We start from the raw sequence: 230,686 nt of genomic DNA on the forward strand, positions 1-230,686 counted from the left end.
GCGCCCGGGCCACCCGCCCCCCCGAGGAGAAGGGGGAGGGGAACAGGCGTATCCAATCGGCTCATAACGAGAGGCCGCGTGGCGGAAGCAGCAACCATTGGTTGCTGCTACCGCTACGCGGCTTCTCACTGTTTGGGTACCGGTTACTACTAGTGGCTTGTCGCCTTGCGGCGGCTATTCTGCCACCACTTTCACGCCTTTCCAAAAGGCCACGCGGCCTTTGATTTGCTGGGCGGCGTCCTTCGGCTCGGGGTAGTACCAGGCAGCGTCCTTGTTCTTCTCGCCGTTCACGCTCAGGGAATAGTAGCTGGCGCGGCCTTTCCAGGGGCAGGTAGTTTGGGCAATGCTGTCCTCGAAAAACTCCTTTTTGATGGAGTCGGCAGGGAAATAGTGGTTGTTCTCAACCACTACGGTGTCGTCGCTCTCGGCCACGACGGTGTTGTTCCAGATGGCTTTCATGGATGGGGTTTGGGCTGGTAATCCTGATAAATCCGGGTCTTGGATAGGAACCGCAAAGGCGCGAAGACGAATCAAGTCCCCAAGTTCGTGAGTCCCCAAGACCCTAATTGAACATTGCCAGCAAGGAGGTTGTTTTAAAACCCAACAACCGGCCGAAAGGTAGAAGCATCTGCCGCCCGGGAATTGTTAATTGCTAACCGATAACTGTTCACTGACTATATGGCCGTTGGCTTCCGCTTCCGCGATTTTGTGCCCGAAGACCAGCCCGAGAAGGGCTTTGAGTCGCTGTTTAAACTATTTATGCAACTCGTTACCATTACCTCTGGTGATGTGGGCGAGGCCCTGCAATGGCTCAATGAGCTGGACAAGCAGTATGGCCTCACCGACGACAACTACGGCATGGGCAACTTCATCGATGACCTGAAAAAGAAAGGCTACATCGATGAAAACGAGCAGGAAAAGGGCGAATTCAAGATTACGCCCAAAACCGAGCAGGGCATTCGCAAATCAGCTCTGGAGGAGATTTTTGGCAAGCTGAAAAAAAGCAGCACCGGCAACCACCGCACGCCCCACACCGGCCAGGGCGACGAGCAAAGCACCGACCTGCGCGAATTCCGCTTCGGCGACTCGTTGGAGTCCATCCAGATGACCGAGTCCATCCGCAACGCCCAGCTGAACCACGGCATGGAAAGCGGCGAGTTCATGCTGACGGAGGGCGACCTCGAAGTGCGCGAAAACGAGCACAAGTCGCAGACCAGCACCGTGCTGATGATTGACATCTCGCACTCCATGATTCTCTACGGCGAGGACCGCATCACGCCCGCCAAGAAGGTGGCCATGGCCCTGGCCGAGCTGGTGAAGCAGAAATACCCCAAGGATTTCCTCGACGTCATCGTGTTCGGCAACGACGCCTGGCAGATTGAAATCAAGGACTTGCCCTACCTGCAAGTAGGCCCGTACCACACCAATACCGTGGCCGGCCTGGAGCTGGCCATGGACCTGCTGCGCAAGCGCAAAACGCCTAATAAGCAGATTTTCATGATTACCGACGGCAAGCCCACCTGCCTGAAAGAGCCCGGCGGCTACTACAAAAACAGCTTCGGCCTCGACCGTAAAGTGGTGAATAAGACCCTGAACCTGGCCGCCGCCGCCCGCCGCGTTAAGATTCCCATCACCACGTTCATGATTACCTCTGACCCCTACTTGCAGAAGTTCGTGGAGGAATTTACCGAAGTGAACCAAGGCAAGGCCTACTATTCGGGCCTCAAGGGCCTGGGCCACTTGGTGTTCGAGGACTACAAGAAGAACCGCCGCAAGACGCTGTAATCCAGGTTTCATGCCAACGCATAAGTGCCGCTGTAGCGACTGAGCTACAGCGGCACTTATGCATTCGGGATATTGGCTCAGTCGGTTATTTGCTGCAGTGGGCAGTTGCCGCCGGAACCGGTACGGCGCTGGCCAGCCGCACCGCTTCATACATATTGACGATGCCGCCTGTGCGCGAGAGGGTGGCGAAATCGACCAGCGTTTTGGTGCCGGGCCTGCGTACCTGCGTGTGAACGGGCGTGGCCGACGCCAGAATGATGCGCTTGAGGTCGGCGGGGGTGAGGTGCGGGAAATTAACTTTGAGCACAGCCGCGATGCCCGCCACCACGGGGCAAGCCATGCTGGTGCCGCTGCCGGGGTGGTACTGGTTGTTGGGGTAGGTCGATACAATGTCTACGCCGGGCGCGAATACGTCCACCAGCTGCTGGCCGTAGTTGGAGAAAGTAGCCACAAGGTGCTCGTCGTTGGTACGGGCGCTGGCCCCCACCGTAATCAGGTTGGGAATGGTTTGGCCGTTGAGGAAGCGGCCCGTGGGGTATTGGGTGGTGGTATCGGTGTTGAGGTGGTCGTTGCCAGCGGCGTGCACCAGGAGCACCCCTTTGGCATTGGCGTAGCGCATGGCCTCGTCCACCACAGTTTTTTCGGGCGAGAAGTATTTGCCGAAGCTCATGCTGACGATGCTCGCGCCGTTGTCGACGGCGTAGCGAATGGCGTTGGCCACGTCCTTGTCGCGCTCGTCGCCGTTGGGGATGGCCCGTACGCTTAGGATGCGCACCTGCTCAGCGATGCCGCGCACGCCGAGGTTGTTGGCCCGGTCGGCCGCGATGATGCCCGCGCAATGCGTGCCGTGTTCGACGCCGTGGTCGCGCGGGTCGGCTTCCACGTTGGGGTTGCCGTAGTGGCGTTCGGCGAGGTCGGTGGGGTGCTCGCCCACCAGCGGCTGCGGGTCGTAGGCCAGGTTGTAGTCGTAGTCGAGCACCCGTTTCAGCTTGGCGTGGTAGCGGCCGTACTGGTTGGTGAGCGAGTCGAGGTTGGCGAATTTGCCGCGCACGGCTTGGTAGTACCGGGCGGCCAGCCGCGGCAGCGCCGTGTCGGGTGCAGTAGGCGGCTGGCGCAGCCGGCCCGAATCGACCACGGCCACGCCGTACACCTGGCGCAGGGTGGCCACGTTGGCTAGGTCTTTGGCCAGCTCCTGCGCGTCATCCTGATAATTGGCCTCGGCGGCTGCCCGCTTGGTGGTGTAGGCCCGCTTCGCCTGCTCGTAGAGGCGGAACTCAGCTTTTTTGCCGGGCGGCACCGTGGCCAGAGTCTGGTGCTCGTACAGCGGCTTGAGGCGGGCGTAGAGGCGGGTTTCCTCTTTCTGGTTGAAGAAGATGTTGCGGCCGTCGGCCCCGCCGGTGAAATTCCAGCCGTACACGTCGTCGGCGTAGCCGTTGCGGTCGTCGTCTCGGCCGTTGGCGGGCACCTCGCGGGGATTGTGCCACAGCACGTGGCGGAGGTCAACGTGCGCCGTATCGATGCCGCCATCAATCACCGCCACAACGATGGGGCGGGCCGCGGGCCGCGCCGGCAGGGAGCGCAGCAGCTCATAGGCCCGGTCGGTGCTGATGCCCATGGTCTGGTCGGCGGTCGGGTCGAGGTGGTGCCACTGGGCAAGGGGGGCCTGGGCGTGGCCGGCAAAGTGCAGCAGCCAAAGAACTAGGAAAAGTGGGTAGGGGCGAAGCATAAACGGGAAAAGAGGAAGCGTGATGGGTGCTGCAAAGCACGGCCGCAGGTCCTACCGAGGGTTTCGCAGATGTTGCAAAGAGTTGCTGATTTGTGTCCTACACCTGGGTTTTACCCAAAAATTACCTGCATAAAGCTGTTACACGCGCAACAGGTAGCTGAAAAGCACTGGGACGCCAATGCCACTGACGCGCCTATGCTTGACAGATTGGAGTAATTATTGACAAGCCAGCAAAGCCTTTGCGCTGGTTGCTTATTATTCCCTGTCTTATGAAGTACCTCTTCCTAACCCTGTTGCTATGCGGCTGTGCCAGTGTACGTCCGCAACCTGTGGGACTCGCGCCTGTCGCAACGCAACCTTCTACCGTGCTACTACTCGGCAGTATGGCCAATGCCGCGCCGGGAGATACGGTGTGTTTATCCTACAATCCCCAACCTAGTAGGTCCTCGCTCATAGGAATAAAAGCTCCAGTAGATGCAACAGGCGCATTTAAGCTGGAGTTGAAAGGCCTGACTGGTCCGATTGATGCTCAATTGAACTGCAAACAAAAATGCAGTTGGTTCCAAACGGTGTTCCTCACGCCGGGCGATTCGCTGACTGTCCGTTTTGACCGTCAGCAGTTCCTCGAAACTATCCGTTTCACGGGCCGCGGGGCTTATGCCAACACCTACCTCACACGAGCCCAGCGGCAATTTGACTATGCTGCCCCTGGCACCTATCCGGAAGAACAATTTAAAAGCCTGCCGCCGACGGAGTACCGACAGCGGGTTGATGCCCGGCTGCAGCAGCAGCTCGACACCCTGGCCGCTTATCACGCCCGCCAGCCATTGCCTGAGGCGTTGCTGCACTCACGTCGGCAGGTATTGGCCGTGCGCCACGCCACTTCGCTGCTGCGCTACGTCACCGTCCAAAAAATTAAGACCCAACGGGAGCCCCAGCTGCCGGCTGATTACTACGATTTCCTAACCCAGCTGCCTCTGCGCGAATACTACCTGCCTAACGTCGCAATGTCGTTGTATGACCCGTTGGCACACTTCCTTGTTGGCTACAGGGAAGCTCGCCTGCTGCCACCCGGCGGTCAGCTTGCCACGGTGCCCGGCACCGCCGAGCGCCTCTACGCCCAGGCCACGGCGGATTTTGGTGATACGCCGGCTCGTGATTATGTGATGAGCATGTTGCTGAGCAGCGAGTTGAGCAGCCACGCCACCACCAGCTTGGCCGCAGTACAGGCCATCCTGCCCACGTTTCGGGCCCGCACCCGGGACTCGCTTTCGGTACGTGAGGTACAGGCAGCCCTGCGGGCCAATACCCCGCTGCAACCCGGCAACCTGGCTCCGGAGTTTAGGCTAACAAGTGCCGAGGGCAAAGCAGTCGCATTAAAGGATTTGCGCGGCAAAGTGGTGTACATTGATTTCTGGTACAGCAGCTGCAAGCCCTGCCTGGCCGAAGCCCCTGCCGCGCAGGAGTTAAAAAAGAAATTCCTCGGCCAGGATGTGGTGTTCCTGTACATCTCCATCGACCAAGGGCCGGCTTTGTGGCACCGTACCATCGCCAAATACGCGCTCGACAGCCCCAACAGCGTGCATTTGCAAGACCCGGAAGGCTGGCTTGCCGCCCGGCCATTTCACGTCAGCGGCTACCCCAGCTATTGGATTATTGGGCGCGACGGACGCATCCGGCAGGGTGCGGCGCCACGCCCATCGGCCGGGCCAACGACAGTGGCCGCACTAGAACAGGCGCTGGCCAAATAAACACTGTTTTTGTAGTCAACTTCCTAGCGTGACAGCTTTTCCAGTTCCTTTTTCTCGCGGGCGCTGAGACTGTCCAGGCCTTTGCGGCTGATTTTGTCCAGTAGCTCATCCAGGTCGGCTTCCTGCTGGCGCTTTTGGGCCTGGTACCGGTCGTCCAGGGTCTGGTAGTCGGGCGAGGAGAAGAAGTTGCCGCGCAGCAGACCTTCGGGCTTTTTAATGAGCAGGTAGGCAAATGCCACCGTCGGTACCAGGATGGCCGCAATGACTAGGTAGTTGATTTTTAGCAGCTCCGGCCGCATAATGATGACGGTAAGCAGGCCCATTAGCCCGCCACCCAGGTGAGCATCGTGCCCAATGTTGTCGCGCCGCGTGGTGATGCCGTAGGCGCAGTACACCACATACAACATCCCGTACAGCCAGCCCGGCACGTACAGTCCTGGCCAGCCGACTTCCATGCCGGGAAACAGCGCGAGTCCCGCAAACACCAGCCCGCTGATGGCTCCGGAAGCTCCCACGGCGGTGTAATCATCCTCGTTCCAGTGCAGCGCCAACGACACCAGGCTGCCCCCAATCAGGCTGGCCAGGTAGATGATGAAGTAGTTGCCGAAGCCCACCATCATTTCGACGCCGCTGCTGAAGTAGTAGAACGTGAGGAAGTTGAGCAACAGATGCACCCAGCCGGTGTGGAGCAGGCCCGAGGTCAGCAGCCGGTAGTATTGGCGGCCGTAGCGGATGTCCTTTATCCGGAAGGCATACTGGTTGAAGTATTCCGGGCTTTTAAACCCTTTGTAGGAAACCAGAAACGTAGCCACCAGAATAAGCAGGCCGATAATACCGAATTCAGTCATGGAAGCAGCGGCCGACGCCAAGCGTGCCGAAAAGGGGGAGGGAGAGGTGCTGGCAGCGGGCCAAATTGGCCGGCTATTATTGAGCCACGAAAGGTAAAACAGGTTCAGCTTTTTCCAAGGCCAACTACTTGGCAACGCCGCACAAAAGACTGTTGGCCGCTGAGGACCCGGGCAGCGCTGACCGCAGCTGTTGCCGGCCTGAACCTCGGGCCCCCTTTCGCGGTTAAAGACCCTGGGAAGACAGTTTCCCGCCAACGCCCCTTATGAAGCACGAAACCATCCGCACCCTGGGCCAGCTTCGCGCCAGTGGTTATACTTCCCGTACCGTGAAAGCTGAGCTGCGGGACAACCTGATTCAAAAGCTCAAAAACAAAGAAGACGTTTTCCCCGGCATCTTCGGCTACGACGAAACCGTCATTCCCGAGCTGCAGCGCGCCATTCTGGCCGGGCACCACATCAACCTGCTGGGCCTGCGCGGCCAAGCCAAAACCCGTATTGCGCGCTTGCTGGTGAGCCTGCTCGACGAGTACACGCCCGTGGTGGCCGGCTCCGAGCTGAACGACGACCCGCTCCAGCCGCTGTCGGTGTTCGCCAAAAACCTGATTGATGAGAAGGGCGACGACACGCCCGTGGCCTGGCTGCACCGCGACGAGCGCTACACCGAGAAGCTGGCCACGCCCGACGTATCGGTAGCCGACCTCATCGGCGACGCCGACCCCATCAAGGCCGCCACGCTCAAGCTGCCGTATTCCGACGAGCGGGTGATTCACTTCGGCCTGATTCCGCGCGCCCACCGCGGCATTTTCGTGATTAACGAATTGCCCGACTTGCAGGCCCGCATCCAGGTGTCGCTTTTCAACATCTTGCAGGAAGGCGACATCCAGATTCGCGGCTTCAAGGTGCGCCTGCCGCTCGATATCCAGTTCGTATTCACGGCCAACCCCGAGGACTACACCAACCGCGGCAGCATCGTAACGCCGCTCAAGGACCGGATTGACGCCCAGATTATCACGCACTACCCCAAGTCCATCGAAATCGGCAAGCGCATCACCAAGCAGGAGGCCCGCATCAAGGACGAGCAGCGCGGCATGGTGACGAGCAACGAAATCATCCACGACCTCGTGGAGCAGGTGGCTGTGGAAGCCCGCGGCTCCGAGTTCGTAGATGCCAAGTCGGGCGTGTCGGCCCGCCTCACCATCTCGGCCTACGAGCAGGTGATTGCGGGTGCCGAGCGCCGGGCGCTGCTGAACGGCGAAAGCAACACCTACGTGCGCCTGGGCGACTTTATTTCGGCCGTACCTGCCGTGACGGGCAAGGTGGAGCTGGTGTACGAGGGTGAGCAGGAGGGTGCGGGCATCGTGGCCGAGAAGCTGATGGGCAAGGCCATCCGCACGCTGTTCCTGAACTATTTCCCCGACCCCGACAAGAGCAAGAAGCTCAAAAACCGCCCCTCGCCCTACAAAACCATTCAGGAGTGGTTCGGCAACGGCAACACGCTGGACTTGCTGCACGACGCCGACACGGCCGCCTACCGCAAAGCCCTGGACGACGTGCCTGGCTTGCGCGACATTGTGAACGAGCTGCACCCCAACGAGACGCCCGAGCACACTTATTTCCTGATGGAGTTCCTGCTCCACGGCCTGGCCGAGCACAGCCTGATTTCGCGCAACCGCCTCACGGCCGGCGCCCAGTTCAAGGACTTGCTTTCCTCGATGTTCACCATGCCCAGCTTCGGCGAGGATGAGGACGACGAGGACGAAGAAGAGAAGCCGCGCCGCCGCCGTTAATTGAAAAGATGAATGACGCAAAACGCCCCGCATACCGAAAGGTGTGCGGGGCGTTTTGCTGAAAACATCGATTTGGTCTACCAGGGGCTTTCGGAGTGGCCAGCCGTAATTTCCTTACTGAAGTACTTGCCGGTGGGGCCGTCCGCCCCAAGGGTGGCGTACTGCGCGACAAAGCGGGCCGCCTCCGCTACCGAACCGCCCAGGTGCCCCGTAAAATCGGTGGCCGTTTGGCCTGGGTCTACAGCATTGACTTTGAAGCCTTTTTCCCGAAGCTCGTGCGCCAGGAAAACAGTATAGGCGTTGAGCGCCGTCTTGGATGGGCCGTAAGAAGCGAGCTTATAGGCTGCGTGTACCCAGGTGGGGTCGCTTTGCAGCGTGAGGGAAGCCAGGCCCGAGGTGATGTTGATAATCACGGGTACCTCGGCTTTCCCGAGCAGCCCTAGGAAGGCTTGCGTCACGTCGATGACGCCGAAGAGGTTGGTGTTAAATACTTCCCGGATTTGGTCGGTGCTGGTGTTGGCGGCATGTTGCGGCATCGTGCCCAGGACGCCGGCGTTATTAATCAAGACGTCCAGCGACTGGGTTTTTTGGCTGATGCCCTTTTCGGCGGCCTGAATGGATGCCTTATCGCAGACATCGAGCTGAATGGCTTCAACGTGCGTGATGCCAGCTTCCGCCAACTGGGCTACCGCCTGCTGCCCTTTGGCCAAGTCCCGGCAGCCTAAGTAGATATAATAGCCTTGTTGCGCCAATTGCCGGGCAGTTTCCAGGCCGATGCTTTTATTGGCCCCGGTGATGAGAGCGTTTTTCATGCGTTGTGCTAATGAGTTAAGTACAGCGCAAAGGTCCCGTTGCCGATTGATGGCCTACTTACCTTTGGGTAAATACGCAGCCGGTGCTTCTATCTATTTCGGGCCGGGCAAGGGGCTCGCATCCGTTGGAAAACTTCCCACGCCAATGCCCACCGCGGCGGCGAGGACTCCTCAACGAGCAGGTCAGGAGGGCGCTTGCCGCTCAGCGGGTAACGTGCCCAGGTTGCGGCGGATACGACTCAGCGACTGCGGTGTGACGCCAATGTAGGAGGCCAGGTGGGCGAGGGGAACCCGGTTTGCCACGCCCGGAAACGTGGCCAGAAACAGCTCGTAGCGGGCCGCCCCACTGGGGCTGACCAGGGAGCTGCGGCGGTGCAGTTTCTCCAGCAGCGCCTTGGTGAAGAGCTTTTGTTCGACCAGCGGCCAGTCCACGATGGTGAGGCTGAACGCCTGCCAGTCGCGGGCTTTGAACACCAGCACGTGGGTTTCGGTAGCGGCCTGGACGTACTCGGTGGCGGGCTGCTGGTACTGGTAGCTTTGCAGGTCCACGATGAGGTGGTTTTCTTCCACAAAATACTTGGTGTGTTCGGTACCTTCCCGGTCGAAGTAGCAGACGCGGAAAATGCCTGACACGATGAAGCCAATTTCCTGCGCAACGCGCCCGGCCTCCGAAAAATAGGCGCCTGGCGGGTAGGTGCGCTCTGTTGCCTGGCTGCGAATCAATTGCAACTGCTGGGGACTAAAATGATAGAATTGCAGCAAAAAGTCGTCGAAAGATGAGTTGGGCATGGCAGCAAGCAGGAATAATCGGGAGCAGCGCCAGATAGCAGGCACCCGCCAAAGGTCGCGCCGGGGATGCTGGCCGGAGTTACCATTGGGTAAAAAGTGCCTGCGCTGCCAGCGCCGGAGGTGACCTTCCCAAAGAAATCCCGGGTTCGGCCTGAAATTACCAAAATGGCGACAAGGATATCTGGGTGGCTACTGTGGCGGCTCTAAGCACGGCCCCGCAGCTGCACCCCAACGAGACGACCGAGCACACTTATTTCCTGATGGAGTTCCTGCTCCACGGCCTGGCCGAGCACAGCCTGATTTCGCGCAACCGCCTGACGGCCGGCGCCCAGTTCCAAGAACCTGCTTTCCTCGATGTTCACCATGCCCAGCTTCGGCGAGGACGAAAAGGAGAAGCCACGCCGCCGGTAAGAGTAAGTAGCGCGGGCTTTTAGCTCGCGCCTTCATCAAGAGAAGCCCCGCTCACCAGTGGTGCGCGGGGGGCGGGGCTAAGGCAGCCGCAACCGCGGTGGCGAGCAGGAGTAATAAAAGCAGGACTGACAGGGGGTGGAGTGAGCGCAAGTCAGCCCCACTCCGTAGATTTAGCCCTGCCTTTCTACCATCCTACCATTTCATGGCTTCTTTCTCAGCTGAACTGCGTGTAAACGGTACTGGCTACTCCCTCACGCACTGTGCTTTCGGGGTGCAACAGGAAACCTATCAGCGAGGACAGGCAAGCGCCAAAGTGCGCTACGGCCTAGTGCAGCTTACGCTGGATGTTGTTGATATGGGCTGTTGGTATGGGCTGTTGGTATGGGCTGTTGCTAATTCTGATTGAGCGGGCCGGGAGCGACGAGGGGCCGGACTTGTTTGAAGAAGCTGTAAAGGCCGATTTGCAAAAGATTTATTCGACTCCCACAGGCCGAAAGCTACTGGATTCACTGCACGCTTCGGGCAAGCCAACTACCATTCAGTATGCCTTAGATGGCCTGAACCGGGCCTTCATTCCCAAAGGAACCACCACCCATTTGTATCAGGCCGATGGCACCCCGGGCGAGGGTGTGGCCATTACGTTGGGCTACAACCCCGGCCTTGATACCATTGGGAAAGAAGCCTGGTCCAGTCGTCCTCCGGCCATTGCCCTGGCCCATGAGCTGATTCATGCGGAGCAGGCCGCACATGGCCGCATGCGGCGGGGCAGCGCCACCAATCCGGGGGCAGTCAACAAAATGAACCCGCTACAGCCCGCCATAGCACCAGTGGTGGAACTGGAAACGGTGGGGGTGCCGCCACACGACGAATACCACGTTTCAGAAAATAAAATTCGCGCCGAATGGACGCCTCCGCAACCCAATCGGGACCGGTACTAACCCCTAGCAAAAGCGTATGATGCCTTCGTACTCACCCCCGGCCGACAGCCAGCTGCTACACGTCATTGGCCCCGACTGCACGCTGCACGTGCGCATCGGGCGTCCCAATCCCGCTGTGCTGCGCATCTGGTACGAGGTGCACAACACCGCCGCTCTGCCCTTATACTTATGCAACCGGCTCTATAAAACCATTCGCCGGGACCCGGCGGCCGACGTTGTGGTTTACGAAGTGCAACCCAACCTAGCCAATGTGCAGGTGGCCAATGGACAGGTGGTGGTAGGCAAGACCGTAGTGGACGTGCCCGAGTGGATGTTTGTGGAATCCTTGCAAATACCCTGTTTGAGCCGGGTGCTTCCGGGCGAGACCTTTGCCGAAACTCTCGACCTGCCGCTGCCGCTGATGCCCTACACTGTATACGACTACTCCCCAATACGGGGCGCGGCCGTACCGTATCCGCTCGCGGTAGAGCTGGGGTATTTTCTGGCCTCTCCTTACACGGAAGGCTTTATTACCACCGCGAGCACTCCCGCCGGGCCCGCGTACTACATCGACCCTTTTCCAGCCAGCGACCAATCAATAATTGCCGCTGGCCCCTTTGCCGAGCCAGTGGCTGTGGTCATCGAAGAATAGAAAGCTGCTTGTTCTACCTGGGCCGGGCTGCCGAGTTCAGTAGCGAGACCGGGAAACAGCTATTGGTAATGCGGATAACTGGGTAGCAGGCGAAAAGCCTATGTGTCCGCCCAAATATCCTGTCTCTATGGCCCGACTTCATGTTTTTACCAATAAAAGCCCTGCGTACGCATTGGTGCGCGGAGCTTTTGGGTGCTTATTAGTTTGAGCCGTCGCACATGCGTTAACCGAATAAGTGGCCGTCATGCAGGGTGCAGCGAAGCATGACGGATGGTTTTGCCTGACTGATTACCTCTTTGTTTTCTGGATAACGCAGATGCTAAGACCTGGAAACATGCCTAGCGCACCCGCAGCGTAAGAGGGACCGTAACCGAGGTGGTGCCGGCCCGGACTGCTACGCGCACCTTGCCGGGGGGAATGCCCACCGGTACCCGCACCCGCAGTAGTTGCGCCGATACGGTTTCAAAATCGGCAGCTACCTCGTTGAGTAGGACCTGCTGCACCTGGTCGAGGCCGGTGCCCTGTAGCTCCAGCGTAGTGCCAGGGGCCAGCCGGGGAGGTAATAGCTGCTGCACTACGGGGGCAGGGCGGGCAGGCGGCTGCAGCCGGGCCACGTAGCCCCCGTGGCTGTTAGCAGAAAAGGCGCCGGCCAGCAGCAGGTCGCCGTTCGGCGCTACGCGCAGGGCGCTGACTTCCTGATAGTGCAACGCTTCCTCGGGGTCCCATTCGGCCAGCACCTGCCCGCGGGCCGAAAGCTGGCTGATGGCCAGGCGGCCGGGCGGCGTGGGCTGGGTAGTGTCGGGTGGGGGCAAAGGCGACGGCTCGCCCACCAGTGCGGTGGCCACAAACAACTGGTTGCCGGGGGCGGGGGCAATGGCCGGCGCTGGGTCCAGGCCTTGCCGGGCCCAGCGCCAGGCCCCGGTTGAGTCGAGGCGTCCCAGCAAACCGCAGGTCCGGTCCTGCAGCAGCCGTTTGAACTTGCTGGGGGGCTGAGTAGGCACTGTCACCGAATCGGTAGTGAGCTGGGCCGTCAGCCACAGCTCGCCGGCTGGGGCCGCTGCCAGCGCCTGCACCGTCAGGGAAGTGCCTAGGGGCCGGGCCCAGGCCACACGGCCGCTGGCCGCCATCTTTAGCAGCACTTGTTGATGTTGCTGCTCCTGCGGCGGTGTGGGCGGGGGCAACGGCCGGAAGCGTACCTGACCATGGGCGGTGGTCAGCACGAGGCTGTCGGCTACTTCGCCCGCCAGGTACCAGGCGGCGCCGGGCCCAGGCGCCAGCCGGATGTTGCGCAGGTTGCCCCGCCCCAGCACTTTTTCGGCCGTGAGCCGGCCCTCGGGGTCCCGCTGCTGAAACAGCACCTCGAAGCCGGGGGGGCTCCAGCTGGCAGTGTCGCGCACGGGGCGGCTGTAGGCCAGCCAGCTGCGGCCGTCGGGAGCGGCGGCCACGTCCGGAATGGCATCGCTGTAGTCATTGGGGAGGTAGTGGGCCCAGCGCCACTGCCCGTCCCGGCCTACCTGCCCGACAAAGGGCATCACCTCCCGATGGTTTCGCGGAAGCGCGCTGTGCAGCCGCGCCTGCAGCGAATTAGCCGACGCGGCTGGCGCGTCTTCCGGCGAAAAACGGCAGCGCCCGGTAACGAGCAGCCGGCCGCTGCTATCGGAGACGGCGGTACCTATGGCGGGAACGTCGCTTTGCCAAGGCAGGCCCCCGGCCCGCAGCCAGCGCACGGTGCCGTTGTCGGCCAGCTGGCCCGTCAGCACATCGTGGCCGCTGCTGGCATCCAGCCGCCCGTCGGGGGTGGGCAGCTGGCCCGCAAAACTGCCCGCTACCAGCCAGCCGCCGGCGTGGGGCAGCGGGGCCAGCGTGCTCACCGTCGACTCCCCGGTACCGCAATCCACGCTGAGCAGCGGGCGCAGCTGGTCGGATTGGCCGGCCGTTGCTTCAAACAGCGGGATAGTTGCCTCCGACTGCCCCGCGAATGAATACGGGTCAGCCGGACCATTGACAACTATTGCGCTGTTGGCATTGGCTACCAACTGGCCACTGCCCATCTTAAGCTCCGACGAGCGCCCTCCGCTGGCCCCGCGCCAGTGGCCTTGGGCATCGAGGCGAACCAGGAGCAGGCTTGGTCGCCGGTGGTCGAGATTTCCCCCACTCAAGCTCATGGGCTGAACGCCAGATAAGGTGGCACTGCCGAGCAACGCGCAGCTCAGCCACACCTGGCCATCGGGGCCCACGCTCACTTCCCGGGCTGCCAACGTGGATTCGGCGTAGAGCCCCGGCCCGGCGTAGTGGGTGCCGGTGGCAGCGGCCCAGGCCTGCCAGCGGCGCTGGCCGGTGGAGCTCAGGCTGGTCACCAGCAATTGCCGGCTCTGTAGCCGGCTTTCCAGAAGCCGCCGGCCGTTGTAAAACCGGGTAACGGTAGGCTGCTCCAGGTTAGCAGCCACTAGTATTTCACCAGCCGGGCCCACGCTCAGGCTCTGCATGAGGGTAACCTCGGGCACCTGCGCCTGCCAGTGCGGTTCCCCATTGGGGTACAGGGCCAGCACCAGCCCTTTGTGCAGCGGAGTTGCCGCAACTGGCCCTTGGGGTTTGGGGCGGGGTGGGAGCGGGGCCGGGCGCGGTATTGGCCCGCCCAGGTAAAGCGCACCGGCCGGGCTCACGGCCAGCGCCGGGCTCCTAAGGGGGCGGCCTGGTCCCGTGGCAAGCGCCCACTCCCAGGTGCCGGCCGCACTAAGCCGGCTGGCCAGGGGCGGCGCTGCCTTGCCCGGCCCGGTGGCCAGTGGCCCACCGTTCAGGTAGCCGTGGCCTTGCGCATCGGCGGCCACGCGGCTGCGCAAGGCCGGCAGCAGCCGCACCGGGTGCTGCCACTGCCAGCGGCCCGCCGAGTCGAGCCGGGCCACAAAGTGGTATAGGCTGTCGCGGGCACCAGGGGGGGCGGGTCCCCAGTCAACGTCCAGTCCCGTCTTGTCCGGGTCGGTGCTGCCGCTCACCCAGATGTGCCCGGTGCCATCGACGGCGATGCTCTGGCCGGCACTCAGGCGGTTGGTGGACGTGGGCAGCGCACTGGCCCACCGGCAGCGGCCGTCCGGCCCCAGCCGCACCACAAAGGCCTGCTCCTGCGCCCGCCCGCGCAGCCAGACGTCACCCACCAGCACCGTACCCTCAAAGCTGCCGGTCAGGTAATAATCACCGTGTCGGTCGCGGGCCACGGCTTCGGCCCTGAAGGAACCACCCAGCGTCGGGGGCCGCAGGGGCTGCACCCACTGCCAGGTCGGAGAAGCAGGCACTGTCTGCGCCTGACCGGGCAGGACCCTGCTCAGCAAGAAAAACAGGAGAAAACAGCTGCGGACGGGACGAACCGTGGAAAATAGCGACATAGCAGGACGTGAATACCAGCAAATATGGCGCTGCGAAACCGTTTTTTAAAGCTGTTTGGAAAGGCATTCAGCCTCGCTCCAACGTTTGAAGAGCATTGGACCAATGGATGAGTGATGAAACCCTGCCACCGTTAATTGACGAAATAGCCACTGAAAAGTCCCGCGTTCCTGAGGGTGCGCGAGACTTTTCAGTGGTTAAAAACCTGTGGAAAATGCCTACATCGTATGCAACAACGGCATCATCCACCTCATTGACGACGTGCTGGTGCCGTTTGCGCAGAAGTAGCGCGGACTTTGTAGTTCGCGTCCCCACGCCATTTGGTCGTTTAATGTAATCCAGGTTGGGGAGCCGGCGGTCAAGCCCCAACTGGGCACGCGGTAGAGCTGTGCCCCGTGCCGTCTATTCGTGGGCTTCTGGCCAGTGTAGGGAATTTTACGGTTTCTAAATAATACCCTACATATATTGTAGGGTATTATTTAGAAACCGTAAAATTCCCTACAGCTCGTAGCTTAAGTCAGCAATTCGAAGCATAGTTGGCTAAATGCACCGCCTGCCCGCACATGCGGGAGGATGATGACAGCCAAGCGCGAAGGCGTTCAGATTACATCTTGCAGACAAGGTTCCAAAAACCGCGTTTTCGGAGCCTTTTGGCAGGGGGGACGAAAGTGTTCAAAGAAGAAATCTAATTTGAACGTACATAACGTTAATTTGAACCACCGTTTCACTAGACGCACCTCCGCACAACCCCTTCACCTTAGCCGTTCCCTTCACTTCCCTCTCCGCTCTGTGTACGCCTGCTTGTGTTTTGTTCCATTCTTGTCGCTTGCGTTGCTGGCTTCGGAAGCGAGGGCCCAATGTGGCTGCGTTGGGTACGAGCAAGTGCCGCTGGTGATGCAGCGAAAGAAAGGCAAAGGCTCGCTTGAGCAGCCCTTGCTTGCTCACCGAGCCGGCCAGGTCCTGTTTGTCGTGCGAGGGAGTGAGCCGGATTCGGCGAGCCTGTTCGTCGGCGGCCGGTTGCAGAAGCAGTGGCGCCTTCGGACGACGGAGGACGGGGCCGCCTATGCGGCCAATGGAATCGAAGTGGCGCTCAACGGCACCCAGGACATCACCCTGGTAAACCATACCAAGAAGCAGTGCGCGTGCTTCTCCATCACGGATAAGTTCCGAATCGTGAACGTTTTTGTGTCGCCGCACACCTGGTGGGTAACCAAAACTAATTTAACCGTCGTCATTGAATAAGGGCCCGCACACACCCGGCCGCTGGAACAAAGAGTTGCGGTAATCCCCAGCGAGCCCCTCTTAATCGTAAACGCAGTACGTTTAGGGCACCCTTTCGCTGAACAGTATCCTCGCCCACATGAAAATATTTTGGACGACCGGTTGCGCGCTGATGTTGGCCTTCCCCGGCAGTGGGCTTTGGTCGGCACCTGCCTGCGTGAATCCGACAGAACCCCCAATGGTTTGGTTCATTCCTTACACGGTGGACGTCCAGCCGCAGAGTCGCCAGCACCTGCAGCAGTTTCTCTCCAACTTGACGCAGCAAGACCTGGCTGACGCCTATTTTCGGTTGCAAATCTTTACCTGTCCGCAGGAGCTGCAGAAGGACTCACTGCTGGGCTACAAACGAGCTGAGCGCCTAATGGCCCTTATTGGTAAAACGGTTGCCTTCCAAAAGGAAGATTTCATTATTCAGGACGTTAGCGCCGGTATGTTTACCGCGACCGCGTGTGAGAGCACCGGAATAGGAATTGGTTTGCGGTCCAAACATTAACCGAAAGTCCTCTTGCCAACTCACCGTTTAGCTGAACTCGCAATGATGAGTTGTTGAGCACACGGAAAGCTCGTTTCTTTACTCAGTGACACCTTCTACCCCGACGCCCTTACCCGACTGGGACACCCTTAAACGGAGCGTATACTGCGAAGACGGCTCGTTGCGCGACGTATATGTGCTGGACACCACGCGCCAAGACTGGGCCCACTGGATTGCCTTTGTCAACGGCCGCTACTCCGTGCGCTGGGAGGCCGAAGGCCACAACGACGACGCGTCAGCCCCGGCTATCGATGCCGACTTTATCGCCCGCCGATGGGACGCAGGGCGCGACCAGCTCAGTGTTTCGACCCACGTGTTCCTCGGCGCTGTACAGGTCAACTGTCACTTCTTCGTGGAAACCGAAATCGAAAACGACCTCGACCCCCGGGAAATTCGCTCCCCCGCCGACCACGAGCGGGTGCTGGCGTATTTGGTCGACTTGTCCACCACTTTGGGAAAGGAGGTGATTTTAACCGAAGAAAACAGCGAAGAAGCCGTGTGGCTTCGCGTCAACGGGGCGCGCGTAGAGGTACTTTCCCGCACCCTACGCTTGAACAGGGGTTGAATAATCCCTCCTTCAAATGAACCTGCCCCGTTTAGCTTGCCACCGTTCGGCTGAACGGTTTTAGCAGGGATATGTCCGAGTCCAATCGTGGTTACCACATGGCTGCTCTCTGCCCCGCTCATCCGTCGGCATTGTGAGCTAAATCGTAGAATTGGTGCGTCGTCCAATTGTATTGGATAGACCAGAACCCTGCCCCTCCATCATCGACAGAAATAGGCTCCAGCAACCAACGGGGCGTATAGCCAGGGTACTCTTTAACGAAGTGCTCAGGAAAGAAATTGATATAAAGGCAGGGTTGTCCCTGCTGATTATAGAAGCCGAAGTACTGGCGCTTGTAACGGGGCAGGTTCTGTTGAATAAGCACCAGGTAGCTAGGCCGAATACGATAGCCTGTCCGCACTGAAACGCGGGCCAGGGGCAAGGTGCGCAGGGCTTGTTCAAGGTGGGCTACCTGCGGCTTCGTGGGCGTAAAACGGCCTCGATGAGGCAGGTCGTTGCCCTGGTCATCGGTGGGAATGTGGGCAGTTGACGGGAACAGGCCGCAATCGGCATCGAGGACTTGATAACGGACGGCTTCGGTGTTTGGGCGGCCAGTGTCCTTCTGGGAGGACGTGTTTGGTTTCCTGCCGGAGGGGGCCGGCTCTGTGCAGCTGGATAAAAGGGTAACGAGCAAGATGCAAGCCCAGCCCTTTGGCAAGTAATTCATGGCTGGTGAGAATACTAAATACAGCTACCTGCAGACTGAGCACGTGGGTGCCTAATGCTGAAAGATAAACGCTCGGTTTACTAAACTACTACGCTCGCTCGGAAAGCCGCTCCAGCACCTAGCGAGTTTACGAAACCCGTCTACGAATCAACGTTTGCGAAACGCGCAAAGTAGATGAGTTTCGTAAACTCGGTAGCCTCCCAGGAATGTCCGTTTTTAGAGGGTAATTTCGGGCATGCGCGTTGCCCTCTACGCCCGTGTTTCAACGGCCGACAAAGACCAGAACCCCGAAAATCAACTAGTGCTGCTGCGCAGAGAAGCTGAGCGGGCCGGCGATACGATTATAAAAGAGTACGTCGACGAAAAGTCGGGTGGCAGCTCCAACCGCAAGGCCTTCCAGGAAATGATGCGCGATGCCGGCAAGCGGCGCTTCGACCTGGTGCGCGTGTTCGCGCTGGACCGCTTCAGCAGCGAAGGCATCGAGAAGGTATTTGAGCACACGGCCGCACTGGAGCAGGCCGGGGTGCAGTTCTGGAGCTACTGCGAGCCGCAGCTCAACACGACCGGCCCCATGGCCAGCCTTTTCAAAGCCATCATCTCCTGGGCGGCCGGCTACCGCAACCAGCGACACTCGGAGAACGTGCGGCTGGGCCACGCCCGCAAGCGCGCGGAGGTCGCCGCGGCAGGGGAGGTGTACCAGCACGGCCGCCGGCCCATTGGTAAAGACATCGAGGCTGAAGTAAAGCGTCTCGGCGCCGAAGGACTCAGCCGGCGAAAGATTTCGGAGGCCACAGGTGTGTCGGTCAGCACGGTACAGAAATACCTCACCAGCTAAATAACTGACACGGAAACTGACACGGAAAAAATAAAAAAGGCTCTCACAGTGCTGTGAGGACCTTGTTCGTAGTCCGTAGTGGAATTATGAAACAAGCAGCAAAAATTGCAAATCTGCCCCCTTTCTGCCCCCAAAATGAAAAAAGGCCCTCAGCGTGGTGCTAAGGGCCTTTTTTGTGGTCGCATAAGGAATCGCTTCTACAACTGAAAATCTTCAACAACAGCCTCATCACCTCCTGAATCCCTAATAGACAGTACCAAAGTGTAGGGAAAAATGGGCAAATTGTAAAATAACCTACATTTGTTGTAGGCTATTTTACAATTTGCCCATTTTTCCCTACAGATTTTCATTATGGGGCGTTCCACCAAATTCTTACATAGCCTGCTGGCGCAGGTGCGGGCTTACTACGGCCTACGGCAGCAAGAGCTAGCGGCATTGCTGGGCGTGGGCGAGTCGCTGGTGGGCCACCTCGAAGCCGGCCGCCGTGCCCTCACCCTGGCCGTGCTCGACCGGCTGGCCCCCTTCACCCGACAAATGGTGGAGGAAACGGGGCCGCTGCCCACCGCGCCCCCACTCGGCGTTTTCGACCACGGCCCCTTGGAGGCCCGCCGCGTCGCCTGCCTGCACGAGGCCGCCAATCTGCGCTGGGCCGTGCGCGGCCTGCCTGCTCAGGCCGCCGTGGCGGCTCGCTGGGTGCAGGCGTTGCCGGGGCTGCTGGCCGCGCTTCCCCCGCCGCCCCCCGCTGATGAGGCCCCCGCCACGGCCGAAGCCGTACGCCTGCGCTACGCCCACGCCTGGCTGGCGCTGCGCCCGCAGGCCCTGCCCCCCGAGGAGCTGGCCCGCTGGTACTTAGCCGGGGCCCGCGCCACTGCGCTGGAAGCAGAGGCGGCTGCGCTAGCCGTGCGGCTAAGCGAGTAGGCCAGGAGAGGACGCGCTGCTTTGGGCCAAGGAAGCAGCGGCTATTGGCCCGCCTGAAAGCTTAAAAAATATACCAGTATATAGCTGCAATTTTGAAACAAGCACCGCGTTCGAAGGGCAACATTCATCTTTTAACCCCTTCTTTTCTATGGCTTCGCTTTCCCATCTCACTACCTGGGCCATGTGCGACGAAGTGCTCGCCCGCCTCGGCATCAAGCTGGCTACCTACCAGCACCAGACTGCCAACATCGACTATGCGGAGGAGGTAGCCGGCCGCACGGCTACCAACACGGCGACCCGCCTGGCCAAAGCCACTGCCGACGTGGCCCGTTATACCACCGATGTGGCCCGCCCTGGCCAAACGCCCGTGGAGCTGCGCCGCGCCCAAAGTGCGCTGATTACGGCCACCGCCCAGCGCGACCACTTGGCCCTAGATACCACCGCCCAAACCGGCACCGAAGCCTACATGGACGAAGTGGGCACCGACCAGATTGATGGGCAGGTGGCCGTCATCACGGCCCGCATCAATGAGGTAACGGCCCATCGTGCTACGCTATCGGCCTAAGGCAGCGCCACCTTACGTAGAAAAGCCTGGCGGTATTACACCGCCAGGCTTTTTTATACAGTTCTTTGCCGCATCTATGAAGCAGCCTGTTCCAGCGACCCCAACCACCTTTTCAGATGTCGTCCTCGGGATGATGGGCTCGTTTGCAGGCCGCTTCGTGCACAGCTTCGTGCTGATGTTTCTGGGCGCGCTCCTGTGGGCGGGTGGCCGGGGCGTGTACCTGCATTTTACACAGCCCGCCGGTCCGGCCGCTGAGGAGCCCGCTGCGCTGGCAAACGTGATTCCGCCGCGCCCGCCGCGCTACGAGCCGGTAACCGACGCGGCCCAGCTACTCACTGCCGCAGAGCAGGATACCCTGCGGGCCCGCCTGCACCGCTTTGAGAAGGCCACTACCACCCAGATTGTGCTCGTTACCGTGCCCAGCATCGGCGGGGAACCGGTCGAAGACGTGGCCCAGCGCCTGTATACCAGTTGGGGCATCGGCCAGCACGGGTCCGACAACGGCGTGCTGCTGCTGGTGGCCCGGCGCGAGCACCGGCTGCGTATCCAGACCGGCTACGGCCTGGAGGGCGCCATTCCCGATGCCATTGCCTACCGGCTGATAGCGGAAGTGCTGGAACCGGCTTTCAAACAGGAGCGGTACTACCAGGGGCTCGAAGCCGCTACCACCCAGCTCATGCGCCTGGCGCGGGGCGAAAGCGCTTCGTTTGAGCGGGCGGCGGGCGCGAGCCGCTATCAAATTTCCTTCAAAACGTTTGCCTGCTGGTGGCTGGGCGTGTGGGGCTTCCTGCTCTTGCGGCAGTGCTGGCGCCATGGCGGCATCTCGGGCCTCTGGGCCTGGAAAAAAAGCAAGTGGTGGACGGAGGGCCGGCAGCAGGCAAAGGCCCACAACCGGCGCAGTTCGGGCGGGCAATCTGGGAAGCCCCGCCGCAAGCGTGTGCGCGATGACGATGATGACGACCGTAGCTCGCGCAGCAGTTCCAGTAGTTCCGATTCCAGCAGTGATAGCAGCTCCTCCAGCAGCGACTGGGGTGGCGGCGGCAGCGGGGGCGGCGGGGCCAGCGGGGGCTGGTAGGAGCGGGGCTGCGTACCAGTTTGCTCCCTATTCCAGCCAAGGGCTAAGTCATAAAAGGCGCCTGATGGAGCAACACGAGGGGGCGCGTTGCTCCATCGGTACGTAATTGTTATCCAATTTTTAATACACTGTTGTTGCGTTGGCCAATGCAGGCAAACTGGAAAGACATCGACTACCTATTGGCAGGCAGTGCGGTGCAACGGCTGGCTTACCGACTGTTGCAGCAGCACGAGGTGCTCACGCAGCTTAAGCCGTACCATCCCATCCTGGTGGGTACTTTCCCGCTGGACATCACCGTGCCGTGCAGCGATTTGGATGTGATTTGTGAGGTGCCCGACCTTGAGGTTTTTGCCGAAAGCGTAGCCGCCGGCTTTTCCCACTACCCGGCCTATGTTGTCCGCTACCCGGTGCTGGCGGGTATTCCTTCCATCATCGTTTCCTTTTGGCTGGAAAGTGTTGAAGTGGAAGTGTTCGGCCAACCCCTGGCTTCGGAGCAGCAAAATGGCTACCGGCATATGATAATAGAAGCACGGCTGCTGGCCTTGGGCAGCTCAGCGTTCAGGCAGCAAGTAATTGCCAGCAAAGCCAGCGGGCTCAAAACGGAACCGGCTTTTGCCCAGCTGCTGGGCCTTGCCGGCGATGCCTACCAGGCAGTGTTAGCCCTCGAAAGTGTTAGTGATGCGGGCCTGACCAAGCTACTGGCTGGCGCTGGATGGGGAGCCGCAACGCCCTAAATGCACCGGCCCCAGCTGGATGGCACCAAAACCGAGGGACGGTAAGGCCGCCGCCGTATGCAAAGGGCTGGCTTGGGCAGCGGGTGAAAACCCTATATATTCGCCCAAATATCCTGTCCCTATGGCCCGACTATTACGTGTTTGCTGCTTGCTGCCGCTGGCTTTTGCCCTGGCGGCCCTCCCCGTTTCGCCCGTCTGGGCCCAGACCCTCAAACCTATACCTCCCGTGCCGGGCAAAACCGTGGCCCAAACCCTGGCCCTGATGGGCATCGCCTCGAAGTGCTACGCCGGCCTGAAAGCCGCCAAGCTCGACTCCGTGCTCAATGGTTCGCCCAAGCAGCAATACACCGTGTTTGTGCCCACCAACGAAGCCTTTAGCCGCCTTGAAGAGCGAGGCCTGGGCTTTGCCAGCAGCACCGGCAAGGGCCTCGACCAGCACCAGCAAGAGCTGCTGCTCCGCTTCCACGTAGTGCCCGGCCGCTACCCCACCGAGGCCCTGAAAGCCGGCCAGTCCCTGCGCACGCTCAATCCCGCCTTTGCCCTGAAGGTGAGCGGGCAGCCCCCGCACGTATTCGTGAGCGGCACTAACACGGCCCCGGTCGAGCTGCTCAATGCCTACATCGTGTGCAACAACGGCATCATTCACCTCATTGATGACATGCTGGTGCCCTTTGTGCGGGAGAAGGGGCCAGCGGTGGGGAAGTAGGGGGCGACCGTCTGGCGCTGGCCGCCTCAGCCTAAATCTGCTCAGAAACCTATCTCGCTACGGTCAATTCCAACCAGGTAGACGGGCAAGTCGACACCCTCACTGCTCGTATTGCGGAGGTCGCGGTCCACTACGCCACCCTGCCTGTGTAGGCCCACCGCCCCGGATAAGCAAAAGGCGGCCCCACCGGGGCCGCCTTTTGCTTATCCGGGGCGCGGACTCCAACTGAAGGGCAGCGAAACCCATGGTCGCGCTATGTCGTGCTACTGCCAGGTATCGTTGCGGGTCTGGGAGGTGCCGGTGGGGGTGAAGGTGCGGTCCGAGCCACCTTCGTAGAGGACGTTACCGGCCGCGTCTTTGCGGATGTATTTAAAGCTGACCGCCGTGCCGCTGGTCAGGTTGATGGTGCCTTTCCACACCGGGTAGGTGGCGCCGCTGAGCTTGATGGCGTTGGCCGTGTTCCAAGCCCCGAGCTGGGCGGTATTGCCCAGCACGTACACATCCTGGCCGCTCACGGTGTTGCTGTAGGTCACGTTGAAGGCCACGGCCGTGGTGCCGGTGGGGGGCGTAGTGGTACCGCCGGGCACCCACACGGCGTAGGAGCGGGCCCCCACCGGGAACACGCCGTAGCCGCTGGCGTTGGTGGTCACGGTGCCGGTGTTGTTGCCGGTGGCATCGGTGAGGGTGGCGTTGGCGAAGGGCGTGGTGATGCCCTTGGTGGCGGCCGTGCTGCCGTCGTTCAGCAGTTCCAGCAGGCCCTTGTGGGTGCTGTCGCCGGCGCGGGAGTAGGCGTACACATTGGCGTCGTTGATGCTGGTGTACTCGTTGGCCGCGCCATAGGCATTGGCCTTGCGAATGGCAATAAGCTTCTTAATCTGAGCGCCCAGGCCGTATTCGTAAAAGTCGCGGTAGAACACGCAGGGGTAGCCTTTTTCGCGGGTCAGGATGTAGGCATAGGCCAGCATTTTCAGGTTAGCCACCGGCGAAAAGAGCGCGCCGCCCTGCTGGTCGGTATCGTGGTTGTCGACGAAGGACACCGACAGCGGCCCGTTGGCCTCGGTGAAGCCCGCGAATTGCAGGCCGCGCATGTCCCAGGCGCCGTTGCCGTTGCTCATGTCGCTGAACAGGTAGTGCAGCGGCACGTCGAACAGGCTGGTGCGCCCGCCGGTGGCGCTGGCGTAATTGTTCATGTCGCCCAGGTTCCGAAACCAGGCCTCGCTCACGGCAAAGCGGCCCGAAGTGCCCTTCACTGCATCAAGCCACTGGTTCACGAAGGGCGTGTAGATGTGCTTGGTGGCATCCAGCCGATAGCCGTCGAGGCCGAGCTTGGTCGTAATCCAGTTGCCCCAGCTAATGGTCTCGTTCACGTTGGCCGGGTTGCCGTTGTACTGAATCTCGGAGCCGAGCAGGTTGTCGTAGGCGTCGCCGTTGGCATAGGGCTGGAAATCGTATGCTTTCCACTGGTACCAGCCATTGTTGGGGGCCTGCTGGGTGGCCGTGAAGTTGCCCCAGTGCCACTGGTACGTGCTGTATGTGTTGTTGCGGCCGGGGTAGGTAAAGCTGGTGTACACGTTGTACTGCCCGTTGGCCAGCTCCTGCGCATCAGCCGAGGTGAAGTGGTTCATCACCATGTCTTCGTACACCTGTACACCCTGCCCGTGCAACGAAGAAATGGCGCCCTGCAACTGGGCCAGCGTGCCGTAGCGAGTAGCCACGGTGCCCTTCTGGTTAAACTCGCCCAGGTCGTAGCGGTCGTAAACGCCGTAGCCCACGTCCAGGGCACCCGAGCCCTTGTAAGCCGGCGGCAGCCACACGGCCGTAATGCCGGCCTGGCCCAGCTCGGTGGCTTTGCTGCCCAGGTTCTGCCACCAGGTGCCGGCGGGCGTGCTGGTGGGCACGTCCCAGTAGAAGCCCTGCATCATCACCCCGTTGGCCACGGTGGCGTTGGAAGTGGCAGGGGCCACGGCGGCTGGCATGCCGGCATTGGGAAGCGTGGCTTCCTTGGCGCAGCCTGCTAAAAACAGGGCAGCAGCGAGCGATGCGCGGGTTGCCCCGCGGAGTAAGTGTGTCATGAAGTGGTGGGAATTATGGAAGTGAGGCCGCAAGGTAGAACGCCGCCCCAAGCCCGTTGCAGTACAGGATTTTGGCTTTTGCATTCCTGCTAATTTCCCACCGCAAACGATACCGGGTTTTTTAATCTATCACAAAGGGCAACGTTTGCGCTTGCGAAGCTGATAAAATGGCGCCTCAAAAAAGAAGATGAGACGAGCATTTGCCCGAGAAAATAGGCAGGTGATGAAAATACTTCAATGCTGCTACCTCACGCGCCCGTCTTCGGTATAGCATAGGGGCGCGTGAGGAAACGGAAAATATAGCTCGTTAAGCACTTAACTGGCTTAATTCAGTGAGTAACCCCCGCTTTATTCTTGCATTTTGCACCCATGCTCGCTAACGGTCAATTGATTCTCAATGGCGTTGCCATCCAGCAATGTCCAATGCTCCCGGATTTTGCCGTCTTCTAAACAGAAATAGCGGTAGCCAACTGCCTCCACGGTGCGGCCAGTGGCTGCGATGCCTCGCCACTCGCCGATGTGAGTGAGGTGCATCCGAATTTTGAGCATTGTTTTTTCGCCTTCACTCACTTGCGCTTCAATAGTTGTGCGGTGCGTAAATGAAGCGCTGGTGGCCTTTATCCACGCTTCGGTTCCGGCCGCCGTAGTTGGCAGGGTAGGTGGCAGGGAGTGGTCGTGATAATCGGGATGCAGCAGGCGGGGCAACTGGTCGAAGCGCTGTTGATTCCAAATTACTTCGATGTATTCCTGCACTAATTGGGCGGTCGAGCTCATCACTAATCAGGTTGGTGAGCTGCAAAGTTGGCCCTGCTAAGCGCAAGATAACGGTGATATTTGTCACACAATGGTCCAACTAGCATGCGCCGCGTACCCGGCTCAAGGTTTCCCGGCTTACGCCCAGATAAGAGGCCAGCTGCCGCAAGGAAACGGCTTGCAACAACTCCGGCTGCTGTTGCTGGACGTGGTGGTAACGCTCAGCCGCCGTGCCCCGCAAGAGCAGTTCTAGGCGAACTTGCTGCTGCGCGAGTAATTGTTCCATTAGCCCCCGGCCAACGGCCTGTAATTCGGTGGCCCGTTCGTAGAGGCCCAGCATGTCGCCGCGCGACAGCACCCACAAAACAGTCGGCTTCATGGCTTCCAGGTAGAGCATCGAAGGCTTTGAGCCCGCCAGGCTAGCAAAGTCCGTCGTAAAGGTGCCAGGCAAGGCAAAGTGCGTATTGATTTCCCTGCCCTCATCCAGTAGATAGTGCCGTAACAGCCCGTGCCGAATAAAATAGATGCGGTCGCACTGTTGGCCGGGTCGTAAAACTTGGCCGCCTTTTGGTAGCGTTATTGGCAGCAGTATAGCCTGCAGGAGCTGCCAATGGGTCGCAAGGAGCGGCACGGGCAGCGCGGCTTGAAAAGAATCCATAGGTGTTGTACAGCGTCTAACTATAGCTGCGCTGGGCTTCGCGGGCTATTTTTGTTTTCTGAGATGCCCCCATATACATCAGGCCGGAGTGGTAATGCCAGTCGGCGTCGCTACTCCAGGCCAGGGCTAGTTCAGCATGCCCGGGCCCAGCCAGCGGGCCACCGGGTAGCGGTTGTGGCCTGGCTCGTGGTAGGCCGAGCTTTGGTACACCCATTCGAGCTGGGCCTTGCCGTTGGCGGCGAAGGCGGGGTTGCCGGCTTTAAGCTTCTCCAAGCGCTCGCGCAGGGCCGGGTCGCGGCGCAGTAGGTCGGCGGCCAGGTCTTCGAATACATAGTCGGAGTAGTGCTCTTTCTGCTGGAGCACACTATCGAAAAAGCCCCAGGCGAAGAAGGAGTCGGTGGCTTGCGGCTCCAGCGTTTCCATGAGGTAGCGGATGGGGGCGCTCTCGTTCAGATACACCACAAAGTCGCCTTGGTGGAAGGTGGCCGTTTCCTGGCGGGGGCGCAGCTGCACCTGGCTGTGCAGGTAGTGGCCCTCGAAGGGCTTGGGCGTAGTCTTGAAATCTTCGAAATAATAAACCTCCACGGGCACGCTCACCGCCTGGGTTAGTGGTTCCAGGGTGGCCCCGTTGCGCCGCAGAATGTCTGCCACCTCGCTCCAGGCTTTGGGAATGAGGTAGGCCGTGGGCCGGCCGGCCGTGGTGGTGGGCTGAAAGGTATTATAATACTTCACGGGCTTGGTAAAGGGCCTGGTGCGGTCGTAGTACAGACGCGGCTGGCCACTGATTTCGCTGGGCTTGTGGCCCGCCTCGTAGCCCCGGAACTGCACGGTTTCGTGCTGGCTGTCGTCGAGGGCCCAGGTGAGGGGGAAGGTGGTTTGGGCGGCCATGTCGGCGGCGGCCTGGGCGCGGGCAGCGGCCAGGGCTTCGGCCTGCTGGCTCACGGTTTCGAGCACGGTCTTCAGGAAGTCGTAGGTGGCGTGCACGCGGGGCGCGTAGGCCTTCAGCATGTGCGTTTCGGGCATGAAGCCGATGGTGTTGAACAGCGCCGCGTAGCCGGTGGAGTAGCGCGGCGACTCTAGGAAGGCTTGCAGGCCGCTCTCGGGCGTTTCGCCATCGAAGTCCACGTAGGGCGTCATCGGCCACTTTTTCTGCTCCATGCCTTTGTAGAGTGCGGGCAGCAGCTGGCCTTGCAGGTAGGTGCCCAGGGCCGGGGCCAGCTTGCTGTGCTGGGTGGCAATGAGCGTCATGGTGTACTGGTAGTCGGCCCCGTTGGAGGTGTGGGTTTCCACAAATACATCGGGCTTCCACTTCTGAAACAGCCGGGCGAACGACTGCGCATTGCGCGACTCCTGCTTGATGTAGTCGCGGTTCAAATCCAGGTGGCGGGCGTTGCCCCGGAAGCCATACTCGGCCGGCCCGTTCTGGTTCACGCGGGTGGTGGCGTTGCGGTTCAGCATGCCGTCAATGTTATAGACCGGCACGATAACGACCGTGACCTGGTCCAGCAGCTTCAGCAGCGACTTCTGTTGCAGCAGGTCGCGGGCCAGCATCATGCTGGCGTCAATGCCTTCGGGCTCGCCGGGGTGAATGCCGTTCTGGATAAAAACAACAGGTTTGCGTGCGGTAAGCTTCAGCTTGCCACCCTGCGCCTGGCCCTGGTCGGTCGACGGCATGCTAAAGCTTACCGCACTGCTCAGCACCACTTCGTGCAGCGGCAGGCCGGCGTCAGTAGGGCCCGCCTCGGCCAGGTGCAGGTGCTGCGGGTAGGCGGCGGCCAGCTTCTGGTAGTAGGCCAGGCACTCGGCGTAGGTGGCGGTGGTGTTGCCGGCCGGGTCGTTTTCGAAAGGCGTGCGCCAGGCGGGCGCCGGAGTCGGCAGGGTGGGGGTGAGGGTCATGAGCGAGGCAAGGAGCAGAGGAAACATGGCCGCAAAGGAACGGTTGGAAGGACGATACTCCCTCCTTATCCAAAGAGCGGAGTCTACCTTTGCCCAACCTCGTCCCAACCGTCTTGTCTATGCCCGAATCGACCACCCGCCCGCTCATCCTCGTCTCCAACGACGACGGCATCACCGCCCCTGGCATCCGCCACCTCGTCGAAATCGTGCACGCCCTGGGGGCCGAAGTCGTGGTGGTAGCCCCCGATTCGCCGCAGTCCGGCATGGGCCACGCCATCACCATCGGCCACCCCATGCGCCTGACCGAAAACCCGGTTTTTGGCCCCGATGTGAAAGCCTACCAGTGCTCCGGCACTCCCGCCGACTGCGTGAAAATTGCCCGGCACTACGTTCTCAAAGACCGCACCCCCGACCTCGTGGTGTCCGGCATCAACCACGGCTCCAATTCGTCGGTAAACGTGCTGTACTCAGGCACCATGTCGGCAGCCATTGAAGCCGCAATTGAAGGCCTGCCGGCCGTGGGCTTCTCGCTCTGCGACTACGGCCACGAAGCCGATTTCTCGCACGTAGCTGAGTGGGTGAGCCAAGTCTGCCGCCACGCCCTGGCCCACGGCATCCCCGCCGGCACCGCCCTCAACGTCAACATCCCCAAAAATTCCGACACGCCCATTGCCGGCCTACGCCTGGGCCGCCAGGCCCGTGCCAAGTGGCAGGAAGAATTCGACCTGCGCCTCGACCCCTACCAGCGCCCGTACTTCTGGCTGCGGGGCGAGTTCGTAAACCTCGACCCCGGTACCGACACCGACGAATGGGCCCTGGCTCACAACTACGTATCGGTGGTGCCCTGCCAGTTCGACCTCACGGCGGCGGCGGGCCTGGCCTACCTCAGCAAACGCTGGCAGCTGCCCCTGCCCGAAGCCGAAGTAACTGCCACGCCGCCCCAGCCTCTTGCTGCGGAGGACTATGGAATAGCAGCTCAGGAGTAGTTCTGTCATCCTGGGCTTGCGAAGGACCTTCTCACCGCTGAACTAATTGCTCTGACTTGACCAAGTCCTTCGCAAGCTCAGGATGATGGATAATTTTGGCGAAAGTAAAAGCCCTTCTGGCCGCGTGGCTGGAAGGGCTTTTTTGGCTGGCACCACGTACTACTACGTGGTAGGTAAATGAGGTATAAGTACGCTGGTAAGCAAGTGAAAAGCGGTTGTTCCTTTGGGCCGTTCCGCTTGTGTCGAGCGGAGGATTATTTCTTTTCCTTCCTCCTAATATCATGTCAACCGAAAAATCGATTATCTACTGGATAGGGCAGGAGCCCACCGGCCCGGGGCAGTCCCCCACGCTGGACCAGATGCCGGCAGCGGTTAGTATCGTGCCGTTGGCTTTCTGCGGTATTGACGTGGCTACGAACAGCCTCACCTACGGATTGCTCACGGAACAGAATTCGGCCGCAACGATTCAAGGCTGGATTAAGACAGTCCGGGCCAACGGTACGAAGGTGGTGCTATCGATTTTATCAACTGCCTATGAAGAGGTTGACCCGCAGCAGTTCGCTCAGAACGTGAAGCGTGCGGTTGCGGAATGGGGAGTAGACGGGATTGACCTCGACTACGAGCCCCCGACCTATGACCCGAAAAAGCAGCAACATGTGCTGGCAGTCGTGAAGGCTTTGCGTCTGGCGCTGGGAGCGGATGCTTTGCTGATGGCCCCCATCTACAGTGCTTGGTCTGACAAATCCTTTTTGCAGGACTATGCTGCGCAACTGGACCTCCTGACTACGATGGATTATACGCCTTATTCGGGCCTGGCTTATACCGAGCAGCAGTTTGAGAAGTATGCGCACGCCATTGGCTCTAGTGAGAAGCTAGCGGTTGGAGTGAGCTGCATGAGTGGTCCCAAATCGCCTCACCCCAACAATTTCACACCGCTGGCCGATGTCATCACCCTCACCCAGTGGGAGCCGGCCAACGGTACCAAGGCAGGGGTAATGCTCTACACGTTCTCCTATGATTTGAAGGTGCGCATGGTCACTCCCAAGAACGGCAACCCCTACGATGCTGGTACGGGGCAACCCGATGAAACCTGGACGAATACGATTCTGAAGAATCTGCCTTAATCCTGCCTTCTTAGCGCTCTGGCCTTTTCTGCCGCTGGCGAAAGCCGGTATTATAGTTGTCAAATGACGGGGCCCAGGCCCTAAAAAGCCCTCCTGGCCGCTTGGTCAGGAGGGCTTTTAAAGTTTGAGCAGGGACAGGCTATCCCGTTGGGGTTTTGTGTTTCCGACCTTTGCGCAGCCAGAAGAAGGAGGGCCGGTGCCCCAGTACCGGCCGCACTGTTTTGAGTGGGATGGGGGCAGTGGTTGACTTCCGAACCACCACCGGCGGGGCATGTTGGTCGAGCGGAGAGAGGGCCGTGCGATGCAGGGCCACTACCTCCGTGCCTACGGCGATTATCAGCACCAGCAGCAGGCTACTAAGCAAGATTTTCAGCAGAATACGCACAGGGAGTTGAATTACTCCCCGAAGCTACAATCACCCCTATGAAGCCGGCATGAACCCAGCGGCCAATTTGGCGGTGGGCTGAAAATCCAGGATAAAATCCGTGCCCTGCCCCACCTTGGACTCTGCCCGGAGCACCGCGCCATGGAAGCCGGCAATGGTCTGAGCAATGGGCAGGCCCAGCCCGTAACCCTCCGGCGAGCCCGGCGCGTTGGAATTGAAGCGGCGGAATCGGTCGAACAGGTAAGGCAGGTTTTCGGGCGCGATACCAGGACCCGAATCCTCCACCCGCAACGTGTAGCCGCCGTCGGGCCGGGGCCGGCCCACCACCCGAATGCTGCCGCCCTCACGGTTGTACTTGATGGCGTTGGAAATCAGATTGCGCAGCAATGTGTGCAGCAGGCTGGCGTTGGCCAGGGGCCGGGTGTCGTCGCCTTGGACGTCCACTTCCAGGCTGATATCGCGCTGCTGGCGGCGGTCGTCCAACTCCTCGGCCACGTCGGCCACGGCTTCGGAGAGGCGCACGGCTTCGTTGCGTAGGTACTGCTCGTTTTCGATGTTGGCGATGAGCAGGAGGGTGCGCACGGTGTTGCGCAGGCGGTAGAGCGTGCGCTGCGATTCCACGATTTGCTGGGCGTGCTGCTCGGGCAAGGTAGGGTCCTGCAGCATATTCTCAAAGCGCGATTGCAGGATACTGGCTGGCGTGAGTAGCTCGTGGCTCACGTTGCTCATAAACTCCCGCTCCTTGGCAAAAGCCGACTGCACTTGCCGCATCAGCGAGTTCAACCGGTCGTCGAGCCGCCGGAAGTCAGTCGTGTCAGTGTCAATGGGTTCAAATTGGAAATCGGAAGGCTGCCGAATGCCCCGCAACTTGCGAATGGTGAGTTCCCGCAACGGTTCCAGCAGGTAGTGCGCAAAGGCCGCATCGGATAGCACGGTAAGCAGGGAGGCCGCCACCAGCACCCACAGCGCAAACGTGCGCAGGGTGTCGGTGAGTAGTTCCACGGTTTCGAGCGAGGAGCCGATTTCTACCCGGAAAGCGGGCTGGCCCAGCGCTCCCGGTGGCCGGGCAAAGCTCAGAATGCGGTAGTCCTCTACCTGCTGGTCGACTTGCCGGGGCTCCTCAAAAATGCGCTCGGGTGGCAGCTGCGCCCCCGTTGGCAGCGGCGTGAGCGTGATGTACTCCTGCTTAAAGATGTTGTAGTCGGCGTAGGTTTCGGCCCGTTCGCCACGCTCAAATGCCTGCAGGCCGTCGCGGATAATGAGGGCTAGTACCCGCCGTTGCTTTTCGCGCAGGTGCTGGTCGGTGTGGCCCACCGCTACCCGCTGCACAATGGGCGGAATCACCAGCGCGCCCAGCAGCACCAGCAGCAGCTTGGAAAGAGCATTGAACAGGGCCAGCTTGGCTTCGAGTCTCATGGGGGTGTAATGGTGTTGAGCACAAAAGAACGTCATGCCGAGCAGAGCCGAGGCATCTCGCGTGGGGTAGTAATCAATGCTGTATTCAACGATTGAGTTACTGCTGCACGCGAGATGCCTCGGCTTTGCTCGGCATGACGTTCTGGGGTTTTTTCTTACAAAAACTGCTTACTCCGCCGCCCGGTACCCAATGCCACGCACCGTTTCCAGGAAATCGGCGGGGCCGAACTGGGCCAGCTTCTTGCGCACATTTTTGATGTGGACGTCGATGTAGTTGGAATCAGAATCGTCTTCCAGCACGTTGCCCCACAGGTGCTCGCCAAGCTGCAGGCGGGTGAGCACCCGGCCGCGGTGCAGCAGCAGGTAGTGCAGCAGGTCGAACTCCTTTTTGGTGAGGGGTACTTCCTGGCCGCCATGGCGGACAATGCGGGCGTTGGGGTCCATGCTGAAGCCCTGGCCGAAGCTGATTTCAGGCCGCTTCAGGTTGAACTTGCGGCGCGTGATGGCCTGCATCCGGCTGGTGAGCTCCAGCAGCGAGAAGGGCTTGGGCAGGTAGTCGTCGGCTCCCAGGTCGAGGCCGCGAATGCGGTCGTCGAGGGCGCCGCGGGCAGTGAGAATGATGAAGGAGGCCTCCTGGTTTTCGTTGAGGCGGGCTTCCTTGAGCAGGTCAAGGCCGTCGCCGCCGGGCAGGCCCAGGTCGAGTAGCACGAAGTCGTAGCTGCTCACATACAGTTTTTCGGAAGCCTCGGCGTAGGTGTAGGCCGAGTCGACCAGGTATTGGGCTTGCAGCAAAAACTGACGCATTTCCTGGTGCAGGCTTTTTTCGTCTTCGATGAGCAGAACGTGCATGGCGGGGTGTGGTTGATGGGGCAGCGTCGCGGCCGAAACAGTTCCGGGCCGCCAGCGCTTAACGTGTCGCAACATACGGCACATCCGTCTGAACGGTAGATGAAGCCCGGGCCGGGACAGTTTCCGAATATGTTTTTTAGCCAAAGCCGAACGCTCTGTGCTTTGCCAATTACGGTGTACTTTGCTGATGAATCCTTCCATCCATCAAGTTATTCCTTTCTTAATGATGTTCTTTCGTTACGTTGTCTGTTTCTTTACCATTCTGAGTGCTTTAGCCACAAATTCTACTGTGCTGGCCCAAGCCAAGCCAAGTAACTCTAAAACCAAAGTAAAACCACTCGTGACCACCGTCTACCTCGTGCGCCACGCCGAAAAAGACACCACCGGCCACCCCACCGACCCGCCTCTCTCGGGCGTGGGGCAGGTGCGGGCTGTGGCCTTGCGGCAGACGTTGCTGCGCCGGCAGCCCGTGGCCCTCTTCACCACCGACACCAAGCGTACCCGCGCCACCCTCGCGCCCCTGGCCGAAGCCCTGAAACTAGAGCCGCAGGTGTACGACCCCCGCCGCGGCCGCGACCTCACCGACCGCATCACGAAGGACTACGCTGGCAAAACGGTGGTCATCGTGGGTCATTCCAACAACGTGCTGTCGCTCATTGATGATTTTGGGGCCACGCCGCCGGTCGAGGAAATTGCTGACAATGAGTATGAATACTTGTTCACCGTGCGCCTGGTGGAAGGCCTGATGCCCACCGTGGAAGTGCGCGGCTACGGGGCCGAGCGCAAGCCCGACCCCAAAGGCAAAGCAGCCGTGAGCACTATGAAGTAGCGGCGGCAACGGCTACTTTCGCCGCATGAAAAATCAGGTACCCTACCGGTTGCTGTTGTTGGGGCCAGCGCTGCTAAGCTGCGGGCATGGCCCCAAATCCAAACCGGAGACGCCCGCCACTGCCCAAACTGCAAGCAAGCAGCTTCCAGCCAGGCCGGCCGCCGCGCCGTTCGTGGGGTATCATCGCTACCGGGGCACCGTAGGCAATATGCCAGTGACGGTGGAGCTGACCATCGGGCCGGAATACGCCGGCGACTCCGTTCGCTGCATCGGCCATTACTATTACGACCGGTTTGGGGGAGAGCTGGCGTTGAAAGCCGGTAGGCCCTGGCAGGCCAATAAACCGCTGGCCTTGGCCGAAATGGTGGAAACGTCGGACGATTCCACGCAACCGGTCACGGCCCACTGGCAGGCCGCGCAACCCATGGGCCCGGTGCTCACGGGAACCTGGACCAGCACCGCTGGCCGCCAACTGCCCTTTGCGCTGCACGAAGACTACGACGGGGCCGTGCGCTATGAAATGCTGCGGGAGGACGCCGAGGGTGAAAACTGCCCGGCCAATCAGGAAGGTGGGCAGCAGTTTGGCCTCCAGGCCACGGAATATTACCTGCACCTGCTGGGGCCCGACACCTTGCAGCCCGGCCTGCGCCGACTGCAATGCCCCGTGCCAGCCCAGCGCCGCGCCCAGCTTCAGGAGGAGCTCAAAGGCCTGGGCTGCGATGCGGAGCGCTACGGAACCAGTGTGTACCGCGAAGTTACCTACAACGCCAACGGGCTCCTTTCGCTGGTGCAAACGGATGACGAGTCGTTGGGTGGCGCGTATCCATTGGGCACCAACACCGCCTACACTTACGACCTGAGCACCGGAAAACGCTGCGATGTAAGGGATTGGCTGCGTCCGGAGAAAGCTGGCGCCGTGGCCGAGCTCTTTGATGAAGCGCTGCGGGCTGATTCAACCGGCCAGCTTTTTGCCGGCGAAAAAACAGCCACTGATTCACCCAAAAAAGTGAAGCTGGCCGACCTGCCGGCTTTTGGGCTCAACAGCGAAGGCCTGTTCGAAACTCTGGGCAATGTGGGGGCTCCGCACGTAGCGCAACGGCTGCCCATCACCATTGCCTATGCCAAACTGGTGCCCTATGTGCGGCCCAATACGCCCCTGGCGCGCCTGCTACTGGCGCGCGGCTTGCGCAAGCCGTAGTTTGGTGCGCACCGGTTACAAGGCCGTTGCCGTACTTTCGCTGTGGTCCGGCACTACTGGCGGGCGCGTTTAGGTTACAGTCGTATGCATTTTCCCTTTCAGAAATTCCTGGTTTGTGCCGGCACTGTGCTGGCCCTGACTTCCTCGGCCGCATCGGCGCAGCGCCGCAAAGCAAAGCCCGCGGCCAAGCCCGCCCCGGCCGCTGCCGCAGCACCTGTTCCGGCGCCCGTATCCGACTCGGTGGCCCTGCGCCGCATCTTTGATGAAGCCCTGCTCCGCGGCGAGAGCTACGAAAACCTGCGCTACCTCACCGGCAACATTGGGGCCCGCCTCTCCGGCTCGCCCCAGGCCCAGCTGGCAGTGGAGTGGGGCAAGACCACCATGGAAAAGGCCAAGTTCGACCGCGTGTATCTGCAGGAGGTAATGGTGCCGCACTGGGTGCGCGGCAGCAAGGAGCGGGGCGAAATCGTGGGCAACAAGGACAAGGGCATCAAGGTACCCATCTGTGCGCTGGGTGGCTCTATCGGCACTGGCGGCAAGCTGAAGGCCGGCGTAGTGGAAGTGCACAGCCTGGATGAAGTCCGCAACCTGCCCGAAGCGGCCGTGAAAGGCAAGTTCGTGTTTTACAACCGGCCTTTCAACGACGCCCTCATCGAGCCCGGCGCGGCTTACGGCGGGGCCGTGGACCAGCGCGCGCTTGGTGCAGTAGAGGCTGCCAAAAAAGGTGCCGTGGGCGCCTTGGTGCGCTCCATGACCAGCGCCCGCGACGACTTCCCGCATACGGGTACCATGCGCCCGGCCACTATTCCCGGAGCCGCCCTCAGCACCAATGCCGCCGATAAGCTCAGCCAGTTGCTCAAGGCCAACGCCGACCTGCAATTCGAGCTGGAAATGGAGTGCATTGCCCTGCCCGATGAAAAAAGCTATAACGTAGTAGGCGAAATCAAGGGCAGCAAGTACCCCGACGAAGTCATCACCGTGGGCGGCCACCTCGATTCCTGGGACCTTGCCCAGGGCGCCCACGACGACGGCACCGGCTGCGTACAGAGCATCGAGGCCCTGCGCCTGCTCCGCGTTGCCGGCTTCAAGCCCGAGCGCACCATTCGCGCGGTGCTGTTCATGAACGAGGAAAACGGCACCCGCGGCGGCAACGAATATGCCCGGCTGGCCGCCGCCAACAAGGAAATTCACCTCGCCGCCATCGAGTCCGACGGCGGTGGCTTTACCCCCCGGGGCTTCACCGTGGAAGGTGACGCGGCCACCGTGGCCAAGCTAGCCAAGCTGGCCCCACTGCTCGCGCCCTACCACGCCGCCGAGGTGACGGCCGGCCATTCCGGCACCGACATCGAGCCCCTGCAGGAAGCCGTCCATCCCAAAGCCCTCATCGGCTATAAGTGCGACTCACAGCGCTACTTCGACATCCACCACACCGCCGCTGACACTTTTGATAAAGTGAATCGCCGGGAGCTTGAATTGGGCGGCGCCAGCATGGCCTCACTGATTTACCTGCTGAGCAAATACGGCTTGTAACAGAACAGCATTGACCAATGGGCTCCATGAGAGATAAAACAAACCGGCCCCACCTGCTTGCGCGGGTGGGGCCGGTTTGTTGTTCGAAAAGCCAGGGTTAGTTCTGGCCCAGAATCGAGAACAGCTCATCCAGCTTGGGGGTCAAGATGATGTCGGTGCGACGGTTGAGGGCCTTATTGGCGGGGGTGTCGTTGGCGGCAATGGGCAGGTATTCGGCGCGGCCCGAGGGCGTTACCTGGGCGGGGTCCATGCCGGCGGTGGTGAGCAGGCGGGTGATTTCGGTGGCACGCATCACGCTCAGGTCCCAGTTGTCGCGGGCCCCGCTGGCGGTCTGGCCTTTGATAGGTACGTTGTCGGTGTGGCCTTCCACTAGCACGTTCACGTCCTTATTATCCTTGAGGGCTACGGCCAGCTTGCGCAACGCATCCTGGCCTTTGGGGTCGACTTTGGTGGAGCCCGACTTGAACAGCAGCTGTTCCGAAAGCGACACGTAGACCTTGCCGTTTTTCACGCTCACCTGCAAATCCTGCGCGTTGAAGCCCAGCAGCGCATCAGAAACCCGTTGGCGCAGGGCCTTGGTGGCGGCATCTTTCTGAGCCAAAGCGCTTTGAAGGTCAGCAATGCGGGCGTTTTTGCTTTGCAGGTCGGCATCCTTATTTCGCAGGTCGGCGTCCTTGTTTTTGAGGTCAGTTTCGGCGTCGCCCAGATTCTGATTCAGTTGGTTAACTTGCTGGTTTTTGCTCAGAAGCGAGCCGCGCAATGCTTCTTCGCTGCGGGCCTTGTCGGCGGCCAGAGCGCTTTTCTCCAGGGCCAGTTGGTCGCGCGATTTAGTTAGCTCAGAGTTTTGCTGTTGGAGAGCGGCGATTTCTTTCTGATTACAACCCGGCAGGGCCAGTAGCGCAGCGCTGACCAGCAGGGTGGGGAAGGAGCGAAAATTCATGAGTGGGAAAGAGAAGTAAAGAAGTTAATTAGGCTTTCAAATAGCCCAGCCTTTAAAACGAGGCCCGTTGGCTGGGGTTACCTTTGGGCCAATTCTATGTATTTTCTTCATTTAGTTTCTGCTCTTTGGAATCGCAGAGTGCCGGAGCGGCGGGCCATCGGCCTGGTTCTGGCGCTATTGGGAGCCGCCGGGCCAGGTGCCGGGCAGGCGCCGGCCGTGGGGCAATCAGCAGTGATGCCGCCCGCCACCCAGCATCCGACGCGCTATTGGGTAACGCTGCGCGATAAAAGCGGCGTCCGATTCGACCCCGCGCATTATTTCTCGCCGGCCGCGCAAGCCCGCCGCGTCCGCCAAAACCTGCCGGCGTTCGATGCCACCGACCTGCCCGTGCGGGCCGATTACGTGGCCGCCATTGCGGCGCAAGTCGATACCGTGACGCTGGTGAGCCGTTGGTTTAATGCCGTAGCCTGCCGGGCCACACCGGCTCAGGCCGCCGCGTTGCGCCAGCTGCCCGGCGTGCGTAGCGTGGCGGTATGGCCCCAGCGCGAAGTGGAAGTTGCAGGTACCAAGCCAGCCGGTTTGCCAGCGGCAAAGTCCCGTTTTGCCGACACACCCAAACCCATCAACTCCAACGACTACCTGCTGGCGCGTCGCCAAACCGCCGCCCTCGACGGAGCCGCCCTGCGCGCTACGGGTCTGGATGGCAAGGGCATGCGCATTGCAGTGTTCGATGTAGGCTTTCGGGGCCTGAAGGAGCATCCGGCCTTCCGCGAACTGGTGGCCGACAAGCGCATCGTGGCCACGCACGACTTCCTGCGCAACCGCGACGACGTATTTCTCGGTGGCGGACACGGTACCGAAGTGATGGGCTGCCTGGCTGGCCGCCTGCCCATGAGCCCTACCGCCGTGCCCGGTCTGGCGCTGGGCCTGGCTCCCGCGGCCGAGTACCTGCTGGCCCGCACCGAGCAGCTGCACCGCGAGCGCTACGCCGAGGAAGAAGCCTGGCTGGCGGCCGTAGAGTGGGCCGACCGCCTGGGCGCCGACATCATCAACTCCTCGCTGGCCTACACCGAGCAGCGCTATTTTCCCGAGCAGATGGACGGCCACCGCAGCCTCATTGCCCGCGCTGCCAACCTGGCCGCTCGCAAAGGCGTGCTGGTGGTGAGCGCCGCCGGCAACGACGGCGACGACGACTGGGTCCGCATTGGCACCCCGGCTGATGCGGACTCCGTGCTGGCTATTGGCGGCCTCGACCCCGAAACCGGCCTGCACGTCGATTTTAGTTCGTTTGGCCCCACCGCCGACCGGCGGCTCAAGCCCAATCTGGCGGCTTTCGGCATCGTGCTCACGACCACGCCGGGCGGCGATTATGAGCGGCTGGAAGGCACGTCGTTTGCCTCGCCGCTGGTGGCGGGCTTTGCGGCTTGCCTGTGGCAGCAGCACCGCAAGCTCACAGCCATGCAGCTATTTCAGGGCCTGGAAAAATCGGCGGAGCTGTATCCTTATTTCGACTATGCGCACGGCTACGGCCGGCCCCGCTTTGCGCACTTTCAAACCAGTAAATCGGAAATTACGGTAGCGCCCACCTTTGATTTTGTGCCGCACGATAGCCTTGTAGCCGTCGTTATTCGGCCCGAAGCCGCCATTCGGCCGGCCGAAACCCTTCCGCTATTGGCCGACCAAAGCGATGCCACCCTGCCATTTGCTCTGCCCGCGCCCGAGGCCAAAACGCCTTCCGACAATGTGCCCCGTGTGGGCCACGAGCAGCCAATATCGGCCGGTAGCCCGCCGCTGGCCTCACTGCCCGAGCCCAATTACCCGGCCTATCTCTACTGGAACCTGGCCGACCGCCGCGGCGTGTTGCGCCGCTACGAAACCCGCGCCGTAACCCAACGCTTGGTGGTCCAGATTCCTCGCCGGCTGTTTAGTGGCGGCAACGTGCTACGGGTTCACTTCAAAGGCTACACGGCCACTTATTCAGAATGAGCGCGCTAGCTAGCAAAAAGCAAAAACCGGGGAAATGGGGCATGGCAGCGCTAGCAACCGTGCTACTGGGCATTGCGGCACCGGCCGCGCATGCCCAGCAGGTATTGGTGCAGGGCAACGTAGCCGAGGACACGGTGAAGAATGCCTTCGGCCCAAACCGGCATTACTTCGGGCACTTGTATGTGGGCTACGGGCTACTGGCGGGCGCTGCCGCCCCGGGGAGCGAAATACGCTACGGCCTACGCTCGGCAGAGCTGCGTGCCGGGGGCCGGCTGAAAATCCGCTTCACCCAGGCGCTGGCGGCCACCGTCGATTTGGGATACGGCTACCTGCGTTACGACCTGGCTCAGAATAGCCAGAAGCTCCTGCCCACACCCAGTCTGCACCGCCGCGAAACCCTGGGGCTGCACCGCCTCTACTCCGAAGTGGGGCTGCGCCTGAACTACGGCCGCCGGGGCAACACCGTGGGCAGCTACCTCGACCTGCTGGCTGGCGGCGGCTGGGTGGCCGGCACCTCCCACACCACCGAAGACGACCCCGGCCCGGGCATCGGCTCCGTCGAAACCACCGAGCACGGCTTGCCCTACCTCCGCCGCTGGACCACCGGCCTGGGCGCCCGCCTGGGGTTCGACCGTTACGCCCTCACGGCGCGCTACCGCACCAGCGCCGCCTACGCCAGTGCTTACACGGCCTGGCCGGAGCTGCCGCGCTGGGTGTTAGGGGTAGAAATTGGCTTATTCTGAGGCGAATGAAGCCGAAGGGCAAACCAATTTTCAGGGCTTTACCGTAAAATTCATTCCAGGCCAGCAACCGGTCAAATAATCGGAGAATTGCCATAGCCCCATCTTCCCACCTTACCTTCGTGCGTTCGCAGCCCACCGCGCCGCCCTTTCAGTTCATGAAAACGTCTTTTTCTGCCCTTTCTGGCCTAACCCTGATTGCTTTAGGACTCAGCCTGCAGCTCACTTCCTGCGTCAGCACCGAGCGCGAAGTCAGCACTTCTTCCACCGACCCCCGCGCCACCTATACCCCGCCGCCCGCCGGCAGCCGCGTCCGGGTGAACGGCAAAACGGTGCTCAACACCGTGAGCGCCACCCATACGTTCTCAAACCCCACCACGCAGGACAACTTCATTCTGCAGCTGCGGGGCCCCCGCATTCTCACGGCCCAAGCCCACCTTATCGTGACCAATAGCAAGGGTGACACCCTGCGCCACGAAGTGCTGCCCGCCCGCGCCCTGCTCAGTCACACCGACATCACAGACGCCCAGTCGGCCAGTGTGCGCGACCAGGAAATTGCCATTTTGCAGGGCATGAACAATTTTTTCGCTGATTCGCATTTCACCAACCCCGCCATCCCGGCCGGTAGTGAACAGCCCGCCGAAGTAGACGCCAAAACCTGGTCTGCTCTGCGCGAAGACCCCAGCACCGTGGGCTTCGAATATACCGGAGCGGGTGGGGCCGAGCGGCGCATCGCCTTCGCCCGCAAGCTGGGTAAGGCCGTCGATATGGCGCAATAGCGCTTGGCTCAGCATAGTTGATTAATAAACACTGGTTCATTTTTACGTTAACCTCATGAAGTTCCTGATTTCCTTCGCCGTGGTGCTAGTGCTGATACTGGCCTATTTCCGTCTTTTCCCTTCCGCCCCCATCAATCCGGTGCTGCCAGTGCCGCAAGGCCAGGAAGAAGTGAACGGCCATAATGCCGACGTGCCCAAAGGCGCAACTCAGGATGAAGAAGAAGGCGAGGAGGAAGAGCAACACGGCAGCACCAGCATTGCGCCGGCCACGCCCGGCCAGACCTACGGCGCAGCCATCAGCCCGGCCGGTGCCCTGCCCATGACGGCCCTCGCCACGGCCCTTGGCACCCGCGATTCGGCCAAGGTGACGCTCACTGGCAAGGCTTCGGCCGTGTGCCAGGCCAAAGGCTGCTGGATGACCCTGCCCACGGCCGACGGCAAAGAAATGCGCGTCCGCTTCCGCGACTACGCGTTTTTCGTACCCAAGGACCTTAGTGGCCACGAGGTGGTAGTGAGCGGCTGGGCTTACCGCAGCACCGTACCCAAAGCCGATTTGCAGCACTATGCCAAAGACGCCGGCAAGTCGGACCAGGAGATTGCCGCCATCACCCAGGATGAGCAGCAGCTCACTTTTCTGGCCGATGGTGTGCGGGTGGTAAACTAAGGTTAGCCGCTGACTGTGAAATTGCTGGGAAGGCCGCCTCAACGGGCGGCCTTTTCGTTTTACCGCTTGTTTTAAAACCTTGCCGTAGCTTGCGGCCCGCGTCAGTTTGAACCGCTTTTTGCCCCGGTCGGGGCCTTTCCCAATGCCCGATACTCCCGCCATCCAGCACCGCATCGAAGCCCTCACCGAGCGGCTGCACCACCTCAATCATCAGTACTACCAACTCGATATTTCCGAAGTGCCGGACCAGGAGTTCGACCAGTTGCTGGCCGAATTGCAGCAACTCGAAGCCGAGCACCCCGACTTAGTGCTGGAAAATTCGCCTACGCGGCGCGTAGGGGGCACCATCACCAAGCAGTTCCCCACGGCGGTGCACCGCTTCCCCATGCTCAGCCTGGGCAATACCTATTCCGAGGACGACCTGCGGGAGTTTGACGAGCGGGTGCAGCGGGGTTTGGAAGGCGCGCCCTACAGCTACGTGTGCGAATTGAAGTTTGACGGCGTGGCCATGAGCCTGCGCTACGAACACGGCCAGCTCACCCAGGGCGTGACCCGCGGCGACGGTACCCGCGGCGATGTGGTGACGGCCAATGTGCGAACCATTAAAACGCTGCCACTATCCCTGCGACCCGGCACCGACCGCCCCGAGGACTTTGAAGTTCGGGGCGAGATTTTCATGCCCCTGCCCGTTTTCGACGAGCTGAACGCCGAGCGTGAGCAAAACGGTGAAGCCCTGCTGGCCAACCCGCGCAACGCCGCCAGCGGCACGCTCAAGCTGCAGAACTCCGCGCAGGTTGCAGCCCGCAAGCTGCGCTTCTACGCCTATTCGCTGCTCACGCCGGGCCGGCATTTCCCCAGCCACAGCGCGGCGCTGGAAGCGCTGAGCCGCTACGGCTTGCCGGTTTCGGATACGTGGCGCCGGGCTTCCAACATTGAAGAAGTGTTGGAGTTTGTGCATCACTGGGCCAAAAGGCGCTTCGACTTGCCCGTGGCCACCGATGGCATCGTAATCAAAGTCGACGACCTGCGTCAGCAGGACCAGCTGGGCTTCACCTCCAAAAGCCCCCGCTGGGCCATTGCCTACAAGTACCCCGCCGAAGCGGCCCGCACCCGCCTCAACGAGGTGCTCTATAATGTAGGACGTACTGGCGCCGTAACGCCGGTGGCTGTGCTCACGCCCGTACCCCTGGCTGGCACCGTGGTGAAACGCGCCACCCTGCACAACGCCAACCAGATAGAGCTGCTCGACCTGCGCCTTGGCGACACGGTATACGTGGAAAAAGGCGGCGAAATCATTCCCAAAATCACCGGGGTAGACCTATCGGTGCGGCCCGCTGATGCGGTGCCCATCCAATACCCGACCAACTGCCCTTCCTGCGGCACGTCGCTGGTGCGGCCCGAAGGCGAGGCCCATTTCCGCTGCCCGAATGAGCGCGGCTGCCCGCCCCAGCTCAAAGCCCGCCTAGAACATTATGTGTCGCGCAAATCTCTGAATATCGATGGCTTGGGCGCTGAAACCGTAGGCCGTTTCTTCGAGCTGGGAATGGTAAAAACTCCCGCCGACATCTACGATCTGCCCGCGCGGCGACCCGAATTGGTGACGCTGGAGCGCCTCGGCGAAAAGAGCATCGACAACCTCATTGCCGGTATCGAGGCCAGCAAGCAGGTGCCTTTTCCACGGGTACTATTTGGTCTGGGCATCCGCTACGTGGGCGAAACAGTGGCCCAGAAACTGGCGGCCCACTACCGCAGCATCGACGCCATCATGGCGGCTTCAGCCGAGGAAATGGCGGCGGTGCCCGAAGTGGGCGGTGTGATTGCCGTGGCCGCCGCGCACTGGTTCCAGCAGCCCGAAAACCGCGAGCTGGTGGAGCGTCTGCGCACGGCTGGTGTGCAGCTGGAAGTGACCGGCGAAGCGCCAGTACCAGCTTCCGACCGCTTGGCTGGGCTCACTTTTGTTATCTCCGGCGTATTTGAAAACCACAGCCGCGACGAGCTGCAACAGCTCATCATCTCGAATGGGGGTAAAATCACGGGTTCCATCAGCAAGAAGCTGAGCTACCTCGTGGCCGGCGACAATATGGGCCCCGCTAAACGTGAAAAAGCCCTGGGCTTCAAAGTACCCATCATTTCCGAAGCCGAGTTGATGGCCCTGCTGCCTACCACCACGCCTGCTGAGGAAGCTGTCGATATCGGAGAAGCCCCCGCACCCACCGCTCCGCCAGAGGCAGAAACGGGTCAGCAGGGCTCACTTTTCTAAAATCGGTGATTGAGCGGCGAGATGCGGGCCAGTACTAACTATCCAAGTTAATGCTGGAATATTCAATGAGGCAGATGGAAATAAGGCCGTCAAGCTTTTGGGTATCAGTGGAATTTCCGACATTTGAACTCCATTTTCCCATCCATGCGAGTTCTGGCCCTTTTTGCTTTCTTTTTTGTGCAGGCGGTATGTGCTCCGGCACTCCGGGCGCAGTGCGTGGTGCTGGATGACCTATTGGCCATCGGAGCCGAGCCCATGGCCCTGACGGTGCCTAAAGTCGTCACGGCCCGTCTCCCATCCGAATGGGCTTATGTCGCCCCTACAGCCACCGTGAAGGAGGCCGCCTGGACGTTTACGCCGGTTCTTGGCGAGCAGAAACCCACCGTCCGCCTGCAGATACGAGCCCAGCGCCCCGGCCAGGATGTAGTACTGAAAACCACCCTGGCCAACTGCGTCCGCGACCTACGTAGCGAACTCAAAAGCCGCAAGCTCACCGCCCAGCCCGTTACCTGCCCCAACTGCGAAGCGGTGCGCTACCAAGGACCTAATTACGACGCCACCATCTACAGCCAGATGAAAGGCGAATTCCCCTTCGTAGTGGTCGTGCACCAGGTGCCGGCCGGCATGCCCCCCGCCGCGTCGAGTGGGGCTGGCGCGGTGAAAATGCCTTAGCTACTGTGTGTAGTCATTTCATAAAAAAATCCCCGCTGCCAAGGCAGGGATTTTTTTATGAAATTACAGACGATAAAAGCTTCCTGCCAGCCGTTGTTCAACGGAATAGCCAGCCTGCAACAGCTAGCAGTAGCGTGAGCGACCAGATAACAGTTAGGCTTGTGAGCACAGCATTGGGGCCAAAGTGGCGGAAGGCTCCTATCAGCGCCCGCACGCCGGTTACGACTGTGGCAATGGGCAGAAACAGCAGCGCCGTGAACAACAGGGGCTGAAATACGAAGTATGTATTGTGCATCTGGATGTCCAGCTCCGGTTTCCAGAAGTAATCATAGCCCAATAATTTGCTCAGCAATAGCCATGAAAAAGCCCAGCTGCCAAGCAGCCAGGCTAATTCAACAAGGATTCTTCGAGCGCTGTTACTCAAGGATGGAGCCATTGCCCGGGCTGCTTAGAACGACTGCACAATGTTGTTGCGCAGTGTTTTAGGCGACCAGTAGCCGCTGGCAATAATGCGGCGGATGGTGAACAGCGGGTCCTGCTGGTCGCGCTTTTCGGCCAAAGAGAAGGCGGCCACGAAACCGCGCTTTTTCAGCTCAGGGAAAGCCTGGGTATTCCAGAGACCGAAGGGATAGGCGAAGTAGTTGATTTTTTTGCCCGTGATTTCCTCCAGGGTTTTGGTGGGCTTGTCGATTTGGGTTTCCCAATCCTTGCCTTGGTATTTCTTCACATTGTGGTGGTCCCAGGTATGCGAGCCGATGACGTTGCCTTCGTCGGAAAGCTGTTTCACCATGGCTTTGGTCATGTAGTGGGGGCGGCCCAAGCTCACAGTCATCACAAAGTACATGGCCTTGTAGCCGTACTGGTCCAGGGTGGGCCGGGCAATGGTGAACTGGTCGAGGTCGGTGTCATCGAAGGTGAGCATGATGGGCTTGCTCGGCAGCTTGGCGCCGGTGGTCATGTAGGCGTAGAGCTGGTCGGGTGAGATGGTGTGGTAGCCCGAGTCGGCCAGCATCTTAATCTGGGCCTTGAACGCCGCGATGGGAACGATGTAATCTTTGGCACCTTTGGAGTCGCGGGCCGTCCAGTCCCGAATCTGGTGGTAGCAGAGAATGGGCACCTGCGGCCGGGCCAGAATAGCAGCGGCATCGGTTGCCTTACCAGCCGGAATGGTGGTGGGGTCGGGAGCCGGCGTCGCGTTGGCTTCGTCGGTCGAAGTAGCGCGGGTACCGGACGTTTCGGCCGCGGCTGCATCGGTAGCAGTATCAGCCTTTTCGACGGTGACGCTGCTGCTGGCAGCCTCGCCGGTGGTGGCGGTTTTGGTGTCGCAGGCAGCCAGCGAAAGGGCCGCCAGCAGGAGGGAAGCAGAAGTAAATTTCATTGAAACGCGCGAAGCTCTGCTTCGCAACTGGGGAAATAATGGTGAAATCAAAGTTTGTCCGTTGTGCAGCACACCGCAACGCACGACGGAGTGCCAAGTAGAATCAGTTCGAATAGCGGAGCCATCTGCTACTTTTGTAGCCCACAAAACTAACTCTCAAACTCCCGGCATGAACAATTCTGGTTCCCGTCTTCCCGCGTTTCACGGCACTGGGGTGGCCCTGGTCACCCCATTTACTCCGGATAAGGCAGTGGATTACGCCGGCTGGCGGCACCTGCTCGATTTCTGCATCGACGGCGGCGTGGAATACCTCGTGGTGAATGGCACCACCGGAGAATCGCCAACTACCACGGCTGCCGAGAAGGCCGAACTGCTGCGCGTGGCTAAGGAACACGTAGCCGGCCGCGTGCCGCTGGTGTACGGCATCGGCAGCAACGATACGGCTACTGCCATAGAGTTATTGCGTACCACCGATTTGAAGGGTATTGTTGCCGTGCTTTCGGCTAGCCCGGCTTACAATAAGCCCAGCCAAGCCGGCTTGGTGGCCCACTACCAGCACCTGGCCGACGCCAGCCCGGTGCCGCTCATTTTGTACAACGTGCCGGGCCGCACAGCTTCCAACATCACCGCCGAAACCACGTTGCGCCTGGCGCAGCACCCCAACATCATCGGCATTAAGGAGGCCAGTGGCCTTATGGAGCAGTGCCTGACCATTGCGGCCCGCAAGCCCAAGGGTTTCCTGCTGCTCTCCGGCGATGACATGCTTACGCCCGCCCTCATTGCCTGCGGCGGCGAAGGCGTTATCTCAGTGCTGGCCAACGCTTTCCCCAAGCGCTTCTCCGACCTCACCCGCGCGGCCCTGGCCGGTGACTTTGCCGCCGCCCGCGAAGGCCTGTTCCGCCTGCTGCCCCTCAACCCGCTCATGTATGAGGAAAGCAACCCGGTCGGCGTAAAAGCGGCCCTCGAAGGCCTGGGCGTGTGCGGCACTGCCGTGCGCCTGCCGCTGCTCGAAGCCACCGAAGGCTTGAAAGACCGGATTCGCAAAGCGCTGTAGGATAGTGATTAGTGATTAGTGATTAGTGATTAGTGATTGGCCTTTATCATTTTGAGTTACTCCGCGCATCAAGCGGTGACGAAGGTCCTGCTCACATCTGCGCAGCTTGGAGCAATTAATTCAAGCTGCGCGGATGTGAACAGGTCCTTCGCAAGCTCAGGATGACAGCTTTCCTTAACCACTAACCATTATCCTACCAGCCACTGACTAGCGCATCGGCTACGTGCAGGCACTTGAGGGGCAGCTTTTCCTTCTTGATGTATGATTCCAAATGCATCAGGCAGCTCACGTCGGTGCTGATGATGAAGTCGGCGCCGGTGTCGAGCGCGTGCTCTACTTTTTGTTGGGCCATGGCGACTGAAATAGCTTCAAACTTCACGGCGAAGGTGCCGCCGAAGCCGCAGCAGGTAGTGTTTTCGGCCATTTCGAGGCGTTCCAGGCCGGCCACGCTATCCAGCAGCATGCGCGGGCCCGGGCCGATGCCGCACTCGCGCAAGGCGGAGCAGGAGTCGTGGTAGGTATACTTGCCGGCTAATGTTGCCCCTGGAATGGCCGTGACGCCCATTATTCCAACCAGAAATTCGGTTAGCTCATAGATGCGGCCCTGCACGGGACGACAGGCGCTCTGCTGGCCGGTTTCGGCAAAAAGCTCGGTGTAGCTGTTGCGCACCATGCCTACGCACGAAGCCGAAGGACTCACGATGTAGCGCTCAGTATCCGTCGGTGGGGCGGCAAAATCCCGGAGAAACTTATCGGCCACGGCCCGGGCCTGGGGGTGGTAGCCCGCGTTGTAAGCCGGCTGGCCGCAGCAGGTTTGGTTGGGGTTGTAATTGACCCTGACGCCTACACGCTCCAGCACCTTCACCATGTTGAGGGCCGTGGTGGGGTAGAGTTGGTCGACGAAGCAGGGGATGAAAATATCAACGGTTGTGGGCATCGGCTCGAACTATTAATGGAAGGCGAATATGCCACTCGCCGCGCCGCGGGCCCGTGCCAGCGCATCCAAATCCAGCCCCAAAGGTTCGCCTATTTCACTCAAATAAGCAATTAGATTCTCCGTGGCCATGTTGCCCGTCAGCTCATCGGCCGCCATTGGGCAGCCACCAAAGCCACCAATGGCGCCATCAAAACGGCGGCAGCCAGCCTCGTAGGCGGCACTCACTTTCTCGCGCCAGGAAGTGGGCGTGGTGTGCAGGTGCGCGCCAAACTCAATAGCCGGAAAAGCTGGAATCAGGGCCGAAAATAGTGGCGCGATGGTGGCTGCGGTGCTGGCTCCCACGGTGTCAGAAAGGGCTACAATGCGGACGCCCAATGCTGCCAGCTGCTGAGTGAAATCAGTCACGATTTCCGGACTCCAGGCATCACCATACGGGTTGCCGAAACCCATAGAGAGGTAGGTAACCAGCGTTTTGCCGGTGCGCTCGCACAGCTCGTGCATGGCAGCCACATCGGCCAGCGCCTTGGAGGTGGTTTGGTTGGTGTTGCGCCGCTGAAAGGTTTCGGACACTGAAAGCGGGAAGCCCAGATAACTGATTTCGGGGTGTTGCGCGGCAGTTTCGGCCCCGCGCTGGTTGGCCACAATAGCCAGCAGCTTGGTTTGAGTAGTGCTTAAGTCCAGACCCGCCAGCACTTCGGCTGTGTCGCGCAGCTGCGGAATTGCTTTGGGGGACACGAAAGAGCCAAAGTCCAGCGTATCGAAACCAACGTGCAGCAGAGCGTTGAGGTAGGCGGTTTTGGTGGCCGTGGGAATGAAATCAGGCAGGCCCTGCATGGCGTCGCGGGGGCATTCAATAAGTTTCATGGCGGGAGGGAATGGGGGTGGGAATAGGGGCGTAAAGGTAGCAGCCGGGCCGTAGCGCCGGCTTCGACCAGGATAACTACACCGCTTGCTAGCCGAACTACGTCGGGCCGGCTGGTGTTCGGAGGGCATGCTTTTTAAGTCGGATTCTACCTTGCTACGGCCCGTGTCCCGGCCGCTCTTCGGATTTCTGTGGCCCTTGCTATTGGGCGCGGTGCTGGGCATCAGCAGCTGTAGCAAGCAGCAAACCTTGCAGGCGCTGTTTCAGAAATCGAGCCCGCACCAGGCCTACGCCCGCCAGCTAACCCAGGCCGGACTGGACCGCCGCCCGGCCGGTCGCGCCTGGCTGGCCGCAGCCGATAAAGCCCTGCGCGACTCGCTCGTAGTCAGCCTGCCTTTTGCCGAAACCGGCTACTTCCGCCCCGAGCGGCCTTCGGCGGCCAGCTACCGCTACGCTGTGCGCGCCGGCGAGCAGGTGCACGTCAGCCTGACGCTGGCTCCTGGGGCCAATGCCCGCGTGTTTCTCGATGCTTTTGAGGCAGTGCCCGGCCGCATGCCCGCGCCCCTCGCCAATGCCGACACGCTCGTTCTCGATTTCCGCTACCGGGCTGAGAGCGACGGCCAGCACCTGTTGCGCGTGCAGCCCGAACTGCTGGCTGCTGGCCGCTACACCCTGCGTGTGGCCCGTGAGCCCAGCCTGAGCGTATTTCCGGTGCTGGGCCGAACTGACGCCGCGGCCGGCAGCTTCTGGGGAGCCAACCGCGACGGCGGGGCCCGCCGACACGAGGGCATCGACATTTTTGCCCCGCGTGGTACCCCCGCCATTGCCGCTACCGCCGGCACCATCACCCGCACCGGCGAAACTCCGCTGGGGGGGCGTGTGGTGTGGCTGGCCGATGCCGCGCACGGCGAGCACCTTTACTACGCCCACCTCGATAAACAACTGGTGACGCCCGGCCAGCGCGTGCGCGCCGGCGACACGCTGGGCTTGGTGGGCAACACCGGCAATGCCCGCAGCACCGTACCACACCTGCACTTCGGCATCTACCGCAGCGGGCGTGGCGCCGTGGACCCGTTCCCGTTTGTGCAGCAGGCAGCAGTGCCGTCCGTACCGCTCCATGGCCCGGACCGGCGCGGGGAGTTTGTGCGGTTGAAGGTGGCTGCATCGTTGCGGCCGTCATTGGCGACTGAAAAAAACACTCGGCGGTCAAAAACTGTGCTGCTGAAACAAGTGCCGCTGCTGGTATTAGGACAGCAAGGCACAAGCCTGCGTGTGCAGGCGCCCGATGGCCAGATTGGCTACGTTGCCGCGCGGGCGGTGGTGGGAGCCAGCGGTACGCCCCTGCGGAAACTGGTGCTGCCAGTTGCCACTGAGCTACTGGCGCAGCCGGCCGCCACAGCCGCAGCAAGCGAAGCGCTGGCGGCAAAAACGGTGGTTGCTGTTCTTGGCCAAGCCAATGGCTTCAGCCTGTTGCGTGGGCCGCAGGGCCAAACCGGCTGGGCCGCTATTTGAGTAAATTGAACCACCATGAGCCGCATTGCGGCGGCAGGGTTGGCCATTATCATGGCAGTGTTTCTTGGTAGCAGTTGTCGTCCGAAAGCCACCCGGTAAACGCTGATAGGCAATGCTTTACCGCTGCGTGCACTGCGAGAAAACAGTATGCCAATGCCACGGCAGAAACGAACCGGTGCGTTGGCTAATGAATGGATATTAGCGTGTGAGGCGGTACAGAATTTGAGCTTGCTCATGTCGTAACCTGAGCTTTTGTGTTGCGTTAGCAGGGTAGGGCCTTACTTTGCGGCCTGTCGGGGTTCCCGGCATCTCGCACTTCTGGCTTCTGTTTCCAATTCAAATACCCGCAAAATCATGGCTGATACTTCATCTTCTAACTGGGCCGATATGGCCGCTTCCCTGCTCAGCAAGCTGTCGGGCGGCGTTGAGCTCAGCTGCGCTTTCGACCAGATAGAGCTGCAAATGCCTAACCCCCAAAACCCCAACGCGCCGGCCACTACCTGGAAGTTGAACGGCTCGCTACGCATTCGTACCCGTGGCGAGCAGCCCGCCGCACCTGCGGCCCCAGCCCCCCAGCTTCCCGCCAGCCGCCCCGAAGCCGGTGCCTAGCGCGCTCGAAATCGATGCGCAACTGGTCATCAGCTGGAATGGCCATCCTTTGCAACTGGCGGCAGCTGGTACCTACCTCATCCTGAACATCCCCAGCCAGCACGTGCTTGATGAGCTAACTGCCGGCCCGCCAAAGGACCCCAGTGCGCCCAAAAAGCCTAAATCTGACGGTCCCGACCCGCTCCAGCAAATCAACGACCTGATGCGGCGCCTGGGTTGGGTGCTCGACCTGCGCGTAGGCGGCAAAACCTACGTGACGTTTGGCGTACAGCGCACGCCCAAAATCACGCTCAATGCAGTGCTGGGCAAGATTGGCTCGTTTTTTAAGTAGCGCAACTTTCGGGCAAAACCGAGCGAATTTGCAACTAATTTTGGCGCGCTTAGTTTGGTAAGTACAGGCGCTTTGTGCTACCAAAATGAACTCCGAACACGAACGTAAAAACCAGGTTGGAGCCCGGCGGGGCTCCTCGCCATTGGGGCGCATCGAGCGCCTTTCTCCCTTGTTGCTGGCTGGGTACCTGGCAATTTTGGCCATTGCCATCATGTTCATCATGTTGGTGGTGGCCTACGTGTTCACCCGCTTACGGAGCGGCGTGCCTACCGGCCTGCACCCATTACCGCGCTACTTCTCTCTCAGCACTATTGTGCTGCTCTTGAGTAGCTACACCATGGCGCAGGCGCCCCGCCTCTACGCCGCCGATGACCTTCGTACCCTTGTGCGCTGCCTGGGGGCGACGTTGCTGCTGGGCTGTGTGTTTGCTGGCCTGCAAATGCTGGGTTGGTACGAGCTAACCCGAAACGGAGTCCCATTCCAAGGCGATACCAGTAGCAGTAGCGGCCAGTTCATCTACCTGATATCAGCCCTACACGTAGCGCACTTGCTCGGCGGCGTCCTGTTGCTGTTGGCATTGCTGTTGCGCGTCAGCCACGCCGACCGCGACGCGGTGCGCGCGTTGGTGTTCATCCGCAACCCCTACCACCGTCGCCAACTGCAGCTTCTTGGTACTTATTGGCACTTCATCGACGTGCTGTGGGTGGCACTTTTTGCCGTATTTTTGTTCTTGTACTGAGGCTGTTAGCGCGAATTCGAATTATGGTTTCACTTCCAGCCAGCCCTTGAACTGCCGGCCATCGGTGTATTGGACCAAATAATAATAGATGCTGCTGCTGCCCTGGCCGGGCCAGCTAAAGTCCCGGTTGCTGGATTCATACACCGGTTGGCCCCAGCGGGTGTAAATCCGGATGTTGGCAAACTGCTCGTCACAGAAGTTGAGTGGCAACTCCGGCAGATGAAACTCGTCGTTGACCTTGTCGCCATTCGGCGTGATGATGTTGTAGAGCTTGAGCTCCGGCGAATTGGGCCGGATAACTTCGAAACGAACCGTCTGGCGCTGGGGCAGCGGGCGGCAAGTAGCATCAACTAGCTGAAAGGTTACATCCAGCGGGCGGTGCAGGTTTACAGCATCGCAAGTCACATCCCAGCGGAAGGTACCGGACGCCACACCCGTACCATTCTGAGCGGTAAAGCGCATTCCGGCATCAGCCAACGCAAAATTCTCGCTAATCGCCGTCATCGTCAGGCCGTCGCGGTCGGCATCGGTGCCCGCAAAAGTGGCTGTATAAGTATCGCCCAGAGAAAGCCGAACCACAGGCAGCTGGCCCGGCGCTGTTGGAACAGGCAAAGCCGGCGTGGCCACCAGCACCGGCGGCCGGTTAGTATAGCGCACAAGAACGGGTACCGTGATGCTCACCGCCTGCCGCTCGGTGCAGGGCGAAGTGGCGGCCGTGAACTGAAAATTGTAAAGCGAATCGGTACCCACGGCCCGGCAGTCGACGCGCCAGGAGAAGCGCCCGCGCTGCTGAGTGCCCACGCTACCCTGCGTGAGCGTAGCGCCAAGGGCGGTGGGATTGAAATTCCGCCCGGTCATTTCCAGTTGAATGGGGTCATTATCTGGGTCAGTACCAGCAATATCGAACGTCACCAAATCGCCCACTCGCGCCACCAGGGGCAGCTGAGGACCAGCCGTAGTAACCAGCGAGGGCGGCGAATTAGGTGGAGGAACCGAGGTGAAAGCCACCCGCACCGTGTCGCGCTTGGGCAGGCTGCAACCATCATCACCCACCACCACATCCAGCAAAAACACCCGCCCGCGTGTGTTGATGCATTCGGGGAAGCATAGCGTAGCCGTGAGGGTATCGGGCATGCCGGCGCTGCGTACCGAGCCACTGGTGGCGGTAGTGAAGTTTGGCAACAGGCCCGAGAAGTTTACCGGGCTTAGCGAAAGGGTGAGGCGAGAGTTGGGGTCGGAGTCGGTAAAGCGCAGACGTACGCAGTGGTTGCCGCCGGGCACCAGGCGCAGGGTATCGCGGCCGGGGCGGTAGGGCACCTGGCCCGTTGCGGCGGGCAACAGCACCATGCTGGGCTTAGTATTGATGGGACAGTTGAGCACCATGAGCTGAAAGTCGCGGCGTGCCTCGCCAATTTTTTCACCCCGCCGGTATTCTGAACAGCTCACTCCAAACACAAACAGGCCCAAGTTGCTGGGCCGTACCGTGAGGCGGCCCGTAGCCCGGTTGATTTGCAGGGTGGGGGCCCCCGGAATCTGATTTAAGGTTCCCAACCCCGAATTCCAGCTAATGGGCGAGTACGGCGCGGCCGTGGCCGAAGCGGGCTTGGGTTGCGTGGCCGTGGCGTGGCCGTTGAGCGGCGTCACCAATTCGTATACCAGCGAGTCACCATCGGCATCTGTTCCACCAAAGTCGTAGTAAAACAACTCGTTGCGACAGGCATAGTCGGCCAGCGGCGGGAAGATGCGGGGGGTGGAATCGAAGAATGGCTGGCCCCGGCGCACCACCGCCGGAAACTCCAGATAGAAGGTTTGGGCCGCGTCGCCGGGGCTCACAATGTTGCTGATGGAGTTGTTGCGGCAGCAGCGCTCCACGGCTACATAATAGCCCTGGGCGCTGGTATAAGTATTAGCTGGTAGCGAGATGACTTTGCTATACACCAGCTTGCGGGTGCTGAGCGTGGGCTTGGTACAGGCCGGATTGGTATAGCTGACGAAGGTGTTGCTGGTGAGGGGCAACACCACATTCATCATGCGGTTGTTGTTGGTTTTGTCGAAAATGGAGGCCGTCAGGTCGGCATCGAGGGCGCTTGGGCTGCCGTTGTAGGCATCGAAGTAGAGATTGAGTATCAGCGTGTAGGACTCACCGGTACCGTGTACCAGTTCCATCTCTCCGCCCACAATGTGCGTGGCACGCGCCGGGCTGGCTAGCAGCAGGCAACCACAAAAAAATAGCAATGTAGCCGCCCACGATGAGCTGAGCAAACGAAAGCGGAAAGGCATGGGGTAGAGGAATAAGCGCATTAAATCCTGAATAATCCGAAATATACGCCTCCGCACCCCAACGTGCCGCCGCGCCACAACAAGCCCCGGATGAGCGGGCGCAGCAAAGCGGCGGTGGCACCTTTTGGCTTGCTCCCCGTATCTTCGAACCGGGCTGAAGCTGACTGCTAACCGCTACCTCATTCAATAAGTTACCAATCCAACCCACGCTATGCGTTTCTTTTCCAAAGCCTTGATTCTGGTAGGCTTACTGGCCGGTGCTGGCAGTCTCCGTGCTCAGCCAACGGCCGACCGCGCCGTAAGCGCCACGGCCCTCGATGCTGGCCCGATTTGCGCGGCGGCGCATATCAAATCGGCGTTGCGCACGGCCACATCATCAATTAGGCACCGTGCCAAGATGAACCGCTACGATGTGAAATACTATAAGCTGGACCTAGCCCTGGAAAACATTTCGCTGAACGTGGCCGGCTCGGTCTGGATGCGGGTGCGGGTGGGGAGTCAGGCCCTGGATTCGCTGGCGTTTGAGCTGTACCAGGCCCCGACCAACTCGCCCGCTGGCACGGCAACGCTGCTTATCGATTCAGTGGTGGTGAACGGTCGGCGCTCGCCGGGCATTCGTCGTGCGGGGCAGGATGCCACCGCGGCTCTGGCCCAGCCCGCTGCTGCTAACTCCCTCACCGACGCTCGGATCTATTACCACGGTACCGCCCCGAGTGGCAACTCGGCTGCCATTGGCAACGGCCTGAGCAACCGCAGCCAGGCCCAGATTGGCTTCAGCACCACCATTCCCTATGACATCACCTGGAGCTTATCGGAGCCTTTTTCGGCCCACGAGTGGTTTCCGTGCAAGCAGGTCCTCACCGACAAAGCGGATTCCAGCGACGTATGGGTGACCACTACCTTGCCCAATAAGGTAGGCTCGAACGGCGTGCTGGCCCGCACCGTGACCCTGCCCAACAATAAGGTGCGCTACGAATGGAAATCACGTCATCCTATTGATTACTACCTGATTTCGGTGGCTGTGGCGCCCTACGTAGAGTACGTAAATTACGCTCATCCCACGGGCGGCCCCACCATTCCCATCGTCAACTACCTCTACAATACAGCAGCTCAGAGCTACTACCAAGGAGAGATTGACCGTACACCGGGCTTCATCGAAAACTATTCGAGTTTGGTGGGCCTCTATCCGTTTGCCAACGAGAAATATGGCCACAGCATGGCCCCGCTGGGCCTGGGCGGTGGCATGGAGCACCAGACCATGACCACCCAGGATGGCTTTTTCTTCAACCTCACGGCCCACGAGCTTTTCCACCAGTGGTTTGGCGACAACGTGACTTGCGCCTCCTGGGAAGACATCTGGCTCAACGAGGGCTTCGCTTCATATGGCGAATACCTGTCGTACCAAGCCTTTGGAGCCCCCGGCGATGCCCGCTCCTGGATGGATACCGCCCACGGCTCAGCCCAAAACTCGTCGGGCAGCGTGTACGTGCCCGATACCACCAACGTGAGTCGCATCTTCAACAGTCCGCTCACCTATAAAAAGGGTGCGGCCGTCATCCACATGCTGCGCTATTTGCTGAACGACGATACCAAGTTTTTCCGCGCCCTGCGCACCTACCAGAGCACTTATCGGGGCTCGACGGCCCGCACGGCCAACCTCCAGGCTATTTTCGAAGCCGAAGCTGGGCGGCCGCTGGGTTACTTTTTTCAGCAGTGGTTTCGGGGGCAGGGTTACCCCACGTTCCTTGGAAGCTGGAACCAGGTTGGAGGCAACGTGGTGCTGCGTATAAACGAGACGGCTTCCGTGCCAAACGTCACACCGTTTTTTGAGACAGATGTGGACTACCGCCTCACCTTCACCAACGGCGGCACCCAAACTGTGCGCCTGCACCAGAGCCAAGCCACCCAAACGTTTCAGTTTGCTGCTACCGGCACCGTGGCCAGCATCGCCGTCGACCCCGACCAGTGGGTACTCGACCTGCCCACCAGCCCACCCGTACGAGACAATACCCTCGCGCTGGCCGTGCGCTCCTCCAGCACCGCCCCACTAGTAGCGCTCTATCCCAATCCCTGCCACGACCAACTGCAGCTGACTTCCTTGCCCGCTGGCCGTATCACGGCCGAAGTGTTGGACGCCACCGGCCGCCTCGTACTACGCCAGGCCATTCAGGCTCCGCAACTCGATACGCACGCGCTCACCCCCGGCCTCTACTACCTCCGCCTGTTGGGAGCTAGTTCGGAACTGCTGGGCCGGGGCCAGTTTGTACGCGAATAGCTAGTTGTCGGTTATTAGTTGTCCGTTGTCAGAGGCCAAGACGCGTTGACAACGGACAACCAATAACCGGCAATTAATCTAAAACCGTTCGTGGTATTCGCTTATCAGTGCCTGGGTGGCCGGTGTGGGCCCTGGGGCGTGCAACAGCTGTTTCAGCAGCTCATCAAATGAATCGGCCGGCGTGAAGCCGGGCTGAAGTACAGCATTGCTGGTGACCCGAATAAACATGGGGTGTCCATTTACGGCCACCAAATCGGTAGTAACGAGGCCAAAGCGCTGGTTGCAGTCGCCGGTTTTGGGACAGTCGGTCGGATTGGGCTTGAAAAGCTGCTTGAGTACGGTTTCGGACAGCTTCTGCTTGCGTTGAGTGCAACTGTCGGCGCAGGCGCGGTGGTAGCCCAAGGTCAGCAGCCGCTCACCCAGGTGCTCGTAGAAGTGGCGAAAATTGCCGGGCCCGATGGTGGGGTCGTAGATGAAAAGGGCTCCCTGCCGGCCGGGTTCCTGCAGAAGCTGCACCTTCAGGCCGCGCGCGCCGGCGGCTCCGCCTTTGCGCAGGTGGTAGGCTTTAAAATACGGTTCCAGCCAATTCAAAAAGACCTGCTGCTCGACCCAGCGAGCGTGTCGCCGTATCTGCGCCGATGACAGTGTCACGGCGTGCCACGTAGCCGGGTGGGCCACTTTGGGGCGAAACAGTTTTTGAAGGAAATCGAACAAGGCGTGGGAATTTAATGAAGCCGAAACACGGGCTGCGGCAAATAGTTTCTGAAAACAAGGCTGGGCCGTAGCACTTTTCGCCTAGCCTACCGCCGCCAATACCCATACCGTGCCATAAAAAAGGCCGGCCCCTAGTAAGGAGCCGGCCCGGATACCAGTGGCTGACAGTGGTTATTTCACCCGCGTCCAGGTCTGCGATTTGCCGATGAGCGAGAAGCCGATGTAACCCTTTACCTCCATCGTATTGGCGCTTTCCATCTTCATGTAGCAGGAGTAGGTTTTGCCGCTTTCGGGGTCGTAAATTTTACCATCGTCCCACTTATTGTCCGAATCATACTTGAAATCCTGCATGAATACCAAGCCCAGACGGGGGCGGCTGCGGAGCTTTACCTCGGGGTTTTGCGAGTCGGTTTTGGGTTTGCCGGTGGCGGGGTCGTTGGGAACGGTCAGGCTCACAATTTTGCCACACAGCTTATCACCGCACTTATAGATTTCGAACGTGGCTTTTTTCTCCGCATTGGTCCAAATCCCGAGCGGAGACATGGATTGGGCGGATGCCAGACCGGCAGCGCCCAACACGAGGGCAAACAACAGGAGCAAGGTTTTTTTCATTTCTGAAGAGTGCGTGAAGGTGGGTTTGAGGGGGAAAAGTAAGCGAAATTTTTCAGAGCCGGCTATCGCCGCTATTTCGAAGCCGGTATGGCAAGTTTGCAGCCAAGTTTCCAGCAAACGGCCAACCGGCAAAAACTGCTGAAAATTGCTAAAAATAATAAGGCTGACTATCAGCACTAAAAGGGTATTAGCGCTCGATTTGCCCCAAAAAAGGCAGTTCGGCTTTGAACCTTAGCCCCGGCTATTAACTTTACCGCTCAGTAGTGAGTGCTACGACCCCGCTCAAGCAGCCCTAAGGTGCTGGGCCGCGCGACCGGGGCTATGTCGAACGTAAAGAAAGGAGGTACAAAATGTCTAGTAGTCCCAAACAAATCCTGCCAAGCCTGTCGAATGTCGTACTCTTCACCGCAGTACGCGCCTAACAACAGCTTCGTGGGGTAGCTCCTAAGGCTGCCCACATTCGGCCAGGTCTTATCTTTGAAGACGCCGGAACTGTACCCCAGTTTCGCCGCTTGGTAAGATTTGAAGGATTAGATGCCCGGTTTGCCCAGTCGCCCTTCAGTGGGACGGCAGAGGCAGGCCGGGCATCGCTGCGTTTACCACTTTTGGGTGGTACGCTTCAGCGGAGTAGCAGCACGCTTTTTGGTGGCTGGGCGGGGTTTGGTGGCCGTTCTGCTCTTCGTAGCAGGTTTCTTTTTGGCAGCTGTGGCTTTGGCCGTGGCCTTTTTGTGAGAGGAGATTGAGGAACGGGATGAGTTCTTTTTAAGTGCCAGTTTGGTTGGTAGAGCGGCTACGGGCATTGGCGCTTCTGCTATTGCCACCGGACGGGCCTGAAGCGGAGCAACGCGTGGTGTACTGGCCGGGGCCGGAAACTTCGGCCGCGCCGTGGCTACGATGCTGGTGCCTGGCCCAAGTACCCGCCGCACTTGCATGAAACGCCGCTCGTAGTCGGTATTCTCTACCTGACTCACTTTCACGAATGGCTCACGGCGCGAGGAGGAGGCATGCACGAAGCGCAGCGGCACCTCGCCCCGCTGCGAAATGACGATACCGGCGTGTCCGGGTGTGGTGCTGGTTTGAGCCGTGCCGGTGAATACGACAATGTCGCCGGGCTGGGCTTCGGTGCGGGCCACGGGTCGGCCCACATCAATCAGCAGTGCGGTAGAGTGGGGGACAAGCACCCCAAAATGCGCAAAGGTGTACATGATAAACCCCGAGCAGTCAAAGCCGGTGAGGGGCGAGGTACCCGCGTATACGTAGGGCGTCCCTTGCTGGGCCAGCCCGAAGGCCACAATGCTATCTGCCCGGCCGGCTGGTGCCGCGCCGGTTGCGGAGCGTAGCGAAGCCGGCCGCGCCAGCGAGGCCGAATTGCTGGCTTCCAGTGGGGCAGGAGCTTTGGCATGGTGGCCCAGGCGAGGCAGCACCGCCACCATGCTTATCAACAAGGCCGCAAAAATCATCCAGATAAAACGCATAGGAAACCTGGTATTGAGGTGCGATGATGGGGGATAAGCACCGCGCTAGCTCCTAACGGCCGGGCCGCCCACTAGGTTGGAGGCAACCTGCGGGGCTTACTTTGTGCCCTTGCTCCCATCTGATTTCTTATTGTTTCTCGAATGCCTATAAAAACAAACAAAGTTATTCGTGGTGCGGCGCTGGCCGGACTGCTGATTTCTACTCCCGGCCTGGCCATGCGTCCAGCGGCGGCTGTGCCCACGTTACGCTATACCCTGGCCATGCCCGCGCCGCAGTCCCACTACTTCGAAGTGAAAATGGAGCTGGGAGGCTTCGCGGCTGACTATACTGATGTGAAGATGCCCGTGTGGGCTCCCGGCTCGTACCTGGTGCGCGAATTTTCTAAAAACGTAGAAGGATTTCAGGCGCGCACCAGCGGCGGCCAAGCCCTGGCGGTGGAGAAAATCAGCAAAAACACCTGGCGGGTGAAGCATCCCAAGCAGGCCAGCTTTCAGGTGAGCTATCGGGTGTACGCGTTTGAGCTAAGCGTCCGCACTTCATTCATTGATGCCGACCATGGCTACCTCAACGGTACCAGCGTGTTCATGTACCCGGCCGACAACAAGATGCTGGGCAGCACTGTGGTTGTGCAGCCCGCTGCCGGCTGGGAAAAGGTGAGCACTTCGCTAAAGCCCGCTACCGGTAAGTTTACCTACAAGGCTGCAAGCTACGACGAGCTGGCCGACTCGCCTATTGAAATCGGTAACCAGAAAATTCTGGAATTCACGGCCAACGGCACCCCGCACCAATTGGCTATGTACGGCACCTACCAGGCCGATGACGCCAAGCTGGTGGCCGACGTGAAGCGCGTGTGCGAAGAAGCACACCGCGTAGTAGGCCAGAATCCGCTCGACCGCTACGTATTCATTGTGCACAACCTGGAGCGGGGCGGCGGTGGCCTGGAGCATCTGTTCTCAACTACGCTGGAGGTGAGCCGCACCACCTATGGTACCGATGCCGGCTACAAGTCCTTCCTTGGGTTGGTGGCGCACGAGTACTTCCATCTGTGGAACGTGAAGCGCATCCGGCCGGTGGCGCTGGGTCCGTTCAACTACGACCAGGAAAACTACACACACATGCTGTGGGTGAGTGAGGGCATGACCGAATACTACTCCAAGCAAATCGACCAGCGGGCCGGTGTGCTTTCGCAGGAGGAGTACCTGGGCAAGCTGGGCAATGCCATTGGCGAGGTGGAAAATACGCCTGGCAACCGCATCCAGTCGGCCGCCGAATCCAGCTTTGACGCTTGGATTAAGTATTATCGGCCCAACGAGAATGCCATCAACACCCAAATCAGCTACTACTCGAAGGGCGACCTGATTGGCACCTGGCTTGATTTGAACATTGCCCAGGCCACGCAAGGCGCCAAGCACCTGGACGACGTGTTTCGCCTGCTCTACGATACCTATTATAAGAAGGCCGGCCGGGGCTTCACCGACCAGGAATACCAGGACGCCGTGGCCACCGTGGCTGGCCGCCGCTTCGATGACTTCTTCCAGAACAGCGTGTATGGCACCAAACCCATCGATTTCGCCACGGCCCTGGGCTATGCCGGCCTCACGCTAACCAACGCGGCCCTGACCACCGAAGGCACCCTGGGCGCTAACTTCTCGAACCGCACCGGCAAGCTTCTGGTGACAAGTGTGCTGCGCGACGGAGCCGCCTGGAATACCGGCCTCAGTGTGAACGATGAAGTGCTGTTCATCAACGGGGCGGCCCCGAGCGAGGAAACCGTGAAGTCGCTGATGAGCGGCTCGCCGGGCATCGAGGTAGCGTTGCAAGTGCGTCGCGACGGCCTCACCCGCGACCTCAAGCTGAAGATGCTGCCCAACCCCGACCGCAAGTTCACCATTCAGCCCATGCCCAACCCCACGGCCGCTCAGCAGAAGGTGCTGGCAAAATGGCTGGGCAAGTAGCGAGGGAATAACTCGTTTGCTATAGAAAACGTTTCTGGCCTAGCTGGAAGCGTTTTTTTATGCCCTTTATATTAGGTATAGGTCCCTTAGCCTTGCTAGAAACCTAGGCGACAATAACCAATCGGTCGTGGCCAACCGGCCCTCGTTCGCTCCCGCCACCCATCGAAATGGGAATGTTACTACGATAAAGGCCGGACCACCATAGCTTCCGAATGGACGAGCATTATGTGGCGTAGCAAGCTTGAATAGGTTATTTATTAAAACATACGGGTAAAATATTGGATTATACGTGTTATTAAGGGCTGAAAGTGATATATTTGGCCCTCTTCGTCATAATCACCTTCACTACTTCTTTTTTATTATGAAACACTCTTATTCAGGTGCGACGTTGCGTCGTATGCAGGCCATTGGTGGCAAGGCTGGCCGGTTGTTGCCGGGCGGGCTGATAATGCTCCTGGTTTTGTTTGGCGCCGTGGGGGCGCGGGCCCAACAGCAGCGGCTCGCGCCCGTGCTGTTTCAGGATGATGCCGCTGCCCGAAACGCGGCGGCCCGTTCACCGCTGGCAGCTTCGCTGCGGCAGTCGCGCCCGCTCACCATTGATGCCATGGGCATGCAGGCGGCGCTGGCCACCGCCCCACTCGAAGGCCGGGGTGCTACGCCGCTGGTATTTGCCCTGCCGCTGCCGGATGGCAGCACCGGGCATTTCCGGGTGGTGGAGTCGCCGGTGATGGAGCCGGGGCTGGCCGCGCAGTTTCCCAGCATCAAAACCTACAGCGGGGTGGGCGTGGACGACCCCACGGCCAGCATTCGGCTCGATGTGACGCCACGAGGCTTCCACGCGCAAGTGCTCTCGGCCAGCGGCACGGTGTACATCGACCCCGTGAGCCAGACTGACCAGCAGCACTACCTGAGCTTTTACCACAAGGACATGGCCGTGAGCCAGTGGAACTGCGGCGTGAGTACCCCCAGCGGGGTCAGTGCCGCCCAGCGCGGCGGTAGTGCGGCCCGTACCGTTGGCACAACGCTGCGCACGTTCCGGCTGGCCGTGGCCGCTGATGGCGAGTACACGGCGTTTCACGGAGGTACCGTGGCGTTGGGGCAGGCGGCCATTGTGACGAGTATAAACCGCGTGGTCGGCGTGTATGAAACCGAGCTGGCCGTGCGCATGGTGCTGGTAGCCAACAATGCTTCCATTGTTTACACCAACGCCGCCACCGACCCCTACACGAATACGAGTCCTTCCACGCTGCTGTCGGAAAACCAAACCAACCTCGACGCCGTGATTGGTACGGCCAACTACGACGTTGGGCACGTGTTTACCACTGGCGGCGGCGGCCTGGCGGGACGCGGGGTTGTGTGCTCCAGTACTCGCAAGGCCCAAGGCGAAACGGGCTTACCAGCCCCTGTAGGTGATGCTTATGATATTGATTACGTGGCGCACGAGCTGGGCCACCAGTTCGGTGGGAGCCATACATTTAACAGCAGCATCAGTAACTGCGGCGGGGGCAACCGCAGCGCGAGCACAGCCTACGAGCCGGGCTCGGGCTCCACAATAATGGCCTACGCTGGCATTTGTGGAACCGATGACCTGCAGTCGCACTCGGACCCGTTTTTCCATGTCGTTAGCTTTGAGGAAATCAGTGCCTACCTGGGCACAGTGAGCTGCGGCACAACGACAACCACTGGCAATACGCCACCGGCTATCACGAGCCTGCCCATCAGTGGCAAGGTGATGCCCATCGGCACACCATTCAAGCTAACGGCGGGCGCTACCGATGTCGATGGCAATGCCCTTACCTACAACTGGGAGGAGTATGACCTAGGACCGAGCGTTTCGCTCACTGCTGCGCAGGTGGCCGGGCAGTCACCCCCTATTTTTCGCTCATTTGCGCCTACTACAAGCCCCACACGCTATTTCCCACGCCTAACCGACCTGCTGAATAACACCATTGCTACGGGCGAGCGGCTGCCTACAGTGTCGCGCAACCTGAACTTTCGGGTGACGGTGCGCGACAACCAGAAGGGCGTGAACAGCAGCAGCACCGTGCTCATAAGCACGACCAGCAACGCCGGCCCATTTGTGGTAACTGCGCCAAACGCGGCCGTGAGCTGGGTTGGGCTTTCGACTCAGACCGTGACCTGGGACGTGGCCGGCACCAACACCGCACCCGTTAGCTGCACCAGTGTCAACATTCGCCTATCCACCGACGGCGGCCTGACCTACCCCACGGTGCTGGCCACCAACACGCAGAACGACGGCTCGGAGGCCATTACGGTGCCCAACCTGCCCACTACTACGGCCCGCATCATGGTGGAAGCCGGCGACAATTACTTCTTCGATATCTCAAATACCAACTTCACCATTGCCGCAACGGCGGTGCCGGTTGCTATCACCTCCATCAACCGGGCGGGGGGAAACCCCACCAACTCAGCAACTGTGGCCTTTGCGGTAACGTTTTCGGGCAGCGTGACGGGCCTCTCAGCGGCTAATTTTGCGCTCGCTACCACTGGCAGCGTGAGCGGGGCCAGCATCAGTTTGGTAAGCGGTTCGGGGTCTACTTACACGGTAGCGGTAAACACTGGTACCGGCAGCGGCACGCTGGGCCTAAACCTGGTGAATGCCACTGGCCTGAGCCCCGGCATTTCGACGGCGCTGCCCTTCGTAGGGCAGGTGTACGCCATCGACAAGACCGGCCCCGTGGTGACCAGGGTAACCGTCCCCTCCAACGGGATTTATGTTACCGGGCAGGACCTTGTTTTCACCGTAAACTTCAACAAAGCGGCCATTGTGAACACGGCAGGCGGCGTGCCTTCGCTGGGGCTCACCGTAGGAACGGTCGTTCGCCAGGCCCTGTACGTGGGGGGCTCGGGAACAACGGGGCTGGTTTTCCGCTACTTTGTGGTTCCGGGCGATTCCGACTCCGATGGCATCACCGTTGGCACGCTTGTCCTCAATGGCGGTATCATCCAAGACGCGCTTGGTAACAGCGCGGTTCTGATGCTTAATGCTGTTCCTTCAACCGCCGGCGTATTGGTTGATACCGTAAACCCGTCGGTTGTTATCACCAGTCCCGCCGGTCCGATTACACCAATGAGCCCCATCCCGGTAATGGTGGTTTTTTCGAAACCCGTGATGGGCTTCACTGCCACCGATGTGAGCGTGACCAATGGCACGGTGAGCGCTCTGAGCGGCAGCGGCACCACGTATGCGTTGAGCATTACGCCCGCGGGTCCCGGCACCGTAACGCTCAACATTGCGGCCAACCAGGCACAGGACGCAGCTGGCAATGGCAACACCGCAGCCGTGCCGTTCAGCATCGGCTACATTGTGGCCGTGACAACGGCCCCAGTGCTGACGGCCCCGGCCAATAATAGCCAGACTGCCACGACAACGCCCACTTACAGCGGCACGGCCCCGGTGGGCAGCACCGTGAATGTGTATGTGGATGGAAGCAATATTGGCTTCACCACGGCTACGGGTGGCGTGTTCAACGTGTTACAGCCTTTGGCGCTGGCTCAAGGAGCCCACACCGTGTACGCCACGGCCCAGCTCAGTGGCCAGAGTGTGAGCGCCAACAGCAATACCAACACCTTTACGGTTGACACCATAGCCCCGACCGTTACGCTCAGCAGCACGGCTAGCGCTACTACCAGCACCAGCCCCATTCCGGTCACCGTTCTGTTCTCGGAAGCGGTAGCCGACTTTGAAGCCACTGATGTAACCGTAGCCAATGGCACGGTGAGCGGCTTCACAGGCAGTGGCACTAGCTACGCCTTCAACGTGACGCCCACGGCTCCCGGCATGGTTACAGTGACCATTGCGGCTGGCGTTGCCCACGACGACGCCGGCAATGACAATACCGCCGCCACGCCGCTCATTCGGGTGTACGCACCAGTAGCTGCCAATGTGCGGGTGCTTTATCAGAACGACGAGCCCGGCCAACCCACCAACAATGTCATCCGGCCCAACCTGCAGCTGCTCAACGATGGCACCACGGTCATTCCGTACGCCGAGCTAACGATACGCTACTGGCTGACGGTGGAGAACTTCGCGGCCCTCACCACATCCGTGAACTATGCCGAACTGGGGACCTCGCTGGTGCAGGCGCAGTACGTGCCCCTGGCAGCCCCGCGTCAGGGAGCATTTGGCTACGTAGAATATTCCTTCCTGCCGGGGGCTAGCAACTTGCTGCCGGGTACGGGCTCCGGCCGCATTCTGAGCAGCTTCAACAAGAATAGCTGGACCAACTTCGACGAAACCGATGACTACTCCTACGCTCCTAACAGTACCTACCTGCCCAGCAATCGCATCACCGTTTATCGCAACGGCATCCTCATCAGCGGCCAGGAGCCTGCCAGTGCCCCAGTTGTGAACAGCCTGAAGGTGTATGCTGAAAACCAAAGCGCTTCCGCTACCAGTCCGCTCATCGCCACGCTGGCCCAGATAGGCAACCTGGGCAACCAGCCCGTGCCGTACTCCGACCTAACAGTGCGCTACTGGTATACCCCCGATGGCCCGTCGCCGGTGGTTGGTAGCGTAGATTATGCCGCTTTGGGCAATTCAAATGTGACGCTGGCCACCGGGCAACAGGGCACGCAAACCTACGCGGAGCTGCACTTCGCCGCTGGTGCGGGCGCTCTGGCCCCGTTGAGCAACTCGGGCGACCTGCTGTTCCGTCTGCACATGAACAACTGGTCGGCCTTCAACCAAGCCAACGACTACTCCTACCGTCCGGCGGCTCCGCTGGCTGAGCACCCTCAAATGACCATTTATCGGCAAGGGGTACTTGTGTATGGGACGGAGCCGGCCAGTGCTCAGGCTGCTGCCCGCCCCAGTGTAGCCGATGAAGTGACCTTAACCACCGTACTGGAAAGCTTCCCCAACCCCTTCAGCAACAGTGTAGAGTTGGACTTCTCGCTCTCGCTGGCCGGCAAGTATTCGCTGGCCATATACAATGCTCAAGGCAGCTTGGTCGAAACGCTGGCCACCGGCACTGCCACAGCTGGCGAGCTGCACCACGTAAAATGGCAGGCTGCTAATCGTGCCTCCGGCCTCTATCTGGTGCGCCTCACCACTGCTGCCGGCGTGCATCAGATGAAGCTGGTGAAGCAGTAGAAAAGCTTTATTGCCCAATCAAAAAGGCTCCACGCAGGTTGCGTGGAGCCTTTTTGATTGGGCAATAGTAAAAATTGGACCCCTTAGAGCAATTTCCCATTCAGGGCATCGTAGCACTGATGCTGGTACGCATCCCCAGCGGAAACCCGAACGACATTAACGGCGCACGGATGCAGACGTAAAAGTCTGCGCTACTGCGTGGGGCCTGTACATCGACTTCGGTACTATTCTAGTCCAAAGCTGCGGAGTAAGCCGCATAGCGACAGCAGAGAACTAGGGTATAAATAGATAAAGCCGCGTAGCGGTGACAGAACCAGTCGGTAGTCTGTCACTGCTACGCGGCTTTTTTCGTCTCCGATGAGGAAGTCAAACCGGTCACCCTACAGAGCCACTTCGCAACTGTGAATTACTTAATCCGCTTCAGTGCTACTTCGCGCACCGGCGCAATTACGAGCGGTACCTTCTCAACCTTTACTGATGAAGTATCCAGACCAAAGTATTGGTCCTCAGAAGCAATGAACTGACGAATGTAGAAGTAAGCCTGCATCACCAGCTTCTCGACGGTGGGGAAGTCGTTCTCAACCGAGAGGAACTTTTCCAGCACGACGAAGCGGAAATCACCGGTAACGTGTTGCTTGTTAAGCGACTCGTAACGTGAAGTGATGTCCACTTCCTTATTGCGGACCAAGTCCTCAATCACCTTGCGGAAGTAGAGGTTGATACGCTGCTGCACCCGGAAGCCCAGCCGGAAGTTGATGCGGAACACGTCGTCCTTCGCTACTTCGGTCACTTTATATTCCATGGTGTACGGCTCATCGGTTGTTTCAACGTGGATAAACCAGTAGATATCAGCGCGTTTAGGCCGCTTCTGGAAGATGGAATAGATGATTTTCTGCTCGATTTCCGTATTTCGCTCGGCCGAGGTCAGGAACACCAGATGGGTCGAGTATTTCGGGATGGATTCGTCGTCGCTGAGCTGTTTGAGGGCATCCACATAAGGCTCCAGCCGCACAAATTCGGTGAGGCGGCGCTTGATAAAGTACGACTTCAGCCACACGTACATCACGCCCATTAGCGTTGAGCCAATGGCCAGCGACACCCAGCCGCCGTGCGGGAATTTCACCAGGTTGGCTATCAGGAAGGAGCCTTCGATGATGCCGTATACCAGCGCGAACAGAATAATCAGCGGCAATGCCACCTTCTTCATTTTCAGCCACATGGTGAGCAAAATGGTGGTCATCAACATAGTGAGCGTAATGGCTAGGCCGTAAGCCGCTTCCATGTTTGTCGACTCCCGGAAGTACAGCACCACGCCAATGCAGCCGAGCAGCAGCAGCCGGTTCATGCTGGGCACGAAAAGCTGGCCTTTCACGTCGGTAGGGTAGTTGAGCTTCACTTTCGGCCACATATTCAGGCGGATAGCCTCCGCTACCAGCGTGAATGAGCCTGTGATGAGTGCCTGCGAGGCAATGATGGCCGCAATGGTGGCAATGCCAATGCCGATGAGCAGGAACCAGGATGGCATCAGCTCATAAAACGGATTACGGCCGTCAAGCTTCTGCCCGAGATGGCTCAGCAGCCAAGCACCCTGGCCCAAATAATTGAGCAGCAGCGTGGTTTTTACAAAGGTCCAGCTGATGCGGATGTTGCCTTTGCCACAGTGGCCCAGGTCGGAATACAGAGCCTCGGCTCCGGTAGTGCAGAGGAACACCGAGCCCAGCAGCCAGAAGCCGCCCGGGTAGCGGGCCAGCAAATCGTAGGCGTAGTAGGGGTTGACGGCCTTCAGAATGGATGGGTTCTGCACAATCCAGGAAACGCCCAGCACGCCCAGCATGGTAAACCACAACAGCATGATGGGCCCAAATGCTTTGCCGACAATCTGAGTACCAAAGCTTTGCAGAAGAAACAAGCCGGCGATAATGCCAATGACAATGTAAACGACCATGTCCTGGGTGAGCTGCGGAAACACCGCTTTCAACCCTTCGACCGCCGATGATACCGAAATCGGGGGCGTAATAACCCCATCGGCCAGCAACGACGCACCCCCAATGATGGCCACGGCTGAGAGCCAGGCCCCGCGCCGCCGCACCAGGGCGTAGAGTGAGAAAATCCCGCCTTCCCCGTTGTTATCGGCATTCAACGTCAGTAGCACATACTTGACGGTGGTTTGAAGCGTGAGCGTCCAGATTACGCAGGAAATGCCGCCCAGAATCAGGTGTTCGTCAATCAGGTCCGGTATGCGGCCGCTTTTCAGGATGGACGACATTACGTAGAGTGGCGAGGTGCCGATGTCGCCGTAGATGATGCCCAAGGCAATGAGCAGCCCCGCCCCGGAAATGGCGTTGTGCGAGTGTTTAGAATCCATACGAAAGGGTAAAAACTATACCGCCGATTAAGCTACACAAGGAATTACGGCGCGCGAAGGTAGCAGCCAAGCAACCGGAATGCGCTTACGGCATCGGGCCACGAAAGTAGCTTTAATTGAAAGTCAGCGGGTTATTATTTGTTTGCTCACCCGTTTGTGCAGCCACTTGCGCGGCTTGAGCAGCCAGAGCGGCCTGCCGGGCGGCCTCGTCGGCAGCGGCGAGCATGGCAGCAGCCTCGCGGGCGGCGTGGTCGTGCACACGGTAGATACGGCGGTTCACTTCGGCCATGAGGCGCTGCCAGGGCGGCGTTTCGCCAGGCAGGGCAAAGTTGACCATCTCGCGGCCCAGGCAGTGCAAACGGAGGCGATTGGTGCCGCGGTGCCCATAGGCCAACAACAAGGCCGTGAGAGCCATGCCCAACATGGCCGGGCCGGTATGCAGCCAGTTTTGCAGGAAGGCAATCATCACAAACGCCAGTCCCAGCGCGCCAAGCAGATACCACAGAATCCACTTCACAGGTGTGACATCAACCCGCTCCAGTTCCATCAGCAGAAACTCCCGGCCCAGCACGGTCAGGGTTTTGTCGGTGAGCCGCACGCGGCCGTCGTCGCTGGCAATGGGTGGGAGCGGGGGCAACTCGGGGAACGGCTCAGGGTTGGGAACGGCGTCAGGTTGTGGGACAACGTAGACGCCATCGGCGGATGCCGGGCGCAAAGAAGCCCCGGAAGAAAGTTCCGGGGCCACGTTGGACGGTTCCGCCTGGGGCTGGGCTTCGGGAGTGTTCATGGGCGCAGCAACAGCCGGTTGGGTAAGAGTTGGGCGCGACCAAATGGGCGCGGCCGTGGTTGTTGGGGCGAAAGCCTTAGCCCTCGCCCCAACGGTCCCTCAGTTGTTCACTTTTAGCAGCTCCACGTCGAAAATCAACGCGGTATCGCCCGGAATGTCGCGGCCCGCACCGCGCTTGCCGTAGGCCAGGTCGGAGGGGATGTAGAGACGGTATTTCGAGCCTTCAGCCATCAACTGCAGGGCTTCTGTCCAGCCGGCGATTACGCCATTTACCGGGAAGGTAGCAGGCTGGCCGCGCTGGTAGCTACTGTCGAACACAGTGCCGTTGATGAGGGTGCCGTGGTAGTGCGTGGTTACCGACGAACGCAGGGTAGGCTTGGCGCCGGTGCCCTCCGTGATTACCTCGTATTGCAGCCCGCTGGGCAGGGTGGTAACGCCGGCTTTCTGGGCGTTTTGGGCGAGGAAGGCTTCGCCTTCGGCTTTGTTGTTCATGGTGTCCGTGTCTTGGTTGGTTTCGTCTTCAGCGCCGCCCATCTGCTCCTGGAGCTGTTGCATGGCGGCCTGCATTTGTTCTTGGGTCAGGCGGCTGGGGAGGCCCTGTAGGCCTTCTTTAAGGGCGCCGGCCAGTACGTCCACATCCAGGTCGAGGCCTTGCTGGGCAAAGTTGCGGGCCAGGTCGCGGCCAATGATGTAGCTCACCTGAGCTTGGTGGGAATCGAGGTTCATATAAAAACCAGGGTGCGTAGGGGCTGCAGCAGCGCAGCCGGTGAAAAAATAGCTCAACGGGTTACGCCGTTGCGGGGGCAAAGTTCCAAAAGCCGCGCCGAACCGCCGTGGCCGGTCGGAATGGCCGAATTGTTAAACAAAAAGCCCGGCCAAATGGCCGGGCTCTTTGCGGAAATAGTGGGAACAGTGTGCAAGTTAGCAATAAATCAGTCTAGCAATAGTGCGCGTGGTCGTCGTCACCATCGAAGAAGAACGTCAGGTCCAGGTCAGCCAGTTTGGCAGCCAAGTAGCTCACGCCGCCCAAAAGCAGCAGCGAAGAAACGGAGAAAGCAGTGGTCTTTTTCATATTGTCGGGGAGTTGATTTTAGCGGATAGGTCGAGGGGAATTCTGGCGCAAAGATACGCACGAAAGTGAGAATATGTTAGGCATGCAGCATAAAATACCAAGTGCTGTCACAAATAGAAATAAAGAAGAGATATTTTCTAATATATCGCACCTGGAGTAGTGATACTTTTGCTAAGTCACTCCGTCTAACGGATTAACGGCGTGTGCCTTTCGATACAAAACCTTTCCAAAATCTATGGCAACGGGGTGCGCGCCCTGCGCGACGTTTCACTAACCATTCCCAATGGCATGTTCGGCCTGCTGGGACCCAACGGGGCCGGCAAAAGCTCGCTGATGCGCACCATCGCCACCTTGCAGGAGCCGGATAGTAGCAGCATCACGCTCGGTGATGTCAATGTACTGACGGAAAAAGATGCTGTGCGCCGCGTGCTGGGCCATCTGCCCTAGGAGCTTGGCCTATATCCCAGCATCTCGGCCAAGGTGCTGCTCGATTATTTCGCCGGCCTTAAGGGCATCCGGGACGCGGCCACAACCAAGCCGACTTCGGCCCCGATGGCGACTACGTGCGCTGGTGAATGTAAAGCCCGCAAAAGCCGGCGTCGACCCTTATCAAAAGCTGATTGAACGGTATTATTTCGACAATGTGAAATGTGAAATTTGTTGATGAGAAGAAAGCCGGTTCTAATCCCATGGCATTGAAATAGCTTACTACGCTTCGAAATAGCTTACTACGCTTCGCGGCATGTGGCAGAGGGGCAACTATTCAACCCCAAATCCCTCCACTTCTATCACTGCGCCCGGCGCTAAGTCGCCCAGCCAGATTCCGCCTACCCGCACGCGCATCAAGCGGAGGGTGGGAAAGCCTACGGCGGCGGTCATCTTTCTAATTTGGCGGAACTTGCCTTCGGTGAGGGTGATGGAGACCCAGGAAGTAGGCCCGTGCCGGTCGTCGCGGATTTTGCGGGTGCGCGGTGCGAAAGTGGGGGCAGGGTCGAGGCGGTGGGCGGCGCAGGGCGTGGTCTGGTATTTCACGCCGTGAATGCCGATTTCGACGCCGGCCTGCAGCTGCGCGATGGCGGCATCGGTAATCAGGCCATCGACTTGGCAGTAATATTCCTTCTCAAAGTGGCAGCTGCGCACCAGCTCGCTCATGCGGCCGTCGGTGGTGAGCAGGAGCAGGCCCTCGCTGTCCTCATCAAGCCGGCCAATGGCCATGATACCCGCCGGAAAATCGTGGAATTCGCCCAGTTTTTTCTTCTTGGCTTCGCCCACAAACTGGCTGAGGTAACCGTAGGGCTTATGAATGAGAAAATGCTGATGCGGCATGCAGACAAGGGGTGGGGTAGTGGCACAATGATAGGAGCAGGCACCGGGCTTACCAAGGCATAGGAAGGGATTCATGGCCAGTGCATTCATTACCTGTGGGTTGGGTTTGAGACCGCCTTGCCCCAAAACGGGCAATATGAAGGATACCAGGTAGGAATACGTGGTTTTAAAACCAGGTATTTATACGTGTACAGGGGCAGGATAAAAGCCGGTCATTTGCGGCTGTAATTATGCTTTGAGTCAGCAAAACCAGCTTGTGGCAAGGTAGCCGACGGTTGAGCCTGTTGCTGGCCGCAATGAGGACAAATATATGTTTGCTAAAGTAAGTAAAGTGCTTTACATCAAATAAATAAGTAAAAAATAATTGCCTGCTATGTCAAAGCCGGCGACTTTCCTCGCCGCGTTTCGGACAGCCTTCTACCTTTGAACTGCTTAATCACTCTTTTTCCTCTTTTTCTATGACCAACAATTTCCCTTCAGGCATCATTAGCCAAGATGTTTTCAACGAGTATGCCGCCAACTGGCTAACAGTAGTGGGCAACAATGCAGAACTGAATCAGGGCTTTCAGACGGATAGCGGCAAGCTGCTTTCGGTGAGCTTCACCATGGAGCAAATTCAGCAGTTAGTATCGGTAGTGGGTGCCCACTACATCATGGCGAAGTTCTTGATTACGAGCGATGGGTTAAAATTTACGCTGGCCCTGTATGCGGCCGATGCCGAGCGCAACAGGCTGTCGTCGTACTACGGTGCCGGCAATCTCTCACAGGTGCCCGGATTGCCCGGCGCGGAAGTGCCCGACGTGCTGGCCGAAAAATGGCTGGAGTGCTGGAGCAATGACCAGCCGGTGACGAGCGACATGTTTACGAGCAGCATGCCCGACGCGCCGCTACAAGGCTATGCCTTCGATGTGAATGATTTTCTGGCCCTGTTTTACGACTTACCCAAGATAGACGGCGAAATCCTGCTGGTGCATTTTGGCCTGCACGAATACTATCGCGGTACCGCTGAAGGTGACAAGTTAACCCAAACCTTCGGGCTGGTGCTGCGCGTGAGTGGCCAGCAAGGCTCCAGTGACCCCTTCTACGACATGTCGGCTCCGTGCCCGCCTCTGTGCTAATCCTCTAATCCAAAAAGCTGACATTCACCTATAGGGGTGAAACCGGGCATTCGTTGTAGTGGTCAATACATCTCCTCTTTCTTTTCAGGCAGTATTGATTCAACTGGCACCCGTTCCGGTTGTGTTGGCTTTGGGTATCGGGTTGGTGCGCTACCATCAGTTGCGTCGGGGCTTACGTTTGTTGGTCTGGCTCATCGGCTTCGTGCTGATTCTGGAGGTCATTACGCGTGTGTTGCGGGAACAGCATCGACCCAACTTGTTTTTGATGCCTATTTACACCGTTGGTGAATTCTGCCTATTGGCCTTGGTATACCGCGAAGCATTGCAGTCCGCTTTCTTTTCGCGGCTGATGCCCTGGCTGGTAGGCAGCTTTACCATTTACGCGCTATTCGACAGCCTGCAGACTTCGCTGCCGACTCAGTTTCGGCCGGGCCAGCAAGTAGTGCAAAGCGTTTTGGTGCTCCTTATTGTTGGGGCGTACTTTCGCAAGCTGCTCAATGAGCTCGTGGTGCGTCGCCTGGAGCAAGAACCCATGTTTTGGATTTCGACTGGTCTCTTTATTTATTTTCTGGGGTATGTGCAGATTGCGCTGTTCAGCAACTACCTGCTGCGCTATTCCAAGGAACTGAACCTGACTATCTGGGCCGTTCACGCCCTGCTCTACATGTTGCTCTATAGCTGCTACAGCCTGGCCCTATGGATGCGCCCGCAGAAGTAGCCTTTAGCCAGCTGCTGTTTGGCGGCATTGGGTTTATGCTGCTTTCGGCGGGGGCACTGCTGATTTTTCTGGTTACTTACCAAAAGCGGCTGCTCCGGCAGCAGCTCCAGCAGCGCACCATCGAAGCCACCTACCAGCAGCAGCTGCTCACGGCCGTTATCGAGGCCCAGGAGCGGGAGCGGGAACGCATCGGGCGCGACCTGCACGACGGCATCGGGTCCACCATTGCCATGGCCAAGATGTTGGTGAATCGACTGGACGTCAAAAACTCCACCGAAGAACCCAGCAACGTACTAGCCCTGGTAAAGGAAATAATGAGCACGGCTGTACAGGACGTGCGCAGTGTATCGCACAGTCTATACCCGGCCGTGCTGGCCCGTTTCGGTCTGGCCGAGGCAATTCAGCACCTGGTGGATGTATGCAACGAAACTGCTACCCTCACCATTGAGCTTGACCTAGATTACCCCCGGCCGCTGGCCCTGGCCCAGGAATTGGCCCTTTATCGCATCTGCCAGGAGCTGATGCACAACGCCCTCAAGCACGCCCGTGATGCCACGCTGCTCACGGTCCAGCTCCGCCAGACGGCGGCCTTGCTTACGCTCATTGTGGAAGACAACGGCTGCGGGTTTACCGCTGCCGATTCCGAGGGGCCTTTCATTGAAGGCATTGGCCTGCGCAGTATCCATGTGCGGGTGCAGATGCTGCAAGCCCAGCTGCGCCACGAACCGTCCCTGGGTACCCGCATCGTCATCGAGTTGCCTATTCCTGCATCCGCCTAAGCAGCTGTATAATCACTCTGGCGATGCAAATGAAGTGACCAGGTGTTTGGTGCCGAATATGTTACTTATCATTCCTTTCCCACCCAAGTTTATTTTCCTCTGCCATGTCTGCCATCGATTTTCCGGTCCGGATAGCGCTGCTTGACGACCATCCCATGTTTCGGCAGGGCCTGCGCTACATTCTCAGCGCCCTTCCCTACGTAGCAGAAGTAGTTGAAACCGCTACTCTTTCCGAGCTACTGGTTTGCTGCCGCGAGCGCCAGCCCGATGTGCTGCTCCTCGACCTGCAAATGCCTGGCATGGACGGTCCCGAGGCAGCAAAGCTGCTGCTTGACGAATTTAAGGATTTGAAAATTATTGTGCTGACGATGCTGTCGGCCGATAAGTTCATCACCCAAATGATGCGGCTTGGGGCCCGTAGCTACCTGCCCAAGGATGCCGACCAGGACGAGCTGCGCCAGGCCATTGAAGACGTGCTGATAACCGGCCACCACTTCACCCCCCGTATTTCGCGCGCCCTCATGCGGGGCGTGCAGCAGCCCACCCGCCAGCCTGCCACTACCCGCCTGCCCGACCTGGTGCAGCTTACTCCGCGCGAGGAAGAGGTATTGCGCCTGATTTGTGAAGGCCGCACTGCGGCTGAAATAGCGTCTCGGCTCTTTATCAGCCGGCGGACCGTGGAAGGGCACCGCCAGAACCTCCTGGAAAAAACCAGCGCGCCCAACTCGGCCGGGCTGGTGGTATACGCCGCCCGACACGGGCTACTCGATTCCTAAGAAGTGTCATTATAGATAATGCACTTTTAGTCAATCGATTGTATTTTGTGTAAACCGCTGCTTCATCCACGTAGAAATACCTGGTTTTAAAACCAGGTATTTCTACGCTGAAATAGCCCATCTGGAACCTGCTATTTCGCATCACTGAATGAGGCACTGGTAGACGCTTCTTCGCTCCGCACTTCCTTTCGAAAACACACCTGGCTTCTTCTTCGCCCTGGCCGATTCCGGCTTTTCTCAGGGCTTCCTTTTGGTAAAACTGCTGATTTTATCTCGGCTGTTTTATTGATACGCTCACGATTTTGGGTCATTTGCTCGCATCCCGCATAGCGGCTTGACAGTACTCCCGTGCCGCTTGCTAAAGCCGCCGAAGGACCATGCGTGAGGGTTACGGTGCCGTGTATTTATTCCGGTTTCGGTACACTGCCGACGCCTTTTTCTCCCATTTCCCTCCCCAATACCATGGACCCTTTTCTTGGAGAAATTCGCCTGATGGCAATCAATTTCCCCCCGCGCGGCTGGGCATTCTGCCAAGGCCAGCTGATTCCCATCAGCCAGAATACGGCGCTGTTCTCGCTGCTTGGTACGCAGTATGGTGGCGATGGCCGCACCTCTTTTGCCTTGCCTGACCTGCGCGGCCGGGCCGCGCTCGGGGTGGGGCAGGGCCCTGGCACCAGCAACTATACACAGGGCGAAGTGACTGGTACGGAAGGTGTAACGCTGCTAACAACCCAAATGCCTGCTCACATGCACGCCGTTAAGGGTACGGTAGCTGCCAATTCGGCGCTGGGCACGGTTAGTACCCCCGTCAATGGCTATCTGGCCGCTGCTTCGAGCGCCCAGTACAGTGAGAACCCCGGCGGAGGCCAGCCCATGGCCGCCGACCTGGTGACCGGCCAAACGGCTGCTACCGGTAGCGGCCAGTCGCATGAGAACCGCATGCCGTTCCTGGCGCTCAACTACTGTATTGCCCTGCAAGGCGTGTTCCCTCAGCGGTCCTAAGCAGGTTTCTTTCTTCACGATTCCCAGATATCCATAGCCATGTCAACTCCTACTATTGGTGAAATCCGCATCGTGGGCTTCACATTTGCGCCTCCGGGCTGGGTGCCCTGCGCGGGCCAGCTCCTGCCCATTTCCGAATACGATACCCTTTTCATGCTGCTGGGTACTACCTACGGCGGCGACGGCCAAAACACGTTTGCCGTGCCGGATTTCCGGGGGCGCATCGTACCCGGCACCGGGGCAGGCCCGGGGCTATCGAACTACACCCCTGGCCAGATGGGCGGCGTCGAAAATGTCACCCTGACCCTCAACAACCTGGCTTCGCACGGGCACCCGTTTTCGGGGCAGCTTAATGGCACCACCCAGGGGGCCGGGCAGAACGACCCGGTGGGCGCGTACCCCGCCGCCAGCAGCCAAGGCTTTTACGCCACAGCCCCTACGGAGAACGTTGCGCTGGGTGCTGGTGCCGTGAGCGGCCAGGCCCTGCCAGTAGGCGGCAACCAGCCGCACAACAACATCCAGCCGGTACTGGCGCTGAACTACATCATAGCCACTGAGGGCATTTTCCCATCGCAACCCTAGCACTGGAAACCGCTTTTTCATTCACTTTTTCGCTTCGTATTTATCATGAATGAATCATTTCTCGGCGAGTTGCGGCCCATTGGCTTTGGCTATGCCCCCAAAGGCTGGATGCTTTGCCAAGGCCAGACGCTGCCCATTGCGCAGAACCAGGCGTTGTTCTCCCTGTTAGGCACCACCTACGGCGGCAACGGCCAAACTACCTTCAACCTGCCCGACCTGCGCTCGCGTGTGCCCATCGGCCAGGGCCAACTGCTGGGCCAGAGCAACTACGTGCTTGGCCAGACCGGCGGCGTTGAAAGCCAGACGCTGCTGCCGGCCCAGCTCCCCTCGCATAGCCACGTGGTGCAAGGCACCATGGTGCCCGACACTGCTACCGACAACGGGGCCCCTACCGGCGAATACATCGGTACCGGCACGCTGAACCAGTACAGCAAAGGGCCTAAGAATGCCCCGATGGCCGCCAATGCCGTTACCGGCACCGCTAGCCTTACGGGTAACAGCCAGCCGCATGAAAACCGGCAGCCCTACATCGCCATGAACTACGCCATTTGCCTGCAAGGAATATTTCCTTCCCGCGGCTAAGGCAGACGCGATGAAAGCCCCTGAGGTCCTGTAAAATAACGATTCCCAAGGTCAGAGCTGGCTTTGGGAATCGTTGTTTGCAGTGCTTGTCAGTTGGGCCTCCGCATCAAAAAAGCTATTTCCTGCAGGGTGCGCCTTCCGTTTCGGGATACCAGCCCTGCGCGCTACAAGATAAGAAAGCAGATACGTGTACAAAGTTGATGTCCTACCTAGCCCAGCACCATGCGCTTAGCCGTTATAATCAGCAGTAAAATGGGCTTGCCGCTGCTACAGGACCTAATGGCCCAGAACGCAGTGGCCGGGGTGGCCATGCCCCGGGCCGACCGCCCCGAATCGGAAGAGTTGGCCGCGCAGGTCCAGGACCTGGGCTTGCCCGTGCGCTGGTTGCAGCGCGCCGGACTAGGGGAGGCCCTCGCAGAGTGGGTGGCCGACCTGGCGCCCACGGCGGTGCTGGTGCTCATGTTTCCGTGGCGCATTCCGGCTGCCGTGCTGGGCTTGCCGCCCGAGGGATTTCTGAACATGCACTTTGCCGCGCTGCCGGGCTACCGCGGACCGGAGCCCCTGTTCTGGCAAATCCGCAACGGCGAGGCGGCCGGGGCTGTGACCGTGCATCGCATGGAGCCTGACTTCGATACCGGTCCGGTGCTGCTGGCTATGCCCGTGCCCATTGGGCCGCGCGACACCTACGGCCTGCACTACAGCCAGTTGGCCCTGGCTGCTATCGGCGTGGGCCGGCAACTAGTGGCTGCGTTGCGGAGCGAAGGCCCGCCGCTGGCGGCTGTGAAGCAGTTGCCGACGCGGGCTCGCTACTGGCCACGACCCAGCCTGGCCGACGTGTGCGTGCGCTGGGAAGAGTCGGCGCTCGACCTCGACCGGCTGGTGCGGGCCGTGAATCCCTGGAACCGCGGCGCGCTGGCCCTGCTGCGCGGCCAGCCCCTGCGCCTGCTGAGTGTGACACCGCTGGCCGGGCCCGCCCCGGGGCCGCCCGGCACCGTGCTGCTGGCCTCGGCCACCGACGGGCTGATAGTGGCCTGCGGTGCCGGTGAGGCGCTGCGCCTTGATGCGGTGGCCTTGGACGAAGGGTATTTCACGGGCGGCCAACTGGCCACCCTGGGCCTGCAGGCTGGCGAAATACTGGCTGCTCTGCCCATCGCCCAGCCCGCCGGCGCCTTCAGCTGATGAACTGTTTTGCCTTCTTTTCTAATTCAATAGTCCCACCAAATATGAAAAATAGTCTACTCCTTTTGCTGCTCCTGCTGCTGACCGGCGGCGTCCGGGCGCAAACCGTCCTGCTAACCGAAAGCTTCGAAACCGACGGTGAGGGCACGCGCTACACCTCGAATACATTTGATTTTCGCGCCAATACCAACAACCCGCCCTCGCCGAACAACAACGGCCTGACCCAGTACTTCGTGCGGAATACCGCCAACCCGGTGCTGAACCCTTACCCGGCGGGGGGGGCGTCGTTCGGAGCCAATGCCTCGCCGATTACCATTGGCAACGTCACGGGCTCGGCCTTCTGGATATCGGAGTCGGCGCGGGGCACCGGCGACATCAGCACCATTATCCGGCCCCCGGCGACGCTTACACTAAACCCGGTCAATACGACCGGCTATTCTGGCCTGCAAGTAAAGATTGACCTAGCCCAGGGCACCCGGCCCACAGCACTGCAGATTGAAAACGACGACAAAATCAACATCCAATATTCCACCAACGGTGGCCTCTCCTACACAACAATTGGGAGCTTTGTGGGCGACAACCCGGCGGCAAACGTGGCCGGCAACTGGCGGCAGGATGCCAACCTCAATGGCTCGTCGGTAGACGATGTGGCAACGAACTCGCCTATTCTGAGCCAAACGCTGACCACCTTTGCCTTCGGTATTCCGGTGACGGCCAGTTCTTTGCTGGTACGGGTGGAAGTAGACCAGGTGGGTGCCACCGAGGAGCTGGCCTTCGATAAAATTCAGGTGCTGGGCACGCTGAGCGCCACCGCTGCGCCGGTGATGGCCAATATTGAAACCGCACCATTGCCCTACGCCGAAGGCCAGGCGGCTACTCAGGTAACCAACACCCTTACAGTTTCGGATGCGGACAGCCCTAACCTGACGGGTGCCACTGTGCAATTCACTTCGGGGTTTGTATCCGGCCAGGATGTTCTGGCTTTTACCCCGGCCAATGGCATCAATAGAAGTTACAATGCTACAACTGGCATCCTCACGCTGACGGGCACGGCGTCGGTGGCCACCTACCAGGCGGCGTTGCGTACGGTAACCTACCAAAACACCAACGTGGTAACAGCAACGGGCGGCAACCGGCTGGTGCAGTTCACTACGACCGATGGCGTCAACAACTCCAACGGCGCGACCCGCATTGTGGCAGTGGCAGCGGTGCTGAACGCGGCGGCGGCACTGCCCTACACGGAGGATTTTACAACGGACGGGGAGGGGCTGCGCTACAGCTCCAATCAGTTTGTTTCGTCGGGCAACTCAGCTTTTTTGCGCACCAACCGCAACCCCTACGACGCGGCCGGCAACGCCACCACTTTCACCAACATCAGCAATGCCTACTACTGGTTCGGGGAGAATACCGCCAACGGCAACAACCCCGACCCCCTGCGCATTGGCCGGTTGGTAACGCAGCAGGTGGATGCCAGCAGCTTCAGCAATCTGCACTTTCAGATACGGTTGGGCGCTACGTCGGTGGGCAGCCGCATTCAGACCACAGACTACTTTAAGCTGTATTACCGCACTGGTGGTAGTGCCGGCACCTGGACGCTGTTTGGCTCATTTCGGGGCAATAACTCGGCGGCGGTTGGCAATGGTGTGATGCAGCAGGATACCGACCCCAATAACCCCGGCACCGTGCCCAATGGCACGACACTTACCGAAGCCCTGCAAAATTTTGACTTCACCCTGCCCGCCGCTGCAAATGGCCAGTTGGTGGATTTCCGGTTGGATTTGTCGATTGACGACGACCCCGCCGACTTCGCGTTCGACCTGTTGCAGGTGACCGGTACTGTCAGCCCGCCAGTCGTGACGGCTCCGGCCAATGGCAGCCTGATTAATACCCGCACGCCGGCTTACAGCGGCACGGCCCCGGCCGGCAGCACCGTCACCGTCTTTGTCGATGGCACCAGCATTGGCACGACCACGGCCACGGGCGGTACGTTTAACCTGACGCAGCCCACGAACCTGACCGATGGTAGCCACACGGTGCGCGCCACGGCTACACTGAATGGTACAACTAGTGCCAGCTCAAACACGAACACCTTCACGGTAGACGCCACCAGCCCGAGCGTGGCCATTAGCAGCACGGCGGGCACTTCGGGCAGTACCACCAGCACATCGCCTATTCCGTTCACGGTGAGCTTCTCGGAGAATGTAACTGGCTTCGTGGCCGGTGATGTCACCATCACGAACGGCACACTAAGCGGCTTCACGGCGGTAAACGGCACGACTTACACGTTTAATGTAACGCCCGCCGGCAATGGCCTGGTGACGGTGAATGTGCCGGCCAACGTGGGCCAGGACGCGGCCGGCAACGGCAACACGGCAGCTACCCAGTTCAACATCACCTACAGCCAGCCGGTGACGGCCGCTCCTGTGGTCATTTCGCCGGCCAACGGCAGCCTGCTGACCACCAACACCCCGAGCTACACGGGCACGGCGCCAGCTGGCAGCATCGTGACCGTCTTTGTCGATGGCGCCAGCATTGGCACGACCACGGCCACGGGCGGTACGTTTAGCCTGACACAACCCACGAACCTGAGCCAGGGCAGCCATACGGTGCGGGCCACGGCCCAGACCAGCGGCTCGGCCGTGAGCCCCAACTCAAACACCAACACCTTCACCGTCGATACGGTGAGCCCAACAACCGCCATCAGCAGCACGGCCGGGGCTTCGGGCAGCACGACCAACACGTCGCCGATTCCCTTCACCGTGACTTTTTCGGAGAGCGTAACGGGTTTTGTGGCCGGCGACGTAATCATCACAAACGGCACCCTGAGTGGTTTCACATCGGTAAATGGTACGACTTACACGTTCACTGTAACGCCCGCCGGAAACGGCCTGGTCACGGTAAATGTGCCGGCGAACGTGGGCCAGGATGCGGCCGGCAACGGCAACACGGCAGCTACCCAGTTCAACATCACCTACAGCCAGCCGGTGACGGCGGCACCGGTTGTGACAGCCCCGGCCAATGGAAGCCTGATTAGTACCCGCACGCCGGCTTACAGCGGCACGGCCCCGGCCGGCAGCACCGTCACCGTCTTTGTCGATGGCGCCAGCATTGGCACGACCACGGCCACGGGCGGTACGTTTAGCCTGACGCAACCCACGAACCTGACCGATGGCAGCCACACCGTGCGCGCCACGGCCCAAGCCAGTGGCAGCGCGGTGAGCCCCAACTCTAACACGAATACGTTCACGGTAGACGCTACTAGTCCAAGCGTGGTTATCAGCAGTACGGCTGGGGCCTCGGGTAGCACCACCGGCACGTCGCCCATTCCATTCACCGTGACCTTTTCGGAGAACGTGACGGGTTTTGTTGCCGGCGATGTAACCATCACAAATGGCACGCTAGCTGCGTTCACATCGGTAAACGGCACGACCTACACATTCGCTGTAACGCCCGCCGGCAATGGCGCGGTGACGGTGAATGTGCCGGCCAACGTGGGCCAGGACGCGGCCGGCAACGGCAACACGGCAGCTACCCAGTTCAACATCACCTACAGCCAGCCGGTAACGGCCGCTCCTGTGGTCATTTCGCCGGCCAACGGCAGCCTGCTGACCACCAGCACGCCGGTCTACACAGGCACGGCCCCGGCCGGCAGCACCGTGACGGTCTACATCGACGGCACGGCCATCGGCACGACCACGGCCACGGGCGTTGGCGGCTTCAGCATCGCGCAGCCCACGAACCTGAGCCAGGGCAGCCATACGGTGCGGGCCACGGCCCAGACCAGCGGCTCGGCCGTGAGCCCCAACTCAAACACCAACACCTTCACCGTCGATACGGTGAGCCCAACAACCGCCATCAGCAGTACGGCAACGAACCCGACCAGCACCTCCCCAATTCCAGTGACGGTGACTTTCTCAGAGAGCGTAACGGGTTTTGTAGCCGGCGATGTGGCCATTACCAACGGCACCCTGAGCGGTTTCACCGCTGTCAACAGCACGACTTACACGTTCAACGTAACGCCGACTGCTAGCGGTACGGTGACCATAAACGTGGCCGCCAACGTGAGCCAGGATGCGGCCGGCAACGGCAATACCGCCGCCAGCCAGTTCAGCATTCAGTATAACCTGCCCGGCACCGCAGCTCCAATTGTAACGCTTCCGGCCAACGGGAGTCTGATTAACACCCGCACGCCGGCTTACAGCGGCACGGCCCCGGCCGGCAGCACTGTGACGGTGTATGTGGATGGCACCAGCATCGGGACTACGACCGCAACCGGCGGCACCTTCAGCCTGACGCAGCCTACGAACCTGGCCGATGGCAGCCACACCGTTTTTGCCACGGCCCAGAGCAGCGGCAGCACGGTAAGTGCGAACTCCAACACGAATACATTCGTGGTGGACGCCACCAGCCCGAGCGTGGTTATCAGCAGCACCGCTGGGGCTTCAGGCAGCACGACCAACACTGCTCCGATTCCCTTTACGGTGACTTTCTCGGAGAGTGTGACAGGGTTTGTGGCCGGCGACGTGACCATCACCAATGGCACGCTGAGCGGGTTCACGGCGGTAAACGGCACAACCTACACCTTCAGCGTAACGCCCACCGCAGTTGGCACAGTCACGGTGAATGTGGCCGCCAACGTGAGCCAGGATGCGGCCGGCAACGGCAATACAGCTGCCGCACAATTCAACATTATTTACGCGCTGCCCGTTACCGCCACGACCTGGACTGGGCTGGTTTCGAACGACTGGTTCACGATGGGTAACTGGACGGCCGGCGTGCCCACCAGCACGCTCGATGCTGTGATTGCCGTGTCCGGCAATGGCAACTACCCCCGCATCGGTGCAGGCACGGCCACGGTGCGCAGCCTCACGCTGGATGCGGGTACTACCCTCACGCAGACGGGCGGTACGCTGGCATCCAGCGGCAACCTGACGAACAACGGCACCTTCGCCGCCACCGGCGGCACAGTGTCCCTGACGGGCAGCAGCACCCAAAGCGTAGGTGGCAGCAGCCGCACCAGCTTCTGGAACCTCACCGTGGGCGCCGCGGCGGCTACGCTAAGCGGGGCGGTTGATGTGCAGCGCCTGCTCACCCTCAACGGCAACCTGGTTACCAATGGCCAGCCGTTCACCCTGCTCTCGAACGCCACGGCCACCGCTATGGTGGTGAACAACAGCGGTGTGGTAACTGGCACCGCCACCGTGCAGCGCTACATCGACCCCAACCTGAATCCCGGTCTGGGCTACCGTCACTACAGCTCGCCAGTAGCCAGCACCACCGTGGCCGACTTGGCTACCAGCACCTTCATGCCGGTGGTGAACCTCGCCTACAACACCGTGGGCAATACTGTGAGACCGTTCCCAACAGTGTATGGCTACGATGAATCCCGCCTCAATAGCACCAATGCCACCACGCAGAACTTCGACTACGGCTACTTCTCGCCCGGCAGCCTGACCGACCCACTGGTGCGCGGCCGGGGCTACACCGTGAACATTGACGCGGCCAGCAAGGTCGATTTGGTGGGCTCGCTCAACTCGGGTACCGTTCCGGTGGGCGCCCTCAGCCGGGGCTCCGAGGCCAATGCCGGCTGGCACCTGCTGGGCAACCCATATCCGGCTCCGCTCGACTGGAATTCGGCGCGCACTGGCCTGCCTACCGGTGTAATTGATGCAGTGTACGTCTTCAAATCCAGCAGCCAGTACACCGGTACCTACCAGTTCTATCAGAACGGTTTCGGCACGTTGCCGGGTGGGCTGATTGGCTCCATGCAGGGCTTCTTTGTGCGGGTCAGCCAGCCGGTGGCTGCCTTCAACTTTCTGAACGCCTGGCGCTCCACCATCTACCAGAACCCTACTTTCAACCGCTCCACGGCCGATACCCGGCCCGCCGTGCAGCTGGAGCTGGTCGATGCCCAAGGTACCCGCGATGCGGCCTTTGTGTACTTCGAGCAAGGTGCTACCGCCGGCCTTGATGACCACTACGACGCAGCCAAGCTGCCCAACACCACCGGTCTGAACCTGGCTTCGGTAGCTGCCGGCAACAGCCTGGCCGTGAATGGCCTGCCCTTGATTGGTACGGCTCCCGTGACGGTGCCGCTCTTTATTGGGCTGCCGGCTACGGGCACCTACACGCTGCACGCAGCGCAGCTGCAAAACTTCGCCACCGGTGCCCAGCCTTGGCTGCGCGACCTGCAGCTCAACACCCTTACCGACCTGAGCCTGACCCCCGACTATACCTTCACCATGAACGCCGTCAACACCGCGCCGCGCTTCGAGCTGGTTTTTGGTCCGGCACAGGTCCTGAGCACTTCGGCTGCGCTGGCCGCCCAGGTAGCAGTGTTCCCGAACCCGGCCCGCTCGGCCGTGGCCGTGGAGCTGCCCGGCAACCTGAGTCGTCAGCCCGTAACGGCGGCGTTGGTTGATGCCTTGGGCCGGGTAGTGTCGCAGCAGGTGCTGCCCGCTGGGCTGAGCACACACAAGCTTTCGCTCACCAACGTGGCCACCGGCGTGTACACGCTACGCCTGAGCACTTCGGCCGGCGTCATTGTGAAAAAGCTGATTGTGGAATAAGCTTTTGTTTCTACCATTTCTACCATGTTGAAAAGCCCCGGCTTGCGGATGCAGGCCGGGGCTTTTTGCGTTGAATTGTTTAGGGACGCTTGCGCGGTTATCGCGCAAGCTTAGGATAACAAGCGGCGCGCGGGCAAGATGCCTTGGCTACGCTCGGTATGGCGTATCTACCACTCTTCCAGTCCGATACTCACTGCGGCATCTCCTCCACTTCCACGCGGCGGTTGCGGACGTCGGGCGAGGGGTAGAGCGGGCGCGTATCGCCGTAGCCAATGGTGCTGATGCGCTCGGCGGCCACCCCGGCTTTCACCAAGTAGGTTTTCACGGCTTCGGCTCGTTGCTCCGATAGCGCGAGGTTCTTCTCCGGTTCGCCTACCCGGTCGGCGTGGCCCGATACGCGGAGCTTCAGGGCGGGCCGGCTTTTTATTTCGGCGGCCAACTGGTCGAGGGCCGGGCTCGATTCGGGCAGCAGCTCCGGTTTGCCTACCTTGAATAGAACCGTGGGCAGTACCACCGGCTTGGCCGAAATGATGGGCGCCGGGGCGGGGATGGGCCGGGCAGTATCAGGTGGCGCGGCAGCTACCGGTGGTGTGGGCGGCGTTTGGGGCGGCTTGCCCGTTACCTGAATGGTAATGGGTACCACCGGACTTTGCTCAGTAGGATAGTAACCTTGCTTGAGGTAGAAGGTAGTCGTTTTGCTGAGCTTGGTACGGTAGTTATTGCCGGCCGTGAGGGGCTGTTTCAACTCAGCATCGGCGTACCAAAGCACGTTGCGGCCCGATACGCGGATGCTGCTTTCGACCCCGGCCGGCACGGTAGCCGCCGATTTCAGCTTGATGCGGTAGAAGGTGTAGGTACCCACGCTGCAGTCGCCTTTCGGGCGGTAGGTGGCGTGGCCGGTCAGCTTTTCCTGAGCAGGGTCGTAGGTAAAGGTGATGCTGCCATCGCACCAGTAGGTGCCGGGGCGGCGGCCCGTTTCGTTCAGCTTTTCGCCGTGCTCCAATTGCAGGCCGGCCGCCGTGCGCTTGCCATTCATCTGGAAGGTGGCCGAGATGCCTGGATTGCCGCCCACTTCCTCGTAAAGCACCCCAAACAGGTCCGTGCCCTTGCTCTTCTGCAAGCGCAGCACCGCCGGCCAGTAGTCATCAGACTGGCCCGTTTCGGTTTCCACGCCCTGCCATACGCCCGTCAGGGATTGGGCTTGCGCGGGCCCTGCCAGCAGCAGCGCCCCCAGACCACACCAAAAGCTGTGTTTCATTCCGCCAAAAGGTAAGTAGAACATCAGGAATTGAATGGATTCAACTACGGACGGCGGAAATACAAAAAGGCTGCCGGAATGATTTCCGACAGCCTTTTTTATGGGTTGGGGCAAGTCCGAAAGACTTAGCGGAGCGGGGCTTTGAGCTTCACGAAGTAAATCCGGTTGAGGTCGACTTTGCCCGTAGCAGGCAGGGTTTTGGTCGCGAAACCATTCAGACCATTGTCGACCACACCGAAGTCGTCATCGTTGGAAATAGCCAGCATGTCATTGCCAATGAGCGTCATGCCCTCGGCCTTGTCATGCGGGTAAACTGGCGAAATGTCAGTCAGCAGGTCCAGTACCAGCGTTTTGGTGACGGGCACCACACCGGCCGTGGTCAGGCCCGTGCGGTCTTTCAGCTGTTCCACCGTCTGGCTGCCGTAGAGCTTGCCAGCGGCCGCATTGGTCGGGTCCGAAATATCGGTGGCACCGGCCAGGTCGAACTTATACACCCGCTTGAAAGCAGCCGGCGCGGCCGGGTTGCCGCCGTAGAGGCCATCGCGCTCCAGCGCCAGGAAGGTCGTATTGGTGATGGCCGTTATTTCGCTGCATCCGGTCAGGCTGGCGTTTTCCATCAAATAGGCATACTGCTTGGTAGCGCCGGTGGCAATGTCGAACGTGACCACGCGCAGTACCAGCGAGCCCGAGATGGCCGACGACGAGGGGTTGTACATCGGCGACTGCATCAGCCCGACCAGTGTTTTGCCATCGGGGGTGATGGTCAGGCCTTCCATGCCGCGGTTGGGACGGCGGCGGGCCAGTACGAGCGGTAGGGTGCGCGTGCCCGTGCCAAATGGGTTGATGCGCTCAAGGGTCCGGCCAGTAGCGTCGAAGTGCGCGATGTGCGGGCCGTACTCGTCGCTAATCCAGAACGAGCCGTCCGGGGCCAGCACGAGGCCTTCCGAGTCGATGCCGTCGGCGCTAGGCGCGAGGGCCTGACCGCTGAGGTCGAGAGCAGTTTCGCCGGTGTTGCCCTGGCCAATGGGATTGGGTAGGCCGGTGAGCGGCTGGCCGGCGGCGTTTTTCAGCAGGATGGTTTGCTCCAGCGTCAGCTGCCCGTCCTTCATCCGGAACTTGCCAATCTGGGGGGTGAAGTCAGCTTTGCCGAAAATGATGGAATTGGCCACCGAGCCGGCCGCGTTGGGCCCGCGGTCGGTGAGCAGGTAAAATACGGCCGGGTCGTTCGGGTCCTGGGCCAGCGCCGAGCCAAAGCCGCCGTTATAAAGTACGGTCCCGTTGGAAGCCGTTGCAAGTACGCGCGGGTTGCTCGCCTCCGCATATGCCGGATAGGTGATGGCCGTGGTGCCCGTTTCTTCGTCTTTCTTGCAACCGCTGAGCAGCGTGCTGCCAACGAGTATTCCGCCAAAAAGGCAAGCCAACGGGTAAAATTTAAGTGGCATAATGCGGGTAAGGGAAATGAATTATCCCGCAAAAGTCTCGTGGTGGTATTTCCTCAGTATTGCCTCTGCGCTATGTTTTGAGTTGGTGTTAAATGACAAAGTGCACTTGGAACGTCATGCCGAGCGCTTCTAAACATGACGTTCCACGTGCGCTTTGCCAGACTTTCGATTACTTCTTGCCAGCGCCCTTCTGTTGTTCCACCTTTATTTTATGTGCTACCTCCACCATTGGCGCTACCCAGATATCTTTTTCCTGCGCCTTCAGGTAGCGCAGCAGCTGCCGGTGCGCCGCCAAGTCCACGTTCAGTGAGTGGCCGCCGCCCACGCCGTGAAACAGGAACACCAGCAGGGTGTGCGACTGCTGCGCTTTTTTCACTAAGTCAATCATGTATTGGCCATTCTGACCGTTGATGGAGTAGCAGTCCACGTTATCGAGGTTGACGCCAGCGGCGGTTTGCAGGCCGGGCGAGACGCCGCGTGCCGCTACAAAGTCGGGGCGTAGCTGGTCATAAAAGGCCACACCGCCAATGAGCCGGTCGCCGCAGGGGTAGGCAAAGGTGCGACTGGTTTTGCCGTCAATGGCTGCCAACAAGGTGTTGTTCGCCCTGATTTCGTCCACAGCCCGGCCCACGGTATAGGTGTGCAGGTCGTGGTCGGGCTGCACGAAGCTGCGGCCCGGCAGGCTGCCATCGCAGGGGTGAAACAGGGCGTGGTTGCCCAGCTCGTGCCCGCGTCCGGCAGCTTTACGCCACTCACCCAGCCGCTTGGTGACCACCGGTGAGGAGCCGATAATGTAAAACGTACCCCGGAACTTGGCCGAATCCAGGGCCGGCACCACGTTGTCGAGGTCCACGTCGATGGCATCGTCGTAGGTCAGCACCACGGCGCAGGACTTATTGTTCCACGAAGCAGCCGTTTGGCCGAAAGCCGCCAGCCGGCCCGCCAGCAGCAGGGCAGGGGCCAGCAGCAGAATCTTGGTGAAGCTCATGACCGCAAATTAGGAAATGAAGCGTTGGGGCCGGCGAGGCACCCGTTAGCCCAGATAGGCCATGTCTTCCGCGCTCAGCTGAATTTCGGCTGCTTTCAGGTTTTCGCGCAGGTGCGCCAGCGACGATGTGCCCGGAATCGGCAGAATCCAGGGCGACTTATGCAGCAGCCAGGCAATATTGAGCTGGGCCTCGGTCACACCGCGCTGGCGGGCCATTTCGGCTAGCTTATCCCCGGCATTGGGCAGGCCGTGCACCAACGAGAAGAACGGAATGAGCGGGATGCCGTGCTTCTCGCACAGGTCGAGTACTTCTTCGCCGCCCCGGGTTTCGCCGTGGGCCTCGCGTAGCGTGGTGCGCTGTGCATAGCCGTACATGTTTTCTACGGTGGCAATTTCACCCAGCTTCAGGCCCGCTTCCAGCTCCTCACGGCTCACGTTGCTGAGGCCCACGTGCAGAATCTTGCCTTCTTTCTGCATCTCAAACATGGCCCCCAACGACTCCTCAATCGACGGCCCGCCGTGCCCCAGCACCCGGAAATGCACCAACTGAATCTGGTCCAGCTTCAGGGTGCGCAGGTTGTTGTCGATGCTGGTGCGTAGGTTTTCGGGCGTGTTAAATGGAATCCAGCTCTTGTCGGGTCTGCGGGCGCCGCCCACTTTGGTGCAGATAACAAGGTCAGTCGGGTAGGGGTGCAGGGCCTCGGCAATGAGCCGGTTGGTCACATCCTCCCCGTAGTAGTCGGCGGTGTCCAGGAAGTTGACGCCGCTGGCCACGGCAGTTTTTAGGATTTCCAGGGCCTGCGGCCGGTCGGCGGGCTCGCCCCAGATGCCGGGGCCGGTGAGGCGCATGGTGCCGTAGCCCAGGCGGCTAACGGTGAAGGGATGAGCGGAATTTTGGGCAATGGTGATGGTGGTCATATAGAAAGAGGTGGTTTGGATAAGCAGAAGACGGTTTGCGGGCCGGGATGTTTGAAAAGGATGTCGGTCAGGATATGCACGACGGTGCTTTGTCATCCGGAGTACCGCTTGCCGCCGTGCGCTTGTGACGGGCCGTATCAGGTTTGTGCTGGTTGAATTAGGGCCAGTCGTTTTTCGGTGAGAAGGTCCTTCATTGCTGCGTGATGCGCGGAATGCGGCGAATAACAAGCGGCGCTCCGCATGACAAATGGCCCCCACAGAATGATGCGCTACTACGCTGTTGTTGCGTAATTCGCAGCTTATGGCTTCTTATTCCTCGCCCTGGCAGCGTCCGTTGCAGCGTTTTTACTGGCATTCGGTGCTGGCGCTGAGTCTGTTTTTTGTTTTAGGGGCTTTGCTGCTGGTGCTGCTGGTGCGCGGCACGTTCTCGCTCCTCGATTTGCAGCTGGTATTGCGGGTGGGCGGCCCCATGGGCTTGCTGGTGGCTGCCATGGAGGTATACGTGTTCCCGCAGCTGTTTGCGCGGGTGCGGCTGGGCACCCGGTTGGTGGTGAGCATGATGCTGTACCTGGGCGGCTTTTGGGTGATGCTTTACCTCATCCACCGCATCTTCAACCACTCGCCCGACAACCAACTGCTGCTGGCTTCCCTCAGGGCCGGCGAGCTGCGGGACTGGAGCACCCTGGCCATCCGGCCCGAAGGCAAGGCCTTTGTGCGCCTGCTCACCGGCTACAGCATTCTGATTCTGTTCACGTCGATGCTCTACCAGCTCAGCAACAAAATTGGCCGGCCCGCACTGCTGCGTCTGTTTTTGGGCCGTTACCACCACCCGGTGGCCGAGCAGCGCATCTTCCTGTTTGTGGATGTGAAGGGCTCCACTTCGCTGGCCGAAAAGCTGGGTAATGAGCGCTACAGCCAGCTCATTCGCGACTTTTTCTTCGACATGGGCGCACCCATTGTGGCCCATCGGGGCGAGATTTACCAGTATGTCGGCGATGAAGTGGTGGTGACCTGGAAGTGGAAGCCCGGCCTTGCGCAGGCGCGTTGTGTGCGTTGCTTCTTCGCCATGCAGCTGGCCATCGACCTGCGCCGCGACTACTACCTGCGCACCTACGGAGTTGTGCCCACCTTCAAAGCGGGTTTGCACGGCGGCCCGGTGATGGCTACCCAGGTGGGCGCCATCAAAACCGAGCTGGTTTTTCACGGCGACGTGCTCAATACCACCGCCCGCATCGAGGCCCAGTGCAACGCCCTGCACAGCCGCTTGCTGCTATCCGCTTCCCTCTACGAGGCCCTGCCGCACCCGCCCGAATTCCATTTCCAGGCCCGGGGCGAGTTTCCATTGCGTGGCAAAGCCGGCACCGTGGCCCTCTATTCAGTCGAAAATAAATGAGCTCTGCATGACGGGCTTCATTGTCTATAATGGACTGTGTTTATCCGCGCCGAAGCACGTCATAAGGCACCGCCATGCCCAGCAAGGCCTGCCCAATCTGCTCCTCCGAAGCCGTGCCACTGACCGTGATTTCCGCCACCAGTCCGCGCTGCCGGTCGTCGCGCACAGTCAGCGAGTCCACGGTCAGGCCCGGCACCGTGGCTAGCTGCCGCGTGTAAACCCGACTGATTTCCTGCTTGGCCAGGGCCGGCTTGAAGATTTTGCCGATGGCCGTGAGCGGTAACTCGGCCGCCGTGTACACCTGCTTGGGCCAGGCGGCGCGCTCGGGAATGTGGGCTTCCGCAAAAGTCCGCAGCTCGGCTTCCGAAACCTGCTGGCCCGGGTGCAGTGTCACGTAGGCCACGGGCAGCTCGCCGGCGTGGGCATCGGGGCTGCCGATGGCGGCGGCCAGCGCCACGGCCGGGTGGGCGGTCAGGGCATCCTCAATCACCTTGGGGTCGATGTTGTGACCGCCTCGGATGATGAGCTCCTTCTTGCGGCCCGTGATGTAGAAGCCACCCTGCGCATCTTGCCGGCCCAGGTCGCCGGTGTTGTAGAAGGGACCCTGGCCGTCGCCGGTATCCACCCAGATGCCCTTATTATGCTCGGGCTGCAGGTAGCCGCCGAAAATATTACTGCCCCGCACCACAATCAACCCACTTTCCTCGGGCTCGGCTTCCCGCAGGAACACGCCGGTTTGCTCATCCAGCACCATAATGCGCACGTCCTGATACGGCACGCGCAGGCCGATGCTGCCGGGCATGGGCGCACCCGCCAGTGGCCCCACCACGCTGATGCAGCTGCCTTCGGTGAAGCCGTAGCCTTCCACCAGCCGCAGCTTGGTGCGCTGCTCAAACGCCCGCAACAGCTCCACCGGCAGCGGCGCGGCCCCGCAAATGGCGTAGCGCAGGGAGCTGAGGTCGTGGCTGCCCACGGGCAAGTCGAGCAGGCGACTGAAGATGGTGGGCACGCCGCTGAAGAGCGACAGCTTGTAGTGCGCTACCAGCTGCCAGAAGTTGTCGAGAATGCCCGGCCCGCGGTAGCCCGCCGGACTGCCCAGTACCACGGTGTGGCCCAGCAGCCACGGCACGCTGCCCGTCACCACCACGCCATTGACGTGAAACAGGGGCAGCCCGCAGAAGAACACCAGCCGGTCGGGTTCGGCTTCGCCACCCAACAGCTGGGCCGAGGCGAAGGAAGTGCTGGTGATATTGTAGTGGGTGAGGGGCGCGATTTTGGGCGTGCCCGTGGTGCCGCCGGTGTGGAAGTAGCAGGCCACATCCGTCGGTAGCAGCTGCCGGCCCGAGACCAGCCGGTCATTAGGCTGGCGGCGACTGGCCTCGGCAAAATTTACTACCTGAATACCTGGCAGCGCCATCTTGCCTTGCGTGAGCCGGAGCGCACCCACCAGCACGCGCTGCGGCAGCGGCAGGTAATCGAGCAAATCAACCGTTATCACTGTACGCAGCGTGGGCACCAGCGGGGCCACGGCCTGTACTTTCTGCCAGATGTCGGTTTTCGGAAATGCCCGTAGCGTGACCAGTACCTTGGTACCGGCCGCGTTGAGGATGTCGGCAATCTGGGCCGGCTCCAGCAGCGGGTTTAGCGGATTGACGATGCCGGCGGCCTGCCCGCCCCAGAGCGTGAAGTGCGTCTCGGGCAGGTTGGGCAGCAGGTACGATACCACGTCGGTGGGGCCTACGCCCAACTCGTGCAGCATATTGGCCGCCTGGTAGCAGCGCTGCACCAGTTGCGTGTAAGTGAAATCGACCGACTCGGTGGGCCGCTCGCCGCTGAACACGAAGCGCAGGGCCAGTGCCTGGGGGTTGCGGGCCTTGCCGCGTTCCAGCAGGGCCAGGGTGTGGGCGGGCACCGGTTGCGCCGACAAGGGCGTCTGTTCCAATGTTAGAATGTCGTCGAGGTTGCGGTAGCCCGGCATAGAGAAGCAAGGGAGAGCATCGGCTTGTGCCAGATGCGAACAGGTTTTCCTTCAAAAGTAGGCAGCAGCCTGCGGGCACGGGGCCAAAAGTGAGCTTATAAAGCTATTTCGCCAATCTGGCTCGGAGCAGCCCCGGCCCTGGGTGGTTGCTGGTCGCATGGCAAAGGGAGGTAAGCTCGGGCTAACCTTTCATTGGTAGGGGCAGTTCTAACTGCTTAAACCCGTCGCCTAAATGGAAACCACCAACAGCTCAGCCCGCACCAAACCCTACGTCATTGCCTGGGTTTTTTCGCTGATTTTCTACTTTTTAGAGTACGCAGTGCGGTCAGGGCCAGCGGTGATGATTCCCGAGCTGGCGCGCACGTTCGGAGTCGATGCCATGGGGGTGGGCGCTATTCTGGGCACGTATTACTACACCTATTCGGTGGCGGGCCTGGTGGCGGGGGTGGCCCTCGACCGCACCGGCGCGAAATATGCGCTGCCGACGGGCATTGCCATTGTGGCGCTGGGCTGCCTGCTGTTCGCGCTGCCCGGCGCGGCGGCCGGCAATAGCGCCCGGCTGCTGCAAGGCGCGGGCTCGGCGTTTGCGTTCACGGGCTCGGTCTATCTGGCTTCGCGTGGCTTTCAGGCGCGGTCGTTGGCCACGGCCATCGGGGCCACGCAGTGCCTGGGCATGCTGGGCGGGGCGCTGGGGCAGTCTTTGGTTGGCCCCCTGATTCACGGTGGGTTCGATGTGCGCCTTTTCTGGGTGCTCATGGGCCTGGCCAATCTGGTCACCGGCGTGGCGCTGTTCTTCATCACCCCCAACGATGCCCGGACGCAGGCGCCGCCCGCCGGTAATGGGTTGTTGAGTCCCTATAAAATCGTGTTCAGCAATCCGCAGTCGTACCTGTGCGGCCTGGTAGCGGGCCTGTTGTTTGCGCCCACCACCATTTTTGCCATGAACTGGGGTGTGGCCGCCTTGCAGCGCGACCAGCAGATGAGCTACGCGGCGGCCATTTGGGCCTGTTCTATGGTGCCGCTGGGCTGGGTAGTGGGCTGCCCGGCGCTGGGCTGGCTCGCCGACCACCTAGGCCGACGCAAGCCCGTAATTTGGCTCGGCGCCGGGTGCATGGTGCTCCTGGGCTTGCAACAGCTTTACCTGCCCGCGCTCATGCCGCTTGCCCTCAGCCTGCTGCTGTTCGGCGTGGCCTCGGGCGCGGCCATGATTCCATATTCCATCATTAAAGAAGCCAATCCCGACCACGTAAAAGGTAGCGCCACCGGGGCCATGAACTTCCTCACGTTTGGCGTGTCAGCCGTGCTCGGCCCTCTATTTGCCCGCTTGTATGGCCAGACCCTGGGCCAGGCCGACCCAGTGGCACATTTTGAGAAAGGCGGGTTGTTCTGGATTGGCTGCACCTGCCTGGCAATTCTGGCCAGCTTCCTGCTCCGCGAAACCGGCACGGCCCGCCAGCCTTCAGCCCTGCCTGCGGACAACAGGCCTGCCTCGGCGCTGGCGTAGGCAATGGTTTAGCTTGGGAAAAGTTGCCTTCTGCTGCTTTTTCGGTTATCGCTCGCTTTCGTGTTTTCGTCTGCGGGGAAGTCAAAGTTCCCGCCGAGCACTGACCCGTGCCTCTCGTGTTCAGCTACTAGTCGACTGCCGCTGCTGGCTTCACAAACACCAGCCAGTTCGACTGCCGGGACGTTTCCGTCCGCCGATGGCCCAGCTTCACCACGCGGCTGCCGGTTTTGTACCAGCCTTCGTCCCAGTCGCCCATATCCAGGTAGATGGCATTGCGGGCCCCCAGCTCCAGCAGGTCGTCGCCGAACTGCTTCATCGTGAGATTATCCCCAACACTCTCCACCACCGCAAACCGGTGGCCCGCCAATTCAGCCAAAGCCCGCCGCTGGAAAACACTGCCGCCGTCGGGGTGTACACTCTTGCCCCGAAATACGAGCAGCTCCTGCAAAAACAGAGTCCCGTGCTGCTGTCGAACGCGCTCCAGTTCCGTGCCGGGCGGCGACTGGCCTCTTGAAATCTGGCCAATCGTGAGGCTGTCCCCAACCATCGTCAACACCCCATCCAGAAACCCCACCTTGGCTTTGGGCTGCAGCACGCGGCCTTGGCACACCAGCAGGTCCAGCGGCTGGTCGGTGTCCAAATCGGTGTACGCCGCGGCTATGCTCAACTGGTTGTAGTTGTCGGCCTCCGCTGGCCGGCTGTTTACGACCTGCACAGCAAGGCCCTGCGGATGAAATAGCGAGTACTGATGGCCCTGCGCCGTGGTCCGGCCTTCCAGCCGTACTTCCTGGGCGGCGTTTGAGGAGCAGGAAAAAAGGCTAACCAGCAGGCAAAGCAGGAGGTGATTTCTTTGAATGCGCATTTGAGCGAAATGGGGAATGAGACTGTTTCGGAAGTCGCCAGCAAGCAGCTCCTCAAACTGGTTTATCTGCCAAATAATTGTGCAGGGGATAAGCACAAGCACCAGCCGTCCGGAGTAGCTGAAGTAGCGGCAGAAGCTGCGGCGGCACTGCCGAGGTAACGCCATAATGAGGTGCGGTACCTCCTGTGGTTCGCACCACTCGGGCCTTCCCAGATGCTAACCTCCACCCAAAACTACACGTTGATAAATGCAGCCTTTCCACCCCGCCATTCATCCCTCATGCCCACTACCTTCCAGGACCTGGCCGCCGAAGACTCTTCGGCCGACAACCGCCACCGGCCGCCTTACCGCGCTGCCTACCGCACCACCACCGCGCCCCTTATTGTGACGCCCACCTTCCTCACCCGGGCCGACAACACGCCCCGCGCCCTGCGTCCGCTCGACGCTGGCGCCACCCGCAGCCGCACCGGCGAGGCCATCGAGAACCCCGACACTGAGCCCGCTGAAATTGCCCTCGAAGCCGACCCCGGCCTGGGCTTTGAGCATTGGGACGAGTACTGGCGCAAGGTACACGGCCCCAAATTCGCCTACGAGGAGCCCGGCACCGACAACGAGCCCGTGCTGCGCTACGACCAGGTGCACCGAATTGCGGGCGGCCCCTCTTCGTACTTCCGCCCGCCCTACCACGCCATGACCACCGACGACAACAAGCTTGTGGCCGACCCCTACGCCCAGGTGCCGGCCTATCAGCGACCGCGCTGGGACGGCTTTGCCTACATTGCCTACGCGGCGGAGGCCGACATCAACCGTGTGCTCAAGCAGCCGCAGTACGACCAGCGCGTGGTGCCCGACGAGCAAACGGCTTTCCGCATGGTCACGCGCAGCATCACCCGCGAGTACATCCTGCTGCCCAGCGCCCAGCACCGCGACCCCATCAGCCTGGTCAAAATTCACTGCCGCCGGCCCGACCTCAGCCGCGAAGAGTTCCAGGAGTGGCTGCTCAACCACCACGCCGCCCTGGTGCTCGCCCAGCCTGCCACCCATACCTACGTGCGCCGCTACGCTCAATTGCACAACATCGGCTCGACGCAGCCCGACCCCGAAGGCAGCCTCATGGACGGCATCTCAGTACTGGCCTTCGCCAGCATCAACGACGTGGAAGACTACCTCGTATCCGACAACTACCGCGCTATCGAAGCCGACGAAGCGGCCTTCTCCGACGTCGCGCAGTCCGAATTCTGGACCGGCCTCAACTACAGCGTCATCAACCGGCTGCTGCCGGAACTGGCCACCGTGCGCTAACTCAGTAGGGGTAAGAGGGCCTTACTTCTTTATAACCAGCTCCGCCTTGGTTACGTGAAGTGTTGGATTGGCTGCTGCTACCAGAATGCCCCTGAACGTATAGCTCCCTGCGTCCGGAATTACCAATTCGGCGTTTTTTCCGCTAAAGCGCCATTTCACACTCCCGTTGACATCCGTTTTTACTTCGCCAATGGTGACGTTTTTCTCGGTAGGGTCAATCTGCAGTTCCTTAAACGGCGCGCCGTCTTTGGTTACCTGCACCTGAAACCGAACGGGCGAATCGCCTTCGTAAGCCAAGTCCATATCGGACCACAATGCGATTTTATCGTCCTTTTTCAACTGTATGGTCGCCTCCTTCGCTACTTCGTGCCCGGTCGTGCTGACCTCATTAATTGGTAGGCGGGCCACCTCTTTGCCCATCAGCGCATCGCAACCGACCAGCAGAGGCATTAAAGCCAATCCCCAGCATACGCGTTTTATTCCCATGACCATTGATTGCTGCTTCATGCGTTTGATTATGATATAGTATAGCTGCAAGTTTGCTGATTTTGAATTAAACACCGAGGGTTACCTGACTGACGCTGGAATAGTGCCAGCTGCGTTACGCCAACCCGGCGTCAGTTCGCGTCCGTTTCTTTGTGCATGCTTGGCACTCCTAAATTGTGCCTCAACGCAACAATGATACTACCAGACCTTATTCAGTCCTCAGCCCTTGCCAGCATGCAGGAGCAAATGGTGCTCATTACGGGTGGCGAAATCTTGCTACGGGATGACCGAATAAAACAGCAGTGGCGGGTAGAAATAGCCCCTTTCTTTCTGGCAAAATACCCAATCACCCAAGCCGCATACGCGGCCATCGCTAACCAATCACCCAGCTGTTTCAAGGGCGCCAACAACCCCGTCGAAACCGTGTCGTGGCGGGATGCCGTGCATTTCTGCAATTTGCTTTCCGCCGCTGCTGGGTTGCGCCCTTGCTACTCGCTGGGGGCCGAAACGGCAGTTGATGCAACGGCCGACGGCTACCGCCTCCCCACCGAGGCCGAATGGGAATACGCCTGCAAAGCCGGCACCAGCGGCATTCGCTACGGCGAGCTTGGCGCCATTGCCTGGTATAAGGAGAACGCCGAAAAAACGACCCATCCGGTGGGCCTGAAACAGCCCAATGCCTGGGGGCTGTACGACATGCTTGGCAACGTGTGGGAGTGGTGTTCGGACATTTACGACGAGACGGTCTACGGCAGTTACCGCATTATCCGGGGCGGCGGCTGGGCCGACGAGCCCAGGGGCTGCCTGGCCACCAATCGCCGCCGTAGCCACCCCGCCGCGTTTAAAATCGACGACCTGGGATTTCGCGTTGCCAGGAATAAAAGCTGATTAATTCCTAAAGCTTCCCAGGCGTCATCTGGCCCGCGCCACCCAAGCCGCCGCTTGGAGTGGCAGGGGAGGCGAGCGAAGCGAGCCTTTCTATTCCGCTAGGATGAAACGTACGTTTTCGCGCTTCACAAAGTAGCCTGTTGCCGCAGAGGCAACAAAATCACTTACCGTTAGAATCTTCTCTTGGGGCCGCGGGCTTACGTTCGGAAATAACAGCGTGCGGGCAATAGTTGCGGGATTCCCAATGCCTGCTCGCAGCATCAGCCGTGCCTTCTCAAGACCAAACGGAGCATAACAAATGGCCGCAATAATATTTGCCGTCCAGGCAAGGATGAATAGAGCCAGGAATGCGGGAAGAAGAACGAGTACCAGCAGGCAAGATGACTCTGACACTTCACTGCTGATGCAATCGGTGAAATCAAAGCGCGTCAAGTCGACCTGGTACTTCTCGCCAAATTGGGTCAGCAAGGATTCCGTGTCCAAGCCGCACAAGCCAAAATCGTCTTCGATGGCTGAACGGAATGTAACAGGTTCTGTTACGCCCAGTAAGTCTTTAATGTAGGGTGGCACCGACGTCGCTACCCGGCGTAAATCAGCAAATCGAACCGCTATTTCTTGGGTTTCCATACGGTTATAAAAGTATTGATTCTGCACTAAGCACGGTTACGAAGCGTCCGCCTCCAGCGCCTCTTGTAGTGGCAGGGGGCGCGTGAAGGTGACTGCCGAATGCCGCTGGCTAACGTCGCGGGTGCGTCAGGTGATACTTTGTGTAGCTGTATTTGCCTCTGCCCAACTGGTCGTACTCATTCAAATAGGTAATCCAGTAGTCTTGGCCGCTCTCGAAGCGCCAATGGCCGGTTTCCCGGATGGAGTCTTGCTGCCGTACCACGAAAACATTATTTTCCCTTAACTCCAACTCGCAGGGGCGGCAGTTTGGGTAAGCAGTCAGTTGGTAAGTGCCTAGCTCATTCCGCTCCCAGTTTTTATCGACGCGGTAGCTGCTGAAAATAAAAAAAGCCAGTAGCGCAATCATTCCTACAAAACCCAAAGCGGCTTTTCGCTTCTTAGGTGTGCTTTGCGCTGTCACAAATAGAAACAAAAACCGCAACGCATACACGCCCGGTAGGAAGTAGAAAAGCAGCACACGAAACAGAATAGCAACGTTTACCATCGAAAGCGGATACCCGTAAATGCGTCAAGCTCGGCAAAGATGCCGCGCCCCGTGATACGATTTGATACGATGCTGATAAACTTTCAAATTGCCGTCCGCCTTGCAGCGCCCCCGCTGCCTCTTGGAGTGGCGGGAGAGGCGTCAGAATCTGCCCCAGAAAACTAACTATTAAGTACGTCGAATGAACGTGAATGTGTGGCTGGCTTGCTCCACGTCGTATTCTCGTAGGTCGAGGTGCTTTTGATAAAGCGCCAGCCGTTGCTTCACGCTATAGGGGGCTTTGATAAAATGCTCCACAATAGCCGGCCGCACCTCGTCCAGAAAGCGCTGCTTAATGGCAAAAATGATTTCCCACAACTGCCGCTTGTGCGCCGCCGGATACCTAGCAAAGTCATCCGGCACTGCTGAGCCTTGTTGGAACAGCGTGAAGTCGCTGGTATAAATCAGCTGTTCCTCATAGCTGATGCCGCGCACCTCATAGGTCTGAATGACCACGTCCCAGTCGTGGTGCAGGTAGCTGATGTAGTATTCCAAATTGCCGCCACTCTCATCCCAATCGCAGAATCGAACGCGGGCTTCGTCCAGCATCAACGGGCCGGGCGGCGCTCGCGCAAGTCTTCCACCCGTTCGGCCGCCGTTTTGCCCGTTAGCTTGTCAAGGGCATCGTAGCGGCGGCGTAGTTGCGCCAGCGCATTCTGGCGCCGGGCCTCGTGCAGTTGGGTTTGGTCGGTGGTGGGCTGAGCGTTTTTCATTCTATCCAAAGATAAAGCCTAGGTTGATAGTTTCATAGGTTGGCCCCACGCCCGTCCCGCGCGCCCCCGCCGCCTCTTAAGTGGCGGGGGAGGCGGGAGAAGCAGTTAGGGCATCGTAGCGCCGCCTTCAACTGACTCGCGTGGGCAATTCCCCCTTACGCACAACACCCTGCTCTCCCGAGGTGAGGAAGGCAGAGGATGGCGTAGTCTGATTGGATTTACAGATTATCTATTCTTGAAGGCATCTGTAAAAACAGCAGAATCAACGAAAGAAGCTTTTATATGTGTCTCCAAAGCTTCGATGAGGACTGTTTCGTCGTCAGTTAAGTCAAGAAAATCAATCATGCTTTCGTGATTGATATAAATAGCAACTAGTCGTTCACCGCTGAAGAAATATAACTGGTCAAACTCGTAGTAGTCGTTGAATTCTTTGCTTTCGAAACTATGAACAGCAAATTCAAACTTCCGAAAATGCTTCTTGCAATTATCGTTAAGATTGAATTTGCAGACTATATCATCGTCAGCCTCGACTAACTCAATAATATCGAGTTGCCAGTCACTGAAGTAATCCAAGCCCTTCGGAAACAAGTCCGCTGTTTTAGAGACGCCTGCAAATGCGAAGCTGTCAGCAATTTTGAACACAAAGTTATCAAGCACATTCTGCCAATACTCATCGGACATGAAGTCCCAAGAAGGAGCGTTTGGCCCTTCAAGATTAAGGTCAATCAGAAAGAGCTTGTTGTGAAGAGCCATTGGGCGAAAGATTGCAGGCCGGAATTACATATTCCGCCGGTACTGGCCGCCGACCTCAAACAGCGCGTTGGCAATCTGCCCCAGCGAGCAGAACTTCACCGTTTCCATCAGTTCGGCGAAGAGGTTGCCGTTGGCCACGGCCACTTGCTGCAGGCGCTTGAGGCGGGCCTCGGTCTGGTCGGCGTTGCGGGTGTGCAGCAGGTTTAGTTGAATTGAATCTGGTTCCGGGAAATTTCAACGATATGCTGTAAAACGCCCAGAAGTGTATCCAACTCGTTGACTAGGTAGCGCCTTTTATCCAAGGTCATCTCATTGTTTTCGTATTTGAGAAAGCGCCACTCAATACCCGTGGTCGAGCAACCGTACAAAACGGCTGGGTGGTTACCTTCCAAATCGTTGAACTTGCGGGCCGCAATCAATTGGGCCGAGCATTGGATGGTGCCTTGCTCCACATCTTGCTTTTTGGCTTCGGTGATGCAAAAAATAGGAGCCGTTACAAAGTCCTGAATTCGGCTAAAGGAAAAGATGAAATCACATTCCCCGTTCAACCCCTGGCTGCCATCCACGTCCAGGTTCATGCCGGAGTAAATGGAAAACTCGTTGGTGTTCAAGCTACTTAATTCCATCAGAATCGGCGAAACCAGCCGCTCCGAACGCGACTTCTCGGTGTTGAAACCCATGCCCATGCCTTTCTCCAACGACTCGCGCAACCAAGCCGAAGGAGCAACCGGCACCACGTCCGGAAACAAATTTTCGGAACCATAACGAATGCCAAACCGCGTCACGATTTCCTTCGCTGAAAAATCACTGTAAGCCATCGTGCCTAAAGATACTGCGGAAAGCTGCGTCACTTGGCGTCCCACACCCACGCCGGCCCCCCGCGCCCCGGCCGCCTCTTGCGTGGCTGATGAGACGGCAGAAGCTGTTTCAGAAGAGCGTTGCCCCCAGCGGGCCTGCGTGGGCAGTGAGTTATTTAGGCTTAGTTGTCGGATTTAGTTTCGAACCCTCGAACCAGAGCCTTTTCCTCAGGAGCAGTTAATTGATGATTATAAATTTCTTGCCAGAGTTTTACAGCCTCTTTTGAAGATGCAAGCCCAAGATTTTTTACTTTCTTTCCCCAAAGGAAAATAGAAAAGTCCTTTTTGTTGTAGGCAAAGCTCCCGTATAGAAAAAAAGCATGCTCATCTTTTTCAAGACTTTTCTTAAAATCAAGAGCTCCTCCTACAGATTCTTTCCTAATGTATTGAGATATATTTTCTTCTTTGTGATTCCGGCTAATTGATATGAGCGTGTCAGATTGAGCGAATATTTTTTTCACTGAAATCAATGAAAAAATCAAAAAAAATGCAGTCCTTTTCATTGTTGTTCAAATTAATAATTTTGCTACTTGGCTAACACAAAACGTACCCGTTCGCGCTTCACAAAGTAGCCCACGGCTGCGGAGGCGACGAAGTCGCCCAACGTCAACACCTGTGCAGTAGGCTGGGGTCGCACAGCTGGAAAAAGCAGTTCCCGTACCACAGTGGTTGGCGCGTCAACGCCGCCTTCCAGCATGAGCCGGGCCTTAGCCCAATTAAACGTTGCCCAGCACAAGGCAGCCACTCCATTGGCCAGCCAGCCCAGCAGCCACAGCGCCTTTTCGCGTTCCATGAATTCTCCTGCTACGTTAGGTCCCCAAGTTACACCAATTGACCTCAACGGCTGATAGCCTCCACGCCGGCCCCCCGCCGCCCCTTGCCGTGGCGGGAGAGGCGGCAGAAGCGCTGGCGCGGCCTGGCTGCTGGCTAGTGCGCGGCGGGGGCGGCCTTGCGCCGCCACGCCACTACGCCCCCCAGCACCGCCAGGGTCAGCCCCAGTCCGGCGCCGAGCGGCAACCCGGCTGGCGTACCCGGCCGTTCCAGCGCGTCGAGGCGGGCGCGCAGGGCCTGGTTCTCGGCTTGCAGGGCCGCCAGGGCGGCGGCCTGTGTGCGGGTACGGGCGTCGAGGGCCTGCACGCCGGCCAGGGCCACGCCGTCAGCATCCACGGTGCCGATGCTCACGCTGTCCGGCCCCAGGCCGAAGGCGCGGCGGAAGTCCTGCGCCATAGGGCCTAGGTGGCGCACCCGGGCATTGTCGGCCTTGTAGCTCCAGCGCTGAATGGGCACCTGGCGCAGCCGGGCCAGCACGTCTTCGCCCGACACGGCCTCGAACAGGTGCTTTTTGTGGACGTCGGACGTATTGGTCCATACGCCGGAAGTAGACAGGTAGGCCCCGGTCGAAGTGGATATCACCGCGTTGGTCTGGTTCCAGTTGCTGGTCACCGCTCCGGATTGCAGCGTGACCCCGGTCGATAAGTTGCTACTGGTGAAGATGCGGAACCCGCCACTAACCCGCCAGTTGGCCGAGTGATTGACGCTGGCTCGAAATGATTCGTCGGTAAAAATGTTGCCATCGTCCGGCACCGACCGGTCGCTGAAGACAAACGACCCCTGGCGAGCGTTGGTATGGGCGTAGTAGCCCAGCGCCACCGACGCGGCTCCCGACGCGATGCAGTACTGCCCCAGGGCCGTCGAGCCGACCTGGGCTGCCACATTGTTGTAGCCAAACGCGGTGCTGTAATCGCCCAACGCGCGGGTATTGTAGCCGGCCGCGATGGAATACGACCCGATGTTCGCGTCGTCCCATTGCGTGGCATCGACGTAGCCCGCCCGGAAAGCCGCCTTCTGCGGGTACCACAGCAGCCGGGTGCCGGTGCCCTCGGCCAGAATGCTGCTGTTAAAGCCGCCATCGTACTCCCCACCCAACAGAAAGCCGCCGGACTTGGCCAGGAGTAGGCGGGTCACTTTCGTGTTCGAGACAAGGGTGCGCGCGCTCACAAGCGTATCGGTGGCGGTATACTGGGCCAGGGCGGCAACCGGCAGGAAAAGGCAAGCAAGTGCAGAGACAAGGTATTTCATGAATACAGGAAAATGGATTTTGCGCAAGTTACACCTGCCTGCCTGGTGGCAAAAATGGTGTGTCAGCAGTAGCTTCGCTCAGCTTGCCCAAATGGCTCATCCCCACTGTCACAGCGCTTTGTAGTCACGCCCACCCCCCGCGCCCCCGCCGCCTCTTGCCGTGGCTGAGGAGGCGAGCGAAGCTGCTGTTGAATCTCCAGCCATGCCCGCCCCAGTGCCCCCAGCGCCGCTCCAAGCCTCTGCGGAAGCTGGGTGTTGCGTCTGCCCCAAAGCCCCCGGCGCATCTTGAGTGGCGAGAGATGCAATGGAAACTCAGCCCTTCGCCGCCCATGGGTAGCCGATGATGCCGGCCGCTAGTAGTACTTTGTGATTAAAAAAGTACGTAGTTTTTGAATCCTATAATTTCTGTTATGATGATTTTTTAAATACCTATCATAACCCTTGCAATCTAAAAAGAGCGGAACTCTATGCGGTATTTTCCCCAGGTAAAGCAAATCCAGCTTAAGTCGATGTGGGACATAGCGCGTTCCACAATACGGTTGTAAATCAATGTTGCTCTTAATGGGAATTGAATCGGCTACTCCTAGTTCTAAATCGAGATTTAATTTTACTACAGATTTTTTTGCTTCACTATTATTGAAAGCCTCTTGCTCAAGTTGTTTGTATTTAGTGTTCTGGTTTGGGTCCAGGCGAAACACACAATAAAAAGACTTATAGCTGTTCAGGCTGACAGGCTTGTATAGCAATAAGCCCTTGCGCTCCATTATTTGGTCGGAAAAAGTGTAGCTATCAATGTAGGATTCGAATAAAAAGGTAGTGTCAATGGTAATGATAGGATGCTTCTTGTTTGCTTTTCTAAAGTGAGCAGGGGTAGAAAAGGGTTGGGCTGATGCATCAAAAAAGTGTAAAGTGCTTAAACCAAGAAGCAGCACCAAAGCCATTGCGTTCCTCATTTGATTTCAAGACGTCCTTTTGGCAGGTTTGTATTTATAATTGTTTTAGTATCCTCAATGGAGGGCATAACCTTGCCGGTGGTGGCTTTTCGCCGTGCCGGATAATCACAATCCGCAGCAAAGGCCCTTTGGGCACGGGCGTGGCCTTGGGTTCTACCGGGTTGAGATGATACAGCAGCAGCAGTTTGGCTCTATCCAGTTCGGTAAAATGGGTAATCATAGGGCGCACAGTAGCAAAAGGCCAGGGTAGCATCACCTGGCCACGAATTAAGTGCGGCATACTGGCTTGCCCAGGCCAGGGTTGCAGCCGACGTGCGCTCGGCGCGGTCGAATGTCCTGAAGTGAAGCCGCGGCGCACAGGTAACTCAATTACCCGTAGCTATAATCCCGTCCTAGCCTTGGTTTATACTTTTAAAGAACCCGAGTGCTGCACCCCCGACGGTAAAGCCGATGGATATGACTACCCCCAAGCACAGAAGCAGGATATTCAGGGAGTCGGGCCACGGCGGGCTGGGAAGAAGTTTACCCACCAGGTTTGCTACCAAATAGCCCGCGAAAGTGTAGAGCAGCACCGTTTTCAATTTGGCAGGAACCTCCGGGTATTTGCGCCGGAGAACCGCGTACGTGACGAAGCCAATGAGTGCAGGAAAGCCGACAAGGCCGAAAAACATGACGAATAGAACCAGAAGGTACGTTTCGCCAGCTTCTTCATTCGTCATGTGTTCAAACGGATTCCAAACAAACTCGGCGTGCGCCGGCAAGCCCGCGAAAACTACTAAAGCTGCGCCCAAGAGCAACAGACGGCCATATTGCGTTTTAAACATAGTTAAAGCTACAAAGTAGCGCCCTGCCCCCCCCGCCCCCGCCGCCTCTTGCGTGGCTGGAGAGGCAAGAGAAGCTGTTGCAGAAACTCCAAGCCAGCCAGCCCAACTGCCCCTGGAGCCTCTTCAGCTAGTAATGAAGCTCGGGGTGATTCAGAACTGCGCCCCTTTATGCATAACACCCTGTCCGCCTGAGGTAGATAAGGCAGAGTATCAATTAATATCGAATTGTATTTAAATAGATGCGAGCCTTACTTCAAATAGGCTATTATTTGATGTGATGACCGACCTCAAAAATCAAAACTTTGTTTTCATTATTCTCTAACATTGCTTGAATAATGGCTGGGCTAATGGTGACAATGTCATTGTTAAGGTCTATTGTTAAGTAAATTTGGTATACTTCTTTTATTAAAATCTTAGCCAGTTCCATCGTGAAACCATTTCTTAATAGACAAATTATTGTCCGATTATCTGTGCCATATTTGATGCGGTCATAAAAAGAATTTTCAATAAGTTTTAGGTCATTGATGATTTCAACATATTTCATTAAGTAGTTGTCAACATAGTCTTGTTCCTCTTTTACCCTCACGATAGCAAGGTTAATTAGTTGTTTATCTGTTTTAGTAGAAAGGCTGACGTAACTATTGAATCCTTGCCTTTGATTGTGGTTGATTTCACCCCACTTATTTCCAACGTATATCAAGTCACTGCCAGAAGAGGTCCAGTAAGAAATAAGATTTCGTATCATTTCTCTGTATGATGTGGCGTCTATTTTCCATTGCAAAATCATGGAATAGTAAAGTTGTGCATTAAAAGACAGTAGTCTTTTGAATTGTTCGTCTACTATGACTATGTCTTTTGTGAACAATGTTAAAATCGCTCGGATTAGGTATGATGGCGCATTGATATCAAACAGGAGATTTTCCGATAGATTTTTATTAAGCGCTTCTTCGTTTTGTTTGATATTGAAGTCGTGGACATTATTCTTATAGCATAGCTGTGCAATGAATGTCTGAGCGTATTCTACTGAATCAACAGGTGTATCACTAGGTTCAATGTTCTCAAGGTACTCTAATGAATCTGCCGCTTTTTTCTTTTCTCTCGGGTCGGTCATGTCACCTTCCTCTTTTAAAAGCACATTATCCACGACATCTGAAATTACTAAATCAGATTTTAAAGTGCGTTCAATGAATCCTTTGATATTTGCTGTGCTACTAGAATACTTTCCTTTAATCAAATAGATTTCTGGTTCTAATCGTTTCAAGCTTCCTGTAGAAACGTTGAACACTTCACTAAATCTACAAATCCTGCCTACAAGATTTTTTAGTTCCGATTTTGTAAAATATCTATGGCCTATTTTGGTGGTAAGTATAAATAGTTTATCAGCCGGGATATCTACTCCCTCAAGAAGCGTGGAATTCGTGATGATGAAATCAAAATGCTTTTGTCTTGTAAAAGCATTTTCGACGTACAGCCTAATTATATCAGGCATCGAGCCATGATGGTATAGTATTCCCTTTTTGATGCAATCAATTAAATTGTATTCAGGATGAATGAATTCAGCAATTGCTGATTCTAATTCTGATACTTCCGCGTTCGTAAGCTCTCTTGTATTTGCCTCTGCATCCATTGCAAAGTTCTCAATATCGCGCGGTTTGTTTAAATAAACAATGTTCTTGTCGGCTTTGTATGAATTTACAATCATTAAGTCACTAGTATTACTATGCTGCTTAATGAAAATAAAATTGTTAGTGAATTGGTCATACACTTCAAGGGTGTTTTCCTTGCGTATGTCTATTGAAAAGTATTTTTCAATTTTTAAAAATTCATTACTTCTTCTAGATTCCAGTTTTTTGCTTAAATAAGGCGCCTCTACACTTTGTGCATCTGACATAAAAGGTGTAAAGAAATTGAAAACAGTTTCTTGATTTCTTTTTCTAATAATGAATAAGACCTGAGCTAATAAAAATAGCTCTACTATCCCCTTTTAGTAAATTATGAGCTTCATCTACAAGAAGTAAGTCCAAAGTGAAGTCTGGATGCTTTTGTATTAATCTTAATAATCTTTCTTGAGTGAGTATAGCTATAAAATTTGCCTCATTTCCCAGATACATATCTGGATGGGTTATCAACTTATTAGAGGCATTATTTGACAATCTCTTTAATAGACGCCGCTTGGTTTGTGCCAATAATGATTTGCTCGGCACAACAATGCATACTCTCTTGGATATATTATTTTGGGCCTTTGATACAATTATATCTGATTTTCCATACGAAGTTGGTGCAATTAAAACAAAGTCGCCTTCATTTGAATTTGCGAACCTAATCAAATCCTGTTGCCCTTCTGATAAATAAATTCCGTTTTGTAGAAAATTTTCTTTGTAAGAAGATAATAATGTGTTGAAAAAATGATTTCCAAACTTGTCCCCATTAAGAAGATTTAATTCAATAAATTTAGAAATGGGAATATATCCCTTGCTTAGTGATACGTCGTAGAGTGGAATGTAATTATGGAAAGCATTGCAATAGGATAAAATAATTCTGTAACCAAGCCTCTCTAGGCTGAAGTCTGCCTCATTAAGTAATACAATTGCAGTTTTTAGAAGATATAGTTTTTCATCTTGCGATAATTCACTGCTTCTGTTAGATATTAGCTTATTGTATGCAACTTCGAAGTAAGAATTAGATAAGCTTTTTCTGAAGCTTGATACAGTTAGCAGTAGGTTTTTCATATGGTAGCTGTTTCGGATTTCAGAAAGCTTTCTACTTTTTCAAGAGTGCTTTTTTGTATTGAAAAAAGCAATGATTTTTCAAAAACTGCTTCTTTAGTTAGTTTGGTTTGAAATTTTTCTAATCTTTTGAGTACTATTTTGTCACCTACAGTATGATATAAGACGGTGATTAGGATAACATTTCTTTTGATATTAGCGCTTCCATTTAATCTAGGTGAATTATTGGCAAGTAATTCTTTGGCGTTTTTAAGATTGCCTAATTCCATAGTTAGCGTTGCATCAATGAGCGCACTGTCCCATAAAGAGTCTCTCTTGCTCTCAAACATTTCGATTATACCATCTTTGGCTCTTTTTAATAGGCCTGCATTAGATTTCTTTGGGTCAATAGCAGCAGTCTTGCGAGAAGGCGAGCAATGCCCTGATTTTACTTCCGAATACCATAATGAATTATCATTCTTGTGTAAATACATAATATCAAAACCTTTTTTAATATTTCTTTCTTCTTTGTTTTTTAGTACAGATAATGTTTCGAAGTTTACATGGTATTTATTTAAAAGAATATGAGCTAGTAGTTCGCCTATCATTCCTTTCTTCACGTTATCATCTTTCGTTTCATATCTTTTTAAGAACTCTATTACTGTACTTTGATAAGTATAGTAATGAGGTAAAGCTCCTACCTCAATTGCGCCATGAAAAATACTCGCAAGAGTATTCCTGATTTCTTTTTTGAATTCATCAGAGAAATCCTCTACCAGGCATATGGTACATTCTTTTTTGTTCTCAAATCTTACTCCTGCAAATGGCATAGCTAAATCATCATAGAGTTGTGAAGTGAAAACGACTATTGGAGTAATGTATTAATAATAAACCCAATCGGCCTTACTCCTTGCTCTTGCAAGGTAGTAAGGCCGATTGGGTATTAGGGAGTTAGTGGTTGCTACCTACCTACATATTCCGCCGGTACTGGCCGCCGACCTCAAACAGCGCGTTGGTAATCTGGCCGAGGGAGCAGAACTTCACCGTTTCCATCAGTTCGGCGAAGAGGTTGCCGTTGGCCACGGCCACTTGCTGCAGGCGCTTGAGGCGGGCCTCGGTCTGGTCGGCGTTGCGGGTGTGCAGGATGTTGAGCATCTCGATTTGGTACTGCTTTTCCTCCTCCGTGGCGCGGATGACCTCGGCCGGCACCACCGTGGGCGAGCCCTTCGACGAGAGGAAGGTATTCACGCCGATGATGGGGTACTCGCCGGTGTGCTTCAGCATCTCGTAGTGCATGCTTTCCTCCTGGATTTTGCCGCGCTGGTACATGGTTTCCATGGCCCCGAGCACGCCGCCGCGCTCCGTGATGCGGTCAAATTCGGCCAGCACGGCCTCTTCCACCAGGTCGGTGAGCTCCTCGATGATGAAGGAACCTTGCAGCGGGTTTTCGTTCTTGGCCAGGCCCAGCTCCCGGTTGATGATGAGCTGAATGGCCATGGCCCGGCGCACCGATTCCTCGGTGGGCGTGGTGATGGCCTCGTCGTAGGCGTTGGTGTGCAGGGAGTTGCAGTTGTCGTAGATGGCGTACAGCGCCTGCAGCGTGGTGCGGATGTCGTTGAAGTCGATTTCCTGGGCGTGCAGGCTGCGGCCCGACGTCTGGATGTGGTACTTCAGCATCTGGCTGCGGGCGTCGGCGCCGTACTTCAGCTTCATGGCCTTGGCCCAGATGCGGCGCGCCACCCGCCCAATCACGGCGTACTCCGGGTCGATGCCGTTGGAGAAGAAGAAGCTCAGGTTCGGCGCGAAGTCGTTGACGCTCATGCCGCGGCTCACGTAGTACTCCACAAACGTGAAGCCGTTACTCAGCGTGAGGGCCAGCTGGGTGATGGGGTTGGCGCCGGCCTCGGCAATGTGGTAGCCGGAGATGGACACGGAATAGAAATTCCGCACCTTCTGCCGGATGAAGTATTCCTGCACGTCGCCCATCAGGCGCAGGGCAAACTCGGTGCTGAAAATGCAGGTGTTCTGGGCCTGGTCTTCCTTCAGAATGTCGGCCTGCACGGTGCCGCGCACCTGCGTCAGCGTGCGGGCTTTGATGTCGGCGTACACGTCGGCGGGCAGCACTTGGTCGCCGGTCACGCCGAGCAGCATCAGGCCCAGGCCATCGTTGCCGGCCGGCAGCTCGCCCTGGTAGCGGGGGCGAGACAGGTTTTTGTCGGCGTAAAGCTGGTCGATTTTAGCGTCGACCTCCGCTTCCAGGCCCTGCTCCTTAATATACAACTCGCACTGCTGGTCGATGGCCGCGTTCATGAAAAACGCCGCCAGCTGCGCCGCCGGGCCGTTGATGGTCATCGACACCGACGTGCTGGGGTTGGCCAGGTTGAAGCCCGAATACAGCTTCTTCGCATCGTCGAGGCAGCAGATGCTCACGCCCGCGTTGCCGATTTTGCCATAGATGTCGGGCCGGTGGTCGGGGTCCTCGCCGTACAGCGTCACCGAGTCAAACGCCGTGCTCAACCGCTTGGCCGGCAGGCCCATGCTCACGTAGTGGAAGCGGCGGTTGGTGCGCTCCGGCCCGCCCTCGCCGGCAAACATGCGCGTCGGGTCTTCGCCCTCGCGCTTGAAGGGGAACACGCCGGCCGTGTAGGGGAATTCGCCGGGGAAGTTTTCCTGCATGGCCCAGCGCAGCCGGTCGCCCCAGCCGGAGTAGCGCGGCGTGGCCACCTTCGGAATGTCATTGCCCGACAGCGACTTGGTGTGCGTCTTCACCCGGATTTCCTTGCCGCGCACCGAGTACACGTACTCCGGATTGCGGTAGTTTTGCAGGGTGCTTTCCCAGTTTTCCAGGATGGCCTGGCTGTCGGCGTCGAGGCGGCGGAGCTGGGTTTGCTTGTTCTTGGCAAACTCCTCCACCATGCTGTCGGCGCTCTTTTTCTCGTCGCGGTAGTGCTCTTCCAGCTTGGCAAACGCGCCGGCTACTTCCGCAATCTGGGCCTGCTCGCGCACGCGCTGGTCGTAGGCGCGGTTGGTTTCGGCAATCTCGGAGAGGTAGCGGGTGCGGTGCGGCGGGATGATGTAAATCTTCTCCGAATCCTCGGCGCTGGTTTCCAGGTGCGAGGCGAAGGTGGCGCCGGTTTTGGTTTCCAGCATCTTCAGCACCGCCCGGTACAGGCGGTTCATGCCCGGGTCGTTGAACTGCGAGGCGATGGTGCCGAACACCGGCATCTGGTCCGTGGGCGAGTCCCAGAGGCCGTGGTTGCGCTGGTACTGCTTCCGCACGTCGCGCAAGGCATCCTGCGCCCCGCGCTTGTCAAACTTGTTCAGGGCAATGACGTCGGCGAAATCGAGCATGTCGATTTTCTCCAGCTGCGTGGCCGCGCCGTACTCCGGCGTCATCACGTACAGGCTGGCGTCGGAGTGCTCAATGATTTCGGTATCGGATTGCCCGATGCCCGAAGTCTCCAGAATAATCAAATCGTAGTTGGCGGCGCGCACCACGTCTACGGCATCCTGCACGTAGCGCGACAGCGCCAGGTTGCTCTGGCGCGTGGCCAGGCTGCGCATGTACACCCGCGGCGAGTTGATGGAGTTCATCCGAATCCGGTCACCGAGCAGCGCGCCGCCGGTCTTGCGCTTGCTGGGGTCGACGGAAATAATGGCTATGGTCTTCTCCGGAAAGTCAAACAGGAAGCGCCGCACCAACTCATCCACCAGCGACGACTTGCCCGCGCCGCCCGTGCCCGTAATGCCCAGAATAGGAGCGGAGGACTTCGAAGCCAGCTTCTGGTTTTGGTCGGCCTCGCTCTGCTGGAAGTCGGCTACCAGCTGGCCTTTCACCCGCTCAAACTCCTCCGGGAAGTTCTCCGCCGCCGAAATCAGGCGCCCAATGCTGCGGGCATCTTTGTCCTGAATGTGGCCGGCCTCGCCATTCAGGTTCTGGCCCGTCGGAAAGTCGGCCTGCTCCAGCAGGTTGTTAATCATGCCCTGCAAACCCATCGCACGGCCATCGTCCGGCGAGTAGATGCGGGTGATGCCGTAGCCCATCAACTCCTCAATTTCGCTGGGCAGAATCACGCCGCCACCGCCGCCGAAGATTTTGATGTGGCCCGCGCCGCGCTCCTTCAGCAGGTCATACATGTACTTGAAGTACTCGTTGTGCCCGCCCTGGTAGCTCGTAATGGCAATGGCCTGGGCATCTTCCTGAATGGCACAGTCCACAATTTCCTGCACCGAGCGGTTGTGCCCGAGGTGAATCACCTCCGCGCCGCTGCTCTGAATAATGCGGCGCATGATATTAATGGCCGCATCGTGGCCATCAAACAAAGCGGCGGCCGTGACGATGCGAACGTGGTTTTTGGGCTTATAGGGCGCGGTGGGAGCAGGGTGCATAGAGTAAGGAGTAGCGCGGACTTTTAGTCCGCGGCCGTGAGGATAGAAAACGCAGGCGAAGGTACGAAAAACGCCCCGGCGGGGTGGCCGGGGCGTAGTGCTGAAAGGCATTATACCTTTGAGCCATGCCGAAAAACCGTCTAGCTTCATTTGAAGAATTCGCGCAGGTTATAGCGCAATTACCAGGACACAGCGCTTGGCGTAGCGAGGCTGGTCCCAGCACGGGCTCTATTTTTACGTTTCAATTTGGGCTGCCTTCAGACGACGATGACCAAGAGGGCGAATTTTCTTTGATGGTTTATTGTGCATGGCGAATTGTTGAAGCCGGCCGCATTGTTTGCTCTTGGCACGAAGATTCTAAGACCGTGCTGGCCCCGGCTCTACAGCAGTTGTTGCTGAGCGGCGAAGTAACCGACGCTTCTCTTTCTCCTTTTGGCGACTTCACTATTCAGTTTGCCAATGACCGCAGCCTGCAAATCTGGAACGACGCGCCGTTTGAAGAAGGCAGCGAATGCTGGTCGGTAGGCTACCAAGGACGCGGTTACTACGCAGTAGAATCACGCAATCGGTTTGTCTACGAAGAAAAAGAATAGGATAGCAAAACGCCTGGACGTTTCGGCCGGGGCGTTGGTTGCTATGCGCCGTCTTCTGCTAAAGAGGAATCAATAATTGATGGATTCAGCACATCATCTAGGTTGCCGCGCTTGAGAAGGTCAGTGATAGTAGCCTCAATGCACTCGCGGGTAAGCTCACGCACAAACAAGTCAGGTGGAATTTGGTAAGTGCTACCTAAGTTCTCGCCACTTGCTTGGTCATGGCTAATGGATGTAGCTAAATACCCAAATGTCCATACGTTGATGCCGTAGCGTCGTCCATCAGCTAGCGTGACATGAATGTTGCAAAACTCATTCGTTCTATCCCATTCAATACCGGTAATGAAAGTTTCGGTTTCCGGGTCCCATTTGCTCGAATAATCGACGTGTTCAAATTCCAGCCAAAGGGTGAAATCTTGTAGTCAGAAGTAGCGGAAGCTGACCAATAGGGGCAAGGGCTGACTGAATAGCGTCAAGGTCTTGCGCTCCGGCTTGGTCCGTGAGATAGCGGGGAAATTCCAGCCACTCAATTTCCCGGTACGCGTACCAGCCGCGTGGATTGCCGGAAATCATGGCTTCCATTGCTTGGTCGTAATAATCGAATTGGTAATCAGTGTATTCATCTATGCGGAGCCGGCGGCCGGTAGGTTCTTCTTCCCATATCAGCTTAACCTGGCATTCTTTGATTAGGCTATGGTGCGCGACGAGTGCATGAAGCAGCTTAACCCATTTCGCATTATTCAAAAAGCCACCCAATGCACGCTTACCTATTACCCGATTAAGAGAATCGTCATTTCGATGGGTCTCTAAACTTCGCTTCCGTTTAAAGTATGTGTACGACACGGCAAATAAGAAGGTAAACCACTGGTTAAAGTGCGAAAAACGCCCCAGCAATCCAGCCGGGGCGTTTTTCATGTATGAGAAAAAGTAACAAGCTTACTGCCCCTGAATGGCATCAACGCCGGCCTGGGCCACGGCGTGGTCGTCCTCCACGGTGCTGCCCGATACGCCGATGGCACCAACGACGCGGTTGCCCGAATCCATAATCGGAATGCCGCCGGGGAAAGTGATGAGGCCACCATTGGAGTGCTCGATATTGTAGAGCGGGCCGCCGGGCTGCGACAGGCCGCCAATAGCGCCGGTGGGCATATCGAAGAAGCGGGCCGTTTTGGCCTTCTTAATGGAGATATCCAGCGAGCCCAGCCAGGCATCGTCCATGCGGACGAAAGCCGTGAGGTTGGCGCCGGCATCAACCACCGCAATATTCATCTTAACGCCCATGTCAAGGGCTTTCTGGTGGGCGGCGTGGATGGCGGCTTGTGCTTGTTCGAGGGTAATGCCCATGGTGGTGTTTGGGGTTGAAAATGATGAGGAAGTACTTTGCTACAACCGTAGACTGGTCCTCCGGTTACGTGAGGCAAGCTAAAAAGAGATTCGAATCAGGGCTGGAAAGCGCTAAACAAGCCCTGCATGCGCGGCAATGGCCTAAACTATTTTATCCAAAAGGAATTGGGGGGCTCAAGGCCATGTACCAGGCCACTGCCATTAGCACCGCCAGCGCCACCAGGCCCCAGGCCACGTGCGTTGGTTGGGGGCGTTCTACGGTGTCTGAAAACACTTCATTGAGACAGCCCAGGCCCAAAGGAGTCACCAACAGGCCCATCATCAGCAGGTGCACCCCCTCATACACCGAGAGATAGGGGCGTTTGGCGAGGGCAATGCACGCGCCGCCCACCAGCCATGGCACTATCAGGGTGCTCACCACCATGAGCTGCCGGTGGGAGTAGCGCATCACCGTGCGCGAATCGTGGGCTTGCAAAAAGGCAATTGCGCCAAAATACCCCAGTGCCAGCTGCACCATGCCGGCCAGCAGGGCCAAAATCACATCCACGGCATTGCCCAGCTGAAGCAACCAGTCCGAAACATACCAGAAGCCCGAATGCGTGAGCGTATCGGCCAGCAAAGCCCCAAACACCGCATTGCAGCAGTGGAAGGCTATCCAGAGCAAGAGCAGCTTCAGGGTGCCGCGCCGGGCGCGCTCGCGTCGCCAATACCACCGAAACGCCACCATGCCCATCAGCACACACGCTACCGGCCCGGCTCCGTGCACACCAATAATGGCCATGCGCCACCACTCGCCATCGGCCAGCGTGTACACGATACGGCTCGGGTCCCAGGTTCCGCGCAGGTGATAGAAACGCGAAACCTCCAGCTTGGCGGCCTGGTGCACTGCCCATACCACATAATAGGCGAGGACGTACAGCGCCGTGCCATTCAGCGCCGCAATCAGAAACTTGGTTTTATCGACTTCTTCAGCCGCTGGAGTAGTGGTAACTGTTTCCGGTTGCATAGGCAAATAGGGGTAGTAGGATGGGAATGGGTAATCGACAAAACTAAGCAGCTCTTGCTACAATCAAGCTACGTCGGGCTGCCCCGTCGCTGCGCGAGGGGAAAGCGGAGCCAGCTGGGTTTTGCGCCCGGCAGTTCGTACCTTCGCGAACTGAAAAATAGCCCTCTGTGAAGAATATCCGCAACTTTTGCATCATTGCCCACATCGACCACGGCAAAAGCACCCTGGCCGACCGTCTGTTGGAGTTTACCAGCACCGTGGCTAAGCGCGACATGCAGGCCCAATTGCTCGACAACATGGACCTGGAGCGTGAGCGCGGCATCACCATCAAGAGCCACGCCATTCAGATGCAGTACCCCTACAAAGGGGAAGTCTACACGCTGAATCTGATTGACACGCCCGGCCACGTCGACTTTAGCTACGAGGTAAGCCGCAGCATTGCGGCCTGCGAAGGTGCTCTGCTCATCGTGGATGCCTCGCAGGGCATTGAGGCCCAGACCATTTCCAATCTCTACCTCGCCATCGGGGCCGATTTGGAAATCATTCCGGTACTCAACAAAATCGACCTGCCGCACGCCATGCCGGAGGAAGTGACCGACGAAATCGTGGACCTCATCGGCTGCAAGCCCGATGACATCATCCACGCTTCGGGCAAGGCCGGCATTGGCATCGAAGCCATCCTGAACGCCATCTGCGAGCGGGTGCCCGCACCAGCCGGCGACCCGGAAGCCCCCCTGCAAGCCCTGATTTTCGACTCCGTTTTTAACTCCTACCGGGGCATCGAGGTCCTGTTCCGCATTAAGAACGGTGTGATGAAGAAGGGCGACAAGCTGCGCTTCATGGCCACCGGCAAAGAATACGGTGCCGACGAAATCGGTATCCTGGGCCTGAACCAGGAGCCCCGCACCGAAATGCGCGCCGGCAACGTGGGCTACCTCATCTCGGGCATCAAAGAGGCCCGCGAGGTAAAAGTCGGTGATACCATTACCCACGTTCACCGGCCCACTCCCGAAGCCATTCAGGGTTTCGCCGATGTGAAACCGATGGTATTCGCCGGCATCTATCCGGTTGATACCACTGAGTACGAAGAGCTGCGCTCCAGCATGGAAAAGCTGCAGCTCAACGATGCCTCGCTGGTGTGGGAGCCCGAAACTTCGGTGGCGCTGGGCTTCGGCTTCCGCTGCGGCTTCCTGGGCATGCTGCACATGGAAATCGTGCAGGAGCGCCTGGAGCGTGAGTTCAACATGACGGTTATCACCACCGTGCCGAGCGTGCAGTTCCACGCCACCGGTACCAAGGACCAAATGCTGACCATCAACGCCCCGAGCGAAATGCCGGAGCCGAACCTCATCAAGCACATTGAGGAGCCCTACATCAAAGCCCAGATTATTACGGCTTCGGAGTACGTAGGCCCCATCATCACGCTGTGCATGGACAAGCGCGGCATCATCAAAGGCCAGTCCTACCTGACTTCCGAGCGGGTAGAGATGAGCTTTGAGCTACCGCTGTCGGAAATCGTGTTCGACTTCTTCGACAAGCTCAAGTCCATCAGCCGCGGCTACGCCTCGCTCGACTACGAGCTGATTGGCTTCCGTGAGTCCGACATGGTGAAGCTCGACGTGATGCTGAACGGCGAGAAGGTCGATGCCCTCTCGGCCATTGTGCACCGCTCCAAGAGCTACGAGTGGGGCAAGCGCCTCTGCGAGAAGCTGCGCGAGCTACTGCCCCGCCAAATGTTCGACATTGCCATTCAGGCGTCCATCGGCCAGAAAATCATCGCCCGCGAAACCGTAAAGGCCCTGCGCAAAAACGTAATTGCCAAGTGCTACGGCGGCGACATCAGCCGGAAGCGCAAGCTGCTGGAGAAACAGAAGGAAGGCAAAAAACGGATGCGTTCCGTGGGTTCCGTCGAAATTCCGCAAGAAGCATTTCTGGCAGTTCTTAAAATTGATTAATAAAAAAAGGCCGGCTCCTGTGAAGGAGCCGGCCTTTGTATTTTAGGCCGTGAGCAGCAACTAATAAGTGCTGGGAGGCGTGTTTAAGGTATCAGCAGTCACCGCACCTTTGGGGTCGGGACCGTACTCGTTTGGTCCTCGCGTACCTTCAGTGCAGTAAAGAATGAGGTTGTAAATAGGAATGAAAATGTACCACCAGTCCTTGCCGACATCATGCATACGGCGAACGGAAAGGGCAATGAAAGGCACTATCATAGCAAAATAGAAGATGCCGACAAGTGCCGGAAAACGAATGACGCTTCCAATGCCACCAAACACTACAATACCAATTACCATAAACAGGTAGAATTGCCAAAACTCGGCGCGGCGAGCCCGGCCGCTAAACATAGCGTATTTGTTTTTGAGTACATCAAGAAAGTAGTTCATGAATGGTTGGTTGTTGGTGAAGAAAGGAGTTGGTGAAGAAAGGTAATGATGAGGTTACGGCAGCGCGAGCAATAAGTTTTAATAGAAATAGATTTTTCTTTTTTTTCTGTATATATGATTTCTGGAAACCCCGTTACCACGTCCAATCTCATCGACGGCAAGCAGACCGCCGAAGACATCAAAGTTGAAATCGCAGCCGCAGTGGCTGCCCTTAAAGCAACCGGGCAGAAAGTCCCGCACTTGGCCGCCATTCTTGTAGGCCACGACGGTGGGTCTGAGACCTATGTGCGCAACAAGGTGTTGGCCTGCGAACGGGTTGGCTACGAGTCCACATTATTACGTTTCGAAGATAACATCACCGAAGCCGAGCTGCTCGCTAAAGTAGCAGAATTAAACGAAAACCCCGCAGTTGATGGCTTTATCGTACAACTGCCATTGCCCAAGCACATCGACGCCGATAAGGTCATCGAAGCCATCCGCCCTGAGAAAGATGTGGACGGCTTTCATCCCATGAACCTTGGTCGGATGGTAGCTGGCTTGCCGGCATTGCTACCTGCTACGCCCTCCGGTATCGTAGAATTGCTGACCCGCCAGGGCATCAAAACTAGTGGTAAGCACGCAGTGGTTATCGGCCGTTCTAATATAGTCGGCACTCCGGTTAGCATTCTGTTAGCCAAGAATTTAGAAACCGCTAACTGCACCGTTACTTTATGCCATTCGCGTACTAAGAACCTGGCCGAAATATGTCGAACGGCCGACATTGTAGTAGCTGCCATTGGCCGTCCCGAGTTTGTGACAGCTGACATGGTTAGCCCCGGCGCAGTAGTAATAGATGTAGGTACCACCCGCGTGCCGGATGCGACCAAGAAAAGTGGTTTCGCCCTAAAAGGAGACGTGAATTTTGCCGAGGTAGCGCCGTTGGCTTCAGCCATTACACCCGTGCCTGGCGGAGTAGGTCCAATGACCATTGCGATGCTTTTATTGAACACTTTACGGGCTGCAAAGGGCGAAATCTACCCGCGCTAAGCAGGTTGATTTTTAGGAATATTTGGTTATAATATGACTGCGACGTACTTTTAAAGTCCGACGTTGGGAACGGTGTGTCCCAGGGTCGGCGTTAGGGTTGCTAGTCTTCCTGACGCTTTTTGTGAAAATACCCGTGACGTTACTCTCTGCTGAACTAATTGCATCTTCCCGCGATGGGACACCGCTGGCTACCGGCGAGCTACTGCCCGTAATGGAGCAGTTCTATACCATTCAGGGCGAAGGATATAATACCGGGCGTGCTGCTTACTTTATCCGGTTGGGAGGCTGCGACGTGGGCTGCGTGTGGTGCGATGTAAAGGAATCGTGGGATGCCGACGCGCATCCCCGCCAAACCGTAGCGCAGCTGGTCGCTGCTGTGCTCGAATACCCCGGCCGCGACGTCGTCATCACCGGTGGCGAGCCGCTGATGCACAATCTGGGGCCACTCACAACCGCATTACAAGCCGCCGGTTGCCGCACTTGGCTCGAAACTTCGGGCGCGCACCCGTTGTCCGGAAGCTGGGATTGGGTCTGTTTGTCGCCCAAAAAATTTAAGGCTCCTTTGCCGGAGGTGCTCGCGGCGGCCCACGAACTCAAGGTAGTCGTTTTCAATAGCCACGATTTTAGCTGGGCCGAAGAGCATGCTGCGTTGGTACCGGCCACAACTCGCTTATACTTGCAGCCCGAGTGGAGCCGGGCCGCCCGCATGACCCCCGAGCTGGTGGACTACGTAAAGCAGCACCCGCGCTGGCAGGTGTCGCTGCAAACGCACAAATACCTTGATATACCCTAGCTTACCCTATGCGTCGCAGTTCAGTGTTGGGGGCCTTGCGCCTCGCCATGATAAGTCTGCTGGGGCTAGCCTCTGCCGAAACGGCTTGGGCGCAACTGCCTCCCAAAGTGCAGGTGCCCACCAACACGAAGGCCCGCAGCCTGCTCGAAAAAGCACAGCAGCAGGTGAAGGAGCGGGATTTTATAAAGGCGGTTGAGACCCTTAACCAGCTCAATCAGAAGTTTCCCTCGTTTGGCGAAGCATTCTTGTTGAAGGGCTCCCTGTTGAAGGCGATGGGCGACAACCGAGGTACCCTCGCAGCCTATCGCGACGGCCTATCCAAGGTCACCCCCGATGCTACCCACGCTTCTGAGTTTCAACTGCTGGGCGACCTGGCCCTAAGCTATGGCGAGTACCAGACTGCTCTCGATGCCTACAAGCAGCTAATGAAGGTGGCGCCGAAAACGCAGAAAAACCTGAGTAAATCGCAGCGGCAGCTGCTCACCTGTGAGTTTGCCCTCGAAGCGATAAAGCACCCGGTAGGCGAAGCGCCCGTGGCCTTGCCTGCGCCGCTCAACGCCTTTAAGTTTCAGTATTTCCCAGCCCTGACGGCTGATAACCGCTTTCTGCTGTTTACAGGCCGCCCAGCGGCCAGCAGCGGCGAAGACCTGTATGTGAGCCGCCAGAATAAGGATGGTACCCTGGGCGAACCCGTGCCGATTTCGCCGGCTATCAATTCCAGCTATAACGAGGGGGCGGGCACTATATCGGGCGATGGCAAGACGCTGGTGTTTGCTTCCTGCGACCGGCCTAAGGCCATTGGTAACTGCGATTTATACATCTCGCGGCGCACCGGCAACAACTGGAGCCCGCCCGTGAACCTGGGACTGAACGTGAATTCCACCGAGTGGGATTCTCAACCCTCGCTTTCGGCCGATGGCCGCACGCTTTACTTCACCTCAACGCGACGCGGCGGCCAAGGGCAGGAAGACATTTACGTCACAACCCTACAGCCCGACGGCAACTGGAGCCCGGCCCAGAATGTAGGCACGCCTGTGAACACAGTGGGCAAGGACATGGCCCCGTTCATTCACGCCAGCGGTACCACGCTGTACTATGTCACCGATGGTTTGGTGGGTATGGGCGGCCTCGATGTATTCCGTTGCGAGAAGACCCCGGCTGGGGGCTGGAGCGAACCCAAAAACCTTGGTTATCCACTGAACACGTTTGAAAACGAGGCATCGCTCTTTATTACCTCCGATAACCAGCGGGGCTTTTGCTCCCGCAGCCGCGCCAGCGAAGAGCCGTCCGGTGGCTACCGGATGGCCCGTGAGCGACCTGTGGAGCTATTTGGTTTCTCCGTGCCGCCACCGGTGAAGGCGCGTGAGACAAGCACTTACACGCAAGGCCGGGTATTCGATGCCAATACCAAAAAGCCGCTCAAGGCCGAGGTCAAGCTATACGACCTTGATACCGATGTGCTGACTCAATTCGTAACCTCGGACCCCGAATACGGCGACTATACCGTGGTGCTCAACGAAGGCCATCATTACGCCATGTATGCGGCAGCCGATAAATACCTGCTCAAAAGCCTCAGCTTCGACTACTCTAACCAACACAGCTTCAATCCGACGGCGCTAGACATCTACTTGGAACCGGTGCGTTCCGGCCGCAGTGTGGTGCTAAATAACTTGTTCTTCGACACTAATAAGTACGACCTCAAGCCCCAGTCACGCACCGAGTTGAACCGGCTTATTGAGTTTCTGCGCCAATACCGCGATGTGCAGATTGAAGTGTCGGGCTACACCGACAACGTAGGCTCGCCAGAGGCCAATGTGCAGCTTTCGGAACGCCGGGCCCAGTCAGTGGTGACATATCTTTCGGAGCATGGCATTTCGACTACTCGCCTGCGTTCGAAAGGCTACGGAGCAAGCCACCCGTTGGCTGCCAATGATACCGAAGTACATCGGCAACTAAACCGCCGCATCGAGCTACACATTCTATAAAAGGCACGGGTTTTTATAGGCCCGCAACTGTCGAGTTGAGGAGCATTGTTTCTCAGGGCCGGTCGCTTTCTCCATTCGGCGACTGTATTGTCACAACAGACTCTTCCCGAGGCTTGGGTTAATGAGCGATTTTGCCGCATTGAACTCTTGCGTAGCTTTTAGCTGCGCCGACCTTCGACTGAACTAGCGCAGTTTCGCGCTACATTATCCCTGCTGATATACTGACTTAGTGACGGCTCTAAGCAGCCCAGTAACTGCATAGCAGTGTTGGCTAGCGGTACTCATGCTCTGAGGAAAAAGCCGCATAGTAGTGAAAGAACTATTCAAGAGTCTTTCGCCTCTATGCGACTATTGGCCACTTGGGTTTGGGTTGCAGAACGAGCTAGCAGCACAGACGATAACTGAGGATTAGTGCGGCAACGTTGTTATCTGAGCTACTCGCTGCGGGAGAAAAGCTATAATACCCATTTTTTGCCCCTCTTCCAGTACTTATTAAGGTGATGAAGTCGCACTTTAAGTGGAATGTAATTGTGACCAAACAAGGGCTTTTTACTTAAAGCAAGGCTTGAGAACAGGTGAAATATAATAGGATTCGCCGGTAAAAATGTGTGATTGAGCCAATAGGTTGAGTTTTTTTGTCTTCGCTGACCGATTTTTTACTTCGTCAGATTATGTCTATTAATCAGATGGTTATAATGATTTGCAAAAACTGTGTGATTAAAAAAGTGCCATAAAAGTCGTTTTTTGTTCAAATGGAATGTTTGACTAGGTTTGATGAACCCGATTGCACTGCATCAGGGCCGACAACTCATCTTACCACCATCAATCCCCATTTTATGAAAAACTTGTTCTTCGCTACCTGCATTGCTGCAAGCGTAAGCGCAACTCCGGTAGCAGTGGCAGCTGGCCCCGGCGACGGGTCTTACTCACACGCCATGATGGCCCGCGCTACCACGCTCACCCGGGCATTGGCGCAACGCATCCAGTTCAACGAGGCCCAATACCTCGCCGTGAAGCAGTTGCACATCAACATGCTCACTGAGCGGCGCGACCTGGAAATTCTCTTGAACGGTGCCAGTGCCGAGGAGCGCGACACCCGCCTTGCCGAAGCACAGCAGCGCTACGAAACCGAGCTGAGCCAACTGCTTCAGCCCCAGCAATTGGTAGCGTATCAGGCGCTCCGGAATAACTTTACCGCGCACCGCCTGAAATAGGGGAGGGCCACCTCCCCAAACGGACACGAAAAAGCCCGCTCCATAGAGCGGGCTTTTTGTTTTACCAGCCTTTAGATAGTTTTCAGTGCTGGTCAACCGGCTTCGTTCATTTGAAACCTGACAACGAGCAACTGACAACTAAAAACTAGCGGGCGTCGATTGTAGTGTAGTCGCGCTCCAACTCGCCGGTGTAAATCTGACGCGGACGGCCAATAGGCTCTTTGTTTTCGCGCATCTCTTTCCACTGGGCAATCCAGCCGGGGAGGCGGCCCAGGGCGAACATTACGGTGAACATCTCGGTGGGGATGCCGAGGGCTTTGTAGATGATGCCCGAGTAGAAATCCACGTTCGGGTACAGCTTACGCTCAATGAAGTACTGGTCGGTGAGGGCGGCTTGCTCCAACTCCTGCGCAATTTTCAGCAGCGGGCTGTCTTGCATGCCAAGGGCTTGCAGCACTTCGTCGGCAGCTACTTTGATGATTTTGGCGCGTGGGTCGAAGTTCTTGTACACGCGGTGGCCGAAGCCCATAAGACGGAACGAGTCGTTCTTATCCTTGGCCTTGGCAATGAACTTGCTGGTGTCGCCGCCGTCTTTCTCGATGGCTTCCAGCATTTCGATAACTTCCTGGTTGGCACCGCCGTGCAGTGGGCCCCAGAGGGCGTTGATGCCGGCCGAAACCGAGCCGTAGAGGCTGGCGTTGGCCGAACCTACGAGGCGCACGGTGCTGGTGGAGCAGTTCTGCTCGTGGTCGGCGTGCAGGATGAGTAGCTTGTTGAGGGCGCTAACCACTACCGGGTTGATTTCATACTTCTCGGTGGGGAAGCTGAACATCATGTAAAGGAAATTTGCGCAATAGTCCATGTCATTGCGCGGGTAGTTCAGCGGGTGACCCATGTTGTTCTTATAGGTCCAGGCCGCGATGGTCGGCATCTTCGCCAGCAGGCGGATGATGTTGAGTTCCATCTCCTCGGGGCCGAGGTCGGGCGACACGCTCTGCGGATAGAAGCCGGTGAGGGCGCAAATGAGCGACGACAGGATGGCCATCGGGTGCGTAGCCGAGGGGAAACCGTCGAAAATTTTGCGCATGTCCTCGTGCACCAGCGTGTGCTTGGTGATTTGGCCGCTGAAATTGTCGAGCTCGGCTTTCGTGGGCAGGGCACCGTAAATCAGCAGGTAGGCTACTTCCAGGAAGCTTGACTTTTCAGCCAGCTGCTCAATGGGATAGCCACGGTAACGCAGAATGCCTTCTTCGCCGTCGAGGAAGGTGATAGCGCTTTTGGTGGCGCCGGTGTTTTTGTAGCCCGAATCGAGGGTAACGTAGCCGGTTTGGTCGCGCAGCTTGCCGATGTCAAACGCTTTTTCGTGTTCGGTGCCTTCAATGACGGGCAAGGTGATTGACTTGCCGTCGAGAATGAGTTCAGCAGTTTCTGCCATGGGCGGGAGGAGTGTTAGGGGAATAGAGTGCGAAACTAAGGCATAAGCCCTAAGCCGGGAAATTTTTACGCGGTATTGGACCAGGTCAAGACAATCGAATGCACCGTGAGGTTTTATAAAATAGCCCTAAAAACCGATTTCAGGCCTTTTGGCAACGTTTGCGTCGATTTCAGCCAATCGCCAAGAGAAGACATGCGGACCCTGATTATTTACCGATGCAGAACTGGGTAAAAATGCTGGTGAGGAGGTCTTCGGAGGAAATTTCGCCGGTTATCTCCCCCAGTGCCGCTAAGGCATGGCGCAAGTCGGCCGCCAGCAGCTCGGTGCCAAAGCCGGTATCAAGGCCTGCCTGCACGGCGGCCAGATGGGAAGCGGCCGTTTCGAGGGCGCGGGCGTGGCGGACATTGGTGACGATGGTGGCGGAATCAGTGTTTTCGAGCGCCGAACCGCGCACTTGGGTAAGCAAAGCGGTCTGCAATGCTTCAAGTCCCTGGTTTTGGCCGGCAGCTAGCAATACCAATGGGACCTGAACCGCCGGAAATTTCTGGTCAGCCTGGAATTTGGCTGCAAAAGCGGCCTGCGCTTCGGGCGTAGCCAGGTCGGTTTTATTGCCTACCGCAATGACGGGGAGTTCCAGCCCTGCCGTTAGCTCCTGAATTTCCGACTCTACCTCGGCCGGACCCATCTCCGTCAAATCGAACAGATATAACAATAGAGCGGCTTGGCTGACACGCTGCCGGGTGCGACGCACCCCAATGGCTTCCACTTCATCGGCGGGGTTATCGCGCAGGCCGGCCGTGTCCACGAAGCGAAAGCGTAGGCCATCAATACTCACTTCATCCTCAATAAAATCGCGGGTCGTACCGGGAATAGCGGATACAATGGCGCGCTCCTCGCGGAGTAAAGCGTTGAGCAGCGTGGATTTGCCAGCATTGGGCTGTCCGGCGATGACGGTGGTGATGCCGTTTTTGATGACATTCCCCAACTCGAAAGAGCGGAGCAAGCCGAGCACCACGCCGCGCACTTCGGCCAGCAACAATGCTAGGCCGGTGCGGTCGGCAAATTCTACATCTTCTTCGCCAAAATCCAGTTCCAGTTCCAGCAAGGCAGCAAACTTGATGAGGCGGGCCCGTAGGTCGCGCAATTCCTGCGAGAAGCCGCCGCGTAGCTGATTCAGGGCCACGCGGTGGCTCAGGGCAGAGTCGGCGGCAATGAGGTCGGCGATGGCTTCGGCCTGGGCCAGGTCCATGGCCCCGTTGAGGAAGGCGCGTTTGGTGAATTCGCCGGCTTCAGCGAGGCGGGCGCCGTGGCGCAGGAGCAGGGCCAGTACCTGTCGCACCACATAGTCGGAGCCGTGGCAGCTGATTTCGACTGCATCTTCGCGGGTGAAAGACTTCGGGGAGCGGTAGAGCGCAGCCACTACTTCGTCCAGAATTTCACCGTTGTTAGGGTCGCGCAGGGCGCCGTAGTGCAGGGTGTGGCCGGCAGCATTGGCAAAGCTTTTCTTAGAAAAAACAGCGGCCGTAATCGCAATGGCGTCGGGGCCGGAAAGACGGATAACGGCCAGGGCGCCCGCGCCCGGTGGGGTCGAAAGGGCGACAATGGTATCGGAGAAAATGGTCTGAACCACGGATTTTTCGGATTAGCTTCGCTCAACTGTGTTTGTTCGAATTACCCGGATGTAGCGGGTGCTCGATTCGAAGGCTCACTTACGCTGTCACAAACAAATTGCGGCTTACTTCGGCTGAAATCAAAGCTGTGTTTTCTTGATTGATTCGGATTTCGAAGGAGTTATCAAATGTTACCTTATCCATTACTTCAACTGCCGCACCCAGCTGCAAACCCACTTTGTCGAGGTATTGGAGGAAGGGAGCGGAGGTGTTTTTGACGGCGGCCAGCGTGCCGCATTCGCCCTGGCAGAGGTCGGCCAGGAGGCGGTGGGCGGGGCGGCGCATGGCGCCGTCTTCGGCCGGGATTGGGTCGCCGTGCGGGTCGAGGGCGGGGTGGCCCAGGAAGGCATCCAGCCGCCGCATGAGCAGCGGCGATTGCACGTGCTCCAACTCCTCGGCTACTTCGTGCACCTCATCCCAATTAAAGCCGAGCTGCTGCACCAGGAATACCTCCCACAGCCGGTGCTTGCGGATGGTGAGCAGGGCCAGCCGCTGGCCTTCGGCCGTGAGCTGCACGCCGCGGTATTTCTCGTAGTTCAGCAGGCCTTTCTCGGCGAGGCGGCGCAGCATGTCCGTAACGGAGGCGGCGCGGGTGGCCAGCGCCGCCGCAATGCGGTTGGTGCTGACGCCCGCCGTATCCGGCTCGGCTTCGGCCAGCTTGAAAATGGCTTTTAGGTAATTTTCTTCCGTATGACTGGGAAGCTTGGAATGCTGACTACTCGAAGTGGGTTCGCTCATGCAGAAGGGGCGGAACGGTAAGGCCAGTGCCCGGCAGTACAAAGAAATGCACACCAGACCCTGGCCCTGACCGTCAACCTAAAAATTACTAAACCTAAAATTTCAACAGCGCCGATGCCCAGGTGAAGCCTGAGCCAAAGGCGGCCAAGCATACCAGGTCGCCGGGCTTGATTTTGCCTTCCTGTACGGCTTCGCTCAGGGCAATGGGAACGGAGGCGGCGGTGGTGTTGCCGTAGCGCTGGATGTTGCTGAATACCTTGTCGTCGCCGAGGCCCATTTTCTGCTGCACGTATTGCGTGATGCGCAGGTTGGCCTGGTGCGGGATGAGCATATCGATATCCGAGGGCTGGTAGCCGTTCTGGTCCAACGCTTCTTTGATGACCTGCGGGAAGCGCACCACGGCATGCTTGAACACGTTCTGGCCGTTCATGTAGGGATAGAGGTCCTGCTTGTTAGCCACCACGTAGTCAGCGCGGTTGTCACGGTTTGAACCAGGCTCTTTGACGATGAGCTCTTCGGCGTGCTCGCCCTGCGCGTGCAGGTGGGTGCTGAGGATGGCGTGCTCGTCGGAGGTGCTGGGCCGCAGCAATACCGCCCCGGCGCCATCGCCGAAAATGACGGAAACACCCCGGCCTTCGGGCGACTTATCGAGGCCGGAAGAATGGATTTCGGAGCCTACCACTAGCACCGTATCGTACATGCCGGTGCGGATGAATTGGTCGGCCACCGAGAGGGCGTAGATGAAGCCCGAGCACTGGTTGCGCACGTCGAGGGCCGGGCAGTTGTTGGTCATGCCCAGCTCACGCTGCATGAGCACGCCGGAGCCGGGAAAGAAATAATCGGGCGAGAGCGTGGCAAACACAATCATCTGGACCTCGTTGGCTTCTACACCGGCCATTTCGAGGGCCTTGCGGGCGGCGTTGGCGCCCATGTTGGCGGTGGTGTCCTTGCCTTCCTCAAACCAGCGCCGCTCCTGAATGCCGGTGCGCTCCTGAATCCAGGCATCGGAGGTGTTCATCATGGGCTCGAGCTCCACGTTTTTGACGACCCGGCTCGGGACGTAATGGCCGACGCCGGCGATGAAAGAGTGACGTAAAGTTGCCATGAATAACGAAGGATTGAGGTGGGAATTTCGGACAGGGAATTACCGAACTATGTATGATAAATTGAGTTTCGAGCGCGCGCTTTGGCGCGAAATGGGGCGCAAAGGTGGCGGTTTAAATAACAGTATCCAGCAAATGCCACAATTTTTTGCCTTCGCCTGTCCATAGTGCCTCTTTAGGTAGACCATTGGGATAGAAGCGGCAGTGCTCAAAAGCATTTCGCACTTGGGTAGCCGTTTCATCGACTGGAGTCAGCTCAAGCATCATGCCGCCTCCATGCTGCCCCATGGTTTTCGCCCACAACGCATTGCGGGGGATAAGTATCGGCAGCCCCAGGGCGAGGTATTCAAACAGCTTGGTGGGGCGGCAGCGTTCCGTGCTGGGGTGTGGCCTGTAGGGTAATAAGCCGAGGTGACTGTGTGCTATTGCGCCTACAATGGCGGCGTGCGGCACCGGCTCGGCTCCGCCGATGAGCGTGAACAGGGCCGGCTGCTGGGCTACAGTGTCTTGCAGCCGCTGAAGTAGCCCCGGCTGCTGGCAAAACCCAATGATGGTGCAATGCGCGCTGCCCGGCCACGTAGTAGCCAGTGCTTGCGCGAGGGCAATGGCTTCCCATATGCCGTTAAGCTCCGAAATAGTGCCGGAATAAAGCAGCTGCAGCGACTCGTGCAGCATTGGGTGCGGGCGCGCCTGGGTGGGCGGCGCTTCACCGGGAGCGGGCTGGTATTTGTTTTCCAGCACAACAACACGCTCCGGCGGTAGCTCGCGCAGAAAAGGTAATTCGGTGACGTAGCTTTCTTCGGCTAGCAGCAGGCCGCTGGCTTGCCGGGCGGCCCAGCCTTCCACCCAGCGCAAACCCGCCGCCAGCCAGCGGCGCGTGAGGCCTTGGTACACCCGCTGCGTCGAAACGTTCAGGGCGTAGTTTTCGCGGATGTCGTAGAGAAACTGGCGGCCTCGGCCCAGCCGTTGCCATAGCAGCGTGAGGGGCAGCAGCTCCGGCGCATGCACGATGACCAGGGCCGGACGGAGCACTTGCAGCAGGCGCCAGTAGCGCCATTGGGCCGTTAGCCGGTTTAGGCTAAGGCGCGAGCCCTGAAAAATGGGGTGTTGTTTCACTTGCGAACTGGCTACAGCCGGGTCCTGCGGAAAGGCGCTGGCTGAAGCCCGACCCGCAATGTGCACCTGTACGTTGAGCCGCTCGCGCAGCGTTTCGGCAAACTTGCCCCGCATGCGGGTATCGTCCACGGGCTTCAGCACCGAAGCCAGCAATACCCGCACCTGAGACGAACCGGAGCCAAACACGCGTCAAAGATGGTAGTTTTGCCGGTCTAAACCCAGCAGCAGACGACTGCCGCTACTTTATTCCAGTTCTAATGGCTGACCTGCAAACCCAAATTGAAGCCGCCTGGGCCGACCGTGCCCTGCTCCAAACCGCCGAAACCAAAGCTGCCATTGAGCACGTTATCGAGGAACTCGACAAAGGCCGCCTGCGCGTGGCCACCCCGCCCACCGAAGACGGAGGAGAGTGGACCATTAACGAATGGGTGAAGAAGGCGGTGATTCTCTACTTCCCCATCCGCCAGATGAATACCCAGGAAGTGGGTCCATTCGAGTACCACGACAAAATGCTGCTTAAAACCGACTATGCTGGCCAGCAGGTGCGCGTGGTGCCGCCCGCCGTGGCCCGCTACGGCGCCTTTCTGGCCCCCGGCGTCATCCTCATGCCCAGCTACACCAACATCGGCGCCTATGTGGGCGAGGGCACGATGGTGGACACCTGGGCCACTGTGGGGAGCTGCGCCCAAGTGGGCAAAGGCGTGCATCTGAGCGGCGGCGTGGGTCTCGGCGGCGTGCTGGAGCCCGTGCAGGCAGCCCCCGTCATCATCGAGGACGGCGCCTTCATTGGCTCGCGTAGCATCCTCGTGGAAGGCTGCCGCATTGGCAAGGAAGCCGTGATTGGCGCGGGCGTCACCATTACCGGCAGCACCAAAATCATCGACGTGACTGGCCCCGAGCCCAAGGAATACAAAGGCTACGTGCCGCCGCGCTCGGTAGTCATTCCCGGCTCCATCGCCAAGCAGTTTCCAGCAGGGGAATACCAAGTGCCGTGTGCGCTTATCATCGGCCAGCGCAAGCCCAGCACGGATTTGAAAACGAGTTTGAATGATGCGCTACGAGACTTTGGTGTGAGTGTCTGAACCACGGATTCGACGGATTTCTCGGATTTCACGGATTTTGTGGACGGCGCTTCTTGGTAATTTCCTGTGAGTGTGTAATAAAGCTGAGCTACTTTGGTGGCTCAGCTTTTTTTATTGTGTTATGTTGGTAGATACTCGTTTCAATGCACTTACGCACCAGATTATTGGATGTGCCATGGCAGTGCACCGTGCGTTAGGAGCGGGATTTCAGGAGGTAATTTACCAACGGAGCTTAGCGGTTGAAATGGGCGAGAAGAAACTGCTTTTTGCCCGTGAACTGGAAATGCCGGCCTTTTACAAATGGGTCCAAGTAGGAACGCGGCGAGTCGATTTCTTGGTGGCAGACACTGTATTGGTCGAACTCAAAGCAATTAGCGAACTGAATGACTCGCACCACGCCCAAATTATCAACTACCTGGAAGCCTATCAACTGGAAGTAGGCCTGCTTATCAACTTTGGCGAAACGAGTTTGAAATACAAACGCTTTCTCAAGAACCACACCCGTACCTAATCTATCTGATTCCAATCTCAAAGCGCTGCTAACAAAAAAAGCCGCTCTTGCGAGCGGCTTTTTAGCAGTAAATCAGCACAAGAACTCCGCCCAGAAGCGCCGTCCACAAAATCCGAGAAATCCGTCGAATCCGTGGTTCAGACGCCAGCCTTCAACTTCTCGCCAAACAGTGCCTTCACCTTGTCCACTTTGGGGCGGGCTACAAACTGGCAATAGGGCTCGTGGCCGTGCAGGTTGAAATAGTTCTGGTGGTAGTCTTCAGCGGGGTAGAAGGTAGGGGCAGCCACAATTTCCGTCACCACGGGGTTGGGGAAGGCGTGGTTGTCGTTGAGCTTCTGCTTGTATTCCTCGGCGAGCTGCTTTTGCTCCTCGTTGTGGTAGTAGATGCCGGAGCGGTACTGGGTGCCCACGTCGTTTCCCTGGCGGTTGAGGGTGGTGGGGTCGTGGGTTTTCCAGAAGATTTCGAGCAGCTCCTTATAGCTGATAACGGCTGGGTCGAAGGTGATGTCGATAACCTCGTTGTGGCCCGTGAGGCCGCTGCACACTTCCTTATACGTCGGGTTGGCGATGCGGCCGCCGGTGTAGCCGGACACTACTTTCTCCACGCCGTTCAGGTTCTGAAATACGGCCTCGACGCACCAGAAGCAGCCGGCGCCAAATGTTGCTTTTTGCATGGGTAGGGAATTGATTCGTTGTTTGTGGTAACAACGCGGTAGACGTGGCTGTGGTTATTTCCTTACACGAGAATGCTCAGGATGACAGATGGCACCTAAAACGGTGATTCTGCCCTCAACCTTTTGCCGCTGTTGCCGGTTGGCACCGAATACCATAGCCCGATGAGCTACACCTACCACTCTGAAACGTATGGCCAGCCAGCGCTGGAAACCAGTGCCGGGCGGGAGTGGCCAGGGCTGCGGGTCGAACGCTTTCAACTGGAGGCCATGGCGCTGCCGGCGCATTTCCACGCGCAGCACCTGCTCATCATTCATCAGGGCAGCCAGCCGGTGAGTTCCAGTCGCCGGAGCGGGAGCCGACTGGAGCAAGACGTGTTTCACTTCGGCGATGCGGGGCTGTACCCCGGCGGCGAGTACGGCCCAATTTCCTTAGATGGCCCCGCCGACGTAATTCACGTCCACATCGATGCCGGGCAACTGGAAAACCGGGTTCGCCAGAGCCTCGACCTGACGCGCGTTGCACTACGCGAGCGGTTTCGTTTCGCCGACGGGCTGCTGACCCAGCTAGGTCGGCAGCTACTGGCCGCTGCCGGGGCCGAGCACGCGCTTGGGCTGCTCTACGTTGAGTCGCTGACCAATGCCCTCTGCTACCACCTCATCGAGCACCACGCCACCTTTGAGCGGCGTGTGGCCGGCACTGGCGCCCGGCTGCCCGCCCCCGTGCTGGCCCGCATCGATGCGTACTTGGAAGCCTCGGCTGAACAAACCGTGACGCTGGAAGTATTGGCGGGCCTGGCCAACCTGAGCGTGTTTCACTTTGCCCGGCGCTTCAAGCAGACCACCGGCCAGTCGCCTTATCAGTACGTGCTGGCTTGGAAAATCAAGCGGGCCCAATTGCTGCTGCGAGCCGGCCACCTGCCCATGGCCAACATCAGCGATGCGCTGGGCTTTGCCTCGCCCGCGCACTTTTCGGCCGCCTTCAAGCGCGCAGTAGGGCAGAGCCCCCGCGAGTTCCAGCGGACGTAGCGCGAACTTTATAGTCCGCGTCCCGGAACGACCCGGCAAGAGTGCAGACAGCAAGAATCTGTAAGTATACCGCAAGAATCAACCGGGGTACGGGGAGGCGGCAGGGGACCTTTGCCTCCCTCATCAGCAGCCATGAAGCTGCCCCATTCTCCCCATTATGAATACCCCCATTTTAGTAGCCGGTGGCACCGGCAACCTCGGCGGCCGCATTATCACGGCGCTGCTCAAGCGCGGTGCGGCCGTCCGAGCCATTGTCCGGGCCGAAACGGACGAGGCCAAAGTAGCTGAGCTGGCCAAACAAGGCGTTGATATTCGGCGCGTGGATATGGCCGATGTGGCCGCCCTCACCCAGGCCTGCCAAGGCGTGGCGTGTGTGGTATCGGCCGTGGCGGGCCTGCGCGACGTAATTGTGGACGGCCAAGCTGCGCTACTGGCGGCGGCCGTGGCGGCTGGCGTGCCCCGCTTCATCCCTTCCGATTTTTCCAGCGACTACACCCAGCAGGCGGCCGGCGAAAACCGCAACTTCGACCTGCGGCGCGAGTTCCGGGAGCAGCTCGACCAGGCGCCTATCCGAGCCACGTCTATCCTCAACGGCGCTTTTGCCGAGCTGCTGACCTACAACATTCCGCTGCTCGATTTCAAGCAGCACCAAGTCAGCTACTGGGAAGATGCCAATTGGCGCATCGACTTTACCACCATGGACGATACGGCCGCCTTCACCGCCGCTGCCGCCCTGGATAACACCACGCCCCACTTTTTGCGCATTGCCAGCTTCCAGCCCAGCCCCACCGAGCTGGTCGCTGCGGCCGAATCAGCTGGCAAAGGCCATTTCGACTTGATGCGCCTGGGTTCGCGGGCTGACCTGGCCACTGCCATCCAGCATGCCCGCGCGGCCAACCCGGCCGGCGAGCAGCAACTCTACGCCAACTGGCAGCAGATGCAGTACATATTAAGCATGTTCAGCGTGCAGAACACGCCGCTCGACAACCAGCGCTACCCAGACCTGGCCTGGACCAGCCTATCGGAGCTGCTGACCGGTCAGAAAGTGGACCTCAGAAACTCGGTTCCGCTGGATATGTATGCCGATGAGGAGCTTATCAGGCACTTCCCCGGCTTTCACAATCAGTACGCTACCGTGAATGGGGTGCGGTTGCACTACGTGGAGGGCGGCAGCGGCGAACCCCTCATCTGCCTGCCCGGCTGGCCCCAAACCTGGTTTTCCTACCATCCCATTGCTGCGCAGCTGTCCGAGCACTACCGCGTCATCATCGTGGATATCCGGGGCATGGGCAGCTCCGACAAACCCGAATCGGGCTACGATAAGAAGACCATGGCTCAGGATATCTACGCGTTGATGCAGCACCTGGGCCTGTCCAAAGCGTCGCTGCTGGGGCACGACATTGGTGGCATGGTAGCCGCCAGCTTTGCCTTCAACTACCCCGAGGCCACCACAAAGCTCATCCTGGCCGACGGCGGGCACCCCAGCGACGGCATGCGCTACATGTCGCTGCTGCCCGCCCCCGGCGCCTTTGCCGGCAAGATGGACGGCCACCAGCCCTACGTGTGGTGGATGGCTTTCAACCAAGTGAAGGGCCTGCCCGAAAAGCTCCTCGAAGGCCGTTTCCAGTACCTGCTCGACTACCTGTTTGCCTACGTGATGCTGGACGACAGCCGCATGTCGGCCTTCGACCGCGCCGTGTATGCCGCCGCCTACAACGATGCCAACAGTATCCGGGCCGCCAACGCCTGGTACCAGACCTTCGAGCAGGACATTGCCGATGCCCGAACGTATGCGCCGCTCACCATGCCGGTGCTGGGCATCGGCAGCTATGTGTCCTTCGAAAACATGAAGATGAGCCTAGCCGCTATGGCACCCACTGCGCAGATTATTGGCATCCTGGACAGCGGGCATTACATGTTCGAGGAAAAGCCCGACCAGGTACTGGCCGCCGTGCTGGACTTTCTGGGGTAGCGAGTACGCGCCAAGCTTGGTAAATAAAGTAAATAAAAAAGCCGGCTGCGAATACTCGCAGCCGGCTTTTTTATTTCTGAAATAACAGTCAACCCTAATAGCCCGGGTTTTGGGGTACCTTCCAGGTCTGCGCATCGTTCAGCGAAATGGGCAGTAGCGGGAACGGATTGACCGACGACTCAGTAGCAACGTGCGACTGGGCCCGCGCCCGGACGGCAGCCGGCAGGACAGCCAGGTAGCGCCCCGTGCGAATCAAATCCCACAGCCGGAGTGACTCTTCGGCGAATTCAACCCGGCGCTCGTGCCAAATGGCGTTCAGCAGGGCTTGGCCCGACAGGCTGGCGGCCAGGTCGGGCAGCGTACCGGGGGGAGTATTGGCCGGCTCGTAGGTGAGCGAGCCGAGCGTGGTACCCGGTGGGCGGGTCGACAGGCGGGCGCGGGCGCGCACTTGGTTTACCAGGGCTATTGCTTCGGCGGACTTGTTGAGCTGGGCGGCGGCTTCAGCCTTCATCAGCAGGATGTCGGCGTAGCGCAGCTTGCGAATGTTCTGGGGGCCAGCCTCCGGGGAGGGCGGACGGATAATAGCGACCTTGCGGCTGAAGTAACCCGTCGCGTTCTCGTTGAGGTCAACGGGGTTGAGGATGCCCAGCACGATGTCGTTGTTTCTAATAATCGAGACTTCGCGGCGGGGGTCGTTGGCCTCAAACTCATCGACCAAATTCTGGGTGGGGTTGTTAAATCCGTAGCCGAACGTTCGGCGGTTGTTCTGGAAAATATTGTTGGTTGTGCCTATCGAGATGGGGCCGTAGGTGTTGTTGTCCGTTCCAAACTGAATCTCGAATAATGACTCGCTGCTGTTTTCGCCGATGTCCTGATGGATAGCGGCATAGTTGGCCAGCAGGCTATACTGGTTGGAGGTGATGATGGTGCTCGTGAGGTCGTAGACCTCCTGCCAGGTGTGGTTGTTGCCGTTCACGGTGCCTAGCTGGTACATGATGGCGCGGGCCAGGTAGCCGTTGGCAGCGCCCTTGGTGGCGCGGCCCGCGTCAGCAGCAGCGTAACCGCTCTTTTCGGGCAGCATGGTGGCCGCAGCCCTCAGGTCTTTTTCGATGAAGGCATAAGTCTGGGCGATGGTAGCGCGGGACACGTTGGGCGCCTCGGTGGGGGTCACGCTCTTTTCAAACAACGGTACCCCGCCGAAACTCTTCACCAAGTTGAAGTAGAAATAAGCCCGCAGGAACAGCGCCTCACCCTTGAGGCGCGTTTTCAGGCCAGCATCGATGGTGCCGGCGTCGATGTTGTTAATCACCGTATTGGCCCGGGCGATGCCCGTGAAGCTGTGTACCCACAGCGTGGTAACAGGTGGGCTGGAGGGTGGGATGGTCCAGCTTTTAAGCTCAATCAGGGACTGAAAGTCGCTGGGCCCACCGCCTCCTTTTTCAGCATCATCGGTCATCAAATCCCCGAACATCCATTCGTAGGTCTGGGCCACGTACTGACCATTGGGGTCGCCCCATTTAGGACCTTGGTCCCAGGCCGTCACGTCGTACACGGCGTTGACGGCCTGAATGGAGTTGATAGGGTCTCTGAAAAGGTTATCCTGGGTGGTAGTACCAAGGGGCTCTTTTTCCAGAAAATCTTTGCAGCCTGGAGCCAGGGTGGTAATTAGCAGCAGGCCGAACAATACGGTGGCGCGGGTGGGTTTCATATAGGGTAGGTAGGACATAGTTGATTAAAACTGCACGTTGAAGCCTACGCGATAGGTGCGCGCCTGCGGATAGTTGCCGTAGTCCACGCCGTAAGCCAGGGGGTTGTTGTAAGAAGCAACCGTCGAAATTTCCGGGTCATAGCCCGTGTACTTGGTGATGGTGAACACGTTATCAACGGACACAAACACTCGTGCCCCACCCACCTGATAACGGCCCAGAAAGTCCTTGGGCAACGAGTAGCCCAGCTCCATGTTCCGAGCGCGCAGGTAGCTGGCATCCTCCACGTAGCGGCTGCTGAAACGGTCGTTGCCGTTGTTGTCAGTAGCCGTCACGCGGGGCTGGTCACTGTTGGGGTTGCTAGGAGTCCAGCGGTCCATGCGGCTCGCGTAGAAGTTGCTCCACACGCCCACCAAGTTGGAGGACTTGTTCAGGTTAAAGCCCGCGCCGTTCACGGCCTCAGCACCCTGCACCCCGTAGAGCAACACCTTGAAGTCGAAGCCTACATAGCTCAGGTTCAGCGAGGCACCGTAGCTAAAGCTGGGCGTAGCACTGCCCAGGTACGTGTAGTCAGCGGTCGTAATCACACCGTCGCCGTTGGTATCCAGGTACTTCACGTCGCCCGGGCGGGCATCGGGCTGTATCATTACCCCGGAAGTGCTTTTATAAGCGTCAATTTCGCCCTGATTGTGGAACACACCCTGGGCCTGCAAGCCGTTGAAGTAAGCTACCTCGCGGCCTACGTCGGTGAGGGTGGTGTTGTTGATTTGCGTGAGCACATTGCCGGCGGCAATGGCGTTGCCGCCCCCCAGGCTAGTTACTACGTTGTTGATTTTAGTGAAGTTAAGCCCCAAATTATACTGGAGTTTGCCCACCGAGTTGCGGTAATTCAGCGCCAGCTCCAAGCCACGGTTACGCAGGGAGCCTACGTTGGCGCTAGCAGGAGCTTGACCCACATAGTCGGGCACTGGCAGCAGGGCAATCATGTCCTGGGTGCGCCGCTCAAAATAGTCGGCTGTAAACGTCAATTGACTGTTAAAGAGTTCGGCATCAATGCCTACATCAGTGGTGACGGCCGTTTCCCACTTCAGTAGCGGGTTGTTAAGCTGGGTAATGGCCAGGCCAGGAGCGGGCGTGTTATTGAACACGTAGGTCTGGTTGCCATTAGCTACTGAGGCATAGCCGTAGTTAGGCGCGGCATTCTGGTTGCCCACTTGGCCGTAGCTGGCCCGCAGTTTCAGCACTGACAGGTAGCTAACGCCCTTGAGAAAGTTCTCGTTGGAGATGTTCCAGGCCGCGCCCACCGACGGGAAGTATCCTTTGCGCACGGGTCCCAGAAACTTCGAGGTTTGGTCCAACCGCAACGTACCCGTCACGAGGTAGCGGTCGCGGAAATTGAAGTTGGCCCGCCCAAAGTAAGAAGACAAGCTGCCGTCATACTGGTTGCTACGCACGACGTTGTTCGTGCTGCGCGAAGCCGATAGGTACTGTAACGAGGCATCGGCTGGTACGTCGTAGCCCGTGCTAGAAATACCGTTGCCATAGCCGCGCTGTGACTCCTGGCCTAGCGTAGCCGAAAAGGAAGTGTTGTTGGCGAAGGTCTTGGTGTAGTTGGCGTAGTTCGACCATACCCACGAAACGTTCTCGGTGCGCGTCTCGATGAGCGCACTCTGGGCTCGCTGGTCAGTTGGACCAATGTAGTACTGCGGCTGGAAAACTTTGGGATGGTTGTTAAAGTAATTGACGCCAAACGTGGAGCGGAACGTCAGTCCTTTGAACAGCGAAACATCCAAGTAACTGCTGCTGAACAAGTTGTTGTTTGTGATTTTGTTGTATTTCTGCTCGTCGAGGTAGCGCGGTACGTTAGGTGCATTGCGCGTGATGATGTCGTCGCTGTAGGCTCCATCGGGACCGTAGGGGTCGAGGAGCGGGTTCTTTTGCAAGGCGTATTGTAGCACCAGGTAGGGCTGCGAGCCACCCTGGCCGTCGCCGCTGCCCGTTTGGTTGTTGTTGGTAAATGCAGCCGATACGCCCGCCTTGATGTGCTTGGTGAGCACTACGTCGTCATTCACCCGAATTACATACTTCTTGAAGCCCGAATTCTTGACGATGCCGTCTTGCTGAAAATAGCTGCCGCTCACCAGGTAACGGTTTTGCTCGGTGCCGCCCGACGCCGACAGGCTGTAGTTGGTAATCAAACCCTTCTGAGTTACTAAATTTTGGTAATCAATGCCTTGGGCATTGGTATCAATGGCGTTTTGCAACTGAGGGCCATAGTCGGCGGGCAGTGATTGTCCAGCGTTGGTAAATGCCTCCTTCACGAGCGTCGCGTATTGAGCGGCGTTGGCCAGGGGCAGCGTGCGCCGAATCTGCTGGAAGCCTGTGTAGCCCGACAGGTTGAACTGCGTAGCGCCCGCCTTGCCGTGTTTGGTGGTGATGAGCACCACGCCGTTGGCCCCGCGCGAGCCGTAAATGGCTGTAGCCGAAGCATCCTTTAAAATTTCGGTTGACTCGATGTCGGCGGGCAGTAAAAAGCCAATGTCGCTGGTCTGGATGCCGTCCACCACATAAAGCGGGTCGCTGTTGTTGATGGTGCCCACGCCCCGGACCCGAATGCGGGTGCCCGAGCCGGGCTGGCCGCTGTTGGAAGTGACTTCCACACCGGCCGCGCGGCCTTGCAGGGCCTGCACGGGGTCGGAGGTAGCTACCTGTGTTAATTGCGCGCTCGTCACCGACGCTACGGCACCGGTTAGGTCGCTTTTGCGGGAGGTACCGTAACCAATAACTACCACCTCGTTCAGCGCCTGATTGTCTTCGGTCAGCGTGACGCTCAGGCTGGTGGTGGCACCAGTCACCGGCACCTCCTGGCGGGCGTAGCCCACGAAGCTGAACACCACCACACTGTTTTCGGGTGCCTGAATGGTAAAGCTGCCATCTGGGCCGGTCGTCGTGCCGATACTGGTTCCTTTCACAAGCACCGTCACCCCAGGCAGGCCCGTACCCTTGGCATCAACTACGCGCCCGGTCACCGGCACAGCCTGCGGAGCAGTATCGGAGCTGCCGGAATCGTTTGCGGAAATAGGCTTTGCCGGAAGTCGCAACACGATACGGTCGTGGTCTATCTCGTACTCAATTTTCGAGGGCGCAAATACCTCGTCGAGTACCGCTGCCAGCGGCTGATTTTGAGCCCGCACCGTCACTTTGCGGTCAGCTCGAATGAGCTGCTGGCTATACACAAAGCGAATATTGGCCTGCTTGGCCAGCTGGCTCAGAATAGACTTAATCGTTTGGCCTTCTACCTGTACCGTCACGGTACGCTCCAGTACCGTTTGCGTAGGGCGGCCATGAGCCAGCGCCGGGCTCACTTGCAGGCATACTACCAGGGTTGGTAGCAAAAGGCGCCGGAGCACTGGTCGGAAAGGAGAGAAAACTTGTACCTGATTTTCCATAGGTAAGGGTGGGATATGATGAAAATGAGTAGCCGTTCTGCATTTTTGCAAATGCAGTTAGTGGTTTCAAAACCAGTTATTTCGATTTCCGGCTTCTGAAAAAGCCAGTCGCTTGCCTTGGCAAAGCGCCGCTTAGTTGCGCGGCTGGGTCGGGGCGGCTTCGCAGCCGTTACTATGAATAGTAATCTGGGTATCGGTCAGCGTGTAGTAAGCCCCCAGTGATTTACACAACAGGCCCAACTTCTCAAACAACGCCTCATCGTAGAAGGTGATGGTGACCGTGCAGCCAGCTAGCTTCTGCTTGTCGTACAGAATGGCCACGCCGTAAGCCTTTTCCAAAGCCGCGAGTACTTCGGTCACGGGCCGTTCCTCAAAATCGAAAGCCTGCGGCACCAGCACGGCCGGCTTGTCCACCAGCTCTTTCTTCAGTTGATGGCTGGCCACTGAGTACACCACTTGCTGGTTGGGCAGGAGCAGTACGCCGGCCTTGGACGGGTGCGTCGGGGTAGCGTCAAGCTGGGCATCTTGCCGGGGCTGCACCGATACTTTGCCCTCGCGCACGGCCACCAGGGCCTGCGCGCCGCCAGCATAGGCTTTCACGTCGAAACTGGTGCCCAGCACGGTAGTTACTACTTGGCTAGTAAACACCAGGAAGGGCCGCGCCGGGTTTTTATGCACCTGAAAAAATGCCTCACCTTCTAGGTATACCTCGCGCCTGGGGCCGGCCAGGGCCGTGCTATAGCGCAAGGTGCTACCCGATTGCAGCGTGACGCGGCTGGCATCGGGCAGCTGGAACACCTGCGCCCGGCCGGTGGTGTTGTGGTGGCGCATCCAGCCATCCACTGGGGTAGCGGCAACTGGGATTGGGGCAGCCTGCCAATGCCGAACGAAGGGCACCAACCCACTCAGCCCCAAGACGAATAGCCCGACGGCCGCCCAGCGCAGTTGCGGCCTGTGCCAGAAGTCCGAGACCAGTTGTCGCTCGCGCGGCGCAGTTTTGGGCTTGGTTGGAGCTAGCCGCAGCCGCTGCCAGATGGCGGCTTCCACCTGCTGCTGGTCCTGGCTGGGCAGCAGGCGCAGGTCCGTTTCGTGCAGCTGGTTATACCACTGCGTCACTTGGGCCTTTTCGGCAGGCGTGCAGCGGCCATCGAGGTAGCGCTGGAGCAGCAAGTAGAATTCGGCTTCCGTCACGGTGGGCAAGAGGTTGGATGGGCTTCTACCTAACAAGTCAGCTAACTTGCCATTACCCCTAACCTCATCACCCACTTTTTTATAAAAAATGAGCATTCCAATCAGGAAAGCTCATGTAATCAGTTGCTTATTTGGGGAACATATAAAGTTAAAAATGCCAGAAAACGGCTAATGCTACTGCCAAAAAATCGCGCAGGTAGATGCGCAACAGCTTCAGCGATTTGGTAAGGTGATATTCTACCGCTTTTTCGGATAAATGGACACGCCCTGAAATTTCGGCCACCGAATATTGCTCCAGTCGGCTCAGCTGAAATATTTCGCGCGTTTTAGCCGGTAGCCTTTGCACGCTGGCTCGCAGCGCGGCGCTCAGCTCGTTGAGGGCCAGCGCGTTTTCGGTAGTGCTATCGGCCTCCGAAGTATGCAGGCGGCGGTACAACTCATAACCTGACCGGACCTGCTGCATCTTGATATAGTTGATGATGCGATACCGCAGTGCCGAAAACAGGTATTGCTCCAGCTGCTGAATCTCGTGATTTGCGCGGCGGTTCCAGAGGTTTTCAAATAAGTCCTGCACGAGTTCTTCGGCCGTTTCGCGGCTCTTCAACTTCTGATAAGCCAGCGTAAAAAGTCGATAGCAATAGCGTTGGTAGATTTCTGCGAAGCTACCCTCATCATCGGAGTACAGCGCGGTAAGCAGGTCCGCATCCGACAAGGACGCATAATTGCTGGAAGATTGGGAGAACACAAACAGGACGCGTAGAGATGGGAATAATGGCTAATGTACAAAGCAATAGCAGACTTTAACAAATACTTAACGCTCTGATTTCTATCTCAAAATTGCGGGAATTAAACTATACAGTATTGCTTTTGTGATACGACCAAAAATGTACCTAATAGCTCGTTCCCCGTTCGCCCATCGCCACCCCAACCAGCCTCAGTCCGTATGACTCCCAGTAAACAAACAAGGGGCCCAAACCTAAGTTAGGGCCCCTTGTGCCGTTCCAGATAAAGGTATGGGCTTATTTCCGGAACCGCTCGGCCACCATCAGGTCCTTCGAGCCGGCGGTGTACTGGTAGAAGCCCTCGCCCGATTTCACGCCCAGGCGGCCGGCCATCACCATGTTCACCAGCAGGGGGCAGGGGGCGTATTTGGAGTTGCCCAAGCCCTCATGCAACACCCGCAGGATGGCAAGGCACACATCCAAGCCAATAAAGTCGGCCAGCTGCAGCGGGCCCATCGGGTGAGCCATGCCCAGCTTCATCACCGTGTCGATTTCCTCCACGCCAGCCACGCCCTCAAATAGCGTGATGATAGCCTCGTTAATCATCGGCATCAAAATGCGGTTGGCCACGAAGCCGGGGTAGTCGTTCACCTCGGTGGGCGTTTTGCCCAGTTGGCGCGACAGCTCCATCACCTGCTGCGTCACCGCATCGGAAGTGGCGTAGCCCCGGATTACCTCCACCAGCTTCATCACCGGCACGGGGTTCATGAAGTGCATGCCAATTACCTGCTGCGGGCGTTTGGTGACGGCTGCAATTTTGGTAATGGAAATCGACGACGTGTTCGAGGCCAGAATGGCGTCGGCGGGCGCGTGCTGGTCCAGGTCGCGGAAGATTTGCAGCTTTAGGTCCACGTTCTCGGTGGCAGCTTCTACCACCAGGCCCACGCCAGCCACGCCCTCCGCCAAGGAGGTGTAGGTTTTGAGGCGGCCCAGGGTAGCCGCTTTGTCGTCCTCGCTCAGGGAGGCTTTGGTCACCTGTCGGTCCAGGTTTTTGGTGATGGTGCCCAGGGCGCGGTCCAGGGCCGGCTGGTTGATGTCAATTAACGACACCGAAAAACCGTGCTGTGCAAATACGTGGGCAATGCCATTGCCCATGGTGCCAGAGCCAATAACGGCAACATTCATAACAAACAAGAAAAGAGTGGGTGGGAAGTAAAACAAGGCCCGTTGGCCTGCTTCAACAAAGCTACGGCATCATTTAGAAACACCGTTTTTGTTTGGCTCCGAAGAAATATTTTTTCAATTAATATATCCTTTTGAAAGGCCCCCCGTACAAAGCCGCAGAGACACTTCTCGCACTTTTCTCATCTCCCCTTCATTCTCTAACTTCCTCCAAGCCATGGGCAACCTCCTGTATATCATCGCCGTCATTCTTGTCATCATCTGGGCTGTTAGCTTCTTCGGCGGCTTCTTCACCGGCGGCATTATTCACACGCTGTTGGTAATTGCTATCATCGCTATTTTGCTCCGCGTCATTAGCGGGCGAAGCGCTGTATAGCGCAACCCGACCGGGTTAAACTTAAAAACATAAAAAAAGCCGCGCTGTTTTCAGCGCGGCTTTTTTATGTTTTATTAAATTAATTAACTGAAATTAATTCAGCCATTATTTACCGATATTAAATAGCAAGCTGAAGCGAACTACCAACCCCGGATACAACGAGTTTAGCACGGAGCTGTCGAAATTATACAGTGCCACAATATCAACTGCGGCTTTCTCGCCCAGATACGAGCGATACCCGATGCCTGCCAAAGGCGTTGTTACCGTGCGATTGTATTTAAAATAACCGTTGTTGGTGTCAAAGTCAATCAGTTGGGCGTTGGTTACTTCGTACTCGGCATGCACGAAGAATTCCTTGTACACGATGTACTGTGCGAAGGCTTTCAGGCCCACACTGCTCGACTTAATGCTCTGGTCGCCTTGCCGGTTCAGGGCGAAGCCGGCATTGCGCGCATTGTTATCGAGGCTATAGCTACTGTAGGCGTAAGAAATGCCAGGTCCAACCGCTAACTTATTGGTAAGGCGAAAGCCAATGGCCGGCGAAAGGCTCGCGTTAAATTGATTGAGCCCCCCATTTGAAGCGAAGCCCAGGCCAAAGTTGGTGTACAGGAATTTCTTTGATGGCGGCTGGTCTTCCGCGCCGCCGGCCTTGGTGGCCGCCCGGTTGGGGAAGTTCAGGCCTGATGGCGCATCGGGCGTGGGGGGCGCTGCCGGAATGGGCTCCTGAGTAGCAGGCGTAGGCTCCGGGGCGGGCGTAGTAGGAGTCGGGGTGGGGTCTACCGGGCGTGGCGTGGTAGCGGGCGGGCCGGGAGGTGCCGAGTTGAGCACGGGCTTGTCCTGAGCCTGGGCCTGCAAAGCAGACAAGCCAGCCACACCGGCTACGAGCAACAGCGAGCGCAAATAACGTTTCATGCGGAAAGCGGAAAAGAGGAGAATGAAGAACGGGAAACGATAGTCCAAAGCAACAGCAGCGGCCGGGAAAAAAATCGCTCCCCGGGCTCCATTCGTCGATTACTTACGCCAGCTGGTACATTTTCTGACGCTGAGCCTTCAGGGTTTCGTCGGCCAGGTACTCTTCGTAGTTCATGCGGCGGTCGATGATGCCGTCCGGGGTTAACTCGATGATGCGATTGGCCACGGTGTCAATGAACTGCAAATCGTGCGAGGCGAAGATGAGCGAGCCGGTGAAATCCTTGAGGCCGTTGTTCAGGGCCTGAATGCTTTCCAAATCCAAATGGTTCGTCGGGTCGTCCAGCACCAGCACGTTGCCGCTTTCCAACATCATTTTCGAGAGCATGCAGCGCACTTTCTCGCCCCCGCTCAACACATTGGGCTTCTTCTGCGACTCCTCACCCGAGAACAGCATTCGGCCCAGCCAGCCGCGCACAAAGCTCTCGTCCTTTTCCACCGAATACTGCCGCAGCCAGTCCACCAGGTTCATGTTGTCGGCCTGGAAAAAGGCGCTGTTTTCCTTCGGGAAATAGCTGGGCGTGATGGTGGTGCCCCACTTGTACTCGCCTTTGTCTGGTTTGGCCTCGCCAAAAACGATGTCGAACAGGAGGGAGGCCGCCCGGTCGTCGCGACCCACAATGGCCACCTTGTCGCCCTTGTCAAGCGCAAACGTCACGTTTTTCAGCACCGATTGGCCGTCTACCGTTTTGCTCACGCCTTCCACGCTCAGGAGCTGGTTGCCGGCTTCGCGCTCGGGTTTGAATGCGATGTAGGGGTAGCGCCGCGACGAAGGCTTGATTTCTTCCAGCGTCAGCTTCTGCAGCAGCTTCTGGCGGCTGGTGGCCTGCTTCGATTTTGAGGCATTGGCCGAGAAGCGCCGCACAAACTCTTCGAGCTCCTTGCGCTTGTCTTCGGTTTTCTTGTTCACATCCTGGCGCTGGCGCAGGGCCAGTTGGCTGCTCTCGTACCAGAACGAGTAGTTGCCGGGATACATGGTGATTTTTGAGAAGTCCAGGTCGGCCATGTAGTTACACACGGCATCAAGGAAGTGGCGGTCGTGGCTTACCACAATCACCGTATTCTCGAAGTTATCCAGGAAGTTTTCGAGCCAGAGCACGCTCTCGGCGTCGAGGTTGTTGGTCGGTTCGTCAAGCAGCAATACGTCGGGGTTGCCGAAAAGGGCCTGAGCGAGCAGCACGCGTACTTTTTCGCTGGCCCCGAGGTCCGACATCAGCGCGTAGTGCTTGTCTTCGGTGATGCCCAGGCCGGAGAGCAGCTCGGCGGCTTGGTAGTCGGCGTCCCAGCCGTTCATGTCGGCAAATTCGCCTTCGAGTACGCCCAGGCGCTCGCCATCGGCGTCGGTCGCCGTGCCCGCGTCGTACTTGGCGTAGAGCGCGTCTTTTTCCTTCATCACGTTGGCCAGCTGCTGGTGGCCCTGGATGACGGTTTGCAGCACCACTTGGTCATCGTAGGCGAACTGGTTCTGCTTCAGCACGGCCAAGCGCTGGCCGGCCGGCATCTCCACCGAGCCGGTGTTGGGCTCAATCTCACCCGAGAGGATTTTCAGAAACGTGGATTTTCCCGCGCCATTGGCCCCGATGAGGCCGTAGACGTTGCCCGGTAGAAACTTAACAGTAACATCTTCAAACAGCACGCGCTTCCCGTAGCGCAGGCTCACATTGGAGGTGGAAATCATTCAACTAACTAGAAAGAGTACGTAAAAAGGCGTATGGCATGCAGTGGCGGTAAAATTACGCAGTAAGCCGTCACCGAAGCATCGTAGCAAACCTTCGGCAACGCAAATAAGTGCCAGTCAGGACCATTTGGGTACAACCCCGCGCTTGCGAAGCCAGTATAAAGAGAAAAGTCCGTGGCCGCTGTGCCACTTCCACTCCTAAACTCAATTTACCAATGGCTACTGCACCCGCACTCAAATCATCAGCTGCATCTTCTACCAGCCGGCTGGCTGCACTCCGCGCTACTGCTGAAGGCAATGGCGTTAAATACGGCATCTACACCGCTGCCGTCCTAATAGTATACCTTGTAATTGCTGCCATCGCAGGCTTTCTGGGCAGCATCGAAGCCAGTGCCCTCAATGGGCTCATTGTGGTAGCAGGCGTGGTATTGTCCATCCGCCACCTCAGTATCATCAAGGGCCGCGACTTTGGCTACCTGCAGGGCTATGGAACTGGTATCATTACCGCGCTGGTTGCTTCGGCACTGTTGGGCGCTGGATTTTGGCTGCTGGGCGGCATCAGCCAGCAGGCCATTGCCCAGATTCGGACCCGCGACCTGTTTGGCTCTGACTTGGGCGTGCTCATCAGCGGCCTTGGCATCATCCTCATGGGCACGATGACCGGGGTAATCACCTCGCTTATTGCCATGCAGTACTACCGTTCCGCGAACGAAGGGCACTCTGAAATGCAAGAAAAATAAGGTTAAACACAATCTGGTAGAAAAGGGCTGGCTCTCGGAGCCAGCCCTTTTTGTTGTTGACGTAAAATATTTTTTATTGAGATTATAAGATGAATTAGACTGATTTGGAAACTAAACACTAACTTGCGACCGTTAAGAACAAATCTCACACATCTTCCCTGTCAAATATTTGTTTTTTATGTGCAAGACCTACGCCTTTTTGCTAACGCTGTTGTTGGCTGGCGTCTCCTTCAGCGCACAGGCCCAAATGGCTGACCGGCTGTCGGAGCACCCTGCCATGAGCAAGGCCTACGGCGACAAAGCCGTCAACCTAACCCGCGAAATGACCACCCGCCTGCACCTCAACGAGGGGCAGTTTTTGCGCTTGCTGCCCGTGAACCGCACCAAGCTGGCCGGCATGAGCATCATCGAGCGCGAGTACCGCAACGATGACGCCACCCGGGCCGCCAAAGCTGCCGAGTTGGAAGCCCAGTACGAGCAGGAGTGCAGCCGCATTCTTACGCCCACGCAGCTCAGCCAGCTGCAGCAGCAGAACGGCCAGCCCAGTGGCGCCCCCGCTGGCACAGGCAACGGCCTGGGATAGCAAAGCATCATCGATACAAAAAACGGCCCGTCAGGAAACTGACGGGCCGTTTCTGTTAAGGGACGGTGGGGACGAGTGGGTCGGTCAGGACTTCCGTTACAGTGCCTAGGGGGCCGAAACGGAGGCTCAGGCAGGGCGCGCCGGAACGGGCATGGTGGGCGTTGCATTGCGTGCCGGGCTGCAGGTAGTAGTAATATACTTTCTCGGTGCCGGCGCGCAGTTCTTCTTCATCGGGTGGGCCGAGCAGGGCAGTTACGTCGTCGGCCCGCGCTTCGTAGAGATTTTCTTTGCTTTGGGTAAGGGCGGGTACGGCCACGCGGCGCTGGTCGTGGCAAGCATAGGGGTCGGCGCGCCACGCGGCGGCATCGAAGCCCGGGAGCTGGGGCAGGGCGTGGCCGCAGCCCGTTAGCAGCGTGCAACCGGCCAGAATAGCCATCACATGACCGCCAAAAATCCCTGAAAAAGAACGTGAAATCACAGGCGAAAGGAAAAAAGTTGGCTTAAAGCCAAGCATCGGGCGAAACTAAGCACTAAATTTGACCTACTGGTGTAGTGGGCGCATCAGAAATTAGATTAGAGCCGTTTCGGCATCAATGCAGCAGCCGGACTGTAGCGCGAACTTTCAGTTCGCGTCTTGGGATGGATGCTACGCAGTGCAGGGACGCGAACTGAAAGTTCGCGCTACTTACCGCTGATGCTGAAACTGCTCTAGGCACTGCGTTATATATTATTATAATCTATGTTCAAATACCTTGTTCGGGCTAGTCTTGGAATATTATTGCTGGCGCCAGCGCGCCAGCTTTCAGCGCAGGAAGTACCCGTAAATGCTCTGGCAAAACTGCCGGCAACGGCGCGCCGGGCCTATTTTCAAACCGCCTTTGAGCAGAAAGCCGCCCAGCTCTACACCCGCATGGGGCTGAATGTGTCGGGCCTGCCGCTGGCCGTGTTTCGGGAAGGGCTGGTGGGCTACTACAATCTGCGGGCTGCCAGCCACCGGGCCAGCGTGCCACCCGTGCTCACCCTGATTGACTTTAACCAGCCCAGCCAGCAAAAACGCCTTTGGGTTATCAATGTTGAAAAAGCCAAGGTGCTATACCACACGCTGGTGGCGCACGGCAAAGCCAGCGGGGCCGACGTGCCCATGGCCTTTTCCAACCAGGATGGCTCGGAGATGAGCAGCCTGGGTTTCTACCGCACGGCCCCCACCACCTACGTGGGCAAGCATGGCTTGTCGCTAAAAATCAAGGGCCTCGACCCCGGCTTCAACACCAATGCCGAGAGCCGGGCCGTGGTGGTGCACGGAGCCGACTACGTGTGCGAAGACTTTGTGCGGGCGCATGGTCGCCTGGGCCGGAGCCAGGGCTGCCCGGCTTTGCCCGTCGCCCAAACACCGGCTATTGTGAAGGCCATCCAGGGCGGCAGCGTGCTGTATCTGCACGGGCCTGCCGGCGCGGGCTACCGCTCCAAATGGCTGGATTTGGATGGGGCAGTGGCCGCTTTTGCCAGCATGCAGTAGGAATTGAACGGAGGAGGAAGCCGCGCCGGGAATAACCCGAACGGGAAGGGTGCGTTAAAAGCGCATCGGGCGCGGCCCGAGGCAGCCGGCTCGTGGCCGGGCTGCGTTTTTTACCTCCTTACTTCCCCTGTCCATGCGTTTAAATCTTCGCTTCATCATTGCCATCATTGTGGCGGCGGTGTCCCTATTTGGCTACTTTTTCAATACTTCCAAAAATGAGGTGACTGGCGAAACCCAGCACGTCAACATGAGCACCGAGCAGGAAATAGCCCTCGGCCTGCAAGCCGCTCCCGAAATGGCCGCCCAATACGGGGGCGAAAGCCCCGATGCCCGGGCCACGGCCGCCGTGCAGCAGGTCGGCCAGAAAATAATTGCCAGCACCAAGGCCGGCCAGACGCCCTATCGGTTCCAGTTTCACCTGTTGGCCGACGACCAGACCATCAATGCCTTTGCGCTGCCCGGCGGGCAGGTGTTCATCACGCAGGGCCTGCTCAAAAACCTGACTTCGGAAGGGCAGCTGGCGGGTGTGCTGGCGCACGAGATTGGGCACGTAGTAGGCCGGCACTCGGCCGAGCAGGTAGCCAAGTCTAACCTCACGCAGGGGCTGGCCGGTGCGGCATCCATTGCATCCTACGACCCCAACAACCCCGGTAGCTCAGTAGCCAAGGCCGCTATTGCAGCCGCTATTGCCAAAGTAATCAGCCTGCGTTTCAGCCGCAACGACGAGCTGGAAGCCGATAAGTTAGCCGTCGACTTTACCCCCAAAGCAGGCTACGACCCGCGCTCAATGATTAAGGTAATGGAAATGCTGCAAAGCCAGGGCGGGCGCAGCAGCACACCCGAATTCATGAGCACGCACCCCGACCCCGGCAACCGCATCGGGGAGCTGCAAAAGGAAATTGCCGCCGAATACCCGCAGGGTGTGCCGGCTGGATTGAAGCAATAGCCGCTGTCATTGCGAGGGCGGAGCCCGTAGCAAGCCGTCCTGTTAGTGTGACGAGCCCGGCATGGTGACAAAGCTTGGTTTACTGAAAAGCCCCAACTCTGAGCAGAGTTGGGGCTTTTCACTTGTTGGAGTTGCTCGCTTTTACAGGACGGATTGCTTTGTCATGCTCGCAACGACACGCTAGAAGTTGGGGGGCGTTAGGTTTTTGAAGTGGCCGTTGAGGCGGACCCGTTCTTTGAGGCGCTCGGTTTCGAGCACGACGGGCAGGATGGTGTCGAGGTGTTCGCGCACTATTTCCTGGCGCTCCTGCTCGCTGGTAGTGGCCAGCAGCTGGTATTCCTGGTCGGTGCTGAAGCCAATGTGGTGGGCCACGTCGAAAATGCAGTAGTCGGGGGCCAGCTCCAGCAGGAGCTTGCGCAGGCCGAGGGCTTCGTAGAGCTGGCGCACCTGGCGGGTGATGATGTCGCGCAGCATGGGGTCGGCTACGTCGTCCTGCACCACGTCTTCAACCAGGCCGCCGGCGTAGAGCTTGCCGGGGGCCTGGCGGTAGAATTTATTAATGCGAAACACCCCCACGGCTTTGGTGCGGATGTCGAGCTCGCCGCTGGAATAAGTTTGCTCCACGCTGAGTAAGCGCATTTCGGTGCCCAGCTCGCTCAAGGATTCGTCGAGGTAGGGCGGAATGCCGAAGGTGGTGTTTTGCTCGATGCACTCGCGCACCAGTTGGCGGTAGCGCGGCTCGAAAATGTGCAGGTTCAGCTTCTCGCCCGGAAAAACGACCAGATTGAGGGGAAACAAGGGCAACAGACGGGCCATGAGCAGCGAACTAGGAGTAGGAATAAATCAAGCCTTTAACAATGGAAGGGCCTGATTAGGTTTGGCGCCACCCCCAGCAGTGAGCGGAACCGTAAGCAGGCAGCAAGGTAGGCGGGAAAGCTGAAACCCGGCGCACCACGCTACTTTTGCCCCAATGTCATCTGCCAAGCTAATTCCCGACGTTTCCCTGCTGCTCAAAAAAGCCAGCCGCCTGCTGCTGCAAGTAGGCGCGGCGCTTTTCCTCACCTCCATTGCCTGGGTGCTGATTTACCGCTGGGTGTCGCCGCCCGCCACCTGGTTGATGCTGGACCGGCACGCGCACCCGCCGGTGGGCCTGGGCTACTACGGCATTCAGGAAGAGCCCCGGCGCATTCACTACGATTTCCGGACCCTGGACGAGGTGGCCCCGAGCGTGCCCTTGGCTCTGGTGGCGGCCGAGGACCAGCGCTTCCTCATTCACCACGGCTTCGACCTGGACGCCATGGCCAGCGCCGCCAAACGCAACTGGAACGGCGACGGCAAGCACATTGTGGGGGGCAGTACCATCTCGCAGCAAGTGGCCAAAAACGTGTTTCTGTGGCAGGGCCGCAGCTACGTGCGCAAGGCCGCCGAAGCCTACTTCACGGTGCTCATCGAAACACTATGGAGCAAGCGCCGCATTATGGAAATGTACCTCAGCGTGGCCGAAATGGGCGACTGCACCTTTGGCGTGGAAGCCGCCAGCCAGCGCTATTTCGGCAAGCCAGCCAGCAAGGTGAGCACCGCCGAAGCTGCGCTGCTGGCCGGGGTGCTGCCCAACCCGCTGCGGTTTCGGGCTTCTAACCCCGGGCCGGTGGCGCGGGCCAAGCAGCTGCGGGTGATGCGCAACATGCGCCGCCTGGGGGGCACCCGCTACGTAGCGGATATGCTGAAGTAGGTAAGTCGCCAGTAGAAAAACGTCATGCAGAACACCGCGAAGCATCCTTACCGCAGTAGGAAACCAACTGCCTGGCCGAAGCGGGCAGGAGGCTTTGCCGCCCTCTGCTTGACCGTCGGCGGAACCTTATGCGGCTGCTCCACAGCGCGTCAGTCGGCCACTGCCGACCCGGCCGTAGCCCGCCGCGCCATCGTGCAGGTGCTGACCACCCAAACGGCGGCCTGGAACCGGGGCGACATTCCCGGCTTCATGGAAGGCTACTGGAAGTCCGATTCGCTGGTGTTCATCGGGCGGAAGGGTCCGACGTATGGCTGGCAGCCCACGCTGGCCAACTACCAGAAAAACTACCCCGATGCAACGGCCATGGGCCAGTTGGATTTCAGTGGCTTGCGGGTGACGCTGGTGGCCCCCACGGCGGCGCAGGTAGTGGGCCGCTGGCACCTGGCCCGGCCGGCGGCGCTGGGCGATTTGCAGGGGTATTTCCTGCTGGTGCTGCGGCAAGTGGAGGGGAAGTGGGTGGTGGTGGCCGACCACACCAATAGCAGCCAGTAAGTAGGAAAGACCGAGAAATGCTGGCCCGGTTGATGAAAACCCACAATGAAAAGCCCCGTCAGCGCGGGTAGCTAATTGAGCTTTGGAAGTAGTTGGTGGCTCTGGCCAGCCGGTTACATTAAGCCTGTTGCTGGCAGAAGGCGTGCAGTAAGTTTTGTAGGGTGTCGGGTGATGCGCCCCCAGCCTGTTCAAGTCACGCCGCCACCGGAAATTTTCAGGAGTTTGCCTGGCTGCCGAACAGAGTTGACATCCACACCACTGAGGCAGATAGTCCCGCGCCCATCAGTCTTTGCTGCCGCTGTCCTATATTCAGGACTCCTTTCCTCTTTTTCCTTCTACTGATGGCCTCTTTTACCGCAGAGTTCCGCGTAGCTGGCTACATCTTGCCCATTCGGCACTGCCACTACGACGCCGAGCAGTTCTCCGAAGAGCGTGGGCGCGTGGTAGTCAAAGTGCGCAAGGGACCAGTTGAGTTTGTTTTCGATGTGCCCGACCATTCCTTTTTGGAAGACTGGGCCCTCGACCTGTTCAAACGCCTGCCTGCTGAGGCCGTGTTTTTTGATGCCACGGGCCACCTTCTGGAAACGCTCAGCTTCGCTGGGGCCTACTGCGTGGGCTACCAGGAATTCTTTGCCAGCGGCGATGCCGAGGGCGGGGCCTACCAGTGCCGGGTCACGCTTTCCGACCCTGACGGCTGGAACTGGCAGTTGGGTGAGCCCACGGCCTATATGCATCCCATCCTGCTGGCCCCTGCTCTTACGTCTGCCCCAGTGCTGCCGAAATTGGTCGAGGTAGTGGTGGAGGAATCGGTCTGGACCCGGTTGGGGCTCGGCATCCTGCGGGTTCTCGAAGCCGGGGCCAGCTTCCCGGCCCTGTTAGCGGGCTTCTTGTTACTTCCCCAAACAGCTCACGCGCCTGGTATTCCGCAGCATCCTCGTATTCTCGATAAGGATGCGCTGCGTTTAGCCGAACTGGAGCATTTGAACCAACATGGCCAACTCACCAAAGATGAGCAAGCCGAGTATCTAGCGCTGCTGGCCAAGGTGCGGGGTATTCATTTAGACAGCATTGATGAGCACCTACTCGATGCGCACTTGAGGACTGTAGTATCGGATTATGAAGAAGTTCATTTGGCTGGGATGCGCCGTGAGGCAGTTGGCGAATTCGATGGCATTAATATGAAGGAGAAAATATTCATTGAGGACAAAAATGCGGAAGGCTTACGGAGGCTAAATCCCAAAACGGGACTACCTGCGCAAAGCCCAGCAGATTGGGCTGAAAAGCACATTTACAATAAAACAAACACCAGAATCGAGGGCCTCAAAATCGCCAAATACACTTATCCCCAGCCAGCTCCTGATATTGAGCACATCCGGGATTTTCGCCGTTTGCATTTCCGTCTTGATGCAGACGCCCCTGACTTGCGTGCTGCAACAGAGGATGCAATGCGACGGTTACGAGCTAAGAACCCTGGTTGGGAGTTTACAGCTCAATATGGTAAAAACTAATCATTCAGTAAGTATGTCAGTTGCTTTACTTTTTCAATTCCCTGGCCAATTGGTTCCGCGTGTTGATACGAACGAATTGATAACCGCCAGCCACTTAAGACCTGTGAGTACTGAGAAAAACTTCCTCTCATATTGGCTGCCCGTAATCGAGGCTGAGGGATACGCGTGGTTGCCAATTATGAACGTAGGCATTGACTTTGACCCGGAGAACCTCCCCGAAGTCCTGGATGAGCTACGCCAGCTCCAAGCCGCATTCCCGCGCTACTACACTCCAGATGACGAAAAGTACGACTATGTTACTACCAGTATCGCAAGATTAATTGCTGAATTGGAAGCCATCAATCCTGATGACTTGGCTTCCGGGAAGTTGGAGTTGTTCCTTGGCTAGGGCGCTTCTAATGGTGAGCTATCCTATAAAATCCCTTCGGTTTAGGTGGGTTTTTTTACCTTCTGCCACTAGTGCCTGTGCCTACAACTGAGCCATGCAACAGCTTAAATGGGACTTCGCACCAGCTTCACCCGCAAGTAATTTCGGGTTTCGGGTGATAGACTTGACAGACCCTAATGCTCCTTGGGTGTTCTTTTTTACAGGAGTCTTTTTACAGGATTATCCACGAGTTGTCGAGTCTGCTGTGTAAGAAATCGGCGTGGGATTTAATGCGGTTGGGGTCACTTTTCCAAATGATTTAGATGAGTGGGGGTTACTTGAGCGCGCCGCTTTACCTCTTGATAGCGTAGAAATCTATCATCATGATTTTGGTTATACTACCATTTTTCGTGCGGCATTCTATACCATCCTGCTGGCCTTTGCCGAGCGCTTGGTAGCGCGGCCTGGCCAAGCAGTGGAGTGGTACACGGCCATGCACACGGCCTTGGATAAGCTCCGCGCCAAGATGGCCGACGACGCCGCAGCTGCGCAGTAAGGCCCCACGGTGCAACTGGCGTAGTGCGGGAGCAGCCAGTATCACTCCGAATGGTGATGCATTAGGTCCGGCGAGGCGTAAAAGCAGGTTGCTTAGCGCGAGGGGGGGCTAGGCGGTTGCAGCTGTGCGGCAAGCTCCGGGGGGAGCGCCCCGATTTGCTGCAGGAAGCCCAGCCGGTCGCTCTGCATCCAAGACCGTACAATCTTGAAATTCCGGAGCTGGTAAATGGCAATGGCACTGTTGGTGACCGGGCGGTGAGTGGCCGCAAAGCTGCGGAAAGCGCCTTGGTGCGTCCCCGTCCACGACCAGCGCACCACCACCTGGTCGCCCTCGGCCAGTAAGCTTTCCACGGTCCAGCTGATGTCGGGAAAGGCGGCCCGTACGGGCCTGATGGTTGCGGCCAACCCCGTGGGCCCGTGTTCGCCTTGCGCACCCACGTACTCGTCGGCCACTACTTGCGGGAGCAGGTCGAGCTGGCCGGGGTTGAGAATGTCTTCGTAGAGCTTGCGAACGACGGCCTTATTTTTTTCGGATGCGGGGATATCTGGCATAGCGACCTGCTTTTTGGAGTGAGCGACGGGGGACGTAATGATTTTTTGCTGCGCGTGGGCTGCTCCCCCCAGGCAGACGATGCTGCTGAGGAGAAGCCCCGGGATGACGGCTGTCTTCATGCGAAGGGAGGTTGATGAACAGCACAAAGTTGCCGCGGGACGGAAGCCGGCAATTGTAAAAAATCAGTGATTTACCAGTACGCGCCCGATTGGAAGAACTCGTGCGGCGCTTGCCCGGTGAAGGCCCTGAAGTCGTGGATGAAATGGGACTGGTCGAAATACCCCGCCTCGTAGGCCAGGCCGGTTAACTCCTGGCCCACCGCGTGGCGCGCAAGCAGCTGCCGAAACCGGAGGATGGTGGCAAACTGCTTCGGCGACGCCCCGACCACGCGGCGAAACTGCTTTTCCAGCGGGTCCTGGCTGCTGTTGAGCGCCTCGGCCAGGGCTTTTATGCGGATGTTGCCATGGCAGTGCCGGAGGTGTTGGAGGGCTCCGCGCACGAGTGGGGGCACCGCCGCCGCGCGTAGCCGGGCCCACAGGAAGTGCTCGACGAGCGCAATGCGCTGCAAATGGCTGTCGGCGGCCGCCAGCTTTTCGGTTAGCTCGCTCAGGGTTTCCCAGCGCACCAGGGCCTCCAACGGCTCGCTGGTGCCGAACAGCTCGTGCAGGGGCTCCCGGAAAAACGCCGCCGCCCCGTCGGCGTGAAACACCACCAGCAAAACCGCACTCGCGGGCGCGTACTGCACCCGCCGGCTCGATTTCCGAAGCCCCGTAATGACGGCGGCGGGAAGCTGGTGCTCCGCGCCACCCGCTGCGTGGCCGACGTAGCCTTTAAAGCGCAGGGCCAGCACAATTGACGCGTCGGGCAGCAGCCGGTTTTCCACGGCCGCGCCACTTTCAACAATCAGGAAAGTCTTAACAAAGGGCCGTAGGGCGGCGGTGGGCAGGTAGGAGTGGAGCTGCATCTTCAGGGCCTCGTCATGACCAATTGGCCGGGCAACATAACGTGGGGGATGCCCACAAGGTAACAGCCAAGCCTGAACAAACGGGGTTGCAAAAGCCCAACTGGCCGGCCCCAAACGCAAAAAAGCCCGCTCTCACCAGAGCGGGCTTTTATTATCCGGATAACTGCGGGCTACAGCTCGGCGCGGCGGGTGGTCACGGCGGCCACAAACGTATCGAGCGTGGCGATGTCGTTGGTGAGGGTGTCGCGGTCCAGCTCTTTTTCGAGCAGGGCCAGAACCCCGTAGTTCCTGGACTGCTTGTCAAGAGCTTGAGTTTTGGTCGTCACTGACCAGCTTGCCCTCTACCTTTATGCTTATGAATATCCTGCGATACGCCTTTTTTTTACTGCCACTGCTGGGTGCTTGTAGCGAGTCAGCTACTCACAATCGGAAAGCCGTTATCACCGAATACAAACAGGCTGGGAGTAAGGAAGCATTTACGCAATTTCTGCGTACTGCATCGCCGGCAGGTCGGGTTCAGGTAGTTTATTTCTATGCCGACTGGTGCGGGCCTTGTCGCCGCTTTCGGGAAGCACTGCCCAGTGAGGAGGTGGACAACGCCCTTCAGCAAACCGCATTGATTAAAGTGAATGTTGATAGCTGCCAAGAACTGGCAGCTTACTACGAGGTGAATGTGGTTCCCACATTCGTGAAGGTTGATGCACAAGGTCAACCTGTGGCAAAAATTACCAGCGCAGAGTGGGGTGAAGATGTCCCAAATGAGATTGCACCGGTAATGACGAAGCTCGTAAGTAGCAAGGCCTACGCCCTAAAAAAATAGTATAGCAGGGGATAAGGCTCTTTCGATTAAAATAGATAAAGGGAGTAATGTTTGGATTGAAATGAGTACCAAATTCCTGTAGCCCCGTGCCCGGCCATCGCATCACTTACCCACTTAAAATGGAATGCCCTGCGTGTTTCTCGTCCGAATCGCCTCTTCGGTTTTGGGCACGAAATAGTCGTTCAGCATCATGCGGGCGTTGGCTTGCGTTTCTTCAATAAACGGCCGCAATTGCTGGTTGTAGGCCGTAAAGGCAGCGTCAAAATCGCCGTTGTGTTGCTCCAGGGCATCGGCTATGGCGGCGGCACCGGCCATGGCTAGCGAGGCGCCGATGCCGGCTGCGGGCGAGGCACAGTAGCCGGCGTCGCCCACCAGGGCCACCCGGCCTTTGGTCCACGACGGCATCCGGATTTGGCAGAACTTATCAAAGTAGGAAATGTCGGCCTGCTGTATTTCGGCCAGTAACTCGTCGGTGCGCCAGCCCTGGCCGGCAAACTGCTCCACAATCATGCGGCGCTGCTGCGCGGCATCCCGGTAATCGTATGGGATTTCCTGTTCGGAAAAGAACGAGAAAATGACATCGGTTTTGCCGTTGTAGGCATTTAGCATCACGCCCTTGCCCGGTACATTGTATAGCTGGGCAGTGTTGGGCGCTATTAGCGCGTGGTCGACGATGGTGAGGGAGAAGTAATGCTGCAGAAACTGGACGTACGTGGGCTCATTGTTGAACCATAGTTTCCGGACTACTGAATGGGCACCATCGCAGCCAAACACCAGGGCGAAGGTGCCGGACGAGCCATCTTTAAACGTGACTTGCATGGCGCCTGCGGTTTCGCTCATGGCGCTGATGCTGTTGTTAAACAGAAAGTTGACTTCGTTTTGTAGGGCGTCAACCAAAATAGCCATTAGGGTAGCCCGCTCAATTTCAACGTCTTCGATGTCATCGTCCGAAGGCGGCGCTTCTGCTGGTTGCATGAGCATCGAGCCTTCCGTCACGTCGTCGGTATTTTTAAACTCCAGGCGCTCCAGCTGCAGGCGGTGGGCGCGTAGCTGCGCAAAAATGCCCATTCGCCGGGCGCTGGCCAGGGCTTCTCCCTGCACGTTGATGGCGGCGCCACCCGTTCGGGGGGCGTTGGCCCGCTCCACTACCGTAACCTTGTAGCCTAGCTTATTCAGCCAATAGGCGGTGGAAAGTCCGGCGATGCTGGCGCCCGAGATGAGTACTGGTTTTCCGTTTGCTGATTCCATTTTCGGATGATTTTGGGTGCTATTGCTAGCCGGTTTGTACACCACAAAACTCCGGGAGGCGTCGGCCTTAGGCTAGAATAAACGCGACAAAATCGGTGCTCACCGTTTGTTGCCAGTGCGTGGCTTTGCGGGCAAATGCTGCCGGCGTAGTGCCGCTGTAGCGCTTGAATTCCCGGCCCAGGTGCGACTGGTCGGTATAGCCGAGCTCCTGGGCCAGGCCCGCCAGGTTGGCCGCCGGATGCAGCCAGAGGTGGTCGCGGGCCTGCTCAAAGCGCATCAGGCCCGATACGTCTTTCACGGTGTGGCCGGCCGCTTGCTTGAACTTCCGTTCCAGGGTGCGCACCGTGGCATGCGCTGCCGCCGCCACCTGGCTGACCGGCAGGGTGCCACCGGCGGCCCGCATGGCCCCGCCCGCTTTGCCAAGCACCTGGTCGCCGGCCGTCCGCGGCCGGGCCAGCGTGAAGTACCGGGCCACTTCCGCCAGGGCTTCCGCCACGTTGCCCGCCTCCAGCCACGTTGCCAGCGGGGCTTGCAGCCGGGCAATGGGATGCTCCACCACGCGCACGCTGCCCGGCCCCGACGGCAGGCCCAGTAGCTCGAACACCGCCCACGGGAAACACTTGACGCCGATGACTTCCAGGCGGCCTTGCGTGTGGAAATGAATCGGCTGGTTGAGCAGGCCCACCAGAAACGGGGAGGGCAGGGGCTGCAAGCCGGCCGGGGTAGCTATGCTGCAACCCCGCCCAAAATGAAAGACAATTTCCGCACAGCCGTCCGGGGTCACCTCGAAGCTCGACGGCTCGTTGCCGAAGTCCCGGCTGATGTACCAAAAGTCCTTTATGGCGTTGCGGAGCGCTGCCGGCGCTTCAAGTTCGTGGTGCTGCATGCAGAAGGGCCGCCTATTGGGAGGGAGTGGATATTGGTACAAACGAGGCCCGCGCCTGGCTAGCCGCGCTGGCAAATGAAGAAGTATTCAACGGGAAATGATATCTTCGGTCAGAATTTCTGGAAGGGAATCAGCGGGAAGCGGATGGGCTGTCCCGTATTTTTTCGCTTTTGCAAGCGCTTTTGGATTGGGTTGAACCCCACCGCGGCCCAAATAGCTTCTACAAGCTCCTGCTATTGGTTGGGATTGGTGCCTGCTTCATCCGGGGGCATTGGACGGTACCGGGCAGAAGGCTGGCACGGCAGAAAAAAGGCATTCCTGACCCGAAGCGCGGCCCGGCCAGCTCCCAGAGCAAGCCGGGCGAAGCAAATGTCCCGCTAACTTCTGATGACCGCGGGACCCTAGCGCTTACCTATACTTACTTAATTAAGACAACGCCAACGTGGCGTTGCTTCTACCTCATGAATAACTGGAAAATTGACAAGCTACTAGCTGGAGAAACCATCATTAGCAAAGAACCCGGCAACTCAATGTTGCCCCTGATTAAAAGCAAGCAGCCCGTGCGGCTGGCTCCCACAACCTGGACGGAAGTTGCCGTTGGGGATATCGTGTTTTGCAAAGTTCATGGCCGCTGCTTTACCCACCTGGTAAAAGCCAAAAACGAAGCGCAGGGCGTGCAAATTGGCAACAACAAAGGCCACATCAACGGCTGGACGAAGCAAGTGTATGGGCGGGTAGTGGAAGTGCTCTGACACCAATGCCCGGCCGGCATATTGGTCAAGATAGCTAGGGCACACCGGCTACTCAGTTTTTAGATATACTCCTTCGACGGTGGCATTGTGGCCAAACTGGCTCGCGCACTCGCCTTTGGTGTAGCTGATAACCACAAAGTCGTGGTAGAACCGGACCTGGAACGCGCAATTGGGGGCATCGGGTAGGGCGTAGGTAAACGCAGGGCCCGTTAGGCTTATGGTATCCAGCGGAACTTCGGCATAGTGATGGGCCGGGGTAGCCGTCACAGCCATCAGCTCAAACGAAGCCTTACCGGCCGCAACCTTGGCCATGCTGAAGGTGCCTTGACGCCCCGCCGCCCCGTAGCGGTACGTGTAAGAGCCATAGAGCTGGGCCGCGTTGACGCGCATAGGCACCGAAGCCACCCGGGCCTCTTTTTTGACCAGCCGCAGGGCTAGCTCCCGTTCCGTAGTGGGCGAATACCACTGGCCGATGAACGCCTGACCGGCCGGTCGCCCAATAAGAATGCCCGTGATAGTGCCCTTCTTATCAAACTCCAGCAGGTGGTAAGTGTGGTCTTCCGCGATGGTTCCCCGCAGCCGAATCGGGGTCTTATGCCTGGTATTTAGGTACGTGATTTCGCCCATCAGTACCTCCCCGTCGCGCTGATAGTGCATAGTAACCGGAATCTTGCCCGCCAGGTAGCCGGTCCAGCAGGTGTCGGCTGGGGCCGCCGCCAGGGGAACCGCGGGCGAGGAGGCGGCTTTGCGGGGCGTTTGGGCGGGTGAGCTGCTCCCCCAACTCAGCAGGCCAGCTAGCAGCAAATGCAGGTAAAATGATTTCATCGGGGGTAATGCCATCGCCCTGGGAGAATATAGGCTGGGCAGCGCGGGCCCGCCACAGGCCAAGCAAAAGCAGACCCGCGCCGCCAGGAAGCGAGGCGGCGCGGGCCATACAGGCAATTGTCTCCTGGGCAGGAAGGAGGACGGCAGATAATCAGGCGTTATCAGCGCTTTACTAATTCCACGCGGCGGTTTTGGGCGCGGCCGGCCTCGGTGGCATTGTCAGCCAGGGGCTTGGTTTGGCCGAAACCCGCCGCCTGGAGGCGGGCGGTGGCAATGCCCTGCGCCGCCAGGGCCGCCACCACGGCCTGGGCGCGCGCTTCGGATAGCTGCTGGTTGTGGGCCGGGGTGCCGGCATTATCGGTGTGCCCTTCCACTGCCAGCCGTAGTGCCGGGTTCGCCTGCAACAGCTTCACGACCTCGGCCACCGCCGGCTCCGACTCGGGCTTGATGTGCGCCTGCTCGGTGTCAAAATTGATGTACAGCGTGGCCCGGCCTTCCGTGTCTAGTTTTTTTTTAGCTCGTCGGCCTTCAGCGTGGTGGCCTGCTGGGCCATGGGGGCCCGCTCGGTCACGTTGAGGCGGTAGTCGCCGGAGGCGAGCTCCAGCTGCATCCACACCTCCTTGTCCTTCTGCCGGATGACGTAGGTATACACCGGCGTGTTTTCGCCGTCTATTTTGCCGTTGTGCTTGTAGTATTCGTCGCCGCCAATCTTGTCGACGGCTTCTTTGGGCACCTGGGTGTCCGCAACTTTCATCGCGCCGAGCTTCTTAAACAGCTCTTCGTAGTTGCGCTGTATCATCAGGTCGGAGGCCGTTTTGGCGTCAGCCGCAGGCTCTAAGAGGCGGCGGGATACTTTGCCTTCGACTGCAATAATGTTCTGGCCATCGAAGATGTAGGAACGTTCAAAGTCAAAGCTTTCGCTGTTGCTCGTGTTCACCTCGTAGCCCGGCAGGGGAGCCAGGTAGGGAAATACGCCCAGGTCGGCGCTGGAAACGGGCACCTTGCTCAGGTCGAACGTAGCGGCGGGCTCGGTGGTGGCGGCAGGGCTGGCGTCGGGGGTGGCAGCCGTTTCGGCTGGCGCGGGCGCGGCGGCCGTCGGTGGGGTGCTTTGTTCAGCGGGCTGGTCTTTGCTACCGCAGGCAGTAAGGCCGCTGGCCAAAGCCAGCGCAACAAGAAAGTGACGGGGAGTGGAATTCATGAAAGAAGGAATAGCATTGAGAGCAGCAAATAAAAGCCCTAATCTTCGTTTGGAACCAATGCTGTAGTGGTCGCCAGCGAGGGGCCAATTTTTCAAATAACTTGTCTCTACCGTCGAGCAGCTTGTTCAGCAAGCCATTAGCTGCCCCCCGGAAACCAGCGCATCTGAAAGGATATCGACGTTATTTAATCTAGCCTTAAATCCCACTGCCCGGCAGAGCAGGCCAGGGCGCCCGCTCAGGCTTCACCTCCTCACGCTTTCGCCGGGCGACTCTGTGTCGACGGAGGGGACTTCGCTGGTGGCCCGCCCCGGCCAAGTCCCTCTAAGAAGAGTCCCTCCGCAAGCGTCCGAATGGTTTGGCGTTGCGCGGTCCGGCCTCATTTGCCCCTTCCTTTGCCCCTATGAATCGATTCGACCGCATCACGGCTATGCTCATCCAGCTGCAATCCCGGCGCGTGGTGAGCGGCCCCGCCCTGGCCGAGCGGTTTGGCGTGAGCCTGCGCACGGTCTACCGCGACCTACGCACCCTGGAGCTGGCCGGGGTGCCGCTCTTTGGCGAGCCGGGCGTGGGGTACTCGCTAGCGGAAGGCTACCGGCTGCCGCCCGTCATGTTTACCCGCGAGGAAGCCACGGCCCTGCTCACCGCCGAAAAGCTGGCTTCCAAGCTAACCGATGCGCCCACGGCGCAGCTGAGCGGCGCGGCCATGGACAAGCTGCGCGCCGTGCTGCGCCACACTGACCGCGACCACCTCGAAACCCTCGGCCCCCACATCCAGGTGCTGCGACCCAACGGCCAGGCCGAACGCCCGAATGCCTACCAGCAGCTGGTGACGGCCGTGGCCACGCAGCACGTGGTGCGCCTGCACTACCGGGCCGCCGACCACAACGCCCCCACCACGCGCGAGGTCGAGCCCATCGGCCTGTACCTGGGCCGGCAGTGGCACGTGGTGGCGTATTGCCGGCTGCGGCAGGCCTTCCGCGACTTTCGCCTCGACCGCATCCAGGACCTGGAAACTACCACGGAAATCTTCGTGGCCCGCCCCGAAACGCTACAGCAATACTGGGCCTCCGAGGCCAGCCGGCGGCAAAAAGAAAAGGTCGTCATTCGCTTCCGGGCGGCGGGCGTGCGGCCCGCCCCGGCGCGGTATCTGCACGAAACTAAGTACCAGTACGGCTGGGCCCACGAGCAGCAGCTGCCCGATGGCAGCGTGGAGATGACCTTGTTCCTCGGCTCGCTGACTTACCTGGCCGCTTGGCTGCTTCCCTACGCAGGGGCCATTACGGTGGTGGAGCCGCCCGCCCTGCGCGAGCACCTGCGGGAAATGGCCCAACGGGCGCACGATTTTTTTTGTGACCCCGAATAAGATGCTGAAACAGTTCAGGAGCCTGGCAAGAGCGTAATAAAACGGGCAAGCACGTCATGCAGAGCGCAGCGAAGCATCTCGCGTGTGGTAGCAATTCAATCGATTGAGTTAGTTACAGCACGCGAGATGCTTCGCTGCGCTCTGCATGACGGCCAAAACGACGTCTCGGGTTGAGTCAGCTAAAATCGCGGCAGAAAATTAATTCAAACAGATTTTGAGATGCTGACATAGGGCTGTCAGATGCGGCGGGAAATTTTGTGGGGTCAAACGACGAACCCCATTCTTCAACCCCCATTTCTCCCCAACCCATGCAGCCTTTTCAGCTGAACATTCCCCAAGCCATTCTCGACGACCTGCGGGCGCGCCTGGCTCACACCCGCTGGCCCGCCGAGCCGTCCCAAGCCAGTTGGGGGCAGGGCACCAGTCCCGCCTACCTGCGTGAGCTCCTGACCTACTGGCAGCACGACTTCGACTGGCGGCAGCAGGAAGCCCGGCTCAACCAATTTGCTCGGTTTCAAGCCACCATTGAAGGCACCGAGCTTCGGTTTATTCACGAGCGGGGGCGTGGGCCCCGGCCGCTGCCGCTGCTGCTGAGCCACGGCTGGCCGGACTCGTCCTGGCAATTCACCAAGCTGATTCCGCTGCTCACCGACCCGGCTGCCCACGGCGGGCGGGCCGAAGATGCCTTCGACGTAGTGGCGCCGGACCTGCCGGGCTTCGGCTTTTCGGCACCGCTGCCGGCCACCGGCCCGTTTGCGAATCAGACGGCGAGCCGGCTCCAGCAGCTCATGACCACTACGCTGGGCTACGCCCGCTACGGGGCGCACGGCTCCGACGTGGGCACCCTGGTGACCGAGTGCCTGGCCCTGGACTACGCCCCCAGCCTCAGCGGTATCCACATGACGGGCGTGCCCTTTTCCCGCATGCTGGTGCCGCCCGCCGACCCCTCGGCCACGGAGCAGGCCTTTCTCACGTCCAATTTGCAACGGTTCATGCAAGGAGCGGCTTACGTGACCCTGCAAGCCCGCGACCCCCATACGCTGGCCCCCGGCCTCCGGGACTCACCAGCCGGCCTGGCCGCCTGGCTGCTGGATAAGTTCCGGGCGTGGAGCGACAGCGGGGGCAACCTCGAAAGCCGCTTCAGCAAGGACGAGTTGCTCACGAACCTGACCATCTATTGGGCCACCGATACCATTGCTTCGTCGTTCGCCCCCTACCACCAGGTCGGCCCCGCTCCCCAGGGCCTGAACGCACCGAAAATCGAGGTGCCAACGGGCTTTACCAGCTTTGCCCATGACTTGCTGCAAGCGCCCCGCGAGTTTGCCGAGCGCTTCTACAACGTGCGCCAGTGGGCCGAATACCCCGCCGGCGGCCACTTTCCGGCCTTCGAGGAGCCCCAGGCGCTGGCCGAATCCCTCCGCGCTTTCTTCCGCCCCCTGCGGTAGGGACTGGGGACACTCTCTTTTCAAGCGATAGAGGCCTGACGCTGTGCCTCAGCAGCTGTTTGCGGTAAGAAAACGGTCCTGCTGCGACAAGCTCAGCAGGGCCGTTTCAAAGGGACTGCCCCGACCAAGGCCGCCCTTTGCGGCCCTAGTCGGGGCGGTCCCTCTGAGGTTTTAGGCCTCGCGATGGGTTTAATGAGCTACACGAAACCGCATAAATAAGCATTGGAGTATAATGGCCCTGGTTTCCAGTGGTATACTAGCGGTAATTGGTGACAAGGGGTGTAAGTTTACCTGCCCGGCCGCCACACAGACAGCCGGTTAATTCCCACTCTTCAGTCCTTTTAAGTTATGAATGACCAACCTTCCAGCCCCACCAACGCATCTGCCGCACCGGTGGGCGACAGCCTCAGCAACTTTCGCTGGACTAATTTGGGCTTGCCCGGCCCGGATACCCAGCTAGTCGCCTCGGCGGGCACCAGCATGGGCGGAGGCAGTCCCAACGTGTTTGGACTGGACGCAAAGGGCAACCTGTGGAGCTGCTGGCTAAACGGCAATGCGTGGCAATGGACCAGCCTGGGCCAACCCACGGGCGTGCCGCTTGCGCGGCCAATGGGCACGGTTAGCGTCAGCGGTACTACCAACGTGCTGCTGCTCGACCACAAGGGCAACTTGTGGACCTGCTGGCTAAACGGTACCAGCTGGCAGTGGGACAACCTGGGCCCATCGCCAACCACTACCCGGCTGGTGGAGGCCGCTGGGACGGTAGAAAACAAAGGCGTTTCCACCGTCTACATTCTCGATGAGAAGAGCATACTATGGCAATGCGCTTACACCACCAGCTGGCAGTGGACCAGCCTGGGCCAACCCGCGGGCGGTAGTGTGGGCCTAAGGTCGGTAGGGGCGTTGGCGACTTCGACTGGCAGCAGCACCTTTCTGCTGGACAACGTGGGCACGCTCTGGGCCTGTGGGCTAAACCAAGGCGTACCCACCTGGAGCACCCTGAACCAGCCCAGCGGCTTGCAGGGCGCCCAATCCGTAGGGGTAATTGCGTCCAGTGGCCTGCCCACCGTGTTTACGCTGGACCCCAAGGGCAACCTCTGGCAGTGCCAGCAAAACGCCACCACCTGGCAGTGGACCAACCTGGCGCAGCCCGCGGGTGTGGCGCTGTTTATGTCGTTGGGGACCATTTATGCCAGGGACAACACGTACGTCCTGCTGCAGGACGATAAGGGCATACTCTGGAATTGTGTTAACAGATGGGGGCAATGGGGAAATATGGGCCAGTCCGGCAACGGCGGCCTGGTCGTGCCGATGGGCACCCTCTACGCGGGCAGCGATTCCTACGTGTTCGGACTGGACGATTTCGGCAACTTATGGAGCTGTAATTAAAGCGGTTTAATAGCGCGAAGCACTGCTTCGCGCTAAGCCCCAAACAGCGGTGATGCCCGCTCTATTTCGCCCGTTCGTTGCCTTTTCAGAGGCAATGGGCGGGCGAAATTTGCTTTAAGCTGCTTTGGCCTACACAAGCAGTCCTAGCCCCGCCGCGTGCGTGGCCGCCGTGGCATAGTCGGCCACCAGCAGCATGGGCACCTGTTCTGCACTCAGCTCCTCAATGATGGGCCCGACCAGCGCGGCCCGCTCCGGTACCTGCACATCTCTAATATAGATGGCCTTGATGCGGCCGGGGTGGCGGCGCACCACTTCGCGGTAGATGCGGGCATCTTCCTGGCCGCTGTCGCCGCAAAGGATGAAAGGCAGGGTAGGGTAGGTGGTCAGAATGTCGTCGATTTCGTGGAGCTTGTGGGCAAAATGGATGGCAGCCGAGCCCGTGACGCCGGGCGGGGGCGTGGTCTTGGGGCGCGAGATGCTGAGGTCGCGCAGCAGGAGCGGGCCGGTGGGAATGTCGTGCAGCTTCAGAAACTCCGCGAGCATGTCGTAGAGGTTCCAGGGGCTGCTGCTCACGAAGAAAAAGGGGTTGTCGGGCTGGCCGTTGCGGCCCCGCTGCAGCCGGCGGTAGAACTCGGCCACCCCCTCGAAGGGCTGTTTCGACTGCGCGTTGCTGAACAGCACCCGGCCCAGCATCTTGAAGATATTGGTGGCGCTGGTTTCAAATACCGTGTCGTCGAGGTCGGAAATCACACCAAACTCGGCGCTGGCGGGCGGCACCAGCACGGCGGCATCGGTGGCAATGGCTTCGGTGGGCATCTTCAGGAACTTGGGCAGCCGGGCCACGCGCACCGGCACCGGGTACCAGAGGTAGGCCACGGGAGCCGGCAGCACCCGTGGCTCAATCACTAGGGTGAAGTAGCCCTCGTCGTCGGTCGTGACGAGGTGCTGGCTGCCGTCGGGCAGCTCGGCCACGAGGTCGGCCGCGGCCACTTCGCGGCTGTTGAAGCGGCGCACCATGCTGCGGAAATTGCGCCAGCGCGAGTCTTCGGCACTGGCGGCTACCAGGCCGGGGTCGGCCAGCAGGCGGCCCTTGATGTAGAACTTAGTGGCTGTGCCGTAGCTGCGGTAGGCATCGATTTGTAGCGGCCGCAGCCAGCCGCGCCGCGCCGAAAAGCGGGTAAATAAGTGGTCGGTCCATTCAGAGAAATTAGAAAAGGCAGTGGGCAGCTTCATGGGGCAAACCTACGGCCAACGGGCGGCAACCGTTGAAATAGCCACCACGAGGCCAATTGCCAATGCTGGATAAAACCTCGCGAGGGACGGTCCGCCAGGGAGATGCCCTGGCCCTGAAACACATTCCCAACGGAGCAGCCCATCAGCAGGGGTTCGTTTGAAGGGCAAGGGCCAAAGCCCCGGCGGACCGTCCCTCGCGAGGTGTCGGGTGGCGCCGTTGAAACTACGCTTCAGCTTGGGTTAAGTACAGGTGCCGGCTTGAATAGTACTATTTGATTTTGGGTTTTATCATCGACTGGATTATTGCTGATAGAAAGGAAGAATAGGAGTGAGGGGGCTGACGATGCAATTGACTAACAAGATTTTGTCATTACAATCTATGCACACGATTCCGCAATCGTGTGCGATAGGGAAAGTTGGATTTTAATAAAAATTCAGACTGATGCTGCTTGCGAGTTGCTATACCTTCCGAAGTAAATCCCTCTTAGAACCAACTAGGGCGCAATCAGGGCAAGTGCTGCCAAGGTATATGCTTGGTTAAAGCAATTGAACTTTCGCCGGAAACGATTGCGAAGTGCCTTGCATAGTGTTCTGCTTGCGGCCATAGTCCTTTTCCCTCATTCTTAAACCTGAGCCTGCCTATGAGAAGATGCAGCTGACCCTCGTAACTGCTACCACGCCAACCTACCCATACCAACCTCCCATTTCTTTAACCCACCCAATAGAACATGAAAGCAAAAAGTACGATGCTGGCCCTCGCGCTGAACTTCAGCAGCCTGGGCTTATTCGCACAAGCCCCGCTTGTGTACAGTGCTGAAAATACCGGGGCCGCCAGCTGCACCGCGCCGTCCTTGCCGAGCTTCAGCCAATTGCCGGCCATCGAGCCGCTGCCCGACCCCTTTATGTGGGCCAACGGCAGCGGACGCTCCACCCGGTTCAGCGATTGGGAGTGCCGACGCAACGAAATCCGGGCCCAGATTGAGAATTACGAAATCGGGACCAAACCCACCAAGCCGCAGAACATTACGGCCAGCTACGCCGCCGGCGTGCTGACGGTGAACGTGACCGAGAACGGGCAAACCCTGACCCTGACCTCGCAGGTGTCGCTGCCATCGGGCAACGGCCCGTTTCCGGCCATCATCGGCATGAACAGCGCTTCCGGCAGCGTGCCGGCCAGCGTATTTACCGGCCGTAACATTGCCCGCATCACCTTCAACCACGACCAGGTGACGCGGTACGGCAACCCGCAGCTATCGGACCCCTACTACCGGCTGTATCCCAACCAGACGCTGGCCAATTCGGGCCAGTACAGTGCCTGGGCCTGGGGCGTGAGCCGCATCATCGACGGCCTGGAGCTGGTGCAGGCCAGCCTGCCCATCGATTTGCAGCACCTGGGCGTGACGGGCTGCTCCTATGCGGGCAAGATGGCGCTGTTCTCCGGCGCTTTCGATGAGCGCATTGCCCTCACCATTGCACAGGAATCGGGCGGTGGCGGCGCGCCGGCTTGGCGCGTTTCCGAAACGCTGGGAGCCGTGGAAAAGCTGGGCGCCACCGACTACCGCTGGTTCCGCGACGACATGCAGCAATTTGCCGGCACCAACGTGGCCAAGCTGCCCGAAGACCACCACGAGCTGATGGCCATGATTGCTCCGCGTGCCCTGCTGGTGACCGGCAACACGGACTTTGAGTGGCTGGCCAACCCGGCCGCGTACGTTTCGGCCCGGGCCGCCCACGAGGTGTGGAAGCAGTTCGGCATCGGCGACCGGTTTGGGTTCTACATCGATGGCGGGCACGGCCACTGCGCCGTGCCTGCTACCCAGGTGCCGGCCATGCAGGCTTTTGTCGATAAGTTCCTGGCGGGCAATACCTCCGTCAATACCAACATCACGGTGCATCCCTACCCGCTGATAAACTACCAGCGCTGGTACCAGTGGTGGGGCACCGGCAACCCCGTGCTGCCGCCACTGCCGCCCGAGCCGCTGGGCAAAAGAATCTGGCTGGAAGCCGAGTGCGCCACGTTAGGGTCGAGCTGGGATGTGGTGGCCGATACATCGGCCGCCGCCGGCGCTTACGTGAAAGTGAAAAGTGGCCTGAGCAGTCCGGCCGCCGCGCCTTCCGGGGCCATGTCCTTCCTCACAACGCCTTTCACCATCGACAGCGCCGGTACTTATAATTTCCTGGCCCGGCTGAACGTCCCCGTTGGGGAAGACTACGGCTACTGGCTGAAAATTGACGGTGGGACTTTCCAATCCGTTAGCAGCCAGCTGGCAACCAATCCGGGCTTCGAAAGCGGCTTGTCCGGCTGGTCCACGGTTAACGCGACCGGGGCGACCATCTCGGCCAATACCGTAGCGGCCGATGCCCACAGCGGCACCGGCTCGATGAAAGTAGTGAACCCCACGGCCCAGCCCGGCAACCAGTGGCGGGTGCAGGTGTCGAGCGCGGCCTTCCCGACGACCATCGGCAAGCAGTATGTGATTTCGTATTGGGTGAAAGCGGCGGCCCCGGGGGGCTCCATCCGGCTGTCCAGCGGGCCTTCCAGCCCGCAGTACCAGGGCGACCAGGCTATTGGTACGGCCTGGCAGCAGGTGACCTGGACCATCACGGCCAGCCTGACGTCCACCACTTTCCTGTTTGACATGGGGCAGGTGGCCAACACCTACTTTATTGACGATGTCAGCGTGAAGGAAGTGGGCGGAACCGCCGGCTGGCGCTGGGTAAAGCTGCGCGATGCCGCCCTGAGTGTCGGCCCGCACACGCTTACCATTGGCTACAATACCGGCGGCGGTACCGGCCTCGACAAGCTGCTGGTTACCTCTTCCAGCCTGACCATCACGGGAAAGGGCCTGGCCGCCGATAACTGCAAAACGGCCCAGACCATTGCCTTCGGGGCCCTGGCCACCAGGCTGTACGGGGATGCAGATTTCACCCTCGCGGCCACTTCCAGCTCCGGCCTGCCCATTACCTACCTCAGCTCCGACCCCTCGGTGGCTACCGTGACCAATGGCGTGGTGCACCTGCTCAAGGCCGGCAGCACCACCATCACGGCCTTGCAGGCCGGCAACGCCACGTACCAGTCGGCCGCCGTGAGCCAGGTGCTGACCGTGACCCCGGTGCAGGTGAGCGTGCTCTACCAGAACGGCGACGCGCAGCCGAGCGACAACTACATCCGGCCCAACCTGCAGCTGGTAAACGGCGGCACCGCGGCCATTCCCTACCAGGAGCTGACGGTGCGCTACTGGCTGACCCCCGAAACCACCGGGGCTGTGGCGGCCGACGTGAGCTGGGCCGAGCTGGGCACCAGTCAGGTGGGTGTGAGCTACAAAACGCTGCCGCCCGCGCTGCAAGGCGCTTACGGCTACGTGGAGTATTCCTTCCTGCCCGGCGCCGGCAGCCTGGCCGCCGGTGCCAACTCGGGTGTGATTCTCTCGAACCTGCACCAGGCCAGCTGGGGCGATTTTGAGGAAACCAACGACTACTCCTACGCCACGAACACGACCTACCTGCCCAACAGCCGCATTGCGGTGTACCGCAACGGCATGCTGATTGCCGGCACCGAGCCGAGCACGCCTGTAGTGGCTAGCTACGCCTTCAAAGGCTTTGCCGAAAACCGGAGCGCTGCCCTGACCACCAACAGCCTCCAGTTGGGGCTGCAGGTGAACAACCTGAGCAACGTGCCCGTGGCCTACAGCGACCTGAGCGTGCGCTACTGGCTGAGCCCGGACGGCACATCGCCGATGGCCGCAGCAGTTACGTACGCCCCGATTGGGGCCGGCAACACGACGGTAAGCACCGGCCAAAAGGGAACCGAAACTTACCTGGAGCTGGGCTTTGCGCCGGCGCTGGGCATGCTGGCGCCCCTCGGCACCACGGGCGAAGTGCTGGTGAGCGTCAACAAAGCCGACTGGTCCAGCTTCAGCCAGGCCAACGACTATTCCTACCAGCCCGTGGGTCCGCTGGCCGAAAACAGCCACGTCACGGTGTACTACAAAGGCCAGCTGCTATACGGTACGGAGCCGGGCACGGCAACGGTAGCCGCCCGTGGCACTGGTGCGAGCCCGGCCCCCGCTACGGCCGCCGCCAGCCAAAGCGCCCTGCTGGAAACCTATCCCAACCCCGTAGCCTCGGAGGCAACCGTGCAGTTTAAGCCGGTGCAGGCCGGCCAGGCCTTGGTGCAGGTCTACAATTCACTCGGCCAGCTGGTGACGACCCTCTACGACGGTACCGTGGAAGAGGGCCGCGCCTATCAGCTGCCGTTTGCTGCCCAGTCGCTCGCCAATGGCCTGTATGAGTGTCGCCTGGTGCTCAACGGGAAGAAGCTGTCGAAGCGCATGGTCATTAGCCACTAGAGGTAGCTAATACTGCCTAGCACTTGTACCCCGAAGCTGCGCTTCGGCTCGCGTTGAGCTACTAAACTCATCCGCGGGCCGAGGCAAAGCTTCGGGGTATCCGTTTTAAAGACTATGCTCGCCGGACAGGCTAAGCAGGTGGGTTGAATAAAAATAAGCAACTGCGTTCGTCGCGAAGCTTAACATTTGCGTAAGAAGGGGCAACTTCTTTTCCTTATCTCAAAATGCCCACCGCCACTGCCGCCCGCCCTAAAACCCGTAAGAAGACGCTGCTGCCACAAGACGAGGCGCATATTGTGTACAAAGACCCCGCCCGCCAGGCCGAAATGGCGGGCCTGCGCTACGCCACCGACCAGGGTGCGGGCATCACGCGCAAGCCCACGCGGGCCGGACACTTCACCTACCATGACGCCAAGGGCCAGAAAATAACCGACCCGAAAACGCTGGACCGCATCTCTGGCTTCGTTATTCCGCCGGCCTGGACGGAGGTCTGGATTTCGCCCTCGCCCAACACCCATTTGCAGGTGACGGGCCACGATGCCCTCGGCCGCAAGCAGTACCGCTACCACCCGGCCTGGGACGAAATGCGCAGCCTAACCAAGTTCTCTCGCCTGCGCACTTTTGGTGAGAAGCTCGTGCCCTTGCGCGAGCAGTTGGCCAAAGACCTGCGTCGCCCCGCCTTAGACCGGGAGAAAGTGGTAGCGCTGGTGCTCACGCTCATGGATCAGTCGTTCATTCGCATCGGCAACAAGGAGTACGCCAAAAAGAACGGCAAAACCAAGCCCAGCTACGGCCTGAGCACCCTGCAAGACAAGCATGTGGCCATCGATGGCGCCGACGTGAACTTTAACTTTGTGGGCAAAAAAGGCGTGGCGCACGATGTAACCTTGCACGATGCCCGCCTGGCACGGCTGGTGCGCAAGTGCAAGGAAATTCCGGGCCAGCACCTCTTCCAATACTACTCGGCCGATGGCCAGCGCCACGCCCTCGAATCGGGCGACGTGAACGAGTACCTGCACCGCCACACCGGCCTGCAGCTCTCGGCCAAGGACTTTCGCACCTGGGGCGGCACTGTGAAAATGGTGGGCTGCCTGGAAGCCGTGCTCGATGAGGAGCCGGACCTGGCCCCTGAAAAAGTCATCAAAAAAGCCGTGAAGGAAGTGGCCACCGGCTTGGGCAACACCCCCACCGTGTGCTCGAAATACTACATCCACCCGCAGGTAGTAGAGCTATTCAAGTCCGGCCAGCTCATTGAATACCTGCGTAAGCACGACGCCGAAGCAAAAGCCGGCGACCTGCTCTCGCCCACCGAGCGGCTGGTGCTGAAGATGCTGGAACAGGCGTAATAGCGTGCTGGGAATGAGTAGGTAACAAGACGTCCCGCCGAGCGCAGCCGAAGTAGCGCTCAGCGGGACGTTTTGTTTGTACCTGGCTACTCCTCCGGTGGCGTATCGAATGCCTGCCCAGCCGAGACGCTTTCTTGTATGAACCGGATGCCTTTACTGCTTCTCGCGGCTTGCATCTCATCAGCACCTGCTCCGCCGAAAACACGGATTGCAGGCTTCCGGCCAGGTTTGTTGCCGTGTTCCTCGACGGCGAAAACATCATTTCCGCCCAAGCCTTCGATTTGGATACGCTGGGTTTCAGTTGGTAGAAACGCCCGCCGGTAAAGCACGGGGGCCGCCACGGCGGTCTGGACCGTCACCACCGTTGAGTCGGCGTAGCGATGGATGGTGAAGCGCTCGGCCTGGGCCGTGCCGCCGATGCGTGGCCGCCGGGCCAGCTGCTGATAAAATGCATCAGCCAGGTCCGGCAGCTTGTCACGCCGGGTTTGTAGCGCCGCAATGGTGCGCGGACCTTCCAGGGCGAAGGCGGGGGCCGGCAGCCGGTGCACCGCCCGCGTGATAAGCGTATCGGGCAGCTGCTGTTGCATGGCCAGTGCCGTGGCCCGGAACTGGGCCCGATTAAGCTCATTCAGCCCGCGCTGGTCGAGGTAGTGACCGGAGCTCATCAGGCCGGTTAGGTTCTTGTAGCGTGGAGCAAACGTGACCCAGTGGCGTAATGCCAGGCGGCTCACCAGCCAGCCCAGTACGCCATCATCGAGGCGATAGAACACCATGTCGCGGTCTTTAGGCAGCGGCAGAAGCGTGGCGTGGCCAGTTTTGGTGGGACGGGTGAGGGACCAGCTCCACTGGCCGGGGTGGCGGTCCCAGTCGCCCATCCAGCCATCGAGCAGGCGGGCCCGCAGCAGCGCAGGCTGGTCAAATTGAGTTGCAGAGTTCGTGAAAACGGCATTAAATGCTTTGGTGCTGTTAATCACGGATGAGGGAGCTGGCTGGCGTGCCGGCAGCGGTGCGGCTTTCTCTTCCAGCAAGCCCAACTGGCCCCGAAAGTGGCGGAGTGAATCGGTCTGAAACGCCGGGTCGTCGGCCCGCACGTAGAACAGGCGCGGGTTGGCGTGGGGCACGCCCACCGCTTCGGCCAGCACTGGCACGGTCAGGCTGGCGTAGGGATTGGTGGCGGAAATATTGTCGCGTAGCGCATTTACCAGAAACGTACCGCGCAGCCACTGTGGCGTGGCCCGAATGGGGTCTTTGTCGACGGTCCGGACCACGTAGGCATGGCCGTCGGTGGTGGTCAGGGCCAGGCTGGTGCTATTGAAACCGCCACCTACTTTGCCCGGCTTCAGGCCACCAAGCTGCGCCTTGGGTAGGTGCAGAACCGGTACCGCAACCGGGGCGGCCCAGGTAGGGCGGTGGTGCCTGCCCACCAGGGCATTATAAAGGCCGCCGTGTCGGGCGTATTGGCGGCCGGCGGTGGCTCCACGCACGCTGTCGGCCGAAGCGGAGAGGGGCTGGGCGGCATTGGGCCGCGCATCGGGTTGGAAAAACTGCTGCCGGACGCAGCCAGTGCCCAACAACAGGGAGCCCAAAGTGCCCGCTATCGGGAATAGAATACGCAAGCGGGACGTGGTCAAAAGCTAAACAGAAATAAGGCTGGGCTTTGAACGGCCACGGACGGAAAAAAGCTGAAGGGTGACGTATAAATCAGTGGTTGGGTTGAGGCCTCTCGTCCGCACCCTTTGCGTACTGCTGGCAGTCCTGTCATTATTTATGCTCAACCGGGGTGTGGCGGCGGCGCGAAAGATAGGGCTCTTGCTGCCGGCTGGCGGCCGTGAGCTTGGAAACTTCCCGGGGGTAGAGTTTCAGGCGGCGGGCGCTGCCTTGGGGCAGTAATTGGTTGTTGCCCTCGCCGCCGTACAGTTGCAGGCGGATGGCGCGGCCGCCGCCAATGGTGTTTACCTCAAATATATCGTCGCCGCCCAGGCCGTCGAGGGTCAGGGTGTGGGTTTCGGCGGTGAAGTAGGTGCGTCGGAAACGCAGCGAATCGGAAGTAGTAGGCACGTGCCGGGTAGAGGAAAACACGCGCACGGTGGTCGAATCGGGGTAGCGGTTTACTACGAAACGCTCGGCAAAAGCGCTGCCGCCCAGGTTGGGCTCGCGGGCCAGCTCCAGGTAGTAGGCATCGGCGGCCTGGGGCAGGGCCTGGCGGCGGGCCTTGAGGTAGTTGCCGATGCGGACGCCTTCGAGGGCGAACACGGCGTGCGGCAGGCGGTGCGTGGCGCGTTCGATGAGAGAGTCGGGAAGGCGGCGCTGCAAGTCGGTGGCCATGCGTTGAAAATCGGCCCGCGTGAGTTGCGCAAGGGCGCGCTGGTCGATAAACTCGGCCTGGTAGACAAGGCCTGGCAGATAGCCGTAGTGCTCCCGAAACGTGTGGAACTGCGGCGCAATAAAGCGCCGCGAGGCCAGCCAGGGCACCAGACCATCATCGAAACGGAAATATACCTGGTCCCGGTCTTTGGGAATGGGTTGGAAGCGGACCAGCCCGTTGTTCTCCGGAAACGTGGCCCAGTCCCATTGTCGCTCGTGACGGTCCCAGTCGCCAATCAGCATGTCGAGCAGCCGCGCCCGCAAAAAAGCCGGCTGGTCGAAGTAATAGGCCGGATGGAAATACACCTTTTTTAGCACGGTTTCACCGCCCACGAAATTGGTGACGCCAGCCAAATCCGGCGTGGCTGATGCTACTTCTTCGTACTTCTCTTCCAGCAGCGCCAGCTTGCCCCGAAACCGCTCCGACATTTCGCCTAGGCCGGTTTCATCGGGCCGCACATACACCAGGCGCGGGCGGGTGTGGGGTACGCCGGCCGCCTGGGCCAGCGGCGGCACCGTGAGGGCCCCGTAGGGCATGGCTGCTGAGGTGGCATCACGGACGGCATTCAGCAAAAAGGTGGGCCGCAGCACCTTGGGTAGGGTTTTGCTGGGGTCTTTGTCGAGGGCGCGCAGGGCGTATTCGCGTTCCTGGCGGCCTTCCAGCGTCATGCTGATGCTTTGGAAGCCGCCGCCGGGTTTGCCGGGCTTCAGGCCGCCGGGCGCAGCCGTGGCCAGGCGCAGGACGGGTGCCGTGACGGGGGCGGCCCACACCTTGCGGTAGTGTCGGCCCCAGAACCAGTAGTAAACCCCTGAATGCTTGTTGTATTGGCGGCCGGCCGTGGCCAGAACGGAATCGGCGGTGGGGGGTAGGGCCTGCGCACTGCCAGGACCCACGCGGGCATCGGGCTGGAAAAAATGACGACGGGAGCAGCCGGTAGTGGCCAGCCCCACACCCAGCAGCACGGGCAAGTAGCAGCAAAGGCGGGGCAGATGAGCAAAGAAATGAGGCATCCGGGAAAAAAGGCAGGCGGGAGTGTGCCTTTAACGCAGCCGGGGCGCAAAGGTGGGCAATGAGGGAAAATGCGCGGCGCATAACCGTGGCCGTCGCATTGCGGTATATGTCAGTAAGAACACCAGGTTTTGGTTTGCTCAGTGGCGCACAGGCCCTGCATTATTTGCCCCTTATGCGCGGCTTCCGCCTTTCGACTGTTAGTATCGGCTGTGGCTTGGGATGCGCGGTGCTGGCGCTGGCCCGCTGCTCGGGCCCCAACATGGCCAATGTTTCTCCGCCCCAATGGGCGGCGGACTCGAGTACCGTGCGGGTAGCGGCCGGGCCCCAGTACACCCGTGGGGCGGTGTGGCGCTTTTTCTGGGGCCGGCACTACCGCGACATCTGGGCCACGCCCGTCACGGTACCGGTGGTGCGCTTGGCCACCATCATCCCCGATACCCTCACGCCCACACGAGCCGGCGGCAGCTACCAGACCCGCAGCCTGCGCCTGTGCGCCACCAATGGCCACGAGTTCGTGCTTCGGTCCGTGGACAAGGATGCCAGTGCTGCCCTGCCGGCCGGCTGGATTCGCTGGCTGCTGGGCGGCCTCATGAAGGACCAAACCAGCGTGGGCCAGCCCTACGGAGCCTACGTGGCCGCCCCGCTGGCCGAAGCGGCTGGCGTGTACCACACCAACCCCAGCCTGGTCTACCTGCCCAACGACCCCGGCCTGCGCAGGTTCCGGTCCGGCTATGCCAATGCCCTGTACCTGCTCGAAGAACGGCCCGATGGCAACCAGCAATACGCCGCCAACTTCGGCCATTCGCCGGCCGTGGTAAACTCACGGCACATGCTGCTGGCTATTCGAAAACAGGCCGGGACGCAGGTTGAAGCCCGGGCTTATTTGCGCGCACGACTGCTCGATATGTGGCTTGGCGACTGGAGCCGCCGCCCCGACCAGTGGCGCTGGGCCAGCTTTCCGGCGGCAGGCCGCACCAGCTACCGGCCCATTCCGCGCGACCGCGACCAAGCCTTTTTCCTGTTTGACGATGGCCTGATTACCCGCATTGTTTCGTGGTTTGTACCGAAGTACCACAGCTTCCACGCCACCATTCCGCTCCGCACCGTCGACGGCCTCAGCACCACCGCCCGGGCCCTCGACCGGACCTTGCTTGGCAGCCTGAGCGCGGCCGATTTCCAACAGGAAGCCGACTCGCTCCGGCAGCGCCTGACCGATGGGGCCATTGCGGCGGCCCTCGCCAGCGGCCCGCCCGAAACGCGGGCCACCATTGCCGCTCACCTGGCCCCGTTGCTGCGGGCCCGGCGCGAACAGCTGCCCGCCGTAGCCGCCCGCTACTATGAGATTATTAGCCAGGAAAGCTGGGTGGTGGGCACCGATAAACCTGAGCGGTTTATTCTCAGCGAAGCGGGCGCGGGCCGTTTACGCGTGCAGATGCTGGCCCTACGCCCCGGCCAGCCTGATAGCCTGATAACCGAGCGCGTGTATGACCGCCAGACCACCCGCCATTTGGAAGTGTACGGCTTAGCCGGCAACGATATTTTCGAGCTGCGCTCGACCATAAATCCCGGCTTTCTGGTGAGCGTGTATGATGGGGCCGGCCACGACCAAGTGCTGCGTCCTGCCGCTACCCGCGCCGACCTTTCGGCTTGCACCTGGTACAGCCGCCCCGATGGCGACGCCACCCGCCACCAAGCAGGCATCACCATTGAGCCCGACCCGCACCCGGAACTCACCACCGACAGCCACGCCTGGCTGAAACGCTACAACCTGCGCGATTAGGAGCGATGCCAGGCACTGCCCGTCAGGCATCGTGCAGCCTCCCGCGGGACTACTACAGGCGTCCGCTGCGCCGCTTGATGCTCAGAATTAAGCTATTGCTAGTGCCCTCGCTCGATTGGATAGGGGGCAGGGAGTGAGGCCCCTGTCAAAGAAGATTTTCCATGCTGCCTGACGGGCCTTTTATATCGACCCGACTGCCCCAAACAGCCCTGCCAATGGCTCAACGCCATCCATGGTGCCCGTGCTGCTCAGCACCTGAAACCGGGCAAACAGTTCTTCGCTATACCATTTTTCGCGACGCGTAAGAGCAATGACTTCGCGGTGCTTCGCATCCTTATAGGCGTAGTCCTGCATGGCCCGGGCCGATTCCCACACACTGAACGTAGCCTGGCGTGCCAACGGCAGCTCACCCAGGCCAATGGCGGCGCGCACGCCCACTGCTTGTGCCAGCGCCGCGCTGGTGGGCTCCACAAATTGCCAGAACCGGGGCGTTTTGCGCCAGCGGATACTGGCCCGCGTGAGTACGGCCACGGGCGCAGCAGCTGTGGCTGGTAGGGCAGGAGCGTAGTCGAAAGGGGCTTGGCCGTCCCATAAGCCGTGGGCTTTGAGTGGCGCAAGGTGCACCGTCCAGCTTTCGGTGCTTCGCTGCTGGTAAGCGGCCCAGAGTGGATGTTGAGCAAAAAAAGCCTCAGCCGCCGCGGCATCGTCCCACACGGCCATTAAGCCGTAGCGCCGCAAGTTGGGCCAGAACCCGAAGCCGTGGTTGGCCCCGCTGCCCATCAGCTTGAAAAACCGCAGCCCGGCCACGCGTTGCAGCTGCGCAGGAGCGGTGCCCATTTGGGCCAGCGCCCAGCGCCGGTGGCCGGGCCGGAATGTGAAAACGGTGAGGGTGGTAAGCGGCATGGTATGGCTTTTAAACAACAAAAAAAGGCCGGAATTGCTTCCGGCCTTTGGGCAAATCGCGGCGGGCGCGGTTTTATTGGGGAATCACCACTGATTGGCGGTCGGCGCTGGGCTGGTCGCGCTCACCGGTGATGACGGCCTTGGCGTAGGTGTAGGCGCGTAGCAGTGTAGAGTTGGGCGAATCCCAAAACTCGCCTTTGTCAATTGTCACTTTGAGCAGGGCAATATTGGGGTCTTCGGAGCCTTTGGGGAACCAGCCGCGCAGGCCTTCGCTCCACAGTTCCTTGATTTTGGCGCGGTCGGTTACCACCTTGGCGGTACCCGTGATGGCCACGTAGAGGTTGTCGTCGGGTTTGGAATAGCCAAGGTTGACGTGGCGGTCCTGCTGCAGCTCGCCGACCTTCTGCGAGTCCTGCTCGGTGAAAAACCAGAGCGTGCCGTCTTCGTCGGGCTGGGAGGTATACATGGGGCGCGAGTGCAGCTCATTGCCATTCTCGATGGTGGTCATCATGGCAATTTTGATGTCCTTGATTTTTTCGACGAGCTTGGTTACGTCGTGGCTTACGGCAACTTGGTCGGCCATGGGAATAGGTTTTTAAAGGAGGAATGGGTGAAAGCAAGTGATTGGTTTACGGGCATGGCCGGCAGTTGTTTCCAATTGCCGGGACTTACTGTCGACTTTGCGGTTGTAGCAACAATGAATTTTCTGGCCCACCTCTTCCTTTCCGGCCCCGCCGATGCGCCAACCTACACCGACGTGCTGCTGGGCCAGTTCATCGCCGATTCGGTACCCGGCAAGCAGCTCGAAAGCTACCCGCTCGCCGTGCAAACCGGCATCCGCCTGCACCGCGCCATCGACACCTTCACCGACCAGCACCCCGTGGTGCGCCGCAGTACCCGGCGCCTGCGCGAAGCCGGCTACGGCAAGTATGCCGGCGTGATTTCCGATATGTTTCTGGACCATTTTCTGGCCCGGAATTTCGCCGGGTTCACGGCCGAAGCCCTGCCCGATTTTGCCCAGCGGATGTACGCCCTGCTTGCCACCCGCCAAACCCAGATGCCGCCCCGCGTGCAGCAGCTGTTTGGCTACATGGCGCAGCACAACTGGCTGCTGGGCTACGCCGGAACCGAAGGCATCGGGCGGGCCCTCAGCGGCTTGAGCCGGCGGGCACTGCCAGGCTCGGGCATGGAAACGGCGGTGGGAGAGCTGGAGCGCAACTACGTGGCGTATGAGGCAGACTTTCGGGAGTATTTCCCGGAGCTGCAGCAGTTTGTGGCGGCGGAGCTAGCCGCCTAAAAAATCCGCGCCATTCGTGCCGGTGCAACCGAGTTTTTTGCTTTATTGCGCCCTTAAAGGGAATAAGTGTACATTCCGTCCGGTTGCACGGCTAAGCCGCGAGCTTGCGGCCTGGCTTACCCTGTCGGTTTAGAAAAGGCTCGGGCCGCCAGGTCCGTTCGTACTTAGCCGGCTCCTTTCTTCGCCCTGCTCTTCCGGCTATGATAACCGCTTTTCCATCTCTCAAGTGCCTGCTCGTTGACGATAACGAGATGAATCGCATTGCGCTTGAGCACCTGGTTGACCTCACTCCCTCGTTAGAATTAGTCGGCTCGTTTGCCAACGGCATGGAATGCCTGAACTTCTTTCGGCAGGGTGGGCAGGTAGATGTGCTGTTTCTGGACATCGAGATGCCCCACCTGTCGGGACTGGACCTGGTGCGCATCCTTCCCGTGCCTCACCCGGCCGTTGTGATTGTCACTTCCCACCGCGACTTTGCCATTGATGCTTACAATCTTCGGGTGGTCGACTACCTGGTAAAGCCGGTGGAGCTGCCCCGCTTCCAGCAGGCGCTGCAACGCGTGACGGAGCAGCTCCCCGTGCCGCCCCCTGAAGCTGCCCCCGGCGCCGACCCCCAGCACCTATACGTGAAAGTGAACCGCAAGCTGGTGAAGGTGAAGCTGGACGATATTTTATATGTCGAAGCGCTATCTGACTATTGCGTGCTGGTGTTCGGGCAGCAAAAAATAATTGTCTACCACTCGCTCAAGCGTTTTACTGAGCTGCTGCCCCCGGCCCAGTTCATACGGGTGCACCGCTCCTACATCATCAACATCAACCGCATCGAAAGCATTGGGGAGCACACCGTGCAGTTTGCCAAGTACGAAGTCCCGATAAGCAAAACGTACCAGGAAGTTCTGAACAAACAGCTGCGCAAAATCTAGACGCGCTTTCTGGTATCGTTTTTAGTACACCAGCTTAACGAGCAACGGCCGGCCTCCGACTTCTGCGCCTACTGCGGCAGTTCGGCCGGAACGGCGCTTAGCGCCCGCTGAACCAGCGTTACGAATTGTGCCACCAGCGCCGGCCGCTCGGCCACCGACTGGGTCGCGTCGGGGGCCTTTTCCAGCATGCTTACAAGGCCCGCCACTGCCGCCACGCCCATCATTTCCAGGTTGGGTTTGATGTGGTGCGTGATTTCGGCTACCCGGTCCCAATAGCCAGCGGCGGCGGCGTCTTCCAGCTGGGCCAGGCTGGTGGGCGTATTGACGAGGAAGGAGCGGATAATTTTCGTCACGAAAGCATCCCGGCCGTGGGCCATGGCGCGCAGCTTGGTGAGGTCGTAGGGGGCCGTGTTGCGCGGGGCCGTGCGCAACGCATCCAGCTTGCGGTACAGCTCATCTTCCTCGAAGGGCTTGGCCAGGTAGTCGTTCATGCCGGCGGCACGGTAGCGTTCGGTGTCTTTGCGGAAGGCGTTGGCCGTTAGGGCCAGAATGGGCACTTGGGCTCGTATCGGGTCGGGCAGCAGGCGCACCGCCTCCGTCACCTCCACTCCACTCAGCCCCGGCATCTGAATGTCCATCAGCACCACGTCGTAGTCGTGGTCCTTCAGCATTTGCAGGCCCTGTTCGCCATCCACGGCTTCTTCCAGCACCACGCCCCATTCTTCCAGAATAAAGCGGACAACTTCGCGGTTTATTTCGTTGTCTTCCACCAGCAGCGCCCGCAGTCCCACCAGCGTTCCGGTGTTGAAGCCGGCTACTTGCAGGCCGGCTTCGTTGGGGGCCTCGGCCGTGGGCAGCGTGAGCGAGAAGCCAAAGGTGCTGCCCGTGCCCACCTCGCTTTCCAGCGTAAGGGTACCGCCCAACTGTTGCACCAGCGCCCGGCTGATGCTAAGGCCCAGGCCCGTGCCGCCAAACTGCCGGGTGGTGTCGGCATAAGCCTGGGTGAAGCCGTCGAATATCTGGTCCTGCTTATCGGGCGGAATGCCGATGCCCGTATCCGTGACGCGGAACTCCACGGTGAGGTGAGTGGCCGTTTCGGCCACCTGGCGGCCTGCCACCGTGATGCTGCCACGCTTCGTGAATTTGAGGGCGTTGCTGACCAGATTAAGCAGAATCTGGTTTATCCGGTAGGGGTCGCCTATTACCCAGGCATGCGGGATGTGCTCCCGCAGCAGCAGGTTATGGAAGGCCAGCCCTTTCTCTTGAATCTGCAGAACGAAGGGCTGAAGTGCCTCCTCCATCGAATCGCAGATATTAAAGGAAACTTGCTCGAAGTCGAGCTTGCCGGCCGTGATTTTGGCCATGTCCAGCACGTCGTTGATGACGCCGAGCAGGTGTTGACCCGAGGTATTGATAACGCGTAGCAGCTCCTGCTGGTGGGCATCGAGGCGGGTTTTGCCCAACTGCCGGGCCATGCCCAGCACGCCGTTGAGCGGCGTGCGAATTTCGTGGCTCATATTGGCCAGAAAGTTTTCTTTGGCCCGTGACGCCGACTCGGCCGCTTCCTTGGCCCGCTTCAGTTCGTGCTCGGCCTGAATGCGCTCGGTGATGTCGTGGGCGTGCGAGATGACGTAGGGGGGGCGCCCGGGCTCGCGCATCAGGAAGTTGTGGTAAAGCAAAAAGCGAAAGCCCGCGCTGCCCCGGGGCTGTACCCGCAGCACACCTTCGGCCTCGCCGTCAATGCCAATGCGCATGAGGTACTCGGCGAAAGCAGGGCGGTCCTCTGCGGGTAGGAACGTGGCCACAGGCTGCCCCAGGAGCTCAGCAACTGGGTAATTGAGCAGGGTGGCCAGGGCCGGGTTCATCGTGAGAACGATGCCTTGCTGGTCGTAGGTGCAAATCAGCGCCTGGGCGTAATGCATCAGGTCGCGGTATTCTTTCTCGCTACGTTCCAGCTGTTGGCGCGCAACTTCCTGGGTTGTCACATCCAGGCCGTAGCCGATGACCAGGTGCACCGCGTTGCCCGCTTCGGGCACGGGCTGCAGGCGGCGTAGCGTGTAGCTTGGGGTGGCCCCGTCCATCGTTTCCATCCATTCAACGCGCTGGCGAACGTTCAGCACCTCCTGCAGGCGGCGCTGCCGGTGCTCGGCCACGGTTGCCGAGCGGCCGAGGTAGGCGTTGTATTCGGCATTGGTGCGGCCCAGCATCCACTGGCGTAGCGCAGCGTCTGGCACGGCGGCTGGATTGACAAACTGGTAGCGGTACTGCGGGTCGACCACGAATACCTCGGCGGGCAGCTCGTTGAGAATGCTTTCGTAGAACTGCTGCTGCTCCTGAAGCTGCCGCTTGGCCTGAACGCGGGCAGTAATATCGACGAGGTAGAGGTTGACGTAGCCATCGGCGACGAAGGGTACCACCCGTACCGTGAAGAATCGGGCCCCGAGCATTATCTCAGTTTCGTTCGCTTCGGCGCAGGTCAATGCCTGGCTGCCCAACGCCCGCAGGTGGCGCTGTACCCGCACGCGCTCGGCCCGGGACAGCCCATCGCCCAGGCGGGCGGCCGCCTCGTTGGCATACAACTGCTTTCCCGAGGCGGCCAGGCGCAATACCGGGTTCGGGTTTTCCCGGGGAATGCGCATCACGGATTCCATCTCCAGCGTGAGCCGGTGCTTGGCGGTTACGTCGCGCAGGCAGAGCAGCCACTGGCCTGGATGGCCAATCTCGGCAGGAGCGGGCACGATGTCGGTGGCTAGAAATCGGCCGTCGCGCAGTTCCAGGAGCTCGCCCCGGAGACTAGCCGAGGTGAGCGGAAAGAGTGCGCGGGCGCGGGCTAAAAAGTCTTCCAGGTTCAGCACCTGCGTTTGCACCCTGGCCAGGAGCTCGTTCACCGGCCGGCCCACCCAGTCGGCTGGGGAGTCGGGCAAGCCGTAGAGCACGAAAAAACGGTGGTTGATTGCTTCCACGCTGCTATCGGCTCCAAACAGCGCTATGCCTTCGGGGAGCAGTTCCAGCAGCAGCGCCAGGTGCTGGGCCGCTTTGTCGGCTGCATAGGCAGATGAAACCAATGCTGGGCCATGGTTTAGGTCCGGCGAGGAAATGCTATCAGACATAAAGGAACCGGTCACAGGATAGGAACGGGTGGCGCAAACATCAATATTCGATGGATTTTATTCGGGAGGAGCGAAAATCAGGTTCAGTGGAAGCTTTTACCCGGTAGATGGCGGCTTTTACATGCTGAACTGCCAGGTTCAACGAAAGAAAGCCGAGGAACAGTATTTACTGGATATGAGAAATAAAGATATCTCACTTTGGCGCGGCTAGCTGGCTTCAAGTCAGAACCGCTTATCAGTTATCCAGCGCTTGCGAATCGTTCTCATAAAGCTGGCTAAACTATGTGCCACCAAAAAGCCCCGGTGCAATGCAGTACCGGGGCTTTTTGATTAGTTAGTCATAAGTGCTCAATACCAAGTAGTAAGACCAGAAATTGTTATCCTAAAACTAGCTGACTTGTTACATACCACTGAGTACTGTTTTGTTAGTGATGGTGGCCGCCTTCGCCGTGTACGTGGCCGTGGGCCAGTTCCTCAGCGGAGGCATCGCGCACGTCCTGAATTTTGCCGTGGAAGTGCATCACCATGCCGGCCAGTGGGTGGTTGAAGTCCATCTGCACGGCGGTGTCGCCGATGCTTACCACCTTGGCTTGCATGTGGTTGCCTTCGTTATCGGCCATGGGCAGGAAGTTGCCGGGCTGGAGCATTTCGTCGTCCAGCTTGCCGTCGATGAGGAACACCTCTTTCGGGATTTCGACCAGCGCCTGCTCGTCGTAGTCGCCATAAGCCTGCTCGGGAGTGAGGCTGAACTGAAACTCGTCGCCAGCGTTTTTGCCGCTGAGCTGGGTTTCAAATTCTTCGGGCAAGCCGCTGTGGCCGAAGAGGAACACCATGGGCGAATCGGCTTCGGCAGATTCAACCAATACTTTTTCCTGGTTTTCGTCGGTCACGCTCAGGTCGTAGGTGATGGTGACGACTTTGTTTTCGCTGATTGCAGCCATGTGGGAATCGGGCCGGGCAGGCCGGCGCTTGGGTTGGGTGGTGAAAGAATTTTCAGGCAAGATAGGTACGCAATTAGCGGAGAAAGGGTAGCAACTACGGTTGAGTTGGCGCACAAGGGCACCGGGTAGCGCCGTAACCAGGTTGCTGCGGGTACGTTAGGACGGTAGTCCTGCGGGGCTTACGATTGTTTTTGCCCACCTTTCCCCTTTCCCATGCGTACACGTTTTTCGTTATTACTCGGCGGCATCCTGCTAGCTGCCTGTCAGTCCGACCCACCCAAAACCGAACAAGAAGCCGTCAGCAAAGAAGCCGTGGTAAAAACCGATTCCACGGCTGCCCCGGCTAAAACTGATTCGGTGCCCACCATTGGCAGCCCCAAGCTGCTTTTTACCCTCGACGACGCCCACAACACGCCTGATGGCCTGGCGCTGGCGCCCAACGGCAACCTCATTCTCTCAGTGCCCAATTTGGCCGATAACAGTAAGCCCGCCGTGCTCATGCAGATTGTGGGCGACTCGCTTAAGCCCTACCTGAGCAATCTACCCGTCGAGCCCAGCACCAAAAAAGCCGCGCCCATGGACCTGACTTTCGGCCCCGACGGCAACCTGTACTACGCCGAAAACCAGTACGAAAACAGTAAGGATTTCAAGTCGCGGCTGATGAAGGTGGCCGTGAAAAATGGCAAGCCTGGCACTATCACCACGGCCGTGGACGGCTTCGCGTTGGCGAATGCCGTGGTCTGGAAAGGCAACACGATTTATGTGACCGACAGCCAGTGGGACATGCCCAACAACGACAAGGGCAGCGCCATCATGCACTTCACGCTGGCCGAGCTGAACAAGGGCACCGTCCACCTCAAGCCCAAAACCATGGACCCGCACGTGCTGGCCGTGTTCAGCACTACGCCCAACGAAACCCAAGTTGACAATGGTGCCGATGGCCTGGACTACGACAGCAAAGGCAATTTCTACACCGGCTCCTTTGGCGACGGCCGTCTCTACAAAGTCTCGTTGAAACCCGACGGCAGCCTGGATAAGCAGGAAATCCTGAAGCTCAGCGGCAAGCCAATCCCCTGCGTCGACGGCCTTATCATCGACCGCACCACCGACAAAATGTACGTCTGCAACTCGCGCGAAAACGCCATTGAAGTGGTAGACCTGCGCAACAACAACGCCGTGACCACGCTGGCCCAGAACGGCGACACCGACGGCACCGGCGGCCGACTCGACCAGCCCGCCGAGGTGTTGCTCAAAGGCAAGCGGCTGTACGTTTCGGACTTTGACAAGCCCGAGAAACATTTTGTGAACTCCAAGTCGGATGCGCCGCACACCATGTCGGTGATTGACCTGCCGTAAGGCCTCGGACTGGCGGTGAGAGTAGTTGATGCCACTACTGCCTTTTGGTAAGCCCACGCATAACGCAAAGCCGGAATTTTATTGAAAACAAGCCCAAAAAGCCCGGCGATAGTCGGGCTTTTTGCGTTAGCTCAACAATTACTCCATAGCTGCCACGCCAATGCTGCCGGGCTTACTTCCGAACAGAGCTCGCGTGGCAATCATCCATCTATTCTTCCTTCCATCATGGCCAAAAGCCCTCCCAAGTTCGATACGCCCAACTCGCCCCAACCCGCCGACCTGAGCGGCGGCGAACACATCACCAATTCCTCGGGCCGCCCGCTCGATGACGTGCAGAACTCTGTGACCGCCGGCCCGCGCGGCCCGGTGCTGCAGGAAGACTACAGCGCCTTCGAGCGCCTGGCCCATTTCAACCGCGAGCGGGTGCCCGAGCGCGTGGTGCACGCCAAGGGCGTGGGCGCGCAGGGCAAGTTCACGGTCACGCACGACATCACGAAGTACACCCGCGCCAAGCTGTTTGCTCAGGTGGGCAACGAGTGCGAGGTGCTGGCCCGCTTCAGCACGGTGGCCGGCGAGCGGGGCTCGGCCGATACGGCCCGCGACCCCCGCGGCTTCTCGCTGAAATTCTACACCGAAGGCGGCAACTGGGACATGGTGGGCAACAACACGCCGGTGTTCTTCGTGAAGGATGGCCAGAAGTTTCCCGACTTCATTCACAGCCAGAAGCGTGACCCCTACACCAACCTGCGCAGCAAAACCGTGATGTGGGACTTCTGGAGCCTGATGCCCGAAAGCCTGCACCAAGTGCTCATCCTGATGAGCGACCGGGGCACGCCCTACGGCGTGCGCCACATGCACGGTTACTCGTCGCACACGTTCTCGATGATTAACAAAGACAACGTGCGGACTTGGGTGAAATACCACTTCCTCACCCAGCAGGGCATCAAAAACTTCACCGATGCCGAAGCAACGGAAATGGGCGGCCTCGACCCCGATTTCGCCCAGCACGACCTCGTGGACGCCATCACGCAGGGCAATTTTCCGCAGTGGAAGCTGTTCATCCAGACCATGCCGGAAGAGGACGCGGCCGACTATAAATGGAATCCCTTCGACCTGACTAAAGTATGGCCCCACGCCGACTACCCGTTGCAGGAAGTGGGCGTACTGGAGCTGAACGCCATTCCGGTGAACTACCACGCTTTCGTGGAGCAGGCTGCCTACACGCCCGCCAACATCGTGGACGGCATGGGGTTCTCGCCCGATAAGATGTTGCAAACCCGCATCCTGAGCTACCCTGATGCCCACCGCTACCGCATTGGCGTGAACTACGACCAACTGCCGGCCAACCGCAACCCTTACGCCACCAGCAACTACCAGCGCGACGGCCACATGGCTTTCGGCAACAATGGTGGCCCTGGCGTGAACTACTACCCCAACTCCTTCGGCGGCCCTACCGAAGACAAGACCGTGAGCGACTACGCCTACCCCGTAGAAGCCACCTTGGTGAAGCGCTACGACCGCAACGCTCCCGGCGACGATGACCACTACACCCAGCCCGGCAACCTGTTCCGCCTGATGGACGCCAAGGCCCAGGAAGACACCATTAAGAATATTGTGGGCCACATGGCCGGTATCGAAGGACCGAAGAAGGATGAAATTGTGGCCCGCCAAGTGGCCCTGTGGCGCAAAGTTGACCAGAAGCTGGGCGACAGCGTAGCCGCTGGTCTAAGCGTGAGCGACAACGGCGCAGTTGCCAGTAGCAACGGCAAAGGCAGCCATTATGCCGCGCCGCCTGCGGCAGACAAGGTGCCGCACGGCGCGCACTAGCGCAATTAGATTCAACTAAAAAAGCCCGCTGGAATGTTCCAGCGGGCTTTTTTGGTCTGATGTAAGTTTGGAGTAGCGTAATTCGCGCCAGTTGCGGGCAGTGGTGCAGTGTAGGATGATACTATCTCAGTCCTGCAGCTCCCAGGCTGTGCGGTAGCCGCCAATGCTCTCCACGTATTCAATCATAGCCTTGAAAAACGGGTGGGCGCTGAGCGTCGAAGAGTCACCTACTAACAGGAGTTTGCGTCGGGCCCGCGTCATGCCCACGTTCATGCGGCGGATGTCGCTCAAGAAGCCGATTTCGCCGTGATTGTTGCTGCGGGTGAGGGTGATGGCGATGATGTCGCGCTCCTGGCCCTGGAACGAATCGACGGTGCCCACGCTGAGCTGGCGGTGCAGCATGAAGCCGCTGAGTTCGTCGTTTTCCTCGATGGCGTCCTTCAAATAGTTGATTTGGGCGCGGTAGGGGGCAATGACGCCGATGCTGAGCGGGTCGTCCTCGTGGTCGGCCGGGTCGTAGGGTTCGAGGAGCTGGGCGAGGCGCTTGAGCAGCAGGTCGGCTTCTTCGGGGTTGGCGGTGGAGCGGCTTTCGGGGATGGTGATTTCCTGGAAGCCGAAGCCGGCCGTGTCGAGGAATTCGACGGGCAGGTCGGGGGCGAACTTGAGGTCGTAGGCGTCGAGGCCGGCGTGGGCTACGGTTTCGTAGGCTTCAAGCTGGCCGTCGTAGAACTGGTCGGAACTGAACTGCATGATTTGCTCATGCATGCGGTACTGCACCGTGAGCATGCGGGCCGTGGCCGGCTGCCGCTTGATGGCCTTCTCAAACAGTGTTTCGCGCAGGGCGCCGGCTTTTTCGCTCTTCACGGTGGGGGGCAACTGGTGGTGGTCGCCGGCCAGCACCACGCGGTTGGCCTTGGCAATCGGAATCCAGCAGCCGGGCTCCAGGGCCTGGGCCGCCTCGTCGATGAACACCGTTTCGTAGGTGAGGTGGCGGATGTTGCGGTTGCTGGCACCCACCAGCGTGCACGTTATCACCTGCACCGATTCGAGCAAGTCCTCGGTGATGTAGCGTTCCAAGTCGTCGGCCTGCTGAAATAGCATCCGAGCTTCCTCCTTGAGTTGGCGGCGGTGCTGCTGCTCCTCGTAGCCGAAGTTGCGCACGTACTTGCTGGCCGTTTCACGGTACTGGTCGGCCGTCTGGCGCATGCTGCGCATCTCGTTGTAGCTGTTGTGATTCATCACCTGGGCATCGAGCGTGTGCTCCAATAGCAGGTCGGAAACCCGCGAGGGGTTGCCCATGCGAATGACGTTGACGCCGCGCTCGGCCAGCTTTTCAGTCAGCAAATCGACGGCCGTGTTCGAGGGTGCGCATACCAGCACGCGCCGCTCGCGCCGGATGGTTTCCAGAATGGCCTGCACCAGCGTGGTGGTTTTGCCGGTGCCGGGCGGGCCGTGGATGATGGCCACATCCTGCGCGGCCATCACGTGGCGCACGGCGGCCAGCTGCGACTCATTCAGCGGGCTGGGATAAAACAAATCCGAAGCCTTTTCCTCACGAAAACGGGCCTCGCGGGCCCCCAGAATGGTGTCGCGCAGTTCGGCCAGGCGGTCGCCGTAGGCACCCATGACTTTGCCCAGCGCATAGTCCATCTCGCGGTAGCTCACCTCGTCGAAGGTGAGGTCGATGCCCATTTTGTGGCCTTCGAGGGCCCAGTCGGGCAGGTCTTCCTTAGAGGTGGCGAGCAGCAGCTTGTTGCGCCGCACGCTGGTAATCACGCCGCTGAGGGTGGGCCGGTCGGTAGCCGAGCGGCCGGGCACGTTGCCAAACAGTGAGGCATTTTTGCCCACCTGAAAGAGGTGCAGGCCCTGCTGCCCGGCGGGCCGTTCGAGCTCCAGCACCAGCTTGCCGCCGAAGCCAATGTCTTCCTTGCTGATGGTGACGGGATACCAGGTGAGGCCGCGCTGCTGCCGCTCGGCAATGCTGGCCTTGGCGTTCTTGATTTTGAATTGCTCCAGGTCCTCCTGCTGCTCCAGCTTCATTAGAGACTGGACGTGGCGCAGCTCTTTTTCGAGGGCGTAGGGGTCGGAGGGGGTGAAAGTGAGGTCGGACAAAAGAAAGCGGGTTGGGTTCGTTGTGATTAGTTAACAACGAAACGGCAAGAAATAGTCGGTTATTGGTAGCCCTTGAGAAACCAGATTCCTCTTACGGCACAATTGCCCATATTGGGCAGCACATGGTTGGCGTCGAGGGTGCGAATATCAACGGCACTGATGGTTTTAGTTAACTATAATTTCTGAAAATCAGAAACGGTGCCTCTCATTATAGCGAGGGCATCATCGTAGGTCCAGGCCTAAACCCCGAAAGAACCTCGCCACGGAGAGTTGTCAGGTTCTGCGAATTCAAACCAGTATCGAGTCAATTGCATCAGTTGCGATACTATGAGTTTATAAGGATTATGTTATCAGCCAATTTCGTCAGGGTCATAATGGTAATGTTCCTGACTTGCCGTGGTGAAGCGTTGGATGAAACCAGCCTGGAACTGCTCGGGTTTCTTAGGCTCAAATAGCCGCTTCTGAATAGCCCAGTCGTAAATACTTATTCCGACGGGATATTTGGTGAGCACACCGGTAAGGCGGTACTGATGGATGAATTGTTCGGCCTGGCTTTGGGAGGTAAATACCCCGCTGGTGAACCGGCCACCCGCGCCGTGAAAAACCCAGACATCCGACGGTGCTAAACCGGATTCGCTTGCGGCTGGTGCTGGAATGGAAAAGTGTTGCGCCTCGTAGGCGCTTACCAGCGTGCCCAGGATATCCAGTTCATCAAATTCGGACGTACCGGGTGCGGCTTCAAAAATAGTTTCAACCCGCGCCCGCGCCTGTTGATAATCGGCTTCGCTGCGAATGGGTCTGATAGATTGCATGGCCAAAGTTGGCAAGTAAAAGTTGTAGCAGCCACGGTGGCCGCGCCGTAGCGCAAGCTTTGTAGCTCGCGTACCAGAACGACAATCGCTGAAACGATGCCCATCACGCGACTTGCAAAGTTCGCGCTACTCCGCTAAAAACCCGGAAATGCCGTATGAGCAAGCTCAACCTTACTTCCCTTAATCCATGCCCGCTTCCGCCACGCCCCCGCTTCCCGGCCCCGACCTTATTGCTGATGGATTTGCCCTATCCGACCTGGCCGATGGGGCGATGGTGACCGGCCACGCCCAGGGCGAACCTGTGCTATTGGTCCGGCGCGGCGCTGAAATCCTGGCCATCACGGCCAAATGCAGCCACTTGGGTGCCCCGCTCGGCAAGGGCCTGCTGGTGGGCGATACCGTGCGCTGCCCCTGGCACCACGCCTGTTTCAGCCTGCGGACCGGGGAGGCCCTACGCGCCCCGGCCCTCAACCCGCTGCCGTGCTGGAGCGTGGCGCAGCGCGACGGCCGGATATACGTTGACCACAAGCAGGAGCGCGGCTTACTGGTGCCAGTTGGCCCCAAGGAGCAGAAGGAGCAGCCGGGCGCCGTGGTCATCATCGGGGCGGGTGCAGCAGGCAGCGCGGCGGCCGAAATGCTGCGCCGCGAGGGCTACGAAGGCCATATTACGCTGCTTGATGGCGAGGTCGATGCGCCTTATGACCGCACGTTTTTATCGAAAAGCTTCCCGGCCGATGAAAAAAAGCCGGTAAGCCTGCGGCCGGATGGTTTCTACGCCCAGCACAACATCGCGCTGGTATCGGGCGAGGTAACCGGGCTGGACGTACCCGGCCGCCGCGTGCTGCTGGCCAATGGCACGGCGCACGCCTACGACCGGCTGCTGCTAACTACCGGTGCTGCGCCGGTACCGCTGGACCTGCCCGGCCACGACCTGCCACACGTGCACACGCTCCGCTCGCTGGCCGACCACCACGCCATTGCCCAAGCGGCCGAAACGGCCAAGCGGGCCGTGGTATTTGGGGCCAGCTTCATTGGGCTGGAAGTGGCGGCGGCTCTGCGCACCAAGGGCCTGGAGGTGCACGTAGTAGCGCCCGACAAGTTACCGCTGGCCAAAGTTCTGGGACCGGATTTGGGCGAAATTGTGCGGAAGCTACACGAGGACAAAGGCGTGATTTTCCATCTGGAGCAACGCGCCGCCCGCATCGAAGCTGGGGTGGTGACGATGGAAAACGGCGAGCAATTGTCAGCTGATTTGGTGGTGGCAGGCATTGGGGTGCGGCCCCGGCTGGCGCTGGCGGAAGCCGCCGGGCTGGCGCTCGACAAAGGCGTAACCGTGAACGAATACCTCGAAACCAGCGTGCCCGGCATCTTCGCAGCCGGCGACATTGCCCGCTGGCCCGACCCGCACTCGGGCCAGAACATCCGGGTGGAACACTGGGCGCTGGCCCAGCGCCAGGGCCAGACGGCCGCCCGCAACATGCTGGGCCGGCAGGAGAAATTCGAGGCTGTACCTTTTTTCTGGAGCAAGCATTACGACTTTTCCATCCGCTACACCGGCCATGCCGAAAAGTGGGAGGAAGCCGAAGTGAGCGGCGATTTAGCCAAGCAGGAATTCTCCATTGCCTACAAAGCCGAAGGAAAAACCCTGGCCGTGGCCAGCGTGAAGCGCGACCTGGAAAACCTCAAAGCGGAAGTAGCGCTGGAGGCAGAAGATGATGCAGCGCTGGAGAAATTGCTGGGTGGCGGCAGGGCTTCTACCAATGGTTAGAATGGTTTTCGAATTGAACGACCTAAGGGCAGGACTTGCCTCCGCCCATCATTGAACTTCCTGCAAAGCCGTTTGAACAACGTTCTGCTGCTTTCGCGTTACGCTATTTCCAGCTTTAGCCCCTGAATGGCCTTCGCCATTAGTTCCGGAAACTTAGCCGGTGTGCAGGCGAAGCTGGGGATGCCGAGGGCCGCCAGCTGCTCGGCCACGCGGCGGTCGAAACTCGGGGCCCCGTCGTCGCTCAGGGCCAGGAGCACGACTATGTTGACGCCTGCGGCTTTAAGGGCGGCTGCGCGCTTTATCATCTCCTTTTCGTTGCCGCCTTCGTAGAGGTCGGTGATGAGGACGAGGATGGTGTCGGTAGGGCGTGAAATCAGCTGCTGGCAGTAGGTAAGGGCCAGGTTAATGTCGGTGCCGCCGCCCAATTGCACCCCGAATAGCAGGTCCACGGGGTCGTGCAGGTCTTCGCTCAGGTTCACTACGGCGGTATCGAACACCACCATGTGGGTTTTCACGGCTTTCAGCGACGCCAGCACTGCTCCAAACACGCCCGCGTACACGACAGATGAAGCCATGGACCCGCTCTGGTCCACGCACAGTACGATTTCTTTTAGCGCCTGCCCGCGCCGCCCGAAACCCACCAGCCGCTCCGGAATCACCGTTTTGTGGGCCGCCTGGTAGTGCTTAAGGTTGGCCTTGATGGTAGCGCCCCAGTCAATTTCGTGGTAGCGCGGGCGCGGGTTGCGCACGGCCCGGCTCAGGGCACCCTGCACGGCCTGGCGCAGCGGGTTGCTGAGCTTCTTTTCTAGTTCGCGCACCACTTTGGTGATGACTTCGCGGGCGGTGGCCTTGGCCTTCTGCGGCATCACCCGGCTCAGCGACATGAGCGTGCCCACCAGGTGCACGTCGGCTTGCACGGTGCGCAGAATTTCGGGTTCGAGCAGCAGTTGGTTGAGGCCCAGGCGCGTCATGGCGTCCTGCTGCATCACGGCCACCACCTCGGTGGGAAAATACTCCCGAATGTCGCCCAGCCAGCGGCTCACGCGGGGTGCCGAGCCGCCCAGGCCCGCCTTGCGCTCGGCCTTTTCGCCGTCGTAGAGGGCGGTGAGCACATCGTCCATGCGGCCATAGTTGGGCGGCATCGGCACGGCGTTTTGGGCGTCGGCAGCGCTGCCGAGGACGAGTTTCCAGCGAGTGGGAGTGGTTGGGTTCATGACAATGCGCAGCGGTGGCAGGTGAGCAGCCGCAAAATACGCGCATCCTAATGCAAAAGGCCCATTGCACATGCAACGGGCCTTTTGCATTAGGGTCGGTTTCGCCCCGCAAGGGCTCGGCTCATCAGCAGGCAATCAGGCCGCCGCTCTGCCCAGGCGGTGGTTCACGTAGGCCTCCACGTCGCCGATGGTGTGCAGCTGGGCGGTTTCCGCGTCCGGCAGCCGGATGTCGTAGCAGCTTTCCAGGCCAGTGATGAGCTGCTGGCGCTCGAAGGCAGACAGATGCAAGTCCTCGGCAAGAAGCTCGGCCCGTTTGGCATCGGGGTTGGTTTGGCGGTGGCGGTGGAGCCAACCCAGCAGAAAAGCGCGGCTGAGCGGCCGGTCGTCTTCCCAAAACGCGTGGGATGGAGTGGCCAGCTGGTGCATGGTGAAGAGGAAAAGCTCCATAAGAATAGTTGAGATGCCGGTTCAACGGCAGGATGAGGGAGATTATTGCGAGGGAGTGCGGCCCACGGCGCGGTCCAGGTCGATGGCCGCATTCTGGTAGTCGTATACCGCCTGCAAATACCCTAATTTGGTTCGGGTAAGGGACAGTTCAGCGTCGGTGAGGTCGAGACGGGAGGCCATGCCGGCGCGCCACCGGTCGCGGGTGATGCGGTAGCCCAGCGCAGCGGCGGCTACGGTTTGCTTCTGGCTTTCCACCCGGCGGCGGGCTTCCTGCACGCTCGACACGCTGGTTAGCACTTCGGCCCGAATCAGCTCCTGCTGGTTGGCTAGCTCCCGCTCGGTTTGCTGGCGGGTGATGCGGGCCTGCTCGGTGCGCGCCAGCACCCGGCCGCCACTATAAATGGGCACCGACACCTGCACGCCAACGTAGGAACTCACTGGCCACTGGTAGTCGCCCAGCCGCAAGTTGTAGGCCTGGGCCTGGGTTTGCACGAGGCCGGTTGCCGCCAGCTGCGGCCGGCCCGCCGTCGAAGCCAGCCGAATTTGCTCTTGGTTCAGCTCTTCCGTCAGCTTGAGCTGGCGCAGCTCGGGGCGCTTTTCCAGCGCTTCGGCGTAGGCCTGCTCGCTGGTTAGGGGCTGGGCCTTGTCATCAAAATGCAAAGAGTCCTGCAGCATCAGCGGCTCATTGGCCTCCAGGCCGATGGTGGTGGCCAGCACGGTTTTGGCAATGGCGATGCCGTTGGAGAGGCGCAGGATTTCGGGGCGCAGGTTCTCCACGTTCACATACGCCCGCAGTGTATCCACCCGCGAAGCGCGGCCTTGCAGCAGCAGCGAGCGGGCATCGCGCAGGGCCTGCACGTTGCGACCCAGGCTCTGCTGTTGCAGTTGCAGCTGCTCCTCGGTGATAAGCACGTTGAGGTAGGCCTTGCGCACGGCCGTGACCACGTTGCTGGCCGTCACGGCCGCGTCGGCGGTGCTGCGCACTTCGTCGATGCCCGCCGCTCGAATGCCCGACTTCACCCCGGCCTGAAACAGCGGCTGGTACACGCCCACCGAGCCCACAAAAGCCTGGTCGCCGCCCACGCGCAGGTTGGCAATCTGGTTGTCAGCCAGCCCTGCAAAATTGCCTGGCAAGAAGGATACAGGCCGTTGAATATTATAAACGTACTGCCCAAAGCCCGATACGGTGGGCAGGGCCGCCCCGCGGGCTTCCCGGGTGCGCTGGCTGGCCTTGGCCACGGCTAGGTTGGCAATTTGCAGGTCGCGGTTTTTCTCCCGCGCCAGAGCCACCGCGCCGGTAATGGTAAGCGGCTGGGTTTGAGCAAAAGTAGTCAATGAAAAGGCCAATAAGCTGGCCATTAGGGCGTAGTGCCGACTGGCGGCTGCGTCAGAAAAGGCAAAGAATAGCATGGGGAATGACTTTAAAAGTCAGAAGTTGATTGTACCGATTGCCGTAGGGTGCGGGGCTTGCCCCCGACCGCCACTCGCGTCGGAAAAACGATTTTGTTCACACACCGGGCGGGGCAAGCCCCGCACTCTACTCAGGCAAGCACAGCGACTTGCTCCTCTACCGCTACTGGTTTGTGCTTGCGCGAGAGGAAGGAGTATACCGCCGGAATGACGTACAGCGTCAGGAAGCCGGCGAACACCAGCCCGCCCACGATGACTGTGCCCAGCGAGCTGCGGCTGTTCACCGCCCAGGCAATGGGGATGGTGCCGAAAATCATGGCCAGCGAGGTCATCAGGATGGGCCGGAAGCGCGAGGCCGCGGCGGCCTGCGCGGCCTGCAGCGGCGTCATGCCCTGCTCCTTGGCCTGGTTGGCAAATTCCACGATGAGGATGCCGTTCTTGGTAATGAGCCCGATGAGCGTGATGATGCCGATTTGGCTGAACACGTTCAGCGTCTGACCCAGCGCCCAGAGGCTGAGCAGCGCGCCGGTGAGGGCCAGCGGCACGGTGAGCAGGATGATGAGCGGGTCAATCAGGCTCTCGAACTGCGCCGCCAGAATCAGGTAAATCAGCACCAGCGCGAAGCTGAAGGCCAGTACTAGGCTCGAAGCGCTTTCGGCAAAGTCGCGCGACTCGCCCGCCAGCGAAGTCTTGATGTTCGCCGGCAAAACCTGCTTGGCAATGCGCTGCATCTCGGCCACGCCGTCGCCCACGGTTGCGCCGGGGGCCAGGCCCGCCGATACTGTGGCCGACAAGGCCTGGTCGTAGCGGTAGATGGCGGCCGGGCTGATGCTTTCCTTGAAGGTCACCAGGTTGTCGAGCGACACCATTTCGCCGCTGCGGGTGCGGGCGTACACGCCGCGCAGGGCGTCGGGCGTGTTGCGGTCCGCCCGTTGCAGCTGGCCGATGACGTCGTATTGCCGGTCGTTGAAAATGAAGTAGCCGTAGCGCTGTCCGCTGAGGGCCAGCTGCAAACTGCGGGCAATTTCAACCACCGAAATACCCAGCTCGGCCGCTTTGTCGCGGTCGATGGTCAGCACCAGTTCGGGCTTGTTCACTTTCAGGTCCGAATCCACGAAGCGCAGCACCGGGCTTTTGCGAGCCTCTTCCAAAAACTTGGGCAGCACCGCCGTAACGGCCGCCAGGCTGGGGCCTTGCAGCACGAAGTTCACCGGCTGCCCGCCCCCGAAGCGCCCGCCAATAGTGGGAGGCTGCGAGGGAAACACCAGCACACCCCGGAAATTCTGGGCGTTGCGGCCCAGCACGGCGGCCACCTGCGCTTGGCTGGCGGTGCGGTCCTCGGCTTTCTTGAGGAAGGTTTGCTGGATGGCCACGTTCACCGGCGCGGGTGGCCCAAAGGTGAGGGCCAGCAGCGAGTAAGTCTGAAACAAGCCCAGGTCCTGGGTCGAGTCGACCACGAATTTCGACAACTCGTTCACGTACTTTTCGGTGTACTCGTACGAGGAGCCTTCTGGCGCTACCATCACCATCGTCACCTGCGACCGGTCTTCCAGCGGGGCCAGCTCCGAGGGCAGCAGCCGGCCCACGCCGTAAATCAGGCCCAGGCTGGCCACCAGTATCGGCAGCGCCACCCAGCGCCGGCGCAGGAACCAAGCTAGCGTGCGCTCGTAGCCGCCGTTGAGGCCCACGAACAGCGGCTCGGTCTTGCGGTAAAGCCAGTTGGGCTGGTCCTGATGCTTGAGTAGGTAGGCGCTCATCATCGGCGACAAGGTGAGGGCCACGAAGGCCGACACTGTTACCGAGCCGGCCACCACCACCGCAAATTCCTGGAACAGCTTGCCTGTGATACCTGGCAAAAACAGGATTGGCAAAAACACCGCCGCCAGCGTAATCGTGGTCGAAATCACCGCAAAGTAAATTTCCGCCGAGCCCTTCAGCGCGGCCTGCAACGGCGACATCCCTTCTTCCACCTTGGCGTAGATGTTTTCCAGTACCACAATGGCATCGTCCACCACCAGCCCAATGGCCAGCACCAAGCCCAACAAGGTCAGCACGTTGATGGAGTAGCCCGCCAGGTACATAATAAAGAAAGCCGACACGATGCTGACCGGAATGGCCACCACCGGAATGATGGTGGAGCGCCAGTCTCGCAAAAACACGAACAGGATAACCACCACCAGCCCAAAAGCAATAAGCAGTGTCTCTTCCACCTCCGAAATCGACGCCCGAATCGACTCCGTAAAGTCTTTGCCGATGGTCATTTCGTACTCGGCCGGCACTTCCTTGCGCAGCTCTTCGAGGCGCCGGTTGAACTCGTCGGCGATGGCAATTTCGTTGGCCCCGCGCTGCGGCTCCACGAACACGCCCACGCAAGCCGCGTTGCGCCGCAAGCCGTTGAACACGGCCGTGCGCTCGTTCTCGGCGCCCAGCTCGGCCGTGCCGATGTCGCGGAAGCGCACGATGCTGTTGCCGTCCTGCTTCACAATCATGTTGTTGAAGTCTTCGTCCTGCGTCAGGCGGCCCAGGGTGCGTACGGTCAGCTCGTTGCGGTCGCCTTCGATGCGGCCGCCGGGCAGGTCCACGTTTTCCTTGCGCAGGGCCTGCTCCACGTCGGCGGGCGTGAGTTGGTAGGCGGCCAGCTTAGCCGGGTCGATGCGCAGGCGCATGGCGTACTTTTTCTCGCCCGCGATGCCCACGTGCTTCACGCCGGGGATGTTCTGCATGCGTTCCTTGATGACGGTGGAAGCCAGGTTGCTGACTTCGAGAATGCTCTTGGTCTTGCTCTCCACCACCATGAAAATGACGCCGTCGCCGCCCGAGGCTTTTTCCACCACCGGCGGGTCCACGTCGGCTGGCAGCAGGCGGATGGCCTTGGCCACCTTGTCGCGCACATCATTGGCAGCGGCTTCCAGGTCGGCATTAAGGTTAAATTCCACCGTAATCACGCTGCCCGCTTCCCGCGAAACCGAGGAAATGGTGCGGATACCGTTGGCCTCGCCAATGGACTCTTCCAAGGGCTTGGTAATCTGGTAGGCCATCACGTCCGGGCTGGCGCCAGGGTAGGAGGTCGTAACCGTGACGATGGGCGAGTCCGTGACCGGGTATTCGCGCACTCCGAGGTAGGAAAAGCCCACCAGCCCAAACAAAATAATAAGTACAGACAGCACCCCGGCCAACACCGGCCGCTGAATGCTAACGCTCGATAAACTCATGAGCTAAAAGGAAATGAAGGGTAGTCGTAGGACTATCTAGATGAGGTTTTGAAGCTGTCATCTGGCCAATAGGCCATTATGCGGAAGGCCGCGAAGCGCCTTATGAACAGGTCATGCCGAGCGCAGCCGAGGCATGACCGTCTGGCTATTTACCGCTAGCTACCTGCACGGGCGCACCCGGCCCCAGCCGCAAAAGGTTGGTGGTGATGACTGTATCGCCGGCGCTCAGGCCGGATAGCACCTGCACGGTACGGCTGCTACGGGGGCCAGTGGTTACGTCGCGGTAATTGGCCTTGCCATCCTTGATGGCGTAAAGCGCGTAACCCTTGGCGGTGGGAATGAGCGCCTGCGTGGGCACGACCAGGGCATTGGAAGTAACGTGCAGAGCGAAGCTGATTTTGGCCGACATGCCCGGCACCAGCTGTTGCTTGGGATTAGGGCTAATGGCTTTCACCAGCAGGCTGCGGGTGCTCACGTCGGTGCGCGGCTCGGTGGCGATGATGCGGCCGGACTGCGGCGCCGTGCCATTTTCGGTGGTGAACTGGATGGTTTGGCCGGGCCGCACCTCGGCGGCATAACGCTCCGGCACTGTGAAGGTGACTTCGACCTGGCTCACGTCTTCCAGGGAGGTGAGCACCGTGCTGGGCGTCACGTAAGCGCCCACATCCACTTTATTCAAGCCGATTCGACCGGCAAAGGGAGCCCGGATTTGTGTTTTGGCCAAGTCTACGTCCACGGCCTGAATGTCGGCTTGCAGCACCTGCAGGTTGGTCGACACCTGGTCGTATTCCTGCTGCGTGACCGATTCGGTGCGGAGCAGGCCGCGCATGCGCCCGTCGTCGAGCAGCGCCAGCTTCTCCTGCAGCTTGAGCTTGCGGCGGCGTGCCTGCAGGTCGGCATCATCGAGCCGGAACAGCAGCGTGCCTTTGGCCACCGTGGTGCCTTCGTGGGCGTAGATGCCGGTGACTTTGCGTGCCACCTCGCTCACGAGCTGCACCTCCTGGTTGGCCTGAATGGTGCCGGTGGCCTGCAGCGCATCGGCGGAAGCGGTGGGGCGCACCACGTAGCTATCAACTAGCACGGCTGAGGGAGCTGCTGGCGCGGCGCTTTCCGTGCTTGCCGCCCCGGTCTTATTGGCGGATAGCACCTTGGGAATGCCAAAGCCCAGCAGAATTACGAGTAGAAGGGCGCCAAGCAATAGCCCCCTAGAACGAGAAAATGCGGTTGTCATGGGTGATTTTCTTTGTGAAACGCATCAATTAATAATAATGCGTTAATGTATTTGGGTAAAAAATTTTAACTGGAAAGCTTGCCTGAACTTGATTTGTCTTGCTGAGCAAGGCCTCAGGCGCCATTTGCTGGCGTGTGTCTTATAAACACATTAACAAGTGTTGATGTTTTGAGAAAATAAAAAACCAGTTGATTATTTCTATCAACTGGTCGGAGGCTACTTGGCTTTGAGCATGCCCAGGAAGCTCTCCAACTCCTGCAGCTTCTCTGGATTGACCGAGTAATGCACACAGCGGCCTTCCTTGCGTGACTCAACCAACCCGGCCTCCACCAGTGCTTTCACGTGGTGCGACATGGAGGGCTGGCTCACGGGCGCTACGTCGAATAAGTCAGCGCAAGCTACTTGCGGGGCCTGCGAAATCTCTTGCAAAATGCGCAAGCGGTTCGGGTCACTAAGGGCTTTGGCGATTTTAACGAGGGATTTGGTGTCCATGGGGCAAAAATACTGAACACATGCACATGTGTTGATGCGTACTTAACTGCTTTGCCGCCCAATAGGTTCTCATTTATATCTGGTAGGGGGACGGCCGTAGGCAAATGCTTGGGATAATGAAGCTGACTACTTTCTAAATAGCTTCACTAATAGGGTAGGGTGTGTGCTCCATAACGGATAGCGTTGGCTACGCACAGGAGGAGTGGGGCTGCATCCGCGAAAAAAGCTGGTGCTGGCTTAATAAACAATGGGATTGATTTTCATCGAATAAACCAGTAAAGAAGCCCTGACTGATGAGCCAGGGCTTCTTTGTAAAAGCCGGAAATGCGAAGGAAACGGCGCAGACAGGTCGCTGCTGCTACACTTCGACGCTGGCCAGGGCCTTATCCAAGGCCGTGGGTTCCAACTCGGGGATGCTGGTGCCTTCCACCCGCACCACTTCTACATCGGTGAGGCCGATAAAGGCCAGCACCGGCTTCAGATAAGGGGCCATGAAATCGTAGGCAGCCATCGGCGAGCCTTCGGAATATACGCCGCCGCTAGCCAGCGCGAGGTACACTTTTTTGCCGGTGAGGAGGCCCTGAGGCCCGTTGGCTCCGTACAAAAAGGTGACCCCGGCCCGTACCAGGTGGTCGAGCCAGGCTTTGAGGGAGGAGGAAATGCTGAAGTTGTACATGGGCGAGCCGATGACTAGTACATCGGCCGCCAGCACCTCGCTAATAACCTCATCGGAGTGCTGAACGGCGGATTTTTGCTCGGGCGTGCGGGCTTCGTCCGGCGTAAAGATTCCCCGCACAAAAACCTCTTCCAGGTGCGGTAGGGGGTGGACGGTGAGGTCACGCTCGTGCACCGTGCTGCCGGGATGGGCGGCCAGGAGCTTTTCCACGATTTGGTGGCCCAGGCGGGCGCTGTAGGAGTTGGAGCGGGGGCTGGAAATGATATGCAGAATGTGCATGGCTGAGAGAGGCCAGCCGCAATGGTGTAGGCTGACTGGCCCGGCAAACCTATCGGCCGCTCCGGCCCAATTCCTAGCTGATACTCAAAACTGTACCGGTACTGAAAAGAGTACCGACTTGGTAGTTAGTTCATTGGAAATCCGTCGCTTGTTGCCCCGCAAACCTCCGGGCCGGTAGATTGGTAGTACACGGCACGAATTACTTGCCGCCATGATTCCTCCTGATATCGACCTGACCAATTCTGCCTGCCGCAGTGCCCACCAGTCGGTGCGCGATACCCTCGACGTGGTGGGCGGCAAGTGGAAGCTGGTTATTCTGACGGTGCTGCGCGAGCGCAAATACCGGTTTAAGGAGTTGAGCCGGGCACTGAACATCTCGCCCAGCATCCTCTCCAAGGAATTGCAGGAGATGGAAATGGACCGGCTGGTGAAGCGCACCGTGTACAACACCTCGCCCCAAACCGTGGAGTACGAAGCCACCGAATACAGCAAAACCCTCGGCGAGGTGCTGCAGGCCATGCGCCGTTGGGGCGAGATGCACCACGAAACCATTGTGGGCAAAAAGCGAGTGGCCGTTCACCAACAAGCCCTCGCCGGTGATGCGCCGCTGCATTACCAGCAGAAATAGACGAGATTGCCACGGTTTTCGTCACACTGCTGCCCGAACACGTAGGACAGCGAGGCCCACTACCCGTTGTCGATGCTTGTTGAACTACTTGTGCGGCCGCTGACGCGGCCCTTTGCTGAATTTTTTCGCCGCGAAGCCGCTGGTGGTATCGTGCTGATGATAAGCGCTGCGCTGGCCGTGGTGATGGCCAATACCAGCTGGGGCCCGGCCCGCTACTTCCCAGCCATCTGGGATGAGCACCTGCGGATTATGTTGCCGGGCCTCTCGCTCGACCATACACTGCTGCAATGGATAAACGACGGCCTGATGACTGTTTTTTTTCTCATCGTGGGCCTCGAAATCAAGCGGGAGGTGCTGGACGGCGAACTAGCCTCGCCCCGGCAGGCGGCGCTGCCCATCGCTGGTGCGCTGGGCGGTATGCTGATACCAGCGCTGCTGTTTGCCTTGTTCAACCACGGTACGCCCACGGCCGGCGGCTGGGGCATTCCCATGGCCACCGATATTGCCTTTGCCCTGGCTGTGCTGCAATTACTGGGCCCGCGGGTACCGTTGGGGCTGAAAGTGTTTCTGACGGCGCTGGCCATCGTCGACGACCTGGGAGCAGTGGTGGTCATTGCCGCATTCTACACCCGGGAACTGCACCTGCATTACCTGTACCTGGCGCTAGGGACGTGGGGCGTGTTGCTGGTTTTCAACGCGCTGCGGGTGCGCAGCCTCTGGGCGTACTTGCCCTTGGGCGTGGTGCTGTGGTATTTCATGCTCGAATCGGGAATTCATGCCACGCTGGCCGGCGTGCTGCTGGCGGTAGCTATTCCGTTTCGCATTCCCTTCTCGCGTCAGGAATTGCTGCGCCGGGTTGACGAGCGCCTGGCCCTGCTGCGCGCCGAAACGCACGAGCCCGAAGCCGACCCGCGCATCATCAGCGAGGAACTTGAGGAGCTGCATCAGCGCAGCAGCTCGCCCGCCCAACGGCTCGAACACCAGCTGCACTCGGTGGTGAGCTTCGGCATTGTCCCGCTGTTTGCGTTTGCCAACACCAGCCTAGTCATCGAGCCAGCGGCCGTGCAGGGCCTGTCGTCGCCGCTGGGCTTGGGCATCCTGGTTGGCTTGGTGATGGGCAAGCCGTTGGGTGTCGGTACGCTGTCGTGGCTTACGGTGCGCCTGGGCTGGGCCGCGCTGCCGCCCGGCGTAGCGTGGCGGCAGCTGTGGGGAGCAGGTGTACTGGCTGGCATCGGCTTCACGATGTCCATTTTCGTAACCCTGCTGGCGCTGGGGGAGCACTCTTCGGGTACCAACGTAGCCAAACTGGCCATTCTCACCGCCTCGCTCACTGCCGGAGCCCTTGGCTACCTGCTACTTCGGAGCACCTCAGCTGCCAAGTCCGCCACGCCAGACGAAGCCGCCAGCGCCCCGGGTAGTTAAGTGAAAAAGCCGCGGCACAGGCGCTTTCCTCCAATTAGGCGTTGTGCGCCACCTCTATACGCCTATCAGCTCCCGCAGCGTGGGGAGCACCCGCGCCCCACGCTCCCAGTCAAAGTCTTCCACTTCCTGCGTTACTGAAATTGACGCATCCGTGCTCGCAATTTCCAGAATCTGCCGCCGTTCGGGCAGCGAGAAGTCGGTGAAGGCGCGGCGCAACAGGGGCACGATTTCGCGGAACGTGTCCTCGTTCAGCTCGCCCAGCCAGTGGTCGAGCAGGCCAAACAATTCGCGGTGGTGGATGAGCAGCAGGCCGCTGCCGCGCAGAAAGCCCTCAATCCAGGCGGTGGCATAGTCGGTAGGCTGGGCTGGAGCCAGGGCCAAGCCAAGGACCGTGGCAGTAGCGTCAGAATCGGTTTGCTGGGCGTCGAAAAGCAGGCGGGAAACCGCCCCGGCGAGTAGGCCGCTGCTGGCCGGGTTGCGCTGCACAGCGGCCAGGGCGGCGTACCAGTCGGCCTCGTGCGCCTCGTGCTGGAGCAACCGAATGGCTTGGTGGGTGGCTTCGACGCGGGTCAGGAGGGCCTTGGCGGCATCGTAGTCGAGGCCGGTGCAGGCGGCGGGCAGGCCAATGCACAGGCGCGGCACCAGTTGCTGCACCACCTGGGCCACCTGCGCGGTGTCGGTGCGACGCACGTTGCCGTAGCGCAGCACCTGGGCCAGCGGGGGCAGGGCGGCCAGTAGGTGGGTCACATCCCGGGTGTCGGCCCCGATGGTTTCGAGCCGTGCCACCAGCGCCGGAATGGCCGGGCCAAGGTCGGCGCGCAGGGCTTCTTCGAGTAGGGTACTCACGGCTTCGAGCGTGGTGGCTTCGGCGGCGCGGGCAGTGGCGCGGGCCACGGCGGCGGCCAGTACGGTATTGCCCCAGCGGCCGGCTTCAATCACGGCCAGGGCCATTTCGGGTTCCCATTCCAGGGTCCAGAGCTCGTGGAAGGTGCCGCTTTTGCCGGCCACTTCTTCCGGCTCGCCCCAGTTGATGGCCAGCAGGCGCAGGCGGTGCAACAGGTGGCTGCGCTCCAGTTGCGTGGGCTGTCGCAGGTCCAGGTCCAGGTCCTTGGGGGTAGCCTCGGGCTTGAGGCGCAGGGATTTTTGCTGCTGCGCCAAATCCTGCTGCAAAGGCGTAGCGGGCAGCCCGGCCGGTACTTCGCCCAGCTTGTGGCCAATGACCAACTCCTTTTGCACCAGCGCCAGCGGCTCGGCGTAGCCCCCGCCCAAAATGGCCACGGCGGCTTCCTGCAACTCGTCAATGCCCGGCAACGCCAGCCCGCGCACAGTGGCCAGCGCCGCCGCCAACCGTACGCCCTCAATGGCGTGGGCCGAGGAGGCGTCTACGTCCTGCCCACGCAGCAGGCGAGTGACGCGCACCATCCAGTGCGTCAGCACTTCCGCGCGGGGCTGGGTAAACAGCAACTCGTACCAGGCCGGCGACAGCACGCCAGCACCGTAGCCGGAGCTAAACGAGAGCCGCTCGTAGGTCCACGGAATCCAGGTGGTTTCAGTGGGTACTTTTTTCAAGCCTTTGAGGCGGGCTTTGTCTTCTTTCTTCAGCAACTCAGCCCTAAGTACCGGGGCGTGCCAGGCGCCGCACACTACCGCCACGCGGGGGTAGCCCTGGGTCAGCGTGGTGCGCAGCGTTTCGCGCATAAAAGCTTCACGCAGCAACGTTTCCTCGGTTTCGGGGCGGTGCAATTCTTCTCGCAATGCGGTCATCAGGTCCAGCACCACGGCGAAGGTGTCGGCGTTACCAGGGGCGTGTTCGAGGTGCGTTTCCCACCACTGCTCAGAGTCGGTGTAGCCGGCTAGGCGGGCAATGTAGGCCACAGGGTCGGAGTCGACCTCTGCATCAACCATCCCCCCTAATTCCTTCTCCAAAACAGAGGCGACACCGGCATTGCCTTCTTCAGCTTGCTCGGTAAAGGGCGCTTCGGTGGGGGCGGAAGCTGCTTCATTTGCGGCTACTTTGTCAGCGGGATTGATGTCCGGTGCCTCGTCTTTTTTGGAGAGAGAATCCGGGGGGGCAGGCGACGCGGAGGGCGTCAGAACTGCCACCGCATCCCGCATCCCAAACCGCAGGCTCATCGGCAAATCCATGCACCGCACATGGGCTCCGTTCCGGGCGCACCAGTGCACTGCCTGCCATTCCGGCGAAAACTCCGCGAACGGCAGAAACGAGGCCTGGCCTTGCTGCTTGGGGTTGTAAACCAACAGCGCTACCGGCGGCACCAGCTCTGGGTTGGTGGCGGTGGCCAGCGCGGCTTCAGCATCTGCCGGGCATTCGAGGAGCACGATATCGGGCCGGAAGTCTTCGAGCGCCGCCACGAGGCTGGCGGCGCTGCCGGGGCCGTGGTGGCGGATACCAAACAGGCGGAGGTCAGAGGGCATAAGCTTGCTTCAGAGGATTGGTAGAGGTTAGAGGTGAAATCACATGTCCTGATACAGGACATCGGTGCGTAACACATATTTGCGGCCCTGCAGCACCGGACAGCCTTTGTGGCGTAGCTCGTGGCGGAAGCAAAGGGCATTGCCGAGCTGCGGTACCACCGTCAGGCCTTCAAATTCGGTTTCTCCGCCTTCAAATTCATCGTTGAGATACAGCAGGAAAGTCCAGCGACTAGCCACGGACTCGTTCAAGCGAATACTACCGTCTTTGTGCTTGTTGAATCGTTCGCCCACGTCGTAGCGGTAAAATCGAAACAGCTCATAGAAGCCAATTGCAGCAGCCCCGTCAGGCTCGGCGGACAACAACGGCCGGGCCCGCTGCCACAGTTGCTCCGCCAAAACCGGGTTGTGGTATTCCAAACGGTAGTTGTTTCGAATGCCTTTCATCATTTGCGCTCCGGCTGAGGTGCTCACGCCGGCCTCGGCAAAGCCCAGCCGCTCACTATCCCTAATCAGCTCGGCGCACTCCTCCGGCGAAAGAAAATGCTTGATTTCAAAGATGGAGTCGGTAATGGGGGCGAGCTGCATAATCAAATCCGTTGGTGGTTATTCGTTGTTGGTTGTTAGTCGAAGTCGTGCCGTGAACTGACAACTATCCAAAAGTAGCCCAACGCTTGGTGCTTGGCCAGTTGATGAGGTCGATTTCGGCATCGGGCGAGAGGTATTCGTTGCCGTCTGCCAGCGCGTCGGGGTCGAGGAAGTAATGGCCGTGCTCCAGGTCGTGAGCAAATTCGGTGAGGAGGGCCACTACTGAATCGGCGACGGGGAAGGCGGTTTCCAACTCCTCATCCACTAGAATTACCTGGCCGTAACGGTGGCCTTCTACCGGGTCCAAATCCACGCAAAGCCATACGTGCGAGCCATCGAAGCCCAGGCAGAGCCACTGCGGACGCTGGGCATTATCGGCTTTGATAGCAGGATGGGCCCGGCGCAACGGCTCCGGTGCGGTGGCGGCGGTGCGGTGCTGCCAAATGGCCGTCACTGCTGCTAAAGGGAGAAAGCTGATGCCATAAAAGAAGCTGCCGAAGTTATCGGCGTCCTCGTTCAGGCCATCGTGGCGGCGGTACAGGGCCTTGTAATCGGGGGGTAGGTGGTGGCCAAGGGCGGCTTCCAGTGCTTCCAGCTGGGCTTCGGAGGCGCTGGGGTTCAGGCTTTCGTGCAGGATGCGTGGCGCGTGGGCCGCCAGCCAGTGGGCAATGCGGGTGAGGGCGTTGTTGACCATGGCAGCAAGGTAGCCGCGAAAGCCCTAACATGATGAAATCATGCGCCGCAGCCATGCGCCGCAATTGCCCCGAAAAAAGGCCGGGCCGCGGCTACGAATGCACCCCCGGCCCGGCCCACGTCTCAGCGGAATCTTTCCTCAATAAGCTCCTTATTGATGAGCGCCCCGGCCTTCGAGCCTGCCGCTACGGCCGCCGCCAGCGCCCGCATCGGCGTGGTATTGTCGCCGGCTGCAAATACCCCCGGCACGCTGGTACGCTGGAAATCATCGACCTGTACGTAGCCCATTTCGGTAAGTGCGCACCCCAGCTGCTGGGCCAGCGTGCCGGGCAGCTGAAACGGCACACGGGCAAATACCGCATCCAGCGGTTGGCTCGTGCCATCGGCCAGTTGTACGGCGCGGAGCTGGCCCTGCTCGTGCGTGAGGCCGCTGATGGCCGTTTCTACCAAGGCAATGCCGTGGCGAGCCAGCGTTGCTTGCTGCTCATGGGTAAGCGTAGCCGGGCCGTTGGTGAACAGGGTAAGCTGCCGTGACCAATTATGAATCAGGCGGGCAAAATCAAACCCCATATCGCCGTTGCCCAGTACGCCGAGGCGCTGGTCGGCCACCTCGTAGCCGTGGCAATAGGGGCAGTGCAGCACCGAAATACCCCAGCACTCCGCAAAGCCCGGTAGGGCCGGAAGCAGGTCGACAATGCCCGTGGCCAGCACCACCTTTTGGGCCTTGATACTCGTCCCGGCGGCAGTTTGAATGAGGAACCCACCCTCCGTCGGAACCGCACTCAGGGCCTCGTCAGCGCGAAGCTCGATGGTGGGGTAGTGCAGCACCTGCTCGATGGCCTGGGTGCGCAAAGCGGCCGGCATGGCCCCATCCTGGGTGAGGAAGTTGTGCGAGTGGGGCGTCTGGCGGTTGCAGGGCCAGCCTGTGTCGAGGATGAGCGTGCGGCGGCGGGCCCGGCCCAGCGACATGGCTGCCGAAAGGCCGGCGTAGCTCCCGCCAATAATCAGAACGTCGAATTCTTGCATGAAAAAGAGGAAATAAGCGGCTTGCAACCAGCGCAAGCCTGATGGCCTGACGCGGCCGCGGCTGCTTCCTTACAAACCGGCACCAGCATTCACAGCTGGCCGACTTCGTGCCAGGGCAATAAACCCGCCGCGCCGGCATCATGGGCGCGCAGGACCGAATACTAAAGGCTATCAAAAACACCCTTACCACCCACGGCGTCGACCTGCCGTTTCCGGCCCAGCAAATTCTGTGGCACGACCAGACCGAAGCTACCGACAGCAACTGCCAGCACCAGCGCCAAGGCTGGCTCGCCTGGAAATGTACCGAAACTTAAGTCTGAAATTCAAATAGATAATCGGAAGGATGCATCGGCCGACGGAGCCGAGAAACCAGCCTAGTCCCATCCCCTAAATTACGCTGCTACTGAAGCTGCCGGGCGGCTACAACGGCTGCAATGCGGCGGTGCTTGGCCCGAAACCGGACCCAGCCCAGCCCGGCGACGCCCAAGCCGAAGGGAATGAAAAAGGCCCCAATCCAGATGAAAACGTAGTCGCGAAAAAAATTAATTAGCGAAAGCCCTGCAATAACCAGCGCCATGCCCGTGCGCAGGTAAGCCAGCCATGTGCGCTCGTTGGCCAAGCGGGTGCGCTCGAGGGCCAACTCATCGCTGAGGCTAAGCGGGGGCGGACTGTTGAAATCGGGCATGAGGAGTGAACGGAAAAGCAGCTTTAGGGGATGCAGCACCGCTAGCCCGGCGGCAGCGGCGGAATGGTACTACCTGCCTCCGTACCGGTGCGGGTGGCGCGGTAATGGGGCGACATAATTTCGACCCCGGCGCGGGCAAACTCGTCCTGAATGTGCTGGTGCAGTTGCGAATACAGCCCGGCCTGCCGGTGGGGCAGCCGGATGTAGGCGTTGATTTGGTAGGCCACGTAGAAGTCGTCGAGGCTGGTTTGCAGCACGAAGGGGGGCGGGCGTTGCTTCCACGCCCTCGGTGGCGCGGGCGGCGGCCGGCAGCAGGGCGTGCACCTGGGGCCAGGGCACGTCATAACCGATGGTGACGGTGGAGTGCAGAACGAGCCCTGGAGTGCAGATGGCTCGAAAAAAGCGGTTCAGGCCATAAATCAGACCCATTAGCATCAGCAGCGTGAGCACGGCCAGCACACCACGTTTCAGCAGCTCAAGTAAGCTACTGGTTTGCCGGGCTGCCAGCAGGTGCGTGCGCAGAACCGTGAGGTATTGCCGGGCCACCGCCGCCCGGGGCTGGCAAGGCATCGAGTCGGCGGGCAATGGCCTCGGCCCGCTCTTTCGGCCCAAACGCCCCCACCCGGCCATACACCCGAAACAGCGTGTCGGCCGGGGCCAGCACCACGGCAGCCCCGGTGGGCATCGGCAGGGGCACCAGCGAATCAGGTGCTTGCGCTGCTGCCCCAAAACCAGCAAGCAGCAGGCTTAGGTAAACAAGAAAGTGAAGTTTCATGGTGAAATGACGTTGATGCACTGCCGGAAGCGCCACCAACCCGATGCAGCCGGCAAGGTAGGGAGTCTGCTCTGCCGGCTACGGTTGAGCGCACTTCCCAGGAAACTGGTGGCGTCTGTCCCACGTTCGACCGGCCGAAACGGGTCGGAGCGGCGTGCGCATTAACCTGAAATACCCTGTAGGGGTTGCTTCAGCAGTCATAATCCTCCACGCGGTTCACTACCAAACCCACCTGTTGCTTAAGGGCTGCTGCTAATGCCCCGAGGCCTGGCGTATCATACTCGTCGCTCAGCCGCAAATCGCCAATGCGGAGCGTGAGGCCACCACTGCCCTTGGCCGGGCGTAGGATGACCAGCTCCACGGCCGGCCCGTTAGAGATAAGTAGTACCGTGTCCCAGCGCGTCGAAACGGCCCACTCGGCCCGGCCGGGCACGGCCCACAGCGCGATTTGGTGGTCAGTAAGCTGGTCCTGTATTTGGATAGGCGTTTCCAGGAGGCCTTCGCGGTAGAGCGCCCGTTGCGACTGCCTCAGCAGCGTATTGGAAAGGGCCGGATAGGGGTCTTCGGCCGCAAAGTTGGCCATCATGAAGCCGCCCTGAGCCAGTTGGGTGGTGAAAACCTGAAGCGGCCCGGCCAGTTGGCCAGCCGCTGCTTGTAGTGCCGCCGACTGGTTCCGTGCGGCTTCGTAAAACGGCCGGGCCGCTGCAATTTCATCTTGCCAGTCCAGCCATAAGCCGGCTGCCGCAGGCCCGCCCTGCTCGTGCCGCACCCCTCCAAAAACCGACAAAGAAATTATCACCTCCGGCCGCCGCCAGCGGGCCGAGTACATCACGCTGCCCGGTCCGCGGTGCCAGGTATTGGCCGTGAAGGCAGCTTCGGCAGGTGGGCCCAGTAGGGCGGTCAGCGGCGTCAGCCAAGGCTCCGGCACGGCTGCCATCCACTCCCCCAATGCGAGGGCGGCCAACTGGTAGCTCACCTGCATGATGGGCTTGTGCGCGGCGGGGGCTCGCAGGTTACATTCCGTAGCCGCCAGCCCAAAAACCGACTGGCAGGCCCCGCGCAGGTTGGGCCAGCCGCCATAGGGCTCCCACCACGTATGGCCCGGCAGCAGCGCTTCCGCCTCGGCCAGGGTGCTGCCCCAGGCAATGTAGGTGTCGTTGACGGGGAAACGGTGGGAGTTGAAGGGCATGGAGTAGAACGATTGAAATTCAGTAGTATTTCAGCAAACTCAGCCCGCCACAAATTCCAAGGGGAAGCCCACGGGCGGCTCCAACTCAAAATTGGAAACCTCGTCGTCGGTGAATTCGGTTTTGGTTAGCGCGGCGGTTTCGTAGGCTTGCACCATGGCTGCCAGCCAGGCGGCGACGGAGGGAAAGACCACCGTGCGCGCTTCGTAATCGTGCCAATGCTCGATAAGCTGGCCGGGCTGGCCGGTGAAGGTGCCTTCCAAATCAAGACAGAGGTGGTCGCCGCTGCCATTTGTGGCAAACGGCAGCCAGCCTGGCCGCCACCAGTTGGGCACGAAGTCGCCGTCGGCCAGCAGCTCGCAGTTGATGCGCATGGTGTCGGCCATATCATCCAGCGAAGGCAGCGAATAGAAGCCAACCAAGCTATCGAAGCATATGGGCGCCTGCCCATCGTGCCAGCCAAACCACTGGTGCAGCTCCAATGGCAGTTTCAATTGAAACTCGGTTTCGAAGGCCGCCAGCGCGGCAGCCGGGGCCGGCGGAGCCAGTTGGGCGTAGTAAGCGGGGCGATACTGTTGTAGCAGGGCATCGAGGCGGGCCAGCAATTGGGCGAAATCCATGGGGGAGGAAGGCGGTAATTATCGAGGCGATGTTGGAAACAGAACTTGTCCCGTCAATGCGTTAAATGTCATTGTGGAAAGTGCTCGAAGGTCGTATCCAGGTGCTCAAACGGCATCTCCCGCCGCAGGATTTCCTCGAATTCCGGGCTCGGCAGCAGCATTTCCACGGTGTACTGCCGCCGGGGCAGCACAATGGTTTCCTGGCCCAGGGGCCGGGCATATATTTCGGTCAGCTGGGCTGCCCAAGCCGGTCGCAGGTACGGGGCAATAGACTGCGCCGCCCGCTGCAAATCGAGCCGCAGCTCCTCAAAATTGGCGTATCCGGTCAGGTCATACTCATCGAAAGAGGTGGCCCGGTCCAGCATTTCCCTAAAAATAAAGGCTTCCAGCGAGGGCGCCAGCACGATGGTGGCGTTTTCGTCGTGGCGCGAAAGCGTAATGGGCGTTTCGCCGTTGGCGGCCAGAGTGGGGCAGAAGGCATATAGGTCGCCCCCGCCGGTGTGGCCCAGCGGCACAAACTGGTAGGTGCTGCCCCAATCCTCGCCCAGCAGGTCTGGCACCGTCTCGGGCGCGTACAGCTCAAAATCCTGTGCGAAAAGCAGCATGGGTGGCTTCTGCCGTAAGCGAGGAAAGATATCCGCGTACCAGTTGCGGTTCGGGTAGCCTCCGTCGAGAAACCAGTCCAGCATGCCATCGCGGTAAAGCCGGCGGTAAAGCTCCGGCAGCACAAAGCGGTATTGATGTTCGATGGCGGAGATGGGGTCTTGGGTGGAGTTTTGGGACTGGTCGGGCATTTAGGATAAAGGAATTAACGCTGGCTCAATATACAGTTTTTAGTCAGGCTGCTGCTTGGGTGGTGAGTGGAGATTGCAACGCTGTTGAGCGGGGGCGTGTATTGAACGTGAGCCTGCGCAGGAGTGTGGCAGTAGTGCGAACGATAGCTTCCACAAGCCAACCTCCGAAATTGCTCTAGCTTTATCCTCTGTTCCCATTTTCCCTTCTCGTTATGCGTGCCCATATCCACTTTGCCCACGGCCTGCCTCAGAGCGTCAATAACTACCTCGCCCTGGACGGCTTCCAGCAAATGGGCTGGGAGATTGTGCCTTATACCGACGAAGAGCCGGTACATGATAATGCCCCCGATGAAGTAGTCGTGGGCCATATTGCAGCCGTGCGGGCCAGCCTGCGCGCCCTTGGCCTAGCCGTGCCCGCCGAGCTGGGCTACCCCGAGGCGCTGCTGCCGTTTCTGGGACGGCGGCTGTGGCAGAGCACCATCAACGCAGTGGCTGCCGATGCCAGTCAGTGGCCGGTATTCGTAAAGCCAGTGTACGATGCCAAGAAATTTACCGGCGTGCTGGTGCGCGGTGTGCGCGACTTGGTGGGCTGTGGCGACCAGTACCAAGACACGCCCGTTTGGTGCGCCGACCCGGTGCAGTTTGTTGCTGAATGGCGCTGTTTCGTGCGCTATGGCCGTATTCTTGACGCCCGGCCCTATAAAGGAGACTGGCGTGCCCACTTCGACCCGGCCGTAGTAGAACAAGCCCTGGCGGCGTATCTACCCGATGCGCCAACGGCTTTTGCCTTAGATATCGGCGTCACGGCCGCCGGAAAAACTGTGGTGGTGGAGGTCAACGACGGGCACTCGTTGGGCTCTTATGGCCTGATGCCGCTGGCGTATGCTAAGTTTCTGTCGGCGCGCTGGGCTGAAATGACGGGAAGTGAGGACTATTGCAATTTTTGATTGGTTTTGAGAAGGTAATTTACCCGCTGCTGATAGCCATGCTCCGGTTTGCCTTAAAAAGTGGTGCACCGCAGAGGCAATTGAATCGATGAGCTACTCGAAGTAGCCTGCATTACTCGCATTAAAGAAGCCTAATATGCTTCGGTGCAATAATGCGATAAGTCAATTCATGAAAAAATTCTGTTTGCGCTTTTATGTGTTTTTAACTATTTCGGCAAGGGAGGTATAAATATCGAATATTAGCTTATAAATTCATTAGAGCTTCATGGTGATGCCTTCAAGCCAGCTGATTGGTTTTTCTTGTAAAATCAATTAGCTAAGAAAAATCAAATTTTATTCAGAAAGTTTGAAATTGATTTATTAGACCAATGCAATAAATTTGCTAGGTCAAACGGATGAGCTAAGAATAGCAGAGTCGGGAAGTTGACTTAGTGAATCCGTTTTGAAATTTGTGTTCACCCTGCTGCTAGGGTTGCTGTGCTTGCGGAGCGTCGCTCAAACCGGTATTGCCGAGCCGGAGCTTGCGCATTGCGATGCCTCCATGCAGCAATTTATGAGCCGTTGGAACGTGCTCGGTGCCTCCGTAGCCATCAGCAAAGACGGCAAGCTGGTGTACGAACGGGCCTTTGGCTACGCCGATGTGGCCCGCACCGTGCCCATGCAGCCCCACAACCTGCTTCGGGTAGCCAGCATCTCCAAAACTGTGACGGCCCTGGCCATCATGAAGCTGGTGGAGGATGGACAGCTCAGCCTCAGTCACAAAATTTTCGGCTCCGATGGCTACCTCAACGGCCGCGCCTATGCCAAGGAAATCCGCGACCCTCGCCTGCGCAGCATCACGGTGCAGCACCTGCTGGAGCACAGCGCCGGCTGGGACCGCGCCATTGGCTGCGACGGCTACGAGGGCTGCGACCCCATCGACTTCCCTACCCACGTAGCCAAGGTAATGCACGTACCCAATCCCGTGGGCGACTCTACCATTATCTGCTATATGCTGCGCCAGGGGCTAAATTTCGGCCCCGGCACCCGGTTTGCCTACTGCAACGTGGGCTACCTCATCCTGGGCAAAGTGCTGGAAGCCGTGACGCAGCAGTCCTATGAGACTTGGGTGCGCCAGCACGTGCTGGAACCCACCGGCGTGCTTGAAGCCCACCTTGGCCACAACCTGCCCGCCGCCCACTTAGAGCGCGAAAGCAGCTACCTGAGCCGCTACCGCATGCGCTCCTGCTATAATGGCAGCCGGCAGGTTCCCGCTGCCTACGGCGGCTTCAATCTGGAAGCCATGGGCGCGCATGGCGGCTGGCTGTTCACCGCCCGCGACCTGGTACGCCTTGCCCTGGCCGCCGACGGCTTCGACTCGCGCCCCGACCTGCTTTCGGCCGCCACCTTGCAGCGCATGACGCAGCCCTCCGCCGCTACGCCGCAGTATGGCAAAGGCTGGATGCTGGACGGCGACACTTGGTGGCACACCGGCCACCTCGATGGCACCGCCAGCTTGCTGGAACGTACTGCCAACGGCTACACCTGGGCCATTTTGCTGAACACTGCCAATGGCTCGCCGCAGTTCTGGGAAGACCTGAAATCGCTGGGCTGGTTCTGGATAGCTGGTGTCAAAACCTGGCCTACGCATGACCTGTTCGCGCCTGCTCAAAACGCCTCTCACCTGCAGGTCACTGCCCCCGATGCCGCCCACACCCGCCTCGCCTGGACCAACGGCAGCGGCACCCACCGCCTAGTGCTGCTCCGGGCCGACAGCCCCAGCACCGCTTTCCCCCTGGATGGCACCGCCTACGCCGTATCCAGCATGCTCGCCGACGGCACCATCATCGCCGCCAATACCACCGACAGCACAGCCGACCTGGCCCACCTCAACCCGCAACGCACGTACTACGCCCGCATTATCGAGTACCGCCAGGATGCTACCACCGGCAATCAGCCCATGTATACGCTGGATGGCAACCCCCGTGAAGTGCTGTCCCCAGCAGCCTTATCCCAGCAGTTTCCACCGCTGGCCCTCACCACCAAGCCAGCCAAGCGCAAATGGTGGCAGTTTGGCGCAGCAGCCCGCCAAGTAGTAAATGCTTCAAATGCACCAACAACGGAAAGCTCATCTGCACCAGAAGGCGCTGAACTCATGCCATCAGTTACGAAGACCCGTTTTCTGCGTGTGCGCCGGGCCTGGCGAGCAGGTTTTGCGCACCTTGGGAAGCAGCAGTGACAGTAGCGAAAAGCCTGCGCCGCGTTGCTATGCCCACTCACCGTTCCTGTGGGCATAACAACGCGGCGCGGGCCAAATAAGTGAGGGCGCTACCGCACGCCCAGCCGGTTCCGCCGCCAGCCCGAAACTTCCGCCCCAGCCGTTTCACCAGCGACGGCCGCTGCTTTGGGTTTCTTGGTTTCCAATAGCATCGCGCCCAGCGCGGCGGCAACTTTAGCGGTGGCCTCGTTTGGGGCGGTGGGGGCGAGGTTGGCCGGGGAGAAATGGTCTTTGATGAAGTTGGTATCGAAGTCACCGCTCACGAAGGCGGGGTGCGTCAGCACGTAGCGGCCAAAGCCCAGCGTAGTTTCGATGCCCGTAATTTGATACTCTTCAATGGCACGCAGCATGCGGGCAATGGCTTCAGCGCGGTCGGCTCCGAAGGTGACCAGCTTGGCAATCATCGGGTCGTAGTAAATCGGAATGTCCATGCCCTGCTCAAAGCCGTCGTCCACGCGCACGCCGGGCCCCTGAGGGCGCACGTAAGTGCTCAGGGTTCCGATATCCGGGAGAAAGTTATTTTGCGGGTCTTCGGCGTACACGCGCAGTTCCAGCGCGTGGCCGGTAATGCTGAGGTCTTCCTGGGAGAAGGCGAGGGGCTCGCCCTGGGCCACTTTAATCTGCTCCTTTACCAGGTCGAGGCCCGTGATTTGCTCCGTCACAGGGTGCTCTACTTGGAGGCGGGTATTCATTTCCAGGAAGTAGAAATTTCGCTTATCATCAAGCAGAAATTCCACGGTGCCGGCCCCAGCGTAGTTGCAGGCGCGGGCCACGTCCACGGCACAGCGGCCCATTTCGGCGCGCAGCTCGGGCGTGAGCACCGACGAAGGGGCTTCTTCAATCACCTTCTGGTGGCGGCGTTGGATGCTGCACTCGCGCTCAAACAGGTGCACGATGTTGCCGTGCTCGTCGCCCAGCACCTGGATTTCAATGTGCCGTGGGCCCGTCACGAACTTCTCAATAAACACTGCCCCGTCGCCAAAAGCCGAAACAGCTTCGTTAATAGCTAGCTGCATCTGCTCCTCAAATTCGGCCGCGTCGTTCACAATGCGCATGCCCTTGCCGCCGCCGCCGGCCGACGCTTTAATCAGAATGGGAAAGCCCACTTCCTGCGCAATCTGCTTGGCGGCGGGCACGTCGGATATGGCTTCGTCGGTGCCAGGCACCAAGGGAATATTATAGGCCTTCACGGCTTGCTTGGCCGAAAGCTTGTCGCCCATCATTTCCATTGCCTCGGGGCTGGGGCCTACAAAAATCAGCCCCGCCTCGCGTACCATGCGGGCAAAGCCAGCATTCTCCGACAGAAAGCCGTAGCCGGGGTGAATGGCGTCTACGCCCAATTCCTTGCAGACTTCGATGATTTTATCGCCGCGTAGGTAGCTATCTTTTGAAGCCGGTGGGCCTACGCACACAGCCTCATCGGCATAGCGCACGTGCAAGGCGTTGCGGTCGGCTTCGGAGTAGATGGCCACGGTGGCAATGCCCATTTCCTTGGCGGAGCGCAGGACGCGCAAGGCAATTTCGCCCCGGTTGGCGACGAGCAGCTTGGTGATTTTTTTCATGGGTGGGGTTGGAGCAAATCAATCAGCACGTCATGCCAAGCGCAGCCGAAGCATGACGTGCTGATTAGGGTAATGTTCAGAAACACTCGCAAAGAAACTGCGAAACCACAGCCCGACGCTAAACCAGATGGGCACTACCTGGTTGTTATGCCCAAATTATGTACAACCGCCACGTGGGGGTTACCTTTGTGATTAGGCAGATGTTGGCCAATTCAAAAATGGCTTTTCGTGTCTGTTGACCACCCTTTTCTTCACCCTATTCCCGTTTTTTCAGTGGATATTTTCGACCGGGTTTCGGCCAATCGCGGCCCGCTGGGCTCACACTCGCACTACGCCCATGGCTATTTCGCTTTCCCCAAACTAGAGGGAGAAATTCAGCCCCGCATGATTTTCCGCGGCAAAACCGTGCTGACCTGGAGCCTGAATAATTACCTGGGCCTGGCCAATCACCCCGAAGTGCGCCGCGTTGACGCCGAAGCTGCCGCTGAATACGGCATGGCCTTGCCCATGGGTGCCCGCATGATGAGCGGCAACTCCAACCTGCACGAGCAGCTGGAAAACGAGCTGTCCGAATTCGTGCAGAAGCCCGCGACCTGCCTGCTCAACTTCGGTTACCAGGGCGTCGTGTCCATCATCGACTCAATGGTGAGCCGCCACGACGTAATCGTGTACGACGCCGAGTCGCACGCCTGCATCATCGATGGGGTGCGCCTGCACGCCGGCAAGCGCTTCGTGTACCGCCACAACGACATGGCCAGCCTGGAGAAGCAGCTCACGGCTGCCAAGCGCCTCACCGACGAAACCGGCGGTGGCATCTTCGTCATTACGGAGGGCGTGTTCGGTATGTCGGGCAACCAAGGCGACCTGCGTGGTGTGGTGGCAATGAAAGAAAAATTCAGCTTCCGCCTGTTCGTTGACGACGCCCACGGCTTCGGCACAATGGGCGCTACAGGGGCCGGAACGGGCGAAGAACAGGGTGTGCAGGACGGTATCGACCTTTATTTTTCGACCTTCGCTAAGAGCATGGCCAGCATCGGTGCATTCGTGTCGGGGCCAGAAAGTGTAATTGACTATTTGCGATACAACATGCGCAGCCAGATTTTCGCCAAATCGCTGCCCATGCCCCTTGTGGTAGGCGCATTGAAGCGTTTAGAGCTGTTGCGCACGAAGCCCGAATTGAAAGACAACCTCTGGATCATTGTGCGGGCCATGCAGAGTGGCCTGCGCGAAAAAGGCTTCAATATCGGCACTACTACTTCGCCCGTAACGCCGGTGCTACTGGAAGGAGAAATCGCCGATGCAACCCAGGTTACGCTGGATTTGCGTGAGAATCACGGGGTTTTCTGTTCTATTGTTGTGTATCCGGTGGTTCCTAAGGGGGTGATTATGCTGCGCATTATTCCCACGGCTTCGCACACGCTCGAAGATGTACGGGAAACGATTGCGGCGTTTGAAGCCGTGTCGGATAAGCTCAAAAAGGGCCTTTACAGCCGTACAACGGCCGTTCCGCAACCGGTGTAAAATAGCCATGCTAAAGCAAAACGCGGGTTGCCTTCCCAGGCGACCCGCGTTTTGCTTTTTGGATTATTCTGAGGTGGTGGCCATTGACGCACTTTGCGGAAATGGCCTTTTTTTTGGAAAAATCTGCCTCTGAAAGCAGGGGAGGGGGTTTTTAAAAAAAAGTGAAAAACTTGCTTGCATTTGAAATCCCTGTATATTAGGGCCGGCTTAACACCCCCACAATTTCATTTTTCACCCCCAATTCCCAACTTCCAATGAATAATTTCAGCAAACTGAAAGACCTCGTGATGTCGCTCGAAGACGACTTTTCGAAATTCTACGACAAAAACAACGCCGCTGCTGGTACCCGTGTGCGCAAAGGCATGCAGGAGCTGAAAACGATGGCCCAGGCGTTCCGCACCGAGGTGCAAAACACCAAGAATGCTGGTGCTGCTACGGCTGCTCCTGCTGCCAAAAAAGCTGCTCCCGCTAAGAAAGCCGCTCCGGCTGCCAAAGCTGCTCCGGCAAAGAAAGCCGCTGCTAAGAAGTAATCCGGACCACGGATTCTTCGGATTCTGTGGACGAATAAAAAAGGCCCCGTCGATTGGCGGGGCCTTTTTTGTGTGAGGCATTAGCCGGCGTGGGCTTATACCAATTCGACTAGGAAATAGTCTTTCCTTCCTTTTCTAATCACTACATATTTGTCGTGTAGCAAGGGCAAATCGGTAACCAAGGTGTCGGGCGAAGTGAGCTTGGTGCCGTTGGTGCTGAGGCCGTTGGACTGCACCAGTTTGCGGGTTTCTCCTCGTGAGGGGAGAATCTGCTTGTCGGTGGCTTCACTCAGGAGCACAGTTACGTTCATTTCCGCAGTATCGGCGCGGGGCACGCGCAGGTGCGGCAGGCCAGCAAAAGCATCCAGCAGCATGGATTCGCTCAGGGTGGTGAGGTCACCTCCTTTGCCAAACAGGACTTCTGAGGCGGCGATGGCGGACTCGTAGGCGGCTTCGGAATGCACCCGAATGGTAACATCCTTAGCCAGCGCTTTTTGTAGCGTGCGGAGGTTGGGGTTTTTGGCGTGCTCGGCTTCGATGGCTTCAATTTCTTCCTTGCTGAGCAGGGTGAATACGCGGATGAGGCGGGGGGCGTCGGCGTCTTCAGCGCGCAGGAAGAACTGGTAGAACTGGTAGGGCGAAGTCAGGGCTGGGTCGAGCCAGACGGTGCCAGTTTCGGACTTGCCGTACTTGGTGCCGTCGGCTTTGGTGATGAGCTGGCCGGTGAGGGCGTAGGCTTTGGCTTCGGTGCCCTCGGCGTTGGCTACGCGGCGGATGAGCTCGGTGCCGGTCGTGATGTTGCCCCACTGGTCGCTGGCGCCCATTTGCAGGGTAACGCCCAGGGTTTTGTTGAGGTGCACGAAATCGTAGCCCTGTAGCAATTGGTAGCTGAACTCGGTATAGCTAAGGCCGTCGGCGCCGCTGTCTTCATTGCCACTGATGCGGCGCTTTACCGAATCCTTGGCCATCATGTAGTTTACCGTGAGGTGCTTGCCCACTTCGCGCAGAAATTGCAGGAAGCCGAAGCCTTTGAACCAGTCGTAATTATTCACCACCAGGGCACCGGTAGGGCCTTCCGAGAAGTCCAGAAACTTCTCCAACTGGGCCTGGATGCCGGCCTGGTTGCGGCGCAAGGTGGTTTCGTCGAGCAGGTTGCGCTCGGCCGATTTGCCGCTGGGGTCGCCAATCATGCCGGTGGCGCCGCCTACGAGGGCCACGGGGCGGTGGCCAGCGCGCTGTAGGTGTACCAACAGCATGATAGTAGCCAGGTTGCCGATGTGCAGCGAAGCCGCCGTGGGGTCGAAGCCGATGTAGCCGGTGATGGGAGCATTGGCGGCGAGGTGTTCGGCGGTGCCGGGCATGGCGTCGTGGTACATGCCGCGCCAGGTTAGTTCAGGGATGAAATTCAAGGAGTAAATGAGTAAATGAGTAAATGAGTAAATAAGTAAAATGGCCAACGCTGTAGGCGGGAGCTGCAACCCGAAATAGCGCGGTAGTGCACTTGCCGGCAAAGGTACTAGGCAGCTTTACCTTTGCCTTGAGCGAAGCCGATGCTTGCCATAGCCGCTGCTTTACTCATTATACTCCTTTACGCATCTACACTTGATACAAGAAGCCGACGCCATTCTCAAGCAGCTCCAGCAGCGGCAGTTTCAACCCGTGTATTTTTTGCAGGGCGAGGAGCCGTACTACATCGACGTGGTGGCCGATTTGATTGAGAAAACGGCCCTGGCGGAGCACGAGCGCAGCTTCAACCAAATGGTGGTGTACGGCAAGGACGTGGATGTGACGGCCATTCTGGGCCAGGCCAAGCGGTTTCCGATGATGGCCGAGCGCTCGGTCGTCATCGTAAAAGAGGCCCAGACGGTGGCCGATTTGGAGCAGGAGCGGAGTTGGCCTTTTCTGGAAGCCTACCTGAAAAACCCCTTGCCAAGCACCGTGCTGGTATTTTGCTACAAGCACAAAACGCTGGACAGCCGCAAGAAGCTGGGTAAGCTACTCAGCGGCAAGGACTCGCCGGCGGTGCTTATGACCAGCAAGAAGCTTTACGACAACCAAGTGCCGCAATGGCTCACGGCCAACGTGCGCGGGCGCGGCCAGCAGATTACCGGGCAGGCCACGGCCATGCTGGCCGAGTACATCGGGGCCGACCTAGGGCGGCTGGCCAACGAGGTGGACAAGCTGGTGCTCAACCTGAAGCCGGGGCAGCTCATCGACGAGGAGTTGGTGCAACGGCTGGTGGGAATTAGCAAGGACTACAATATTTTCGAGTTGCAAAAGGCGCTGGTGCAGCGTGACGTGCTCAAGGCCAACCGCATTCTGGCCTACTTCGCGGCCAACCCTAAGGCCAACCCGCTCATCCCCAACCTAACGCTGCTGTTCAATTTTTTCACCAAGCTGCTGGTGCTGCACCAGTCCGGCCCCAACCCGCCCGATGGCGTGTACAAAAGCCTAGGCATTATGAACAGCTTCGCCCAAAAGGACTACCAGCAGGCGATGCGAGCCTATCCGATGGAGCGGGTGGTGGGCATCATCCACGACATCCGGCGAGCCGACGCGCAGAGCAAGGGCATCGAAAGCGGCTCAATGGACGACGCCGAGATTTTGCGGGAACTGGTGTGGCTGATTCTGCACGCGGTGCCGGCCGGCGTGCTGGGGTAAAATAAAATGCCGCGTAAAACAATAGCGCAAGAATTATATCTGCTATTGTTTAAGTCAAGCCAGCGCTAGCTGATTAGTGTAAATAAACTTGAATTGATACGGGTGTTTATCGCGAAATTTTGTGTATTGTTGAAGTCTGATAATAGTTATAACATGCTGTGTCGCAAATTAACTATGTGTCTTTTAAATAAAGCTGTAAAATTATATAAAGCGCAGCTATAGACAGATGCTAAGCTATGATTGGCTTCAAGAAAATTCTCAATTATCAAACTTGTATTTTTGTGAATACTTGCGCTTAATTAAAGTATTTAATATACTTTCTTTAGTGAAATATTCACCAATTTGTACAAGTAATACTTTTGAAGAGGAAGCTGTTCTCTCAATTTATTCTCTAACTGGCAATGGGAATAGATGAGAAAAAACTTTGATTTTTTACTTCCAGTGAAATAATTTCATCCAGTATTACCTTTGTCTTCGATTAAGGATAGGTCGAATATTTTCGGCAGATTTTCGGATTTTCTCTGGAAACTCGCAATTAGCTTTTCATCATAAAAAGAGTCCTCATGTTGCTTGATTGTGCGGATTAAATCAGCGTTAGCTGATTCACTATAAGCCACTTTGCCTTTGCCAAGGTCAGTAAAAAATAGTAGCTGTCCGGATTTTGGCAGTAATCCTGTTAAGTCGAAGGGTAATACATCGGTTAAATTGAGCCGGTAGTTAAAACGCAGGTCTGTTGGGTGTTCTATTCCATTCGGCAAATCTATAATTGGGCCGCCTACTCTAGATTTAACCTAGAGCAATATCTATCTTGGTGCGTTTGATAAAACTGCCCCGCTTCAGTATACATGAAATTTTAACTGAAGCAGGATAATACCTCATGGAATCTGGGACAAGGCGAATAATAGCAAAGTCTGTTTCAAAGTGATTCATGTTAGGCTACTATAGCTGTTTTTTAGACGTGTTTCTATTAGCCTTTTAACTTCTGTATTATTAGCAAGTAGCAAAATGCCGTATAATTCTTCGGCTGGAAGGCTTTCGGCGGCATGAACTAGTGCCCATTCCACTTCATAAGCAGATGTATCCGGCGGAGGACCCAAATTGATGAGAACAAGGGCGTGCGCAGGCTCCAAAGGTTTGGTAAGCTGCTGAAGTAAATGGTCAAACTCCTCGAGTAGAAATGTTGCCATCTCTGACATATCGCTGTCAGGCATTGGCCCTATTTTCTGGAGGCGGGCAACAATAGTGGTGTTATCCACTACTCCACTACTTCCCGGCAGGCGCGGTACAGGTCTTTCCAGCCTTCGCGCTCTTTCACCACAGTTTCGAGATATTCGAGCCACACCACGCGGTCGGGGGCGGGGTCCTTGATGACGGCACCGGTAAGGCCCGCAGCCAAGTCGTGGGCGCGCAGGGTGCCGTCGCCGAAGTAGGCGGCCAGGGCCAGGCCGGCGTTCATTACCGAAATGGCCTCGCCAGTGCTCAGCGTGCCAGTGGGCGACTTCAGCTTGGTCTTGCCGTTGTCGGTGACGCCGGCGCGCAGTTCGCGGAACACCGTAACGAGGCGGCTGATTTGCTCGAGCGCGGGGGCTTCGACGGGCAGCTGCAAGGCTTTGCCTTGCTTGGCCACGCGGGTTTGCACGATGTGGACTTCCTCGGCTAGGGTGGCGGGCAGGGGCAGCACCACGGCGTTGAAGCGGCGGCGCAGGGCGCTGCTGAGCTCGTTCACGCCGCGGTCGCGGTCGTTGGCGGTGGCGATGACGTTGAAGCCCTGCGTGGCCTGGATTTCGGTGCTGAGCTCAGGGATGGGCAGCACTTTTTCGGAGAGCATGGTGAGCAGCGTGTCCTGCACATCGGAGGGAATGCGGGTGAGCTCTTCGATGCGCACAAGCTGGCCGGTTTCCATGCCTTTGTAGAGCGGGCTGGGCACCAGCGCGCCTAGCGAAGGGCCTTCGGCGAGCAGGCGGGCGTAGTTCCAGGAGTAGCGCAGGCTGTCTTCGGCGGTGCCGGCCGTGCCCTGCACCAGCAGGTTGGTGTGCCCGCTGATGGCGGCCGTGAGGTGCTCGCTCACCCAGCTTTTGGCCGTGCCCGGCACGCCCAGCAGCAGCAGGGCGCGGTCGGTGGCCAAGGTGGCCACGGCAATTTCCATTAGCCGCCGCTGGCCGATGTACTTGGGCTCGATTTCGAAGCCATTATCGAGCTTGCCGCCCAGCAGGTACGTCACCACGGCCCAGGGCGAGAGCTGCCAGCCGGGCGGCTTGGGGCGGCTGTCGACGGCTTTGAGGGCGGCGAGCTCTTCGGCGTAGAGGTCTTCGGCGTGAGGACGGAGCAGGGTGGGGGTCATAGTTTTTTGAGGTATGAGGATGGAAAGGTGTGAGGATAGGAGTTGGGGTCGACAGAACGTCGTACCATCACTCGCTCAGTGAGGCCTCTAATTCGGCCTGGAAGCGGAGGATATCAACAAAAGCATGGAGCTGGGGCTGCAGAACGATGTTGGGCTCGACAATGGCTTCGATGCGCTCAATGACCCACGCGATATCGGCCGGGGCGATGGCGGGGGCTACGGTTTGGGGCAGCAGCCAGGCGAGCTGGCGCAGCTCATGGATGGGCTCGGTGGGTGAGGCGGATGGCGCAAGTTTATTGGCCAGAGCTTTCACAACGGCATAGGCCAGGGCCCGCGGCCAGGGCGCAGGCACAAAGCCAATGTCGGCAGTCCAGCCCGGCGCTTGCTGGAGCACGCGCCGCAGCACGGGCTCCAGCAAACAGGCTTGCTGGTCGGCTGGGGTGAGCAGAGCCGCCAGCGCAACCCAATCGATGCCCTGCTCACTATTGGCCTTGGCCAAGGCGGGTCGCTTCTCCATCCAGAGTTCCACAAAGGCAGCGGCAAAGGCGGCATCGTGGTGCAGCAGGGTGCTTTGGGCCCAGGCCGAGAGCAGCGGCAGGGCCCATTCCGAATCCAGGGCGGCGGCCAGTAGTTCAGGCGGCGTCAGGTTGAGGTGGGCGGTCCAGTGGTGGGGCGGCAGCAGGGCCAGCAAGTTGGCCAGGCGGGCGGTGGCGGGGCCTATGGTGGCTTTAGAATTCGTCCCGTACGGCGACAGGAAGCGCGCGTTTTTCTCCTCAATGCCATCGAGCAGCCAGGACTTATCCCACGTATCGGGCAGGGTAATTTCCAGGCTGGCTTTGCCCAGGCCCAATAGCTTGCGCTTGGCTGAGAGGAGCGGTGTGGCCCGCGCCCACAGCCGCTCGGTGAGCGCCGCGCCGGGTAGTTGCACCAGCAGCTCGGTGGCCAGGCGGCGCACCTCCTGCCCCCGGGCCTTGAGCAGGGCCTCCAGCATCGGCTCCACATCGGGGTGCAGGTGCTGCGCCAAAATTTCCAGGAAGGCCTCCTGCGCCTTGGCCGGCTCGGTGGGCAGGGCGGCCAGCAGTAGGGCCCGGGCTTCGTCGGGAGCCTGAGCGAAGCGCTCGGTGAGCCAGGCGCGGCGCTGGACCAGCGTGCCGGTTTCCCAAGTGGCGGTTTCGGGGCTGTCCGGGGTTGGCAGGGAAGCGCCGTCCGTGAGTTTGGCCCATTCGGGGTTCAGGCCGGCCAGCCAGTGGCCCCGGCTGCCCAGCACGGGGGCCAGCGCCGCCCGTGTTTTGGTGGAGTAGCCGGCCTGATGGAGCAGCGGCACCAGCAGCGCCGGTGGCACCAGCCGGTCGCGGGCAGCCAGGCGGGTGAGGTAGTCGGGCAGTAAGTCCAGGTGCAGGCCGTTGACGAGCATCTGGTGCAGGTGGTCGGTGCCTTTCGGGCCAATGACGGGCAGCAGCTCGGGCGGAGCGGGTGTCAGGGGCGGCCCGGCGGCGGCAACGGGCTGGTGGCCGGCTTTGCGCATCAGGGCGAGCGTGCCAGCCGCCAGCAGGAGCTGCTGCTCGGGCGAGGCCGCGGGCGTAGGGAAAGCGGGAATGGTTTCACCGCTCTGACGGGTGCCGAGCAGGGCCACGCGCAGTAGCTGAGCGCCGTTTGCCTCATCCCCCGGCCCCCTTTCCCGCGGAGAGGAGGAGCCGAACGATTCCGGTCCAACGTCGTCCGGCTTCCCTTCTCCGCGGGAGAGGAAGCTGGGAGGTGAGGTCTCGCCCGCACCGTCCGGCGCCCAGCTGGTAAGCGGGCGAAAAGCCCGGCCATCCCATTCGCCAAAAAGCGTGACCGGCTGGCCACCGCTTTCGGCCAGCAGCTGCCAGCCGAAATCTTCATCCGCGAGACGCAGGGGCAGGATACCCGGCTCGGTGGCGTGGTGCAGCTGCCAGCTGCCATCGGGAAGCGGGGCGGGCAGCACCTGGCTGAGGGTGGCCGGCCACTCGCGCAGCCAGGGCTGGCGGGCCAGCGCATCAGCATAGTCATGCAGCAACTGGCTGATGGGTTGGCCTGCTGGCATGGCGTTGGACGGTACCGTGCCGTCAAACTTTATGTGGACCGGGGCCGCCCGTAGGGGTAGCAAGCCAGGGTAAAAAGCCAGCTCGCCGAGGTAGCTGCCCTGCGGGATAAACGGCGAGTTGAAGGGCATCCCGCCAAAGGAAAATTCCAGCACCAGCGCCGTGCGGCCGGTATTGCGCCCGCTCAGCCAGGTGCGGCGAGCGGTAAGGCGGTCTTCTTCCCACACAAACTGGCCCAGCACGCGCCAGGTATCAGCTACGGGTGTGGCGTTGGCAATTAAGTCGTCTTTTTTAAGGTTGACGCCGACCATCTGAAGAACTTCCGGCCGGGCATCGGGGCTGAGGTGAGGCAGGTTCTGGAAGGCGCGAACCAGCAGGTACAGCTCGCCGAGGCGGCCGAGCAGCCGCGGTGGCCAGTCGGGGAGGGAGTGGCGCAGGGTGGCCAGCTCGCGCAAGGTGCTGGCCAGGCCGGGCAACTGGTTATCGACCAGCCGGGCCGCCTGGCCTTCCCAGAACCGGTCCGACTGCTGGTCGAGGGTGGCGAGGCCGGCGCGCATCAGGTCTTCGAGCCAGGCCGCGAGGTCGTCGGCGCCATTGGCCATGCGGGCCAGTCGCTTGGGGTCGACGGTGATGCCGCCGGGCTGTGCCGCCGCAGCCGGCGCCGCGGTGGCCACATCCGTTTCGAAAAGCGTGGCCGCACCGGCTGGTCCTTCAGCCGTTGGCAACTCTGAGGCCGGCGCTTTGGCAGCTTTTGCGGCTGGCGCAACCGCTTTTTCGGCTTTCTTCTCCTGGGTTTGCTGCCGTTTTCCCAGCCACTCATTTAGCCAGACCGGAGGCGTACTTCCCGATAGCAAATCTGGTTGCCGGGCCATGAGCAGGAGCAGGCCCGCCCCATGCTTGCAAGGAAATACCCGGCTCGGGCAGCTGCACTTGAAGGCCGGTTCTGTCAGGTCGATGCCGGTGAGGTAGGGCTTGGAGCCGCTGCCGGCGCACTCGCCCCAGGCGGCGGTATCGGTGCGGCCCAGGTTGGCCCATTTGGTGGGTTTGGCCAGCTCCTGGCCCCGTTTCAGGGTGCCGGAGTCGGTGATGAGGGACTGGGCTTGCGCTTCGGTGAAGGAAATCATGCGGGCAGGGTAGGGCCCAAATGTAGTGGGGAATTTCCAGGTTCAGCGGCCGAAAATGGAACATCATGCTCATCTGGTGTCCGCGCAGCCAAAGCATCTCTCCCGCTTGGTTGAACTGATTACTCACGCGGTAGAGATGCTTCGACAAGCTCAGCAGGAAGGCCTTTTTAAATCGTCTGATTAGAAGCTGCTCAGGCAAAAAAGTCGTCTGGGTCGGCTTGGCTGAGGTACTTCTGCAAGTGCGGCAGGGTGTCGAAATGCGGCAGCACGCAGGCCATAAAATCGGCCACGGCCACCGGGCCGCTGGCGTAGGCCACAAACGTGTGCCCGCCCTCGGCAAACTCCAGCTCCTCCAGCAGCTTGGGCTGCTTTTCCTCAATAATGGTTTCAATGTGCTCCACCCAGGAGTCGGCCGTGCCCCCGAAGCCGTAGTTCTGAAACAGCGCGTAATAGGCTTCCAGACCGCCTACATCGGCAAAAATGAGCAGCTGGTATTCGGGCATGACGGCGGCCGGAGCGGCCGTGACCTGGAAGGGAAAGGTGGCAGACATACGGCGAAGGTACGGTGGCCGGGGAGCGTCGTCCTCGCCGAAGGCAACCCGCACTACCCGGCCCAGGTGCGCACGTAGCGGCCCTGCGGGTCGTAGCGCCGGGCCTGCTGGGCCACGTCGAAGGCGGTGTCGCGCACGTCGGTGCCGGTGCCGGCGATGTACTTCCAGTTGCCCCAGTTCGAGGCGGCGTCGTGGTCGATAAGCTGGTGCTCAAACCAAGCCGCACCCCAGCGCCAGTCCTGGTGCAGGTCGTGGATGAGGTAGCTCGCCACGTTCTGCCGGCCCCGGTTGCTCATGAAGCCGGTGGCATCCAGCTCCCGCATGTTGGCGTCCACGAAGGCGTTGCCGGTGCGGCCGGCGGCCCAGTCTTCAAACACCGCCCGGTCGGGCTGAGTGGGCTTGGGCTGCTGGTCGCGCAGACCGCGCCAGCGAAAGAAATCCGGCCCGGCTTTTTGGGCCAGCAAGCGGAAATAGTCGCGCCACAGCAGCTCCAGCCGCAGCTGCATAGCGCCCTTGCTACGAGCGCCGTGGGTGGCATCGTAGGCATCGATGGCTGTCCAAATCTGCCGGGCCGAGAGGCTGCCATTGGCCAGCCAGGGCGAAAACTTGGTGCTAAAGGCCTCGCCCAGCATTTGGTTGCGGGTATCGTCGTAGCGGCCAATGAGGTGGCGCTCGACGGCGTAGTCATGCAGGCGCGCCAGGCCAGCGGTTTCGCCGCCACCCAACGCGGGCAGCGCCGAGCGGCGGTCGGGCCGAACACGCACCAGCGACGGCTGGCCAAGTTTCGCGGCAATTAAATCAGCAGTGGGCAGGTCCGCCGGAGCAAAGTCCACCGGCAGCGGCGGCAGCTGGCGCGGGGCCAGCCGGGCCGGTCGCACGCTCATCTTCGAAGCCACGTCAAACCGAAACTTGCTGAAGGAAAACGGCAAATTACCGATGGGAATGGGCAAGTCGGCGGGGTGCAGCAGCGTCAGGGTTTCGAAGCGGTGCAGCGGAATGGTGGGGCCGAGGGCAGCCTGCACGGCAGCTTCGGCGGCTTGTTCCTCGGTGGTGTGCTCGGTACTGGTGTACGCGGCCCGGGCCCCCAATTGCCGGGCCAGGGCCGGCAGCTCAGTTTCGGGGCGGCCCACTACGAAGTGAATGCTAGAGCCCAGCGCGGCGTAGCGGCCCTGCAAGTCCGCCAGGGTTTCGAGCAGGAAAGCGAGGCGGTGCGGGCCAGTGCGCGGCAGGCCCAAATAAGCATCAGGGCCAAACGCCACGGGGTCAAAGCAGTACACCGGCACCAGGGCGGTGGTGCCATCAGACACGGCGGTGGCCAGGGCTTCGTTGTCGTGCAGGCGCAGGTCGTTGCGCAGCCAGTAGATTGCAGTCATGCAGACAGGTTAAGCGGGTTTTCATGCTAACAAGTGTCAGCCACTTTCTTCCTGTAAACCGACCCAATGCTGCCTACTTCCGTCGCCGGCGTACCAGCAGCAGGCCCACGCAGGCCAGCGCCAGCCCGGCAATGAGCACGTCGCGCACGAAGTGGCCTTGCTTGGCTTCGGCCACTTCCGCTTCCAGGTTGCGCAGTTTGGTGAGCTGCTGCTTTTCGCGCTCACGCAGGTTTTGAGCTTCACTCTCCAGCTCGGCGAGGCGCTGGGACGTGAGGTTGCGGTCGTCGCGCGAGCTGGTTTCGAGGTGGGTAGTGGTTGCGGCCAGCCGGGCCGAAGTAGTAGTGGCTTTTTGGGTCGTCTCGTTGAGCACGTCCACAATCTGCTGGTCCTTGTCCACAATGCCTTGCAAGGCATCCACCACTTCCTGCAGGTCCTTTTTAGAGGGCTTATTGCCGAACAGGCTATGGCGCTGAGCACTGGCCTCGGCGTAGCGCCGGGTGAGCACGGCCCGCTCGCGCAGCAGGCCGGGCAGGCGGCTGTCGGGCGTCAGGGCCGGCTCCTGGGCGGCTGCCGAAACATGTATTAATAGCGCTGTTGCCGCGAAAAAAAAGCGAAACAATGGGCGACGTGTAGTTCTTTGCAGGCTGAAAGACAAGTGTGAAAACGGCATTGGCATGAATAAAAACCAGATAATGAAGAAAGGTAGCGCCTTATTGCTTGTGGCGCTGAGCGTGTGGAGCTGCGAAACCACCCGGCTGAAAACCCCGCCCACCTACGGCGGTGCAGTTTCCGAAGGCCTGCACGAAAAAGGCGCCAGCGCCGTGCTGCCCTTCCTCATTCAGGAAACCAGCACCGACGCTTCCTATGGCTTTACGGAAACCAACCCCGTGCGAGTTGGCGGCGGCAAGGAAGCTGGCGTCCGCAACCAGCAGCGCTACCTCAACGCCCTGCTCGGTCCCCAGGGTCAGCCCATTGAATACCAGCGCGAAGGCAGCTGCTGCGCCTTCAAAACCGAAGCGGGTGGCATCGGCAACGAAGGCCAGCTCGACGTGTACACCATCACCTGGAAAGGCCGCAAAGAGCCGCTGAAACTCTACCTCAACATGTACGAGGAAGGGGAGCTGGCTGCCCCGTCCGGCCTGACAGCCGCCCGCTAAGGAGGAAATAATAGTGTGTCGTTTGTCATCCTGAGTTTGCGAAAGATGACAA

General features: G+C 59.2%; 200 protein-coding genes and 2 pseudogenes. 91 read left to right on the top strand and 111 right to left on the bottom strand.

The genetic code is table 11. The annotated features are described in order from the left end of the window. Positions 1-174: 174 nt before the first annotated feature. The gene (locus J4E00_RS17850; protein WP_208176618.1) at positions 175-459 is read right to left on the bottom strand and encodes a DUF427 domain-containing protein; all 285 of its coding nucleotides are present in this window, start codon (positions 457-459) and stop codon (positions 175-177) included. Positions 460-678: 219 nt separating this feature from the next. On the opposite strand from J4E00_RS17850, the gene J4E00_RS17855 reads away from it, so the two are divergent. Beyond that, positions 679-1,785 carry a vWA domain-containing protein gene (locus J4E00_RS17855; RefSeq protein ID WP_208176619.1) on the top strand — a complete coding sequence of 369 codons (1,107 nt, stop codon included), beginning with the start codon at positions 679-681 and terminating at the stop codon, positions 1,783-1,785. An 85-nt stretch (positions 1,786-1,870) separates the two neighbouring features. On the opposite strand, the gene J4E00_RS17860 is transcribed toward J4E00_RS17855, so the two are convergent. Next, the gene (locus tag J4E00_RS17860) at positions 1,871-3,511 is read right to left on the bottom strand and encodes a S8 family serine peptidase (protein WP_208176620.1); all 1,641 of its coding nucleotides are present in this window, start codon (positions 3,509-3,511) and stop codon (positions 1,871-1,873) included. 269 nt (positions 3,512-3,780) lie between these two features. Here J4E00_RS17860 and J4E00_RS17865 point away from each other — a divergent pair, with 269 nt between their 5' ends. Beyond that, entirely contained in the window at positions 3,781-5,262 is a 1,482-nt protein-coding gene (locus J4E00_RS17865; RefSeq protein WP_208176621.1) for a TlpA family protein disulfide reductase, read from the top strand. Between the two features lie 23 nt (positions 5,263-5,285). Here J4E00_RS17865 and J4E00_RS17870 read toward each other — a convergent pair whose 3' ends face one another. Further along, a complete protein-coding gene (locus J4E00_RS17870) occupies positions 5,286-6,110 on the bottom strand; it encodes a rhomboid family protein (protein ID WP_208176622.1) in 825 nt (274 codons plus the stop codon). A 263-nt stretch (positions 6,111-6,373) separates the two neighbouring features. Here J4E00_RS17870 and J4E00_RS17875 point away from each other — a divergent pair, with 263 nt between their 5' ends. Beyond that, positions 6,374-7,897: a sigma 54-interacting transcriptional regulator gene (locus tag J4E00_RS17875; RefSeq protein ID WP_208176623.1), complete on the top strand. Its 1,524-nt coding sequence runs from the start codon at positions 6,374-6,376 to the stop codon at positions 7,895-7,897. Positions 7,898-7,974: 77 nt separating this feature from the next. On the opposite strand, the gene J4E00_RS17880 is transcribed toward J4E00_RS17875, so the two are convergent. Beyond that, positions 7,975-8,709, bottom strand: coding sequence for an SDR family oxidoreductase (locus tag J4E00_RS17880; protein ID WP_208176624.1), 735 nt, complete (start codon positions 8,707-8,709; stop codon positions 7,975-7,977). 183 nt (positions 8,710-8,892) lie between these two features. Then, entirely contained in the window at positions 8,893-9,498 is a 606-nt protein-coding gene (locus tag J4E00_RS17885) for a Crp/Fnr family transcriptional regulator (RefSeq protein WP_208176625.1), read from the bottom strand. Between the two features lie 194 nt (positions 9,499-9,692). Between J4E00_RS17885 and J4E00_RS17890 the strand changes: the two genes are divergently transcribed. From J4E00_RS17890 to J4E00_RS17905, 4 genes are all read left to right on the top strand, one after another. Then, positions 9,693-9,932 (top strand): hypothetical protein, encoded by a 240-nt coding sequence (locus tag J4E00_RS17890; RefSeq protein WP_208176626.1) that lies wholly within the window; start codon positions 9,693-9,695, stop codon positions 9,930-9,932. Positions 9,933-10,111: 179 nt separating this feature from the next. Then, positions 10,112-10,315, top strand: a complete 204-nt coding sequence (gene tssD, locus J4E00_RS17895; RefSeq protein ID WP_208176627.1) for a type VI secretion system tube protein TssD — start codon at positions 10,112-10,114, stop codon at positions 10,313-10,315. After that, positions 10,299-10,847, top strand: a complete 549-nt coding sequence (locus J4E00_RS17900) for a M91 family zinc metallopeptidase (protein ID WP_208176628.1) — start codon at positions 10,299-10,301, stop codon at positions 10,845-10,847. The genes tssD (J4E00_RS17895) and J4E00_RS17900 overlap by 17 nt, the downstream gene beginning before the upstream one ends. A 16-nt stretch (positions 10,848-10,863) precedes the next feature. Continuing rightward, complete coding sequence (locus J4E00_RS17905; RefSeq protein ID WP_208176629.1) at positions 10,864-11,478, top strand: hypothetical protein; 615 nt, start codon at positions 10,864-10,866, stop codon at positions 11,476-11,478. Between the two features lie 338 nt (positions 11,479-11,816). Here the strand turns inward: J4E00_RS17905 and J4E00_RS17910 are convergent, their stop codons facing one another. After that, the gene (locus J4E00_RS17910) at positions 11,817-14,804 is read right to left on the bottom strand and encodes an IPT/TIG domain-containing protein (protein WP_208176630.1); all 2,988 of its coding nucleotides are present in this window, start codon (positions 14,802-14,804) and stop codon (positions 11,817-11,819) included. An 841-nt stretch (positions 14,805-15,645) separates the two neighbouring features. Here J4E00_RS17910 and J4E00_RS17915 point away from each other — a divergent pair. The 3 genes from J4E00_RS17915 to J4E00_RS17925 all read left to right on the top strand — a co-directional run bounded on the left by J4E00_RS17915 (position 15,646) and on the right by J4E00_RS17925 (position 17,234). Further along, a complete protein-coding gene (locus J4E00_RS17915) occupies positions 15,646-16,098 on the top strand; it encodes a hypothetical protein (protein ID WP_208176631.1) in 453 nt (150 codons plus the stop codon). Between the two features lie 118 nt (positions 16,099-16,216). Further along, the gene (locus J4E00_RS17920; protein WP_208176632.1) at positions 16,217-16,630 is read left to right on the top strand and encodes a hypothetical protein; all 414 of its coding nucleotides are present in this window, start codon (positions 16,217-16,219) and stop codon (positions 16,628-16,630) included. A gap of 85 nt (positions 16,631-16,715) precedes the next feature. Next, the gene (locus tag J4E00_RS17925; protein ID WP_208176633.1) at positions 16,716-17,234 is read left to right on the top strand and encodes a hypothetical protein; all 519 of its coding nucleotides are present in this window, start codon (positions 16,716-16,718) and stop codon (positions 17,232-17,234) included. A gap of 118 nt (positions 17,235-17,352) precedes the next feature. Here the strand turns inward: J4E00_RS17925 and J4E00_RS17930 are convergent, their stop codons facing one another. Further along, positions 17,353-17,940 (bottom strand): hypothetical protein, encoded by a 588-nt coding sequence (locus J4E00_RS17930; protein WP_208176634.1) that lies wholly within the window; start codon positions 17,938-17,940, stop codon positions 17,353-17,355. Between the two features lie 235 nt (positions 17,941-18,175). Between J4E00_RS17930 and J4E00_RS17935 the strand changes: the two genes are divergently transcribed. From J4E00_RS17935 to J4E00_RS17960, 6 genes are all read left to right on the top strand, one after another. Next, on the top strand, positions 18,176-18,775 hold the full coding sequence (locus J4E00_RS17935) for a recombinase family protein (protein ID WP_208176635.1): 600 nt from the start codon (positions 18,176-18,178) through the stop codon (positions 18,773-18,775). A 351-nt stretch (positions 18,776-19,126) separates the two neighbouring features. Next, complete coding sequence (locus J4E00_RS17940; RefSeq protein ID WP_208176636.1) at positions 19,127-19,693, top strand: helix-turn-helix domain-containing protein; 567 nt, start codon at positions 19,127-19,129, stop codon at positions 19,691-19,693. 148 nt (positions 19,694-19,841) lie between these two features. Then, the gene (locus J4E00_RS17945; RefSeq protein ID WP_208176637.1) at positions 19,842-20,258 is read left to right on the top strand and encodes a hypothetical protein; all 417 of its coding nucleotides are present in this window, start codon (positions 19,842-19,844) and stop codon (positions 20,256-20,258) included. 76 nt (positions 20,259-20,334) lie between these two features. Next, complete coding sequence (locus tag J4E00_RS17950; RefSeq protein ID WP_208176638.1) at positions 20,335-21,333, top strand: TPM domain-containing protein; 999 nt, start codon at positions 20,335-20,337, stop codon at positions 21,331-21,333. 146 nt (positions 21,334-21,479) lie between these two features. Further along, entirely contained in the window at positions 21,480-22,067 is a 588-nt protein-coding gene (locus J4E00_RS17955; protein ID WP_208176639.1) for a DUF4269 domain-containing protein, read from the top strand. A gap of 121 nt (positions 22,068-22,188) precedes the next feature. Next, positions 22,189-22,773, top strand: a complete 585-nt coding sequence (locus tag J4E00_RS17960) for a fasciclin domain-containing protein (protein ID WP_208176640.1) — start codon at positions 22,189-22,191, stop codon at positions 22,771-22,773. Positions 22,774-23,036: 263 nt separating this feature from the next. On the opposite strand, the gene J4E00_RS17965 is transcribed toward J4E00_RS17960, so the two are convergent. From J4E00_RS17965 to J4E00_RS17980, 4 genes are all read right to left on the bottom strand, one after another. Beyond that, positions 23,037-24,845, bottom strand: a complete 1,809-nt coding sequence (locus tag J4E00_RS17965; RefSeq protein WP_208176641.1) for an alpha-amylase domain-containing protein — start codon at positions 24,843-24,845, stop codon at positions 23,037-23,039. Positions 24,846-25,193: 348 nt separating this feature from the next. Then, positions 25,194-25,619 (bottom strand): ester cyclase, encoded by a 426-nt coding sequence (locus tag J4E00_RS17970; protein WP_208176642.1) that lies wholly within the window; start codon positions 25,617-25,619, stop codon positions 25,194-25,196. Between the two features lie 79 nt (positions 25,620-25,698). Then, positions 25,699-26,256 carry a Crp/Fnr family transcriptional regulator gene (locus J4E00_RS17975; RefSeq protein ID WP_208176643.1) on the bottom strand — a complete coding sequence of 186 codons (558 nt, stop codon included), beginning with the start codon at positions 26,254-26,256 and terminating at the stop codon, positions 25,699-25,701. 126 nt (positions 26,257-26,382) lie between these two features. Then, positions 26,383-28,179, bottom strand: coding sequence for a M14 family metallopeptidase (locus J4E00_RS17980; RefSeq protein WP_208176644.1), 1,797 nt, complete (start codon positions 28,177-28,179; stop codon positions 26,383-26,385). Positions 28,180-28,271: 92 nt separating this feature from the next. Here J4E00_RS17980 and surE point away from each other — a divergent pair, with 92 nt between their 5' ends. Next, positions 28,272-29,138, top strand: a complete 867-nt coding sequence (surE, locus tag J4E00_RS17985; RefSeq protein ID WP_208176645.1) for a 5'/3'-nucleotidase SurE — start codon at positions 28,272-28,274, stop codon at positions 29,136-29,138. Between the two features lie 281 nt (positions 29,139-29,419). Further along, entirely contained in the window at positions 29,420-30,262 is an 843-nt protein-coding gene (locus J4E00_RS17990) for a glycoside hydrolase family 18 protein (protein ID WP_208176646.1), read from the top strand. A gap of 139 nt (positions 30,263-30,401) precedes the next feature. On the opposite strand, the gene J4E00_RS17995 is transcribed toward J4E00_RS17990, so the two are convergent. From J4E00_RS17995 to J4E00_RS18005, 3 genes are all read right to left on the bottom strand, one after another. Next, positions 30,402-30,647: a hypothetical protein gene (locus J4E00_RS17995; protein ID WP_208176647.1), complete on the bottom strand. Its 246-nt coding sequence runs from the start codon at positions 30,645-30,647 to the stop codon at positions 30,402-30,404. A gap of 36 nt (positions 30,648-30,683) precedes the next feature. Further along, entirely contained in the window at positions 30,684-32,063 is a 1,380-nt protein-coding gene (locus tag J4E00_RS18000; RefSeq protein ID WP_208176648.1) for a sensor histidine kinase, read from the bottom strand. Positions 32,064-32,231: 168 nt separating this feature from the next. Further along, positions 32,232-32,912, bottom strand: coding sequence for a response regulator transcription factor (locus tag J4E00_RS18005; protein ID WP_208176649.1), 681 nt, complete (start codon positions 32,910-32,912; stop codon positions 32,232-32,234). Positions 32,913-33,135: 223 nt separating this feature from the next. On the opposite strand from J4E00_RS18005, the gene J4E00_RS18010 reads away from it, so the two are divergent. The 3 genes from J4E00_RS18010 to J4E00_RS18020 all read left to right on the top strand — a co-directional run bounded on the left by J4E00_RS18010 (position 33,136) and on the right by J4E00_RS18020 (position 36,469). Continuing rightward, positions 33,136-33,741: a phosphoglycerate mutase family protein gene (locus J4E00_RS18010; RefSeq protein WP_208176650.1), complete on the top strand. Its 606-nt coding sequence runs from the start codon at positions 33,136-33,138 to the stop codon at positions 33,739-33,741. A 25-nt stretch (positions 33,742-33,766) separates the two neighbouring features. Continuing rightward, complete coding sequence (locus tag J4E00_RS18015) at positions 33,767-34,939, top strand: hypothetical protein (protein WP_208176651.1); 1,173 nt, start codon at positions 33,767-33,769, stop codon at positions 34,937-34,939. 84 nt (positions 34,940-35,023) lie between these two features. Beyond that, complete coding sequence (locus J4E00_RS18020; RefSeq protein WP_208176652.1) at positions 35,024-36,469, top strand: M28 family peptidase; 1,446 nt, start codon at positions 35,024-35,026, stop codon at positions 36,467-36,469. Positions 36,470-36,566: 97 nt separating this feature from the next. Here J4E00_RS18020 and J4E00_RS18025 read toward each other — a convergent pair whose 3' ends face one another. Further along, a complete protein-coding gene (locus J4E00_RS18025) occupies positions 36,567-37,409 on the bottom strand; it encodes a flagellar motor protein MotB (RefSeq protein WP_208176653.1) in 843 nt (280 codons plus the stop codon). Positions 37,410-37,505: 96 nt separating this feature from the next. Here J4E00_RS18025 and J4E00_RS18030 point away from each other — a divergent pair, with 96 nt between their 5' ends. The 6 genes from J4E00_RS18030 (at position 37,506) to J4E00_RS18055 (ending at position 44,510) form a co-directional block, all read left to right on the top strand. Then, positions 37,506-39,395 carry a S8 family serine peptidase gene (locus J4E00_RS18030; RefSeq protein WP_208176654.1) on the top strand — a complete coding sequence of 630 codons (1,890 nt, stop codon included), beginning with the start codon at positions 37,506-37,508 and terminating at the stop codon, positions 39,393-39,395. A gap of 41 nt (positions 39,396-39,436) precedes the next feature. Continuing rightward, entirely contained in the window at positions 39,437-40,138 is a 702-nt protein-coding gene (locus tag J4E00_RS18035) for a hypothetical protein (protein ID WP_208176655.1), read from the top strand. A 155-nt stretch (positions 40,139-40,293) separates the two neighbouring features. Beyond that, positions 40,294-40,914, top strand: a complete 621-nt coding sequence (locus J4E00_RS18040) for a hypothetical protein (protein WP_208176656.1) — start codon at positions 40,294-40,296, stop codon at positions 40,912-40,914. A 55-nt stretch (positions 40,915-40,969) separates the two neighbouring features. Further along, complete coding sequence (locus J4E00_RS18045; protein WP_208176657.1) at positions 40,970-41,578, top strand: DUF4920 domain-containing protein; 609 nt, start codon at positions 40,970-40,972, stop codon at positions 41,576-41,578. Positions 41,579-41,720: 142 nt separating this feature from the next. After that, on the top strand, positions 41,721-43,838 hold the full coding sequence (gene ligA / locus J4E00_RS18050; RefSeq protein WP_208176658.1) for an NAD-dependent DNA ligase LigA: 2,118 nt from the start codon (positions 41,721-41,723) through the stop codon (positions 43,836-43,838). Positions 43,839-43,982: 144 nt separating this feature from the next. After that, on the top strand, positions 43,983-44,510 hold the full coding sequence (locus J4E00_RS18055; protein WP_208176659.1) for a hypothetical protein: 528 nt from the start codon (positions 43,983-43,985) through the stop codon (positions 44,508-44,510). Between the two features lie 97 nt (positions 44,511-44,607). On the opposite strand, the gene J4E00_RS18060 is transcribed toward J4E00_RS18055, so the two are convergent. Both J4E00_RS18060 and J4E00_RS18065 read right to left on the bottom strand, forming a co-directional pair. Continuing rightward, positions 44,608-44,862, bottom strand: coding sequence for a hypothetical protein (locus J4E00_RS18060; protein WP_208176660.1), 255 nt, complete (start codon positions 44,860-44,862; stop codon positions 44,608-44,610). Positions 44,863-44,958: 96 nt separating this feature from the next. Continuing rightward, a complete protein-coding gene (locus J4E00_RS18065; RefSeq protein WP_208176661.1) occupies positions 44,959-45,888 on the bottom strand; it encodes a polysaccharide deacetylase family protein in 930 nt (309 codons plus the stop codon). Positions 45,889-46,057: 169 nt separating this feature from the next. Here J4E00_RS18065 and dapA point away from each other — a divergent pair, with 169 nt between their 5' ends. Further along, on the top strand, positions 46,058-46,942 hold the full coding sequence (gene dapA, locus J4E00_RS18070) for a 4-hydroxy-tetrahydrodipicolinate synthase (RefSeq protein ID WP_208176662.1): 885 nt from the start codon (positions 46,058-46,060) through the stop codon (positions 46,940-46,942). Between the two features lie 193 nt (positions 46,943-47,135). Here the strand turns inward: dapA and J4E00_RS18075 are convergent, their stop codons facing one another. Together J4E00_RS18075 and J4E00_RS18080 are read right to left on the bottom strand one after the other, a co-directional pair. Next, positions 47,136-47,879: a (Fe-S)-binding protein gene (locus J4E00_RS18075; protein ID WP_208176663.1), complete on the bottom strand. Its 744-nt coding sequence runs from the start codon at positions 47,877-47,879 to the stop codon at positions 47,136-47,138. A 12-nt stretch (positions 47,880-47,891) separates the two neighbouring features. Further along, positions 47,892-48,743 (bottom strand): hydroxymethylglutaryl-CoA lyase, encoded by an 852-nt coding sequence (locus J4E00_RS18080; RefSeq protein ID WP_208176664.1) that lies wholly within the window; start codon positions 48,741-48,743, stop codon positions 47,892-47,894. 163 nt (positions 48,744-48,906) lie between these two features. Here J4E00_RS18080 and J4E00_RS18085 point away from each other — a divergent pair, with 163 nt between their 5' ends. The 4 genes from J4E00_RS18085 to J4E00_RS18100 all read left to right on the top strand — a co-directional run bounded on the left by J4E00_RS18085 (position 48,907) and on the right by J4E00_RS18100 (position 51,932). Further along, positions 48,907-50,253 carry a M23 family metallopeptidase gene (locus J4E00_RS18085; protein WP_208176665.1) on the top strand — a complete coding sequence of 449 codons (1,347 nt, stop codon included), beginning with the start codon at positions 48,907-48,909 and terminating at the stop codon, positions 50,251-50,253. A gap of 354 nt (positions 50,254-50,607) precedes the next feature. Continuing rightward, positions 50,608-50,862, top strand: a complete 255-nt coding sequence (locus J4E00_RS18090) for a hypothetical protein (RefSeq protein ID WP_208176666.1) — start codon at positions 50,608-50,610, stop codon at positions 50,860-50,862. Continuing rightward, positions 50,855-51,193 (top strand): hypothetical protein, encoded by a 339-nt coding sequence (locus J4E00_RS18095; protein ID WP_208176667.1) that lies wholly within the window; start codon positions 50,855-50,857, stop codon positions 51,191-51,193. The genes J4E00_RS18090 and J4E00_RS18095 overlap by 8 nt, the downstream gene beginning before the upstream one ends. Positions 51,194-51,278: 85 nt before the next feature. Continuing rightward, positions 51,279-51,932, top strand: coding sequence for a heme-copper oxidase subunit III (locus J4E00_RS18100; RefSeq protein WP_208176668.1), 654 nt, complete (start codon positions 51,279-51,281; stop codon positions 51,930-51,932). A 21-nt stretch (positions 51,933-51,953) separates the two neighbouring features. Here J4E00_RS18100 and J4E00_RS18105 read toward each other — a convergent pair whose 3' ends face one another. Beyond that, a complete protein-coding gene (locus J4E00_RS18105) occupies positions 51,954-54,212 on the bottom strand; it encodes a gliding motility-associated C-terminal domain-containing protein (protein WP_208176669.1) in 2,259 nt (752 codons plus the stop codon). Positions 54,213-54,423: 211 nt separating this feature from the next. Between J4E00_RS18105 and J4E00_RS18110 the strand changes: the two genes are divergently transcribed. Further along, the gene (locus tag J4E00_RS18110) at positions 54,424-56,487 is read left to right on the top strand and encodes a M1 family aminopeptidase (protein ID WP_208176670.1); all 2,064 of its coding nucleotides are present in this window, start codon (positions 54,424-54,426) and stop codon (positions 56,485-56,487) included. Between the two features lie 78 nt (positions 56,488-56,565). On the opposite strand, the gene J4E00_RS18115 is transcribed toward J4E00_RS18110, so the two are convergent. The 3 genes from J4E00_RS18115 to J4E00_RS18125 form a co-directional block, all read right to left on the bottom strand. Continuing rightward, the gene (locus tag J4E00_RS18115) at positions 56,566-57,201 is read right to left on the bottom strand and encodes a hypothetical protein (protein WP_208176671.1); all 636 of its coding nucleotides are present in this window, start codon (positions 57,199-57,201) and stop codon (positions 56,566-56,568) included. Between the two features lie 171 nt (positions 57,202-57,372). Beyond that, positions 57,373-57,813 (bottom strand): DUF2147 domain-containing protein, encoded by a 441-nt coding sequence (locus J4E00_RS18120; protein WP_208176672.1) that lies wholly within the window; start codon positions 57,811-57,813, stop codon positions 57,373-57,375. 596 nt (positions 57,814-58,409) lie between these two features. Continuing rightward, positions 58,410-59,288: a C40 family peptidase gene (locus tag J4E00_RS18125; RefSeq protein ID WP_208176673.1), complete on the bottom strand. Its 879-nt coding sequence runs from the start codon at positions 59,286-59,288 to the stop codon at positions 58,410-58,412. A 141-nt stretch (positions 59,289-59,429) separates the two neighbouring features. Between J4E00_RS18125 and J4E00_RS18130 the strand changes: the two genes are divergently transcribed. Both J4E00_RS18130 and J4E00_RS18135 read left to right on the top strand, forming a co-directional pair. Then, positions 59,430-61,244: a M61 family metallopeptidase gene (locus tag J4E00_RS18130; RefSeq protein WP_236049927.1), complete on the top strand. Its 1,815-nt coding sequence runs from the start codon at positions 59,430-59,432 to the stop codon at positions 61,242-61,244. Positions 61,245-61,605: 361 nt separating this feature from the next. Further along, positions 61,606-66,360: a reprolysin-like metallopeptidase gene (locus J4E00_RS18135; protein ID WP_208176674.1), complete on the top strand. Its 4,755-nt coding sequence runs from the start codon at positions 61,606-61,608 to the stop codon at positions 66,358-66,360. Between the two features lie 406 nt (positions 66,361-66,766). Here the strand turns inward: J4E00_RS18135 and J4E00_RS18140 are convergent, their stop codons facing one another. From J4E00_RS18140 to J4E00_RS29870, 4 genes are all read right to left on the bottom strand, one after another. After that, complete coding sequence (locus J4E00_RS18140) at positions 66,767-68,725, bottom strand: KUP/HAK/KT family potassium transporter (RefSeq protein ID WP_208176675.1); 1,959 nt, start codon at positions 68,723-68,725, stop codon at positions 66,767-66,769. Between the two features lie 112 nt (positions 68,726-68,837). Continuing rightward, entirely contained in the window at positions 68,838-69,512 is a 675-nt protein-coding gene (locus J4E00_RS18145) for a hypothetical protein (protein ID WP_208176676.1), read from the bottom strand. 99 nt (positions 69,513-69,611) lie between these two features. Next, positions 69,612-70,238 (bottom strand): FKBP-type peptidyl-prolyl cis-trans isomerase, encoded by a 627-nt coding sequence (locus tag J4E00_RS18150; protein WP_208176677.1) that lies wholly within the window; start codon positions 70,236-70,238, stop codon positions 69,612-69,614. Between the two features lie 211 nt (positions 70,239-70,449). Further along, entirely contained in the window at positions 70,450-70,584 is a 135-nt protein-coding gene (locus J4E00_RS29870) for a hypothetical protein (RefSeq protein WP_262898437.1), read from the bottom strand. 201 nt (positions 70,585-70,785) lie between these two features. Here J4E00_RS29870 and J4E00_RS18155 point away from each other — a divergent pair. After that, a pseudogene (locus J4E00_RS18155) lies at positions 70,786-71,121 on the top strand (ATP-binding cassette domain-containing protein); the annotation flags it as partial. Between the two features lie 222 nt (positions 71,122-71,343). Here the strand turns inward: J4E00_RS18155 and J4E00_RS18160 are convergent. Beyond that, entirely contained in the window at positions 71,344-71,910 is a 567-nt protein-coding gene (locus J4E00_RS18160; protein WP_208176678.1) for a pseudouridine synthase, read from the bottom strand. Positions 71,911-72,368: 458 nt separating this feature from the next. On the opposite strand from J4E00_RS18160, the gene J4E00_RS18165 reads away from it, so the two are divergent. From J4E00_RS18165 to J4E00_RS18205, 9 genes are all read left to right on the top strand, one after another. Continuing rightward, complete coding sequence (locus J4E00_RS18165; protein WP_208176679.1) at positions 72,369-73,028, top strand: hypothetical protein; 660 nt, start codon at positions 72,369-72,371, stop codon at positions 73,026-73,028. A 94-nt stretch (positions 73,029-73,122) separates the two neighbouring features. Then, complete coding sequence (locus J4E00_RS18170) at positions 73,123-73,746, top strand: hypothetical protein (protein WP_208176680.1); 624 nt, start codon at positions 73,123-73,125, stop codon at positions 73,744-73,746. Further along, positions 73,725-74,525, top strand: coding sequence for a sensor histidine kinase (locus J4E00_RS18175; protein ID WP_208176681.1), 801 nt, complete (start codon positions 73,725-73,727; stop codon positions 74,523-74,525). The genes J4E00_RS18170 and J4E00_RS18175 overlap by 22 nt, the downstream gene beginning before the upstream one ends. A gap of 104 nt (positions 74,526-74,629) precedes the next feature. Next, complete coding sequence (locus tag J4E00_RS18180) at positions 74,630-75,301, top strand: response regulator transcription factor (protein ID WP_208176682.1); 672 nt, start codon at positions 74,630-74,632, stop codon at positions 75,299-75,301. A 462-nt stretch (positions 75,302-75,763) separates the two neighbouring features. Then, a complete protein-coding gene (locus J4E00_RS18185; protein ID WP_208176683.1) occupies positions 75,764-76,303 on the top strand; it encodes a phage tail protein in 540 nt (179 codons plus the stop codon). 39 nt (positions 76,304-76,342) lie between these two features. Beyond that, entirely contained in the window at positions 76,343-76,885 is a 543-nt protein-coding gene (locus tag J4E00_RS18190) for a phage tail protein (protein ID WP_208176684.1), read from the top strand. A gap of 45 nt (positions 76,886-76,930) precedes the next feature. Then, positions 76,931-77,467, top strand: coding sequence for a phage tail protein (locus J4E00_RS18195; RefSeq protein ID WP_208176685.1), 537 nt, complete (start codon positions 76,931-76,933; stop codon positions 77,465-77,467). Positions 77,468-77,689: 222 nt separating this feature from the next. Further along, a complete protein-coding gene (locus J4E00_RS18200) occupies positions 77,690-78,646 on the top strand; it encodes a methionyl-tRNA formyltransferase (protein WP_208176686.1) in 957 nt (318 codons plus the stop codon). A 44-nt stretch (positions 78,647-78,690) separates the two neighbouring features. After that, complete coding sequence (locus J4E00_RS18205; protein WP_208176687.1) at positions 78,691-85,215, top strand: Ig-like domain-containing protein; 6,525 nt, start codon at positions 78,691-78,693, stop codon at positions 85,213-85,215. 190 nt (positions 85,216-85,405) lie between these two features. Here J4E00_RS18205 and J4E00_RS18210 read toward each other — a convergent pair whose 3' ends face one another. The 4 genes from J4E00_RS18210 to J4E00_RS18225 all read right to left on the bottom strand — a co-directional run bounded on the left by J4E00_RS18210 (position 85,406) and on the right by J4E00_RS18225 (position 89,821). Next, positions 85,406-86,473, bottom strand: a complete 1,068-nt coding sequence (locus J4E00_RS18210) for an OmpA family protein (protein WP_208176688.1) — start codon at positions 86,471-86,473, stop codon at positions 85,406-85,408. A gap of 125 nt (positions 86,474-86,598) precedes the next feature. After that, positions 86,599-87,915 (bottom strand): esterase-like activity of phytase family protein, encoded by a 1,317-nt coding sequence (locus J4E00_RS18215; RefSeq protein ID WP_208176689.1) that lies wholly within the window; start codon positions 87,913-87,915, stop codon positions 86,599-86,601. 169 nt (positions 87,916-88,084) lie between these two features. Then, on the bottom strand, positions 88,085-88,903 hold the full coding sequence (locus J4E00_RS18220) for a polysaccharide deacetylase family protein (RefSeq protein ID WP_208176690.1): 819 nt from the start codon (positions 88,901-88,903) through the stop codon (positions 88,085-88,087). A gap of 45 nt (positions 88,904-88,948) precedes the next feature. Beyond that, positions 88,949-89,821, bottom strand: a complete 873-nt coding sequence (locus J4E00_RS18225) for an aldo/keto reductase (protein WP_208176691.1) — start codon at positions 89,819-89,821, stop codon at positions 88,949-88,951. A 301-nt stretch (positions 89,822-90,122) separates the two neighbouring features. On the opposite strand from J4E00_RS18225, the gene J4E00_RS18230 reads away from it, so the two are divergent. Continuing rightward, positions 90,123-91,214 (top strand): adenylate/guanylate cyclase domain-containing protein, encoded by a 1,092-nt coding sequence (locus tag J4E00_RS18230; protein WP_208176692.1) that lies wholly within the window; start codon positions 90,123-90,125, stop codon positions 91,212-91,214. Positions 91,215-91,254: 40 nt separating this feature from the next. Here J4E00_RS18230 and J4E00_RS18235 read toward each other — a convergent pair whose 3' ends face one another. Next, the gene (locus J4E00_RS18235; RefSeq protein ID WP_208176693.1) at positions 91,255-93,192 is read right to left on the bottom strand and encodes an acyl-CoA synthetase; all 1,938 of its coding nucleotides are present in this window, start codon (positions 93,190-93,192) and stop codon (positions 91,255-91,257) included. A 232-nt stretch (positions 93,193-93,424) separates the two neighbouring features. Between J4E00_RS18235 and J4E00_RS18240 the strand changes: the two genes are divergently transcribed. Further along, on the top strand, positions 93,425-94,696 hold the full coding sequence (locus tag J4E00_RS18240) for an MFS transporter (protein WP_208176694.1): 1,272 nt from the start codon (positions 93,425-93,427) through the stop codon (positions 94,694-94,696). A 127-nt stretch (positions 94,697-94,823) separates the two neighbouring features. Here J4E00_RS18240 and J4E00_RS18245 read toward each other — a convergent pair whose 3' ends face one another. After that, positions 94,824-95,558, bottom strand: coding sequence for a hypothetical protein (locus J4E00_RS18245; protein ID WP_208176695.1), 735 nt, complete (start codon positions 95,556-95,558; stop codon positions 94,824-94,826). A gap of 279 nt (positions 95,559-95,837) precedes the next feature. On the opposite strand from J4E00_RS18245, the gene J4E00_RS18250 reads away from it, so the two are divergent. Next, positions 95,838-96,860, top strand: a complete 1,023-nt coding sequence (locus tag J4E00_RS18250; RefSeq protein WP_208176696.1) for an EthD domain-containing protein — start codon at positions 95,838-95,840, stop codon at positions 96,858-96,860. A 21-nt stretch (positions 96,861-96,881) separates the two neighbouring features. Here J4E00_RS18250 and J4E00_RS18255 read toward each other — a convergent pair whose 3' ends face one another. Continuing rightward, positions 96,882-97,367, bottom strand: coding sequence for a hypothetical protein (locus J4E00_RS18255; protein WP_208176697.1), 486 nt, complete (start codon positions 97,365-97,367; stop codon positions 96,882-96,884). Positions 97,368-97,538: 171 nt separating this feature from the next. On the opposite strand from J4E00_RS18255, the gene J4E00_RS18260 reads away from it, so the two are divergent. Continuing rightward, a complete protein-coding gene (locus J4E00_RS18260; protein WP_236049929.1) occupies positions 97,539-98,234 on the top strand; it encodes a formylglycine-generating enzyme family protein in 696 nt (231 codons plus the stop codon). Between the two features lie 90 nt (positions 98,235-98,324). Here J4E00_RS18260 and J4E00_RS18265 read toward each other — a convergent pair whose 3' ends face one another. The 15 genes from J4E00_RS18265 to J4E00_RS18335 all read right to left on the bottom strand — a co-directional run bounded on the left by J4E00_RS18265 (position 98,325) and on the right by J4E00_RS18335 (position 112,717). Next, positions 98,325-98,861, bottom strand: a complete 537-nt coding sequence (locus tag J4E00_RS18265) for a DUF1493 family protein (protein WP_208176699.1) — start codon at positions 98,859-98,861, stop codon at positions 98,325-98,327. A gap of 109 nt (positions 98,862-98,970) precedes the next feature. Next, positions 98,971-99,405, bottom strand: coding sequence for a hypothetical protein (locus J4E00_RS18270; protein ID WP_208176700.1), 435 nt, complete (start codon positions 99,403-99,405; stop codon positions 98,971-98,973). A 168-nt stretch (positions 99,406-99,573) separates the two neighbouring features. Continuing rightward, positions 99,574-99,993 carry a hypothetical protein gene (locus J4E00_RS18275; RefSeq protein WP_208176701.1) on the bottom strand — a complete coding sequence of 140 codons (420 nt, stop codon included), beginning with the start codon at positions 99,991-99,993 and terminating at the stop codon, positions 99,574-99,576. After that, a complete protein-coding gene (locus J4E00_RS18280; RefSeq protein WP_208176702.1) occupies positions 99,993-100,157 on the bottom strand; it encodes a hypothetical protein in 165 nt (54 codons plus the stop codon). The genes J4E00_RS18275 and J4E00_RS18280 overlap by 1 nt, the downstream gene beginning before the upstream one ends. Before the next feature lie 225 nt (positions 100,158-100,382). Beyond that, positions 100,383-100,910: a hypothetical protein gene (locus tag J4E00_RS18285; RefSeq protein ID WP_208176703.1), complete on the bottom strand. Its 528-nt coding sequence runs from the start codon at positions 100,908-100,910 to the stop codon at positions 100,383-100,385. A 203-nt stretch (positions 100,911-101,113) separates the two neighbouring features. Beyond that, positions 101,114-101,728, bottom strand: a complete 615-nt coding sequence (locus J4E00_RS18290; protein ID WP_208176704.1) for a hypothetical protein — start codon at positions 101,726-101,728, stop codon at positions 101,114-101,116. Between the two features lie 161 nt (positions 101,729-101,889). Continuing rightward, positions 101,890-102,228 (bottom strand): hypothetical protein, encoded by a 339-nt coding sequence (locus J4E00_RS18295; RefSeq protein WP_208176705.1) that lies wholly within the window; start codon positions 102,226-102,228, stop codon positions 101,890-101,892. Between the two features lie 65 nt (positions 102,229-102,293). Next, positions 102,294-102,560: a hypothetical protein gene (locus J4E00_RS18300; protein ID WP_208176706.1), complete on the bottom strand. Its 267-nt coding sequence runs from the start codon at positions 102,558-102,560 to the stop codon at positions 102,294-102,296. Positions 102,561-102,694: 134 nt separating this feature from the next. After that, the gene (locus J4E00_RS18305; RefSeq protein ID WP_208176707.1) at positions 102,695-103,846 is read right to left on the bottom strand and encodes a tail fiber domain-containing protein; all 1,152 of its coding nucleotides are present in this window, start codon (positions 103,844-103,846) and stop codon (positions 102,695-102,697) included. Between the two features lie 353 nt (positions 103,847-104,199). Beyond that, positions 104,200-104,787: a hypothetical protein gene (locus tag J4E00_RS18310; RefSeq protein WP_208176708.1), complete on the bottom strand. Its 588-nt coding sequence runs from the start codon at positions 104,785-104,787 to the stop codon at positions 104,200-104,202. Positions 104,788-105,191: 404 nt separating this feature from the next. After that, complete coding sequence (locus tag J4E00_RS18315) at positions 105,192-105,623, bottom strand: hypothetical protein (RefSeq protein WP_208176709.1); 432 nt, start codon at positions 105,621-105,623, stop codon at positions 105,192-105,194. Positions 105,624-105,888: 265 nt separating this feature from the next. Then, complete coding sequence (locus tag J4E00_RS18320) at positions 105,889-107,514, bottom strand: hypothetical protein (RefSeq protein WP_208176710.1); 1,626 nt, start codon at positions 107,512-107,514, stop codon at positions 105,889-105,891. 43 nt (positions 107,515-107,557) lie between these two features. Further along, positions 107,558-108,352: a DEAD/DEAH box helicase family protein gene (locus J4E00_RS18325; protein WP_208176711.1), complete on the bottom strand. Its 795-nt coding sequence runs from the start codon at positions 108,350-108,352 to the stop codon at positions 107,558-107,560. After that, positions 108,349-109,158 (bottom strand): Hachiman antiphage defense system protein HamA, encoded by an 810-nt coding sequence (locus J4E00_RS18330; protein ID WP_208176712.1) that lies wholly within the window; start codon positions 109,156-109,158, stop codon positions 108,349-108,351. Before J4E00_RS18330 ends, J4E00_RS18325 begins: the two co-directional genes overlap by 4 nt. A gap of 139 nt (positions 109,159-109,297) precedes the next feature. Further along, positions 109,298-112,717, bottom strand: coding sequence for a methylmalonyl-CoA mutase family protein (locus tag J4E00_RS18335; protein WP_208176713.1), 3,420 nt, complete (start codon positions 112,715-112,717; stop codon positions 109,298-109,300). 125 nt (positions 112,718-112,842) lie between these two features. On the opposite strand from J4E00_RS18335, the gene J4E00_RS18340 reads away from it, so the two are divergent. Further along, complete coding sequence (locus J4E00_RS18340) at positions 112,843-113,310, top strand: hypothetical protein (protein ID WP_208176714.1); 468 nt, start codon at positions 112,843-112,845, stop codon at positions 113,308-113,310. Positions 113,311-113,700: 390 nt separating this feature from the next. Here the strand turns inward: J4E00_RS18340 and J4E00_RS18345 are convergent, their stop codons facing one another. The 3 genes from J4E00_RS18345 to J4E00_RS18355 form a co-directional block, all read right to left on the bottom strand. Beyond that, the gene (locus J4E00_RS18345; RefSeq protein ID WP_208176715.1) at positions 113,701-114,225 is read right to left on the bottom strand and encodes a hypothetical protein; all 525 of its coding nucleotides are present in this window, start codon (positions 114,223-114,225) and stop codon (positions 113,701-113,703) included. A 21-nt stretch (positions 114,226-114,246) separates the two neighbouring features. Next, positions 114,247-114,654: a GlcG/HbpS family heme-binding protein gene (locus J4E00_RS18350; RefSeq protein ID WP_208176716.1), complete on the bottom strand. Its 408-nt coding sequence runs from the start codon at positions 114,652-114,654 to the stop codon at positions 114,247-114,249. Positions 114,655-114,805: 151 nt separating this feature from the next. After that, positions 114,806-115,660 (bottom strand): hypothetical protein, encoded by an 855-nt coding sequence (locus tag J4E00_RS18355; RefSeq protein WP_208176717.1) that lies wholly within the window; start codon positions 115,658-115,660, stop codon positions 114,806-114,808. A gap of 167 nt (positions 115,661-115,827) precedes the next feature. Here J4E00_RS18355 and lepA point away from each other — a divergent pair, with 167 nt between their 5' ends. Then, positions 115,828-117,615, top strand: coding sequence for a translation elongation factor 4 (lepA, locus tag J4E00_RS18360; protein WP_208176718.1), 1,788 nt, complete (start codon positions 115,828-115,830; stop codon positions 117,613-117,615). Between the two features lie 60 nt (positions 117,616-117,675). Here the strand turns inward: lepA and J4E00_RS18365 are convergent, their stop codons facing one another. Continuing rightward, positions 117,676-118,041, bottom strand: a complete 366-nt coding sequence (locus J4E00_RS18365) for a DUF805 domain-containing protein (RefSeq protein ID WP_208176719.1) — start codon at positions 118,039-118,041, stop codon at positions 117,676-117,678. Positions 118,042-118,155: 114 nt separating this feature from the next. Here J4E00_RS18365 and J4E00_RS18370 point away from each other — a divergent pair, with 114 nt between their 5' ends. From J4E00_RS18370 to J4E00_RS18385, 4 genes are all read left to right on the top strand, one after another. Next, entirely contained in the window at positions 118,156-119,067 is a 912-nt protein-coding gene (locus tag J4E00_RS18370; RefSeq protein ID WP_208176720.1) for a bifunctional 5,10-methylenetetrahydrofolate dehydrogenase/5,10-methenyltetrahydrofolate cyclohydrolase, read from the top strand. Between the two features lie 211 nt (positions 119,068-119,278). Further along, positions 119,279-119,860, top strand: coding sequence for a 7-carboxy-7-deazaguanine synthase QueE (locus J4E00_RS18375; protein WP_208176852.1), 582 nt, complete (start codon positions 119,279-119,281; stop codon positions 119,858-119,860). An 8-nt stretch (positions 119,861-119,868) separates the two neighbouring features. Next, entirely contained in the window at positions 119,869-121,845 is a 1,977-nt protein-coding gene (locus J4E00_RS18380) for an OmpA family protein (RefSeq protein WP_236049931.1), read from the top strand. Positions 121,846-122,681: 836 nt separating this feature from the next. Further along, on the top strand, positions 122,682-123,059 hold the full coding sequence (locus J4E00_RS18385) for a hypothetical protein (protein ID WP_208176721.1): 378 nt from the start codon (positions 122,682-122,684) through the stop codon (positions 123,057-123,059). 145 nt (positions 123,060-123,204) lie between these two features. On the opposite strand, the gene J4E00_RS18390 is transcribed toward J4E00_RS18385, so the two are convergent. The 5 genes from J4E00_RS18390 to J4E00_RS18410 form a co-directional block, all read right to left on the bottom strand. Continuing rightward, entirely contained in the window at positions 123,205-124,494 is a 1,290-nt protein-coding gene (locus J4E00_RS18390) for a citrate synthase (RefSeq protein WP_208176722.1), read from the bottom strand. 205 nt (positions 124,495-124,699) lie between these two features. Further along, positions 124,700-126,124 carry a tRNA uridine-5-carboxymethylaminomethyl(34) synthesis GTPase MnmE gene (gene mnmE, locus J4E00_RS18395; protein ID WP_208176723.1) on the bottom strand — a complete coding sequence of 475 codons (1,425 nt, stop codon included), beginning with the start codon at positions 126,122-126,124 and terminating at the stop codon, positions 124,700-124,702. 79 nt (positions 126,125-126,203) lie between these two features. Then, positions 126,204-126,902: a metal-dependent transcriptional regulator gene (locus J4E00_RS18400; RefSeq protein WP_208176724.1), complete on the bottom strand. Its 699-nt coding sequence runs from the start codon at positions 126,900-126,902 to the stop codon at positions 126,204-126,206. 94 nt (positions 126,903-126,996) lie between these two features. Then, positions 126,997-128,007, bottom strand: coding sequence for a 3-oxoacyl-ACP synthase III family protein (locus tag J4E00_RS18405; protein WP_208176725.1), 1,011 nt, complete (start codon positions 128,005-128,007; stop codon positions 126,997-126,999). A gap of 112 nt (positions 128,008-128,119) precedes the next feature. Beyond that, positions 128,120-129,307: a glycosyltransferase gene (locus J4E00_RS18410; protein ID WP_208176726.1), complete on the bottom strand. Its 1,188-nt coding sequence runs from the start codon at positions 129,305-129,307 to the stop codon at positions 128,120-128,122. A 71-nt stretch (positions 129,308-129,378) separates the two neighbouring features. Between J4E00_RS18410 and J4E00_RS18415 the strand changes: the two genes are divergently transcribed. Both J4E00_RS18415 and J4E00_RS18420 read left to right on the top strand, forming a co-directional pair. Beyond that, on the top strand, positions 129,379-130,203 hold the full coding sequence (locus tag J4E00_RS18415; RefSeq protein WP_208176727.1) for a 2,3,4,5-tetrahydropyridine-2,6-dicarboxylate N-succinyltransferase: 825 nt from the start codon (positions 129,379-129,381) through the stop codon (positions 130,201-130,203). Between the two features lie 121 nt (positions 130,204-130,324). Further along, the gene (locus tag J4E00_RS18420; RefSeq protein WP_208176728.1) at positions 130,325-130,714 is read left to right on the top strand and encodes a GxxExxY protein; all 390 of its coding nucleotides are present in this window, start codon (positions 130,325-130,327) and stop codon (positions 130,712-130,714) included. 137 nt (positions 130,715-130,851) lie between these two features. Here J4E00_RS18420 and msrA read toward each other — a convergent pair whose 3' ends face one another. Then, the gene (gene msrA / locus J4E00_RS18425; protein WP_208176729.1) at positions 130,852-131,388 is read right to left on the bottom strand and encodes a peptide-methionine (S)-S-oxide reductase MsrA; all 537 of its coding nucleotides are present in this window, start codon (positions 131,386-131,388) and stop codon (positions 130,852-130,854) included. 162 nt (positions 131,389-131,550) lie between these two features. On the opposite strand from msrA, the gene J4E00_RS18430 reads away from it, so the two are divergent. Both J4E00_RS18430 and J4E00_RS29575 read left to right on the top strand, forming a co-directional pair. Then, positions 131,551-132,414: a helix-turn-helix transcriptional regulator gene (locus J4E00_RS18430; protein ID WP_208176730.1), complete on the top strand. Its 864-nt coding sequence runs from the start codon at positions 131,551-131,553 to the stop codon at positions 132,412-132,414. A gap of 157 nt (positions 132,415-132,571) precedes the next feature. Further along, positions 132,572-134,386 carry an alpha/beta fold hydrolase gene (locus J4E00_RS29575; RefSeq protein ID WP_236049933.1) on the top strand — a complete coding sequence of 605 codons (1,815 nt, stop codon included), beginning with the start codon at positions 132,572-132,574 and terminating at the stop codon, positions 134,384-134,386. Between the two features lie 94 nt (positions 134,387-134,480). Here the strand turns inward: J4E00_RS29575 and J4E00_RS18440 are convergent, their stop codons facing one another. The 5 genes from J4E00_RS18440 to J4E00_RS18460 form a co-directional block, all read right to left on the bottom strand. Further along, a complete protein-coding gene (locus J4E00_RS18440; RefSeq protein WP_208176731.1) occupies positions 134,481-136,094 on the bottom strand; it encodes a RagB/SusD family nutrient uptake outer membrane protein in 1,614 nt (537 codons plus the stop codon). 24 nt (positions 136,095-136,118) lie between these two features. After that, on the bottom strand, positions 136,119-139,502 hold the full coding sequence (locus tag J4E00_RS18445; protein ID WP_208176732.1) for a TonB-dependent receptor: 3,384 nt from the start codon (positions 139,500-139,502) through the stop codon (positions 136,119-136,121). A 171-nt stretch (positions 139,503-139,673) separates the two neighbouring features. Next, positions 139,674-140,732, bottom strand: a complete 1,059-nt coding sequence (locus J4E00_RS18450; protein WP_208176733.1) for a FecR family protein — start codon at positions 140,730-140,732, stop codon at positions 139,674-139,676. A gap of 148 nt (positions 140,733-140,880) precedes the next feature. Next, positions 140,881-141,477, bottom strand: a complete 597-nt coding sequence (locus J4E00_RS18455) for a sigma-70 family RNA polymerase sigma factor (protein WP_208176734.1) — start codon at positions 141,475-141,477, stop codon at positions 140,881-140,883. A gap of 274 nt (positions 141,478-141,751) precedes the next feature. After that, positions 141,752-142,639 carry a 3-hydroxyacyl-CoA dehydrogenase family protein gene (locus tag J4E00_RS18460; protein WP_208176735.1) on the bottom strand — a complete coding sequence of 296 codons (888 nt, stop codon included), beginning with the start codon at positions 142,637-142,639 and terminating at the stop codon, positions 141,752-141,754. A gap of 214 nt (positions 142,640-142,853) precedes the next feature. Between J4E00_RS18460 and J4E00_RS18465 the strand changes: the two genes are divergently transcribed. Continuing rightward, the gene (locus J4E00_RS18465; RefSeq protein WP_208176736.1) at positions 142,854-143,012 is read left to right on the top strand and encodes a lmo0937 family membrane protein; all 159 of its coding nucleotides are present in this window, start codon (positions 142,854-142,856) and stop codon (positions 143,010-143,012) included. Positions 143,013-143,117: 105 nt separating this feature from the next. Here the strand turns inward: J4E00_RS18465 and J4E00_RS18470 are convergent, their stop codons facing one another. Together J4E00_RS18470 and J4E00_RS18475 are read right to left on the bottom strand one after the other, a co-directional pair. Further along, positions 143,118-143,924 carry a hypothetical protein gene (locus J4E00_RS18470; RefSeq protein ID WP_208176737.1) on the bottom strand — a complete coding sequence of 269 codons (807 nt, stop codon included), beginning with the start codon at positions 143,922-143,924 and terminating at the stop codon, positions 143,118-143,120. A 103-nt stretch (positions 143,925-144,027) separates the two neighbouring features. Further along, positions 144,028-145,659: an ABC-F family ATP-binding cassette domain-containing protein gene (locus J4E00_RS18475; protein WP_208176738.1), complete on the bottom strand. Its 1,632-nt coding sequence runs from the start codon at positions 145,657-145,659 to the stop codon at positions 144,028-144,030. Positions 145,660-145,874: 215 nt separating this feature from the next. Between J4E00_RS18475 and J4E00_RS18480 the strand changes: the two genes are divergently transcribed. Together J4E00_RS18480 and J4E00_RS18485 are read left to right on the top strand one after the other, a co-directional pair. Further along, entirely contained in the window at positions 145,875-146,399 is a 525-nt protein-coding gene (locus tag J4E00_RS18480; RefSeq protein WP_208176739.1) for a hypothetical protein, read from the top strand. A 178-nt stretch (positions 146,400-146,577) separates the two neighbouring features. After that, a complete protein-coding gene (locus J4E00_RS18485; RefSeq protein WP_208176740.1) occupies positions 146,578-146,982 on the top strand; it encodes a hypothetical protein in 405 nt (134 codons plus the stop codon). Positions 146,983-147,037: 55 nt separating this feature from the next. Here J4E00_RS18485 and J4E00_RS18490 read toward each other — a convergent pair whose 3' ends face one another. Continuing rightward, positions 147,038-147,460 carry a hypothetical protein gene (locus J4E00_RS18490; RefSeq protein ID WP_208176741.1) on the bottom strand — a complete coding sequence of 141 codons (423 nt, stop codon included), beginning with the start codon at positions 147,458-147,460 and terminating at the stop codon, positions 147,038-147,040. A 261-nt stretch (positions 147,461-147,721) separates the two neighbouring features. Here J4E00_RS18490 and J4E00_RS18495 point away from each other — a divergent pair, with 261 nt between their 5' ends. Next, on the top strand, positions 147,722-148,498 hold the full coding sequence (locus J4E00_RS18495; protein WP_208176742.1) for a murein L,D-transpeptidase catalytic domain family protein: 777 nt from the start codon (positions 147,722-147,724) through the stop codon (positions 148,496-148,498). A gap of 133 nt (positions 148,499-148,631) precedes the next feature. Further along, positions 148,632-149,444 carry a M48 family metalloprotease gene (locus J4E00_RS18500; protein ID WP_208176743.1) on the top strand — a complete coding sequence of 271 codons (813 nt, stop codon included), beginning with the start codon at positions 148,632-148,634 and terminating at the stop codon, positions 149,442-149,444. A 180-nt stretch (positions 149,445-149,624) separates the two neighbouring features. Here J4E00_RS18500 and J4E00_RS18505 read toward each other — a convergent pair whose 3' ends face one another. After that, on the bottom strand, positions 149,625-150,260 hold the full coding sequence (locus tag J4E00_RS18505) for an LON peptidase substrate-binding domain-containing protein (protein WP_208176744.1): 636 nt from the start codon (positions 150,258-150,260) through the stop codon (positions 149,625-149,627). Positions 150,261-150,414: 154 nt separating this feature from the next. Between J4E00_RS18505 and mtgA the strand changes: the two genes are divergently transcribed. The 5 genes from mtgA (at position 150,415) to J4E00_RS18530 (ending at position 154,159) form a co-directional block, all read left to right on the top strand. Next, on the top strand, positions 150,415-151,176 hold the full coding sequence (gene mtgA, locus J4E00_RS18510; RefSeq protein ID WP_208176745.1) for a monofunctional biosynthetic peptidoglycan transglycosylase: 762 nt from the start codon (positions 150,415-150,417) through the stop codon (positions 151,174-151,176). A 108-nt stretch (positions 151,177-151,284) separates the two neighbouring features. Next, positions 151,285-151,728, top strand: coding sequence for a YybH family protein (locus tag J4E00_RS18515; protein WP_236049936.1), 444 nt, complete (start codon positions 151,285-151,287; stop codon positions 151,726-151,728). A gap of 341 nt (positions 151,729-152,069) precedes the next feature. Further along, complete coding sequence (tssD, locus tag J4E00_RS18520; protein ID WP_208176747.1) at positions 152,070-153,236, top strand: type VI secretion system tube protein TssD; 1,167 nt, start codon at positions 152,070-152,072, stop codon at positions 153,234-153,236. A 13-nt stretch (positions 153,237-153,249) separates the two neighbouring features. Continuing rightward, positions 153,250-153,624: a hypothetical protein gene (locus tag J4E00_RS18525; protein WP_208176748.1), complete on the top strand. Its 375-nt coding sequence runs from the start codon at positions 153,250-153,252 to the stop codon at positions 153,622-153,624. A gap of 259 nt (positions 153,625-153,883) precedes the next feature. After that, the gene (locus J4E00_RS18530) at positions 153,884-154,159 is read left to right on the top strand and encodes a hypothetical protein (protein WP_208176749.1); all 276 of its coding nucleotides are present in this window, start codon (positions 153,884-153,886) and stop codon (positions 154,157-154,159) included. Between the two features lie 92 nt (positions 154,160-154,251). Here the strand turns inward: J4E00_RS18530 and J4E00_RS18535 are convergent, their stop codons facing one another. The 3 genes from J4E00_RS18535 to J4E00_RS18545 form a co-directional block, all read right to left on the bottom strand. Then, positions 154,252-154,830, bottom strand: a complete 579-nt coding sequence (locus tag J4E00_RS18535; protein ID WP_208176750.1) for an ester cyclase — start codon at positions 154,828-154,830, stop codon at positions 154,252-154,254. 71 nt (positions 154,831-154,901) lie between these two features. Then, positions 154,902-155,675: a helix-turn-helix domain-containing protein gene (locus tag J4E00_RS18540; protein WP_208176751.1), complete on the bottom strand. Its 774-nt coding sequence runs from the start codon at positions 155,673-155,675 to the stop codon at positions 154,902-154,904. A gap of 170 nt (positions 155,676-155,845) precedes the next feature. Next, positions 155,846-156,001 carry a hypothetical protein gene (locus tag J4E00_RS18545; RefSeq protein WP_208176752.1) on the bottom strand — a complete coding sequence of 52 codons (156 nt, stop codon included), beginning with the start codon at positions 155,999-156,001 and terminating at the stop codon, positions 155,846-155,848. Positions 156,002-156,030: 29 nt separating this feature from the next. On the opposite strand from J4E00_RS18545, the gene J4E00_RS18550 reads away from it, so the two are divergent. After that, a complete protein-coding gene (locus tag J4E00_RS18550) occupies positions 156,031-156,495 on the top strand; it encodes a thioredoxin family protein (protein ID WP_208176753.1) in 465 nt (154 codons plus the stop codon). Positions 156,496-156,609: 114 nt separating this feature from the next. Here the strand turns inward: J4E00_RS18550 and J4E00_RS18555 are convergent, their stop codons facing one another. Further along, positions 156,610-157,743 carry an FAD-dependent monooxygenase gene (locus J4E00_RS18555; protein ID WP_208176754.1) on the bottom strand — a complete coding sequence of 378 codons (1,134 nt, stop codon included), beginning with the start codon at positions 157,741-157,743 and terminating at the stop codon, positions 156,610-156,612. 67 nt (positions 157,744-157,810) lie between these two features. Beyond that, the gene (locus tag J4E00_RS18560; RefSeq protein WP_208176755.1) at positions 157,811-158,629 is read right to left on the bottom strand and encodes a helix-turn-helix domain-containing protein; all 819 of its coding nucleotides are present in this window, start codon (positions 158,627-158,629) and stop codon (positions 157,811-157,813) included. Positions 158,630-159,090: 461 nt separating this feature from the next. On the opposite strand from J4E00_RS18560, the gene J4E00_RS18565 reads away from it, so the two are divergent. Next, positions 159,091-159,381: a phage repressor protein gene (locus J4E00_RS18565; RefSeq protein ID WP_208176756.1), complete on the top strand. Its 291-nt coding sequence runs from the start codon at positions 159,091-159,093 to the stop codon at positions 159,379-159,381. Positions 159,382-159,429: 48 nt separating this feature from the next. On the opposite strand, the gene J4E00_RS18570 is transcribed toward J4E00_RS18565, so the two are convergent. The 3 genes from J4E00_RS18570 to J4E00_RS18580 form a co-directional block, all read right to left on the bottom strand. Beyond that, entirely contained in the window at positions 159,430-160,206 is a 777-nt protein-coding gene (locus J4E00_RS18570; RefSeq protein WP_208176757.1) for a hypothetical protein, read from the bottom strand. 161 nt (positions 160,207-160,367) lie between these two features. Further along, entirely contained in the window at positions 160,368-160,820 is a 453-nt protein-coding gene (locus J4E00_RS18575) for an OmpA family protein (protein ID WP_208176758.1), read from the bottom strand. Further along, positions 160,709-161,404, bottom strand: a complete 696-nt coding sequence (locus J4E00_RS18580; protein WP_208176759.1) for a hypothetical protein — start codon at positions 161,402-161,404, stop codon at positions 160,709-160,711. Before J4E00_RS18580 ends, J4E00_RS18575 begins: the two co-directional genes overlap by 112 nt. Before the next feature lie 401 nt (positions 161,405-161,805). Between J4E00_RS18580 and J4E00_RS18585 the strand changes: the two genes are divergently transcribed. The 3 genes from J4E00_RS18585 (at position 161,806) to J4E00_RS18595 (ending at position 165,602) form a co-directional block, all read left to right on the top strand. Beyond that, positions 161,806-162,768, top strand: a complete 963-nt coding sequence (locus tag J4E00_RS18585) for a helix-turn-helix transcriptional regulator (RefSeq protein WP_208176760.1) — start codon at positions 161,806-161,808, stop codon at positions 162,766-162,768. A gap of 308 nt (positions 162,769-163,076) precedes the next feature. Next, positions 163,077-164,213: an epoxide hydrolase family protein gene (locus tag J4E00_RS18590; protein WP_208176761.1), complete on the top strand. Its 1,137-nt coding sequence runs from the start codon at positions 163,077-163,079 to the stop codon at positions 164,211-164,213. A 348-nt stretch (positions 164,214-164,561) separates the two neighbouring features. After that, positions 164,562-165,602: a hypothetical protein gene (locus tag J4E00_RS18595; RefSeq protein WP_208176762.1), complete on the top strand. Its 1,041-nt coding sequence runs from the start codon at positions 164,562-164,564 to the stop codon at positions 165,600-165,602. A 129-nt stretch (positions 165,603-165,731) separates the two neighbouring features. Here the strand turns inward: J4E00_RS18595 and J4E00_RS18600 are convergent, their stop codons facing one another. Beyond that, positions 165,732-166,835: an App1 family protein gene (locus tag J4E00_RS18600; protein WP_208176763.1), complete on the bottom strand. Its 1,104-nt coding sequence runs from the start codon at positions 166,833-166,835 to the stop codon at positions 165,732-165,734. A 728-nt stretch (positions 166,836-167,563) separates the two neighbouring features. Between J4E00_RS18600 and J4E00_RS18605 the strand changes: the two genes are divergently transcribed. Both J4E00_RS18605 and J4E00_RS18610 read left to right on the top strand, forming a co-directional pair. Then, a complete protein-coding gene (locus J4E00_RS18605) occupies positions 167,564-171,184 on the top strand; it encodes a cellulose binding domain-containing protein (protein WP_208176764.1) in 3,621 nt (1,206 codons plus the stop codon). A gap of 224 nt (positions 171,185-171,408) precedes the next feature. After that, the gene (locus J4E00_RS18610; protein WP_208176765.1) at positions 171,409-172,530 is read left to right on the top strand and encodes a DNA topoisomerase IB; all 1,122 of its coding nucleotides are present in this window, start codon (positions 171,409-171,411) and stop codon (positions 172,528-172,530) included. Between the two features lie 86 nt (positions 172,531-172,616). Here J4E00_RS18610 and J4E00_RS18615 read toward each other — a convergent pair whose 3' ends face one another. Further along, positions 172,617-174,161: a hypothetical protein gene (locus J4E00_RS18615; protein WP_208176766.1), complete on the bottom strand. Its 1,545-nt coding sequence runs from the start codon at positions 174,159-174,161 to the stop codon at positions 172,617-172,619. A gap of 130 nt (positions 174,162-174,291) precedes the next feature. Further along, positions 174,292-175,905, bottom strand: coding sequence for a hypothetical protein (locus J4E00_RS18620; protein WP_208176767.1), 1,614 nt, complete (start codon positions 175,903-175,905; stop codon positions 174,292-174,294). A gap of 173 nt (positions 175,906-176,078) precedes the next feature. On the opposite strand from J4E00_RS18620, the gene J4E00_RS18625 reads away from it, so the two are divergent. Then, the gene (locus J4E00_RS18625) at positions 176,079-177,686 is read left to right on the top strand and encodes a hypothetical protein (RefSeq protein ID WP_208176768.1); all 1,608 of its coding nucleotides are present in this window, start codon (positions 176,079-176,081) and stop codon (positions 177,684-177,686) included. Between the two features lie 180 nt (positions 177,687-177,866). Here the strand turns inward: J4E00_RS18625 and J4E00_RS18630 are convergent, their stop codons facing one another. Then, positions 177,867-178,589, bottom strand: a complete 723-nt coding sequence (locus J4E00_RS18630) for a spheroidene monooxygenase (RefSeq protein ID WP_236049938.1) — start codon at positions 178,587-178,589, stop codon at positions 177,867-177,869. A gap of 73 nt (positions 178,590-178,662) precedes the next feature. Continuing rightward, a complete protein-coding gene (locus J4E00_RS18635) occupies positions 178,663-179,172 on the bottom strand; it encodes a pyridoxamine 5'-phosphate oxidase family protein (protein WP_208176769.1) in 510 nt (169 codons plus the stop codon). A gap of 114 nt (positions 179,173-179,286) precedes the next feature. Between J4E00_RS18635 and J4E00_RS18640 the strand changes: the two genes are divergently transcribed. Together J4E00_RS18640 and J4E00_RS18645 are read left to right on the top strand one after the other, a co-directional pair. Beyond that, the gene (locus J4E00_RS18640; protein WP_208176770.1) at positions 179,287-179,886 is read left to right on the top strand and encodes an ACP phosphodiesterase; all 600 of its coding nucleotides are present in this window, start codon (positions 179,287-179,289) and stop codon (positions 179,884-179,886) included. Between the two features lie 200 nt (positions 179,887-180,086). Then, on the top strand, positions 180,087-180,809 hold the full coding sequence (locus tag J4E00_RS18645) for a LytR/AlgR family response regulator transcription factor (RefSeq protein ID WP_208176771.1): 723 nt from the start codon (positions 180,087-180,089) through the stop codon (positions 180,807-180,809). A 68-nt stretch (positions 180,810-180,877) separates the two neighbouring features. Here the strand turns inward: J4E00_RS18645 and J4E00_RS18650 are convergent, their stop codons facing one another. Together J4E00_RS18650 and J4E00_RS18655 are read right to left on the bottom strand one after the other, a co-directional pair. After that, positions 180,878-183,919 (bottom strand): ATP-binding protein, encoded by a 3,042-nt coding sequence (locus tag J4E00_RS18650; RefSeq protein WP_208176772.1) that lies wholly within the window; start codon positions 183,917-183,919, stop codon positions 180,878-180,880. Positions 183,920-184,344: 425 nt separating this feature from the next. Then, the gene (locus J4E00_RS18655) at positions 184,345-184,920 is read right to left on the bottom strand and encodes a peptidylprolyl isomerase (RefSeq protein WP_317196644.1); all 576 of its coding nucleotides are present in this window, start codon (positions 184,918-184,920) and stop codon (positions 184,345-184,347) included. A 153-nt stretch (positions 184,921-185,073) separates the two neighbouring features. Between J4E00_RS18655 and J4E00_RS18660 the strand changes: the two genes are divergently transcribed. Both J4E00_RS18660 and J4E00_RS18665 read left to right on the top strand, forming a co-directional pair. Continuing rightward, the gene (locus J4E00_RS18660; RefSeq protein WP_208176773.1) at positions 185,074-186,216 is read left to right on the top strand and encodes a hypothetical protein; all 1,143 of its coding nucleotides are present in this window, start codon (positions 185,074-185,076) and stop codon (positions 186,214-186,216) included. A gap of 225 nt (positions 186,217-186,441) precedes the next feature. Further along, positions 186,442-188,043, top strand: coding sequence for a catalase (locus J4E00_RS18665; protein WP_208176774.1), 1,602 nt, complete (start codon positions 186,442-186,444; stop codon positions 188,041-188,043). A gap of 126 nt (positions 188,044-188,169) precedes the next feature. Here J4E00_RS18665 and J4E00_RS18670 read toward each other — a convergent pair whose 3' ends face one another. Continuing rightward, the gene (locus J4E00_RS18670; RefSeq protein ID WP_236049940.1) at positions 188,170-190,155 is read right to left on the bottom strand and encodes an AAA domain-containing protein; all 1,986 of its coding nucleotides are present in this window, start codon (positions 190,153-190,155) and stop codon (positions 188,170-188,172) included. 350 nt (positions 190,156-190,505) lie between these two features. Beyond that, entirely contained in the window at positions 190,506-190,982 is a 477-nt protein-coding gene (locus tag J4E00_RS18675) for a type II toxin-antitoxin system HigA family antitoxin (RefSeq protein ID WP_208176775.1), read from the bottom strand. Between the two features lie 172 nt (positions 190,983-191,154). Between J4E00_RS18675 and J4E00_RS18680 the strand changes: the two genes are divergently transcribed. Then, complete coding sequence (locus J4E00_RS18680; RefSeq protein WP_208176776.1) at positions 191,155-192,735, top strand: FAD-dependent oxidoreductase; 1,581 nt, start codon at positions 191,155-191,157, stop codon at positions 192,733-192,735. 98 nt (positions 192,736-192,833) lie between these two features. On the opposite strand, the gene J4E00_RS18685 is transcribed toward J4E00_RS18680, so the two are convergent. The 7 genes from J4E00_RS18685 to J4E00_RS18715 form a co-directional block, all read right to left on the bottom strand. Beyond that, positions 192,834-193,949 (bottom strand): VWA domain-containing protein, encoded by a 1,116-nt coding sequence (locus J4E00_RS18685; protein WP_208176777.1) that lies wholly within the window; start codon positions 193,947-193,949, stop codon positions 192,834-192,836. Between the two features lie 135 nt (positions 193,950-194,084). Next, on the bottom strand, positions 194,085-194,396 hold the full coding sequence (locus J4E00_RS18690) for a hypothetical protein (RefSeq protein WP_208176778.1): 312 nt from the start codon (positions 194,394-194,396) through the stop codon (positions 194,085-194,087). A gap of 42 nt (positions 194,397-194,438) precedes the next feature. Continuing rightward, entirely contained in the window at positions 194,439-195,806 is a 1,368-nt protein-coding gene (locus J4E00_RS18695; RefSeq protein WP_208176779.1) for a TolC family protein, read from the bottom strand. Positions 195,807-195,937: 131 nt separating this feature from the next. Continuing rightward, entirely contained in the window at positions 195,938-199,018 is a 3,081-nt protein-coding gene (locus J4E00_RS18700) for an efflux RND transporter permease subunit (RefSeq protein ID WP_208176780.1), read from the bottom strand. Between the two features lie 145 nt (positions 199,019-199,163). Next, positions 199,164-200,216, bottom strand: coding sequence for an efflux RND transporter periplasmic adaptor subunit (locus tag J4E00_RS18705; protein WP_208176781.1), 1,053 nt, complete (start codon positions 200,214-200,216; stop codon positions 199,164-199,166). A gap of 249 nt (positions 200,217-200,465) precedes the next feature. Further along, positions 200,466-200,741, bottom strand: coding sequence for an ArsR/SmtB family transcription factor (locus J4E00_RS18710; protein ID WP_208176782.1), 276 nt, complete (start codon positions 200,739-200,741; stop codon positions 200,466-200,468). 358 nt (positions 200,742-201,099) lie between these two features. Then, positions 201,100-201,696, bottom strand: a complete 597-nt coding sequence (locus J4E00_RS18715; RefSeq protein WP_208176783.1) for an FMN-dependent NADH-azoreductase — start codon at positions 201,694-201,696, stop codon at positions 201,100-201,102. A gap of 211 nt (positions 201,697-201,907) precedes the next feature. Here J4E00_RS18715 and J4E00_RS18720 point away from each other — a divergent pair, with 211 nt between their 5' ends. Both J4E00_RS18720 and nhaA read left to right on the top strand, forming a co-directional pair. Then, entirely contained in the window at positions 201,908-202,324 is a 417-nt protein-coding gene (locus J4E00_RS18720) for a winged helix-turn-helix transcriptional regulator (protein ID WP_208176784.1), read from the top strand. Positions 202,325-202,396: 72 nt separating this feature from the next. Then, entirely contained in the window at positions 202,397-203,746 is a 1,350-nt protein-coding gene (gene nhaA, locus J4E00_RS18725) for a Na+/H+ antiporter NhaA (protein ID WP_208176785.1), read from the top strand. Between the two features lie 54 nt (positions 203,747-203,800). Here the strand turns inward: nhaA and J4E00_RS18730 are convergent, their stop codons facing one another. The 4 genes from J4E00_RS18730 to J4E00_RS18745 form a co-directional block, all read right to left on the bottom strand. Further along, complete coding sequence (locus J4E00_RS18730) at positions 203,801-206,182, bottom strand: DUF5682 family protein (protein ID WP_208176786.1); 2,382 nt, start codon at positions 206,180-206,182, stop codon at positions 203,801-203,803. A 39-nt stretch (positions 206,183-206,221) separates the two neighbouring features. Continuing rightward, entirely contained in the window at positions 206,222-206,767 is a 546-nt protein-coding gene (locus tag J4E00_RS18735; RefSeq protein WP_208176787.1) for a 2OG-Fe(II) oxygenase, read from the bottom strand. Positions 206,768-206,831: 64 nt separating this feature from the next. Then, complete coding sequence (locus tag J4E00_RS18740) at positions 206,832-207,461, bottom strand: SMI1/KNR4 family protein (RefSeq protein ID WP_208176788.1); 630 nt, start codon at positions 207,459-207,461, stop codon at positions 206,832-206,834. A 122-nt stretch (positions 207,462-207,583) separates the two neighbouring features. Continuing rightward, the gene (locus tag J4E00_RS18745; RefSeq protein ID WP_208176789.1) at positions 207,584-208,486 is read right to left on the bottom strand and encodes an NAD(P)/FAD-dependent oxidoreductase; all 903 of its coding nucleotides are present in this window, start codon (positions 208,484-208,486) and stop codon (positions 207,584-207,586) included. A 140-nt stretch (positions 208,487-208,626) separates the two neighbouring features. Here J4E00_RS18745 and J4E00_RS18750 point away from each other — a divergent pair, with 140 nt between their 5' ends. Further along, the gene (locus J4E00_RS18750) at positions 208,627-208,800 is read left to right on the top strand and encodes a hypothetical protein (protein WP_208176790.1); all 174 of its coding nucleotides are present in this window, start codon (positions 208,627-208,629) and stop codon (positions 208,798-208,800) included. Between the two features lie 86 nt (positions 208,801-208,886). Here the strand turns inward: J4E00_RS18750 and J4E00_RS18755 are convergent, their stop codons facing one another. The 6 genes from J4E00_RS18755 to J4E00_RS18780 all read right to left on the bottom strand — a co-directional run bounded on the left by J4E00_RS18755 (position 208,887) and on the right by J4E00_RS18780 (position 212,547). Continuing rightward, positions 208,887-209,171 carry a DUF202 domain-containing protein gene (locus J4E00_RS18755; protein WP_208176791.1) on the bottom strand — a complete coding sequence of 95 codons (285 nt, stop codon included), beginning with the start codon at positions 209,169-209,171 and terminating at the stop codon, positions 208,887-208,889. A 41-nt stretch (positions 209,172-209,212) separates the two neighbouring features. After that, entirely contained in the window at positions 209,213-209,428 is a 216-nt protein-coding gene (locus J4E00_RS18760) for a hypothetical protein (protein ID WP_208176792.1), read from the bottom strand. A 227-nt stretch (positions 209,429-209,655) separates the two neighbouring features. After that, the gene (locus J4E00_RS18765) at positions 209,656-209,946 is read right to left on the bottom strand and encodes a hypothetical protein (protein ID WP_208176793.1); all 291 of its coding nucleotides are present in this window, start codon (positions 209,944-209,946) and stop codon (positions 209,656-209,658) included. A gap of 190 nt (positions 209,947-210,136) precedes the next feature. Then, positions 210,137-211,135: a hypothetical protein gene (locus tag J4E00_RS18770; protein ID WP_208176794.1), complete on the bottom strand. Its 999-nt coding sequence runs from the start codon at positions 211,133-211,135 to the stop codon at positions 210,137-210,139. Between the two features lie 39 nt (positions 211,136-211,174). Further along, positions 211,175-211,753 carry an SMI1/KNR4 family protein gene (locus tag J4E00_RS18775; RefSeq protein WP_208176795.1) on the bottom strand — a complete coding sequence of 193 codons (579 nt, stop codon included), beginning with the start codon at positions 211,751-211,753 and terminating at the stop codon, positions 211,175-211,177. Positions 211,754-211,821: 68 nt separating this feature from the next. Next, on the bottom strand, positions 211,822-212,547 hold the full coding sequence (locus J4E00_RS18780; RefSeq protein ID WP_208176796.1) for an SMI1/KNR4 family protein: 726 nt from the start codon (positions 212,545-212,547) through the stop codon (positions 211,822-211,824). Positions 212,548-212,759: 212 nt separating this feature from the next. Here J4E00_RS18780 and J4E00_RS18785 point away from each other — a divergent pair, with 212 nt between their 5' ends. Together J4E00_RS18785 and J4E00_RS18790 are read left to right on the top strand one after the other, a co-directional pair. Beyond that, the gene (locus J4E00_RS18785) at positions 212,760-213,494 is read left to right on the top strand and encodes an ATP-grasp domain-containing protein (RefSeq protein WP_208176797.1); all 735 of its coding nucleotides are present in this window, start codon (positions 212,760-212,762) and stop codon (positions 213,492-213,494) included. A gap of 451 nt (positions 213,495-213,945) precedes the next feature. Continuing rightward, the gene (locus J4E00_RS18790; RefSeq protein WP_317196645.1) at positions 213,946-215,712 is read left to right on the top strand and encodes a serine hydrolase domain-containing protein; all 1,767 of its coding nucleotides are present in this window, start codon (positions 213,946-213,948) and stop codon (positions 215,710-215,712) included. 89 nt (positions 215,713-215,801) lie between these two features. Here the strand turns inward: J4E00_RS18790 and accC are convergent, their stop codons facing one another. Then, positions 215,802-217,313 (bottom strand): acetyl-CoA carboxylase biotin carboxylase subunit, encoded by a 1,512-nt coding sequence (accC, locus tag J4E00_RS18795; protein WP_208176799.1) that lies wholly within the window; start codon positions 217,311-217,313, stop codon positions 215,802-215,804. A 273-nt stretch (positions 217,314-217,586) separates the two neighbouring features. Between accC and J4E00_RS18800 the strand changes: the two genes are divergently transcribed. Together J4E00_RS18800 and J4E00_RS30050 are read left to right on the top strand one after the other, a co-directional pair. Beyond that, a complete protein-coding gene (locus J4E00_RS18800; protein ID WP_208176800.1) occupies positions 217,587-218,834 on the top strand; it encodes an aminotransferase class I/II-fold pyridoxal phosphate-dependent enzyme in 1,248 nt (415 codons plus the stop codon). Between the two features lie 254 nt (positions 218,835-219,088). Next, positions 219,089-219,259: pseudogene (locus J4E00_RS30050) on the top strand (histone H1); the annotation flags it as partial. 200 nt (positions 219,260-219,459) lie between these two features. On the opposite strand, the gene tyrS reads toward J4E00_RS30050, so the two are convergent. Continuing rightward, positions 219,460-220,773, bottom strand: coding sequence for a tyrosine--tRNA ligase (tyrS, locus tag J4E00_RS18810; RefSeq protein WP_208176802.1), 1,314 nt, complete (start codon positions 220,771-220,773; stop codon positions 219,460-219,462). Between the two features lie 193 nt (positions 220,774-220,966). Here tyrS and holA point away from each other — a divergent pair, with 193 nt between their 5' ends. Further along, positions 220,967-222,025: a DNA polymerase III subunit delta gene (holA, locus tag J4E00_RS18815; RefSeq protein WP_208176803.1), complete on the top strand. Its 1,059-nt coding sequence runs from the start codon at positions 220,967-220,969 to the stop codon at positions 222,023-222,025. A gap of 926 nt (positions 222,026-222,951) precedes the next feature. Here holA and J4E00_RS18820 read toward each other — a convergent pair. From J4E00_RS18820 to J4E00_RS18845, 6 genes are all read right to left on the bottom strand, one after another. Continuing rightward, a complete protein-coding gene (locus J4E00_RS18820) occupies positions 222,952-223,281 on the bottom strand; it encodes a hypothetical protein (RefSeq protein ID WP_208176804.1) in 330 nt (109 codons plus the stop codon). Continuing rightward, positions 223,281-224,366 carry an ATP-binding protein gene (locus J4E00_RS18825; RefSeq protein WP_208176805.1) on the bottom strand — a complete coding sequence of 362 codons (1,086 nt, stop codon included), beginning with the start codon at positions 224,364-224,366 and terminating at the stop codon, positions 223,281-223,283. Before J4E00_RS18825 ends, J4E00_RS18820 begins: the two co-directional genes overlap by 1 nt. Positions 224,367-224,433: 67 nt before the next feature. After that, the gene (locus J4E00_RS18830; protein WP_208176806.1) at positions 224,434-227,553 is read right to left on the bottom strand and encodes a DUF5691 domain-containing protein; all 3,120 of its coding nucleotides are present in this window, start codon (positions 227,551-227,553) and stop codon (positions 224,434-224,436) included. A 191-nt stretch (positions 227,554-227,744) separates the two neighbouring features. Beyond that, positions 227,745-228,104 (bottom strand): hypothetical protein, encoded by a 360-nt coding sequence (locus J4E00_RS18835; RefSeq protein WP_208176807.1) that lies wholly within the window; start codon positions 228,102-228,104, stop codon positions 227,745-227,747. A 53-nt stretch (positions 228,105-228,157) separates the two neighbouring features. After that, a complete protein-coding gene (locus tag J4E00_RS18840) occupies positions 228,158-229,477 on the bottom strand; it encodes a DASH family cryptochrome (RefSeq protein WP_208176808.1) in 1,320 nt (439 codons plus the stop codon). Positions 229,478-229,550: 73 nt separating this feature from the next. Then, on the bottom strand, positions 229,551-230,096 hold the full coding sequence (locus J4E00_RS18845; protein ID WP_208176809.1) for a hypothetical protein: 546 nt from the start codon (positions 230,094-230,096) through the stop codon (positions 229,551-229,553). Between the two features lie 55 nt (positions 230,097-230,151). On the opposite strand from J4E00_RS18845, the gene J4E00_RS18850 reads away from it, so the two are divergent. Further along, positions 230,152-230,634, top strand: coding sequence for a hypothetical protein (locus tag J4E00_RS18850; RefSeq protein ID WP_208176810.1), 483 nt, complete (start codon positions 230,152-230,154; stop codon positions 230,632-230,634). Positions 230,635-230,686: the final 52 nt, after the last annotated feature.

Source organism: Hymenobacter negativus (assembly GCF_017571495.1).
Taxonomy (GTDB): domain Bacteria; phylum Bacteroidota; class Bacteroidia; order Cytophagales; family Hymenobacteraceae; genus Hymenobacter; species Hymenobacter negativus.

Coding starts and splice junctions, on each gene's coding strand:
- J4E00_RS17850 (WP_208176618.1), bottom strand. CDS start 459: ATGAAAGCCATCTGGAACAACACCGTCGTGGCCGAGAGCGACGACACC.
- J4E00_RS17855 (WP_208176619.1), top strand. CDS start 679: ATGGCCGTTGGCTTCCGCTTCCGCGATTTTGTGCCCGAAGACCAGCCC.
- J4E00_RS17860 (WP_208176620.1), bottom strand. CDS start 3,511: ATGCTTCGCCCCTACCCACTTTTCCTAGTTCTTTGGCTGCTGCACTTT.
- J4E00_RS17865 (WP_208176621.1), top strand. CDS start 3,781: ATGAAGTACCTCTTCCTAACCCTGTTGCTATGCGGCTGTGCCAGTGTA.
- J4E00_RS17870 (WP_208176622.1), bottom strand. CDS start 6,110: ATGACTGAATTCGGTATTATCGGCCTGCTTATTCTGGTGGCTACGTTT.
- J4E00_RS17875 (WP_208176623.1), top strand. CDS start 6,374: ATGAAGCACGAAACCATCCGCACCCTGGGCCAGCTTCGCGCCAGTGGT.
- J4E00_RS17880 (WP_208176624.1), bottom strand. CDS start 8,709: ATGAAAAACGCTCTCATCACCGGGGCCAATAAAAGCATCGGCCTGGAA.
- J4E00_RS17885 (WP_208176625.1), bottom strand. CDS start 9,498: ATGCCCAACTCATCTTTCGACGACTTTTTGCTGCAATTCTATCATTTT.
- tssD (WP_208176627.1), top strand. CDS start 10,112: ATGGCTTCTTTCTCAGCTGAACTGCGTGTAAACGGTACTGGCTACTCC.
- J4E00_RS17905 (WP_208176629.1), top strand. CDS start 10,864: ATGATGCCTTCGTACTCACCCCCGGCCGACAGCCAGCTGCTACACGTC.
- J4E00_RS17920 (WP_208176632.1), top strand. CDS start 16,217: ATGAAAATATTTTGGACGACCGGTTGCGCGCTGATGTTGGCCTTCCCC.
- J4E00_RS17930 (WP_208176634.1), bottom strand. CDS start 17,940: ATGAATTACTTGCCAAAGGGCTGGGCTTGCATCTTGCTCGTTACCCTT.
- J4E00_RS17935 (WP_208176635.1), top strand. CDS start 18,176: ATGCGCGTTGCCCTCTACGCCCGTGTTTCAACGGCCGACAAAGACCAG.
- J4E00_RS17940 (WP_208176636.1), top strand. CDS start 19,127: ATGGGGCGTTCCACCAAATTCTTACATAGCCTGCTGGCGCAGGTGCGG.
- J4E00_RS17945 (WP_208176637.1), top strand. CDS start 19,842: ATGGCTTCGCTTTCCCATCTCACTACCTGGGCCATGTGCGACGAAGTG.
- J4E00_RS17950 (WP_208176638.1), top strand. CDS start 20,335: ATGAAGCAGCCTGTTCCAGCGACCCCAACCACCTTTTCAGATGTCGTC.
- J4E00_RS17955 (WP_208176639.1), top strand. CDS start 21,480: ATGCAGGCAAACTGGAAAGACATCGACTACCTATTGGCAGGCAGTGCG.
- J4E00_RS17960 (WP_208176640.1), top strand. CDS start 22,189: ATGGCCCGACTATTACGTGTTTGCTGCTTGCTGCCGCTGGCTTTTGCC.
- J4E00_RS17965 (WP_208176641.1), bottom strand. CDS start 24,845: ATGACACACTTACTCCGCGGGGCAACCCGCGCATCGCTCGCTGCTGCC.
- J4E00_RS17970 (WP_208176642.1), bottom strand. CDS start 25,619: ATGAGCTCGACCGCCCAATTAGTGCAGGAATACATCGAAGTAATTTGG.
- J4E00_RS17975 (WP_208176643.1), bottom strand. CDS start 26,256: ATGGATTCTTTTCAAGCCGCGCTGCCCGTGCCGCTCCTTGCGACCCAT.
- J4E00_RS17980 (WP_208176644.1), bottom strand. CDS start 28,179: ATGTTTCCTCTGCTCCTTGCCTCGCTCATGACCCTCACCCCCACCCTG.
- surE (WP_208176645.1), top strand. CDS start 28,272: ATGCCCGAATCGACCACCCGCCCGCTCATCCTCGTCTCCAACGACGAC.
- J4E00_RS17990 (WP_208176646.1), top strand. CDS start 29,420: ATGTCAACCGAAAAATCGATTATCTACTGGATAGGGCAGGAGCCCACC.
- J4E00_RS18000 (WP_208176648.1), bottom strand. CDS start 32,063: ATGAGACTCGAAGCCAAGCTGGCCCTGTTCAATGCTCTTTCCAAGCTG.
- J4E00_RS18005 (WP_208176649.1), bottom strand. CDS start 32,912: ATGCACGTTCTGCTCATCGAAGACGAAAAAAGCCTGCACCAGGAAATG.
- J4E00_RS18010 (WP_208176650.1), top strand. CDS start 33,136: ATGATGTTCTTTCGTTACGTTGTCTGTTTCTTTACCATTCTGAGTGCT.
- J4E00_RS18015 (WP_208176651.1), top strand. CDS start 33,767: ATGAAAAATCAGGTACCCTACCGGTTGCTGTTGTTGGGGCCAGCGCTG.
- J4E00_RS18020 (WP_208176652.1), top strand. CDS start 35,024: ATGCATTTTCCCTTTCAGAAATTCCTGGTTTGTGCCGGCACTGTGCTG.
- J4E00_RS18025 (WP_208176653.1), bottom strand. CDS start 37,409: ATGAATTTTCGCTCCTTCCCCACCCTGCTGGTCAGCGCTGCGCTACTG.
- J4E00_RS18030 (WP_208176654.1), top strand. CDS start 37,506: ATGTATTTTCTTCATTTAGTTTCTGCTCTTTGGAATCGCAGAGTGCCG.
- J4E00_RS18035 (WP_208176655.1), top strand. CDS start 39,437: ATGGCAGCGCTAGCAACCGTGCTACTGGGCATTGCGGCACCGGCCGCG.
- J4E00_RS18040 (WP_208176656.1), top strand. CDS start 40,294: ATGAAAACGTCTTTTTCTGCCCTTTCTGGCCTAACCCTGATTGCTTTA.
- J4E00_RS18045 (WP_208176657.1), top strand. CDS start 40,970: ATGAAGTTCCTGATTTCCTTCGCCGTGGTGCTAGTGCTGATACTGGCC.
- ligA (WP_208176658.1), top strand. CDS start 41,721: ATGCCCGATACTCCCGCCATCCAGCACCGCATCGAAGCCCTCACCGAG.
- J4E00_RS18055 (WP_208176659.1), top strand. CDS start 43,983: ATGCGAGTTCTGGCCCTTTTTGCTTTCTTTTTTGTGCAGGCGGTATGT.
- J4E00_RS18065 (WP_208176661.1), bottom strand. CDS start 45,888: ATGAAATTTACTTCTGCTTCCCTCCTGCTGGCGGCCCTTTCGCTGGCT.
- dapA (WP_208176662.1), top strand. CDS start 46,058: ATGAACAATTCTGGTTCCCGTCTTCCCGCGTTTCACGGCACTGGGGTG.
- J4E00_RS18075 (WP_208176663.1), bottom strand. CDS start 47,879: ATGCCCACAACCGTTGATATTTTCATCCCCTGCTTCGTCGACCAACTC.
- J4E00_RS18080 (WP_208176664.1), bottom strand. CDS start 48,743: ATGAAACTTATTGAATGCCCCCGCGACGCCATGCAGGGCCTGCCTGAT.
- J4E00_RS18090 (WP_208176666.1), top strand. CDS start 50,608: ATGGCTGATACTTCATCTTCTAACTGGGCCGATATGGCCGCTTCCCTG.
- J4E00_RS18100 (WP_208176668.1), top strand. CDS start 51,279: ATGAACTCCGAACACGAACGTAAAAACCAGGTTGGAGCCCGGCGGGGC.
- J4E00_RS18105 (WP_208176669.1), bottom strand. CDS start 54,212: ATGCCTTTCCGCTTTCGTTTGCTCAGCTCATCGTGGGCGGCTACATTG.
- J4E00_RS18110 (WP_208176670.1), top strand. CDS start 54,424: ATGCGTTTCTTTTCCAAAGCCTTGATTCTGGTAGGCTTACTGGCCGGT.
- J4E00_RS18120 (WP_208176672.1), bottom strand. CDS start 57,813: ATGAAAAAAACCTTGCTCCTGTTGTTTGCCCTCGTGTTGGGCGCTGCC.
- J4E00_RS18125 (WP_208176673.1), bottom strand. CDS start 59,288: ATGCGTTTTATCTGGATGATTTTTGCGGCCTTGTTGATAAGCATGGTG.
- J4E00_RS18130 (WP_236049927.1), top strand. CDS start 59,430: ATGCCTATAAAAACAAACAAAGTTATTCGTGGTGCGGCGCTGGCCGGA.
- J4E00_RS18135 (WP_208176674.1), top strand. CDS start 61,606: ATGAAACACTCTTATTCAGGTGCGACGTTGCGTCGTATGCAGGCCATT.
- J4E00_RS18140 (WP_208176675.1), bottom strand. CDS start 68,725: ATGGATTCTAAACACTCGCACAACGCCATTTCCGGGGCGGGGCTGCTC.
- J4E00_RS18145 (WP_208176676.1), bottom strand. CDS start 69,512: ATGAACACTCCCGAAGCCCAGCCCCAGGCGGAACCGTCCAACGTGGCC.
- J4E00_RS18150 (WP_208176677.1), bottom strand. CDS start 70,238: ATGAACCTCGATTCCCACCAAGCTCAGGTGAGCTACATCATTGGCCGC.
- J4E00_RS29870 (WP_262898437.1), bottom strand. CDS start 70,584: ATGAAAAAGACCACTGCTTTCTCCGTTTCTTCGCTGCTGCTTTTGGGC.
- J4E00_RS18160 (WP_208176678.1), bottom strand. CDS start 71,910: ATGCCGCATCAGCATTTTCTCATTCATAAGCCCTACGGTTACCTCAGC.
- J4E00_RS18165 (WP_208176679.1), top strand. CDS start 72,369: ATGACCAACAATTTCCCTTCAGGCATCATTAGCCAAGATGTTTTCAAC.
- J4E00_RS18175 (WP_208176681.1), top strand. CDS start 73,725: ATGGATGCGCCCGCAGAAGTAGCCTTTAGCCAGCTGCTGTTTGGCGGC.
- J4E00_RS18180 (WP_208176682.1), top strand. CDS start 74,630: ATGTCTGCCATCGATTTTCCGGTCCGGATAGCGCTGCTTGACGACCAT.
- J4E00_RS18185 (WP_208176683.1), top strand. CDS start 75,764: ATGGACCCTTTTCTTGGAGAAATTCGCCTGATGGCAATCAATTTCCCC.
- J4E00_RS18190 (WP_208176684.1), top strand. CDS start 76,343: ATGTCAACTCCTACTATTGGTGAAATCCGCATCGTGGGCTTCACATTT.
- J4E00_RS18195 (WP_208176685.1), top strand. CDS start 76,931: ATGAATGAATCATTTCTCGGCGAGTTGCGGCCCATTGGCTTTGGCTAT.
- J4E00_RS18200 (WP_208176686.1), top strand. CDS start 77,690: ATGCGCTTAGCCGTTATAATCAGCAGTAAAATGGGCTTGCCGCTGCTA.
- J4E00_RS18205 (WP_208176687.1), top strand. CDS start 78,691: ATGAAAAATAGTCTACTCCTTTTGCTGCTCCTGCTGCTGACCGGCGGC.
- J4E00_RS18210 (WP_208176688.1), bottom strand. CDS start 86,473: ATGAAACACAGCTTTTGGTGTGGTCTGGGGGCGCTGCTGCTGGCAGGG.
- J4E00_RS18215 (WP_208176689.1), bottom strand. CDS start 87,915: ATGCCACTTAAATTTTACCCGTTGGCTTGCCTTTTTGGCGGAATACTC.
- J4E00_RS18220 (WP_208176690.1), bottom strand. CDS start 88,903: ATGAGCTTCACCAAGATTCTGCTGCTGGCCCCTGCCCTGCTGCTGGCG.
- J4E00_RS18225 (WP_208176691.1), bottom strand. CDS start 89,821: ATGACCACCATCACCATTGCCCAAAATTCCGCTCATCCCTTCACCGTT.
- J4E00_RS18230 (WP_208176692.1), top strand. CDS start 90,123: ATGGCTTCTTATTCCTCGCCCTGGCAGCGTCCGTTGCAGCGTTTTTAC.
- J4E00_RS18235 (WP_208176693.1), bottom strand. CDS start 93,192: ATGCCGGGCTACCGCAACCTCGACGACATTCTAACATTGGAACAGACG.
- J4E00_RS18240 (WP_208176694.1), top strand. CDS start 93,425: ATGGAAACCACCAACAGCTCAGCCCGCACCAAACCCTACGTCATTGCC.
- J4E00_RS18245 (WP_208176695.1), bottom strand. CDS start 95,558: ATGCGCATTCAAAGAAATCACCTCCTGCTTTGCCTGCTGGTTAGCCTT.
- J4E00_RS18250 (WP_208176696.1), top strand. CDS start 95,838: ATGCCCACTACCTTCCAGGACCTGGCCGCCGAAGACTCTTCGGCCGAC.
- J4E00_RS18255 (WP_208176697.1), bottom strand. CDS start 97,367: ATGAAGCAGCAATCAATGGTCATGGGAATAAAACGCGTATGCTGGGGA.
- J4E00_RS18260 (WP_236049929.1), top strand. CDS start 97,539: ATGATACTACCAGACCTTATTCAGTCCTCAGCCCTTGCCAGCATGCAG.
- J4E00_RS18265 (WP_208176699.1), bottom strand. CDS start 98,861: ATGGAAACCCAAGAAATAGCGGTTCGATTTGCTGATTTACGCCGGGTA.
- J4E00_RS18270 (WP_208176700.1), bottom strand. CDS start 99,405: ATGGTAAACGTTGCTATTCTGTTTCGTGTGCTGCTTTTCTACTTCCTA.
- J4E00_RS18275 (WP_208176701.1), bottom strand. CDS start 99,993: ATGCTGGACGAAGCCCGCGTTCGATTCTGCGATTGGGATGAGAGTGGC.
- J4E00_RS18280 (WP_208176702.1), bottom strand. CDS start 100,157: ATGAAAAACGCTCAGCCCACCACCGACCAAACCCAACTGCACGAGGCC.
- J4E00_RS18285 (WP_208176703.1), bottom strand. CDS start 100,910: ATGGCTCTTCACAACAAGCTCTTTCTGATTGACCTTAATCTTGAAGGG.
- J4E00_RS18290 (WP_208176704.1), bottom strand. CDS start 101,728: ATGGCTTACAGTGATTTTTCAGCGAAGGAAATCGTGACGCGGTTTGGC.
- J4E00_RS18300 (WP_208176706.1), bottom strand. CDS start 102,560: ATGGAACGCGAAAAGGCGCTGTGGCTGCTGGGCTGGCTGGCCAATGGA.
- J4E00_RS18305 (WP_208176707.1), bottom strand. CDS start 103,846: ATGAAATACCTTGTCTCTGCACTTGCTTGCCTTTTCCTGCCGGTTGCC.
- J4E00_RS18310 (WP_208176708.1), bottom strand. CDS start 104,787: ATGGCTTTGGTGCTGCTTCTTGGTTTAAGCACTTTACACTTTTTTGAT.
- J4E00_RS18315 (WP_208176709.1), bottom strand. CDS start 105,623: ATGTTTAAAACGCAATATGGCCGTCTGTTGCTCTTGGGCGCAGCTTTA.
- J4E00_RS18320 (WP_208176710.1), bottom strand. CDS start 107,514: ATGTCAGATGCACAAAGTGTAGAGGCGCCTTATTTAAGCAAAAAACTG.
- J4E00_RS18325 (WP_208176711.1), bottom strand. CDS start 108,352: ATGAAAAACCTACTGCTAACTGTATCAAGCTTCAGAAAAAGCTTATCT.
- J4E00_RS18330 (WP_208176712.1), bottom strand. CDS start 109,158: ATGCCATTTGCAGGAGTAAGATTTGAGAACAAAAAAGAATGTACCATA.
- J4E00_RS18335 (WP_208176713.1), bottom strand. CDS start 112,717: ATGCACCCTGCTCCCACCGCGCCCTATAAGCCCAAAAACCACGTTCGC.
- J4E00_RS18340 (WP_208176714.1), top strand. CDS start 112,843: ATGCCGAAAAACCGTCTAGCTTCATTTGAAGAATTCGCGCAGGTTATA.
- J4E00_RS18345 (WP_208176715.1), bottom strand. CDS start 114,225: ATGAAAAACGCCCCGGCTGGATTGCTGGGGCGTTTTTCGCACTTTAAC.
- J4E00_RS18350 (WP_208176716.1), bottom strand. CDS start 114,654: ATGGGCATTACCCTCGAACAAGCACAAGCCGCCATCCACGCCGCCCAC.
- J4E00_RS18355 (WP_208176717.1), bottom strand. CDS start 115,660: ATGCAACCGGAAACAGTTACCACTACTCCAGCGGCTGAAGAAGTCGAT.
- J4E00_RS18365 (WP_208176719.1), bottom strand. CDS start 118,041: ATGAACTACTTTCTTGATGTACTCAAAAACAAATACGCTATGTTTAGC.
- J4E00_RS18370 (WP_208176720.1), top strand. CDS start 118,156: ATGATTTCTGGAAACCCCGTTACCACGTCCAATCTCATCGACGGCAAG.
- J4E00_RS18375 (WP_208176852.1), top strand. CDS start 119,279: ATGGAGCAGTTCTATACCATTCAGGGCGAAGGATATAATACCGGGCGT.
- J4E00_RS18380 (WP_236049931.1), top strand. CDS start 119,869: ATGCGTCGCAGTTCAGTGTTGGGGGCCTTGCGCCTCGCCATGATAAGT.
- J4E00_RS18385 (WP_208176721.1), top strand. CDS start 122,682: ATGAAAAACTTGTTCTTCGCTACCTGCATTGCTGCAAGCGTAAGCGCA.
- J4E00_RS18390 (WP_208176722.1), bottom strand. CDS start 124,494: ATGGCAGAAACTGCTGAACTCATTCTCGACGGCAAGTCAATCACCTTG.
- J4E00_RS18400 (WP_208176724.1), bottom strand. CDS start 126,902: ATGAGCGAACCCACTTCGAGTAGTCAGCATTCCAAGCTTCCCAGTCAT.
- J4E00_RS18405 (WP_208176725.1), bottom strand. CDS start 128,007: ATGGCAACTTTACGTCACTCTTTCATCGCCGGCGTCGGCCATTACGTC.
- J4E00_RS18415 (WP_208176727.1), top strand. CDS start 129,379: ATGGCTGACCTGCAAACCCAAATTGAAGCCGCCTGGGCCGACCGTGCC.
- J4E00_RS18420 (WP_208176728.1), top strand. CDS start 130,325: ATGTTGGTAGATACTCGTTTCAATGCACTTACGCACCAGATTATTGGA.
- msrA (WP_208176729.1), bottom strand. CDS start 131,388: ATGCAAAAAGCAACATTTGGCGCCGGCTGCTTCTGGTGCGTCGAGGCC.
- J4E00_RS18430 (WP_208176730.1), top strand. CDS start 131,551: ATGAGCTACACCTACCACTCTGAAACGTATGGCCAGCCAGCGCTGGAA.
- J4E00_RS29575 (WP_236049933.1), top strand. CDS start 132,572: ATGAATACCCCCATTTTAGTAGCCGGTGGCACCGGCAACCTCGGCGGC.
- J4E00_RS18440 (WP_208176731.1), bottom strand. CDS start 136,094: ATGAAACCCACCCGCGCCACCGTATTGTTCGGCCTGCTGCTAATTACC.
- J4E00_RS18460 (WP_208176735.1), bottom strand. CDS start 142,639: ATGAATGTTGCCGTTATTGGCTCTGGCACCATGGGCAATGGCATTGCC.
- J4E00_RS18465 (WP_208176736.1), top strand. CDS start 142,854: ATGGGCAACCTCCTGTATATCATCGCCGTCATTCTTGTCATCATCTGG.
- J4E00_RS18470 (WP_208176737.1), bottom strand. CDS start 143,924: ATGAAACGTTATTTGCGCTCGCTGTTGCTCGTAGCCGGTGTGGCTGGC.
- J4E00_RS18475 (WP_208176738.1), bottom strand. CDS start 145,659: ATGATTTCCACCTCCAATGTGAGCCTGCGCTACGGGAAGCGCGTGCTG.
- J4E00_RS18480 (WP_208176739.1), top strand. CDS start 145,875: ATGGCTACTGCACCCGCACTCAAATCATCAGCTGCATCTTCTACCAGC.
- J4E00_RS18485 (WP_208176740.1), top strand. CDS start 146,578: ATGTGCAAGACCTACGCCTTTTTGCTAACGCTGTTGTTGGCTGGCGTC.
- J4E00_RS18495 (WP_208176742.1), top strand. CDS start 147,722: ATGTTCAAATACCTTGTTCGGGCTAGTCTTGGAATATTATTGCTGGCG.
- J4E00_RS18500 (WP_208176743.1), top strand. CDS start 148,632: ATGCGTTTAAATCTTCGCTTCATCATTGCCATCATTGTGGCGGCGGTG.
- J4E00_RS18505 (WP_208176744.1), bottom strand. CDS start 150,260: ATGGCCCGTCTGTTGCCCTTGTTTCCCCTCAATCTGGTCGTTTTTCCG.
- mtgA (WP_208176745.1), top strand. CDS start 150,415: ATGTCATCTGCCAAGCTAATTCCCGACGTTTCCCTGCTGCTCAAAAAA.
- tssD (WP_208176747.1), top strand. CDS start 152,070: ATGGCCTCTTTTACCGCAGAGTTCCGCGTAGCTGGCTACATCTTGCCC.
- J4E00_RS18525 (WP_208176748.1), top strand. CDS start 153,250: ATGTCAGTTGCTTTACTTTTTCAATTCCCTGGCCAATTGGTTCCGCGT.
- J4E00_RS18535 (WP_208176750.1), bottom strand. CDS start 154,830: ATGAAGACAGCCGTCATCCCGGGGCTTCTCCTCAGCAGCATCGTCTGC.
- J4E00_RS18540 (WP_208176751.1), bottom strand. CDS start 155,675: ATGCAGCTCCACTCCTACCTGCCCACCGCCGCCCTACGGCCCTTTGTT.
- J4E00_RS18550 (WP_208176753.1), top strand. CDS start 156,031: ATGAATATCCTGCGATACGCCTTTTTTTTACTGCCACTGCTGGGTGCT.
- J4E00_RS18555 (WP_208176754.1), bottom strand. CDS start 157,743: ATGGAATCAGCAAACGGAAAACCAGTACTCATCTCGGGCGCCAGCATC.
- J4E00_RS18560 (WP_208176755.1), bottom strand. CDS start 158,629: ATGCAGCACCACGAACTTGAAGCGCCGGCAGCGCTCCGCAACGCCATA.
- J4E00_RS18565 (WP_208176756.1), top strand. CDS start 159,091: ATGAATAACTGGAAAATTGACAAGCTACTAGCTGGAGAAACCATCATT.
- J4E00_RS18570 (WP_208176757.1), bottom strand. CDS start 160,206: ATGAAATCATTTTACCTGCATTTGCTGCTAGCTGGCCTGCTGAGTTGG.
- J4E00_RS18580 (WP_208176759.1), bottom strand. CDS start 161,404: ATGAATTCCACTCCCCGTCACTTTCTTGTTGCGCTGGCTTTGGCCAGC.
- J4E00_RS18585 (WP_208176760.1), top strand. CDS start 161,806: ATGAATCGATTCGACCGCATCACGGCTATGCTCATCCAGCTGCAATCC.
- J4E00_RS18590 (WP_208176761.1), top strand. CDS start 163,077: ATGCAGCCTTTTCAGCTGAACATTCCCCAAGCCATTCTCGACGACCTG.
- J4E00_RS18595 (WP_208176762.1), top strand. CDS start 164,562: ATGAATGACCAACCTTCCAGCCCCACCAACGCATCTGCCGCACCGGTG.
- J4E00_RS18600 (WP_208176763.1), bottom strand. CDS start 166,835: ATGAAGCTGCCCACTGCCTTTTCTAATTTCTCTGAATGGACCGACCAC.
- J4E00_RS18605 (WP_208176764.1), top strand. CDS start 167,564: ATGAAAGCAAAAAGTACGATGCTGGCCCTCGCGCTGAACTTCAGCAGC.
- J4E00_RS18610 (WP_208176765.1), top strand. CDS start 171,409: ATGCCCACCGCCACTGCCGCCCGCCCTAAAACCCGTAAGAAGACGCTG.
- J4E00_RS18620 (WP_208176767.1), bottom strand. CDS start 175,905: ATGCCTCATTTCTTTGCTCATCTGCCCCGCCTTTGCTGCTACTTGCCC.
- J4E00_RS18625 (WP_208176768.1), top strand. CDS start 176,079: ATGCGCGGCTTCCGCCTTTCGACTGTTAGTATCGGCTGTGGCTTGGGA.
- J4E00_RS18630 (WP_236049938.1), bottom strand. CDS start 178,589: ATGCCGCTTACCACCCTCACCGTTTTCACATTCCGGCCCGGCCACCGG.
- J4E00_RS18635 (WP_208176769.1), bottom strand. CDS start 179,172: ATGGCCGACCAAGTTGCCGTAAGCCACGACGTAACCAAGCTCGTCGAA.
- J4E00_RS18640 (WP_208176770.1), top strand. CDS start 179,287: ATGAATTTTCTGGCCCACCTCTTCCTTTCCGGCCCCGCCGATGCGCCA.
- J4E00_RS18645 (WP_208176771.1), top strand. CDS start 180,087: ATGATAACCGCTTTTCCATCTCTCAAGTGCCTGCTCGTTGACGATAAC.
- J4E00_RS18650 (WP_208176772.1), bottom strand. CDS start 183,919: ATGTCTGATAGCATTTCCTCGCCGGACCTAAACCATGGCCCAGCATTG.
- J4E00_RS18660 (WP_208176773.1), top strand. CDS start 185,074: ATGCGTACACGTTTTTCGTTATTACTCGGCGGCATCCTGCTAGCTGCC.
- J4E00_RS18665 (WP_208176774.1), top strand. CDS start 186,442: ATGGCCAAAAGCCCTCCCAAGTTCGATACGCCCAACTCGCCCCAACCC.
- J4E00_RS18680 (WP_208176776.1), top strand. CDS start 191,155: ATGCCCGCTTCCGCCACGCCCCCGCTTCCCGGCCCCGACCTTATTGCT.
- J4E00_RS18685 (WP_208176777.1), bottom strand. CDS start 193,949: ATGAACCCAACCACTCCCACTCGCTGGAAACTCGTCCTCGGCAGCGCT.
- J4E00_RS18690 (WP_208176778.1), bottom strand. CDS start 194,396: ATGGAGCTTTTCCTCTTCACCATGCACCAGCTGGCCACTCCATCCCAC.
- J4E00_RS18695 (WP_208176779.1), bottom strand. CDS start 195,806: ATGCTATTCTTTGCCTTTTCTGACGCAGCCGCCAGTCGGCACTACGCC.
- J4E00_RS18700 (WP_208176780.1), bottom strand. CDS start 199,018: ATGAGTTTATCGAGCGTTAGCATTCAGCGGCCGGTGTTGGCCGGGGTG.
- J4E00_RS18710 (WP_208176782.1), bottom strand. CDS start 200,741: ATGGACACCAAATCCCTCGTTAAAATCGCCAAAGCCCTTAGTGACCCG.
- J4E00_RS18715 (WP_208176783.1), bottom strand. CDS start 201,696: ATGCACATTCTGCATATCATTTCCAGCCCCCGCTCCAACTCCTACAGC.
- J4E00_RS18720 (WP_208176784.1), top strand. CDS start 201,908: ATGATTCCTCCTGATATCGACCTGACCAATTCTGCCTGCCGCAGTGCC.
- nhaA (WP_208176785.1), top strand. CDS start 202,397: ATGCTTGTTGAACTACTTGTGCGGCCGCTGACGCGGCCCTTTGCTGAA.
- J4E00_RS18730 (WP_208176786.1), bottom strand. CDS start 206,182: ATGCCCTCTGACCTCCGCCTGTTTGGTATCCGCCACCACGGCCCCGGC.
- J4E00_RS18735 (WP_208176787.1), bottom strand. CDS start 206,767: ATGCAGCTCGCCCCCATTACCGACTCCATCTTTGAAATCAAGCATTTT.
- J4E00_RS18740 (WP_208176788.1), bottom strand. CDS start 207,461: ATGGTCAACAACGCCCTCACCCGCATTGCCCACTGGCTGGCGGCCCAC.
- J4E00_RS18745 (WP_208176789.1), bottom strand. CDS start 208,486: ATGCAAGAATTCGACGTTCTGATTATTGGCGGGAGCTACGCCGGCCTT.
- J4E00_RS18750 (WP_208176790.1), top strand. CDS start 208,627: ATGGGCGCGCAGGACCGAATACTAAAGGCTATCAAAAACACCCTTACC.
- J4E00_RS18755 (WP_208176791.1), bottom strand. CDS start 209,171: ATGCCCGATTTCAACAGTCCGCCCCCGCTTAGCCTCAGCGATGAGTTG.
- J4E00_RS18765 (WP_208176793.1), bottom strand. CDS start 209,946: ATGAAACTTCACTTTCTTGTTTACCTAAGCCTGCTGCTTGCTGGTTTT.
- J4E00_RS18770 (WP_208176794.1), bottom strand. CDS start 211,135: ATGCCCTTCAACTCCCACCGTTTCCCCGTCAACGACACCTACATTGCC.
- J4E00_RS18775 (WP_208176795.1), bottom strand. CDS start 211,753: ATGGATTTCGCCCAATTGCTGGCCCGCCTCGATGCCCTGCTACAACAG.
- J4E00_RS18780 (WP_208176796.1), bottom strand. CDS start 212,547: ATGCCCGACCAGTCCCAAAACTCCACCCAAGACCCCATCTCCGCCATC.
- J4E00_RS18785 (WP_208176797.1), top strand. CDS start 212,760: ATGCGTGCCCATATCCACTTTGCCCACGGCCTGCCTCAGAGCGTCAAT.
- accC (WP_208176799.1), bottom strand. CDS start 217,313: ATGAAAAAAATCACCAAGCTGCTCGTCGCCAACCGGGGCGAAATTGCC.
- J4E00_RS18825 (WP_208176805.1), bottom strand. CDS start 224,366: ATGACCCCCACCCTGCTCCGTCCTCACGCCGAAGACCTCTACGCCGAA.
- J4E00_RS18830 (WP_208176806.1), bottom strand. CDS start 227,553: ATGATTTCCTTCACCGAAGCGCAAGCCCAGTCCCTCATCACCGACTCC.
- J4E00_RS18835 (WP_208176807.1), bottom strand. CDS start 228,104: ATGTCTGCCACCTTTCCCTTCCAGGTCACGGCCGCTCCGGCCGCCGTC.
- J4E00_RS18840 (WP_208176808.1), bottom strand. CDS start 229,477: ATGACTGCAATCTACTGGCTGCGCAACGACCTGCGCCTGCACGACAAC.
- J4E00_RS18850 (WP_208176810.1), top strand. CDS start 230,152: ATGAATAAAAACCAGATAATGAAGAAAGGTAGCGCCTTATTGCTTGTG.